Genomic DNA, 230,686 nt, shown 5'->3' with positions numbered 1-230,686 from the left:
CCACCATCACATTGTATCGTCAGGAACGTCAGACTGTCGCCGGGAATACCGAATCCCACCGGTGCTTGGCTGTCAGGCCGTCGCAAAGGCCACGGATGTCACGACGATGTCGGCAATTGTCGAAACATGAGTCGTGTGACGCATAGGTCCTGCGTCAGCCGACGGCGACCGGCGAACGTTCAGTGCTGAAGGTCACGCCCTCGTAGTCGTGGTCGGCGATCTCGTCGATGCGGCGCTTGTACTTCGGCGCGCCGCCGTTGTACACGAGGTGGCGGATGGTGCCCTTCTCGTGTCCGTCGACATTCGAGTTGTAGCCCGTGAACCAGCCTTGGGCCTTGCGCATCAGCATCATGGAGTACATCTCGACGACGTGGTTGGTCCAATCCCGCTCGGCGTCTTCGTTGGCCTCGAAGCGGGTGTAGCCGTTCTCCCAGATGTAGTCGAGAATGCCGGTCACCCAGTCGACGCCGATCTCGATGCCCCGCGGGTAGTTGGTGGACGCTGAGCCGCTCTGCGGACCGGCGATGGTCAGCAGGTTGGGGAATCCGTTGACCATCAAACCGATGTAGGTGACGGGCCCGTCTCCCCACTTGTCGCTCAGTTTCAGGCCGCCGCTGCCCTGGAAGTCGATCCGGTCGAAGGCGCCTGTGATGGCGTCGAATCCTGTGGCGTAGACGATCAGGTCGAACTCGTAGTGCTGGTCGGTGGTCTGGATGCCGGTCGGCGTGATCTTGGTGATCGGCGTTTCCTGCAAGTCCACCATGTTCACGTTCGGCCGGTTGTACGTCTCGTAGTAGTGCGTCTCGAGCGGGACCCGCTGCACGCCGAAGCCGTGGTCTTTGGGGACGAGCTTCTCGGCGATGACCGGATCGTCGACCCGCTCGCGGATCTTGTCGCCAATGAACGCCGACAGCTCGGCGTTGGCCTCCTCGTCGAAGAAGATCTCGCGGAAGTTGGCCATCCAGATGCCGAATCCCGGCTCGCCGTACAGCTTCTCCCACATCGCTCGGCGCTCTTCGGGCGGCACGTTCCAGAAGCCGCGACGGTCTGGCTCATGCTCGAAACCCCCGGGGGTGCGGGCGCACTTGTCGAAGATCTCGTCGTAACGGGCCCTGATGCCTGCCATCTCGGAATCGGAGATCTCGCTGTTGTGCAGCGGTGCACACCAGTTCGGGCGCCTCTGGAAGACCGTCAGGTGCTCGGCCTGCTCGCCGATGGCGGCGATCGCCTGCACGCCCGTGGCGCCGGTGCCGATGACGGCGACCCGCTTGCCCTTGATCTCAACCGGTTCGGCCGGCCAGTGGTAGGTGTGGAACGACGGGCCACGGAACACATCGGTGCCGTCGGCGTCGACGCCTTCGATGCGTGGATAGGTGGGCGCCGACAGCAGGCCCAGTGCGGTGAGCAGGAAGCGGGAGGACAGGTCGCGACCGTCGGCAAGGTGCAGCCGCCACATGTTGTGGGTGTCGTCGAAGTGCGCCGATTCCAACGTGCAATCGAACTGCATGTACTTGCGCAGGTCGAACTTGTCGGCGACGTAGTTGAGGTAGCGCAGGTTCTCGGGCTGGCCCGAGAAGCGCTCTTGCCAGTGCCACTCGTCGAGCAGTTCGTCGGAGAACGAGTAGCCGTAGGTGTAGCTCTCGGAGTCGAAGCGGCAGCCGGGGTAGCGGTTCCAGAACCACGTGCCGCCCAGGTCGCTGCCCATCTCGAGCACGGTCGCGTGGACGCCGCGCTCAGCGAGTCGGTACATCTGGTAGATGCCGGCGACGCCAGCCCCGATGATGATGACCTCGTAGTCCCCCATGCCGGTCCCCGACGCTGAGGCGACCTGCGAACCGTTGGTCGTGCCGTTCGTCGTTCCCTGCGCCATGAGCTGTTCCCCTTCGCGATCTTGATCGGGTCGTCGCGCCCGGCTGTGCCTCGCCGAGCGAGCAGCCAAGCGTTAGGCATTGCCCGTGACCCGCCTGTCCACGGTAGTCGAATCGCCTCCGAACGACCCTGGGACGGCGAGGCGCGTCACCTCTGGCTGGTCGACCGGCTCGGTCGTAGTCTCCGGGGATGCCTCAACCCCTGCGATTCGGTGTCGTCCACGATTTGCGCAGCCCGCCGGGCAGCGAGGTGTCGCTGCGGGAGATGTACGCACAGGCACTTGACCAGCTCGAGATGGCCGACGAGCTCGGCTTCGATCTGGCGTGGTTCACCGAGCATCATTTCCTCGATGACGGCCACCTCCCGAACTTCGTGCCGGTAGCGGGGGCTGTTGCCGCTCGCACGTCGAACATCCGCATATCGACTGACATCCTGCTGGCGCCGTTCGCCCATCCGATCCGGCTGGCCGAAGACCTGGCGATTCTCGACAACATCTCGAACGGGCGCATCGAGCTGGGCATCGGGATGGGCTATGCGGCCCACGAGTTCCGAGGCTTCGGGATCCCGCAGTCCCGCCGGGTGTCGCTGACTGAGGAGCTGGTGCAGATCCTGCGTTTGGCGTGGAAGGGCGAGCCGTTCAGTTTCCACGGCAAGCGCTACCAGTTCGACGACCTGCTGGTGACGCCGGTGCCGGTGCAGCCCGGCGGACCGCCGCTGTGGATTGCGGGCATGAGCTCCAACGCGGCTGTGCGGGCCGCCCGGTTCGACACGCACCTGTTGCCCCAGGGCGCCCCTGATGTGGTGGTGGAGCCATGGAAAGCGGAGCTGCGGTCGACCGGACGTGACCCTGACGACTATCGCGTGGGCATCATCCGCTCGGTCTTCGTGACCGACGACGTCGAGCGTGAGTGGAACCCGATCAAGCCAGCGGAGCGTTACCGGCTCGGGGTGTACGCCAAGTTCTTTGCCGAAACGCCCGACACGTTCACCGCCTTCGACCTGTCAAAGGGCGCGATTCCCCAGACGTGGATTGTCGGTGATGAGGACCATTGCGTCGCCGAGCTGGTCGACTTCATCACGCGCTTCGGCTTCACCGACGTGTGCACTTGGGGTGCCTCGCCCGGCATGGCCCCGTCGCTGTTCAACGCCTCGCTCGAACGGCTCGCTCGCAATGTCATCCCGCGGGTGCGCGCCGCCGTAGAGGGCGGCGGCCGTTGAGCAGCCAGCCGATGGGTGTGTGGCGAACGGCAATGGCGTAGCTCGCCAGCAGGACAACCGTTGCGCCCGCGACGATGGCGGTGAATTCGATGCCACGTGGCAGATCGGTGCTGCGTGCCCAGGCCTGCAGCACGATGATCAGCGGCAGGTGCGCGACGTAGAGCCAGTACGACGAGTCGGACAGGTAGCGCACCCAACGGCGCTCCCGACCGAGCATCACGCTGAACAACCCGATCAGGCCCAGCGACATGCCCCAGGCGTAGGCGGCCTGGAAAGCAGCGGCGACCGGCCATGGGCCGTCTTCGAACGTGAGTCCGAGCCCGATGGGCAGCACCACCACGAACGTGACGGGCAGCGCCCAGCGCCAGTGGCGTCCCAGCCGGTCTGACATCAGCTCGCCGGCGGGTGTGCGGCGGCCGTAGATCAGGGCCCCGAAAGCGAAGAACAGCGCGTAGTAGGCCAGGACATGCGGGACAGGAACGAGGCCCGCCGACGTGTCAGGACCGAACACCGGCAATTGGCCGCCATCGCCCATTGCCAATTGCGGCAGCAACGTCAGCGGGACCGCCAGCCAGATCAGTGCGGAGCCCAGCTTGCTGTGCGGGCGGTCCGATTGCTTCCGGCGCCGCGTGACGATGTCGAAGAACGGGGCCACGACCGCGAATGCCGCCATGTACCAGCACAGGAACCACAGGAACCACAGGTGATGGAAGCTGGTCACCCAGCTGGAGAGGCCGATGTCGTCCTCGCCGGACTCTCCGTTGCCGACACGCTGGTGAAAGGGCGAGTCGGCGGCACCGTCGCCCCAAAAGGAGATCTCGTCCCAGTCGCCCCCGGGCGGGCGGTAGTCGATGTGGCCGCCGGCGACGATTGCCTCGGCCGCTTCGGGATGCCCGAAGTAGACGGCTACATCGAGCGGCGTCGCAAAGTCGGCGTTGCGGGCGTTGAAGTTCGCGCCGCGTTCCAGCAGCAGTTCAGCCACCTCGGCCTCGTTGGTGACCGCTGCCAGGTGCAGTGCCGTGTTCTCGTTTGGATCTGCGGGGTTGACGGCGTTGACGTCGAAGCCGCCGTCGAGAATCAACTCGGCTGCGAGCACATCGCCGAAGTAAGCAGCGGCAAAGAGATCACTGTCGTCGTCGATGCCGGAGGTGTAGGCCCACTCCGTGGTGGCGTCCATCAGGGGGACGATCGTGAACACGCCAATCAGCAGCGGCAGGCCGATGCGGCGGGCCCGGTGGGAGATCAGCCTCGCCACGCCCCGCCGGCGCCACAGCATCGCGGTGAAGTAGCCGCTGAGCAGGAAGAAGACCGGCATCCGGAAGCCGTGGATGATCCAGAGGATCTCGTCGAACGGCCCGGCGAGGCTGGCGCGGCCGTCAGTCACCGGCCAGAACGAGGGAAAGAACGCCAGGGTGGCGTGCAGGATGATGCCCAGCAGCATGGCGAAGCCCCGCAGGGCGTCAAGGTCGTGGCGGCGGGGGTCGGGTGTGGGCGCGCTGGGTGCTCCGAGCGGCGGAGCTGTGCCGGCGTCGATTTGGGTCACAGGCTCGACCCTGCGCTCAACGGCTGGCGTGATCGACCAGCCAGCGGAATGACGGGTCGGCCAGCGCACCGGTCATCAGTTCGGGGTGCCATTGCACGGCAATGATCGGCAGCTCGGCGTGCTCCATGCCTTCGATGATCCCGTCGGGGGAGTGGGCGGTGGCGATGTAGCCGTCGCCAAGCTGGTCGGCAGCCTGGTGATGCAAGGAGTTGACGGCGACCTCGGGTCCGTACAGGCGTCGTAGTTCGCTGCCCTCGGTGGTGGTCACGACGTGCGGTGTTGCGTCGGGCGGCCCGTCCACAAATGCGTGGGTGGGCAGGTGGGGGTGCAGCGTGCCGCCGGCCGCGACCGTCATCAACTGGATGCCGCGGCAGATGCCCAGCACCGGCACGTCGGCGGTCACGGCGGCGTCGAGCAACTCGAGCTCGAAGGCGTCGCGCAGCGGTATCTGGCCGTCTGGCACGACAGCGTCGTCGGGTGTGTCGAAGGCGTTCGGGGCGCTGGCACCGGACCCGTCCCCAGCTTCGGTGACCAGCCGGTCGGCGTACAGGCTCGCAGCCACGTCCTCGCCGCCGGTGAGCAGCACTCCGTCGAGTCGGGGCGCAATGTCTGTGGGGTCAGCGTCGAGCGGCAGGTAAACCGCAATGCCGCCCGCCGCGTTCACGGCCTGGGCGTAGTGGGCGATGTACAGGTCCACTTCGACATCGGTGAACACCGGGGGGAAGCCACCGATTCGCGATCCCTTGCGTCGGCGTCCGACAAGCCCGATCAGCGGTTTCGGCACCCGTCCACCCTAGATGAGCCGTTTTGAACCCCCTCTGACGGTTCGCTCACCGGTGTGCGCCAGTACGGTCGGGCCCATGGTGGTGCTGTGCCCGAACCGCCGCGGTGGGCGGGATCGGGAGAGACGACAGGAGGCATCCAGAAGTGCCTGCTGAGCCCAAGGACCCGGTGGTGCTGGTACCGCTGGAGCCGACCGATGGCGGGTCGTCGACGGTCGAGATCCGGCAGGGCACTGATGGGCCTCGCAAGCACTGGTGGCTGGTCGCGACCGTTGCCGGCGTCCTGCTCATTGCCGCTGTTGCCGTCAATTCGCAGCTTGGTCCGGACCGTCTTAGCGACGATGCCGAGCCGGCAGAAGATGCAGACGTCGAGAGCGCGGACGGATCCTCTCCCGATGATCCAGCGGCGCCGGAGGCGACGACAGCCGAATCGGACACACCGGCGCCGCCGGAGCCGGACATCTCAGGCGACGAGCGAGCAGGTGCCGGCGACGAAACCGGTGCAGAGCCGTCGAGGGCTTTCGGTGAACCAGAGCACCCGGTCTCGGGTGTCGAGCCGCACATCCCCAGCCGAGTCCGGTCCGATGAGCCTGGTCCGCCCGCGCAATTCTGTGACGGCAGCTTCTCGGCGACCCGATTCCAGCTTCCACTGCGGTTTGCCAGCACGAAACCGGAGGGCGTTGACTACCTGTCGTGGGCGACGGACTGCCGGAGAATGGTGTTCCGGGTTGGGAGCACGCTGTGGGTGGCGGATGCCGATGGCACGAGCGATCTGCCGTTTCTCACCGCTCAGCATGGTCTGAGTGCGCCGGCGTGGTCACCCGATGGCCAATGGATCGCTTTCTCGCAGGGCGCGATTGTCGACGGGGATCGAGCGAGCCACATCTACATCGTCCAGCCCGATGCCCTCGGTCTCGCACAAGTCACGGACGGTGAGGTCTTGGACCAAGATCCAGCCTGGTCACCCGACGGGACGCGGATCGCCTTCTCACGCCGAGCACGGGCCAGCGAGGAGTCTGCCACGGGCCAATTCGACCAGTACATCGCGGTGGTGGATGTCAACACCGGGAGCGAGCAAGTGCTGACTGCCGGCAGTGAGCACGAGTCCGCGCCGTCTTGGTCCCCTGACGGCGAATCGGTCAGCTATCGCTCGGGCGGCTCGCTGATGCAGTTGGGACTGAATGACGCCGTTGAGTTCGAGCGGCTCGCAGGCGTAGTTGGGCGCGGTGCATCGTGGTCCCCAAATGGTTCGCGAGTCGCAGTATTCCGGGACTGGTTCGACGGCAGAACGAAGATCGTGGTCAGTGACCTGCCGGGGCTGTATCCCGGGGATCAGCATGTGATTGCGGTGGAGAGTCTCGAGCAGGCTTCGCCCAGCGTGGTGCCGACGCTGCAGTGGAACGCTGACGGCCAGCGCCTCTTATTCCACGGCTCCGATACACCTGCCAGCCACTGGGCGTACTCGATCGTGGTTCCCGCACCGACGCGTTCGCCGGAATACTGGGCGATGCTGGATGTTGTCGAGGCGGTCCTGCGGGAGGCCCGGTACGACGTGGTCGCCGTCCAGCATTCGGTTGAGGTCGAAGCTGAGTTCTCGGTCCGGGGCCGGGCCGGTGGAACGACGATCGAGGCCTGGATCGCACTCGAGCGCAGCGAGCCGCGTCGTTTCTTCGACGCCGTCGAGAACCCGCATTCGGAATTGCCGGGAATCCGCCGCAGTCCCGAACGGATCGGCGTGTGGTTCGAGTGCGAGGGGTTGTACGGCGAGGTGCTCGCTGCTTCGCAGGTCGTCGCCAATGCTGTCGCTACAAGCGTGATGTCAGCCATCTGCGAGGACAACTGACCCACCGCACACCTTGGCGCACCCACGCAAGCTCACTGGGCTGAGGCAGACGGCGTCTCGAAGAACGTGAGCTGTTCGCTCTCGTCCGCTTCATTGTGGCCGCCTTCGGCCTCGGCGACGAGGCGTCCGTCCCCTCGGATGTGAATGACCGTCGGTGGGGCACCCCGCTCGAGCAGTGCTTGGGTGATGAGCAGCCGACGGTGGCAGCGCGTCGGGTCTTCTTCACTGCACATCATGGCCACACGCTGCTTCACTGCACCGTCGAGCAGACGTTGCAAGCCATCGGCGAAGCGCTCTGTCTGAGCGAGTTGGTCGTAGAGCACATTGCCGGCGTCGTCGTACAGATCTGGCTCCGGAGGACGCCCGCCCAGCTCGCGGCCCAAGAACACATAGCCGAGACCGGCCTCGGCCAGCAGTTGCCGCAGTGCCGTCTGCCTGAAGTGAGGCGAAAAGCGACTGTACGGCTGCGAACGGACGTCGGCGACTGCCTCGATGCCGTGCTGTTGCAGCAGTTCAACGAAGCGCTCCGGCCCGTGATTGGAATGGCCGATCGACCACAATTCGACAGGATTGCTCACTTCGGCCACCCTCTCTGGTCGCTGCGTTAGCGTGGCACGCCGTTCGACTTGCGTTGTTGTCGGCGCTGAGGTTGCGCTGTGACTGCCGCATGCGACAATGAGCACGTGGGAACCCGATTGGTCCTTCGTCTCGCGGGGGAGCAAGCAAGCCTCGGTCAGGCGGACGCGGTCGACCTCATCGCGATCTTGCGAGCGGATCAGCTTGAGCTCAGTTTGTCCGTCGGCGACTTCTGGGACACGAAGTCGGTCGCTGAGCTAGCTGAGGCACAGGGCGTAGACCCGATCTACAGCGTCGAGGTATTGCGGGACGACGACATTACCGCAGCAGAGGCCGAGGTCTTCATGGCTGCACTTGGTTTGTGACGAGTGACATCAGAGGCGTTGCTCGACGACACATGGGAAGAGGACCGCATGGGCACAAGAGCCGATACGCACTACGCCTACGAACCCGATGTCGTCTACTCGCCTGGCGAGACCTTGAGAGAGTGGCTTGACGAACACGACATGACCCAAGCCGAGCTTGCGGCTCGCACTGAGTTGTCGACCAAGCACATCGACGAGCTCGCTGCGGGTATTGAGCCGATCACCGACGAGACGGCGCTCAGCCTTGAACGGGTGACTGGCGTGCCTGCCAGCCTCTGGAGCCGGCTTGAGGCTTCGTACCGCAGGTAGCGGCGTCGCGGGCACGCAATCAACTCGAACGAGCGAGATGTTCGCCACAGATGAAGCACGCGCCGAGGGGGCCCGAATCCGATGGCCGCCGAAATGAGCACATTGGCGTCCAGCACCGCTCGCATTGTCCGGCGATCGACTTAGCGATTGGCACGCTGGCGTCGGACCGCCTTCGACTCGGACACCGCGAGTGCCATCACCTCTTCGTCGCCGAGACTGCCTGCCGCACTTGCAGGCGAGACGGATGCAGCGGGAGATGACCGGACGAAACGATTGCGAGCTTGCGCTCCCGTCAGGCCGACGGCGTCGCCGATCAGGTTCCAGGACGCGCCGGACAATCGGGCAGCGCGCATCAGTTCCCGGCATGACTCCGGCAACGGAGCGTCACATCGATCCGCCTTGCGGAGCGCATCAAGCACGGCTGCCGGGTGCCCGAATTCGACGCCCGCGTCCATGTCGGCCAGCGTAAGCGCCACTTGGGTCGCGAGCCAACGGTTTTGTGTCGGGCCTTGGCACAGGGCAGCGTCGTTTCGACAGACGATGTCGTTCAGCATCGGTTCCGCGAAGCCTCAGCCGCAGGACTCCGAGTTCCGACCACTTCGCCCTGTGAGGTCCGCTGGCCGATGCAGCGGTACGCGGCCTCGCAGCTGGCCGTCGAACGTTCGGAACCACTGTTGGGAAGTTGTCACAGCCCGCCAGTACGGTCGCCGAGCATGGTGACAAGGGTTGTGAATTGGAACATTGCGAAGCGGCACGCTCCGTGGCGCGAGCTGGTCGACATGGGTGCGGATGTCGCGTTGCTCCAAGAAGCGGGTGATGTGCCCGAGAACGTCGCTGACAGAGACGACGTCGGTCCTGGTCGCAAGATCGACGCCGGGCCCGATGAGCATTGGGACGCGCACATCTGGAATTCGCGCTGGCACGATCGCCGGACGCAGCAGCGCTTCGACAACTTGTATGACCGATGGTCGAAGGTGATCAAGCTGTCCAACCGTGTTGACATCGACTGGTTCCGGCAGGTCAGCCCTATCGGCTGGGTACTCGACGACGAGATCGCTGTCAGCGGTATCGGCACCGTCGCAGCAGCTCGAGTGAGGCCGCGCAGTGGGCTGCCGTTCGTGGTGATCTCCATGTATGCCCGCTGGATTTCGCCTCACCCATCAACGCATAGCAAGTGGGGTGTGGGCTACTCAGACGGCTCTGCGCATCGGATCATCTCCGACCTGTCGGCATTCATCGGCAGTACCAATCCCTCGACGCACCGCATACTCGCGGCGGGCGACCTCAACACGTTCCTTGGTGCCACAGATGACAACCGACTGGTACTGCCCGCCCGTGATCGGACCGTGTTCGCGCGCATGGACGCGCTGGGTTTGGAATTCCTGGGTCCGCGTGCTCCTGATGGCGGTCTTCAGGCCGACCCGACACCACCGGGTCTTCCGTCTGACACACGCAATGTTCCGACGTTTCGTTCCAATTCGAAGAAGCCGGAGACGGCCCTGAACCAGCTCGATTACGTCTTCGCTTCGCGGGGTTTTCACGAGCAGATCACGGTCCGCGCCCTGAACTCGCCTGACGAGTGGGGACCCAGCGACCACTGCCGCATCCTCATCGAGATCGAAGACAGCTAGCGCCCCTCTGACTCCGAGTCTGATTGGGCCGCCCAGCCAGTGAGGCCGCAGCTTGGGCGGAAGAGAACTAGACTAAGGTGACTGAACTAAGTTTGAACACGGAGTTGGACGTGCGAGTTGTCAACATGCATGAGGCCAAGACGCATCTCTCGCGACTGGTTCAGGCAGCGAGTGAGGGCGAGCCGTTCGTGATCGCTCGCGCAGGCAAGCCGCTCGTCAAGGTGATGTCGGTCACTGCACCCGACCCGGCTGCCGCGCGCCGCACCGGCTTCCTATCGGGCATCGCCGTCCCAGAGGACTTCGACCGCATGGGCGATCAAGACATCTCCGACTTGTTCGAAGGTCCCGAGTGAGCCTTCTCTTGGACACCCACGTGCTGCTCTGGGCGGCCGGGGAACCCGAACGCCTCGCGCGGAGCACGCAGGAGATGCTTGAAGATCCCGCTGTCGCTGTGACGTTCAGCGCCGCGTCGATCTGGGAAATCGCAATCAAGAACGGTCTCGGCCGTGCAGATTTCAGCGTCGATCCCCGTGTACTTCGGCGAGGCTTGCTTGAGCACGGTTACGTCGAGCTCCCGGTGACCGGGGCGCACGCCGCCGCGGTCGACGTGTTGCCTGACATTCACCGCGACCCGTTCGATCGACTCCTGATCGCACAGGCCCACGCCGAAGGGCTGACACTGCTCTCTGCCGACAGCGTCATCGGTCGCTATCCGGGGCCAATCCAGGTCATCTGATCGTTTGCCTCAAGACCGGTCGCATGGTTCGACACGCAGCGTGACGCCTTCGGCGTCGGCGACTTGGTGCCAGGAGCGGCCGACGTTGGCCTCGGCGATATGAACGGACCCAACATCACCGCCAACCCATCGACAACGTCCCCGGTTGTCACGACTAGCGAGGGGCGCGTAAGCGTTTGCGCTGTCGTCGGTGAGCCGGGTGCTGGCGGTTCGCAGTCCTTACCAGTCCATGCAGGCTGCATCGGTTGGGAGCGAGGGTACGTGCGTGCGCACAGCACGATTGCCGGCGCGGCACGACCTGCTCGTGCGGTTTCGGCCATTGGGCGGGGGCACGCGGCCATGACGAGTGAGGTGTGTGCGGTGTGTGGTGTGTGAGGTGTGTCGGGGTCTTGCCGGCGTCGGCTTGGGTGCGGTGATGCAGTTGCAGAGAGGTTCGAGGGCTTTCGTGTTACACCCCCCATTTACAGTCATTGTCATGAAGCGCTCAGACGTTCGCAGTGTCTCGGCGGCGGCTATGCCGACTGGCTCGATGCCGGCGAGCGACGCGGCCGTGACCGCTCCGCCCGTGCTGTCGTCGCCGGTCGAGCCCGTATCGCTTCGAGCCGAGCCCGCTGAGCCGGTGTCGCCGGTCGAGCCCGCATCGCTTCGAGCCGAGTCCGCTGAGCCGGTGTTGCCGGTTGAGGGTGTGTTGTCGGTGTTGTGCGGGGCGCGTGACGTTGTCGCGCGGGCGTCGCGGGTGCCGTTGGACGATGCGGGCTGCGACTTGCTTGGCGATGTCGTCGACGTTGCGTCTCGGCTGCGTTCAGCCGCGGACGCGGTGGTGCTCTCAGCGACTGCTGCGCTCGAAGCCGCCCGTGTGGGGTCGGGCCGCAGCGCGCTGGTGGGCCGAGCGCGGCTGAGCAAGCGCAACGCCAAGCGCACCGTCGAGTCCAGCGAGCAGGTCGCGCAGATGCCGAACGTGGCTCGCGGCCTCGCGGCGGGCGAGCTGAACGCCGAGCACGCTGCGGTGCTCGCCGACGCTGCGCGGCGCACCAACCCCGACGCGGTCGACACCGCTGCAGAGCTGCTCGAAGCCGCGGCGGTCGTGTCGCCTGAGAAGCTGCGCGAACAGGCCAAAGCGTTTGTGGCCCGTCACGATCCCGAGGCTGCTGAGTGTGAGCTGGGCCGTCAGCGCCGTGAGCGTTGCGCGTCGTTGTTCGTCGATGAGTCGACTGGGATGGGTGTGCTGCACGCCGAGTTCGACCCGGTCAGCTTCGCACTGATGCGCCAGGCGCTCGAGAACTACAACGACGCCCTGTGGCGTCTCGACGGCGGACGCGACGGCACCCCGGGCCAGATCCGCGACAACCGCCAACGCCTCGCCGACAGCCTGTTCGAGATGGTCACCGACCGCAACGCCCTGGCCACCATCGACCACCCCGCCGCACACACCCCCAACACCGCCCGCCGCCCACAAACCAACGGCGAACACCCCAGACCCAGCGACACCGACCGGGGCCACCGCAGCGACACCGGCCGGGGCCACCGCAGCGACACCGGCCGGGGCCACCGCAACGATGCCGACCACGACGGACGCAGAGACACCGACCGGGGCCACGGCAACGACGCCGGCGGCGATGGCGTCTTCGACAGCCCGGCGGGCCGCTCGATCGATCGGTGGCGGCCCGCGCAAGCACCCAACCAGCTCATCGTCATCGCCGAGATCGGCGTCATCGACGGCACCAACCCCGACGGAACGTGCGAACTCCTCGGCGCCGGACCCGTCCCGCCCGCGATCCTGGACAACCTCTCACCCGACACCCGCATCCACGGCGCACTGTTCGACGCCAACGGAGAAGTCCTGTGGCTCGGACGCAGCCGTCGACACGCCAGCATCGCCCAACATCTCGCGGTCGCGATACGCGACCGCGGCTGCGTGCTGTGCCGCGCCCCCATGCACCGCTGCGACGACCACCACATCAACGAATGGAAAGCCGACAACGGCACCACCGACATCCCGAATCTCGCAGCCCTCTGCAACGACTGCCACAACAAGCTCCACAACAACAACCAACGCCTCGAGCGCCGACTCGCCCCCCGTCGCTGGACCACAACACCCCGCACGAACACCACCGGCCAGACCAACAACACAACACCCACAGCACCACCGTGACCCCACTCCTGTGTTGCGGCTGGCGACACACCCACCACGACCCCCACCGACGCCAACCACATCGTCACACCCGGCGGCGCATCTGCCAGCCTCACACCGGGCGGCAGCGCGAACGTTTGTGGTCACAGAACTAGCGCGGGGCGCGCCTTCCAGTTCCCGGCGATGCAACAATCGCGGCCTTACCGGTACCGGAACACGACCACGGAGGGACTGCCATGAACGAGACGACCCATTCTCCGTCCAATCGGTCTCCGTCCAATCGGCCGCCGTCGGGCCACTGCCTGTGCGGCGGCGTGAGCTACGAGGTGCACGGCCCCATCCGGCCCGTGTGGAACTGTCACTGCTGGCGCTGCCGACGCTGGACCGGTCACCACATGGCCGCGACGGGATGCAGGCGCTCTGATCTTCGGCTCTTGTCTGACACCACCCTGGTTTGGCACCACCCGGCCGACGACCCCAACGTGGCCTACGGGTTCTGCCGGGAGTGCGGCGGTTCGCTCTTCTGGAAGGTGATGGAAGGCTCGCCCGATCAGGTCGACGACATCGCCATCTGCGCGGGCACGCTCGACCTTCCCTCAGGCCTGCACACCGAGCGGGCCATCTTCGTCGACGATGCCGCCGACTATCACACCCTCGACCCAGTGGTCCCTGCCTGGAGTCGCGAGTCAGCCGAACGCGGCGAGTGAGCGGCGGTTTCGCTGGGCCCGTCCCGGCGTTGCATAGCGTGCCGCTCAGTTCGGATTCGGCTCCACCTCGACGATTGCGGTCACGGTCTTGCGACCCAGTCCAGAGACTTCGGCGAGTTGGCGGAACGAAGCGCCGACTCGATGGGCGACTCGAATCATGTCGTCTCGGATCGCAGCCTCCTTGAGTGCTCGCTCGGCGCTGAGACCGACCACGGCCAGCGCCGCACCGATCTCGCCTTCAAGACCGCTTCGGTACTTGTCCACGGCAGTTTCGGCTGCGAACACCTCTGCATCGCGGTAGCTCATGTTTGCTCCCGAAGGCCGACGGCCAACTTGTCACGGATTGCCAACAGGGTCGCAAGGCGCGGCGACAGATCACCCGCTGCCTCAGCGTTGTTCAGATGAGCCAAGACCATGCCCAGCAGTTCAAGGGCCTCCACCCGTTCAAGCTCAAGGTGAACCATTGGTCCAATAGTAACCGCTAATGGTTCGATATGAACCGAACCTCTTGCGCGCACCCCTCCCAGTCGCGCTGGCGAGACCGTTGCAGCCGCATGAGGATTGCGCGGCCTATCAGGTCATTTGATTCTGACTAACTTAGTCATATGAGTTCCGGTACCGTGTCTGTTTCCGAGCTGAAGGCGAATCTGTCCCGCTACCTGCGCGAGGTGCGGCGAGGCGGTGAGCTACAGGTGACCGATCGCGGCACGCCGGTTGCGAGGCTTGTTCCGCCCGCGGAGCCCGAGGACGAGCATCTCAGCCGATTGATCAAGTTGGGTGTGCTTCGAGCGGGGCAGGGAGATGCCGCGGCCGTGCTCGACGAGCCTCCCTTGCAGATCCCCACCAGCCTCACGGACGCGTTGGCCGAGGAGAGAGAGGATCGTGCGTGAGGTACTGGGATACCTCGGCGCTCGTACCGCTCGTCGTTGCCGAACCGACAACTGACGCAGCGCGGTCGTGGCTGCGTGAGGACGGCGTCATCGCTACCTGGGCATGGACGCGAGTAGAGATCACCGGCGCCGTCGAGCGGCGTACGCGCGATGGCGATCTGTCACGGGAGCAGCGCCGCAGCATCATGAGTCGCCTGGACGGATTCAGCGCGACATGGCACGAAGTGGTCGAGATGCTGGCCGTGCGGTCGCGTTCGATGTCGGTGCTGGCACGGCATCCGCTTCGGGCGGCCGAAGCCGCCCAGCTCGGCGCGGCATTGCATGTTCAAGAACAGCTCGGTGCCCCTTTGCAGTTCGTGAGTCTGGACCGACGTCTCGCCGAAGCAGCCGAGCGAGAAGGACTTGCCGTCGTCTCGGCGTAATCGGCCAAACCGGGGGGCTGTCGCCGCTGGACGGGTCATTCTGAGCGGGCCATATTCGTCGACGATGCCGCCGACTATCACACCCTCGACCCGGTGGTCCCCACCGGGGACCGCGAATGGACTGATCATTCCGGGGCTCTGATCAGGGGACCACGTGGACGAAGCCGGCCGCGGCGAAGTCACCGTCGAATGCAAGGGCTTCGCGCAGTCGCCGCTGGCGCATCACTTCGAAGCTCGTGGCGTCCACGAACGAATAGCTTCGTTCGTCGCGAATCCGCAGCCAGCGCATTGCGCGTTGTTCCAGGTCCTCGGTGACGTGCGTCACGACGAGTCCGTGCCCCGACCGGAGCGTTTCGATGCGATCCAAGTAGGCGGTGCCGTAGGCATGTCCGGCGCGGCGTCGCAGGAACGTCCATGTCTCGCCGACGACGTGATTCGTTGTGAGCATCTGCTCCGTCCGGCCGAGACGAGCGAGCATCGCCATTGCATCAGCGTGCCGAGTGTCCGATGGCAGCGCCCAGGCCACCCACCAACCCGTGTCGGCAAACTTCACGAGCCGTAGAGCAGGTCGTCGATCTCGCCCGGCTCGACGCTCAATCCCTTCGGCCCGAAGCCTGCCAATGCTGTCCAAGGATCGTCGGGGTGTGCGGGCTCGCTGTTTTGCAGCATATGAAACAGACCTCGGCGAATCAGCTCAGACTTGGAGATGCCACGCCGCTTTGCTTCAAGTCGCGCGGCATCGTCGAGATGCTCGTCGATGGTGATCGAAATCGTCTTCACACGTCAAATTATATATATCAAACGTGACATGCATCCCATATGTCCACGATGGCTTCGTGCAACGTCACCAAGGGCGACGGATATCGACGATGTCGCTGGTGACCTCGTCAGAGGCAGTGAACAGCGGTACTCGCAGGTGCTCGGCCAAGACGAGCGCTGACCACGAATCCAGGGTGTCGACTGCCTCAAGACCCGCGCGTGACACCGTCGAAGCGACCAGAGACCGCACCGGAAACCACTCGTCGACGACCGAGATCGCCAGGCCGATTTCCGCTTCGACTGCAGCCGCGCGCCCGAAGCTACGGGCAGCGAGATAGCGGCCGACAGTCACCGAGCTCCAATCGAGTGCCAGCACTTCAGCGTTCTCAGGCGCGTCGCCTTCGAGCATTCCTGCTGCGACGAGCATGCCGCCGGCGTCGCAAACGACGCTACGCAGCATCGATGTCGCGGAGCTTGCGGCGTATGGCCTCGAATTCCGAACGGCTCATGGTGTGGGCTCCGGGCGCCAACTCTTCGGGGGATGGCCGCGATGCGACACGCGTCAACTGGTTGCGAAGGTATTGCTGCATGGACAGTCCCGCCGCGGCCGCCTGCTGCCGAAGCCGCTCGCCGACTTCGTCATCGAGATCCTTGATGTTGAGGTCCATAGACATGATTCTACCAGAATGGTATAAGTCGGTTGAGCGCCATCCTGGATCCGTTGCTGTTCATGCCTCAGCTGACGTGGCGGGCGTCGGGGGTGCGGTTGGCGAGGTTCGCGATGGCAGTGGGGGTGGGGATTCCTTCGGTCAGGTCGGCTGAGGGGGTGGGCATCTCGAAGCGGGTCGTGAACGGCACCACGCCGGCCCACCAGTTGCCCGCCATGTCCTCGGCGTCGTCGACCGGGTCGCCCGTGCGGACCTTGGCCGATGCCTCGGCCAGCGGCAGCTCGAGCACAAGCGTCGCCCGCAGGTCCGCATCGCTTGGCGGTCGGGAAGTGTCCCAGATGGCGGCGATGTGATCGGTCACGAGCTTCAGGGCACGTTCCTTGGCTGCCGCGTCGTCGATGCGGCGGGCGAGGCCTCGCACCACGACGCAGCGGTAGTTCATCGAGTTGTGGAACGGCGTACGAGCCATCACCATGCCGTCAAGGTGCGTCACCGTCACGCAGATCTCGGCGCCTCCGCCGGAGTTCAGCAAATGGTTCGCAAGTGCCCCATGCAGGTACAGATTCTCCTCATCGCGCCCGTAGGCCATCGGCAGCACCAACGGCCCGTCAGGTGTGTTGACGCCGACGTGGGCAATCAGCCCGGCGTCGAGAATCTCCACCACTTCGTCATGGCCGTAGCGGCCGCGCTCGGCCATCCGCCGCAACTTGGTGCGTGTCGACGGAGCCTGCGCGCTGTTGCTTGAATCGCTCACGCCCGCACGGTACGCCGCGCGCCTGTACCCGGCGCGTTGATTTCCCCACGCTGTGGTTCGCCGCTGGCCGCAGGGCTTTCTCAGTCGAGCGGGTAGCGAGCTACATCGATCAGCCCCGCAATGTCCATGACGCCGATGTCGATCGCGCTCGTGTCATGCCTCCCAGTGCGGCACCCAGTCGCCGTCGAGTCGCAGGGACAGGTCCGCGTCGTCTTCGATGCGGCGGGCCACGTTCAGCTCTGCGGCATCGAGGCCGTAGCGCTCGGCAGCCCGTTCAAACGCTGCACGCGCGGCAGCCGTCATCGGCAGGTCGGCACCGACGGCCGACTCCAACTCGGCCACCAGCCCAAGGTCCTTCACGCACAGGCCCAGCGAGAATGACGGGTCGTAGTGGCCGGCGAAGATGCTGGGTGCGTCGTGCCGGGCCACGAAGCTGTCGGCGACGCTGTCCTTGATGGCTTCCCACAGGTCGCCGAGCTCGACCCCGTTGCGAACTCCCACGGCCAGCCCTTCGGCCAGCGCGGCAGCTCCCACGAACCAGAGCTGGTTCGTCACCAGCTTCACCACGCAACCGGTGCCCAGCGCGCCGCACTCGATCACGCGCCCCAGACGTTCGAGCAGCGGGCGTACCCGCTCCACGGTCTCGGCCTCGCCGCCGGCGAACAGCGTGAGCGTGCCGTCGCGTGCGCCATCCACGGCTCCGGTCACCGGCGAGTCCATCACCGCAACACCCGCCGGCGCCTCTGTGGCCAGGCGCTGGATCAACTGGGGGCGGCTGGTGGTCAAGTCCACCCAGATCGAACCTGCTGACAGCGCTGCGAGCGCCCCGGCGTCGCACATCACCGTCTCGACGTGTGAGGGAGCCGGTAAAGAGGTCAACAGCACGTCAACTCCAGCCGCTGCCTCTGCAGCCGAGCCGACAGCAGACGCTCCCGCTGCAACAGCGGCGTCCAGCGCGCCTGCTTCGAGGTCGAAGGCCAGGACCTGGTGGCCGGCACGAGCCAGGCGGGCGCACATCGGCCCGCCCATCGTGCCCAATCCGACGAATCCGACTGTCTCCATCGTTGCTGCGTCCTCGCCGCCGCTCTCCGCACCAAACACTAGTGTTTGCTCTGACCCGTGGTCCCGAATTCGTGCTCCGCGGGGCCGCCGCAAGCCTCCCATCATTCCCGGTTGCATCGGCCGCTGTCGCATCTGACCGACCTGCCCACTCCCACGAGGTGCGAAGGGTCTCGCGCTTAGGATGACCGGCGCCCCGCAACCCTGGGAGGCGTGCCATGAAGTTCGGGATCTTTTACGAGCTCCAACTGCCGAGGCCGTGGAACGACGACTCCGAGTACGTCCTGTTCCAGCAGGCGCTCGACCAGATCGAGCTGGCCGACAAGCTCGGCTACGACTACGCGTGGGAAGTCGAGCACCACTTCCTGGAGGAATACAGCCACAGCTCCGCGCCCGAGGTGTTCCTGGCCGCTGCCAGCCAGCGCACCAAGAACATCCGCCTGGGTCACGGCATCATCCAGCTCACCACCAATCACCCCGCCCGAGTGGCCGAGCGTGTCTCGACGCTCGATCTCGTCAGCGGAGGCCGGGTCGAGCTGGGACTCGGCGAAGGCTCGTCGGTCACCGAGCTGCACCCCTTCGACCGGCGCTTTCGTGACAAGCGCGAAGTGTGGGAAGACGCAGTGCGCTGCCTCATGCCCATGTTCAGCAGGGTCAACCACACCTACGACGGCGACCTCTTCAAGTTCCCCGCCCGCAACGTGGTGCCCAAGCCCTACCAGAAGCCCCACCCGCCGCTGTGGGTGGCGTGCAGCCAGCTCGACACCATCGTCATGGCGGCTCAACGGGGCATGGGTGCGCTGGGCTTCTCGTTCGTGTCGGCAGACGCCGCGAGGGCCTGGGTGAACGCCTACTACAACAACTACCTCAACCATCTCGACCTGCTCTGCGACTACCAGACCAATCCGGGTGTCGCCGTCGTCAGCCCGTTCATGTGCGCGCCGACCGACGAAGAAGCTCAAGCCAAGGCCGAAGGCTGGACCTTCTTCCAGTTCTCGCTGGTCTTCTACAATTCCCACGGCCCGGTGGAGCCGGGCTCGGTCAACCTGTGGGACGAGTATCAGGAGTGGAAGAAGTCGCCCAAGGGGCAAAAGGCCAGCAACAACGTCGGCCTGGTGGGCTCACCCGACACGATCCGCCAGAAGCTGAAGATGTACGAGGAGGCTCACGTCGACCAGCTCATCTTGCTGAACCAGGCGGGCAAGAACACGCACGAGGACATCTGCTCAAGCTTGGAGCTGTTTGCCGACGAAGTGATGGGCGAGTTCCACGAACGCGACGCCGAGCATCAGGACTGGAAGTCAGGCGTGCTGGCCGGTGATGTGCTCCTCGAAGACATCGACACCGACATCTACCAGGTGATCACCAACCAGACGCCGGTCGAAAAGCGCACCGAGATCGAGCGCAAGCAGCGCGAGGCCCGCTCCCGCCAGGCAGTCGGGCTCAGCTAGCCGGCTGGGTGAAATTGCGGTAAGTCTGCGAACAGAACCCGTCCACCGCGAATCTGTGCAAAAAAGCCCTCTCAGGGGGTAAAATTGCACACAGAATACGTGGTGGCCCGTTGGGCAGGTGCTGATCTCTCCGCACCGGCGCTCAGCAGCCGGCTCTGCGCATGAGTTAGCGGCTGTGCAGCCAGTCGGCGATGGCTTGGCCGATCTCGTCGGGGCTGTCTTCCTGGCAGAAGTGATTGCCCACCACGACCACCTCGGTCTGGTTCGGCCAAGTGCGGCAGTAGTCGAGCTGCGGGCCGTTCAGGATCGCGCCCGGATCTGCGTTGACCAGCAGCTTCGGCACATCAGAACCTGAGAGCCACTCGCCGTAGTCGGTCACAATCTGGGTCACGTCGGCTGGCTCGCCGTCGATCGGGATCTGCCGCGGCCACGTCAGCGTGGGACGCCGATGCTCGGGCTCGACGAACGGGCGGCGGTACTCGTTCATCTCCTCGTCGGTCAGCTTGCGCTGGATCGAGCCGGGCAGCACCGCCTCCACGAACAGGTTCTTCGTGATGACCATCTCCTCGCCGGCGGGGGAGCGGAAGCCCTTGAAGATGCCGGCGGCGGCCTCGGGCCACTCAGCCCAGGTCATGGGGCACACGATCGCCTCCATGTAGACGAGGCCGGCCACGCGGTCACGGTGGCGGTTCGCCCAGTCGAAGCCCAGCGCCGAACCCCAGTCGTGGATCACGAACGTGATGTTGTCGCCCAGGTCGAGCTGTTCGAGAAGGCCGTCGAGGTACTCACGGTGCTCGACGAACCGGTACGAGTCGGGCCCGGTGTCGTCCAGCTTGTCCGAATCGCCCTGGCCGATCAGGTCCGGAACGACGACGCGGGCATGCGGTCGCACGTGAGGCACGATGTTGCGCCACAGGTACGACGACGTCGGGTTGCCGTGCAGGAACACGACTGCATCGCCGGCTCCGGAATCGTGGTACGCCATCCGCTTGCCATTGACGGTCGCGTAGGACTTGGAAAGCGGTTCCGCAGAGAGGGTTGCCATCGGTGCTCCTTCGGTTGGCCGGATCGGCGCCACATCATGCCCGACCCACCCCAACGCTGCACCCGTCCCCAGGAAGCTCGTCTACTGCGTCTGATGGTTCAGACGCCTAGCGGCGCCTACTGTGTCTGATGGTTCAGACGCCTAACGGCGTCTACTGCGTCTGATGGTTCAGACGCCTAACGGCGTCTGAACAGGAGCTGGAACTCCATGATGCCGTGGTCTTCGGCGGAGAGGACGACCGGCACCTGCGGCACGGTCACGTTGAAATCGGCGAGCGTGACCTCGACAGAACCCACCACTGCGATGACGCTGCCGACCAGCTGCGCTTGGATGTCGATGGCGACGGGTCGGGTGATGCCGTTCACGGTCAGATCGCCGGGCGCTGACAGCATGATTGCTGTCCCTGTGACCGCGGCGCCTTCGATGTCCAGCTCCTCGGTGAGCGAGAACGTGGCGGTTGGATGCTGGGAAGTGCCCAGAGCTCGTTGGACCGCTCCGTCCCGACGCCTGTCGTCAGTCTGGAGCGTGGTGAGGTCGACCTCGATCTCCACTGACGTCACGTGTTCTGAGACGATCTCCATCGTGCCGCTGACGTGGCCGGTGCGCCCCACCGCAGTGAACGCGCCGATGCTCGCCAGCTCCTCGTCGACGCGGAAACCGGCGAACGAGCCGGTGGCCTCTTCCAATGGGACAGAACCCGTCTCGGCTTCGACAGCCCAGCCGCCGTTGATGTCATCGATCGTGGCAACGTCGTCCGAAGGAGAGGCTGCATCGGTGTCGCTGTCTTCGGGGACGACTACGACATATTCCTGGTCTCTGTCATGATCGCCGGCCCCGCCCTCGGGTGCTGCGTCACCGCTCTCATCATCTGCGGCAGCCACCGTGGTTGTCGCACCCGGTGTGGCGTCTTCTTGTACGAGCTCGGCGTCAGCGACCGCTTCGGCCAAACTGACTTCGGAAGGCGAGGAGCCCAGCACTCGCCAGACGCCGACCGCCGCCGCGGCGGCGACGATCACCAGCAGCACAACCACTGTCACGAGAATTCTGCGCCGGGGGCTCATGACGGGTCACGGTAGCTTGGGGCCGCTCATGAAACTGCGCAGCCTGAGAACCGGATTGACCTTCGACGACGTGCTGATCGTGCCGCAGCGCTCGTCGATCCGCAGCCGCAGCGACGTGTCGGTGCGTACCCGCTTGTCCCGCAACATCCAGATTGAACTGCCGGTGATCGCAGCCAACATGGACACGGTCTGCGAACACGAGATGGCAATCGCCATGGCCCGTCTCGGCGGCGCAGGAATCGTCCACCGGTTCATGCCCATCGACGCGCAGGCGAGCCAGATTGCTGCGGTGAAGCGAGTCGACGACGGGGCGCTGGTGGTCGGCGGCGCGGTGGGCACCGATCACGACATGGGCGACCGGGCCAAGGCCCTGGTTGCAGCAGGGGCCAATCTGCTCGTGCTCGACATCGCGCACGGTCACGCCGATCACGCCATCGAAGGCGTACGCCGTCTGAAAGATCACTTCGGCGAGGTCGACGTCATCGCCGGCAATGTCGCCACGATCGACGGTGCAATCGACATGGCAGAAGCTGGCGCCGATGCCATCAAGGTCGGCGTCGGACCCGGCGGGGTTTGCACGACACGACTCGTCGCGGGAGTCGGCGTGCCCCAGCTGACCGCGACCGACGACGTGGTCAACGGCTTGGTCGATGCCGGACTCGACGTCCCGGTCATCGCCGACGGCGGCATCAGGAACTCGGGTGACATCGCCAAAGCGCTGGCGGTCGGCGCTGAGACCGTGATGATCGGCAGCATGCTGGCCGGCACCAAAGAGAGCCCTGGCGAGGTCGAGCAGGGGCCGTATGGACTGCGCAAGCGCATCCGCGGCATGGCCAGCTTCGAGGCCATCGAAGCCAGGGCCGAACGCCACGGCGAGGAAATCGACGACGAGTACTTCGAGCAGCGGGCACCTGAAGGCGTCGAGGGCACGGTTCCGTACCGGGGTGAGGCCGGCAAGCTGATCGGCGAACTCATGGCCGGCCTCCGCAGCGCCATGAGCTACACCAACGCCCGCAGCTTGGCCGAATTCACCGAACGCGCCGAATTCGTTGCCGTGACGCCGCTCGGGTTGGTGGAGAACACGCCGCACGCCACCCTGTCCTTCTGACGGGCAGAAGCACCCGCCAGTCGAGGAGATGTGCCATGGCAAGCGAACCGTCCAAGGATCTCATCGCGCTCGACGATCCCTACCCGGACCGCGACTACGAGGTGCGCTGCACGACGCCCGAGCTCACGTGCGTCTGCCCTGTGACCGGGCAGCCCGACTACGCCACGGTCGAGATCGCCTACATCCCGGATCGCCGCATTGTGGAGTTGAAGTCGCTGAAGCTCTACCTGTGGAGTTACCGAGACGAGCCCGTCCACCACGAAGCCATCACCAACCGCATTCTGGACGACCTGGTTGCTGCCGTCGCACCGAAACAGGCAACCGTCGAGACGCGTTGGCTGGTCAGGGGCGGCATCACCACCACCGTCACTGCCCGCCATCCCGCGCAGGCGTCACTGGGCTGAATCGTCGGCACCTGACTAAAGGGTGCTCGGCAGCTTCAATACACTCGATCCGATGCCGTTGTTGGCGCCTGCCGACAGGCGCATACTGCGCGAGCTGCTCGTCCGTGGGGGTACGGCCGAGATCGGCGAGATCAGCGCGGCTGCAGCTCTGGACCTTCAGGTCGTACAGACGTCGTTGGGCACCTTGCAGCGGTCGGGCATCGTGGTGCCCGTGGGCTCGGTACCGGGGCTGCGAGGCGCTCGCTGGTCCCTGACCCAACACGGCATTGAAGTCGGGCCGTCGCTGGTCGGCAATGACCTCGGCGGCCGTGTGGGCAACCAGCCTGCTCCCCAGGCGGTCGACCCGGCGGAAGGCTGGGGATTCCCATGGAGGCCGCCGAAGTCCGAGGCACCGCTGTACGCGACGGGGTTGAGTCGTCGCGCCCGCCGGGTGGCGGATCGCGCTGTCATCAGCGCTGCGGGACGGCCTCACCGGCGCAGCCGTGGGGGCCGCTTGATCGCAGTGATCCTGCTGGCCGCGGCGACGATCGGGGTTGGCGTCGTGGCGGTCGGGGCGCTGCGCGTCACCGAGATCACCATCGGCGGCATCCATGAGGGTGCCATGTTGCAGCCCGGTCATCTCGAGGGAGCCGTCCTGGAATTCAGTGTGAACGGTGGTGACGTCGAATCGGCCCAAATGCTGCTCGACGGCTTGCCCGTGAGCGGCGTTCAGCGCTACGACAACCGGATCGTGTGGCCGGTGCCCGGGTTGACCGAGGGCTTGCACGTCGTCACCCTGGACGTGAGCCGGCGCTTCTTCGGGACGTCCCAAGCAGCGGTGACGTTCACGGTCGATGGGACACCCCCAGCAATCGATCTGCCGAGAGTTCACGACCCGGTGTCTCTGGGCGAGCCTGTGGTATTGGCCGGGTCTATCGAGGCCGGTGTGTCCCTGCGGATCGGCGATCAACAGCTCGACACGTCGTCTGGCTCATTCAGCCTCACCCTGTCGAGCCCGCCAGGCGGCCCACTCCCGGTGGTCGCGACCGATACCGCGGGCAACATCACGTCGTTCGACGTCATCGTGCCAATCGGCTATCCCCACACCACCGGTGTGCATGTCAGCGCCGCCGCATGGGATCACGACGGGCTCCGCTCGGGCATCGTGGAGCTCATCGAACAGGGCCGGATCAATACGGTCCAGCTCGACCTCAAGGACGAGAGCGGTTACATCGGTCACACGACGTCGGTACCGCTTGCGCGCCGGGTCGGCTCCTCGAAGGAGTTGTTCGACCTGCGGACCGCTATCGACGAGCTGCACGACATGGGCGTGCGTGTGATCGGCCGCATCGTCGCGTTCCGCGATCCGACGCTGACCCGATATGCGGTAGCCAACGGAAACTTGGATTGGGTCCTGCAAACGCCGGACGGCCGCCCGCTGTCCAACTACAACGGCTTCACCAACTTCAATCACCCGGTCGTGCGGCAGTACAACCTGGATATCGCCGCGGAAGCCGCCGCCGCCGGCATCGACGACATCTTGTGGGACTACATGCGCCGGCCCGAAGGCGACCTCGGCGGGATGAGGATCCCCGGCTGGGACGGCGGAGATCCTTCGCCAGTCATCGTGAGCTTCCTCGCCGAAGCAGGCGGGATGCTGCGCGAGGCTGAGGTGTTCCACGGTGTGTCTGTGTTTGGCATCTCGGCTCGGCGCGGCGAATTCATTGCCCAAGACATCGGCGCCATGTCGGATCACGTCGACTACGTGGCTCCCATGGTGTACCCGTCGCACTGGGGCCGGGGCGAGTACGGCGTCGCCCACCCTGAAGCGCAGCCCTACGACATCACCTATGCCTCGCTGGCCGATTTCCAGGTTGTGCTGGCAGGCACCAACACGGCGGTCGTGCCGTGGCTGCAAGACTTCTCGATGCGGGTCGACTACGGCCCCGACGAAGTCCGTGCCCAGATCGATGCCGCTCACGCCCTTGGGATCATCGACTGGCTGCTGTGGGACCCGACCGTGACCTACACGACCGAGGGCATCCCCGTTTCGTACCGCTAGCCGGCGCCGGCCTCAATCGAGGCTGGCTTAATCGAGGCTCGAGGCTGGCTCAGTCGAAACTGTCGCGCAGGCGGTATTTCTGGATCTTGCCGCTGGGCGTCATCGGGAACTCGTCCACGATGACGAGGTCTTCGGGCCAGAACTGGCGTGTCACGTTCTGAACGTCCAGGAACTCAGTGAGATCGGCGAGGCTCGGCGGATCGCCGACGGGCTGCACGAACGCGCAGCCGATCTCGCCAAGGCGCTCGTGGGGTTTCGCGACGATCGCCACCACGCCCACCGCCGGATGCCGCAGCAGGACGTCCTCGATCTCTTTCACTGGAACGTTCTCACCGCCGCGGATGACGAGATCTTTCGAGCGGCCGGCGATTGCGATGTAGCCGTCGGCGTTCATGATCGCCCGATCGCCAGTGTCGAACCAGCCGTCGGGCCAATGCTGCGAGGTGAAATCCCGACCGGCCATGTAGCCCGCGAACAGCGCCGAGCCGCGGCACTGCAAGTCGCCTTCAGCATCCAGCACCGGCTCGCCGATCTCGTCGACCACCCGCACCTCGTTGTCGTTCACGGCCCGGCCGTCGGTGAGACGGCGCTCGAGCGGATCGCTGGGCCGTCCGACGGTCAGCAGGCCGCATTCGGTCATGCCCCAGCCGGGCAGCACGGTGCATTCCGGCAACAGCTCAAGTGCCCGTTCGAGCATCGGGCGGGGGATTGCCGCGCCCGCGCACAGGAATCGCTGCCACGAGGACAGGTCGTGATCGGCCAGGCTCTCAACGTTGAGCACATCGGCCAAGAACGGAGTTGCGCCCATCGACAGCTGGATCCGGTGCTTCTCGACAAGGCCCACGAACTCGACGGGATCCCACACGTCCTGAAAAACGACGTGACCCCCGACGTGCAGCGGCAGCCGCATCCCGTACAGGTAGCCCGTCTGGTGGCCCAGGGTGGATGCCATATGACAGACATACGCCTGCGGCGCACCCGCGCCCCGATGGGGCTGAAGCCCCTCGCAGACCGTGTCCAAGAAGGCGTCGACGGCCACCGCCAGGATGTTGTGGGTGTGCATGACGCCCTTGGGCACCCCGGTGGTGCCTGAGGTGAACATCATCTCGCAGACGTCGTTCGGACCCGGCCGGCACAGGTCGACAGCGGCGCGGTCGTAGGACGAGAACCGGCCTTCCTCGATCAGGTCCTCCCAAGTCATCGCGTCAGCGGGCAGCCACGATTCGTCGTCCGCCGAAGTTGACGATGCGGTCGACGGTCCTGGCACCACCACAAGCTCAGATACCCACTCGCAGCGTTCGCGGAGCTCGGCGTGCATCTGCGCCAGCCCGAAACCCCGGTAGCTGTCGGCGGTGATGACGACCAGCGGACGACCGAGTTCGCTCATGACGGAGACTTCGTTGTGCCGGAAGATCGGGGCAACCGGATTGACCACCGCGCCGATGCGATCGCACGCCACTGCCGCTACGACAAAGTGGCGCCAATTCGGCAGCTGCAGCTGCACGACCACGCCAGGACGGACGCCGATCTCCAGCAGGCCCTTGCTGGCGGCGTCCACCTCGGCGCCGAACTCACCCCAGGTCATGGTGCCGAAGCGGTCGGTAATGACCGATTCGTCGGACCGCTCAGCGGCCCACCTTGTGACTTGGTCGTCGAGCAACTGGTTCGACCAGGCCCCCGATGCAATCAGCTCGTCGACGCGACCGGATTCGAGCGTGGTCTCAAAGAACCGTTTCGCTGTCATTTGATCTTCACCCCTGCGTTTGGGCGAGGCCGGTTACTGGCCGCGGATCCGCGGAAGCACTTCAGCGGCCATAAAGCGCTCGCTCTCCTCTATGTAGTGCATCGGGGAGGCTGCGCTGAGCACGACGGTGCGCGCCCCGGCGTCGATGTACTCGCGCAGGCGTGCAACGCAGCGGTCTGGGTCGCCGGCGATGGCGAACTTGTGCACGAGCTGGGAGAAATCCTGGGCGTACTGCTTGGACAGCCGTTCGGCGGCGTACTCGACGGCGGTGTCGTTGTCCTCATGGCAGCAGAAGAACACGAACATGCCCGATTCAACCGGTGTGGGGTTGCCCTCGTCCTGCCGGTACCCCGCAATTGCTTCGATCGATTGCGCCAGGCGTTCGGGCGTGTACATGTACGGCAGCCAGCCGTCGCCGTAGCGAGCCGCGCGCTTCCACGCAGCGTCTTGGCGGCCCGACACCCAGATCGGCGGCGGCGAGGCGGGCTTGGGCGCGAGCGTCACGCCCGACAGCGTGTTGAAGCGCCCCTCGAAGGTCACATTGTCCTCTGTCCACAGCCGCTGGATGATCTCGAGCGCCTCGTTGGTGCGGGCGCCGCGTTCACGCACCGGCACGCCGCAGGCTTCGAACTCGGAAGGCATCTCGCCGCCGACCCCCACGCCGAGGTGGAATCGCCCTCCCGACGCCACATCCAGCGCCGCGCTCAGCTTGGCGCACAGCGCAGCCGGGTAGAGCGGGATGAGCGTGATGGACGACATCAGCTTGAGCGTCGTGGTGGCACCTGCCGCGACTGCCAGCGAGATGAAGGCGTTGGACGTCGGCACGTGGAAGAACACGTGCTCGCCGGTGGTGGCGTAGTCGTACCCGAGCGCCTCGATCTCGCGGGCTTGGCCGGCGATGTCGTCGCTGCGGCGGATCGCCAGCCCGAACTCGATCTTGCCGTCGGCCGGTGTGCTGTCGCTCATTGCGTCCCCTTCGTCGGTTGTCGAATGCCTACAGCGGTGGTGTGACAGGCATCCGCGGCGTCCGCGAGCGCACCGTTGCGGTCGGGCCGTCCTCATCGTGCGAGCAACGCTTCGCTCGCGTCCGATGCCGTGCGCGACGGTAGCCGCGGGTGATAGGCCAAGGCCGTGAGCACTACAACTGACACTGCAACCACTGTCCAACAAGCCCGCGTCGACACGCTGCTGGATCGCTGCAAGCGAGAAGTCGAATCGGGACTCCTGCCGAGCTGCCAGGTGGCCGTCGGCTTCGGGGGCGAGATCGTGGCGCAGGCCACCTACGGCGACGCCACCGACGACACTCGCTACTGCATCTTCTCGGCAACCAAGCCGTATGTGGCTTCGACGATGTGGCAGCTGATCAGTGAGGGAACGGTGGAGCTCGATGCCACCGCGGCCAGCTATGTGCCGCCGTTCGGCGAGAACGGCAAGGACCAGATCACCGTCGAACAGGTGATGTTGCACATGTCGGGCTTCCCGCATGCGCCGCTCAAGCCGCCGCAGTGGGATACCTCTGAGTCGCGGCTCAAGGCCATGGCGAACTGGCGGCTGAATTGGGAGCCCGGCACCAGGTACGAGTACCACCCCACCTCCGCGCATTGGGTGCTGGCTGAGATCATCAACGCGGTCACTGGCAACGACTTTCGCGACGAGGTGCACAGCCGGGTCACCGGGCCGTTGGGTTTGCCTCGCCTGCTGGGTCTGGCACCCAAGGACCAGGACGGCATCGCCGAGCTGATCCTCGTGGGCGAGCCGGCCACACCCGACGAGCTCGAGGCGACGTTCGGCGTCCGCGAGCTGCCGATGACCGAGGTCACCAACGAAGCGATCCTGCGCTTCAACGAGCCGTCGGTGCGCGAGGTCGGTGTGCCCGGCGGCGGGGCGTTCGGCACCGCCGTCGACGTGGCGCTCTTCTACCAGGGCCTACTGGGCAACCCGGATGGACTGTGGGATCCCGAGATGCTGGCCATCGGCACCGGCGAGGTGCGCAACACCCTGCCCGACCCGATGGGCATGCCCGCCAATCGCTCGATCGGGCTCTTCCTGGCAGGCGACGACGGGATGTCGAACATGCGCGGGCTGGGCCGCACGGTGTCGCCGATGGCCTTCGGACACAACGGCGCGGGCGGGCAGCTGGCCTGGGCCGATCCGGCTACGGGCCTGTCGTTCGGCTACACCACCAACGGCTACGACGAGCACGAGGTGCGCCAGCCGCGCCGCGATACGGCGATTGGCAGCCTCGCCGGTCTGTGCACGACGCCCGCCTGACCGCAGGCTTGCCAAGGGTGTGACCGTCCAGCCTCACCGCCATCAACAGCTACGCCGGCCTGTGCACGGCGCCGTGACGGCCTGAGGCGCCGATTTCGCCCAAGAGCGAGCACGGGGCGTGGTAGCAACGGGGGCGATGCGGCTCCTCGTTCTCCAGCACATCGACTGCGAGCATCCGGGCCGGCTGCGCGATTTCCTGCGGGCCGACGACGTCGAGTGGACCGCGGTGGAACTCGACGAGGGCGAGCCCATCCCGCCATTGGAGGACTACGACGCCATGTGGGTGATGGGCGGCCCGATGGACGTGTGGGATGTGGAGGATTGCCCGTGGCTGGTGCCCGAGAAGCGGGCCATACGTCGCTGGGTGCGAGAGCTGCAGCGTCCCTTCCTAGGGCTGTGCTTGGGGCACCAATTGCTGGCCGACGCTCTCGGGGGGACCTGCGGACCGCAACGCCCGCCCGAGATCGGGGTCTTGGCTGTGGAACTCACGCCCGAAGGTCGGGACGACTCGATCTTCGACCAGATGGGAGACCGTCAGTACGCGCTGCAGTGGCACTCGGTGCAGGTGGCGCAGCCTCCCGATGACGCGGTGGTGCTCGCAAGTTCACCGCAGTGCCGGGTGCAGGCGATGCGAGTCGGGCCGCATGCCTGGTCGATGCAGTACCACGTGGAGGTTGAGGACGACACGGTGCGCAACTGGGGCGAGATCGACGTCTACCGCGAAGCCCTGGAATCGACGCTGGGTCCCGGCTCTCTGGATGTGCTCGCAGCTGACACTGATCGCCGCATAGACAGCTTCGCCGCCGACGCCGAGCAGCTCTACCGAAATTTCATGGCGGCCGCAGCTCGCTAGTGCTGTGTCCGCAAACGTTCGCCCTGTAGCCAGGTGTGGTCGTGTGGCTGGTGTCGCTGGCGTTGGTGGGTGTATCGCCAGGTGTGGTCGTGTGGCTGGTGTGGCTGGCGTTGGTGGTGGTGTCGCTGGCTGCGAGGGGTGGGTTCACGGGGGTCCTGTCGCAGTCGTGTGGCTGGTTTGGCCGGTGGTGTGGGTGCGGGGTGTGGTGGTCCATCGGCGGGGTGCGAGGCGCCGCGCTAGGCGCTCGTTGTTGTTGTGGAGCTTGTTGTGGCAGTCGCCGCACAGGGCTGCGAGATTCGGGACGTCGGTGGTGCCGTTGTCGGCTGCCCATTCGTCGACGTGATGATTGCGGCAGCGGTGCATGGGTGCGCGGCACAGCACGCAGCCGCGGTCGCGTATTGCGACGGCGAACTGCTGGGCGACGCTGGCGTGTCGGCGGCTGCGTCCCAGCCACAGGATCTCTCCGTTGGTGTCGAACAGTGCGCCGCTGATGCGCGTGTCAGGTGAGAGGTTGTCCAGGATTGATGGCGGGACTGGTCCGGCGCCGAGGAGTTCGCAGGTTCCGTCGGGTTTGGTGCCGTCGATGACGCCGATTTCGGCGATGATCACGAGCTGGTTGGGTGCCTGCGCAGGCCGCCACCGATCGACTGAGCGATCCGCCGGGCTTTCCGAGGCGACATCGCCGTCCCCGCCCAGCATCGCATCGCTATCCCCGCCGTCTCGGCGGAGTTCGGCTTCGCCGTTGTGGCCGTGTGCGGCGGGATGCTCGATGGCGGCCAGGGCGTTGCGGTCGGTGACGATCTCGAAGAGGCTGTCGGCGAGACGCTGGCGGTTGTCGCGGATCTGGTTGGGTGTGCCGTCGCGTCCCCCGTCGAGACGCCACAGGGCGTCGTTGTAGTTCTCGAGTGCCTGACGCACCAGCGCGAAGCTGACCGGGTCGAACTCGGCGTGCAGCACACCCATCCCGCTGGACTCATCGACAAACAACGAAGCACAGCGCTCACGGCGCTGACGACCCAGCTCGGACTCAGCAGCAGCGGGATCGTGGCGGGCCGCGAACTTGCGGGCCTGATCGCGCAGTGTCTCGGGCGACACCACCGCGGCGGCTTCGAGCAGCTCTGCCGCAGAATCGACCGCATCAGGGCTGGTGCGTCTGGCAGCGTCGGCCAGCACCGCCGCGTGCTCGACGTTCAGCTCGCCCACCGCGAGGCCGCGAGCCACGTTCGGCATCTGCGCGACCTGCTCGCCGACCTCCACGGTGCGCTTGGCTTCGCGTTTGCTCACACGCGCCCGGTCCCGCAACGCGGTGCGGCCAGAACCCGCACGGGCGGCCTCGAGTGCGGCGGTCGCAGCGAGCAGCACTGCGTCTGTGGCTGAGCGCAGCCGTGCCGCGGCGGCGATGACATCAGCGAGCGTGTCGCAGCCGGCATCGCCTAGCGGCACCCGCGACGCTCTAGTGACCACGTCACGCGCCCCGCACAGAACCGACAACACGCCCTCAACCGACAACACTGGCCCAACCGGCAACACTGGCTCAACCGGCAACACTGGCTCAACCGGCGACACTGGCTCAACCGGCGACACTGGCTCAACCGGCGACACTGGCTCAACCGGCGACACTGGCTCAACCGGCGACACTGGCTCAACCGGCGACACTGGCTCAACCGGCGACACTGGCTCAACCGGCGACACTGGCTCAACCGGCGACACTGGCTCAACCGGCGACTCCGGCTCAGCCGGCGACGACAGCGCGGTCGGCAGGGCCACAGCCGCGCCGCTCACCGGTACGGAACCGGTCGGCGTTCCCGCCGCCAAATCGCTGCGAACGTCTGAGCGCTTCATGACAATGACTGTAAACATGGGGTGTCATACGAAAGCCTCGAAATGACCTCCCCAACGGCATCACCGCACCCATGCCGACACCTGCTCCACCCGACACCTGCGCCACCCCGACACTGAACTCTGCGTCAGGTCTGCGCAGGCATCAGATCAGCGATAGTGCGAAACGTGATCGAAACGCGTCGCTGGCGCTTGATCTTCTGCCCGTTCCATACGTCCGAGTGTCGTTTGGCGATGCCGTGACGCCAAGTTGACCGTGCATCGCCACGCATGAGGACGAGGCTGCGTGGCTCCTATCGCAGAACGTATTCGTCGCCGGTTGAGCCACAGCAGAAATCCAAGCGGCGATAGTTGCATGCTCATGCCCGCAAGACCCAATATCCCGCCTGCACTTTCTACAGGTCGGTGTATTCCTTCCGCTGTATGCGGCCTTCGCGGCTGCTCGACTCCGAAAAGCGCCTCCGAACTTGGACCTTGACGTCGTCAACCCTTCGCCTGATCCCGACCTGGTCAAGTCTTTGGCCAAGACCAGGAAGTTTGGACTCGAGGCTGTAGATGTTGATCGTCGTGGTGTGTATGAGTTCAACAGCGCGATCAACGTCATCGACGGTATGACCCACAGAGCACCGCTTGTGTGACCTGACTCCGTGAGCAGTCGCGGGGCTAGCTTCGGGCCGTCATGAACCAGCCCTCCCCGCGACAGAGCCGGGACCCGTCGACGGTTCAGGGAGCGCTGTCGGGACTGCGCGTCGTCGACCTGACCGGCGATTCGGGCCGCTTCGCAACGAAGCTGCTGACCGAACTGGGCGCCGACGTGGTGCGGGTCGGAACCGGTTCGCCGGGCTTGCCGCTGGCTGATCGGGCTGCGGCCGCGCTCGGTGGTGTGGCCGATTGGTGGTACGACGGCGGCAAGCGCCGCTGCCGGTTGGACGTGAGCACTGCCGAGGGTCGCGACGCCTACCGGCGGCTGACTGCGGCAGCCGATTTAGTGATCGAAACCGAACGCCCCGGGCGGCTGGCCGAACTGGGCATCGACTACGCGGCAGCGGCCACTGACAACCCAGCGCTGGTGCAAGTGTCGATCACGCCGTTCGGGCGTACGGGCCCGCTGGCGCAGTGGCTGGGCTCCGATCTGGTGTCGGCCGCCATGGGCGGGATGATGGCGCTCACGGGTCTGCCTGACCGCCCCCTCAACGTGTGGGGCCGGCAGGCCTACAACTACGCGGGGTTCGTGGCGGCGACCTCGGGAGTTGCCGCGGCACTGTCGGCACGTTGGACAGGTCGGGGCGCGCACGTCGACCTGTCCATTCACGAGACGGTCACCGGCTCGATCGAGAACCTGTTCATGCAGTACTTCTTCGACGACGTGTTGCCCCTGCCCAAGGTGGCTCCCCGGCAGGGCGCCCTGCACTGGCTCGGTGCATACGACCTCGCCGAGTGTCGAGGCGGCGACGGCGGCTACGTCATGATCACGCCGACCCCGACACCCGATCTGCTGTTCGAATGGATGGTCGAGACCGGCTTTGACGAGGTTGCGCGGTGGGTCGGCGCGGACCCAGCGGACGTGCTGATGGACGTGACCGAGGTCATGGACGCCGTCCGGCGCTGGATAGCGCCGCGTGATGCTCGCGAAGTGTGGTGGGAGGCGCAGGAGCGCCATGTCGCCTTCGGTGGCGTGCTGGATATTGCCGAGGTGTCCGTAAACCCGCAGTTCGCTTACCGAGAGTTCTTCGCCGAGGTAGCAGCGCCGGGGAGGATTGCTGCAAACGGCTCGCATGTGCCCGCAGGGTCAGCGACGGGCGGGGCAGGGCCGGTGCGCGTGCCGGGCCGTCTGGTGCGCTGGAGCGACGCCGGCAGGTCTGGATCGATCCCGCCGAGCCCGCCGGCCGCCCTCGACACGCCCCTCGACGAGATCTTGGCGTCATGGGCGGCACCGGCCAGCGAAGCCCGAAATGGGGCCACCGGCCGCGACACGGCCGATGATGCGAGCGGTGCAACCGCCCGCGAAACTGCGGGCGTTTCCGCTGGCCCGGTCGGCGAAGCATCACGCGTACACGACGGCGACCATCGCCCGCTTGACGGGATTCGCGTGGCCGATTTCACCTGGGTGCTCGCCGGACCGTCTGCCACGAAGCTGCTCGGCGATCTGGGTGCCGACGTGATTCGCATTCAGAGCGAGGAGCGCTCCACGCTCGTCAACTCGCCCGACTTCCCCTACTACTTCGTGTGGAACCGCTCCAAGCGCAGCGCCACGCTCGACATGAAGCATCCCGACGCGCTGGCTGCGGCCCGGCGGCTGATCGAGTCCTGCGATGTGCTCATCGAGAACTTCAGCGCCGGAGTGCTGGACGCGTGGGGTCTCGACTGGGAAACCGTCCACGAGTGGAACCCGCGGCTCGTCTACGTGACGATGTCGGGCTGCGGCCACGACGGACCGTGGCGGCATGTCATCTCGTATGCGCCGACGGTGCATGCGGTATGCGGCATCACGCACCTGACGAATTTCGCCGACCGCGGCGACGTCGGTCCGGGCTTCTCGCTCAATGACCACCTGGCGGGCTTCGCCGCAGCAGTCTCGACGGTCGGTGCGCTGTATGCCCGCGAGCGCACCGGCGAGGGGCAGCGCATCGACATGGCGCAGCTCGAAGTGGGCACCTACGCCATCGGAGCGGCAATCATCCGCCAGTCGGCCGGCGTGTCGCCGCCTCGACCCGAAGGCAACCGCGACGGCATTGCCGACCACGTTCCCAACGAGGTGTACGCGTGCAGCGATGGCTTCGTGGCGGTGACCGTGACCGAGCCGGCGCAGTGGCTGGGCCTCTCGGGCATGTTGGCCGACCTCCGACTCGACGATCCGACGCTCGCCACCGGGCAAGGCCGTCGCGATCGCCGCACGGTCATCGACCAGGTGCTCGGCGAATGGGCAGCGGGGCGCACTGCTGTCGAGGCGGCGGAGGCCTTGCAGGCCGCAGGTGTTCCTGCGGGACCGGTGCAGAGCTCCCACCAGTTGTTCGCCGACGATCCCCAGCACGCGGCTCGTGGCTTCTGGCAACCCGTGGACCATGCAGTGTTCGGCGAGCGCACCGTCGATGCTTTCGCCGGGCTGTGGAACGGCCAGCGTTGGTTCCCGCGCCATCTCAGCCCCGCCTACCTGGGCGAGCACAACTTCGACGTATGGACCGAAGTCGGCTACGACTTCGACGAAGTAGCCGAAGGCATCGGCACGGGCCTGTTCATCTGAGCCTCAGCCGGGCCCGGGCGCTCAGCGGGGCCGGACGCTGAGCACTCAGCCCTTGGCGACCTCGGCGATGAGTTCGAGCAGAGCGTCGGAGGTCTGGCGGTCTTGGGCGATTCGGTCGTCGGTGTCGTAGGTGATCTTGCGGGCGATCCGGATGCCCGAGCCACTGACTGCGGCGATGTGTGCCCGGTCTTCGCCCCGTCGCGGCGGATCAGTCACCAGCGCGGCTGTGCACGAGATGCCGGCGAGCGGCCACGGCTCGGTTCCAGGCTTCGGTGTCGAGACGAGGTACTGGGCCCGGGCCAGGCAGCCGTCGGCCATCGCCAGCGCCGCGTCGTCGGAGACGTGCGGCTCAAGTTCTGAGCCCATCAGCTCATAGAGCGATTTCACCGAGTACGGGACGCCGGCCTCAAGGATCGTGCGCGAGCCGCCCGGAATCGTCAGCAGGTCGCTCAGCGCCAGCACCCCGCCGCCCGTCACCGAAAGCACGATCCGCAACGGCGAATCGTGAATCAACCGGATGGTCTGCAGTCGTTCTTCAGCGGTCATGGCGTCCCCAGTATGTCTTGCAACCTCCAACACATGTCCGCCCAGCCCAGTGGATCGGCAAGGCAGGGGTTCACCATGGCTGGGCAGAACTGGCCACGCTCGACATCGACTGAGTGCAATAAATCATGAGCTCCGGTCGCGCTACGATGCCTAATGTTCGAACATGGCAACTGCACCTGACGCTGTGATGGCCCACTTGGAGGCAATGGAGGGTCGCCTCAATCAGCGTCTTGACAAGTCGGACGGTCGCTTCGACAAGGTGGATCGCGAGCTGGGGCAGATCAAGACCACTTTGGGCGTCATAAAGATCGAGACAAGCGCGCTGATTGATGCGGTGGCTGACATCAACTCGCGCACAGCCGGCTCCTAGACATCGGGTGGACGGTGTCTGCTGAATAGCTCGGATTCAGCGCGCCGCCAACGTTCATCTCAGATCATGTTTTTATGGTATAGACGCATACATGCTCTAGAATGCATGGCAGCAATCCGGTGCAGGTAGCACCGGTTTCTGGAGATCCGCCATGACGTTGGTACCCCCCCCCCCCCCGCAGAATGGGTAGAGGCCCAACCGTCCAGCGTCAAGTGTGATGCGTCGACGCGTGTCGGTATCCCTCGCCAGGTCGCACAGACGCCCGCTCGCGGCCTGCGCGGTGCTGGCTTTCGCAGCGGCGGGTCTCGTTGGCATCGCTGCCGAACAGCGTCCCGCCGAGGCGCAGATGGTCTCAGCCATCACCCTGGTCAAGAACACCGGTCAGAGTGCACCCGGCAGTTACGTGCTGAATTCAGGGACTCCGAGGCGGGCTCAGGCCTTCACCACCGGCTCGTCCAGCGATGGCTACGTCCTGGACTCCATCGGCATCAGATTCGAGACTATCGACTCAGGTTCAGACGCCGGCGATGAGCTGACCGTCACCCTCCAGTCGGTCGATACCGCGAACAACAACCGCCCCGCAGGTGAGCTCTGCACGCTCACCAATCCGTCTGACCTCACCGCTGCGGGGACGCACTACTTCGCGGCGCCCACTGGCGATTCCGGCACATGCCCGAAATTGAGCGCCAGCACGACCTATGCCGTGGCAGTTGCACGGGCAAACAACAACATCAACACGATCGCCCTGGCAGAAACGTCCTCCGATGCGGAAGACGAGGGGGGTGCCGCGGGCTGGACCATTTCCCACAACCGTCATCGTTACGGCGGTTCCTCCTGGGTCACACAGTTCACCACGTCCCACGTGATCGACGTGAAGGGCCATGTCAACACCGACGCCATGGGCGCACCCTCGATCACCGGCACCCCCAAGGCCGGACAGGTCCTCACCGCCGACACCTCGGGGATCACCGACACCGACGGCCTCGACGACGTCGAGTACTCCTACCAGTGGATCCGCGTCGACGGCGGCACTGACGCCGACATCCCGTCCGCCACCAACGCCACCTACACCTTGGGCCCCGCCGACGAGGGCAAGTCGGTCAAGGTAAAGGTGAGCTTCACCGACGACCTCGGCTTCGACGAGTCGCTCACCAGCGCAGCCGTCGACGTGGCCCAGAACACCGCGCCCACAGGTGCGCCCGCCATCTCGGGCACAGCCCAGGTGGGCCAGACCCTGATCGCGCTCACGTCGGGAATCGACGACGCCGACGGCCTCACGACAGCCGAATTCGAGTTCCGGTGGATCCGCACCAGCGGGGGCACCGACACCGATATCGCGCATGCGTCGTCGCAGTCCTACACCCTCGGTGCGCAAGACGAGGGCAGCACCATCAAGGTGCGGGTGAGCTTCGCCGACGACCTCAGCTTCGACGAGTCGCTCACCAGCGCGGCCACGGCGGAGGTGTCGGCTGCTGCGGTGCCGGGGTCGCGGCGGACGACCGACTTCGCGCTGAGCGGTGCGGGCTGGCCGACGGGCGTGTGGGGCAACGCCGAAACGATCTGGGTGGCGAACAACTCGATGCATGCGCTGGACAAGATCTTCGCGTATCGCCGCAGCGACGGCAGCCCTGACACCGGCAAGGACTTCGACACTCTGAACGCGGCGAACAACAACGATCCCACGGGGCTGTGTTCTGACGGGACCACGATGTTCGTGGCCGACGCCGGCGACGACAAGGTGTACGCCTACAAGATGTCGGACCGCTCCCGCGACGCCGACAAGGACATCTCGCTGCACAGCAACAACAGCAGTCCTGAGGGTTTGTGGTGCGATGCCAACACGGTGTGGGTGTCCAACGACGCAGGCGGCACCAACAACAAGATCTATGCCTACAAGCGCTCCGACGGCTCGCGTGACACGGCCAAGGAATTCGATGAGCTGCACCAGAGCAGCGGGTCTGGATCGACGAACAATTCCCAGCCGCGGGGGCTGTGGTCGAACGGGGAGACGATGTTCGTGGTGGACCGCGAGGACCGCCGGGTGTATGCGTACAAGTTCTCTGATGGGTCTGAGGACACGGCCAAGAACATCGATCTAGGCGCCGCCAACACCACCGCGCGCGGCCTGTGGTTCGACGGGCGGGTGCTGTGGGTGTCAGACCCCGACGACGACAAGCTGTACGCCTACGACCTGCCCGGCGCCCGCACCGGTCGCCAGTTCTGGTCGGGCACAGCCACGGTCACCGAGAGCGCGACCTACCACCCGACGAACAATCCCGTGATCGGGTACGACGCCGACGCTTCGGGCTTTCCGTCAAGCTCTCTCGACGGCGGCGACTTCGACTACGGGCCGACCACCTACACCTTCAGTCGCGTGAGCGTCACCCCCCTCGGCGGAGGGTTCTACCAGATATTCGCCGAGCTGGTGCCGCGGGCGGTCACGGGCGTGTGGAACAAGTGGGAGCTGGTCTCGGATGCGTCGAAGCACGTCCATCCGATCGCATCGTCGCCCACCGCCTCGACTCACAACCCCCTTGCCACTGATCCACTAGATCCAGCACACGCCACTTGGCCCACGCCGGCGGGTTGGAGCGACTCCGAGTCGGTGGAGCTGTCGTTGCGGGCGGTGCCGGCGGCGGCGAAGAGGGGGCCCAAGGTGGGGGGCATCCTTCAGGTCGGCCAGGTGGTGACCGCGGATGTGTCGGCGATCGCCGATGACAACGGCGTGTCGGCGGATTCGTTCGGCGCCTTCCAGTGGATCCACGTCGACGACGACGCCAACGAGACCGATATCGAGGGCGCCACCGACGCCGCCTACTACCTGACCGACCTCGACGTCGGCAAGCGGCTCAAGGTGCGGGTGGTGTTCAACGACTACGCCGGTTTCGAGGAGTACCCGCTCACCAGCGCGGCCAGCGCGGTGGTGGCACCCCGGCGAACCACCGCGGTGACCACCCAGGTCCGCAACACCGGCCAGACGTCTGCGGGCACGACAGGGCTGAGCCATAGCCAGACTCACCTCGGGCAGGCGTTCACGACCGGATCGAACCTCCATGGCTACGCGCTGGACTCCGTCGGGTTCCACCTTGCCTTCCCCGGCGTCGGATCTCGGGGCAGCGCCGAAGTGAAGCTCTATGAGATGGACGGCAACGGTCGTCCAGGCGATGCGCTGTGCACGCTCGACGACCCAGCCTCGTTCGCCAACTCAGGCGTCCAGACGTTCGACGCGCCCACCGGTGACAGCCCGTGCCAGACGCTTGCCGCCAACACCACCTATGCCGCCGCAGTCAGACTGACCGGCTCCTCGATTCCTGCCACCAACGTCGGCTACACCTCCACCGGCGCCGAGGACACCCTCGATCCCCCCACCGGATGGACCATCGCAGACTCGCGTCTCAGCTATGACCTCGGCAGCGATTCATGGTCGGTCACCGACAACTCGGCGTATTTCATCGAGGTCGATGCCGGGGCGGTCATCGGCACGCAGGTGAGCAACACCGGCCGGAACGTGAGCGGCATCGCGGAGACTCTGGACACCGGCATCGCCCAGCGCGCCCAGGCCTTCACGACCGGTAACAACGACGGCGGCTACGTGCTGAGTTCGGTCGGCATCAGGTTCGGCAAGATCCAGGCCGGCTCGAGTCCGGGCACTGAGCTGACCGTGACGCTCAACGAGTTCGGCGCCGGCGGCAATCCCGGCGGCGTGCTGTGCACGTTCACCAATCCGTCGGAGTTCGGCGCCTCGGGAGTGCATTTCTTCGATGCTCCCGCCGAAATCGAGCGTGCCTGCCCGCGCCTCCCTCCGATCGGGACCTACTTCGTCGTCGTCGAGCGGGCCAACGCGACCACCCAGGACATCTGGTTGACGAGATCCGGCGTCAGCTCAGACGACATCCTCACCCCGGCCACCGGCTGGAGGATCGCCAACGATGGCCTACTGAAGTCGGGCGCTGGGTGGGTGTCGCAGTCCAATGTCCACATGATCGAGGTCCGGGGCACCTCGAAGGAGCGCACCAGCATCCCCGCGACGGGCGCGCCCGCGATCTCGGGCACGGCCCGGGTGGGCCAGACCCTGATCGCGCTCGCGTCGGGAATCAACGACGAAGACGGCCTGTCAGGGGTTGAGTACACGTTCCGGTGGGTGCGCACCAGCGAGGGCACCGATACCGACATCGCGCACGCGTCGTCGCAGTCCTACACCCTCGGTGCGCAAGACGAGGGCAGCACCATCAAGGTGAGGGTGAGCTTCGCCGACGAGGCAGGTTTCTCCGAGTCGCTCACCAGCGTGGCCACCGCGCAGGTGTCGGCTGCTGCTGCGCCGGGGTCGCAGCGGACGTCGGACATCTCGGTTGCCGGCCACCAGATCGTGCCGACGGGCGTGTGGGGCAACGCCGAGACGATCTGGGTGGCGAGCAATGTGTCGGGGTCGGAAAAGATCTTTGCGTATCGCCGCCGCGACGGCGGCCGTGACACCGGCAAGGACTTCAACACTCTGGACGCGGCGGGCAACAACGTGCCCACGGGCCTGTGTTCTGACGGGACGACGATGTTCGTGGCCGACTCCGGCGACGACAAGGTGTATGGGTACAAGATGTCGGACCGCTCCCGCGACGCCGACAAGGACATCTCGCTGCACAGCAACAACAGCAGTCCTGAGGGTTTGTGGTGCGATGCGAACACGGTGTGGGTGTCCAACGACGCAGGCGGCACCAACAACAAGATCTATGCCTACAAGCGTTCCGACGGCTCGCGTGACACGGCCAAGGACTTCGATGAGCTGCACCAGAACAGCGGGTCTGGATCGACGAACAATTCCCAGCCGCGGGGGCTGTGGTCGAACGGGGAGACGATGTTCGTGGTGGACCGCGAGGACCGCCGTGTGTATGCGTACAAGCTCTCTGACGGGTCTGAGGACACGGCCAAGAACATCAACCTGCGTGGGGCCAACGCCAAAGCGCACGGTCTGTGGTTCGACGGCCGTGTGCTGTGGGTGGCAGACCCCGACGACGACAAGCTGTACGCCTACGACCTGCCCGGCGGACGCACCGGTCGCCAGTTCTGGTCGGGCACCGCCACGGTCACCGAGGCCACCAACCGGTTCGGGTACGACACCGACGCCACGGACTTCCCGTCAAGCTCACTCGACGATGACGACTTCGACTACGGGCCGACCCGCTACCGGGTCAAAGAGCTGAATCTCCTTCCGATAGCCCAGGACACGTTGACCGCCATCGTGTCGCCGCTGGTGTCCGACAGCGTGGCGACGAACTGGGAACTTGTCCTGGACGCTTCGGGGTCGCAGTACGTCTATTCGCTCGGGTCCGGAACCGACTCCTTGAGCCAGTCCACAACCAGTTGGACCAAACCTTCGCAGGGCGCGAGGTGGAGCGACATGGAGGCGGTGGAGCTGTCGTTGCGGGCGGTGCCATCCGCGGTGACGGGCGATCCAGTGGTGTCGGGGAATGTGCAGGTGACCCAGCCGGTGACGGCGGACGTGTCGGCGATCTCCGACGGCAACGGCGTGTCGGCGGAGTCGTTCGGCTACTTCCAGTGGATCCGCGTCGACGGCGGCAACGAGACCGACATCGGCGGTGCGAACGCGCAGGTGTACTACCCCGTCGACGACGACATCGGCAAACAGCTCAAGGTCCGGGTGATCTTCAACGACCACGCCGGGTTCGAGGAGTACCCCCTCACCAGCGCCGTCTCTGTGGAGGTCACGCCCCCGCCCGAATCCACCGAAGTGCTGACCCAGGTCAAGAACACCACTGTTGCAGACATTGGCCTCCTGGCGATCAACACCGGTATTCCTCGCCGCGGACAGGCATTCACGACCGGGCCGAGCCTGCACGGCTATGTGCTGGACTCCATCGGGTTCTACTTCTCCTTCGCCAATCTCGCGATGGCGGAAGGGGTCGCGGTAAGGCTCTATGAGATGGCCGAGGACGGCAATCCCGGCACTTTGCTGTGCACACTCGACGACCCGGCCATTTTCACCCAATTAAGCGTGCAGAGGTTCCGCCCGCCCACAAGCGGCAGCTTGTGCCCGACGCTGGCCCCCAACACCACCTATGCCGCCGTAGCCAGGGTGGAAGGCAGTACCACCACCGCAACCCATGTGGGCATTGTCCACAGCACCGCCGAGGACGCCCTCGACCCTGTTACCGGATGGACGGTCGCAGACGAGAACATCTGGTACTCCAACTCCTGGCAGGTCACGCCCAATCAAGCGCAAGTGATCGAAGTCAAAGCCGCGGCGGTCATCGGCACGCTGGTTGCGAACACCGGCCAGACCGCTGATTCCAGCGTGAGCAATTTGGGCACCGGGCGTCCCAAACGCGCCCAGGCGTTCACAACCGGCGCCAACGCCGGCGGCTACGAGCTGACCTCGGTGGGCATCAGGTTCGACGAGATCCACGCCAGCTCGCAGCCGGGCAGCGAGCTGACCGCGACGCTCAACGAGTTCGACGCCAGCGGCAATCCCGGAGATGTGCTGTGCACGCTCACCCACCCGGACGCCTTCGTCGGCTCCGGTGTGCAGTACTTCGACGCGCCCACAACCGACGACGACGCCTGCCCGCGGCTCTTGGCGTCGACGTCGTACCACTTCGTGCTCGAACGGTCCAACGGCACCTCCCAGACGATCTCGTTGAACAAGACCGCGAGCGACTCGCAGGACACCATCGATCCGGCCACCGGATTCACGGTCGCCGCCACCCGCCGCGATTTCGTGCAGTCGAGCGGTGCCTGGAACTCGGAGTCCCTCGCCAGCATGATCGAGGTCCGAGGCACCACGCTGGTCGTGCAGCCCGACAAGGCTCCGACGGGCGTGCCCACGATCTTGGGCACCCCCACGGTCGGCGAGATCCTCACCGCCGACACGTCAGCCATCGCCGACGGCGACGGCCTGGACCGCGCCGAGTTCTCGTACCAGTGGGTGCGTACCAGCAGCGGCTCCGACACCGACATCCCCATGGCCACCCAACAGACCTACACCCTCGCCCCCGCCGACTCGGGCACCACCATCAAGGTCAAGGCGAGCTTTGACGACGACGAAGACCACAGCTACACGCTGATCAGCGCCGCCACCGTCGAGGTGGCCGCGACTGCTCCCGCGGTGGTCGTGTCGACGTCGGCGCTGACGGTGGGCGAGGGCAGCTCCGGCACCTACACGGTGGTGCTGGCGGCTGCACCTGCCTCCGATGTGGTGATCGAGGCGGCGAAGCTGGGCGGCAGCAGCGACGTGGCGCTGTCGTCGTCGCCGTTGACGTTGACGTTTACGGTGTCGAACTGGTCAGCCCCGCAGATCGTGACGGTCACCGCCGCCGAAGACGACGACACCGCCGACGACCTCGCGGTGGTGACCCACACCGTCGACGCCGCCAACAGCGCCAACGAGTACGACGAAGTGGCCGTCGCCATCGTGGTGGTGACCGTGGCCGACAACGACACCATCAAGCTGGTGGGCAACACGGTGAACAGCGTCTTCGGAAACGAAGGTGTCGCATTGACGGCCAATACCACGAAGAGGGGACAACGGTTCCGCACTGGTCCGCAAGAGTCCGGCTACCGGGCCGGATCGGCCAGTGTGTGGTTCAACGGATACTTCGGATTGGCGCAGGGGGAGACGCCGACGCTGGCGGTTGAGGTGACGATTTTTGAGGCCGTCCCAGCCCAAGTTCCCCAAAACTTGTTCCATCCCGGTGATCTCCTGGACACCTACCTTCCTAGCGAGGCGGTGTGCACGCTCGTGAGCCCGGATTCCTATGTCGAGAATGGCGAAAACGTGTTCGCCGCGCCCGATTCGTGTCCGCCGCTCGCCCCCGATGCCTGGTATCTCATCGTGGTGGAGCGCCTCAGCACTTCGAACCACAGCGTGGGCCTGAAGGACTATGGCCACGATGCCGCACCATATGTCGACGTCGATTCAGTCCCCGGCTGGAGGACTGTCCCAGAGTGCATCTACTTCAGCAGTCAGCATGACGCCTGGGGAGAGTGCAATGAATTCGTCTTGCTCGGCTTTGAGGTCCGGGGCGGTGTTGGGGCCGTGCCTGGCTTGGACGTATCGATGTCTGCGATGGAGGTCACCGAGTTCGGGGAGGGTTCCTTCACGGCAGCGCTGACCACAGAGCCGGCCGTGGATGTGATCGTCGACATCAGCGTCATGGAGAACAGTGATTTGACGGTGTCGTCACCGTCGCTGACGTTCACGCCGGCTGATTGGAACACCCCGCAGACGGTCACGATCAGCGCGTTGAATTTCGACCTGTCCACGGCGACCAGCCCGACCGAGATGGTCTCTCTTGCGGTGGCTGAGGGGAGCTCGCCGGAGTACGTGGGCATTGCGGGCAAGAGCGTGGAGGTGACGGTCGTTGAGGGCGTCCCGGGTGTGACGGTGTCGCCGACATCGCTGCTGGTGCCCGAGGGCGGCTCGGCTGTGTACACGGTGGTTCTCGATGCGAGGCCGTCGGCTTCGGTGACGGTGGATGCGACCGTCACTGGCGGTGTGACGGTGTCGCCGTCCTCGCTGACGTTCAGTGCGAGTGATTGGTTTCGTCCCCAGTCGGTCATGGTCAGCGCGGCTCCTGACGACAACCTGCTGTATGAGTTGGTGACGGTCTCTCATGCGGTGAATCACGGCACGGCGTCGGAGTATTCGGCGGTGACCGCCGGCGATGTCGCTGTCACTGTCATCGACGACGAGGCATCGACGCTTTTCGACAACACCGGCTTGAGGGGAGCCAGCCGCGTCTTTCTTAGCCGTGAAGCAAGAGAGCTGAATCAGGCTTTCACTACCGGGCCGGGCAGCGGGGGCTTTGAGCTCGCCAATGTGGGCATCGTGCCATTTACACACGGTGCTGGATCCGCCGGAAAGATAGCGGCGGTCATCATGGCAGCGGCCTCCCCCGGCAGTCACGTACCCGGCGATGTTGTGTGCACGCTGACCGCGCCGGCGAAGTATGTGCTTGGCGCCGTGAACCTGTTCACCGCGACGGAGTCGTGCCATCTGGCGGCCGATACCACATATTTCTTCGAGCTCCGGCGTACTGACGACAACGACGAGACGTTGCGCGTATGGCTGACGCCGCTTGTTAGCGCCGATGATGACAGCGCCCCGGGCTGGTCGCTGCCGATCAAAGTCCGGAGGCGTAATCGATCAGATGCCTCCCTTCGGTCCTTTGGCGAATTCATGCAGCTCGAGATAACCGGGGCGGCGTTGCCGGGGGTGTTTGCGCCGTCGGCGTTGACGGTGGGCGAGGGCACTGACGGCACCTACACGGTGGCGCTGGCGACTGAGCCCACTTCCGATGTGGTGATCGAGTTGGCGAAGCTGGGCGGCAGCAGCGATGTGACGGTGTTGCCGGCGTCGCTGACGTTCTCGCCGTCGACTTGGGCCACCCCGCAGACCGTGACGGTTACCGGCGCCGAAGACGCTGACACTGCCGACGACCTCGCAGTTGTGAATCTCACTGTCAAGGTCGCCGACAGCGCCGCCGAGTACGCCGACATGGCTGCCCACGCCGTGGTGGTGACCGTGGCCGAGAACGACACCACCAAGCTGGCGGGCAACGTGGACGCCTTTTCTGGAGGTGACGTCCTCGGACTGACTGCCAGTTTCCCTCATCGTGTCCAGGAGTTCACTACCGGCCCACAAGGGTCCGGCTACCGGGTCGCCTCAGTCAGCCTGTGGTTCCAGGGCTACTTCGGCTTGTCCCAGGGTGACACATCGACGTTGGCGGTTGAGGTGACGATCGCTGAGGCCGTCCCGGCTCAGATCTGGGGGAACAACGATGTGTACTACAGCGGCCACATACCTGGCGAGGTGGTGTGCACGCTTGTCAGCCCGGATTCCTATGTCGAGAATGGCGAGAACGTCTTCGTTGTGCCTGCTTCGTGTCCCGCGCTTGCTCCCAATACCCGCTACCTCGTTGACGCGGAACTCCTCGGCGAATCGAACCATGCCGTCCTCATGAGGTACGCGCAGCACGATTTTCCGCCCTATGTCGACGCCGATTCAGCCGACGGCTGGCGGATGCGACGCGATTGCACTCTGTTCGAGATCGCCGATGACCGCTGGGAGGATTGCGACCAGCATGAGGCTTTTGGCCTTGAGATCCGGGGGGGTGCGGCGGCTGTGCCGGGTATTGGTGTGTCGCCGATGTCGTTGGAGGTGACGGAGTTCGGCGTGGGCACGCTCGAGGTGGAGTTGGCCTATGAGCCGGCTGGGAATGTGACGGTCGAGTTGAGCGTGGGCGATGGTCTGACGCTGTCGTCGGGGTCGCTGATGTTCACCTTGTCTGATTGGGACATCCCGCAGCCGGTCACCGTGAGCGCATTGAATTTCGACCTCGCCACGGCGGTCAGCCCGACCGAGACGGTGTCGTTGGCGGTGGCTGAGGGCAGTTCGCCTGAGTACGTGCGCGTTGCGGACGCGGGCGTGGAGGTGACCGTAGTAGAGGGTGTCGCGGGGGTGACCGTGTCCAAGGCGGTGCTGTCGGTTCCCGAGGGCGGGTCGGGCGCTTATACGGTGGCGTTGGATGCGCGGCCGTCGGCGTCGGTGACGGTCAATGTGAGCGCCACAGGTGATGTGACGGTGTCGCCGTCGAGCTTGACGTTCAGCGCTACCGATTGGCAGACCCCCAAGACGGTCATGGTCAGCGCAGCCGACGACGACGATCTGCTGTACAGCCTGGCGACGGTCTCCCATGCAGTCGTCCATGGCACGGCGTCGGAGTATTCGGCGGTGACCGCCGGCGATGTCGCTGTCACCGTCGTCGATGACGAGGCTTCAACGCTTTTGGCCAACGTCGGTCAGAAGCCAGGGGACTTTTATGTATTCACCGGGGTGGCACGGAAAACGGCCCAGAGCTTCGTCACCGGGCCGAGCAGCGGGGGGTACGACCTCGCCAGCGTCGGCCTCAATCTGCGGAACTACTCTGCGGGCTCCACGGGAGAGATCACGGCCGTCATCACGACGGCTGTCCCCTTTTCCAACCCTTACATAGTTGCCGGCGAGGCAGTGTGCACGCTGGCCGTTCCAGCCCGCTACGTGAACGGTGCCGTCAACTTGTTCATCGCGACCGAGACGTGCCATCTGGCGCCCGACACCACGTATTTCCTCCAGCTTCAGCGTTCCGACCACAACTACCCGGGAGCGGAAATATGGAGCAACGGAACGAGCGACCTCGATGATGGCAGCGCCATGGGATGGTCGCTGCCCGTCAGGCTAGAACGCGTGACCGACGGCGACCCCAGGTCTTTCTCGTCCTACGCCCAGCTTGAGATAGCCGGGGCGGCGTTGCCGGGGGTGGTGGCGCCGTCGGCGTTGACGGTGGGCGAGGGCACCAACGGCACCTACACGGTGGCGCTGGCGACTGAGCCCACTGCCGATGTGGTGATCGAGGTGGCGAAGCTGGGCGGCAGCAGCGATGTGACGGTGGCGCCGGCGTCGCTCACGTTCTCGTCGTCCACTTGGGCCACCCCGCAGACCGTGACGGTTACCGCCGCCGAAGACGCTGAGACTGCCGACGACCTCGCAGTTGTGAATCTCACTGTCAAGGTTGCCGACAGCGCCGCCGAGTACGCCGACATGGCTGCCCACGCCGTGGTGGTGACCGTGGCCGACAACGACACCACCAAGCTGGTGGGCAACGTGGACGCCTTGTCTGGAGGTGAGGTCCTCGGATTGACTGCCAATGTCCCTCATCGTGTCCAGGAGTTCACTACCGGCCCACAATGGTCCGGCTACCGGGTCGCCTCAGTGAGCCTGTGGTTCTTGGGCTACTTCGGCCTATCCCAGGGTGACACATCGACGTTGGCGGTTGAGGTGACGATCGCTGAGGCCGTCCCGGCTCAGATCTGGCAACCCGGCTTAGTTGAGTTCCTCAGAGGCCCCATACCTGGCGAGGTGGTGTGCACGCTTGTCAGCCCGGATTCCTATGTCGAGAATGGCGAGAACGTCTTCGTTGTGCCTGCTTCGTGTCCCGCGCTTGCTCCCAATACCCGCTACCTCGTTGACGCGGAACTCCTCGGCGAATCGAACCATGCCGTCCTCATGAGGTACGCGCAGCACATTACGTCGCCCTATGTCGACGCCGATTCAGCCGACGGCTGGCGGATGCGACGCGATTGCGTTGTGTTCGATGGCGTAGATGACCGCTGGGAGCATTGCGACCAGCTTGAGGCCTTTGGCCTTGAGATCCGGGGGGGTGCGGCGGCTGTGCCGGGTATTGGTGTGTCGCCGATGTCGTTGGAGGTGACGGAGTTCGGAGTGGGCACGCTCGAGGTGGAGTTGGCCCATGAGCCGGCTGGGAATGTGACTGTCGAGTTGAGCGTGGGCGGTGGTCTGACGCTGTCGTCGGGGTCGCTGATGTTCACCTTGTCTGATTGGGACATCCCGCAGCCGGTCACGGTGAGCGCATTGAATTTCGACCTGGCCACGGCGTCCAGCCCGACCGAGACGGTCTCGGTTTCGGTGGCCGACGGCAGCTCACCTGAGTACTTGCGCGGTGCGGGCGCCAGCGTTGAGGTGACCGTCGTTGAGGGCGTCCCGGGGGTGACGGTGTCGGAGGCGCTGCTGTCGGTTCCCGAAGGCGGTTCGGGCACCTACACGGTGGCGCTCAATGCGAGGCCGTCGGCTTCGGTGACGGTCAATGTGAGCGTCACCGGTGATGTGACGGTGTCGCCGTCGAGCCTGACGTTCAGCGCTACCGATTGGCAGACCCCCAAGACGGTCATGGTCAGCGCAGCCGATGACGACGATCTGCGGCACAGCCTGGCGACGGTCTCCCATGCCGTCGTCCATGGCACGGCGTCGGAGTATTCGGCGGTGACCGCCGCTGATGTCGCCGTCATCGTCGTCGATGATGAGGCTTCGACGCTGGCCGCCAACACCGGTCAGGACCGAGACGAACTTCTCAACTTCAGATCGGCTTTCCGGAAGGCGGCCCAGGCCTTCGCCACCGGGTCGAACAGCGGGGGCTACGAACTCGCCAGCGTCGGCGTCGTGCCGCGGTCCTACACAGATGCCCCTTCCGGGGAGATCACGGCGGTCATCAACTCGGCGGTCTCCGACGCCACCCTTGGCTACGTATCCGGCGAGGCGGTGTGCACGCTGAGCGCGCCGGCGCACTATGTGCCTGGGGCCGTGAATCTGTTCGTCGCGACGGCCTCGTGCAATCTCGCGGCCGACACCTCGTACTTCTTCGAGCTTCAGCGTTCCGCCAACAGCGATCCGGCAATCGAGATATGGGGCACGGCTGCCAGCGGCCTCGATGATGGCAGCGCCATGGGCTGGTCGCTGCCCCACAGCGAACAGATAACCGTCGGCACTACCACCGCCAGTACGGTGCCGACGAGATACATGCAGCTTGAGATAGCCGGCGCGGCACTGCCGGCAGTGGTGGTGTCGGAGACGTCGCTGACGGTGGACGAGGGCGATACGGGCACATACACGGTGGCGCTGGGGCTGGCGCCGACGTCGGATGTGGTGATCGATGTCGGGTTTGGCGATGGCAGCGACAGCGATGTGACGGTTTTGCCGGCGTCGCTGACGTTCACGCCGCAGAACTGGGCGGCCGCCCAGGACGTGACGGTCAGCGCCGGCCAGGACGTTGACAGCACAGATGACACCGCGACGGTGACGCACGCGGTCAACGCCGCCAACAGTGCCGATGAGTACGACAGCGTGTCCGTCGACAGTGTGTCGGTGACGGTGACTGACGACGAAACGGGCAGCGACGCGGTGACGGTGTCGGTGTCGGAGCTGGCCCTGAACGAGGCCGGAACGGGCACATACACCGTGGTGCTGGGTGCTGAGCCGACGTCGGATGTGGTGATCGATGTGGCGTTTGGCGATGGCAGCGACAGCGATGTGGAGGTGAGCACTGACGGTGTGAATTTTGGGTCGACGGCGACCTTGACGTTCACGTCGTCGACTTGGAGCGCCGAGCAGACGGTGACGGTCAGTGCCGCGGCCGATGACGACAGCGTCAATGACACCGCGACGGTGACGCACACGGTGAATGACGACGACAGTGCGGATGAGTACGACGGCGTGTCCATTGCCAGCGTGACGGTGGAGGTGACTGACGACGACCCCGTGGGGCTGACGCTGTCGACGACGTCGTTGGATTTTCACACCGAGGGGCAGACCAACGGTTTGACGTACTCGGTGAAGCTGGATTCGGAGCCGTCTGGTGAGGTGACGGTGGATATCACGCTGGTGGATCTTGAGTCGTATGAGACAGTGACGGTGAGCACTGACGGCACGTTTGGCACGACGGCCAGCTTGACGTTCGATTCGTCGAATTGGTCGACTCCGCAGGTGGTGACGGTGTTGTCGCCTGTTGATGACAACGGCGCTGATGTCGCGGCGAAGATCCGTCATACGGTTGCTGCGGGCAGTGCTGCTGAGTACGTGGGTGTGACTGCGGATCTGCCGGTGACCGTCCCCGACTTCACCTTCTTGTTCGTGACTACGAAATTTGATGGCGGAGCCGCGGTGTTGGAGGGCGGCTCGGAGGACTTCGAGGTCGTCCTGACCGTTCTGCCGACCGCGAACGTGACGGTCGACATCGCTGCCAGCGGCGCTTTGACGGTGAGCACTGATGGGAATTTTGCATCGTCGGTCAGCTTGCTGTTCACGCCGTCAAACTGGGAGACCGCTCAGATAGTGACGGTGTCCGCAGCCCAGGACGACGGCAACCAGGTCCATGAGACCGAGAGTCTCACAACTACGGTGGCGGCTGGCAGCGCGGCGGAGTATGTGGCTAAGTTCTCGTCGTTCACCCGCAGCGTTGTTGTGGCTGATGACGACACCGGTGCGGGGGTGACGGTGTCGCCGGTGTCGTTGGAGGTCGAAGAGGGCGACAGTGTCGGCAGCACCTACACGGTGGTGCTGGATGCGTTGCCGTCGACGCCGGTGGCTGTGTCGGTTGTTGCTGAGGACGGTTCTGATGTGACCGTGGACCTCGAGCGGTTGGTGTTCGAAACGGGGAACTGGAATACGCCCCAGACGGTGACAGTGACTGCTGCGGGTGACGCTGACATGGTCGCGGACTCGGTGGCCATCAGTCACGCCGTCGAGGCCAGGTACTTCAGCCTCTTCGACCTTTACAGCGCGTTGGAGTATGTGGCGCTGGCCAGCGTGGACGGCGTGGATGTGACGGTGGTCGATGACGACGGCCCGTCGGTGTCGGTGTCGGAGCTGGCGGTGGGCGAGGGCGGCACGGGGACCTACACGGTGGTGCTGAATGTCGCGCCGACGTCGGATGTGGTGATCGACGTGGCGTTTGGCGATGGCAGCGACGGCGATGTGTCGGTGAGCACCGACGGTGTGAATTTTGGGTCGACCGCGACCTTGACGTTCACGTCGTCGACTTGGAGCACCGTGCAGACGGTGACGGTCAGCGCCGCGGCCGATGACGACAGCGTCGATGACACCGCGACGGTGACTCACACCGTCGACGATGCCCAGAGCGACAACAACTACGACGGCGTGCCGATCCCCAGTGTCGCGGTGACCGTGGCCGACGACGATTCGAAGGTGATCGTGTCGGTGTCGGAGCTGGCGGTGGTTGAGGCCGGTACGGGCTCCTACACGGTGGTGCTGGGGCTGGCGCCGGGCTCGGATGTGGTGGTCGATGTGGCGTTTGGCGATGGCAGCGACAGCGATGTGTCGGTGAGCACCGACGCCGTGAATTTTGCGGCGACGGCGACGCTGACGTTCACGTCGTCGAACTGGGCGACCGTGCAGACGGTGACGGTGAAGGCTGCGGGGGACGACGACAGTGTCGATGACACGGCGATGGTGACCCACACCGTCGACGACGCCAGCAGCGACGATGCGTTCGACGGGCTGTCGATCGCCAGCGTGGACGTGACGGTGGACGACGACGACCCCGTGGGGCTGACGTTGTCGAAGACGTCGCTGGCGTTTACCCATGAGGGGCAGAACGGTGTGTCCTACTCGGTGGAGCTGGATTCGGAGCCGTCTGGTGAGGTGACGGTGGATATCACGCTGGTGGATCTTGAGTCGCATGAGACAGTGACGGTGAGCACTGACGGCACGTTTGGCACGACGGCCAGCTTGACGTTCGATTCGTCGAATTGGTCGACTCCGCAGGTGGTGACGGTGAAGTCGCCTGTTGATGACAACGGCGCTGATGTCGCGGCGAAGATCCGCCATACAGTTGCTGCGGGCAGTGCTGCTGAGTACGTGGGTGTGACTGCGGATCTGCCGGTGACCGTCCTCGACTTCACCATCTTGTTCGTGACTACGATCTTTGATGGCGGAAACACGGTGCTCGAGGGCGGCTCGAAGGACTTCGAGGTCGCCCTGTCCGCTGTGCCGACCGCGAACGTGACGGTCGACATCGCTGCCAGCGGCGCTTTGACGGTGAGCACTGATGGGAATTTTGCATCGTCGGTCAGCTTGTTGTTCACGCCGTCAAACTGGGAGACCGACCAGATCGTGACGGTGTCCGCAGCCCAGGACGACGGCAACCAGGTCCATGAGACCGAGAGTCTCAGAACTACGGTGGCGGCTGGCAGCGCGGCGGAGTATGTGGCCAAGTTCACGGCGCAAACCCGCAGCGTTGTTGTGGCTGATGACGACACCGGTGCGGGGGTGACGGTGTCGCCGGCGACGTTGGAGGTGGCTGAGGGCAGCACCGGCAGCAACGACATTGCCGGCAGCACCTACATGGTTGTGCTTGACGCGTTGCCGTCGACGCCGGTGGCGGTGTCGGTTGTTGCTGAGGACGGTTCTGATGTGACCGTGGACCTCGACGAGTTGGTGTTCGACACGGGGAACTGGAATACGCCCCAGACGGTGACGGTGACCGCTGCGGGTGACGCAGACATGGTCGCGGACTCGGTGGCCATCAGTCACGCCGTTGCAGCCGTGTTCAGCGCCGGTTCCAAGTACAGCGCGTTGGAGTATGTGGCGCTGGCCAGTGTGGACGGCGTGGATGTGACGGTGGTCGATGACGACGGCCCGACGGTGTCGGTGTCGGAGCTGGCGGTGGGCGAGGGCGGCACGGGGACCTACACGGTGGTGCTGAACGTCGCGCCGACGTCGGATGTGGTGATTGATGTGGCGTTTGGCGATGGCAGCGACAGCGATGTGCAGGTGAGCACTGACGGTGTGAATTTTGGGTCGACGGCGACCTTGACGTTCACGTCGTCGGACTGGGCGACCGTGCAGACGGTGACGGTCAGCGCCGCGGCCGATGACGACAGCGTCGATGACACCGCGACGGTGACGCACGCGGTGAACGACGCCAGCAGCGACAACGCTTACGACGGCGTGCCGATCGCCAGTGTGGACGTGACGGTGGACGACAGCAGTTCGGTGGGGCTGACGTTGTCGACGTCGTCGTCGGATTTTGCCGCCGAGGGGCAGACCGGTGTGTCCTACACGGTGGCGCTGGACTCGCAGCCCACCGCCGATGTGACGGTGGACATCACGGTGCAGGACCTGGCGTCATATGAGACAGTGACGGTGAGCACTGACGGCACGTTCGGCACGACGGCCAGCTTGACGTTCGATGCGTCGAATTGGTCGACTCCGCAGGTGGTGACGGTGTTGTCGCCTGCTGATGACAACGGCGCTGATGTCGCGGCGAAGATCCGTCATGCGGTTGCTGCGGGCAGTGCTGCTGAGTACGTGGGTGTGACCGCGGATCTGCCGGTGACCGTCCCCGACATCACCATCGTGTTTGTGACTGCGAACTTTGACGGCGGAGCCGCGGTGCTCGAGGGCGGCACGAAGGACTTCAAGGTCGCCATGTCCGCTGCGCCGACCGCGAACGTGACGGTCAACGTCAACGCCAGCGGCGCTTTGACGGTGAGCACTGATGGGAATTTTGCTTCGTCGGTCAGCTTGCTGTTCACGCCGTCAAACTGGGAGACCCCTCAGATCGTGACGGTGGCTGCGGCTCAAGACGTCAATCAGGTCCATGAGACCGAGAGCCTCGTTCTTACGGTGGCGGCGGGCAGCGCGGCGGAGTATGTGGCCGAGGTCTCGTCGCTCACCCGCAGCGTTGTGGTGGCGGATGACGACACGTCGGCGGGGGTGACGGTGTCGCCGGCGACGTTGGAGATGGCTGAGGGCAGCACCGGCAGCAACGACATTGCCGACAGCACCTACACGGTCGTGCTTGACGCGTTGCCGTCGACGCCGGTGGCGGTGTCGGTTACTGCCGAGGACGACTCGGGTGTGACCGTTAGCCCTGAGCAGCTGGTCTTCTACACGTCGAACTGGTCGACGCCGCAGACGGTGACGGTGACCGCGGCCGCTGATGACGCTGACGTGGTCGCGGACTCGGCGGCCATCAGTCACGCCGTGGAGGCCGAGTTCAGCCACGGCTCCAATAACAGCGCGTTGGAGTATGTGGCGCTGGCCAGCGTGGACGGCGTGGCGGTGACGGTGGTCGATGACGATGGCCCGACGGTGTCGGTGTCGGAGCTGGCGGTGGGCGAGGGCGGCACGGGCACCTACACGGTGGTGCTGAACGTTGCGCCGGCTTCTGATGTGGTGATCGATGTGGCGGTGACGGGTGACAGCGATGTGCAGGTGAGCACTGACGGTGTGAATTTTGGGTCGACGGCGTCATTGACGTTCACGTCGTCGGACTGGAACATGGCCCAGACGGTGACGGTGAGTGCGGCCGCGGATGACGACAAGGCCGATGACACCGCGACGGTGACCCACACCGTGGACGATTCCCAGAGCGACGACGATTACGACGGCGTGCCGATCGACAGTGTGGCCGTGAGCGTGGACGACGACGATGTGGGGGTGTCGGTGTCGCCCACGGAGTTGGGTGTGGATGAGGGTTCCAGTGCCGGGTATGACGTGGTGCTCGAGGTGGCGCCGGGCTCCGATGTGGTGATCGATGTGGCAGTAACGGGTGACGGCGACGTGACGGTGTCGCCCTCCACCCTGACGTTCACGGCGTTGAACTGGTCCACCGTGCAGACGGTGACGGTGAGTGCGGCCGCGGATGCCGACAAGGTCGATGACACCGCGACGGTGACCCACACGGTGGACGATTCCCAGAGCGACGATGATTACGACGGGCTGAGCATCGACAGTGTGGCCGTGAGCGTGGACGATGACGATGTGGGGGTGTCGGTGTCGCCCACGGAGTTGGGTGTGGATGAGGGTTCCAGTGCCGGGTATGACGTGGTGCTCGAGGTGGCGCCGGGCTCCGATGTGGTGATCGATGTGGCGGTGACGGGTGACGGCGACGTGTCGGTGTCGCCGGCGACGTTGACGTTCACGGCGTTGAACTGGTCCACCGTGCAGACGGTGACGGTGAGTGCGGCCGCGGATGCCGACAGGGTCGATGACGCCGCGACGGTGACCCATACGGTGGACGATTCCCAGAGCGATGATGATTACGACGGCTTGTCGATCGACAGTGTGGCCGTGAGTGTGGACGATGACGATGTGGGGGTGTCGGTGTCGCCGACCGAGCTCGGTGTGGATGAGGGTTCCAGTGCCGGGTATGACGTGGTGCTCGAGGTGGCGCCGGGCTCCGATGTGGTGATCGATGTGGCAGTGAGCGGCGACGGCGACGTGTCGGTGTCGCCCTCCACCCTGACGTTCACGGCGTTGAACTGGTCGACCGCGCAGACGGTGACGGTGTCCGCGGCCGCGGATGCCGACAGGGTCGATGACGCCGCGACGGTGACCCATACGGTGGACGATTCCCAGAGCGACGATGATTACGACGGCTTGTCGATCGACAGTGTGGCCGTGAGTGTGGACGATGACGATGTGGGGGTGTCGGTGTCGCCGACCGAGCTCGGTGTCGGTGAGGGTTCCAGTGCCGGGTATGACGTGGTGCTGGAGGTGGCGCCGGGCTCTGATGTGGTGATCGATGTGGCGGTGACGGGTGACGGCGACGTGTCGGTGTCACCGGCGACGTTGACGTTCACGGCGTTGAACTGGTCGACGGCGCAGACGGTGACGGTGAGTGCGGCCGCCGATGCCGACAAGGTCGATGACACCGCGACGGTGACCCATACGGTGGACGATTCCCAGAGCGACGATGATTACGACGGGCTGAGCATCGACAGTGTGGCCGTGAGTGTGGACGATGACGATGTGGGGGTGTCGGTGTCGCCCACCGAGCTCGGTGTCGGTGAGGGTTCCAGTGCCGGGTATGACGTGGTGCTCGAGGTGGCGCCGGGCTCCGATGTGGTGATCGATGTGGCGGTGAGCGGTGACGGCGACGTGTCGGTGTCGCCCTCCACCCTGACGTTCACGGCGTTGAACTGGTCCACGGCGCAGACGGTGACGGTGAGTGCGGCCGCCGATGCCGACAAGGTCGATGACACCGCGACGGTGACCCATACGGTGGACGATTCCCAGAGCGACGATGATTACGACGGGCTGAGCATCGACAGTGTGGCCGTGAGTGTGGACGATGACGATGTGGGGGTGTCGGTGTCGCCGACCGAGCTCGGTGTCGGTGAGGGTTCCAGTGCCGGTTATGACGTTGTGCTCGAGGTGGCGCCGGGCTCTGATGTGGTGATCGATGTGGCGGTGACGGGTGACGGCGACGTGTCGGTGTCACCGGCGACGTTGACGTTCACGGCGTTGAACTGGTCGACGGCGCAGACGGTGACGGTGAGTGCGGCCGCCGATGCCGACAAGGTCGATGACACCGCGACGGTGACCCATACGGTGGACGATTCCCAGAGCGATGATGATTACGACGGCTTGTCGATCGACAGTGTGGCCGTGAGTGTGGACGATGACGATGTGGGGGTGTCGGTGTCGCCCACCGAGCTCGGTGTCGGTGAGGGTTCCAGTGCCGGGTATGACGTGGTGCTGGAGGTGGCGCCGGGCTCTGATGTGGTGATCGATGTGGCGGTGACGGGTGACGGCGACGTGTCGGTGTCACCGGCGACGTTGACGTTCACGGCGTTGAACTGGTCGACGGCGCAGACGGTGACGGTGAGTGCGGCCGCCGATGCCGACAAGGTCGATGACACCGCGACGGTGACCCATACGGTGGACGATTCCCAGAGCGATGATGATTACGACGGCTTGTCGATCGACAGTGTGGCCGTGAGTGTGGACGATGACGATGTGGGGGTGTCGGTGTCGCCCACCGAGCTCGGTGTCGATGAGGGTTCCAGTGCCGGGTATGACGTGGTGCTGGAGGTGGCGCCGGGCTCTGATGTGGTGATCGATGTGGCGGTGAGCGGTGACGGCGACGTGTCGGTGTCGCCCTCCACCCTGACGTTCACGGCGTTGAACTGGTCCACGGCGCAGACGGTGACGGTGAGTGCGGCCGCCGATGCCGACAAGGCCGATGACACCGCGACGGTGACCCACACGGTGGACGATGCCCAGAGCGACGACGATTACGACGGGCTGAGCATCGACAGTGTGGCCGTCAGCGTGGACGACACCACAAACAGTTCTGCGATGGGGGCTCCGACGATCTCGGGCACTGCTCAGGTGGACGAGACCGTGACCGCGTCGGTGTCGGGGATCACCGATGCCGACGGACTGTCGGGGGTGCAGTTCAACTATCAGTGGATCCGCACCAGCAGCGGCACCGATACCGACATCCCCAATGCCACTAACCAGACCTACCAGCTGGCCCCAGCCGACGAGGGAGCCACCATCAAGGTGCGTGTCAGCTTCACCGATCAGGCCGGCCATTCCGAGTCGCTCATCAGCGTCCCGACCGTGGTGGTGCTCGCCGCTGCTGTAGTCAACAGTTCTGCGATGGGGGCTCCGACGATCTCGGGCACTGCTCAGGTGGACGAGACCGTGACCGCGTCGGTGTCGGGGATCACCGATGCCGACGGACTGTCGGGGGTGCAGTTCAACTATCAGTGGATCCGCACCAGCAGCGGCACCGATACCGACATCCCCAATGCCACTAACCAGAGCTACCAGCTGGCCCCAGCCGACGAGGGAGCCACCATCAAGGTGCGTGTCAGCTTCACCGATCAGGCCGGCCATTCCGAGTCGCTCATCAGCGTCCCGACCGTCGCAGTGCGAACGGCCGACGATCCGGGTCTTGCGGTGACCAATGTGGAGGTCACCAAGGGCGGCGGCCCAACCGCGACCACAGTGGTCACTGAGACCAACGGCTACGTGCAGGCCCGTGTGCGGCTGGCATGGGACGCTCCGGTGGCCCAGGTCGACGAAGTGGTGGGCTACCGGGTGGAGCGGCGTACCCACTACTGCTACGCCGACCCTGCTGGGGTGGACCGGCTGACGTTCTGGTCCAAAGTCAACGAGTGGGACTTCGAACAGGCAACGGCGCGCCATGCCGGCGACGAGTTTTCGGTAGATCCATCCCAGCTCAGCTTCGTGGACCTGGGCCACTCCAGAACTTATGTAGGCGACGACGGCACCGAATACACCACGCAGCCCTCAGGAGTGTCGCTGAGCTCCGCAGAATCAGGCAACGGCGCATTCGTCACGATCAGGCGCGAGTACCGGATCGTCACGATCCGCGACGACGCCGAACCGGTGTATTCCTCCAGCTTGCTTGTTGGCTATGACCACACCGCCTCGGGCAACAACCGCATAACCGTCACGCCCCAGCCGACCGAGCTCTCCGAGCCCAACTGCGCCGGTACCGCGCCGGCGATCACGCTCGGCGACATCGCAGTGACCGCCATCGGGACCACCACCGCAACGGTCACCGTGCCGATCGACAACGCCGACAACACCTGGGTGTACTTCGGCTACGCCACCAACACGATCGGGTGGCAATACCGCTACGTGCGTGTCTCGTCGAGCACCGCCACGGTCACCCTCACCGGCCTCGAACCGGGCACCAGGTATTACGTACAGGCATCGCTGGATCAAGGATTCGATTTCGGCAGAAACCGCGTCACCAACTTCGACACCCTGCCCGGCAACTAGCAAGGTGCTAGCAGAGATGGGTCTGGCAAGATACGCAAGCCTCTGACCTGCGGTTTTGGGTTCGCAACATTCGAGACTCTTCAGCGTCCGGCCTTCACGCTGCCGCGGCGTAGCGGCATGAATATATGAACTAAGTTCATTGATGATGCACAGGTCTTTTCATGTCCCGTCTTTTCATGTCCCTTGGAAGCGAATCGCCGCGGCGCTGTTTGTGGCGGTGTTCATTGCGGCAGTGCCGATGCACGCGCAGGCACAATCAGGAGAGGGGCAGGCGCTACGAGAAGTCGACGAGAACGTCGCAGTCATGGAGGCGCCTTCCTGCTGTCTCTACTCGTGGGGAACTACTTGGATGTTGCTCATCTGGGTTTCTGGAGGGGATGTCAGCTCTGACCGTGCGGAGGTCCGTTATATCCGGGAGGATGCAACGGACATGTCCGACGAGCAGTGGACGGTCGAGACAGCCGATACGGACTATTACCACTGGGTCGAGGGTCTGGAGCGCAATGTCAGGTACGTGTTCCAAGTTCGGTCCGGCAACGAGCAGGGGTTCGGTCCATGGAGCGAGTCGCTGACCGACCGCACCCGCACTCGCCCCGAACCGATCCACAACCCGACCGTGACGCGCGGCGACGGCAGCCTGAAAGTGAGGTGGCCGCAGTTCGCCGATGCCGATGACATTGACTACATCGGCTACTACGTCTACTGGATCGACGCCACAGCTCACAGCCAGTTCCTCATATCGCGCTGGAACCGCAGCGACCTCATCGCGAGCGTTGACCCCTGCAGCGACGATGACAGTTATGACAACTTGGAACACGTGATCGCCGGCCTGTCGAACAACGTTCGTTACAAGGTGGTCGTGCGGGCGCAGACCTCGTGGGGCGACATCAGCACACCGTTCCATCTCAACCAGGCATCGTCGGCCACGCCGGGCTCCAGCGGGGGCACGCTGACGGCGACTGTCCCGACGCCATGCCCGCCGGAGACTTCGGAGGGAGTCGTTACCCGATCTGACGTACTGCTTGGTCCGAGTTCCACGCTCAAGTCGGATGCGCTGGTTGAGGCGGTCGGCCCTCCGCCGGCTGGCGACCCTCCGCCGGCTGACGACGGTGGCGAGGACGACGGCGACGGGAACGACGCCGAAGAGGACGCTGGCGACGGGAACGACGCCACGGTTCTGACTGCCGAATTCGTCGAGTCGACCGTTCCGCAATCCCATGACGGCACGCGAAAGTTCACGGTGCGCGTCCAGTTCAGCGAGTCGATCGCTGTGAGCTACCGCACGCTGCGTGACGACTTGCTGGAAGTGACCAACGGCAGAGCCCTCAAGTTCAAGCGCGTCGACGGGCGAAGTGATCTCTGGGAGATTCGCGTCAAGCCGAGCGGCACCGATGACGTGACGTTGTTGCTCCCGGCAGCAACCGCGTGCGCGACGTCGAGTGACGGTCAAGCCCGCTCCCAGACCCAGGTGTGCACGGCCGCGGGCGCGCCGCTGTCGCATGATCTTGAGGTGGAGGTGCCATACCAGGCACCCGCGGCGTCCGAGTAATTGTCGGGTGCCACTGCATCGCTGAACCCGGTCTCGCAGCCCTTCGGCTTGTGATCCTGGAATCGCAGTACCCGAGGTCCGGACCTCTTCAGCCGATGGCGCCGGCGACGGCGAGCTCGACGATGCGGTCGTCGTCGTAGCCCAGGACGTTCCGCAGTCGTTCGTCAGCTGTCATGCCGTGTTCCTCGCCGTGCTTCGCAACGTTCGATGCAGGTGCTCACCCATCGGCCCGTAGCGGAGGAACCGCGGTGGCCGAGCACTACCGCGTCGCGAGGCATCGACCGGCTTGGCGCGCTTGCGAACAATTGTTGTCACACCCCTCAGTGATGATCGGTGGACAACGCGGAGCTTGTCCTCCGCTGTCGCGGAGGTGGTGTGTGCGAACATGCGAGCAAATGGTCTTGACATTGACAGATGCCCCGCTTGTCAGACCCGCTGACACGGGAATTGACGATGAACTCGCGCTCTGCGCTGCTGCTTGGGCCCTGACTCGCGGGGGTGACCTCGCAGAGGTGAGCTGCGCTGAATCCGAGCTCATTGAGGCTGCGGATCAATCGCTACGACCGAGCGATCTTGAAGACTTGGCGACTGTGATCCGGGCAGGAGAGGACCCGTTAGGCGCGTCTTTCGCCAGGCTCCGCTCGACAGCGCAGCGCCGCAAGCTAGGCGCCACGTACACGCCTGCGGCGCTGGTCGGGCCCATGTCGGAATGGTTGGCTCACTTCAAGCGGGCAGCTCGGGTAGTGGATCCCGGCGCTGGCTCTGCGAGATTCCTCTGTGCGGTCGGCCGGTACTTGCCTGACGCGCAACTCATGGCGGTCGAGATCGATCCGCTCGCAGCACTGACAGCCCGCGCAAATCTGACCGTGTTGGGTTTCGACGGGCGGTCGGTGGTGGACACCAGTGACTATCGCGCGCTGCGATTGCCATCAATTCCCAGCCCAACGGCATTTGTCGGCAACCCGCCCTACCTACGCCACCACGACATTGCGCCAGGGTGGAAATCCTGGTTGCGAGAGCGCTCTGCTGATCTAGGTCTGAAGGCGTCAGCGCTCGCGGGCTTGCATGTGCACTTCTTGCTGGCTACGGCGCATCTCGCCGAAACGGGCGACTTCGGCGTGTTCGTCACTTCGTCCGAGTGGCTCGATGTTGGCTATGGACAACTTGCGCGGGAGTTGTTCGCCGGGCCGTTGGGCGGTCTCTCAATTCACATTCTCGACGCGCGTACCCAAGCCTTCGCAGACGCCGCCACGACGGCGACCGTCATGGCGTTTGATGTCGGTGAGAGGCAGCAGCGGGTTCGGGTGCGCAAGATCAGGGATACGGAAGACTTGCGGGGCTTGGCCGGAGGCGAGAGCTTCAGCCCCGGAGAATTGCGTGCGCAGCGCCGCTGGTCCGCACTGTTGGAACCCCGCGTGTCCATTCCCAGTGGCTTTGTCGCGCTGGGCGATTTCTGCCGGGTGCACCGAGGGGCTGTCACCGGCGCAAATGCGACGTGGGTAACCAAGCAGGGCGACCCGCGGCTGCCCTCGTCGGTGCTCGTCCCCGCCGTGACGAAGGCCTCGGAACTCTTCGGTCTGGAGTCGGGCGTCCTAGCCGGCTGCGGGGATCTGAGAGCGGTGATTGATCTGCCCGAGGACTTGGACATCCTTGACGCTGACGCCAGGGCGCTCGTGGAGCGGTTCTTGAGAGCGGCCCGCCGTGCGGGTGCTGCCAGTGGCTACATCGCTCGACACCGGAAACCATGGTGGTCCGTCAAGCTGCGCAGCCCGGCTCCGCTCCTTGCCACCTACATGGCGCGGCGGCCGCCTGCCTTCGTGCGCAACCTTGCGGCTGCAAGAAACCTCAACACCGTGCACGGCATCTACCCGATGGAATCGCTGTCAGAAGAGGCGCTGTGCAGCTTGACGAGGGTGCTTCGTGATCGAGCAACCCTGTCAGGCGGCCGCACCTACGCAGGAGGCCTGACAAAGTTCGAGCCATCCGAGATGGAGCGAATTATGGTGCCGCCTCCGATCTGGCTGGAGTCGGGAGAAGCGTGGCCCTCGTAGATCCGCCTCGCTGGACCCATGAGGAACTCGAGCACGAGCGGCGCATCGCGATCTCCCTCTTCCGAGAGGAACGTCTGACCGAGCCCGTCGAGCGGTACATAGAGGCCTTCGACGACTACGTGGTGGGCATTGAGCGCTTGATGCAGGAAAGCGACGATCTCCGCTCGCTGCGAGACGTGGCCCAAGCGGTTCTCACTGACGGGGACTTGCTTGAAGCAGTCCGATACATCGCCGGGCCACCAGTCTCTGCCGATGATCTGATGGAACTAGCGGAGACGCACTTGACGGCGAGTCGCCTGCGTGATGACGAGGCTGCTGCGCATCGGGTCGTCGACACGGTTCTGAAAATGCTCGACAGTCGCCGCTTCTCATGGGTCATCGAGCAACGACATCCGACAGATGACGAACGATCAGCAGCCGCGATGGCCTCCGCCGCGCTCATGGCGAGCCAGCGAGTGCGCACGAACCGCGCCAATACGGCCAAGACGGACCAGGAAGCGCTCGTCCGCGAACATCTCGCTGCCTCGGGTCTGACCGAAGTGCCCACACGTGAGATATGGACAACATCGGATGCTCCTGGGCGTGGCAACTTCTGCGCTGAGAGTTCAGTCGTTGGTCGGAAGGCTGATGTCGTCGTCGGGTTGCACGATGGCAGAGTCATGCCAATCGAATGCAAAGTCTCAAACTCCTCGACCAATTCTGTGAAGCGTCTCAACAACGACGCGGCCGTCAAGGCCGATGTATGGATCGACAAGCTCGGCAGCCATGGTGTCGTTCCCGTGGCGGTCTTGTCTGGAGTCTTCAAGACCCTCAACCTTGAGCAAGCTCAAGACAGAGGCCTGACCATCTTCTGGGCCCACGATCTGACGCCGCTCACGGATTTTGTTGCGACCACTGAATCACCCCGGGATGAGTAGAGACTCGGGTTGTTGAGTCACGGCCGGGGTGGCTGTGCTGGGTTGACGGTAGGAGGCCCGTTCAATGTTCTCGACTCGCGTTCCGTCCGATGCAAACAACATCGTCACGCGTCCAGGGATCCAGTCGACTCGACCCGCCACGGGATTCAGGAGAAACTCTCGCCAGATTTCGCTGTGCTTCCGGCATCGGAAGGCGCACGCAACTGGAGCTATGGAGTATGCCTAGGTGAAGCCGTGGGATGGCTTACCTGGATGCGCAGGAGGCTCAGCCGATGGCGCCGGCGATGGCCAGCTCGACGATGCGGTCGTCGTCGTAGCCCAGGACGTTCCGCAGGACCAGGTCATTGTGCTCGCCCAGGCTGGGGCCCGAACGGGCCACGACGTGGGGTGACGCACTGAGCTGTAGTTTGGGGGCCTCGACGATCATGCGGTCGTGCACCGGGTGGGCAACGTCCATCCAGTGGCCTCGGTGGATGAGTTGCGGATCGGCGAAGCAGCCCAGACCGTTCTGGTTGGCATGCGCCGGAACACCGACCGCCTGCAGTGCAGCTTCGGCGTCAGCAGGGGTGCGTTGCGCAGCCCAGGCGGCGATGACGGCGTCGATCTCGGCGCTGCGCCCAAGGCGACCGGCTGCGTTGAGGCCGCCGAGGTCGGGCGGCACGGGTTGGCCGTCGGCCTCGAGCAGGCGGCACAGTGATTCCCACTGATGCTCGGTCTCGCACACCACGGCAATCCACGGGTCCGGCGGTTCGAGCGGGTTGTCAGGGTCTGCGTCACCGGGGTCGCACGGGTACATCGCATGGGGGCACATGAACGCATCGGCGTTGCCGGTCCGAGTTGCGGCGGCGCCGTTGACCGTGTGCTGGAGCACTTCTGTGGCCAGGAAGTGGACTGCAGCTTCGGCTTGTGCGAAGTCGAGGTGCTGACCGCGGCCTTCAGGATCGGCATCACGAGCATCGAGCGCGGCCATCAGCAGCGGAACCATGTACTGCGGCGTGACGTAGTCGGTGTAGGCCAGGAACGGTCCTGCGGGGGCACGGTCGGGCCACCCGGTCATCTCGTAGAAGCCAGTAATGGCGCCAGCCAGGTTGCCGAAGCCGGCGAACGTGGCAAGCGGTCCGGTTTGGCCCATCAGGCTGGTGCTCAGCAGAATGAGACTCGGGTTGCGCTTCGACAGCGCCTCCCACCCGATGCCCCAATCGTCCAGCGTGCCGGGCGTATAGGACTCCACGTAGATGTCCGCCCATTCGGTGAGATCGCAAAAGGCGTCGCGGCCTTCGGGGACATTCAGGTCCAGGGTCACGCCGAGCTTTCCCGCGTTGAGCGTTCCGTACTGGATCGACGCGTCAGGCCCCATGTCGCCGCGCAGCCCGCCGCCGCTGCCCCGAGCGGCATCGAAACGAGCCGGCCCTTCCACCTTGATGACGGTCGCGCCGAAATCGGCGAGCACCCGCGTGGTGAACGGCCCGGCGTACACCCAGCTGGTGTCGAGCACCTTGATGCCGTCGAGCGGCCGCGGTGCTGCGGGGTCGCGGTTCGCATCGCGCAGCGCCTGCGCGGCGTCCAGCAGTGCCGAATGAGGCGTCGTCTTCACCGCTTCGGTGTGGGCGCCAAGCTCGGGCGGTCCGCCGAGCGAGCGCAGGGGCGTGCGGCTGGGCTTGCACCACGCACCGGGGGTCACGACGGTGCCCCAGGCCGGATCGTCGACCGTGTCCCAGTAGCCACGCTCGTTGAAATGCTCGACTCCGGTCAGCTCCGCCGGGCTGTACACGGGTGCGAGCAGCAGTTCACGCTTCTGTGCCTCCGCGAACAGCTCGGCTCGTGTCCGTGAGCTGGTCAGGCGGGTGATAGCGGCCTTGATCAGCTCGAGCTGCGCCGGCGCGCTGTCGGGATCGGTGAACAGGCGCATGCCGAAGTCGACCCAATCGAGAGCAGCCAACTCGTCGTCACAGCAACCAGCCTGGTGCACCCAGTCCATCAACCGAGCAGTGAAGCGGCCGATCGTGTCGCCGAAGAGCAGCGTGATCGAGACGTAGCCGTCGGCTGTCGGGTACACGAACTGCAGATGAAAGTTGAGTATCAGGATGCCGCCCGAGGTCCGCCGCGCCGACGGGTACCCATTCGGCGCGTGGACATGTCCAGGAAACGCGATCTGCATCAGCGCCTGCTGCGCCGAGATGTCGACGTGCTGGCCATAGCCGCTGCGGTCACGTTGGCGCAGCGCGAGCGCCGTTCCGACAGCGGCATGCGATCCGGCGTGCAGCCAGCTCTGCGGCGCCGTGATGCGCAGCGGTGCCCGGTCGGTGTCGCCGGTGATGGCAGCGCTGCACGCCGATGCGGCAATGGTGAGATCTGACGCTGCCCATGCGGCCTTCGGGCCGGTGCTGCCGAAGGCGGTGACGGTGGTGTGCACGAGGCCTGGGTTGACGGCGCGCAGCTGGTCGTAGTCGAGACCGAGGCCTGGGTCGGGCGATTCGATCAGCGCGTCGGCGCCCGCGACCAGCTCCAGCAGCTCGTTGCGGTCGTTGATGACGCAGCTCTGCGCTCCGCGTCGCAGGTTCCACCAGCCCAGCGACGTGCCGTCGGGGCCTTGCTGGCGGTGGTCTCGTCCCCGGCCGTCGGGGCCTTCGACGAGGACGACGTCCGCGCCCAGCGAGCCGAGGATCGAGGTGCACATCGCGCCCCGGTGATCGGTGAGGTCCAGCACTCGATATGGCTTCAGCATCGCCGTGAAGCTAACGCCCGCTCAGGTCTGCGGCCGACCGATCGGGAAACAGAATTGAGGTGGGCTGACGCTGTCCGCCAATTCACCTCCCATTCGCTTGGCCGTCTATATCGACACTGAGGACAGCGGCCTTGAGCTCTATGGTGCCGGTTGTGAGCGCATGGCGTTACGAACCCGAGGCAAGCCCGAGGAATCCCGGAATCTCGTACCATGGTTTTCCCGAACACCCGGAGTTGTTCCCGAGCAGCGGCAATGCGAGGCAGGTCAAGCAGCAACTGTTGGACCAAGCCGAGCATCAGGGATGCAGGCGGGAGGTGCGCCGATGGATGAACTGGTAGCACGCTCCAGTGGTGGCGAACTTGAATTCTCGCTGACGTGGCTGAATGGCGGTGCGAAATCGACCGGTGCCGAGGCGACATTCGGAAACCTGCGCGTCTGCCTGCGAGGCCGACCGGTCTGGCACGGCGAAGACGACACCACCGGATTTGAGTGGACGTGGATCGAACTTCTCGAGTTTCTCGGCGAGTATTGGCTGTACTTGTCCGTCGAAGATGGCTGCCCCTTCGGTGTCGCCCCGAACACCGCCCCAAGGATGTTCGCGGCAGCAGAAGCGGCGATCGAGATGAGGCCCTCCTCGGAGGCAGAGTATGAACGCGAGCAGTTGGAGGCCTATCGCCTGACGCACGATTTGGCGGAGGCCTTGCAGGGTGTGGTTTCCCCTCCGTTGTGGGTCGTCCGAGATGGCAACGTGGGGTGGATGGCGTCGACGGCGATGACCGCGACAGTGCCGTTCGAGGAGATGCTTGATGTTCTGACCGCTGTCGGCGACTTCATCTCGCTGCGGCTCAATGGATTGGGCGATGAGCGGTCGATACAAGCGGTACAGACGTGGCGCGAACGCGATCACCATGACCGGCTTCGGGTCATCGAGGCTGCAACCGGTTACCCGCCGGAATTGGTCGCCGAGGTCGAGACGGCATTCCCTTCGCAGGACGACAGCCAATGGAGCACGCCTGCGTCCGATGAGTTGCTGGCAGCCGCACGTCTCGTGGGCCCGCAGCCGCTAGCCAGCCTCAGGCCGATCCTGGACGCCGTACGGCAGGCTCACAAGGTTGAAACGTCCGAGCTAGATCATCTCTCGGAGCAGGCCTCGGAGGTGATCGCACGTGCTTCCGACGAGCCGCCGTATGTACAAGGGTACGAATTGGCTGATTGGCTGCGGTCTCAGCCGGGAATCGTCGGCGCGAACGGGCGCGTGAACCCAGACCACGTGCTGCGGCTCTGGAGGGTTCCCGTCATCGACGTTGGCCTCGGGCTGATTGACGTTGATGCGATCGGATGCTGGGGTCCAAGCCACGGACCAGCCGTACTTGTCAACAGCGACCGGCGACACGCCACGAACTCTGGACGGCGAAGAGCAACCCTCGCGCATGAGATCTGCCATCTCTTCGCCGACCGTTCGACATCTCTGCCTCTGGTCGAAGTGCTGGGAGGCCGGACCGCGAAACACGTCGAGCAACGTGCACGCGCTTTCGCAGCCGAATTTCTGCTGCCTCGTCGGCTCGCTGGCGAAGCGTTCATGGATGTTGACGGAGACGATGAGCGAGCGGCCAAGTCGCTCCGAGCTCGATTTGGGGTCAGCTCGGCGTTGCTTGGGTGGCAGGTTCGGAACTCGGCAGTATTTCTCAGACCTAAGTCACGCCAGTTCGTCGACCGTCTCATCGGGGACCAAGCGGGGCTCGGCTGGTTCTGAGTTCGCGGTTGAGGCGGGCTGGATGCCTCGCGCTGGCCTCGACAGGATCGGTTTTCTGTGCAGAAATGTTCGCTGAGCGAGCGATTTTGCACAGAAAAGCGCCACACTGGCAAACGTTTGCTGACACGGCACTAGCTCGGCTTCTCGGCGGGCGCTCGATGACAGGGGGCGGCTAGCGTCCCGCCGGTGACCATTCGAGGGAAGGCCTTCATCGCCGGGGTGTTCGAGCATCCCGGGCGCGAACTGCCCGACCGGACGCTGCCGCAGATCCACGCCGAGGTAGCCGCGGGAGCGCTCGCCGACGCGGGGCTCACCCTGGCAGATGTCGACGCGTACTACTCCGCCGGTGACGCCCCCGGTTTCGGTGCGTTGTCGATGGTGGAGTACCTGGGCCTCGACTGCACCTACGTCGACGACACCGAAACGGGCGGCTCCGCGTACCTGGTGCATGTCCAGCACGCTGCGGCGGCCATTGCCGCCGGGCACGTCAAGGTCGCGCTCATCACGCTGGCCGGCAAGCCCCGCACTGGCGGTGCAGGACCGGGCGGCAGCGCCCGCTTCAGCTCGGCGCCCGAGGCATCTTTTGAGAATCAGTTCGGCATGTCGGTGCCCGGCGGGTACGCGCTGGCCGCAGCTCGTCACATGCACGAGTTCGGCACGACGTCCGAACAGTTCGCCGAAGTGAAGGTCGCGGCGTCCACGCACGCCCAGCACAACCCGAACGCGTTCCTACGCGACGTGGTGACCGTTGACGAGGTGGTCTCGTCGCCGATGATCTCCGATCCGCTGCGCCGTCTGGACTGCTGCGTCATTACCGACGGCGGGGGAGCGTTGGTGCTGATCTCCGAAGCTGTAGCGGCTTCGCTCGATCGCCACTGCGTGCCGGTGCTGGGCACTGGCACGTCGATCAAGCACACCTCAGGCGGGCGTATCGACCTCACCCACACCGGAGCGTCGCGCTCGGGCCCGCTGGCGTTCGCCGAGGCCGGCATCACCCCGGCCGACATCGACTACGTGTCGATCTACGACAGCTTCACGATCACGGTGCTGATCACGCTCGAAGACCTGGGCTTCTGTGAAAAGGGGGACGGCGGGCGATTCGTGTCCGACGGCGCTCTGCAGTCACCGGGCGGTGTGCTGCCGTTCAACACCGATGGCGGCGGGCTGTGCAACAACCACCCCGCCAACCGCGGCGGCATGACCAAGGTGGTCGAAGCCGTGCGACAGCTGCGTGGCGAGGCACACCCTGCGGTGCAGGTGCCCGACTGCGAGCTGGCCTTGGCGCACGGCACCGGCGGCAGCCTCGCGACACGCATGGGAAGCGCCACCCTCGTGATGGGCCGTTCGACATGAGCCAGATCGAAATGAGGCGACCGCTGTGAGCGAATTGGGGCCGTCGGGCCTGCCGGTGCCGCCGCCGCATGCGAACCTCGAAACGCAGCGCTTCTGGGACGCGACGGCGCAGGGCCGCTTGGAGCTGCCCCGCTGCGACGACTGCGACCACGTCGTGTGGTACCCGCGCGACCACTGCGACCAGTGCGGCTCGACATCAGTGAGCTGGTTCACCGCTTCAGGGCGCGGCACCGTCTACAGCTGCACCGTCACCCGGCGCATCCCGGGCTCGTGGCGCAAGGCGGCCCCGTTCGTGTTGGCCTACGTCGAGCTCGAAGAAGGCCCCCGCGTGGTCACCAACATCGTCGGCTGCGACCCCGACACCGTGCACATCGGCCAAGCCGTGCTGGCAGTCTTCGACCCCACTCCCGACGGCCCCGCACTGCTCCGCTTCACACCCGCCTGAGGTCAGCGTCGGGTTCGGTCGCCGAGTGCGCCGACACAACATGGCGCAGCCACCGGCGCCCTCAATGTTGAACTGTTCGATTAGTTTGGCGCGAACTCAACAAATTCGCGGCCAGCGCGGATGGGATGCGAGGAATCACCGATGCCGAAGTCGCTCGGTGTGTTCTGCCGAATGCAGGTGCAGCAAGTGAACAAGTGCACGATGCGCGACGATGCCGCTCGCAGATGCGCTGACGTCGTCGGCATGGCATGACCGACAGCTCCTCCGTTGCCCGACGTTCGGGTCCTGGTCGTCCGACGCACCGGGAGGTGTACGAACGACTTCAGGTCCAGGTTGAAGAGCTGCGGGAGAATATGGGTGGGCTTCCGCTCCCTGAGGAGGCTGCCGACATCTGGCGCGGCCTTTGGTACGAGGAAGCGCACCACTCGACTGCGCTGGAAGGCAACACCCTCGTGCTCAAGCAGGTGGAGCAACTGCTCGCCGAGGGTCGAGCGGTTGGGAATAAGGACCTCAACGACTACTTGGAAGTCAAGGGCTACGGCGACGCTGCCGAGTGGGTCTATTCCCAAGCGCTTCGTCCACTGGGACTCGGTCAGCATCAGCAAATCGTGACACTCACGGAAGTTCGCGAGATCCATCGCGTTGCGCTGGCACCTGTGTGGGAAGTCTCACCCCACCCGAATGCGACACAAGCGGAGACTCCGGGCAGCTATCGCCAGCATGACATCCGCCCGTTTCCCGGAGGCATGACTCCAATGTCCTGGCCCCTAGTCGATGCGGAGATGACCGAATGGGCAAGACACGTCAACTCGCTCGACCCGGCTGTGCTGACATTTCCGGAGGCATTGGCTTCAGCCCATTGCCGCTTCGAGCAGATCCACCCATTTCTTGACGGCAACGGACGAACAGGGCGACTTGTACTCAACCTGGTGCTCGTCCGGCTCGGCTTTCCTCCGGCAATCATCTACAAGCGAGATCGCGACCGGTACCTCCGCGCTCTCCGCAGAGCCGACGACGGTGTACCGGCACCGCTTGGTGCGATGCTCGCTCGAGCCGTACTGGACAGCCTCTACAGATTCGTGCTGCCGGCGGTAGCGGGACCCGCGCGCCTTGTGCCGCTCGAAGCGCTGGCCTCGACCGAGGTAAGCGAAGTAGCGCTTCGTGGAGCGGCGAGTCGCGGACGGCTTCAAGCGACGCGCGGCAGCGACGGACGATGGAGAAGCAGTCGGCGATGGGTCGACGAGTACCTAGCGTCTCGCTACCGACGTACCTGACGTCGAGCAGCAGCCGGTGCCCAGAGACGCATGGCTTCCGGCAAGCGCCACGCTCGTCTTTGTTGAACTGTTCGATTAATTCGGCGTGAACTCAACAAATTCGCGGTCCGCGGCTCGTGCTGTCCAGCGCCTCAGCGCTTCGGCTCAGACTTCGAGCATCAGCGTCACTGGACCGTCGTTCGTCAACTCGACTGCCATGTGTGCCCCGAACGAACCGGTTGCAACCGTGGCGCCCAGGCGTCGCAATTCGGCGACCAACTCGTCGATGAGCTCAGCAGCAACGTCGGGTGCGGCGGCGGCTACGAACGACGGCCGGCGACCTTTGCGGGTGTCGCCGTAGAGCGTGAACTGGCTGACCACCAGCACTTCGCCGCCGGTGTCGGCCACTGACCGGTTCATCTGGCCGTTCTCGTCGGCGATGATGCGCAGGTTCCAGATCTTGGCTGCCAACTTGATCGCTGCATCGGGGCCATCGTCGTGCGTGACGCCCACCAGGCAGCACAGCCCAGCGTCGATCTCGCCGACGACCCCGCCGTCCACCCGTACCCGGGCCTGAGACACCCGCTGGATCAGCGCTCGCACGCGCTCAGCCCCACATTCATGTACAACTTCATAGGGCCATTCAGGTCGAAATTATCGGCGCAATCATGTACGGATTGTCGGTGGCCGTGTGGCATGAGGGTGCAGGCGGTGACCTGTCCGCGGCACCAGTCAAGGGATGATTGCGTCGACTTCGATCTCGATGACGAGGTCGGGATGGATCAGCGCCGACACCTCGACAAGCGTGGACGCTGGTCGGATGTCGCCGAAGACTTCGCCATGTGCACGGATGAAGTCGTCGAGCATTCCGATGTCGGTGATGAACGAGCGGGTCCGCACGACGTCAGTCATCTGCGCGCCGGCCTCAGCCAGCGCTCGCTCAATGACCCCCAGCGTGTAGATCGCCTGTCCGTAGCAGTCGCCCGGGTGCGCCACCCCGTCAGGGCCCAGCGACGTGCTGCCTGAAGCAGCCACCCAGTTCCCCATTCGGACTGCTCGCGAATAGCCGGCGACGGCTTCGAGCGGCCCGCCGCTTGAGATGTTCTGCCTGTCGGCGCCTGAAGCATTGCTGTTGTTGTTCATGACGACATTGTGGGGCGCAGCAGGCACGCCGTGCTGCGCTGTCAGGTGATGGCGCCCGCGATGACGAGTTCGGCGATCTTGTCGGGGTCGTAGCCGAGGATGCCTTCGAGCACCTCCATGTTGTGTTCGCCGAACATCGGACCGCCCCACAGCGGCCGTCCGGGCGTGCGCGACAGCTCGAAGTTGCTGTCCTCCACCCAGGTGTGGCCGTGCTTGGCGTGCGGTACCGACAGGAAGTGCTTGCGGGCGACGATCTGCGGGTCGGCCATGAGATCGGCAGCGTCGTTCACCCGGTGAGCTGGCACGCCGCACTGCTGCAGCGTCGCCTCGATTGCAGCTGCTTCTTGAGGTTCGGTCCACGCCGTGATCGCAGCATCGACGGCGTCGCTGCGGGCTCGGCGCCCGGCAACGGCAAAGGCCGCAAGGTCAGTGTCTGCGCCAATCGCCGACAGAGCGTGCCCCAGATCACTGTTCTCGCTGGCGGCCTCCACGAGCAGTTCCGCCAACGCGCCCCACTGCGCATTGGTTTCGCAGGCGATCGCCACCCAGCGGTCGTCGCCAGCCGCGGGATAGACGCTGTGGGGGCACATGTGGCGATCAGCGTTGCCGGCGCGCCCAGCAGTGCGCCCGTTGATCTCCTCGTCGGCGAACTCGGTCGCCAAGAAGTGCAGCGCCCCCTCCATCTGGGAGAAATCGATGTGCTGGCCCCGGCCCGTGCGATCCCGCTCGGCCAGCGCAGACAGGATCAGCATCACGCCCAGCTTCGGCGATATGTAATCGGTGTAGGCGGTGAACGGACCCGCCGGGATGCGGTCGGGCCAGCCGGTCACCGGATAGAAGCCGGCAATGGCGGCCGCCATCGTGCCGAAGCCGGCGTACATGCGCATCGGCCCGGTCTGGCCCATCAGGCAGCTAGAGAACATCACGAGGTCGGGATTCACTTCGCGCAGCACGTCGTAGGTGAGGCCCCAGTTCGCCATCGCCTTCGGCGAGAACGACTCGGTGATCACGTCGCACCACGCAGCGAGGTCCAGGATCACCTCGCGGGCCTCGGGCAGCGACAGGTCGAGTGTCAGGTCCAACTTCCCTGCGTTGATCGAGTGGAACTGCAGCGCGTTCTCCTGCCCGCCTTCCTCGCCGATGAACGGATGGACGCCGCGCAGCACATCGGGGTGCAACTCGCTCTCGACTTTGACGACCGTTGCGCCGTAGTCGGCCAGGGTTCGGGTTGCGCCGGGCCCCGCCAACGCCCACATGAAGTCGAGGATCTTGACGTCGTCAAGCGGGCGCTCCATCGATCGCCCGGTCGGGGCGAGCTCTGCTCGGGGACGTGACGGGATAGCCGGTCCGGTTGTGCCGCTCGCGTCGAGGTACAGAGCGGTGTGCTCGCCGAGCTTCGGCGCACTCGGGAGATCAGCCAGCGGTTCGCCGTTGGTCTTGGCCAGCGCGCCGCACAGTCGGACCGGTTCAGGACCGCAGGCTCGGGGCATCTCGACGTGCTGCCAGTAGTCGCGCACATCCAAGTGTTCGAGAGCGAGCACATCGGCCGTCGTCGTGATCGGCGCGATGAGCAGGTTGTCCGACAGCGCCCGTTCGAGCAGCTCAGTCTTCGTCTTGGTTGCCACGAACGCTGTGAGGCACTTGATGGCGTGATCGAAGGTGTCCATCGACTCGCGGCCTTCCACGATGGCCATGCCGAAGTCGACCCAGTCCTTGTCGCGCAATTCGGCGTCGCAGTAGCCCTCTTCGCAGACCCACGTCAGGATCCTGCTCGTGAAGGGTGCGATCATCGGACCGAACAGAAACGTGACGGTCACGTAGCCGTCAGCACATTCGTACACCCACGGGATCAGGAAACCGCCCAGGTTGACGGCGCCCGGGAGCCGCACCGGAATCTCGCCGCCGGTGAGCACGGCCATCATCTGGAATTGCGTGCAGTCCACAAAGGACTGCTGGGCCGAGGTGTCCACGTGTTGCCCCAGCCCCGATGTCTCGCGCTCGTGCAGCGCCATGAGGATCGCGCCGGCGGTGTCGACCGCAGCGTTGTGCCAGGTCTGAGGTGAGCCGATGCGCACCGGTGCCCGGTCGCGGTCGCCGGTCAGCGACATCGTGCCGCTTGAGGCGGCGATCGTGAGGTCGGTTGCCGCCCAGCCGGTCTTTGGTCCCGTTTCGCCGAACGGCGTGATCGAGGCGGTCACGAGCTCAGGGTTGGCGGCACGCAGCCCATCAAGGTCGACGTCGAAGACGCCACACGAGATCACCGCATCGCAGTGGGCTGCCAGCTCTGCGATCTGCGCCGAGTTCTCGATGACCACCGAGTGCTTGCCCCGGTTGTAGACCAGAAACTCGATCGACCGCTCCGGATCCGTGACGTCGTCCACGTAGGGGCCCTGGTGGCGGGCGCGGTGCCCGTCGGGCGGCTCGGCGAGCACAACCTCGGAGCCCAGTTGCGCCAGCAGCATCCCGGCCAAATGCCCCCGGTCGTCGGTCAGATCCAGAATCCGGTAACCGTCCAGCACCTTGGTGCGCTCCCGTGTCGCCATTTGGCCGGCATGCCCGGCCGAATCCCGCAAACTCTGCCAGACGCGTCCTGCAGGCGCTCACAGATCGAGCGGTGGCCCGAGTGCCTGAACCCGGTCACTTCGTGCGCAAATGCAACATGGACGATCTGGTCGGCTCTCATCCATCTACTGCCGCGGCTTATGGAGCTTGACCAAACAAACACGTACGCGGCGTCGTCATTGCTCGTCGAAGCACCCAGCATCGACAACGGCGGCCTCGCAACTGCCGACGACGGCACGTTCACGCTCACGTACCGGCTGAACCCGGAGGCGTCGTGGAGTGACGGCACGCCGATCACCAGCACCGACGTGTGGTTCAGTTGGCGCGCCGCGCTCGACACCACCGGCACGTTGAGCGGCCCCGGCTACGACTTCATCACCGAGATCGACCACTCTGATCCGCACACGGTGGTGATCGCGTTCAGCGAGCCCTATGCGCCCTGGCAGACGCTGTTCAACCTGGTTCTGCCAGCACACGAACTGGGGCCCGACACCGACATCGCCGACCAGTGGAACGACGAGATCACGATCTCTGGTGGGCCGTGGATCCAGCACTCTTGGTCATCCGAGCAGCAAATACTGGCGCCCGAGAGCGCATCACCGGAGATCTGACGTTCGCCGTAGGCGAGGGGACATTCATCGAAGGGCTCTGGATCAACCAAGACGCGCCGGATCGACGCTTCGATGTCACTCGCAATGTGCGTCAAGCGCTCGCGTACGCACTCGACCGCGAGCGCATCGCGGACGTCGCGCTCGGCTCGATCATCCCGGACCCCGAAGTGCTGCAATGCACCGGCTGGAACCCCGGTTTCGGAGACTGGTGCAACGACGACTTCGCCCACTACCGCCAGGACGCCGCCAAGGTTGCCGAGCTGCTGGAAGCCGAGGGCTGGACCCGCCCTGACCCCGACGGCCTGTGGGTGAATCCTGGAGGCGAGGATCTCGTACTTGCGTGGAACACCGTGGCAGGCAACAAGCGACGCGAGGACGTGCAGGCGCTCGTGGTCGAGATGACGGCACCCCTCGGCATCGGCTGGGAGATCATCAACTACGACGCGGGCGAGCTGTTCCAGAACCGGCTGCCGGTGCTGAATTTCGGTCCGGTGGCGCTGTTCGCAGACAGCACCGATCCGGACCCGTCCGTCACGGCGTACTACGACATCGAAGGCGTGCCGACGTCTGAAAACGGGTACTCCGGGCAGAACCTCACGGCGTATCGCAGCCAGGCTGCGAGCGATCTGGCATTCGCCATCAACGCGGAGGTGGATCCGGCCGCTCGGCTGGTCATGGTCCATGAACTCGGAACGCTGCTTGCGGATGACGTGCCGTGGATCCCGTTGTACGTGCTGCCGAACCTGTTGGCTTGGAACGAGACGTTGGTGTCTGGCCCGGGGGCGTACGTGTCGAGTCCCTACGGAGGTTTCTTCGACATGTACGACTGGACGGTCAGCGGGGAATGACTCTCTGATGGCTCGGATCCTTGGCTCGTGTGGGCCCCCGGTTTGGCGATTGTGATCACTGTCCTGTCGGTCAACTACGTCGGCGACGGCCTGTGAGACGCCTTCGACGTCAAGGTGGCAGTGCGTCATCAAACGCCCGCCGATTCCCAAGCGTGAGGTGCGTCGGAGCGCTCATGCCGGTAGACAGCGGGCCGCAATTCCACCACTTCGGCCTGTTTGTGTGCTGAGGTGATACCCCGAATCCCTTTAAGAGAGGAAATGGACCGTGGCCAACAAGGCAGAGACCATCAAGGCGGTAGCCGCTCAAGCCGGTGTAAGTGCGGGCGACGCAGAGCGGACGCTGTCAGCGTTCTTCGATCTCGTTGCGGCCGAAGTGAAGGCCGGCGGCAAGATTACCTGGCCAGGATTTGGCGCCTTTTCCATGTCCGAGCGTGGTGCCCGGATGGGACGCAACCCCCAGACCGGCGAGTCCATCGAGATTGGCCCGAGCCGCTCGTTGAAGCTGGCAACCGCGGCTGCCATGAAAAAGCAGTTGATGGAGGGCTGAGCCAGCGCTCAGCGAACCGGCGCCTGCTACGGCGCCGCACTTCGAGACCGGCGCATCGTCGCCATGCAGATGCACGACGTGAGGGCCATCACCGCGATGACTCCGTAAGTCGCGTCGAAATTGCCTGTCCTGTCGGCGAGCCAACCGCTCGCTGCTGGACCGATGACGGACGCCGGGCCATAGAACATCGTCATCGTGCCGAGCACAGCCGAAAACGTGCGGTCGGCGACGTGATCGCTCACAAACGTGGCTGTGAGCGACGGGTAGGAGAAAGACGCGCCGCCGAAGACGACTACGGCGGCGACGATGATTGCTGCATTGGGAACGCGCGCCGCCATCACGACCCCGGTGCTTGCGCTGATGGCCATGACGGTCGCCATCGTGGCGGGTCGGCCCACCCGATCGCTGAGTCGGCCGAATGCCAAAGCGCCAACCATCGAACCCGCTCCCATGCCGGAGAACACGAGCGTGGCGGCCAAGCGGTCGAAACCGTGGTCGCGCTCGAGTGCCAGACCCAGGAAGTTTGCGAACGACGACGTCGTATAGGCGAACGCCATGTACGCCACGACGGCCCGCTTCCAGCCCTGAATCTGCCGCAACGCTGCGAGTCCGCCGACGGCGGCGACCCGTTCAGTACGGCCGGCCCTGACGAACAGCGTCAGCGCAACGAGCAGCAGTATCGAGATTGCTGCCTCGCCCAGCCAGAGCGGCCGCCAGATCGCGTCGCTGCCAGCCACATTGCGCATCGCCGCAGTTGCCAGGGGAACGCCGATGAATGCTGCGCCCATGGTGGCGGTGAGCACGCCGAGCGCGGCGCCTCGCCGAGCCGCGGGCACTCCCTCACTGGCGATGACTGGAGCGGTGAGCCAGATGCCCCCGCCGCCGAGACCTGCCAGTGCGGTACCGATCACCACAGCCAACGCAGACGACGCCGTTCCCACCACGACGAGGCCGATCGTCGACGTGACGATGCCGGCCCGCAGCAGCGTGAACGGTTCGACGCGGCCCGCGCTGAACGTGACGATCACCACACCGGTGAAGTAGGCGCCCATATTCGTCGAGCCGAGTGCGCCGACCAGCGTGTCGCTCAGCCCGAGTTCGGGGGCCATGGCGGGGATCAGTATTCCGATGGTGGCCCGACCGAAGATGTGCGATACCACCCCGGAGAAGGCCACGAGCACGACGCGGCCCCAGCGCACGCGGTCGAAGTCGAACCCGTCGCCGACCGCATCGGCAGTTGCCGCCGGGCCCAGCGTCGGCACGGCATCGCCCAGTCCTGCCGCGGCGGGCGTGACCCTGAAGGCGTCGGGCAAGCGGCCCATCTGGCGAGTGGCTGGGGTCAGTGCCCCGGCGTGAACCTGATGGGAAGAACGGCCGGACCCCAGATCCCGTTCGAGAGCGGCTTCCACTCGACGTCGCCGTCGAGCTGAAGATTCGGCATGCGGCGTGCGATGGCCTTGAATGCCTCCTGCAGCTCGGCGCGCGCCAGGAAGGCCCCCAAGCAGTGATGGATGCCGCTGCCGAAGGTCATGTGCGGGGCGCCTGAACGGCGCGTGATGTCGAAGTCTGTGGGCTCGACAAACTTCTCGCCGTCGTAGTTGGCGCCCACAAGGCTCGGGAAGATGAAGGTGTTCGCCGGGAACTCGATGTCGCGGTAGGTGATCGGCTCGCTGGCGTAACGAGCCGTGCCGCGTATCGCACCGAGATACCGCATGACTTCTTCGACGGCGCCAGGCGCCTGCGACGTGTCGTCTGCGAGCAACCGCAACTGGTCGGGATGCTGCGCGAACAGCGCCACCGCGCATGCGAGCTGGTTGCGAGTCGTGTCAGTGCCCGCAAGCAGCAGTGAGTTGGCGAGCGACAGCAACTCCTCCGTCGACAGCCGATCGCCTGCTTCCTCGACCGCGATGAGGTCGGACAGCAGGTCGTCACGCGGCGCCGCCCGGCGCTCGGCGATGAGCGCCGTCATGTAGGCCTCCATCTCGTTCTGCGCAGCGACGATGGCCGGACCGTCCCGGTGGAGGTTGCCGTTGAAGATGCGGAAGATGTCCGTCGCCAAGCGTCCGAACAGCTTCCAGTCCTCGCGAGGAGCACCCAGCATCTCGCAGATGATCGGGATCGGATACGGCTCGCACACCTCGCCGACGAACTCGGCCTCTCCCCGTGCGCAGATCGGCTCGAGCAACTCGTCGATGACCTCAGCCATGAACGGTCGCAGTCGCTCGGCTGATTTCGGTGTGAAGGCGGGTCCGACGAGGCGCCGGATCCGGTGATGCTCAGCGCCTTCCATGGCCAGGATGTTGCGGCTTGAGCGCTGCCTGAAGTCCGGGTCGTCGTAGCCCTGCATGTCCGCGATCAGCCCAATGGCCGAGTACCAACGGTCGTCGCGCAGCATGGCGGTTGCGTCGTCGTAGCGAGTGATGACGTAGCCCAGCGGAGTCCGCGCAATCCAGTCGTCGTCTTCGAGCAGGCCGAGCAGCAGCTGTCGCTGCTCCTCCCATGTCACCGGATCGAGGTCAAGCTCGGGCATCTCCACGTCGACAACCGGCACGGCCATGGGCGAACCCTAACCAGCCCGGCAGCGGCCTCGGCTCGGGCACGCTGGGGGGCGTAGCCGTAGCATTCGCACGATGAAGGACGCAGGCACACCAGGCAATGGCACATCGGGTAATGGGGCATCAGGCAATGGCACGGTCTCGGCTGAGCGACACGGCAGCGTGCTGCTCGTCGAAGTGGACGACGGCAAGGCGAACGCGTTCTCGGTACCGATGCTCGCGGCGCTGGACGCACAGATCGATGCAGCCGAGGCCGATGACGGCATCGGTGCGGTGGTCATCGCCGGCAACCAACGGGCTTTCTTTGCGGGGTTCGACCTCAACGTGATCCGCGGCGGCGACCGTGCCGCGATGACCGAGCTGGTGTCAGCGGGTGGCGCAATGGTGCGGCGGGCTTACGGCTCATCGGTACCCGTAGTGGCAGCATGCACCGGCCATGCCGTTGCAGCAGGAGCGTTGCTGCTGTTGGGCTGCGACCATCGCGTCGGCCCCGATGCGCCCGTCAAGATCGGGCTGAACGAAGTGGCGATAGGGCTGACGCTGCCGGACTGGGCCATGGCGATTTCCACCGAGCGCCTGTCCAAGCGTCACCTGCAGCGCTGCGTGGCGAACGCCCGCCTGCTGGACGGCATGGGTGCGACGCAAGCCGGCTTCCTTGACGAGGCGGTGGCTCGAGATGCCGTCATCGAGCGGGCGCTCGAGGTAGCTGCGGAACTGGCCGACACGCTGGACCCCCGTGCCTACGCCGCCACGGTGCGGGCACTGCGAGCCGGCGTGCTTGCCGAGATGGACGCATCCGTCGAACGAGACCGCGCCTCGGCGGCGTGAGAGACCGATGAAGGTCGGCGAATAGGGGCACTGCGATGAAAGCAATCGTCTTCTCGGAGCACGGCGATATCGATGTGCTGTCGTATCGCGACATCGACCTGCCCGAGTTGCAACCCGGCGAAGCGCGGATCGCTGTGCGGGCGTGCTCGCTGAACTATCACGACGTGTTCACACGCCGAGGCATGCCAGGGATCAGGGTGCCGCTGCCGGGCATCCCGGGCTGTGATGCCGCAGGGCAGGTTGCAGAGCTCGGTCCCGGTGTCGAGGGATGGTCGGTGGGCGACCGGGTGCTCGCAGACCCGGTCCATTGGGACCGCGGGAGCGGCACGTTCTCCATGATCGGCGACACCCTGTGGGGCGCCTATGCCGAATACGTCACCGTCAGCGCAAGCCAGCTGATCCCGCTGCCCGACGACGTTTCCTTCGAGGATGCTTCGTGCCTGCCGGTCGCCTACGGCACCGCCCACCGGATGATGATCACCCGGGGCGAGGTCGGCCCCGACGACACCGTGTTGATCCTGGGCGCCAGTGGGGGAGTGGGCACCAGCGCGTTGCTGATCTCCAAGCTGCGGGGTGCGAGAGTGATCGCTGCAGCGGGCACCGACGAGAAGTGCCAGCGCCTCGCCGACCTGGGCGCCGACGAGACGATCAACTACTCCGAGGTCGACATTGCCCGCTATTGCCGTGAACAGACCGGCGGTCTGTTCGGCGGGGGCGGCTACGACGTGGTGGTCAATTTCACCGGCGGCGACACCTGGGCCCGTTCGCTGCGATGCGTGCGGCAGGGCGGGCGTGTCCTGACCTGCGGCGCTACCGCTGGCTACAACCCGCCGACTGACCTTCGCTTCATCTGGACCGCCGAGATGGACATCCGAGGTTCCAACGGGTGGAAGCGCGACGACCTAGATGAGCTGCTGCGGATGGTGCAGTCGCGCGAGCTGGTGCCCGTGATCGATTCCCTGGTGCCACTGCCCGACGGTGTTGAGGCGCACCGGGCCATGGAGGAGCGACGCTTCTTCGGCAAGATCGTCATCACCGCCGACGCGCCGGTCTGAACGTCGCCGCGGGCCGGAGCCTGCCGCCCCACATCGAGCGCAAGTACCTGCGCGACAACGCCGCACGAGTGCTCGGCCTATGAGCGCGCCGGAACCGTCGGGAGCGATCACTGCGCCCGCTCAAGGGCGGCGCGCACTTCAGCGGCCAGCAACGGGAGGTCGTCTTCGGCAGTTCGCCACGCCGTTGCTGCATCGATGGTCCAATAGGCGTGGACGATGCGATTGCGCAGCCCACGGGCCATCGCGACCGGCAGCGTCGGAAGCACCGTCGCCGCCTCGTCTGTCAGCCGCGAAGCGCATTCGCCGATCACGGTCAGGCACCTCAGCAGCGCGTCCTCGGCCATCGTGTCATCGGGAATCTCGACTCGCAGGCCGGAATATCGGATCGCGCGCTCGGCTGCATCGAGTAGGTGTCTGAGACGGGACACATCTTCGTCGTTCACAGCGCGATGGCGTAACGCGCAACCGATTCACGCTCGGCATCGGTCATCCCTCGGTCGCTGATCACATCAACAGGCGCTTCCAAGAGCGTTTCGAGCGCACTGCTAAGGCGCGCGAGGTCGAACAGCGTTGCGGTGTCCGTAACCGTGACCAGCAGGTCGATGTCACTGCCGGCGTCGGCGGAGCCCCGTGCGGTGGAACCGAACAGTCGCACGTCGGCGGCGTGGTGCTCGATCGCAAGCCGCTTGATGTCGTCCCGGTGCCGCAGGACGCGTTCCAGCGCCGATGGTGCCGGCCGCGAGTGGCGGCTGAGGAATTCTCCGAGCGCGTGCTGAATCAGCGCGGCGGTGGACGGCGGTACCGGTTGCTGCCTGCGGTACCGCTCGATCTCCGCATCCAGCTCGTCGGAAATGGTCACGCTCAGTCGGCGCATGTGGTGCATTTTACACCATTTGCACCATCATGCCGGTTTGACGACTGACACGAGAGACGGTGCGCTGTGTCAGCCAGATCGCCACTACGCCTTGGGTTGTATCCAGCGCGTGAGAGCACTGAGAGCGAGGGGATGGAGCGAAGCCCCTCCTACTATTCCGCTGTTCGACGAGTTCCTCAAGCGCACCATGCCCAAGCCGGCAACGCACTGAATCGAACGCTCGCCGATTCTGATCATGCAAACACCCGCTTCCACCTCCGGCGCTACGGAGTACCGGACACTGTTCGTGACGTCGCTCGTGGGCTTCATGGTGGCGCTCGAGATCACTGTCATCGCGCTGGCTCGCGACGAGATCGCCCAGGCATTCCCAGACGCGTCGGCGGCCGCACTGTCGTGGGTCATCACCGCCTACAACATCGGTGTCGCATCGGTGCTGCTACCCGCCGGCTGGATGGCGGATCGGTTCGGTCGTCGCAGGATGTTCTTGTGGGGGATCGCAATCTTCGCCGTCGGCTCGCTGCTGTCAGGATTCGCCGTATCGGCTGAGCTGCTGATAGCGGCGCGTGTCGTGCAGTCCCTGGGTGGGGCGTTGCAGTTCCCGTCTGGCCTGGCATTGCTGTTGACGGCGTTTCCGATCGAGCGACGGCAGATGGCCATCGGCGTCTGGGGCGCCATGGGCGGGCTGGCCGCAGCACTGGGTCCCTCCGTGGGGGCACTGCTGGTCGACGCGCTGGGCTGGCGTTCGGTGTTCCTGATCAACGTGCCGGTGGCGCTGATGGCGCTGCTGCTCGGACCGACCTGGCTGGCTGAGAGCAGGGGTGACGGGGTGGCACGGCAGGTTGATCTCGTGGGCGTGCCGTTGGCCTCGATCGGTGTCGGTGCCTTCGTGCTGACCATCGTGCAGGTGTCCGACTGGGGCTTGGCAGCCCCCAAGACGCTCGCCTCATTGGCCGTGGGCATCGTGCTGGTGGGCCTGTTCATCGTGCGCTCGCATCGCCACACGGCGCCATTGTTCGACTTGGGCCTGTTCCGGCTCCGCAGTTACGTCGTTGGCAATCTGGGCACCGTCGCCTTTGCTACGGCTTTCTTCGCATGGCTGATCGTGCTTCCCGAGTTCCTTCAGCGTGCCTGGGGCTGGTCGGTGCTGAAATCGGGATTCGCCATGGCGCCCGGCCCGATGGTGTCCTCGATGCTTGCCCCGATAGCCGGGCGGTTCGCTGATCGGTTCGGGTCGCGACCGCTGCTGGTCGCAGGCGGGTTGTTGGGCGTGACAGCGGCCGCGATGCACTTGGCGTGGACCGGCACAGAACCCAGCTACGTCACCGGCATGCTGATTCCCGGAGTGGTCGTGGGTCTGTGCGCCGCATGCGGCTTTGCGCCGCTGGTCGGCGCGGCGATGCGCGACGTGCCCCCGCCTCGATACGCGATGGCCGGCGCAGGGCGCACCACCATCTTCCAGCTGTCGGTAGCGCTCGGCGTCGCCGCTGCGATCGGCATCGTCGGCCGACCCGCATCTCCCGCTGCGTTTCTCGATGGGATGCGCTGGGTGTGGCTGTTGGCGCTTGTGCTGTTCGCCACCCAAGCGCTGCTGTTCGCGACGGCCTACCCCCGGCGCGATGGCGTCCCGGTCGCCCAAGCGCGTCGTTAGATGCGGTAACTACTTTGAGTTGCGAAGGCAAACGTCCTACCGTGGCAAGATGCTTGGCGTGGCGGAGCGGTGGACCCACCAACCGCGAGGATCGACAACCGCCTCGATGGGGGGCGCACCACTGCTGCCACCGCCGATGCGACCACGTAGAAGTGGTCGCCCCGTCGCACGTATCGAACACCTCGGAGCGGGTCGACATCCCCGATGCGCACGTGACCGATTTCCACTAGATCCATCGCAAACAATAGGATTGCTCTCATGAGCGAAACGACCGAAGAAGTACCGGTCGCCAATCAAGACCCACAGCGCCCAATTTCGGCAACGACGCGGACTCGGATGACAGAATTAATCGCGAGTCTTTGCAGCAGCGCTCAAAGGACAAATACGTCAGCTATCCAAGCCGAGAGCTACTCGGCAGCTTTGCGTACGATTCGGACGCAGCTCAGCGGTAGTGGCATGGTAAGTGATCTCTTGAGGTCGAGGAGAGAGGAAGCAGCCAGAGAAGATCTGCGATGAGTGTCGTCTTGGATGCATCGGCACTCTTGGCCTATCTTCAAGGCGAGGCGGGCGCAGATGTGGTTGAACAGGCGATGCTGCAAGAAACTGCGCTGTGTGGTGCAGCAAACTGGTCCGAAGTATCTCAGCAGATTCTTGCCAAAGGTCATGATCTTGAGCAGATTGCTGATTTCTTAATGGCGCGTCGATCGATTGCCATCGTGCCCGTTGGTCGTGACGATGCGGAGTGGGCGGCTCGGCGATACGTTCGCGGTGAAGGACTCTCGCTAGCGGATCGTCTTTGTATGGCGCTTGCTCGTCGCCTGCAATTGGTGCTGTTGACTGCTGACAGGGCTTGGGGATCGGATACGTTTATTCGACAAATCAGATGATGTGGATGGTGGATTACGATTGATCTAATCCTTATGGAACTGATGCACTCAAAGCTATTTCTCACTGGGGAACTATAATGGCTGGCCGAGACGATCCGGGAGAAGCTATCTGGTTCAATGCGCAGGCAATTGCTGATGATCGAGCAATGAGCACCGAACTAGCTTCAGAATTCTGGAACGATCATGCAGATGAATATGTCTCGTTTGGCCAGCGGCGGGCGAAGTGTGATCAGATTTCTGCGTACTGGCGCGAACTCTCGGATGCTTGGAAGGCGCTTGCTAACGCTGATCACGTAAGCCTACGACCTGATGTGTACCTGGCGGCAGACGAGGATGTAAGCCAGACAATCACACTGGGGAACGCGAATCAGGGATTGGGATTACGATCAGCGCTGCAAGTAATTGCGGCAGTCCATCGTCAGGATGCAGTAGAGCGATCGATGGACGAAACAATTGCTGCAATTGATTTGACCTTGGGGCCCAGCAGCGACTGAGCTGCTCCAGCGATGTCACTGCCATGTGACCAGCGATCTGGTCAAGACTGCTGAAGTGTCGTCACGAACTCTTGGGCGTCGGAGGTTGCTGGAGCTTGACCAATTCCTGATTTGATTCAACGCTGCAGGCCACCCTTCGATGGGTCATCGCGCGAGTGCCCTTTACACCGCTGGGTTGAGATGTGATCGCTCAGGCGTTCCCGGGGATGACGGTTCGAGGCTGTTTGGCTACACCGAGTAGGCGAAGTCGCGCAGGGCGGCGGCGGTAGATGCGTACACGTTGGGCATGGCGGTGCGGAAGATCACGTCGCCCGCGTGGCACGTGCCGTTGATGGTCCGAGCCGTTGCCGTGTTCCCCGCAGCAGTCAGCTTTCGGTAGTACGTCAGTCCCTCATCGCGCAGCGGATCGAGCTCGTTGACCGAGATGACATGGGGAGGCATGCCCTCCAGCTCCTCGACGCTGACGTGCATCGGCCACGCCAGCGGATTGGTCGCATTCTCACCGGCGGGGTCGTACGCCTTGACGAGCGCGCCCATGTTCTCGCAGCCCAGGAAGTACTGGTCGTTCTCGTGCAGCGACGGCAGGTCCCCGGGCGGATTCGCGTACATGCCCGAGATGTACGGGCACTGAGCGAACACGCCGTCGATGACGTCGAGATAGCCGTCGCGCTTGGCCTTGAGCGTGGTCGCCAGCGTCAGGTTCCCGCCGCCGGACTCGCCCGACACAGTGATCGTGGAAATACCCAAGTCGGCCTTGTTGGCCGCGACCCACTCCAGCGCAGTGCCACAGTCGTTGAGGCCGGCCGGGAAGGGGTGGTTGCCAAGCGATCCGCCGCCGTTGCGGTACTCCACGCCCACGGCGATGAGACCGAGAGCGGCCAGCTCGTCGCGCCAGCGGCAGAAGTTGGCGTCGGCTGCTGTGAGGATCACCATGCCGCCGCCGTGAATGTGGAAGATGGCCGGCAGCGGCCCTTCGACTCCGGCGGGACGGTGGATGTACAGGCTGATCTCGTTGCCGTCAGGCCCGGTAATGGTGACGTCGTTGCGCTCGATGCCCTCGATCGCCGTCAGGCCTTGGTAGAGCACGTCGAACATCATCTGGAAGCCCGGCTCGGCCTCGTCGCAGTAGGCGTAGAGGTCCTCGATGGGCGTGTCGACGTTGACCGGCGTCGGTTCGCCGTGGCCGTCGAGGCCGAGCTCCGTCATCACGGCAACCATTCGGCGATCTGCTCGCGGGTCGGTCCCCAGCGTCATATCCGGATCGCCGAGCCGTCCCGGTCGGTGTACTCGCGTTGCGTCCATCAGTGGCTCCCTGTCCGCCAGGCGGCACGGTGCCCCCCGGGTTGGCGCAGACAGTAGCCCTGGGGCCTGTCGCCACGCGTCGCGTCTAGGCGAGCAATTGCCTGGCTGCTTCCCGGGCTTCATCCAGGTTCGCCACGATGTGCTCGTCAGGGACTTTGCGCAGAACGTTGAGCGATTCGAGCGTGGCAGCAGGCATGCCGTCGAGTGCCATGACAATGCACTGTGCGTCGCCGCCGGCAGCGGTGTCGATGAGCTGCTCGATGACGAGGGCGGCGCTGTCGTCGATGTAGTCGGTCTCGGAGAAGTCCAAGATCACGACTTCGTGGCCGACGATGTCGTCGCCGATCGTGCGGATGAGCTTGCTCGACGAGGCGACGGTGAAGCTGCCACGCAGCTTTACGATGCCAACACGTGCGGAGTAGGGGCCGATGCCGTGGATGTCGGGCGTCTGGCCGTGGAGGAAGATCTGGTCGAGGAGGGGCACCGAGACGACGCTGTCGAGCTGCAGCCGTTCCAGTTGGCGGGCGCCGATCATGCCGGCCACGATCAGCCCGACCGCCACCGCTGTGACCAAGTCGACCAAGACAGTGATGCTCAGTGTCGTGAGCATGATCAGCAGGTGCTCTCGCTGGACGCGCCCGACGCGTGCCAGGAACCGCCAGTCGATGATCTGCCAGCCGAGCACGGCCAGCATGCCCGCCAGGGCCGCATGGGGAACGAACTCGAGGTAGCGCGCAAGCCCCAGCACGATTGCCAGCAGCGCCAGAGCGCGTACAACCACCGAGACACGCGTCGTTGCCCCGAGCCGGATATTCAGCACCGTCGTGACGAACGTCATGTGCCCGGGAAGCCCACCAATCAACGCCGCAGCGGCGTTCCCGGCTCCGAGGCTCAGCAAGCCACGGTTGGCGTCGGTTTGCGTGCGGGTCTGAGCGTCGACGGCGAGCGAGGACAGCAGGCCGCGCACGGTGCTGAGCATTGCAATCGTGAGTGCCGGCACCAACGAACTCGCCAGGAAGTCGAGCGACAAGACCGGCTGCTGGAGCTCGGGCAGACCTGTTGGGACATCAACGATGGTGGGCACGTCGCCCAGCCAGATGACGCTGAGCAGCGTGCCGCAGATCAGTCCGGCGACCGTCGGGGGAACAACGCGCCGCAGTCTGCGCGGCCACGCAATCGCGATGACGAGCGTGACGACAGCGATCGCCAGTGCGCTGGCGTTCAGGTTGCCGAGCGCGTCGGGCCAGCCCCGGATCGCGGTGAGGGGTTTGGTGATCTTGACCGGTGTGCCAGCGAACGTCTGCACCATGGACACGACGATCATCACGCCGATGCCGGAAGTGAATCCTGCGATCACCGAGTAGGGCGTGTAGGAGACGTAGCTGCCGATGCGCAGAGCACCCATGAGCACTTGGATCAAGCCGGCCAGCATCGCGACCGTGAACGCTTCCGCAGCGGTGTCAGCGTGGGTGGCAATGACCGCCGCCATCGCCACCGCCATCACGCTGCTGACGCTTGCGATCTGTGGACGGGCGCGTTCGAAGATGCCCACGAACAGTCCGACGGTGATCGCGCCGTAGATGCCGCTGGCAGGCCCAAGTCCTGACACGACGCCGAAGGTCGCTGCGGGCGTGATCGTGACGGCCGCCGCGGCCAGCCCGCCGCTGACATCGCCTCGAAGGGATTGCAGGTCGTAGCTCATATCGAAGCTGTCCGACCCCCCTCGAACGCCGACCAGATCGACGCTATTCGACGGGGTGTCTCGGCTATTCGTCTGCCGTGATGACCACGAGCAGTTCGCCGTTGTCGACTTGATCGCCGACAGCAGCGCGCACCTCGCTCACTCCGCCGTCGGCCGGTGCAGTGATCTGGTGCTCCATCTTCATGGCTTCCATCACCACCAGCACCTGGCCTGCGCTCACCCGGTCTCCTTCGGAGACGTTGACCATCAACACCTTGCCGGGCATCGGCGCGACCAGTCCGCCCTCAACAGCCTCGGCGTCCGGGTCGGGGAATCGAGACCGCTCCCGCAACGTCGCTGAACCGGTGAGCGGCCCGGTGACGTACCAGTCGTGACCGCGTCGGCTGATCTGCCAGGTGCCTCGCATCCCGCCGCCAAAGGAATTGAGCACAGTGACGTCGAGTTCGGCATCGAATTGCTCGGCGGGGGGTGCGTCGGTCACCCCGCCGGCCACGTCGTCCACGATGGTGTGGATCTGGATCGAATGGGGCCGCACGACGAACTCGCTGGAGTCCGGCAGGCCCCCGCCGTCGTAGCCGTCCTCGTCGCTGCCGCTGTCCCCGCCGTCGCTGTCGCTCGGTTGGGGTTCGCCATCTTCTGGCGGCGCAAACGGCGCGTCGGTCCGCAGCGGCGCCACGCGCAGCCGGTAGCTGCCGTCCCGCTGGCGCCGGTAGGCAACGCTCACATCGACATCGCCTGCCACGGGATCGAGTGCCGTGAGCGGCAGCACCTCGTCGGGCATGACGCTGTTGCGGTACCCCGATGTCATGAAGCCCAGCGCGGTCGCCAGCTCACGATTCCGGGCTTGCGACACCAGCGCCACGGCTGATGCCGCTGCATGCAAGAACAGGCCGCGGTAGGGCGGCGAGGCGGTGGCAAGTCCCGTTCGGTCGATGAAATCAGTAGTGGTGTCGCCGGCGAGAAACTCCTCGCTGCGCAGCACCGCGGAGAGGAAATCGCGATTGGTGACAACGCCGCCCATCCGGGTGCGATCGAGCGCTGATGCCAGTCCCAGCGCAGCCTCGGTACGCGTCGGCGCCGCCATGACCACCTTGGCGAGCATCGGATCGAACTCTGTGCCCACCACCGAGCCCATCTCGATGCCTGAATCGAAGCGCGCCTGGGGCTCGCTTGCCGGCGCCCACAGCTCGACAGTGCCGGTTGCGGGCAGGAATCCGTTTCTGGGATCCTCCGCGTACAGGCGGGCCTCGACGGCGTGGCCGTTGATCGCCAGGTCAGCTTGCGCGTAGCCCAGCGGCTCGCCGGCTGCGACGCGGATCTGCTCACGCACCAAGTCGAGACCGGTGATCTCCTCGGTGACCGGATGCTCGACCTGCAGACGGGTGTTGACCTCGAGGAACCAGAACTCGGCGTCGTCGCCGCTGCCTTCCAGCAGGAACTCCACGGTCCCAGCCGAGTGGTAGCCGATGGTGCTGACCGCAGCGACCGCAGCAGCACCCATGCGCTCACGCAGCGCCGGCGTCACCGCCGGCGACGGTGCCTCCTCGATGACCTTCTGATGGCGCCGCTGGATCGAGCATTCCCGCTCGAAGCAGTGCACGACGTTCCCGTGTGTGTCACCCAGCACCTGAATCTCGACGTGGCGCGGCGCTGGCAGGTAGCGCTCAAGGAACACCGTGTCGTTGCCGAAGGCGCCGGCCGCTTCGCGGCGCGCCGCCGCCACAGCATCTGCGAGCGAGCTCGCAGAGTCCACGATGCGCATGCCTTTGCCGCCGCCGCCAGCCGAAGCCTTGACCAGCAGGGGATAGCCGACGTGAGACGCCGCCGCAGCCAGGTCGTCGGGGGACATGGTGTCGGTCACCGGGACCGAAGGCAGCGTCGGGACGCCTGCGGCCACCATGGTCTCCTTGGCGGCCAGCTTGTCGCCCATCGCCGCAATAGCCGCAGGCGGAGGCCCCACCCAGATCAGCCCCGCTTCGATCACAGCCGCGGCGAAGTTGGCGTTCTCCGACAGGAAGCCGTAGCCCGGATGCACGGCATCGGCGCCGCTGCGCTGGGCGGCAGCGATCACCTTGTCGATGGACAGGTATGACTCTGCTGCGGTCCGCCCGCCGAGCGGCACCGACAGGTCCGCGTCGGTGACAAACGGCGCTTCGGCGTCGCCGTCGGAATACACGGCGACGGTCGAGATGCCCATGGCGCTCGCGGTGCGGAAGACGCGGCGGGCGATCTCGCCCCGGTTGGCAACGAGCAGCCGCCGAAGCGGGCGTTGCTGTGTTCGAGTGTTCTCGCTCATCGCGCGCCGCCGTTGCATCCGGAAGACCCGTGTTGATGCGGTGTCTTCGGTTGGTGTCGTTGCTTGCTCATCGCAGCCGCCCCTACATCCGGAAGACGCCGAAGCCGTCGGCGCCCTTCACTTCGTTGTTGTGGCACGCCGACAGCGACATCGCCACCACGTCACGGGTGTCGCGCGGGTCGATGACCCCGTCGTCGGTCACTCGCCCGCTGGCGTATGCGGAGAGGGATTTCAGCTCGTGGAAGTGCTCGACCTGCTCAGTGATCTTGCGGTCGGCGTCGGTGTCGAATTCGACGCCGCGCCGCATGGCCTGGCCGCGCCGCACGATCGACATGACGCCGGCGATCTGCTTCGGTCCCATGATGGCGATCTTGGCGGTCGGCCACAGGTACGTGAAGCGAGTGTTGAACGCCCGCCCCGACATGCCGTAGTTTCCGGCTCCGTAGCTGTTTCCCAGGATGACCGTGATGTGGGGCACCATCGAGTTGGACACGGCGTTGATCATCTTCGAGCCGTTCTTGACGATGCCGCCCTGCTCGAAGTCCTTTCCCACCATGTAGCCGGTGATGTTCTGCAGGAACAGCAGCGGGATGTCCTGCTGGTTGCAGAGCTGGATGAACTGGGTGGCCTTCTCGGAGCTGTCGCTGAACAGCGGGCCGTTGTTTCCGAGGATGCCCACCGGGAATCCATGGACTGAGGCCCAGCCGCAGATGAGCGTGGTGCCGTAGCGGGCCTTGAACTCCTCGAATCGGGAGCCGTCGGTGATGCGGGCGATGACCTCGCGGCAGTCGATGATCGCCTGCAGGTCACGAGGCATGAGGCCTAGCAACTCCTCGGGACTATGCACTGGAGGATCCGCCGGCATCGTCGGGCCGGGACCTTGCTTGCGCCAGTTGAGGTGCGCCACCACTTCCCGGCAGATACGCAAGCCGTCCGCTTCGTCCTCGGCGAGGTAGTCGGCGAGGCCCGAGATCTCGGCGTGCATCTGCGCCCCGCCCAGCGTCTCGTCGTCGGAGTCCTCGCCGGTCGCCATCTTCACCAGCGGCGGCCCGCCCAGGAAGACCTTGGACTGGTTGCGGATGAAGATGTTGTAGTCGCTCATCCCGGGCTGGTAGGCGCCGCCGGCCGTCGAGCTGCCGAACACCACCGAGATCGACGGAATCTTCAGCTTCGACAGCTCGGTTACGTCGTAGAACAGTCGGCCGGATTCTGCGAAGTGGTTCTCCTGTTCGCGCATCTGGCGTTCGGGGTCGTCGTTGCCTCGCAGGTCGCCGCCGGCCGATTCGACGAACTGGATGTACGGCATCCGGTTGTCCCGGGAGATCTCGATGGCTCGCATGATCTTGCGGCCGGCGAACACCGTGATGGCGCCGCCCAGCACCGTCGGATCGTTGCCTTCGATCATGCACTCGACGCCGTTCACGACGCCGATGCCCATCACCAGCCCGCCGCCGACGGCGTAGTTGGAGCAGTAGCCGGCTAGCGAGCTGATCTCGTAGAACGGCGAGTCGCGGTCGACCAGCATCGAGATGCGTTCGCGGACCGGCATCTTGTCCCGGCTGCGCATGCGGGCCATCGCCCGCGGCCCGCCACCCGCTGCTGCCTGCTGGTGCAGCTCGTCGAGTTCGGCGAGCTGTTCGCGCATGTCTTTGCAGTTCTTGGCGAACCACTCAGAAGACGTGTCGATGTGTGATCGCAGTACCGGCATGTGACTCCCGCTTGTAGGCAATCAGCGCGAACGCAGACGCGAACCCTCGCAGTCTGCTTGAAGCGAGTCGCTAGCGCCTACCAGCCGGTGTAGGGGCTAGGCCCGACGGCAATGTGCCACATCGGCGGGCATGTGGAGTGGGGCAGAGTAAGGAAGTCATCCCCGACAGTGTTGATGTGCCCATCGGCGCTGCCGCCGAACTCGATCTCGTCGCCGTCGCGCATCACGTGCTCGCCGTTTACAACGGCGGGAATCGAGGCATCGAAGCTGAGCCGCTCGGAATGGGCGAACACGAGCGTCCGCTGTGTCGGCCCATCGCCGTGTTCGACCCAAATGCACTCATCACCGATGCGCAGAGTGCCGCGATTCAAGTTGTCGGTCGACATCTGCACGAATGCGACAACGAAACGGTCCACCACCGGCGGCGAAATCTCGTCGGGATCGAGCAGCCACTCGATCTCGTAGGTGATGCCTGGCCGTCTGGGCAAGGCCGCTTCGACGGCCTCACGGTCAATGGGCACACCGTCGACGAACGCCTGGCCAATCCGGGCCTCAACCGTCCGGGTCAAGACGTAGCCCCCGTAGTCGACATTGCGTATGCCGAACCCTCGCAGGGTTTCCCAGATCTGCTCGGCAGCGCGCTGGATCTCTGCTGCAGTGACGGAAGTCGACTGCTCGAATCGGAACGGAAGACCACTGGCCTGTGCCTCGGCCAGCACTTCGGGTGGCACAGCACTGTTCCAGCGCACGGTCAGGTTCAACGCCACGTCGAATTCGTCGGGGTACTCCGTCCGCCAGCGCGAGGTAAAGGCACCGGCACGGGATTGCTGGTCCAACTGGATCAGTGCCTGCCATGGCGGAATGTCGAAATCCGCAGCCATGTAGCAGGCATCATGCACGAATGCTTCGGCACGGGTGACCACTCGTTCACCATTGCTAGGTGTGCTAGGCGGCGGCTCGGGATCGCATGCTTCGTGTGTCAACGGCGCATCGGGGTCGAACAACAGCCACGGCAAGTCGGGGTCGGAGCCGAGTACTCGCTGGACCAATTCTCGCAGCGGCATCGATGCGGCGCCCTCGATGAGAGTACCTTCGAGAGTGATTGTGTCCGACTCATCCGAGCGAACATCTGCAGATTCGACGTCGGCTTCAGGCGCCGAGCCGGAGGTGTCAGGGCCCGCACCGGCGACGACAATCTCTGTCTGACCGCTTGAGCAGGCAACCCCTAAAGCGACCATCACCGTGAAGCCAGCGACTGCATGGAAGCGCTTCATTGATTCACCGTAACCTCGTCGCGGTGTCTCGCCAGAGCGCTTTCATCGAGGAACGGGCTGCGTCATATGCGGCGGCGCACTCGCTGCAGCCGACTGCTGTCCAGCGGGAGCTGATCGCCGAAACGGCAGCGCTGGGGCGGGTTGCGGGCATGCAGATCAGCCCGCTGCGGGGCGCGTTCATGAGCGTGCTAACGACGGCGTTGCGCCCCCGGCTCGCTGTCGAGGTGGGCACATTTACGGGCTACTCGGCGCTCTGCGTCGCGAGTTCGCTTGAACCGGGTGCCGGGCTCATCTGCTGCGATGTCTCCGAGGAGTGGACCTCGGTTGCCCGCCGCTACTGGGAGCGAGCAGGCGTGGCCGATCGCATCGACCTGCGCATCGGACCGGCGCTAGACACGTTGCGTGCGTTGCCGACCGAACCCCAGATCGACTTGGCGTTCATCGACGCCGACAAATCCAGCTACGTCGACTACTACGAGGAGATCTTCGGCCGGCTGTCGCCGGGTGGCGTGATTCTCGTGGACAACGTGCTGTGGGGCGGAGCGGTTGCCGATCCGTCCCGAGACGACGAAGGCACCGCAGCCATTCGGGCATTCAACGACCGTGTCGCGGCCGACGAACGGGCACGCAGCGTGATGCTCCCCATCGGCGACGGCCTGACGATGACCACGCGCCGCCAATAACATTCCCGCCGTGGCTGAATCGGGCTCTTGGCCCATCGAGACTCACATCCTCCATCGAGCCGACGCCGGTCGGAGCTATCAGCTCTGGGTCGCGCTGCCGATGGGCTACCGGGCGGACGCCTCCGACCCGTACCCGCTCGTCGTGTGCTGCGATGCGCCTTGGACGTTCGGCACCGCCGTGGACACCACTCGCATCCTGTCGATGTCTCGGGAGACGCCCCGCTGCGTGGTCGCGGGCATCGCGCACGACACCGCCGACATGCGAGAGATGCTCGATCTTCGAGCAATCGACTACACGGTGACGCCTGCTGAGGCCCCGCCGATGACCGGCATTCGAGCGCTCGCCGCTGAGACGGGCGGGGCCGAGCCGTTTCGACAGTGGCTCGCCGGCGATGTGATGCCGCTGCTGCGCGACCGGTATCACGTCGGCGAGACCACCTACGTCGGGCACTCGTTCACGGCGCTGTTCGGCCTCCACGTGCTGTTCAACAGCCCGGACATGTTTGCCCGCTACCTGCTTGCGAGCCCGTCGGTGTGGTGGGACTACGAGGTCATGTTCCGCCTCGAAGCCGAGCACGCCGCCGCCGGCGGCGATCCGGACGTCAAGGTGTTCATGTCGATGGGGGGGAACGAGACCGACGAATACTCGCCCCAAGCCAAGTTCCACGACCAGTTCTCGGCCCGCGGCTACCGCAACATCGACCTCACCTGGCACGTCTTCCCCGGAGAGAATCACAACAGCGTCGTCGGCTCGGCCGTCAGCCGAGGCCTTCGGGCGCTGTACGCCGACTGATCTCAGCTTCAAAGTTCCAGCTCCCCGGGGGCATCCCGAACGGCGCTGACCCGTCTTCGTTCCGCACCGATTGCGGGGGTGGGGCAGAATGGGCCCACTGGGGCAACGGGGAGGCCGTGACATGGCCATGACGGAGACACGCAAGGGACTTGGTCCGCTGGCGACGAACGGCAAGGTGCCGGTGTACGACGCGGATGCGCACATCGCGGAGCCGCCGTCGGTGTGGCAGGAATACGCCGATCCGAAGTTCCGCGACCAGATCATGCAGTGCCGGATCATGGACGACGGCACCGATGCCGCATTTGCCGAGGGAAAGAAGCTGCGCAACGGCATTGCGCCGGCGTGCATCCCGCATGCGTACGGCACCAAAGTCACCTGGGATGACATCGTGCCGGGCAGCTACGACCCGGCAGCACGCCTGTCGGTCATGGACGACGAAGGTCTCGCCGCGGCGCTGATGTTCCCGTCGCTCATGCTGATCTCGGGCGACATCAACGACGCTGAGATCGCTGTCGAGAACGCTCGTGCGTACAACCGCTGGATGACCGACTTCGTGTCGGAGGATCCGAACCGTCTCTTTGGCGTGGGCGTCTGCCCGCTGCAGTCAGTGGACGGCGCCGTGGCGGTCATCGAAGAGGTCGCGAACGCCGGTCTGACGGGGGTCACGTTCCGTCCGGAGCGCTACGGCGGCCTGGAGCTGTTCTCCCCGGACATGGATCGAGTGTGGTCCGCAGCCGAGCATCACGACCTGACGGTCGCTATTCACGGCAGCTTCGGCTCGGGAATGCCGAGCTTCGCCAAGACCCGCTACGAGAACCAGTTCTACGTCCACATGGTGTGCCATCCGTTCGAGCAGATGGCCTCGGTGATGGAGATGGTGGCTTCGGGCGTGCTCGACGACCATCCGATGCTGCGGGTGGGCTTCTTCGAGTCGGGCCTGGGCTGGCTGCCGTACTGGCTGGACCGTCTCGATGAGCACAAGGAAGCCATGGGCCACCTGGTGCCGAGGCTCAAGCGAGACCCCACCGAGATCTTCTCCGAGCAATGCTTCGTGACGATGGAGGCAGGCGAGGGCGAGGCCTTCGAACAGGTCGCAGCCATGGGCCTCGCGCACACGGTCGTGTGGGGTTCGGACTACCCCCACTACGACTGCACGTTCCCCGGTGCTCTCGCCGAGCTCAACGAGACCTTCGAAGGCTTCGACGACGAGGTAAGCAGCCTGCGCAACGAAGTCGTCTACACCAACGCCCGCCGCTTCATGGGTTTGTCATAACCCCTTGACGGACGACCTCGCCGCGGAGCTGCCCCAGGTCAAACCGTGGGAGCAGCGCGCAAATGGCGTGCTGCCGCTTGCCGGTGGGTACGAGCGGTACTTCGACACCTTGGCTTGGATTCTGCAGCAGTGCCGCGATGACCGGCTGGATCAAGATGAACTACAGCAGCGCTACATGGCGGCTTACTCGCTGGATGCCTATGTGGCGTTAGTTCAGATCCAGGGGCTGCAGAAGTACGGCCTCTTAGAGAAGACTCCAGACCGCATCGCCCTCACCTCGCCCAGCGCTCGCTGGCTAGAAACGCGGCGCGCGGATTTCGTCGTCGGAACCATGCACGCGAACCTGAGGCTCGTCGGTGAGTTGATTCACGAGGTGCGACTACCGCGAACACGAAAGTCACTACTCAAGACTGCCAACGACAGATACGGCTTCGGATGGCAGAAGGACTCGCAGATCGCGTACCGACTCGGATGGTTGAGGTCCGCTGGCTTCGCACAGCAAAAGCCCGGCAATACGTACCAGGCGACCGACGCAGGACTTGCCTTTCTCGATCGAATCAAGCTGTACCGGCCCAACGAAGTGACGACGGTGAGTGTCGACGATCTTGGAGTGCAACCTCCCGTCCGGGATGGGGGCTCCGTTCACGAGGGCAATGGGACAGAAGGCGGAGAACTGCCGACGGATGAATCCCATCCAATCCACCCCGAGCCGAAATCGCCCCGAACGTTGGCAACTGATATCGCTCAACGTTTGATCCAATGCGCGAACGATGGAGCTAGGCACAAGGAGTTCGAGGAAGCGGTGCGAGACGCCTTTGCGTTCTTGGGCTTCGAGGCACAACTGCTGTCGGGAGCGGGTCAGACAGACGTGTTGGTCAGCGGGGTTCGCCAGCCTGCCGACGGTGACGTCCGCTTAGCGAATCGTTGGCGATACAAAGCGGTCGTCGATGCGAAAGCGGTCAGTAAGGGCAAGCTCACATCTGGTCAGGTCACGTGGCCTGCGATCGAGAAGCATCGGAAGTTGCACCAAGCTGAGTATGCGCTCTTGGTCGGTCCGGAACCGAGTGGTCAGCTACTCGACTTCGCTACGAGCGCACGGATCGGCGTGCTTGCCGCCGAATTGCTCGCCGAACTTGTTGCCAAGCACGCCCTGGTGCCGCTGCCGCTGCCCGAGTATCAAGCGTTGTTCGCCGACGAGAATGACCAGCCTCGCGGCGGCACAGTAGATCTTGTGCCAATTGAGGCCGCTCGCGCCGAACATGAGCATCGGCGTGGCTTGCTCGTCGGTGCATGCCGAGCGGTGTCGAACGTGGCAGAGAGCGGTTCGGCGACGGCCACAGCTCAAGTCGTGCAATTCGCCCTGAGCCAGAACGGGATTGCATCACGGCTTGGGGACGTCGACGCTGCTCTTGAACTGCTCGCGAACCCGTGGCTTGACGCGATCGGATTCCGTGGCGAGCATCCGAACAGGGACTACTTGCCGACGGCTGCCCCAAGGGTGGTGGCGGCACGGTTGCGATGGCTGGCTGACGCCTTCGACGAAGCGAGTGACGCTTCAGCCGAACCGTCCAGCTCCGGTTGACTTCACAAACTCGGCGTTATCGCAAGCCGTTCGACGGGCTGGCCGGTGACCTCTGCGATGAGTTCGAAGTCCTTGTCGACGTGCAGGACGGTCAGTCCCGCGAGTTCCGCCGATGCAGCGAGCAAGAGATCCGGTATCGACGGCGCACGATGATGACCAGCTCGCGCCAACGCCAGTTGCACTTCGACTGCCCGGTCCTCCGCTGCCGGTGTCAGATACTCGACAGGCATCATGCTGAGCGGAGGTTCATCAAACCGCCGACGAAGTTCTTCGGCTGAACGAGCCGCTACGCCGAGTTCCAGCCTCGTCGCAGTCGCGATCCGCACGAGTCCACGCTGGACTCGCTTTGTCCACTCACTTGCGTCGATCGCGATTTCCAGCCGAACCAGCGCCGAAGTGTCTATAAGCCACTCGGTTACCGCCATGCGGAGGCGATGAATTCGGGGTCCTTGGCGTTGGCGCAGGTCTCCGCGAGCCTGCGAAAGGACTCCACCGTCACTTCAGGTGTACGTGCGCATTCGCGTTCGAGCATTCGACGCAGGTACTCGACTCGGGAAAGTTCAGCCCTGCTTGCGTTGGCATCGACGGCCGCGACAACATCGTCGGGAACGTCACGAATCAAGATGTCAGCCACGTTCGAACCTCTCCATCTGGACGATATCGTACGATATCTAAATCTCTCCGACCCGACAACCGGCTCTTCGCATTTTGGCGCGGAGTCGGGGGTGTCGTACCGGACTCGACAGTGTGCTCGGGCTGTTTATTGGGGGTGGGCCTCGGCTGGCGAGGTGTGGTGCAGGATCGTGTCGGGTTTGGCGGTGTGCTGTCGGTCGCTGGTCCCGTCGCGGCCGGGGGCGGTTCGCCGGTGTCAGTGTACAGCACTGTCGTACTATGAAACGGTATGTAAAGTAATTGTAATGATCGGATTGGGTCGAGAACGTGTGTTTGTGACACCCTCCCCGTAGAGTGAACACATGTTCTCTCACGTGGAGCAGGCACTCGGGCACCTCACCTCCGCGCTTGACGCCGTCGACGCCGCCTCCAGCGATCAGCTGCGCCGCACCCTGGCGCTGTCCAAGCAGCTGCGCAGCCGCGTCGAGCTGCTCGAGACCAAAGCCGCCGCGCTGGTCGCCCGCCGCGAGGACCACGGCGACGGCGGCGCAGGGCTGCTGAGCGAGCACAGCGGCCTGTCGCGCTCCGACGCCGCGCGCAACGTGCGCACTGGCGCCGAGCTTGCCTCGATCCCCGACGCGGACGAGGGGGTCGCGGCGGGCCAGATCAGCCTGGCGAACGCGGCCAGGCTCGCGCGCGCAGCGCGCAAGACCAGCCCCGGCGCAGTGCAACACGACCCTGGGCTGATCGGGCTCGCCAAGACCCTGCCAGCCGACGAGTTCGCCCACGCCGCTCGCCGCTGGGAAGCCCAGCACCAAGACGCCGCCGATCTCGCGGCGCAGCATCGCCGCAACCGCCGCAACCGTCATGTGCGCTTTTGGAACGGCGAGGACGGGTCGGTGCAGATGCGCGGCAGCTTCGACTCCGAAACCGGCGCCCGCATCCAGCAGCGGCTGCGCCGCCAAGCCGAACAACACCGCCAAGCCGACCGCCGCCGAGCCCAGCACCCCAACCGGGCCGCTGGCGGCGACAACCACAACAACGACAACGACAACGACAACGGCAACGGCAACGACAGCAACGGCAGCGGCGGCGGCGGTGCTACTGGGCCCGCGACAGAGCAGCGCACCACAGACCAGCGCATGGCCGACGCGCTCGACACGCTCCTGGCCGCCGGCACAGCCGCACAATCCACTGGCACAACAGCACAATCCACTGGCACAACAGCACAATCCGCTGGCACAACAGCACAACAGGGCGTTCGCACACCGCCAGCACAGACCGCTCGGCTCGCTGCTGGTCAGGCGCCGCCGCCTGGAACACCACAAGGCGTTCGCACACCCCCAGCACAGACCGGACCAGCCGACCAGCGACCGGACACGAACCTCCCGCCGCAGCCGGACCTGCTGAGACCGCCCGACACTGACAGCCCACGACCGGGCCGACACGGCCACGCCGAAGGGACCGATCAGTCCGAGCCGACGCTCCTAGCAGTGCCGGCGCCGACTGTGGGGCGCAAGGCCGCCGCGGAGATCATCGTGCGCGCCGACTTGGCCGCTTTGGCTGATCAGCCCGGTGGGTTCGCGGAGATCTGCGGTGTCGGCCCGATCCCTCCCGGCGCCCTTGCGCGGCTGGCGTGCAACTCCGATGTGTGGGTGGAGATCTTCGGCGACACGCTCACCCCGCTGTATGAGACCGTCGCACGACGGGCGCCCACCGCCGCCCAGCGCCGCGCGCTGATCGCACGCGACGGGGCCTGCATCGGCTGCGGCGCGCTGCCGCTCGAATGCGAAGCGCACCATGTCATCCCGTGGAAAAGCGGCGGCAAGACACACGTCGACAATCTCGTGCTGGTGTGCTGGTCCTGCCACGACCGCATCCACGACCACAACTGGCACGTAGTTCTGCGCGACGGCCGCTACCGGCTCATGCCCCCCGATCCTGCACAGCCACCGAACCTCGCCCGCTCACGCAAACCCAAACATCGCACCCCACACCAGCCAGCACCCGCCGACACCTCACAACTGCTGCCCCTGTCCCCAGCCGCGCCGCCCGCTGTGACCACCGCCACACCGCACAGACCACCGGTACCGACCGCCGCCACACCGCACAGACCACCGGTACCGACCGCCGCCACACCACACAGACCACCGGTACCGACCGCCGCCACACCACACAAATCACGGACCGCCACTACGCCACACGAGACACAGCCAGCAGCCTGAACACCGTCTGCAGGGTCCGCCGCCTCGCCGCCGCAACTGCCCCACACCCACGCCAAGTTCACACGAGACTCATTTGGAGCATTAGCGGATAGGCGCTGACCTGCGGAAACGCATCTGACTGCGCAGGCTGGCTCAACCCTCTGACCAGCAGCTCTACAAGCCTGCCGGTTACGGCACCAGACGCATGCCGAAAGCCGCTCCACCTATCCGCACGCCCTCTTGGCGGCCTGAGCACAGCAGCCACGGCCCTCAGCAACACCACGGCGAACGCAATCGATTCTCCTGGCGATCCGAACACCGCCGACGAAACAGCGACCGCAGGCGAGCGACCCGCCCGACCGACACCCGCACCCCACGCCAAAGCGCGAAACGCCCGACAACTCCCGCGCCGGACACGCACTGCCCTGTATTGCATCAGCACCGCGCGCGGCCCCAACACGCGAACTACCCGGCCAATCGATCAACAGACGCCCAGGTCGCAATCTGCATGACTGCATGACTGCTACCATGCAGTCATGCAGCAGATCACTTGGCGAGCAGACGATGAACTCGTCGCTCGCATCAAGATGAGTGCCCAGGACCAGCGCATCTCGATGAACGAGTACCTCACCCGGATAGCGCAGGCGGCAACTGACCCCTCACTCTCATCGAATGCAATCGAGGAGATCAGATCGCGCCTCAGACTCGCTGGCCTTCTCTCTGACTTTGAAGCTCGCGACATGGTGCGACCCGACGAAGACGCGGTCGCCGCCGCCCGCCAACGAGCCGGTCAGGGAACACCGCTGTCTGAACTGGTTCGCGACAATCGGTGACGGTATTCCTCGATTCATCCGCTCTCGTCAAGCGCTACGCCAACGAGCCAGAAAGCGACGTGGTGCAAGCCGTCTCGGAGCCGGTGATCGCCAGCGACCTGGCTGCTGTGGAGGTCCCAGCCGCGTTATGGCGCAAGCATCGCGTCGGTGAAATCTCCGCAACCGACGCTCAGGTCTTGTGCCGGCGATTCCTGACTGACGTCTCCGCTTCTACCCGGGACAGCGACACCGTCCTCATCGAGGTAGGCGAAGACATCCTGCGCTCAGCAATCGACCTCGTAGCCCGTCACCCGCTTCGCGCCTACGACGCTGTGCAGCTTGCCTCGGCGCTGGCCGCATCTCGCCTCATCGGCAGATGTCCATTCGGCTGCTTTGATGAGCAGCTCACCGATGCCGCCGTGGCCGAAGGCCTCATGCTCCTGTGGTGAGTGCGCTCAAAATCGCAATCTCCCACAGGCGCAGCACTGATGGTGACGGGGCGGGTCCGCTAGACATTTGCGCCATGGGACAGACGATCGAATTGACAGCATCTGATGGCGTGACGTTCAGCGCTTACCGGGCCGAACCTGACGGCGCGCCGAAGGGCGGCGTCGTGGTCGTGCAGGAAATCTTTGGTGTGAACGACCACATTCGCAGCGTGGCCGACGGCTACGCAGCGGACGGCTACCTCGCGGTGGCGCCGGCGTTGTTCGACCGGGTGCGCTCGGGAGTCGAGCTGGGCTACAACGCCGAGGGCATCGATGTGGGTCGCAAGATTGCCTTCGACGACCTGACGATGGAACAGGTGATGGCTGACGTCTCGGCCGCAGCGGCCTGCGCCTCCGAAGGCGGCAAGGTGGGCGTCGTCGGATACTGCTGGGGCGGGACGGTCTGCTACGTGGCGGCGGCTCGTCTGTCCGACCAGATCGCAGCGGCCTCCGGCTACTACGGCGGCCAGATCATTCCGTATCTCGAAGAGCGGCCCGCTGCGCCGCTGCTGCTGCACTTCGGCTCGGAAGATCACGGCATCCCGCTGGAGAACGTGAACGTCATCGCTGAGCGTTGGTCCCACGTCGCCGTTCACGTCTACGACGGCGCCGATCACGGCTTCAACTGCGATGCCCGCGCCAGCTTCAACCCCGATGCCGCCGGCACCGCCAAACAGCGCACCCTTGTTCACTTCGCTGAGCACCTGAGCTAGCCCGGCACTGCCCCAGGAATCCGAAGCGTCCGCAGGCGCTCCTGCCTGCGGTTGAATCGGCGGGCGTGACCATGCGCCGCCGAATTCCGCTGCGATGATGTCACCGATGCGCACCCTGGCGTCCGCACTCGTCATTGCGCTGGCTGCGACGGCGTGCAGCGCTGGTGGAGTCGAATCCACGGCCGCGACCACCGACGCGCCCGTGGCGACAGTGGCGCCGATCGTTGCCAGCACAACGTCGCCACCGACCTCGTCGGCACCCACCACCACCGTCTCGCCGTCCGCGACTACCACGACGCCTACGGCGCCAACGACGCCGACGGAAACCGAAGCGCTGGCGGAAACCGAAACCGAAACCGAAACCGAAACCGACGCGGACCCCACGCCGGATGCCGAGGCCGCGGCGGAGCCAACGATTCCGACACCGCTGTCTGGCCTCGGCGACAGCTTCTATCCGTGGCTGGGAAACGGCGGGTACGACGTCACGCACTACGACCTCGAGCTCGATGTGAACCCAGTTGCCAACACCATCGACGCGGCGGCATCGCTGCGGGCGATCGCAACCGAGGAGCTGCAGGAGTTCAACCTGGACCTGTCGGGCCTCAAGGTGAGCGCAGTCACCGTGAACGGCGCCGCCGCGGAGTTCTCCCGCTACAAGACCGAGCTTGTCATTCGACCCGCCGAACCGATCCCCGCCAGCACGGAGTTCGTCGCCGAGGTTGCCTACTCGGGTTCGCCGGAGCCGGTTGTGGATCCCGGGGTGCCGTTTGAGGGCATCGGCTGGTTCTCGGTCGGCGAGGTGATCTTCACAGCGAATGAGCCATCGGGTTCCATGTCGTGGTACCCGTCGAACAACCACCCCACCGACAAGGCGACGTTCACCATCCGCATCACGGTGCCCGAACGTTTCACAGCGGCATCGAACGGCCTGCTCACACACGAGGCCGTGGTTGACGGTCGCAGAACCGTCACGTGGGAATCCGACGACCCGATGGCGACGTATCTCGCAGCGGTTTACGTCGGCGAGTTCGAACGGCACGAGTATCGACTGCGCGACGACCTGCTCATCCGCGACTACATCCCGAGCTCGCTCAGCGACGCCGCGGCGACGTCAACCGTTGAGGCGCTGTCGATCACACCCGGAGCCATCGAGTACTTCGAGGGGTTGCTCGGCCCCTACCCATTCGATGCCTACGGCACGATTGTGATGCCGTTCACCCTGGGCTTTGCCATGGAGAACCAGACGCTCTCGCTGCATGGCACCCAGACGCTCGGCTCGCAGATCATCGCCCACGAGTTGGCGCACCAGTGGTTCGGCAACTCGGTGACCGTGGCTGATTGGAGCGACATCTGGCTGCATGAGGGCTTCGCTCACTACCTGAGCTTCCTGTACCTAGCTGAGGTGCAAGGCGAGGATCTGGAGGCTCTCATGGCTCGAGAGCTGGAGACGGCGACGTTTGCGGGAGCAGCACCGCCCGGCGGCATCACGGTGGCGCAGCTGTTCGACTTCAACGCGGTGTATCGGAGGGCGATGCTGACGCTGCATGCCCTGCACCGCCGCGTCGGCGACGACGTGTTCTTCGACATCTTGCGACGCCACTACGAATCGTCAGCTGGGGGCACGACCAACACCGCCGAGTTCTTGGCCGTCGTGGAAGAACTGGCCGGTGCAGGAGCCGTGGAACTGGTCGAGATGTGGCTCTACGACACCGAAGTGCCGTCGATCCTGGAAGAACCTGGGCGACTCCCCGCCCGTCAGCGAGATAACAGAATGACGCCGCGGTCTACTGCTGAGCCGCCCGCGATTGCGCTTCTCTGGGGCATGATGGGCCCTTTATGACATAGTTAGCAAGTTCTTGTCAACAACTGACAACTATGTCATAACCACTAACCGGGCGGGCCCGGCAGCGTGTAGTAGGTACCTCGCCGCTGACCATGTCGCACCAGCTGGCCGGCAGATACAAGCCGACTCAGAAAGCGCAGAGCTTGTAGGCGGTCCACGGTCAACCGCTCACGCACCGCTGTGTTCGTAAGCGGGCCTTCTTGAGCAAGAGCGAGAACCATCGTGTCGATCTCGTCGTCGGACAGTCGCAATCCTGCCGGCGCGCCGAGTTCGTCGCTGGCGACATACGTCGCGCCGCCGCGCTGGCCGAGCTGAGTCAGCAACCTCGCGTCCCGCAAGCGCTGAAGTGCCTGACGCGCTTGCACGCTGTCGACGCCGAGGATGTCACGCACGACTGAATTGGTGAGCTCAACGCCCCGTGCTGCGTGAACCAGGACCAATCGGTCGGCCCCAGCGAGCGATCCCCGCTGTTCGAGTTCGGCTACCCATGCCCGCTCGAGCGGTGTCACCGCACCGACCGTGCGAAGGGTGACCGATACCGAGTCGCCGTTGTCGAGGAACTCCGGCGGTTCCAGGAGATGTTCGGCCATCTCGTCTTGCATGACGTCCACACCGCGGCCGGCGTCCTCGGCCAGTCCATAGCGTCGGAGCGTGTCAATGACGGCCAGATTCCGGGCGGCGTACTGTTCCCGGATATTCGCGACCGTGACTGGCTCCGGCAAACCGCCTGGAGAGGTCACGACCACCCGATCATCGTGAAGCTCGATGCGGACCGCGGTGCCATTCGCTTCATAGGAGCGATGCGCGACTGCGTTCGCGATTGCCTCTCGCAGGACGACTTCGGGCAGGCGTGGCAGATCGTGGCGCAGCGTGCCAATCACGACGTAGTCGATGCCGATTTCATCCAAGACGGCCGAGGTAGCTGCTTCGAGCTGGTCGGCGATCGGTCCCATGATTTCGATGCGTCGATCCGGCTCGGTCGCCTCGCCTCGATAGCGGAAGATCTCGATGTAGGCCTTTCCCAGCACGGCGTGGGGTTCAGGCAGCAGGTGTAACGCCCCGGCGACCGTGAGTCTGGGCTCGGGACCTTCGAGTGCGACCAGACCGTGCTCGACCATCCGCTCCGTTCTGCCGTCGGTGTGCCAACCCCACGCCGAAGCCAACTGATCAACGAGTTCGGGGGCGGCGCTGCTCAGCGGAGCTCCCGTCGGTGTGGTGTCGAAGCGCCCCAGAGAGCGCCGACTGACGAGCCGGATCAGATCTTCGCCGAGCAACGCACGGTTCGAAGCCCCGAAGCGACCGAGGACGCTGCCGTCGGAGAGCTGAGCGAAGCCTTCGGCACGGCTTGCGATCGAAACCACTACGACCGGCTTGTCATCGACTGCGATCTGGCGGACTTCGTAGCGACCCGGGTTGACCACCCCTCCGAACACGTCGTTGTTGAGCTGCGCGCTGCCTTTCGAGGTGAGCACGAAGCCTTTCACCGTGCCGTCGTCGCTAGCACCGAGCAGAATCACGCCGCCTTCGGTGTTCGAGAACGCCACGATCGCGCGGCGCAACTCCTTGACCGACAGCCCCTCTTTGAATTCGACGTGCTCGCTTTCTGCCGGAAATGCGGCACGAAGATCCTCGGCAGTCATGACCATCGGAACAGGCGCGTCATGACGAGGATGAAAAAGCGGATATGACATACTTATCTCTTACAGTCAGTTATGCAACAAGTATGTCATAAATGTACAATGGTTTGCATGGTTCGTACGGGTGAAGACCAGTCGTGGGCTCGTCCGCTGACGGCTCAGCCGCTCAGCAGAATCACGCCGCGGTCTACCGCTGGGCCGCCTTCGGCGTTCAGCACTTCGAAACGGGCTGCTTCGGCGGCATCCCCGAGGCCGGTCACTGGTGTCAGGTCGTGAATCCGGACCGTGATCGTCGACGGCATGAGCACCATGGCGCGGAAGCGGCAGACGATGCGGTGGACCCGGTTCGGGTCGCCGCCCGCAACTTCGTCAACAACCGCTGAGACGCCGAGAGCCAGGGTGGCGGTGCCGTGCAAGATGATGGCGGGTAGGCCCGCTTTCTCCGCGACTGCCGCATCGGTATGGATGGGGTTCCAGATGCGAGCGCACTCTGTGTAGGTATGTGCCGCTCCGTGAGCCACGGGCACCGGAACCTCAACCAGAGGCTCAGCTGGCAGATCACCGAAATCCGGCTCCGCAGGTGCGTCCGGGTCGGGGCGATCAGGGCCAGCGGTTGCGACGTTGAGATACATGCCACCTTGGTACGTCGTCGCCACGGGCTCACCGTCGGCGTCGACGGTGTCGATCCGCATCGTCTGGAACGTGCCCGGCCTGCGCTGCTCGACGCCGGAATAGGTGAGGCTGGTGGTCAACCGGTCGCCCGGTCGGATGAGGCGGTGAACAGTCAGATCGTGTGTGGCGTGCACTGAGCGCCGGATCTCGTCGGGTTTGATGCCCCAGCGTTCCGAGACGTCACGTCCCGACACGATGACCGGCCACTCGGAGCACACCACGAACATCGGGTGTGCCACCACGCCGTCATCGGCAAGCGTGTCGAAATAGCAGTCGTGCGTGTCGCCCAGCGACCCTGCGTAGGCCATCGTCCAGCGGGCGTCCACATCATGTGTGATCGGCCCGATGGTCTCGCCCACCATGTCAGTCGGAACCGGCATGAGTCCGAGCGTAGTCACCGTGTGTCAGCCGTTCCAGACGGCGCGGGGGAGTTGCTTTTCCTTGTCGACGAACGGCAGCGTGTCGACGATCGCCTCGTGCGATTGTCCGTCGTGGTCAATCAACAAGACCGTCTTGGCGTACCAGTCGTCGTCCGGCAACGGCTGATCGAAGCGCGCATAGCCGACGCCTGTGTCCAGCGTGGGCGACCACGTGCCGATCGTGATGTGTCCAACCGGGCCGTTCCCGTCGTGGATCTCCATTCCGGCGTCCGGTGCCGTGGTAGCGCACACCAGGCCGAACAAGAGCTGGCGGCGACTGGCCTCTTCCAGAGCGGTCTTGCCGATGAAGTCGGCCTTGTCGAGTCGGACAAACTGCCCAAGGCCTGCACCGAACGGCGTCAGGTCCGGCTCGATGTCGCTGCCGTTGTCGAGGATCCCGGATTCGATGCGTCGAATCCCCATCGAAGATGACGAGCTGAACTCCAGTCCGAAGGGTTCGCCGCAGGCGAGCAAGTCGTCCCAGAGGGCCTCATGATCGGTCGGCGCCGGACCGCTATTGCAGTAGATCTCGATTCCCACCTCGCCAGTCCACCCAGTGCGCGAAACCCACAGTTCTTGGCCGCAGACGTCAAAGAACCCGGCGCGGAAATACTTGAACTCGGCTGAGAGGCCACCTCCGATCGCCGCATCAAGGACCTGAAGAGACTTCGGTCCCTGAATCTGCAGGACTCGTGATTTGGGGTCCGAGACTTCGACGTCGAGGCCAATGGCGCTTGCGGTGAGCCAGCTCGTGAACTCGCCGTTCGCCATGACGTACCAATAGCGATCCGGCGCGAGGCGCATGAGCACGCCATCCATCACGACGGTGCCGTCGTCATTGCACGCGATGCCGTAACGCGCTCGGCCATCTGCCAGCGTCTCGACCCTGCAGGTGAGGACCTTCTCAAGCAGCCTTACAGCGTCAGGGCCGCTGACCTCGAGCGGCTTCTCTGGAACGTCATACAGCAGGACGCCCTCCCGCAACTTCCAATACTGCGGAATGGGGTTTTCATCACGGCTTGTCTTGAGGGGATACAGCCGATTGCAGTAGACGCCGAAGATCGTCTGATCCGTGGCGTACCGGCTTGCAAAGGGCGACTGCTCGACCCGGTAGGAACTCAACTGCACGGTGTCGAAAGACTCGATGTAGAAGTGTCGGTCCCGTGCCATCGATGCCCCCAGTGCTGTACGGGCGTCGGGTTCATCAACACGACGCAAATTCGAGCGCGGCACGCTCGGTGGCTGGGGCTCAGACCGTAATATCCCTGCGTTCGCCGGTCGTAATGCCGCGAGATCCCGCCGACTGGCAGTCGGCGGGATCGTCGGTCTCAGTAACCGCAGGGCGGGCGCCGGACGGCGGTCAGGACCTTCAGCACGCGCCTGTATTGCTCGCTGGGCTGCGACGGGCGTGTGCAGACGGGCTGGCCGTCGATCTGACGCCGACGTGCGATCCGTTGCCGACGGATCTCGGCATGATCGGGGATCGTCTGTGGGGTCATGGCTTCACGGTATGCCTGAATCGCGTCGGAGTGTTGGCGGGAGACACACAGCGTCCACAGTTGTCCGAATACTCAACCCAGTCGTCGCAATGTCATAGCGAAACGCCAGAATCACCTTGTGGCGAAACGGGCGAACCGATGGAAGTTAGGTGGCCCAGGAGGATTGCTGGCCGCCGACGGCATGGCCGGGTATCGGGCGTGGCGAGCGACGCGCGGGCTTATTCGCATCGTGCTGTACCGAATGTTCCGCGTGCGCGCCACCGGACAGGAGCGCCTGCGGGCGAACGGCCCATTGATTTACGCGCCCGTTCACCGCAGCCACCTCGACGGCCCACTCGTCGGGAGCCTCACCCATCATCAAGTTCGCTACCTCGGCAAAGAGGAGCTGTTCCATCCCAAGCCGCTCGGCTGGTTCATGCGCTCGATCGGGACCTTCCCAGTGCGGCGCGGCGAGGCTGACCTCGACGCAATGCGTGCAGCGCTGCAATTGTTGCGGGACGGCGCGGCGATGCTGGTCTTTCCTGAAGGGACGCGGCAGCCCTCCGACGACATTGGCCCGATCTTCGACGGCACTGCGTGGCTGGCGGCCAAGTCGGGCGCGCCGGTGTTGCCTGTTGGCGTCGCTGGCACACGCGAGGCCATGCCCAGCGGCGCGAAGTTTCCCAAGAGGACACAGGTGGCGATCGTGGTGGGGGAACCCTTGGCACCGCCGACGGGGCCAGACGGGGGACGTGCCCGGCGAGCCGACATGACTGCGTGGACAGCGACATTGCGGGACGCGCTGGAGGACTGCCAGCAGCGTGCGCGAGCGCTGGCGAACGAGCCCGGCCGTGGGCATACGCCGATGCGCGAACTCGTGCCGTGAGTGCACCCGATCAGCGTTCACCGGTGTGGCCCAAGACGGCGCCCGGGGCGCTGGCTGGCATCCGCATCTGCGACTTCACCGGGCAGCTGGCCGGCGCTGGCGCCACCAAGATCCTGGCGGCCCTCGGTGCGGAGGTGATCCGCATCGAAGACCCCGTGCGGCAGGGCCGTTGGGACATCCTGCGGGGCACCCAGCCGTTCGTGGGCGAACACCGCGGCATCGAAGCCGGGGGCTCGTTCAACAATCACAACGCCGGAAAGCTGGGCATCACGCTCAACCTGCGGGACGACCGGGCGAAGGAGTTGCTCGCCGAGCTCGTCGCAGTCAGCGACGCGGTCACCGAGAACTTCGCGGCAGGCGTGATGGACCGCCTTGGCTTTGGCTACGAGGCGCTGCGTGGCTTCAAGCCCGACATCGTCTACGTCTCGAATAACGGCTTCGGTGCGAGCGGTCCGTACACCAGCTTCCGGTCGTGGGGCCCGATCGCACAGGCGGTGTCGGGCCTGACGTTTCAGTCCGGCCTGCCCGATCTGCCGCCTGCAGGCTGGGGTTACTCGTTCATGGATCACACCGGCGCCTACTACATGGCGATCGCGATCGGCATGGCGCTGTTTCATCGTCGGCGCACCGGCGAGGGCCAGTGGGTGGACCTTGCCTGCATCGAGGCGGCAGGAACCCTGCACGGTGCAGCATCGCTGGACTTCACCGTGAACGGCCGGCCAGCGCGTCGGCCCGAGATGCCCAACAGCAACCGTTCCCAATCGCCGGCGATGGCGCCCCACGGCATCTTTGCGTGCAGCGGCGACGACGAGTGGGTGGCAATCGCCGTCCGGCACGACGAGGACTGGCAGCGCTTCATCGACGCCGTCGACGAGTCATGGACAGCGGACGAGCGGTGGCAGCGCCTTGCCGGTCGACTGGCGTACGAGGACGAGCTGGAGCGCCTGGTCGGAAAGTGGACGGCGACGCGAGCCAGGCACGATGTCTCCCAGCAGCTCATTGCTGCGGGCGTACCCGCGGCACCGGTGCTGCGCCCCAGCGAACGTATCGACGGCGATCCGCGTACCGAGGACTGGGGGCTATGGATCACCGTGCCGCACAGCGAGGTGGGCGACACCCGCGTCGAGGGCCTGCCGGTCCGACTGTCGGAGACTGACTGGGCGATCGGCCGCGCCGCACCCTGTCTGGGCGAGGACAACCAGTACGTGTTCGGCGAGGTGCTGGGACGCAACGAGGACGAGATCGCCGCGCTGGCAGCCGAGGGGGTCATCTGATGCCTGCACACGGCATCTCCGGACCGATGAAGCCCCGACCCCTTGACGGTCTCCGGGTCATAGAGCTGACGTCAGAGCGATGTGCGCTCGCGGGCAAGCTGCTTGCCGATATGGGCGCCGATGTGATCGTCGTGGAACCGCCCGGCGGATCGCCGATGCGCGCCTACGAGCCATTTGCCGGCGATCGCCCCGATCCCGAGGGCGCCCTGTGGTGGTGGCACTACAACACCTCGAAGCGCTCGGTCGTGCTCGACCTCGACAGCAACGAGGGCGCACACGACTTCGCCAGCTTGGTGGGTACCGCCGATGTCGTCGTCGAAGCAGAGCCACTCGGCCGTCTTGGCGCGCTCAGGCTGGACTGGGACCAGCTGGGCGGGACGGCCACGAATGCCACACAAGCCAGCGGGGCCGATGCGGCGGCCCAGCCAGACTCCGACGGACGCAACGAAGGCCTCGTGTGGGTGTCGATCACCCATAACGGACGCCAGCGTCCCGACCCCCCGGCCACTGATCTGACCGTGCTGGCAGAGGGCGGTCCCGTGTGGTCGTGCGGCTACGACGATCACACGATCCCTCCTGTTCGAGGCGGTGGGAATCAGGGCCTGCAGATGGGCTGCCACTACGCCGTCGCGACGCTGATGGCGGCGCTGTTGTGGCGGGAAGACTCGGGCCGAGGCCAGCTCATCGATGTGTCGATGCTCGCCACCGCCAACGCGACCTGCGAGTTTGCGACCTACTTCTGGCTGAACCAGCAGATCGAAGTGCAGCGTCAGACCGGTCGTCACGCTCTCCCGCGGATCTCCGAGCCCACGCAGGTTCGATGCGCGGACGGCCGCTGGCTGAACACCGGCGTGCCGCCCCGGCGAGGACCAGAGTTTGCTGCGCTGGCTGGCTGGGTGGGCGAACTCGGCCTCGCCGATGAGTGCCCCTACGGCGAGCTGCTGAAGTTGGGCGAGGACTACGAACTGATCGACATCCTGCACCTCGACGCAGATCCTCTTGGCGCCGAGGTGTTCGGCGCCGGACGCGACACCATCAACTTCCTGGCCGAGCGTCTCGGCGCGCACGAGCTCTTTATCGGCCTGCAGACAATTGGCTTGGCCTGCGGAGTCGTGTATTCGCCCGAGGAAATGCTCGCCGACGAGCATTTTGTGGCTCGAGGCTTCCCCGTCGAGATCGACCACGACGGCACCTCTGTCACCTACCCGGGCGCGCCCTACCAATTCTCGGCGACACCATGGCGGGCGACGCGAGCCCCGCGCCTCGGTGAACACCAGGACGCGCTCGCCGACTGAGCGCTGGAGCGCAGCGCTCAGCCACAGCTACTCGTCGGGGTTGTGGAAGCGGGCCGCCTTGGCCAGCTCGCGCACTTCGGCGCGCTCGTCGGGAGTCAGGCACTCGAAGTCGGGCGCGTGCATCTTGTCCGTGAGCGATTCGATCTCGTCGCGCGCCTCAGCGAGGTGGCTGACGTCGGGATAGGGCCGCTCCCATCCGAAGAACTCGGCGTTCCACTCGCCTGCGGGGCCTGACAGGATCGCCTCGAGCGGCCCCATGCCCAGCGCCTGCACCGCGACGGCGTGCCGACCGAAGCGCAGCTCCCGCATGACCTGGGCCATGAAGAACGCATGGGCCGGCCCGGGCTCACCGGGCCGTGGCAGGTCTCGCCAGCCGATGAACGTCGGAGCGCCCTGGGGAACGGCGGAGTCCACGACCCGCTCGAGCAGCTCGCCGAGACGCTCAGCGCCTTCCATGCCCGCCAGCCGCTGCTCGCCATATTCGGCGCAGATGTCGGCCCAGATCAGCGCTCCGTCGGACGGCTTCATGACCGCACGTCCTTCTTCCACCATCGAACGCATCTTCTCGGGCGCCCAGAAGAACGCTGCACCGATGACATTGTCGACGGGGCATTCGCCCAACACACCCAGCCGGCCGGTCGCATACGCCCCCATGCCCTCTGCCATGCCGCGTTGGGAAGCCTTTTCCAGCGTGGACGGGTCCATGAGCCAGTCCATCGCCAGCATTCCCACTGAGCCGCGCATGCTGCGCGCAACCGCTGCCGTCTCCATGACGAATCCTCCCTATGGCGCAGGCCCTCGCCGCCAGTCGTCGAGCGCGTATGCGCCGCACAGTTTGGCCGATGCCACCGAAGCGCGCCGGATAGGGCTACTAGCACCGGGGCAATCTGAGCGAGCCCAGGGCGCTGTGGCGTAGCCTCGAAGTCACCAGCATCGCTGGATCACCTGAGCGCGGGCGCTCCGACAGCGCACGGACAGTCTCGGGAAGATCCGAAAGGGGAGCACCTCATGCACGTCGGTTACTCGGCCGTCTTTCAGAACCCGGAGAACGCACTTTCGGACCGAGAGGTTTGGGACCAGGAGATCCGCATGGTCTCCGAAGCCGAGGATCTCGGCTTCGACTCGATCTGGACGGTGGAGCATCACTTCACCGACTACACGATGTGCCCAGATCCAGTGCAGTTCCTGACCTGGGTTGCGGGCAAGACAAACCTGCAGCTCGGTACCGCCGTCATCGTGCTGCCTTGGCACGACCCGTTGCGGGTCGCCGAACAGGTGACCGTGCTCGACAACCTCTCCGACGGCCGTCTCATCCTCGGCATCGGGCGCGGCCTGGCCCGCGTCGAGTACGAGGGCTTCCGGGTGGACATGAACACCAGCCGGGAGCGCTTCTTGGAGTACGCCAAGATGCTCATCGACGGCCTCGAACTGGGCTACGTGGAGCACGACGGCGAATTCGTGACCCAGCCCCGCCGCGACATTCGCCCCAAGCCTGAGCATTCCTTCAAGGGACGCACCTACGCCGCTGCTGTGTCTCCCGAAGGCATGCCGCTGATGGCCCAGCTCGGCATCGGCCTGCTGGTGATCCCCCAGAAGCCGTGGGAGATCGTCGAGTCCGACTTCGCCGCCTACCACGGCGAGTGGGTCAAGCACCACACGGCACCGCCGCCGCCCCCGCTGTCGGGCGGGTTCTGCTGGGTTGACACCAACGCGGAACGCGCCGAGGAGAAGGCGATGGAGCACATCGGCAACTACTACGGCACCGTCATGAAGCACTACGAGTTCGGCCCCAAGCGACCGCACGAGGGCATCAAGGGCTACGAGTTCTACGAGGGCATCTCGAAGTACATCGACCGCCACGGAGCCCGCGGCGCAGCCGAGGACTTCACCCGTTTGATGCCATACGGCACGCCCGACCAGGTGCTTGAGAAGCTCCAAGTCATCAGAGAAAAGATCGACATGGCGGCGTTCTTCCCGAACCTCTGCTTCGCCGGTATGAACTGGACCGAGGCGCGCCGCAACCGCGACCTGTTCGCCACCGAAGTGCTTCCCGTGCTCAAGGAATGGGACGCCCCGCCGGTTGGCTTGGCTGCCACCGAGCTGGCTACCGCTGCCGCTTGACCTTGTCCCGATGTCGGACGATTCGGGGCAGCGTGGGCTGGTTCAGAGGGCTGGGGCGGGATCCGGGCTCGGTGTCCACTGTTTGAGCGGGGCGGCTTCGCTGATCATGTGCAGGCCCACAGCGGCGAGCGCTCGTTCGATCTCGCTGGGCTTGGCGGGGCGGAATATGTCGGTGAGACGACGAGCACGTGAGGGGCGCATGCCGATGCGGCGCGCAAGTTCTGTTGCCGTGACGCCCTCAGCGCGCATGGCCTCGTGGAGTGCGAACTGTGCAGCGACTGGCGGTGACACCGCGACGAGTACCTGACCGGGCTCGGGCTCGCTCGGCTCTGGCAGGGATTCGTTGCTGTCGATGCACAAACTCAGCGCCGTCTCGAGGCAGTCCCGCAGATGGCCGTTCACTTCCTGCACCGACCAGCCGCCGGTGATAGCGGGTGGCACGTCAGGAAAAGTTGCGACGTAGGCCTCGCGACCCGTGGTCTCGGCCTCCTCGTCGTCTAGCACTACCTCGCATGGGTAGGAGTACCTCATTGATCAGAACTCCACCTTGTCGATGCCGAGCTGCCGGAGCATGGCCTGCAGCTTGCCGGGCTGCAGTTCACCCTTGGACAACGTTGTTGCCCTGTCGCCGAGCCAGACCCTGGCGTGGCTGCCCTTGCCGCGGTCTGGCTGGACCACGACCGATACGCCACGCTTGCGAGCGTAGCGGCGGAGTCGGCTCAGGAACTCCCGGTCGGTCATGCGCGGCAAGGCCACCGCGGCAACTGCCGCGCGTCAATTTCTTTTCTGAACGGGCACCCTGAGCGTTGATCGGCCATGATGTTCGCCGCCGCGCCGTCCGAGCGCGGCGGACGGGGGCTCCCAGATGAGATTCGGCCTGATCTCCGCGAATTTGATGGGCAATGTCGAGGGCGCTGCCGCGCTGGAGACCGCTCAGACTGCCGAGGAAGTCGGCTTCGATTCGTTGTGGGCGATCGAGCATGCGGTCGTGCCCAAGTCGTACACGTCGACGTATCCGTACGACGAGGGCGGCAAGCTGTTCAAGGGAGCGAGCCAGCTGGACCACGCTGATCCGCTCATCTGGTTGGCATACGCCGCCGCAGCAACAACCCGGATCCGCCTGGCGACCGGAATTCTCATCTTGCCTCAGCGCAACCCGCTGATCTTGGCCAAGGAAATCGCGTCGCTGGACCGGCTGTGCGGCGGGCGCTTCGACTTCGGCATCGGCGTGGGTTGGCTGCGTGAGGAATTCGAAGCGCTGGGAGTGCCGTTCGATCGCCGAGGGGCACGCACCGATGAGTACCTCGCAGCGCTGCGGGTGCTCTGGACCGAAGAAGAAGCCGAATTCCACGGCGAATTCGTGGACTTCGACCCTGTGTATTGCCAGCCCAAGCCGATCCAGCAGCCGGTGCCGATCCTGGTCGGCGGGCACAGCGACCGGGCCGCACGGCGAGCCGGCGAGCTCGGCGACGTGTTCTTTCCCGCCGAGCGTCCTGCCGAAGTGCTCGCTGAGTTGTTCGAATCGGCCCGCCGGTACGCGAAGGCCGCTGGCCGCGACCCCAACGACGTGCAGATGTGGACTACCGGCGGAACCGATCGCGCCCACCTCGACCAGCTGGTCGAACTCGGTGTCAGCCAGGTGATGGTGCCGGGACGCCGTCCCGCCCAGCTCGGCGAGACGTACGGCCAGATTCTCGCTGACTATGCGGACGCCTGAGACTCCGACGGCGCGCGCCACTGAACCGGATCCAAGGGAGATGAACGATGCCTGAGTACGGCGACGGTGACGCGATCAGTCACGCAGAGCGAGTAGCCGACCTGGACGCACGCGCCGGAGTGATCAGGCGTGACATGGGTGGGGCTTCCAAGGTTCGGGCGATGGCCGCGGAAGGCGATCGCACTATCCGCCAGCACATCGACGCGTTCTGTGACGAGGGCACGTTCCGTGAGATCGGTACGTTCAGCCGTTCGATCCGTCCAGAGATGCGCGATATCACTCCTGGTGACGGCAAGATCGGCGGGCACGGCAACGTCGACGGGCGCCCTGTAGCGGTGTTCGGCGACGACATCACCGTGTTGCGCGGTTCGAGCTCAATCATCGGCACCCGCAAGGAGGAGCGCCTCTACGAGCGGGCGCTGGTGATGGGCATCCCCATCGTCCATTTCGGCGAGACCGGCGGCGGTCGCATTCCCGATCTCATGGGCTCCGAGGGCATCTCCGAGCCGGGCGGGATGTTCGACATGGCTCGCCGGCGCCACCGAGTGCCGATGGCAACGATGATCTGTGGCCAGTCGTTCGGCGGTTCGTCGTTCGTGTCGGCGCTCAGCGACTACGTCGTCATGGTGCGCGGGTCGTGCCTTGCGGTGACTTCGCCGAAGGTGTTCGAAATCGCCACCGGCGAGGTGATCTCGTTCGAGGACGTCGGCGGCGTGGACGTCCATGCCCGAATCACCGGGCAGATCGACCTCGGCGTCGATACCGACGAGGAGGCCTACGTCGCTATCCGGCGGTGGCTGTCGTTCATGCCGTCGAACGCGTGGGAGCCGGCGCCGCGCGCCGAGCCGCGTGGCATCGACGGCGCCGACCCCGAGCTGGCCACGATGGTGCCCGCACGCCGCACGCGTGGCTACGACATGCGCCGGGTCGTTGCCCGCATCTGCGATCCCGAGTCAGTCCTTGAACTGCAGCCGGGTTACGCCCGCAACGTCGTGTGCGCGCTTGCGCGGCTCGACGGGTACGCGGTCGGCGTCATCGCGAACAATCCGATATTCCAGGCTGGAACGCTGGACCCGCAGGCCTGCCACAAGATCATCCGCATGGCCACCGTGTGCGACTCGTTCAACATCCCGATGGTCTTTCTCGTGGATGTCCCCGGATTCATGGTCGGCAAGCGCGTCGAGCACGACCTGATGCTCCATTGGGGCATGCGCATGATGCACGCCCTGCAGAACGCGTCCACGCCGACGCTGACGGTCTGTCTTCGCAAGGCGTTCGGCCTGGCTTGGCAAGCGATGAACGGCTCCCGGATGCCGAGCCACGGCATCTATTGCTGGCCTGGCGCGGAGATCGGCTTCATGGATCCCGAGGTCGGTGTCAACGTGGCCTTCGGCTCGAAGCTGAGCCGCATTGCCGATCCCGACGAACGCGAGACTGAGCGCCTGAAGCTGGTGGCAGAGGTAGCCGAGGCCACGAACCCGTTCGAGGCGGCAGGCACCATGCGCATCGACGAGATGATCGACCCGGCAGATACCCGTCGGGTGCTCATCTCGGACCTTCGGATGTTGGCCAATCGTCCGGTGCCGCCACCCGAACAGCGAGCGCTCAGCTACTGGCCGAGTTGCTGAGATTGGGCAGTGTGTCCACGCAATGTGAGCACAGCTTGATGTATTGAGATGCAAATGCCAAAGATCAGGCTGTGATAGACAACGGCTCAATTGACTTGGGATTACGTCCGTTGTTACCTGATGCCTCGCGACTCGGCTACGCGTTGGGCCGGTACCGCTGGCCCTGTCCGCGCCGGATCCTTTTGCTAACGGGGAGTTCTGTGCCGTGATCGATCTCGAAGGTGTTACCAAGCACTACGAAGTCGGCCCCGTATTGGTCACTGCGCTCGATGGCATCGACCTGCATGTCGAGGCCGGCGAGTTCGTAGTGGTGCTCGGTCCTTCGGGGAGCGGCAAGACCACCACGCTCAACATCATCGGCGCACTGGACACGGCGTCATCGGGATCGGTGAACGTCGGAGGCCGCGACATCACGGCGTCCAGCCGGAGCGATCTCTTTGCGTTGCGACGCGAGACGGTCAGCTTCATCTTCCAGAGCTTCAATCTCTTCCCCGGCTTGACCGCGACCGAGAACGTCGAATTCGGCATGGATGTCTCCGGCAATCGCGGATCGGCCGACCCCGCCGAGATTCTCGAATCCGTCGGGCTCGGGCACCGCCTCGGGCACTTCCCGCACGAACTATCCGGCGGCGAGCAGCAGCGTGTGGCGATCGCACGAGCGTTGGCCACTGGCAACCCGGTACTGCTCGCAGACGAGCCCACGGGCGAGTTGGACTTCAAGACCGGTGCCCAGATTCTCGAATTGCTCGCCGAGCAAGCCAACAACGACAGGGCAGTGCTTGTGGTGACGCACAATCGCGAGATCTCCCGGATGGCCGACCGCGTCGTCGAAATGAGCAGTGGGCAGATCATCAGCGATGGTCCACCGGAGGGCGGCAAGACCCCGCTGTCCGAACTGCACTGGTAGGTCTCGAACGTGTGGCTTCTCCGGCTGCGGTGGTCCCTGCGGGACGCGCGAAAGCGTTGGATCCAGATCGTTGGAATTGCCTTCACGATCGCCATTGGCATCGGCAGCTACGCCGGTCTCAGCAGCGTCACCGAGTGGCGGTACGCGTCCACCGACAAGAGCATCGAGCTCACCAACATGTTCGACCTGCGGGCGACGGTCGGCGGGGGCGGAGACGTACCCGTTGGCTCGCTCGCACAGATTGCCAGCGAAATCGACGGCATCGACGAGTACAACGAACGCCTCTTCCTTGACACCCAGGTCGAGACCACCGCCGATGGCGAAGAGCTACTGGTGCACGGGCGCATCGTCGGCGTCGACACTTCAGGCGGAGGGCCAAGCGTCAACGGCGTCGAGGTCATTGAAGGCGACGGTTTGCCTCCATCGGGCGCCGACACGCCCCGAGTTCTACTCGGACGTAACTTCGCATCGTTCTGGGATCTGCCGACACACGGCAGCCTCACTGTCGGAGGCGATGTACGCGTCGACTACGTCGGCCACGCCGCATCACCGGAGTACTTCGACATCCTCGAGGGCAACGGTTCGCTCGGCCAGTCCAACTTGGCTGTGCTGTTCGCCCAGCTCGCCGACGCGCAAGACATCTCCGGAAGGCCCGGCGCAGTCAACGACCTCGTAATGACGCTGGAGCCGGGTGCCGACTCTGACGCAGTGTCGCAGCAGATCATCGACGCGGCCGCTGTTCATCTAGACGGGATTCTGCTGGAAGTAATCACCCGCGACGAGTGGCCGTCGTACATCGCACTGCTCGGATCGCCGGAGGTCGATCAGAGCATCTACGACGTCATGGCGCTCCTGCTGTTCATCGGCGCTGCCTTCGCAACGCTGAACTTCTCGGCGCGGATGGTGCAAGCGCAGCGGCGTGAGATGGGCGCAGCTATGGCGCTGGGCGAATCTCCTCGATCAATCGCCATCCGGCCCCTGCTTATCGGCTTGCAGATTGGCGTTCTAGGCGTCATTCTCGGAGTCGGCGTCGCCTTCGCGCTGGCCTTCCAAACAGCGGGAATCATTCAACAGAGGGTGATATTGCCGCTGTTTGAGATGCCCTTCCAATGGGTTTTCTTTGCGAGAGCCGCGGCGATCGGCTTCGTGGTGCCAATGCTGGCCGTGCTCGTGCCCGTTCTACGCGCCGTACGGGTCCAACCGGTCGAGGCGATACGCCCGGGCCATCTGGCATCACGCGGAGGGGGTCTGTCACCCATCCTCAGCCGCCTGCCGTTACCCGGTCGCAGCCTGGAGCGGATGCCCATAAGGAACCTGATGAGGGCACCCCGCCGCACCTTCATCACCTTGCTGACGTTCACGACGAGCTTGGCGATCATGTTCAGCATGGTGGGTCTGAACACTTCGTTTTCCACCACCTTCGACGAAGGCAATCGAGAGTTGCAGGGAGATGAACCCGAGCGCTTCATGGTGCAACTCGACTCGTTCTACCCAGTCGATTCTGCGCGAGTGCAAGACGTGCTCAGCGATTCAACGGTGCAGCTCGGCGAGACCGGGCTGAGGCTTGGGGCGAGTGTCATCGCCGAGGCACCTGCCGAGAACATTGACGAGCAAACCCGGCTCGATCTTTCCGTCCGGTTCGTCGACTTCGGCAGCAACGTGTGGACACCGACCGTGTCGGAGGGAGAGCTGCAACCGGGGGTGCCGGGCATCGTGCTCGCCGACAAAGCTGCGCGGGACTTCGGCGTCGGAGTCGGCGACGACGTCATCGTCACCCATCCTGAGATCGTCGACGGGGCGTTCGCCTATGGCACCCATACGCTGCCCGTCCTCGCCACACACCCGCATCCGCTGCGAGTCAACTCCTACATGGACCTCTCGACCGCAGCCGATTGGGGCTTCGGAGGACTCGCGAACATCGTGACCGGCGTGCCAGCGGATGGCAGCAATCTGAACGACGCGAAGCGCTCGCTCTTCGGCACCGGTACAGGTGTGGCACTGGTGCAGGGGATGAGCGAGTCGTTCAAGTCGCTGCAGGACGCACTAGATCAATCGAGGAGCGTGCTCATCCTCACACGGATCTTCGTGATCCTCTTGGTCATGCTGATTGCCTTCAACACGGCGAATATCAACGTAGACGAACGGGCTCGGGACCATGCGACGATGTTCGCTTACGGCATTCCCGTGCGAAGGGTGATCGCGAACCTCTCGATAGAGGGCTTGCTGCTAGGTGTGGCGGCGGTCGTACTCGGCGCCCTGTTCGGCTACGCGCTGCTGCTGTGGATGGCGTTGTTCTTGATGCCGACCTCCATTCCTGAAGTGGGCATGCTGGTGTCAGTCCGCTGGTGGGAGATGGCGGCCTATTTCCTTGCGGCGCTGGTCGCGATAGCAGTGGCGCCGATGTTCTCGGGCCGCAAGCTCTCCAAGATGTTCATCCCGGGCCAGCTGCGGGTGATGGAGTAGGGCCGAGCTGCTGCGGATCGAGCTTCGTGCTAACCGTTCGGCAGGCTACTTACCCACTCTTGAGCACCATCCCATAGACGCCGCGCTGTGTCGCTGTCCTTGGTCTCTTCCGAAGCTCGCGAGACGGCACAGGTCTCGTAGTACTCGCCCCCTCGCAACGGAATCATCGTTGCGCACGCGATCGTCGTTTGAGCCCCCTGGAGCGGACTCAGGAAGAACGGGGCCTGTAGCGGACTGGTCAACCGATTCATCATCCTCAATACCGGTTGCTGGCCTAGGCCCGCATTCGTGAGATTGCTGCGAACGTCGCCAGGGTGAACTGCGGCGGACTGCAGCCCGTATTGGTCCGCAAAGCGACGCTGTAGCTCAAAAGCGAGATGCACGAGAGCGAGCTTTGACTGTGCATACGCATCCCACGAGTTATATGGCAGGGGCGGCTCGGAGAAGAAGCGCGCGTTGCTGCCCTTCTCGTGCACGACTGACGAAGTGATGATGATGCGGGCATCGCCCGTTCGCTCACCTGCACTCTGCAACCGGGGCAACAGCAGGCTGGTCAGGTGAAATGTGCCGAGGAAATTGACTCGCCAGTGAACTTCGGTGCCGTCGCCCGCAAGGATCGGCGTCTTGGCGCGCTTGGCGATGTCGCTGAATATGCCGGCGTTGTTGACGAGGATGTCTAATTCGTCCCCGTGATGCTCCCGGTGCCACTGCGCGAAGGCGGCGACGCTCAGGGGATCAGCCAGGTCAACGGGCTGTGCGATCAGCCGGCCCTGATCGACGCCGGCGCCGCGGAGCTCGTCGCGCAACTTGCTCTGCAAGGTGTCGGTTTCTCCCAGCGAAGTGACGACGACGTCGGCGCCCCATGCGGCGAGGGTCTTCGCTACGTAGTAGCCGATCGAGTTCGCGGCGCCGCCCGTGACGACGGCGCTTCGACCTGACAGATCAACCTGGTCCGCCATCGGCTTTGGTGCCGTCAGTCGACGGTACGCCTCCGCGAATCCGTTCGCATGCTTGCCGGACATGATGTGTCTCCCGCTGCGGTCGATCAGGCGGCCGTGACTGGAATCAGGTGTTGAGTCCCCGCAGTCCGTGCTTGATCTTAGGGACCTCTGCGTGCTGCTCAATTGGCCTCACGGCGAGCAGCATCCCGATCATTGTCGCGGTGTCCGCGACGGTCACGCTTGTCGCCCGCGGGTGGAGGCGTGCAGACCCACGGCTGGCTCGGCAGCGCCGCGGGATCGAAGACAGCGGCGATTGCAGCCAGGTCCTGAGTGGACGTGATGGGTTCCAGCCCAAGGCTTGCCACGAGAAGATTTGTGACATCGAGCGGGGTCTCGCCGAGCGCCCGCCGGTCCGACAGAGTCACGGCGCCATCCCGCTTCGCGAGGCGCTGACCCTGCGGACCCAGCACCAAGGGCACGTGCGCATACGACGGGGGTTCGACGCCGAGCAGTTCTGCGAGGTGCACCTGGCGCGGCGTGGACGGAAGCAGGTCGTCGCCACGGACGACCTGGTTGATGCCCTGGGCTGCGTCGTCCACGACGACCGCCAGGTTGTACGCCGGGGTGCCGTCGCCGCGCTGGAGCACGAAATCGTCGATGATGCTGGTGAAGGCACCAAGCTGGCGGTCGGTGACGGTCAGCTCGGCATGATTCCGGTCCGAGACCACGCCATCGTCGTGACCGGCGCCAGCGCCCTCGACGCGTAACCGCAGAGCCGGAGGTCGGCCGTCGCTGCGACGCTGTTCGCGTTCCCCGCGAGTGAGCTGCCGGCAGGTTCCGGGGTACGCACCCTCAGGCGAGGGGCCGTGGGGCGCTGCAGTCGCCTCGGCAATCTCACGCCGCGTGCAGAAGCACTCGTAAGTGAGGCCGCGACGGCGCAGTTCCGCAATGGCATCGCGGTACAGCTCCAAGCGGTCACTCTGGCGGACGGGTTCGCCGTCCCAGTCGAGCCCGAGCGCTGCCACGTCGCGCAGCTGCGAGTCGTAGAACTGCGGCCGCACGGCGCCGTCGAGATCTTCGAACCGCCACAGGAATTGGCCAGCGACCGAACGGGCGAACAGCCACGCCAGCAATGCCGTGCGCAGGTTTCCCAGGTGCAGATCGCCGGTCGGGCTCGGCGCCCAACGGCCCGTTGTCGGGTCTTCGCTCAAGCGCTGCCTTCGGCGAGTGCCTTGATGCCCTCGACGCACCGCTTCATGTTCGCCAAGTGCTCGCTCTGGCGCCGCGAGACGATGCGCGGCTCTTTGTCAGGCATCGCTTCGATGGCGGCACTGAGGCCCGATGGGCCGGGTCCGAGACGGACCGTGTGGCGCAGCCGCGAGCGCTGACCATGTAGATGGTCGATCTCATAGCGCCAGCGGGCGCCGGCGACATCCTCGGTTTCGCCAGTGGCCCAGCCGAAGAGGACGTTCGGCTCGTACTCGGTGATGGTGAGATCGATGTTCCACTCGCCGATGGCGGGGTGCTGGTTGTGCCCGATGAACTTGGCGCCAAGTGCTGGGCCGTCGTAGCCAGGAGCCCATTCGGCGCGCACGAACTCTTCGGAGAAATTTGCGCCCACATTGATGTCGCTGACGATTTTCCAGAGACGTTCGGGCGATGCGTCGATATCCAGTTCGAACGTGGCACCGGGTCCCTCGCCGATGGCGCGAGCCGTCGCTTCGTTCCCCCGCTGCTCCCAGGTGCGGCCCCAGCCGTCGACGTAGGCGATCTCGTTGGCGCGACGGCGCGGCACCGCGCCGAACTCGGTGCCCTTCGCGTACGCCAGCGGCAACAGCGCGACCGGGGTGACCCCATCGGGAATGCCCAGCACTTCGCGCAGCTCGTCTTCTTTGTTGAGGATCGCAGTGGTCCACGCCGTGGCCATGCCGCGTGCGCGAGCCGCGAGGCAGAAGCTCCACGCCGACTGCAGCACCGAGTCGAACAGCCCGGGCTTGCCGCTGTCGTCGTGCACACCCCACACGCAGGGAATGACAATGACCGGAACCTCGGCGAGATGCTCTGCGAGATGAGAGGCAGATTTCATCACCTGTTCCATCGGATGGCCGGTGCCGGCTGTGGCATCCCGACCGCGCGCCATGAAGCTGCCCACGATCGATCCGTACATCTCGCCGATCGCCTGCCGTTGGGCAGGGTCGCGGATCAGCAGCCAGCGCCGGCTGGCCTGGTTGCCGCCGCCGGGACCCTGCTCGGCGACGTCGATGCAGTCGAGCACGACGTCGTGCGGGACGTCGCGTTCGAGGTCCAGCCGCAGCCGCACCGAGCGGGTGCTCGACAGCACGCCGTCCACCGACGCGAGGTCGACCCTGGCGGTGTCGTAGCGGGCGGGCACATGGGGGTTCAGCTCTGGAGTCGGCATGGCCGCCAGTATTGCCGCCGCGGTCAATAGTTTCTCTGAGCGTGACGAAACCTTCGCCGGCCGGACGGCACTCCGCACGGCCGATCAGGGTCGGTGTGGTTCTGGCGTCCGCCGTCGGGATTGTCCTGGCTTGCGCGTGCTCAACCAGTCAGCGGGAGTCAGGAGAGACACACGAGCCTGCCGTGCCTGCCGAAGCGGAGACGGCCGTTCCCGTTGCGCCGGAACCCGCTGCGACCGTTCGCGACTGTTCGCCACGGGAACCGGCGGACAACCTTGCGGTCGACACCGCTGCACCTGTGCTCCTCAGCGTCGAGATATCGCGCGCCCTCTACGGGTGCGCCGACGAGATCGGCCTGGCGTTCGCCAACGATTCCGAGGCGATCCTCACGCTGGCCGCACGTGGGATACGCGGACCCCTCTTGCTCATGGAGTCATGGTCTGGCGCTGAAGCGATGGCAGAAATTCGGCGCCTGGCGCCGGAGCGGATCGTGGCGGCAGGCTTCAACGAGCAGGACCTCCGACAACGGCTCGCCGGTTTTGCCGTTGAATGGGTACCCGTCAATCCCGAGGCGGCGCTGCCGCATCAAGACGTTCAGTATGAGCGCGTGTGGATCGTCAACAGCGCCGAGCAAGCTGCGGTGCTCGGGGCCGTCGGACGGCAGATCGACGCGACGGCGATGACCGCGGTCGAAGATTTGCGGGCCTTGGCCCCACAAGGACGCAAGGTGCTTCGCGAGGCCGTTCGCGTGGAACTGCACGCGGATCTTGGCCCCGATGCAGCGTGGCAACTGGAGGTCATCCGTCGCGGTGATGAACTTCCCGGAGGCGGCCTGCTCCTGTTCGAGCCAGAACGCGACCGCCGTTTGGTTGCCATATACGGCCACCCATCGACATCGCAGCTCGGAGTGCTGGGCGAACAGGATCCGTCCGGGGGAGTGGCGCGCCTGCGGTCCATCGCGGAGGGCTACGACGCGGACGGCTCGGACGTGCTGCTTGCATTCGAGATCATCGCCACCGTTGCGTCAGCCAGAGCGGGTCGTGACGGCGATTACTCCAACGAGACCGCCCTCGATGCGATCAGGCCGTGGATCACCGCAGCAGCCGACAACGACATGTACGTGGTGCTGGATCTGCAGTCGGGCCGAAGCGATTTCCTCACCCAAGCCAAGCACTATGAGGAGTTCCTGCGGCTTCCCCATGTCGGGCTGGCGCTGGATCCCGAATGGCGACTCGGACCCGACCAGGTGCATCTGCGTCAGATCGGCACCGTCGATGCTGCCGAGATCAACGAGGTCGTGCAATGGCTGGCCGGTCTCGTCCGTGAGGAGGCCCTGCCTCAGAAGCTGTTGATTCTGCACCAATTCCGCTTCTCGATGATCACCAACCGCGAACTGGTCGAGACTCCCGCGGAGCTGGCGGTGCTGATCCATATGGACGGGCAGGGTCCGATCGACACCAAGTACAGCACTTGGGATGCGTTGACCGGGCAGCCCGACGCCTATCGCTTCTACTGGGGCTGGAAGAACTTCTACGACGAAGACTTCCCCACCCCCACCGCGGAGCAGGTGCTGGGTCTCACCCCTTCGCCGCTGTACGTGTCGTATCAGTAGACCGCCGGTCACGTTCCGGGTCTCCGTCTCCGTGTCGTTCGCGAAGGGCAGCGTGGTGGCGAGAACCCGCTGATCGCGCCGTAACCTCCGCAACGTGGCACGGCTGCCATACCTGAATTCGCGCCTGCAGGGCTACCAGTCGACGATCTTCGCCGAGATGTCTGCGCTCGCTGTGCGCACTGGGGCCATCAACCTGGGGCAGGGCTTTCCTGACACCGACGGGCCGACGGAGGTACTTGAAGCAGCCGTTGCGGCGATTCGCAGCGGCACCGCGAACCAATATCCGCCGGGCATCGGCATCCCGGAGCTTCGCCACGCCGTGGCCCGGCACCAATCCCGCTTCTGGGGCATGGATGTCGACCCCGATAGCGAGGTGCTCATCACCGCGGGGGCAAGCGAAGCGCTGGCTGCGAGCATCTTGGCGCTGACCGAGGTGGGCGAGGACGTGCTCACGTTCGAGCCCTGGTACGACCTCTATGGCGCGGTCATCTCGATGGCGGGAGCGGTGCGCAAGGTGGTCACCCTGCGCCCGCCCGACTACAGCTTCGATCCCGACGAGCTAGCGGCCGCGGTGACACCGCGCACGCGGCTACTGGTGCTCAACAGCCCGCACAACCCCACCGGCAAGGTGTTCAGCCGGGCCGAGTTAGAAGCCATCGCCGAGGTTGCCATCGAGCGTGATCTCATCGTGGTGACCGACGAGGTGTACGAGCACCTGACCTTCGACGGCGAGCACATCCCGATCGCCACGCTGCCGGGCATGGCCGACCGGACCGTGACCATTTCGAGCGGCGGCAAGACATTTGCCGTAACCGGCTGGAAGATCGGATGGGTCTGCGCACGCCCAGCGCTGGTCGCGGCGGTGCGAACGGCCAAGCAATGGCTGACCTATGTCAGCGGCGGACCGTTCCAGCACGCCATCGCCGCCGGACTCGACCTCGGCGACGACTACTTCAAGGCCCTGGCCGAGGACTTGTGTGCCAAGCGGGACCGACTGTCAGCAGGCCTGCGATCGACCGGTCTCGAAGTGTTCGAGCCATCCGGTACCTACTTCATCACCGCCGACATCCGCTCGATCGGCCACGACGACGGCATCGAGTTCTGCTGGGGGCTGCCGGAGCGGATCGGTGTGGCCGCAGTGCCCAACGTCGTGATGTACGACAACGTCGATGAGGGCCGCCACCTTGTTCGCTTCGCCTTCTGCAAGCAGCACGACGTCCTCGATGCAGCCATCGAGCGCCTCAGAACGCTCTGACCGACCTGCACGATGGGTGTCTCGGTGTGGCACTGCACGCTGGCCGCGACCGTGTCGAGTGGCGGCACCGCTCCGAGCTGCTTTGGCTGCGGGCGATCGTCGGCAACCGCGCCGGTACAGTCGAAAGTGTGAACCGTCGCTACGCCGTGCTCGAGACTCACCGGGTAGCGATCCGCATCGCCGCGGAACGCGCCAAGGCGCGGTCGATATCGCTAATTGGCTCGGTGGCCCGAGACGAGGACACGGACCGGAGCGACTACGACTTCCTCGTCGAATTCGACGACGACGCTGACCTATTCGACATTGCAGGCCTGCAAGTGGACTTGACGGAATTGCTCGGCCAGCATGTCGACGTTGTTGATTCTTCGGCAGTGCGTGAGAGCCACCGGGGAATGTTCGAGGACGCAATACTTCTGTGACTCGCAGCGACGCCGAGCGTGTCCACGACATTCTCGATGCGTGCAACAAGCTGGTCGAGATTGCGGCGCTGGGCCGCGCGGAATTCGACCGAAGCTGGATTCTCCAGAGCGCCGCTGAGAGACAGCTTGAGATCATCGGCGAAGCGATCGTATGGCACTCCAGTCGTCATGACCGTGTCTTGCGACCGCTGGGATCCGCCGATGACGAGCAGCAACCACGGGAGCCGGCGTCTCGCGCCGTTCGTATAGCGCATGTTGGACGCAGTCCTTGGCGACAACTTCGATTGCCTCCGCTCGCTCTGACCTGATGCGCGGCCCTACTATGCGCGGCGGCTTGGCAACTGCTGATTCGCTCGCGAATCTCACCCGCGCCGGTCAAGGAGGTCTTGGGCAATCGTGGTTGCAGAGAACGATTGGAATGATCCCCGCAACGAGTTTCCCGCCGTCTTGTTCCGGCTCAGCCATCGGACGAAGAAGAAATACCGGAGCGGATATCGCGAAGGCGACGAGCAAGGCGACTGGCCGCAGAAGGTCGTCAACTCAATGCTCGGCTTGGCACCGGGATCACCGGCATGCGACGAGACACCTTGGTGTCAGTTTGGCCCTATTCGCTCGTCGACGACGAACGCGACCTCATCGAGCGAGCTATGCGAATCCTCGGCGAGGCGCTTCAGACGCGCTTGGTCCGCGAGTTCAGCCCTCGCGACATAGCGTGGCTTCGCCAGTCGCTACGCGATGAAGCAGCGGGTGAAGTAGCGCGGCGCGCGCTGGGTCAGTACCCAGAACAGTCTCGGGATCCCGCACTCTGGTTGAAGTTTGTTGAGGACAACTGGGCCCAGGTGCAGAGTTGCTTTCCATCATTCCGGCAGTCCGGCTTCTTTCTCCAGTTGTTGCGCTTGAGGCACCAATGGGCCCATTTCGCATACCGAGAAGAAGTCACCGAGCACGAAGTCGACAATCTCAGGCGCTTGACCGGGCTATTGAACGGCATCGACTCGCAACGTGCCGCTAGCAACGTGGACTTCATTCGTCGAGTGCTGCGGACGCACGTAGGGCGTCGGGAGGCTGGTAGAACAGCTTGAGCCGCTTGGCCGCGAGCCTTGTCGTGTTGTGCTGCTGTGAGGGTGGTTGTTATCAGGAGGGCTTGCTGGGCGAGTCGTAGCGCTGCTGGGCTTCTGCCTCGGGCACGCCCAGAAGTTCGCCGATGCGCTGCCATGAGACGCCGTCGGCGCGGGCGGCAGCCACCTTGGTTCGAAGCAGATCGTCAGGACTCTTGGGGTCGCCGGCGGCACAGCGGAGCCACCAGTCTGAGATTGGGCGGTGAACGGCCCGCTCGACATCGAAGCCTTCGAAGCGTCGCGCGACTTCGTCCCAATCGCCATTGTCGATGAGCTCGTCGATGGTGGGCCTCATCACCGAGCACCATTCCAGGGATGCCGCAGGAATCTCGGCCGAGCTGGCATTGCGTGGACAATTTCTGGGATCGGCTCCAGACGCCGAACGCCGAGTTCAATGGGTCGACCCGAGCGATCCCCTCCGATGATCATGGTCATGTCCTCAATCTCATGTGCATCAAAGGCGTTTCGATAGGCGTGAAGGATGTCGGCGTCGCTGATGCCGTGCTTGCGGGCGGCGGGTCGAATATGGGGTTCCACCTCACGCTACCTGTCGGCGCGAATCTGACAGCGACATCGACGATGAGCTGGCGGAGTCGGAGACACCCGCAGTCTCTACAACAGCCAATAGCTCCTTTCAAGTTATTTTATGAATTTTCAATACTTGAGTTGGCGCGTGGGGGTGGGAACAGGGCAACCGCGATTGCTGATCCAATCATGCCGCCGCCGGTGGACAGCACGAGATCGGCGACGGTGTCGTCGTAGGTGAGATCCAGTCCGCCGCCGGCGCCGGTTTCAGCCACGATCCACTCGGCTGCTTCCCAGCCCACGATGGCGAGTGCTCCCAGGCTGGCGCCGAGCAGCCAGGCATCGGCGCGCGACAGGCTGGACCCGCCGCGGCGGTAGCGCCACGCATGGAACGCACCGACGAGCAGGATCCAGTTGAGCGTGTGCAGCACGTCATCGGTTGCTTCGAACGTGTCGTACACGTATGCCAGATTGCCGAGCGTGTCGATGAGAAAGGGCGCCACGATCAGCACATCCGCGGTTGCGGGGTAGGGCCTGAATCGTCCGCGCCATGCGAGCGGCACCACCACAGCCGAGAGCATGAACAGGGGGAATCGGAACAGCATCCCCTTGCCCTCGAGGTGGTCGAGGGGCACCGCGATCGCCACCACGAAGCACAGCGCCAGCGCAATCTTGAACGCCACCGCCACCGCCACGGCCCGGCGGCGGCTGTCCAACGCCGCCACTCCGGAGCTTGGGCTTGTCGCTTCGGTCACGATGCGGCGGCCCGGTTCAGGAACGGGCCCGAAGAGGGGCGATCACGCCCTCGGCGAACTCGTTCAGCATTGCCAGCTCCTGGTCTTGGGTGAAGTAGCCGACGTGGTGCCACAAGAAGAACTCGGTGACGCCGAACTCCTCGTGCAGCGAGGAGACATGATCGAGCTCCTGCTCGCGGCTGCCGCGCCACACGCGTCCCATCGGCACGACATAGGGGGGTGCGTTGTAGGCCCAGTTGAACAGCTCTTCAAAGCCGGCATACAGGTCGGCGGCCTCGGCCGGCGTGCGGCCCATCGTGAGATGACCGCCGATCGCCAGCGCATCGGCCGCTGTGGTATCACGCCCCGAGTTGTGAGCTTCTTCGAGATAGATGTTGAGCGCTGTGCCAATGAAGCTCTGCTGCTCGGGGGCGACGAAGCTCACCATCTTGCCGCCCTCTCGCGCCCAGAACTTCGACGTCTCCATGCTGTAGCTGAACGGTGCGTACACCGGCGGGTGCGGCTGCTGCAGCGGTCGGGGCACGATGCCGATCTCGCGCAGTGTCTTGTTCTCGTCGACCGCTGTGGGGTCGAAGTCGTCGGTGGGCGGGAAGTGCCATTCCATCTCCGGCGGGGCCTGCCAGAACTCGCCCCGGATCGACACCTTCTCCTGGGTCCACAGCGACTTGATGAGGTGCCAGTTCTCATAGAGCGCCCGGCGGTTGCGCTGGTCGGCCTCGGACTTGTCGGACTCGGTGGAGGTGATGCCGAGATGCTGGCCGAACGTTCCTGTCCAGCGGGGCGTGTTGCCGCGCGAGAACCCCACAAAGGTTCGCCCGCCGGTGAAGTGGTCGAGAATGGCGATGTTCTCGGCGAGCTGGATTGGATTGACGGCAGTGAGGTTCATGCCGAGCTGCCCGACCCGCATCCGCTCGGTGTGCTGGGCCACGAAGTAGTCCCAGAACAGCGGGTTGGTTGTGGTCTCGATGCCTTCCACCTGCAGGTGCTGCTCCGTCATGGCGAAGCCGTCGTAGCCCACCGACTCGGCGAACTGCATCTGGGTCCGCACGTGGTCCATGAGGGTCTGCCAGCGCTCCGGGATCGATCCGGCGAGGCCGATCTGTTCTCCGCGGCGGCGCATGTAGGGCACCACCAGGATCGTGAAGCGGAAGTCGGTCATCGGAATTCGGGGACCCTTTCAGTGCGACGCGGCTTGCAGAAGCGGCCGCACAGACTGCAACACTAGGAAGCCGACCCCTCAACTCGCCCACCCGGCATCGTCCGAGCGCGGAAGGAACCGCCACATGCCCAAGTTCGAACCCGTTGCAGGGCGGGGCCTGCACACCATCGAGAATGCCCCGATCCCCGAGATTCGCGCCCTGCAGCTGGAGCGGATGAAGTGGAGCCTGGCGCATGCCTACGCCCACGTACCGGTCTATCGGCAGCTGTTCGACCAAGCGGGCGTTCACCCTGCGGATCTGCGCAGCCTCGATGACTTGCAGCGGTTCCCGTTCACGTCCAAGGCCGAGCTGCGTGACAACTACCCCTTCGGCATGTTCGCGGTGCCCCAGGAACAGGTGGTGCGGGTCCATGCCTCGTCGGGCACGACCGGCAAGCCGACGGTGGTCGGCTACACCCAGTCCGACCTGGATATGTGGTCCCACGTGTTCCAGCGCTCGTTGGTGGCGGCTGGCGTGCGGCCGGGCGATGTCGTGCACGTTGCCTACGGCTACGGGCTGTTCACCGGCGGGCTGGGCGCGCACTACGGCGCTGAGCAGTTCGGCTGCACGGTGGTGCCGGCGTCGGTGGGCCAGACGGCTCGACAAGTGCAGCTGCTCGTGGACTTCGACGCCGATGTGCTGTGTGCGACGCCGTCGTATGCCCTCGTGGTGGCCGACGAGTTCCGCAAGCAGGGCATCGACCCCGCGTCGACCTCGCTGAGGGTCGGCATCTTCGGCGCGGAGCCGTGGTCGGAGGCGATGCGGGCCGAGCTCGAGGACGTGTTCGACATCGACGCCGTGGACATCTACGGCCTCTCGGAGGTCATCGGCGGCGGCGTGGCGAACGAGTGCGTCGAGACGAAGGACGGTCCGACGATCTGGGAGGACCACTTCTATCCCGAGATCATCGACCCCGATTCGGGCGAGGTACTGCCCGAGGGCGAGACCGGCGAGCTGGTGTTCACGTCGCTGACCAAGGTCGCGATGCCGGTGATCCGGTATCGAACAAGGGACATCTGCTCATTGCAGCCCGGCACCGCCCGCTCGATGCGTCGCATGGGACGGGTTGCTGCCCGCACCGACGACATGCTCATCATCCGCGGTGTCAACGTGTTTCCCAGCCAGTTCGAGGAGTTGGTGTCAGCCGAACCGCGGCTCACCGGGCACTTCTTCTTGGAGGTACACGAGCGGGGGCGCATGGAGGGCATCACGGCCGTGCTCGAGCCGAAGCCTGATGCCACCGATCACGAGACGATTGCCCAGGAATTCGCCAGCACGGTTCGCCAGCGCATCGGCGTGGCTGTCGAGGTCAGGACGGTCGAACCCGAAGGAATCCCGCGCTCAGAAGGCAAGGCTCAGCGAGTCCGCGACCTCCGAAGTTGAGCGCAGCGGCAGAGAAACCTGGCCGATCCCTCGTCGCTCACTCACTCCGTCGGGCGGTCCGATTCCGTCCTACAGCGGTTCGGTGCCCTCGCTCAGAATGTCCAGGTACTCGGTGTACGCAAAGAGCCGGTTACGCCGCTGACCGGTGAGTTCGTGAGCAATACCCATGGCACACAAACGTTCGAGAGCGTGCGTTGCGGTCGTTACGGCGAAGCCGGCAAGTTCAGCCGCGGTGGCGATGTCGAGCACAGGCCGCGCCGCGAGAGCATCGTGGATGTGAGACGTTGAACCGCTGAGCCGGCCGAGGTCGTGGAAGCGGGCGCGATTGGCATCAAAGGTCGTCCGCAGCCGCCTTGCTGCGTTTGTGGCGTCATCGGCGGCCACGGTGACCGCATCCATGAAGAACAGCAGCCACTGTTCCCAATCGCCGTGCTGCCGAACACCATCAAGAAGCTCGTAGTACTGATGGCGCTGCCGCTTGAAGTGCAGGCTGACGTAGAGCAGCGGCGTACGCAAAACCCCTGCGTTGTGCAGCGCCAACACGATGAGCATGCGGCCGACGCGTCCATTGCCATCGAGGAAGGGATGGATGGTCTCGAACTGCACGTGAGCGAGCCCCGAGCGAACCAGCGCTGGGAACCCGTCAGCGCTGTCGTGCAGGAAGGACTCGAGGCGTGACATCGAATCGCCGAGAAGGTGCGGCGGCGGCGGCACGAACCGCGCGGTGCCCGGACGTGAGCCGCCGATCCAATTCTGCGACGTACGAAACTCTCCTGGCAGCTTCTCGGCACCGCGTCCACTCCGCAGCACGATGGCATGGGCATCGCGCAGCAGGCGGTTGCACAGCGGCAAACCCGTAGGACTGGCCATCTGCTCGAACGCCATGTTCACGGCTGCGACGTAGTTGGATGTCTCGGCAATGTCGTCAAGGGACACGGCTGGCGTCGCGCCGAGTTCGTGACTCAACAGATCTGACAGCGTCGACTGGGTGCCCTCAATCTGGGAGGACAGCACCGCCTCCTTGCGGACGCACGAATACAAGAGCAGGTCGGTGTTGGGCAATACGTGCGCTGCCCCATCGAGCCGTCCGAGCGCTAGGGCTGCGCGCTCAGTCGCTGCGGTCAGTTCGGTGCCGGTGATGAGTTCGGCAGCCGGCGGCAGCGGGTCTGGTACGAAGGCCCGGTATTCCTCTTCGCCGGTGCGGATGATCTCATAGCGGCCGGTCGGTGCCTTCACAGGAACTCCTGGGTCTTGGACAGGCATGTGACACCATAATCCTACAAGAGAAGATAAAAATAATTGAAAATACCTGAAATAATATAGTTAAGTAGTACAGTCGGCAATTCGAGGGCAAGGGACCGAGATCCGCAGGGTGAGGATTCGACGCTTGATGGTTCTTATTCCAATTTATAGCTGAAACGCGAATAACGTTAGCGCTTATTCCAGTGAACTGGATTAGGATTTCCGGTTGTTCTAGATTTGACATGAAACGAAATCAACGGCGTTGTCGACGTTCGGAGAGCGGCCGTGCAGCGTTCTGCAATCTGCGCGAGCGTTGAGCGGCCGCTACGGTTCGAGCTGCCGCCCTTGGACGTGGCAGCAGCGGGGCAGGACGGGGAGACAGTCATGAGCTTTGTGGAGATGCGGCGGTACCGGCTCAAGGTTGGGGCGGCGGATCGCTGGGTGAAGATCTACAAGGAGAAGGGCTACGAGGCGCAGCGCAAGTACCTCGGCGAGCCCGTTGGGTACTACACGATCGGCGTCGGTGATCTCAACGACATCATCCACATGTGGCGCTACGACACGCTGGAAGAGCGCGCAGCCAAGCGCAAGGCGCTGTTCGAGGATCCTCAGTGGCTGGAGTTCGTGAAGGAGATAGCGCCGCTGGTGGAGACGCAGGAGAATTCGATCCTGCACAGCATCCTCGACGACTGACGCTTCGAACTTCGGGGTCTGAGCCCCGCAGACTTGGCCGACTGCCGGTAACCGGCTGACGGCCTTCTCATTCATGACCTGAAACGGGAGCACACACCAATGCCGAACACGATGATGGACACCTGGGCGGCCGGGGATGAGACGCTGGGTACCTGGCTCTCGATGGCTTCCAGCCATTCGGCCGAGATCGCAGGGCGTGCCGGCTTCGACTACGTCTGCGTGGACATGCAGCACGGCGTCGCCGACTACCAAGTTGCGGTGACGATGATGCAAGCCATCGAGATGGTCGGCGGAACGCCCATTGTGCGCGTGCCGTGGAACGAGCCCGGCATCATCGGGCGAGTCCTGGACGCAGGGGCTCGCGGGGTGGTCATCCCGATGGTGAACTCGGTCGCCGAGGCGCAAGCTGCCGTGACGGCATGCAAGTACCCGCCGCTGGGTGCCCGCAGCTTCGGCCCGGTGCTCGTGGCCGCACGGGCAGCCGCGGGGGAGAACTACTTCGAGGTGGCGAACGCCACCACCGCCTGCATTCCGATGATCGAGACCCGCCAGGCGGTCGAGGCGCTCGACGACATCTTGGCGATCGAGGGCGTTGATGCCATCTACGTCGGCCCCGCCGATCTGTCGATCAGCTATGGCTACGGACCCGGCTACACCGATGACCACGCCGACTACAAGGCGGCGCTGGAGCACATCGCCGAGCGGTGCGCCGCGCACGGGGTGATCGCCGGCATCCACTCGACGGCGTCGCTGTCGGCTGATCGCCGGGGCAAGGGCTTTCGCATGCAGACCGTCGCCGGCGATGCCATGGCGCTCGGCCGCGGCATGGCCCGCGATCTGCGCACAGCCCGCGAGTCCGGCGTCGCCGAGGCCGCAAGCGGAGTGGACTCAAAGATCTACTGACTGTTGCGGCACCCGAAGTGGCGACTGTCGTCAGGCCGTAGGCGGGTCCGACTCGTCGTCTTCGAGCTCCACTGATTCATCGCGATCAATGAGTTCCTTGACTCTCTTCGCCGCCGAGCCGATTGAAGCGCTTGTCGCGGCAGCGCCACGCGTTGCTAAGCGACCAGACGCCTTCGCGCCGCTGGTCGCCGCGCGACTGGCTTCTGCTGCTTGGTCGGCTGTCAGTCGGCCGACAGCCGATACTGAGCCCGCAACGAACCTGCCCGCGCTCGCCGTGCCGCCCGCGACGGCGCGGCCGCTGTCGGCAGCGAGATCCCCGATGGCATCGCCAATGGCAATGGCCTGCTGGGAGACTTGGCGCGCCACTGTGGCCGCATCTTCCTTGACGAATGTGCTGATCGCGTCCAGCGTGACGTCCTTGGTGGCGGTGTGCGCGAGCACTCCTGCGGTGACACCTACGAGCAACGCAACTCCGGCAGGCCCGCCTGCGACGCCGACAAGTGCCACGGCGCCCAAACTGGATCCGGTCGCGAACGCACCCTTGAGCCCACCCTCGGCAAGTTCGATGTACTCGTTCGAGGAATTCGCCTTGTGAAATGCGCGCGCCAAGGCAACGACCGACACCGGCATCAGTAGCGGGTTCACACTGACGGCGGCCGACATGCCAATGCCTGCCGCGAGCCTCGCGAATGTCTCGGTGTCGGCTCGATTCCAGCCGAAGATCACCGAGACTGCGCCTACGGTCCCTCCGAGCACGTCGGCGGCGTCGTAGGTCACGAGTTCGCTGAGCCAGCTCTTGGGGATGCCAAAGGTCGACTTCAGCGATTCGGCGACGGCGTCGTAAGTGGCTTTGTCCCATGTGGCGAGGGGCAAGCCCGCCGGCGTGGAGACGTCTCGCAGCAGCCCCTGGATGGCACCGAGCGTTTCCTGGATCAGGGTGTCGTCGGCTGAGGCTTCCGATGCAGCCTTGAATGCGCCACTGATCGTGTGACCCCCGTCAAAGAGTCGGTGGAAGCCGCCTCCCATATGTGTTTCGAGGTAGACGGCATCCATGGCCTTGTCGTAGATGGTCGGAGCGCCCTCGACAGCGGCAGCGACGACTTCATTGATGGCCGCCGACAGGTCACTGGCCACGAGCGCTTGTGCAGAAGAGAACACCTGAGCGGTGGCTGCACTGGTCGAATCGAACACCCATCGAGCGCTCTTCCCGACGGCTTGCCCACCGGCAACTCCCGCTTTGGCGGTTCCGCTGCCGATGGCGTGCGCCGCTGATGCACCGGTTGTCACTGCTGTCTTGGCGCTATTGCCAATGGCCTGAGCTGTCGACACTCCGGCCGAGCCGACAACCTCGGCCGCCTTTCGGCTTCCGGAGACTGTCGCGTCGGCCGCCTGCTTGCCGGTGGCAAGTGCGGTGTCAGCAAGACGCTTGAGACGTCCGGCTTTGTCATTCTCGAACTCTGATTCGGCCGGAGAAGCGGGGTCCGGCGCGATCGGGTCGGGACTCTCCAAAGGCGGTCCTTCCCTTTCCGGACGGTGAGCAGCAACCTGGTTCGTGTCTGGCAGTTCCTCGGCCACCGCGTGGACGTTAGTGCCGACGAGGTTCCTCCGGTTGATTCGCAGGTGGCGGGCACCTATCGCTGTAACACCCCCTCTCTACCTTGGAAATGAGAGAGGCGGCGGCCGAAGTACGGCGCCGCAACCAGCGAATCCGGCCGCTGTGGCGGGGGCGCTGGGCTCTGGATGAAGGGAAGAGACATGGGATCAACAACAGCCGACGGTTCAACGAACGGGCAGCTCGAGCGGAGCGGCACGGCACCTTGGGAGCGCGGCGACGACCGCGGGACTTCGGCGGATGACGCACGGCAAGCGAAGAGCACCAAGAGCGGCAAGAGGAGCGGCAACGGGTCGTCGTCGGACCGGTCGAAGGTGTGGATGCTGCTGGATCGATCGGGCTCAATGTCGGGTCGGGAGGCTGCCGTCGTCAAGGGTGTGGGTCGCTTTATCGCCGAGCAGGCGGCTGAGCCGGGCACATGCCGGCTCACGGTGGCCCAGTTCGATTCGGAAGCGCCGTTTGAGGTACTCGTTGACGACGTCTCGGTGCACAAGGCCGATCCGCACGCCCTCGAGCGGTACGAGCCGCGGGGACTGACGCCGCTGTTTGACGCTGTCGCGAGACTGATCGGTGGTGCCGACCAGCGGATCTCCCAGCGCGCCAAGGCGGGCAAGAAGCCCGAGGATCAGACCTTGGTCATCGTCACCGATGGTCTCGAGAATGCCAGCACCGATTACTCAGCAGCCGACATCCACAACCTCATCACCAAGCGGCGGGAGCAGGGCTGGGCGTTTGTGTACATGGGCGCCAACCAGGACTCGTACTCCGAATCGGCGCGCCTGGGGTTCGACGCCCGGAGCGTGCAGAACTACGAGGCGTCCGACGAAGGCATCGACGAGGCCTTCGCGTCGGTGAGCCGTGCACAGCGAGATCGGCGCACAATGTCGTCTGTCGGGCTTGCGGCAAGTCAGGACGACTACTTCGGTGGCGTCCGCGAGGCCGAGGAAGGGATGCGGCGTCGCGGTAGGGGGGACTAGCTCCGGTCGTTGCGCTTGGCCAGCCCGGTCGTGGTGTACGGCGGCAAAGTACGATCCGCGACGGGGCTGGACAGAAAGAGAGAATATGGACGTCGACTATCCGATTATCTCCGCCGACTCGCACATCGCAGAGGCGCGCAATTGCTACACGGACTACATCGATCCGAAGTGGCGCGATGTCGCGCCACACGTCGAGTGGACCGAAGAGCGGGGTGACGTCTACGTCATCGACGGCATGAAGCGCACAATCGACATGGGGCTCATTGCCGCTGCGGGCCAGAAGCCCGAGGAGCTGAAGCGCAGCGCGGCGTACGAGGAGTTGCCGCGCAGCAGCTACGACTCCACGACCCGCACTGCCGATCAAGATCGAGACGGTGTCTCCGCTGAGGTGATCTACCCGTCGGTGGGCATGGTGCTGTGCAACCACTCCGACCCGGACTACAAGAAGGCGGCGATGGACGCCTACAACCGGTGGATCGCCGACTATTGCTCGGTCGATACCGATCGGCTGCTGGCGGTCGGGCAGACGGCGTTGCGCTCAGTGGAGGAAGCCATCGACGACATCACCGCGATGGCTGAAGCGGGTATGCGCGGCGTGATGATGTCCGGCAACCCGCACACCGAGTTCGACTTCGACGATCCCCGCTGGGACCCGTTCTGGCAAGCCGCCGTCGACCTGGGCCTGCCGGTGTCGTGGCACATCCTCACCAGTCGCGGCCAAGGCCGGACACGCGGTCCGAAGGCCAACGCCTTCATGACCATCATCCGGGCCAACCAGGACATCATGGGCACGCTGGTATTCGGCGGCGTGTTCGAGCGCAACCCCGGACTGAAGGTCGTCTGCGTCGAAGCCGACGCTGGCTGGGTGCCGCATTACATGTATCGGATGGATCACGCCTACAAGCGGCACCGCTTCTGGTTGCCGCCGGGACAGGAGCTTTCGAAGCTGCCGAGTGAGTACTTCAGCGAGCACATCTACACCACATTTCAGGACGACTGGGTGGCGTTCAAGATGGTGAACGACGTCAACCACCGACGCCTGCTGTGGGCGAACGACTTTCCGCACTCCGACAGCACGTGGCCGTGGAGTCAGGAGCTGCTCGACGAGCACTCGGCGCACCTCACGATCGAGCAGACCGAGGACATCCTGTGCAACAACTCGGCCGAGCTCTACGACATCGACTTGTCGAGGCTTCCGGTCGGCGGCGACCGGCTTGCCGCTGCCTCAGTCTGACCGGTAGCAAACGGGCGCCTGATCCGTCGCGATGAGAGCTTGAGCGCGCCCAATTCACGTGCCCTGCGCGCCCCAGGCGTCAGCAGGCCGAGGGCTACCGTGGACAGCGTGCGCCGCGCGCGTACGCATCCTGCGAACGAGGAGCCTTCAACAGTCATGCAGAGCCACGAAGTCGACTACGAAATCTTCGGCGACGACATGCAATTCGTCGAGGTCGAACTCGATCCCGGCGAGACCGTTGTCGGCGAGGCCGGCACGATGATGTTCATCGAAGACGGCATCTCGTTCGAGTCGGTCATGGGCGACGGGTCCGAGCCGGACTCAGGAATGTGGGGCAAGCTCAAAGGCGCCGGCAAGCGCGTCATCTCCGGCGAGTCGCTGTACCTCACCCACTTCACCAATACCGGCGCCGCTGGCAAGGCCAAGGTCGGGTTCGCAGCGGGCTATCCGGGCAAGATCATCCCGGTGGATCTCGCACAGATGGGCGGCGAGATCATTGCCCAGCGTGACGCTTTCCTGTGCGCGGCCATGGGCACCAAGCTCGACATTGCCTGGCAGCGCGGCGTCGGCACCGGGCTGTTCGGCGGCGAGGGCTTCATCCTCCAGCGTCTGTCGGGTGACGGGATGACCTTCCTGCACGCTGGCGGCTCGATCAAGGCCGTTCAGTTGAACAACCAGACCGTCAGGCTCGACACCGGCTGCCTGGTCGCACTGCAACCGTCGCTCAACTACACGATCGAGCGGGCGGGCAACCTCAAGTCGATGTTCTTCGGCGGGGAGGGCCTGTTCCTGGCGACCGTGTCGGGCACAGGCTGGGTATGGCTGCAGTCGCTGCCGTTCGAGCGACTGGCGTCGCGGGTACTTGCCAACGCGGCAGGACCGGCGTCGGACGACTCACGCGGCATGCTCTCAGGGTTGTTGGAGCGCAGCTAACGCCGCACAGCGTTCTTGCCGGCTGTCCTGTTCGTGTAGTCGCCATAGGGTCGCGGACATGCAGCTGACATCGGGCCGCATCGACGTCGACGACCTGGCCGACGCGCAGGAGGCATTTCACTCGCGCGGCTGGACTGACGGTCTACCCGTGGTACCGCCCACCGCCGACGCGGTCGCGGCCTGCCTGGACTGGGCGATGCTGGAACCGGACCACCTCATCGGCATCGAGCCCGTGCGAGCCCGGGCCATCACTGCGGAAAAGGCCGCCGTCAACGCTGTGATGGCGGGCTGTCTGCCACCGCACTTCCCGGTTGTCGTCACTGCGCTCACCGCCATGTTGCAGCCGGAATTCGGCCTCCACGGGCCGACGGCGTCGACCGGCGGCTGCGCCGTGCTGCTGATCGTGAATGGCCCCATCCGGCACGAGCTGGCGATGGACGCCACCTTCAGCGTGCTCGGAGGAGCCGACCGGTCGCGGGCGGTCATCGGCAGGGCAGTGCGCCTGGTGCTGACGAATGTGCTTGACGTGCGACCTGGCGGCATCGACCGCTCGACTCTGGGCCACCCCGGCAAGCTCGGCTACTGCATCGCGGAAGACGAGGAAGCAACCGGGTGGGTGTCGTTGGGCGATCAGCGGCTCGGCACCACGACCGCAGAACGCGGCCAAGTGTCGTCGGTGACAGCGGTGGCATCGATGGCACCCCGCCAGATCATGAACGAGTGGACGACCGACCCGGCCGAGCTATGCGAGACCATCGCCGCAGAAATCCGGGCCAATCAGCTCAACTACTCCATCTGGCCGGGCAACTATGCGGTGGTGGTGCCGCCACAGCTGCGGGAGCACTTCGACGCGGCCGGCTGGGCGAAGGACGACATCGCACAATGTGTGTACGAGCGGGCACGGGTGCGACGGGGCGACTGGGCTGCCGTCGGCAAGGGAGCTGTCGTCAAGGACCGGGCCGAACGCGAGTACCCCGGACTCGAAGCGCCAGAAGACCTCTTGATCATCGCTGCGGGAGGACCTGCGGGCGGCTTCGCCGCTGTCATCCCGCCGTGGCTGGGCACTCGCAGTCACGCCGCCACCGTCGCAGTCGGTGCCTGCGTCGACTGCGAAGTGCGCTGAACCTGTAACCCGCGACCCCACCGACCGTGGGTCGCGCAAGACTCGCAGCATGAAGGACAATTCCGACCCGCAGCAGCCGAAGCACGCCTACGGCGGTTTGCTCAACGAACTGCCGGAGGAATACCTGGCGTCAGTCGAGGACTACCACCGGATGGCGTATGCGGTGGTCGGCGAGGCCCGACGTGTCGCGACAGGTCGGTTCGGCCTGCGGAGCCTGACTGCGGGTTTCGGCACCCCAATCTTCGACGTCCCCATGGCCCGAGCCGGTGAGATGGAGTGCCGTGTATGGATTGCAGGCGACGAGCTGTACGCCGAAGAGGGCGGCGTGCAGCGCAGCATGCACATCACCACGCTGGCGGCGGCAGCCGCTTTCGTGGGTGTCTCCCCAGGGACGGAAGCTCGAGAGCCGGACAGTCCTGAGCTTGGTGATGCCGAGCGCTGGCTGCGGGTCAGTCCCGAGGTGGGTGCGCACCTCGAGTCGTGGTTCCGACTTGGCAACGACGTCTTGGACCAGCTGGGGGCATTGCCAGGCGCCGTTGACGCCGACGAGGTTCAGCTGTGGCCGGGGCACTTTGACATCGCAACAGCAATCGGCGATGCCGAAGGTGGAACCCGAGCCACGTACGGCCTGTCACCGGGCGACACAGCCCATCCGTACCCCTACGCGTACGTCGGACCGTGGAGCGAGGTGGATCGCGCCGACCCCTACTGGAACGAGGCCGCGTTTGGCGGAGCTTCGCTTCCGTACAGCGAGATGTTCGGAACAGCGCATCCCGCCGACGCTGCGTTCGAGTTCTTGTTTGCCGGCTACGACAGCATCAACGGCTGACCTGCCAACCAGAGTGGCCCGTCCCGCGCTGAGCATGCCCATCGGAACTGTCCTCGTGGCAGCATGTACGCAGCCGGGAGCTAGCGGGGGCGCGATGCCGCCCAAGGAGGCTTGACGTGGAAGTGCTGAACCCGACCCACGAGCAAGACGCCGCTGGGTTCGCGGCGCCGGCGCGGCTCGCCACTCTGAAGGGCGCCACCATCGGCATCATCTCCAACGGTAAGGAGAACACCAGGCCGTTCTTCGACCACGTCGAACGCTTGCTTCGCGACCGCCACGGCGTTGCCAAGGTGATCCGGCGGATCAAACCCAACTACAGCGCGCCCGCGCAGCACGAGTTGCTGGCCGAGGCCATGGGCTGGGACGCCGTGCTGGCCGGCGTCGGCGACTGAGGCAGTTGCTCGTCGTGCAGTCTGCACGACGCAGTCGCAGTCGAGCGGGTCGGAATTCCCGCCGTCAGCGTCATGACCAGCGCCTTTGTTGATGCTGCAGAGTTGATGGCGCGCGTCCAAGGTGTGCCTGAGCACCCATTCACCGTCATCGAGCATCCGATAGCGAGTGCTGACAGTTCGGGACTTGAGGCTCGCGCCGAAGCAGCCGTCTCGCAAGCCGTCAAAGTACTCCTTGCCCACTAGCGTCAGCCCACTCCCGCCCTCCGGCGGACCGAGCATCGGCTCGCTCGAAATGAAGCAAACGAACCCCAAGGACAGCTGATCATGGTGCAACCCATTCCCGACGACTACCCCCGTGTCTCCCCGACACTCAGCGTCGACGGCGCTGCCGAGGCGATTGACTTCTACATCAACGTCTTGGGCATGACCGAACGGATGCGCCTCGATATGGGCGGCAAGATCGGCCATTCCGAGCTGGTGCTGGGCGAATCGCTCATCATGGTGGCCGACGAGTTCCCCGAAATGGGATTCGTTGGGCCCAAGAGTCTCGGCGGGACGCCGGTCCACATGAGCGTCTATGTAGAAGACGTGGACGCCATTTTCGCTGCGGCACTGGCAGCAGGCGCCATCGAACTGCGTCCCGTCGAGGACCAATTCTATGGCGACCGATCCGGGCAGTTCGAGGATCCGTGGGGCCACGCCTGGAACGTCATGACGCACATCGAGGACATCGATCCCGAAGAAATGGCGCGCCGGACCGAAGCCGCCATGGCCGAGATGGCCGAAGGCTCATAACTCTCGGCTAGAGCCGTTCGGGGTCGCTTCGGGACGACCTGGACTACTGCGCCGCGCCTTGCGCGCGCCTGCCGACCAGTGCCACCGGTGCGGCCGACACAGCGAAGAGCAATGCGGCGATTGCCAGCGCCACCGGCACCGTCACCACTTGCGCCACAGTGCCCAGCGCTAGACCGATCGCTACCTCTCCCACCGCTTGGGATTGGCCGACGAATGAGACGACGGTGGCGCGCACCGACGAGTCGGCATGGCGATTCGCCATCGCTTCTGTCAGCGAGTACGCCGTCTCGCCCGCGACGTCGAGGACTGCCCAGCCGACCAGAGCAACGGCGAACCACGGACTCAGCGCCAATACCACGGCGCCTACTGCGGCAATGGCCAAGAATCGTGCCAGCAGAATCGCATCATGCCGAGCCGATCGCTGGTCGGCCTGCGAGCGCTCAAGGTGACCGTGGAGCCAAGTCATCATTGGAATCGCCAGCGCAGACATCACGAACCAGGCGGCGCCGAAGAACAGCACCGCCCCACGACCATCGAGCTCAGTAAGGCCGAGATCGAACAGCCGCAAGGCGGACAGTCGATCGTTGGCCTCCCACGCCCCGGCGGCGATGGCCGCGGAGATGGTCACTGCAAGCAGCGATGGATTGCGGCGGACGAGGCGTGCGCCCCGTTTCCACAATGTGACGGCGTCCGCCCAGGCGCTGGTGTGCTGAATCTTGGGGGCGCCGCCCCCCTGAACTCGTCGGCGAGGTGACTCGAAGCCAGCTTCGGGCATCGTGATAGCCAGATAGGCAGCCGCAGCGACCGCAAGCATGCCCATCGCAGCCATCGACCCCCGAATCGACCAAGCTCCCATTGCCGTGGCAGCGGCCAATCCGACCATGACGCCTACCGAGCGCCAGATGGCATGGCGCACGATGAGCTGGTCAGTTGTCCGGTCGGGCCAGTCGCCGCCGTCTGTGTCGTCGCCGCCGGCTGTCTCGCGATCTTGCTGGGTTGCTCGAGCGGGAACGGGTGGCAGCGCGCCGATTCGGTAGGTGCGGGCTGCGAGCGCCAACTCATCGGTCATCCAGGCCGTGGCGGCACCACTCTGCAGTGTCCAGCCGATGCCCCACAGCACCTGCCAGACGATGAGGACGCCGAACAGCTCTGTCACCGGGCCCAGCGCCATCGCCGTGCCCATCACCACATAGGCGGCGACGACTGAGTATTTGCGGCTGTAGAGGTCGGCGATCACGCCGGTCGGCGTTTCGGCCACGAGGATTGACAGCACAAGCGCGGTACCCAGCACGGCGAGCCGGAAAGGGGACAGCCGCAGATCGACGACCCACCACACCATCGCCGGCAGGCCCCATGCGAAGGCCAAGCCTTGCACGCCACCCGTCAGCAGGAACAGCCGATCCGGCCGATGCCGCACGACGCCGCAGCCTACGAACAGACCCACGGGAGGAGTTGTAGATGACCCCCCGTCAGGCCGCGGCCGCCGGACGCGGCAGCGGCTGAGCTGCCGGTCTCGTTCATCGCCCAGACACGGCCCAGAAATCCCGGTTCCAGGTCTCGTGGCGACATAGAGTCACTGGCCGCACGTTGCATGCATCAGTCGCATGCACTTTCATAAAGGACTTCAACATGCAAATGCAGAGCGATGCTGCAACAGCAACGCCACCGCCGCTCTTCGGCCAATTTCTGGAACGATGGTCAGAGGAGTTCTATTTCCTCTTCCGGCTCTTCTTCGCGTTCTTCGCATTCCTGCACGGGATCCAGAAGGCGTTCCTGCTCTGGGGCTTTCCCGCCGACCATCCGCTGGGTGTGAAGGTCGACATCGCTGGCTGGGTCGAATTGATTGCCGCGATCTTGATCGCGACGGGGTTCTTGACCCGACTCGCAGCAGGCGCGCTCGTCGTGCAGATGATCTGGGCGTACTTCGACGTGCACGCCCCGAATGGCATCTGGCCGCACATCTTCCCGGCTGGCGCTGGCTTCGGCGGCCACGGAGGCGAGGTGCCGCTGCTGTGGTTCGCCATCGCCGGAATCATCGGTGTCCTGGGCGCCCGCAAGTACAGCCTCGAGCGCAAGCTCCTCGGACGCGAACTGCTGTAGACCCGGAGCGCTCGCGGTTGCACGACGGCCTCCCGGCAACGGGGGCCGTCTTTGTTGCGTCGACTACGTTGCTGCAAGGTAATCGGCTAGCGAGCGGTGGACGATGCGCGAGTACGTGGTGTTCGATCTGGAGGCGAACGCGGACCGCTCCAACCCGCCGGCGCATGAAATCATCGACATCGGCGCCGTATTGATCGCCGACGGCGCGGAGACTGGTCAGTTCGAGACGCTGGTGCGGCCGACCCGGCCGCTTCGTCTGCACACACGGAATCTCACCGGGCTGACAGACGACGAGCTGGCGCGAGCTCCGACGCTTGGCGAGGCGCTGCGTCAATTCGCTGCATTTGCCGGCGACCGGCCGCTCATGGCGCACAACGGCTTCGGCTACGACTACCCGTTGCTGGACGCGGCAGCAGAGCAGACCGGCCTGCCCACGATCGGCGGCCGGCGACTTGACACATTGGAATTGGCACATGTGGCGTTTCCACGAGCCGGCCAGGAAATTGTCCGCAACGTCGACGGCAGCTCCCCACCAAAGGGCCGCAACCTCGATGATCTCGCCCAGTGCTTGGCGGGCCGAGCGCCGCGCGATGTCCACCGGGCGCTCGGCGATGCGCGCTTGCTGGCGGCGGTTGTGCCGCATCTGCTGTCGGTCCTCGACGAGGACGATGCGGGGCGTCGTCTCCAACGCTGGGTCTTGGGAACGGCAGGTCATCCGTGGACTGAGTTCTTGACCTCGATTGGCCAGTTGGCCGACCTGTCAGATGTTGTGCCTGACGTTCGCTTGCCTGAACCCGAACATGGATCCCATCCCGTCGAGCCCGAGCGCGCTGCGGCGATGCTGGACGAGGGCGGGGTGCTCATGTCCCCCGGCCGGCGACCTCGGCCTCAGCAAGTGCGGATGGCTCGGCGGGTCTCCGATGCCCTGTGTTCCGGCACGCGTCAACTCATCGAGGCCCCCACCGGCACGGGCAAGACACTCGCCTACTTGGTGCCTGCCATCGAGCACGCTCGCGACACGGGTCGCGCCGTGGCGATCGCGCCCCACTCGAAGGTCCTCCAGGACCAGATCATGCTGACCTTGGACGGCCTGTCGGAGGAGCTGTCGCCATTCAACGCGGTGCTCGTCAAGGGGCGAGACAACTACCTGAGTCTGGAGGCCCTCGCGGGCGAACTCGACGCACTGGCCGAGCAGGACTCGTCGAACACTGACGCTGACCGTGCGCTGGCGCTGGCGATGGTCTGCGGCTGGGTGTCGCAGACGCCGACGGGTGACTGGGACGACTTACGGACCTGGACGCTCAAGGGCCCACATGCCGCCATGGCAGGCCTGCGGTTGGTGCTATCTGCCGAGGGTCGCGTGGGCCCCGCGCGAACTGCAATCGAGCGTCTCGAATTCCATCGCCGAGCTCGTAAAGGGCTGCGTCATTGCCACATCGCTGTGCTGAACCACGCACTGGTGGTCAGCGACGAGGAATGGCTCGACGACGTGAAGCTGCTGGTGCTCGACGAGGCGCACAACTTGGAGGACGCTGCCACCGATGCGCTATCCCAGGAAGTCAGCGCGTGGGACTTGGTTCGACTGTGCGACGCACTCGATGACCCCGTCCGACGACATGGGACCGTGCACCGGCTTGCTCGCGCAGCTGGCTGGCCGCTCACGCATGAGCATCTGGACGGGTTACGACGCGCTGTCAAGGCCGTGCGTGGTCAGGTCTCAGAATTCGGCAAGCAGGCAGTGCATTACCTGCGCGTACGGACAGCGGCGAGTCCCGGCGACACCTACCCGGTCGCCTATCGCCTGCGCGTCGGCACTGACACGGCGCATCCGGACTACTACCCGGTGCTGCAAGCAGGCCGCGAGCTAGCCAGCGCGTTGCGCGGCGTCTCTGGCGCGCTGAACGGCATCAATCTGCCCGAACAGATGCAGGGCCGGTACCGCCGTGAACGCCTTGAGCGAGAAATGCGCCATCTCGGAGGGCTCGCCCGATCCTCTGCCAAGACTGTCCGTCGGGTGGTGCACGCAGATGAATCAGATCAGGCGGCTCCGGACGGCAGGGGTGCAGCCGCCGACACCGCTCGCAGCTCTGCCATTGGCAGCCCCGAGTCTGAGACGTGGATTGCCATTGCAGAGATCGCCTTCACGGATGACGCTTGGACGTGGGCGCTGCGCCGCTCGCCGGTCTCGGTGGCGGGCGCACTTCGCACCCGCTGGGCTTCGCTCGACGCAGCCGTGCTCACTTCGGCCACGCTCGCTGTGCGGGGCAGCTTCGATCACATCATCGGTTCGCTCGGCCTCGGAGCGATACAGACGTTGGTGCTCCCCAGCCCCTTTGAACGACTGCCTCTCAATCACCTGCTGGTGCTAACCGACTACTTGCCAGCGCCGAGGGCCCGGTTGATCGACGAGTTCACTCATGCGGCCGTGCAGGAAATCGGTCGCCTGCTGCTGTTGAGCGACGGTCGAGGCCTTGTGCTGTCGACCGCACGCGCTCGCATGGAACGCACACGCGACCACCTGCGCCCGGTGCTCGAGTCATACGGCATCCCCTTGCTGGCCCAGGGCGACGCGCCGGCACCCGCACTCGTCGAGCGGATGCGGTCCGAGACCGCTACGAGTCTGCTGGCGCTGCGATCGTTCTGGGAAGGCGTGGACATTCCGGGCGAGGCGCTCAGCCTGCTCATCTTGGAAAAGGTGCCGTTCGACTCGCCAGCGGACCCGATTGTCGGAGCGCGTATGGCGGCTCTCGAGGATCGCGGCAAGGACCCGTTCGCCGACTATGCGGTACCGCGTGCGGCGCTGAGGTTCGCGCAGGGTGCCGGCCGCCTGATCCGGACTGCCGATGACCGGGGTGTCACCGTGGTGCTCGACAATCGTCTGTGCCGGGCGACTGCGTACCGGGACCAGTTGCTGGGCACGCTGCCCGGCCCGCCGACGACGAAACAGGCCCGCCAGCCCGAAGAGGCATACCGATTGATCGCTGACCACCTCGGTGATGTGGCATACGACGAGGACAAGCGCGCAAAGCTGATGGCAGTTCCCAGCATCGACCCTTGGGAACATCTCGATGCGCTGCGCCTGACGCCCGAAGAGGCACGCGATCGCGGGGTGGTCACCGCCCGTTTGGAACAAGTTCGGGAGGAGTTCGGCTTTGAGTCTTGGCGGCCGGGCCAGCTCGAGACCATGACACGCTTCATCGCTGGTGAGGATGTGCTTGCGGTGCTTCCGACTGGATCGGGCAAGAGCATCACGTTTCAGATACCGGCACTGCTGCTCGAAGGGATCACGCTGGTGATCTCACCGCTGGTGGCCCTCATGAACGACCAGGTGGGTAACTTGCGTGACCGCGACGTCACGCGTGCCGCAGCCATTCACAGCGGCATCGGCCAGAGCGAATGGCGCGACGTGCTGAGAGGCGCCCAGCGGGGCGACTACAAGCTGCTCTATGTCAGCCCGGAACGACTGTGGTTGCAGGAGTTCGTCGAAGCGCTCTCGGCCATCGGCGTGGCACGCATAGCGGTCGACGAGGCCCATTGCATCTCCCAATGGGGCCATTCATTTCGCCCGCCGTATGCGCGCATTCCCGCGGCTCTGAACCGGATCATCGAGGCGGCGCAAGGCCGGATTGGCGAACGGCGTCCGCCGGTCCTGGCGGTCACTGCCACGGCGAATAGGCGAGTGAGAGACGACATCATGAGCTTGCTTGAGTCGGCTGGCGACCAGCCGATCGTGCAGTCGCCGGACCGCCCCGAGCTGCGCTACTACACCGAGCGGTGCACAGATCGACGAGACCGCGACGTTCGAGCGGCGCAGATTGTCGATGCCCACCGGTCGCAGGCGGCAATCGTCTACGTGCCGACTCAGCGCGACGCCGTGCGCGTGGCAGGACTCCTGCAAGCCACCGGCCACCTCGCGCGGCACTACCACGGTGCCATGGAAACAGCCGCCCGCCAGCATGTCGAGGACGCGTTCCGGCACGGCGAAATCGATGTCGTCGTGGCCACCAAAGCGTTTGGCATGGGCATCGACAAGCCCGATATCGCACTCATCGTCCATCTGGAGATGCCAGCGACCATCGAGGAATACGTGCAGGAGACTGGCCGCGCCGCACGCGGTGCGGGCCAAGCGGGCATGCCCCAGACCGGCTCCGCCGTGCTGCTCACCATGCCCCATGATTGCTCGATCCACCGCCGGTTCGTCGACAGTGCCGCACCATCGATCGCTCAGATCCGTCGCGTCTGTGATCGACTCCGTTCGGGTCTTGCGGCCTACGACCCTAAGGAAGTGGTCTCAGATGACGAAGGCACCGACAGCGACGATTTCGAGGCTGCATTGGCAATGCACTACCTCGAGGAGGCTGGCGCATTGCGTCGCCACCCAGACACCGCTTGGCACGGACGCGTCACGCTGCTCGAGGACTCGCGGCAACGACTCGAGGAACTGGCGGTCGGGACGGACGGCGAAGCGTGGGCCGAATTGGTGGCCCGCAGCGAGCAACTGATGGAGCAAGCCGAAACCAGCGACGGCCACTACGAGGCCGAAGCCTGGGCACGGGCGCTGGGACGGAGCGCATCCGATATTGTGACCGACCTCTTGGAACTGCAACGCAAAGACATCGTCGGCTTCAGCGTGTGGCGTTACGCATGGGTGCTCGAACGCTTCGATGTGGAGCCCGACTGGGCCTCCATCGAGGAACGCGCTGATCGCCGCCGCAACGAGGTCAAAGCGAAGTCTGAACGGGCGCGGCGTTTCGCTCACCCGAACAACAATTGTCGGGTTGCCGCCATGCTCGACTATCTCGACGCTGCCAAGGCCAGCGGACGTTCCGTGCCGAGCGGCCAGGCTCAGACCGGTTGCAGTCGTTGCGACCATTGCGTCGATCTGCCACGGCCCTGGGCGGGCAGTCATCTCACCGAAGCTGGGCTTCAGCGGGCGCTGCCGGTACGCCGCATAGCGCTCAGCCTGCTCCACGATGTTGACGGGCATGGCTTCTCGCGCCGCAACATCGAACGGACGCTTGCCGGGGATGTGTTCGGCAGCGTTCCGCAGCTACGTCCGGGCCAAATTCGGCAAGATTCGCTCGCTCAAAGTTCCGGCAATGAACATGGACGAAGACCTGTCCCGAAGGACCTCGCTCAGCATCCATCCGCCGGCCGCTTGGTGTTCGTGAGTCGCGCCGGGGTCACCGAGATCATCGACCAACTTGTGGAAGAGGGCCTCGTCGAGCTCATCTCAAGCGAGCTCGAGGGCACCGCTTACGACCAGCTCACGATCACCGAAGCGGGGCGAGGGTTCCTGTAGCCCAACAATGATCGGGACAACTAGCGTGATCAGTTGTCATGGCTTTCATGCAGCCCGAGAACATTGCCAGCCGCAATGATGTTCCTCAACGACTGCAGACGGTCGCTGGCTTTCTGCGCGATCTCGTTCCAGACGATGTCACCGTTTGGCTCGAAAGAACGGGTGACGGCGAGTCGGCTGCGTTGCGGCGCGAATTCGAGAACGCTCCACGCTCGGACGACGATGGCGACTGCTACCTGGTGGTGCTCGACCCCTCCTGCGGTATCGCGGTTGTCGAGTCACCGACGCTTAGCCAGGTGCGGTCATGGGGCCGTCGCCGCACTGCGCTGAATCAAGACTTCGTGCGCATAGAGATTGCGCAGCGCGTCACGTCACTGCGCGACGAAGCCCGCCGGCTCTCGCTCGAGGCATTGCCCGTACGTCATGTCCTCGGTTTGCCCGATGTGGAGCGCGTCCAGGCATCGAAGCTCGAAACGCGCTCGCCGCTGTTGAGCGAGGAGGACTTCGCGCAAGGCAAGCTCAGTGATGCGCTGAGAGATGCCATCGGCGGCGCCGTGTTGCCGCTCGCGTCGCCGTCGTCGGCTACCCATCGCATCGAGGGATCCGATGCGCAGTTGCACACTGCAGCCGCATCTCACAGGCGCTCGCTCGACACAGCGGGAGTGACCGCTGCGCGGGCTGCGGTGAACCCTGATGTGGTGATCAAGACGCGCCCACACAAGCTCTTCAAGCCCGTCGACCCCTCAAGCGAGGACGTCATACGCACGCTCGACCGCGAACAGGAGCGCCTGGCCCGGGGTCTCGGAACGGGCTATCGCCAGATCCGAGGGGTGGCGGGCAGCGGCAAGACGCTTGTGCTCACCTACCGAGCGCGCCACATCGGTGAGCTCTTTCCCGAGTGGCGCATCCTGCTGTTGTGCTTCAACCGCCCGCTCGCGTCCGCATTGAGAGCTGAAATGCGTGACGTGGGCAACGTCACTGTCTCGACCGTCGACCGGCTTGCATACCGATTGCTCAAGGAAGCGGACCGGCTCGAAGAGAACGCTGCGGGTCCCGATTTCGACGCTCGCCGACAGGCAGCGACCGAGGTAGCTGCTGGCCTGCCGCCTTCGGCGCGTTACGACATGGTGTTGGTTGACGAAGCGCAGGATCTGGGAAGCGAGGGCTTGGATCTAGCGTGGGCCATGCTGAAGCCTGAGCGTGACCACTTCGTGGTCGCGCTTGACGGAGCTCAGCGCATCTACCGAGGCAAGCGTCGCTGGAATCCTCCGGGCACGACGGCCCAAGGCCGCACGAAGGTGCTCAAACGCAACTACCGCAACACACGCGAAATCCTCGACGCAGCACTCATGCAACTCGGGGATGCGGTTCGGCGGGTCCGCGACGATGAGGAGTCCGACGAATTCGACGTGCTGGTGCTTCCGGAGCGGGCGATCCGGCGCGGCAAGTTGCCCACTGTGCTTGTGTGCGACAGCCTGCACTCAGAGGTAACGACCGTCGTCGAAGCAGTTGCAGAACTGCGGGCTCAGGGCGTGCCGCCCGACGACATAGCTGTCCTGTCGGGCTGGAGAGATCTGCGCCAGGACGCGATTCGGCGTATCCCTGATTCCTTCGACGTGCAAGCACACCGAGACGAAGCGGCGTCGGCCGAGGGCGTCGTTCGGGTTGCGACGCTCCAGTTGCTGAAGGGTCTTGAATACCGGCACGTCATCATCGGCGGTGCCAATCACATCTGGGTGGACGATGACGACGCCGCGGAGCAGGACCGTCAGCGGCGACGGCTTCTCTACGTCGCCATGACGCGCGCCAGCGAGACGTTGACGGCCACATATTCGGGCAACGGCATCATGAGCGCCATGGACGCGTTCCCGCAACTCAACTGACTGCCGGCCGGGCCCGACCGCTGACCCCATCATCACGGCTGTCGCACCATTTCACCGCACGGCAATGCCGGCGGTTCCTCGCAACCGCCCCACCGCAATTCGTCCCGCTACGGCAAGATGGTCAAGTTGGTACGAACCACTATGAAGGGGACGTAGCCCATGTCATCACCGGCAGGCAGTCCGCAATCAGCTCATCGCATTGACGGAGCGACAACGGCTTTGACGCCGGGCGGCTGCGCGGACGAAGCAGCTCAGTTCGAGGAGATGGGCCTGTCGGCGGCCTGGTCATTCGAGGTCTCCCATGACCCGTTCCTGCCGCTGGCGCTGGCGTCGGAGCGAACCGAGACCATCGAGCTCGGCACGGCTATCGCTGTCGCGTTCGCTCGCAACCCGATGACCTGCGCGGTGACGGCGTGGGATCTGCACCGGATGAGCGGCGGGAGGTTCATCCTCGGCCTCGGCACCCAGATCAAGCCCCACATCACCAGGCGATACAGCGAGCAGTGGTCACGGCCCGCCGAACGGATGCGGGAGTACATCGAGGCGGTGCGGGCCATCTGGCACACCTTCGAAACCGGCGAGCGGCTCAACCACCGCGGCGAGTTCTACACCCACACGCTCATGACGCCCTTCTTCAGTCCAGGCCCGATCGGAATGGCGCCACCAGCGATCTACGTGGCCGGGGTCGGACCCCGCATGGTCGAGGCCATCGCCGCATGAGCGAATGCTTGACAGTGTCGTTCCGCGGAGCAAGTGCGGCAGTTGGTGCGTTGACATCGGCGAGTGCGTTCCGCCCAGCGGAAATACCAGGCCTGCTGCGCGATGCGACGCGATACTGACCGGGCGATGACAGCCCTGCATGGTGGCCCACCGGTTAAGCACCTGCACAACTACCACGAGCTCACGTTCAAGCTGATGGACGATCCGACTCGCTGGCGCGAGCGTGTCGTCGAGAAGATCGTCATCGAAGACGCTGACGACGTGCGCGTTACTTCGTCGTATCAGATTCGCCTTCCACTGGGCCTCGTCCAAGAGGTATGGCCTAGTTGCGGTAGTGGTGATCTGGTGCGGATTCTGCTCCCGTTGACGACCCGTCCCAAGGGTGTGCTTCTTGATGTCGATCTCAAGGGCACCGAGGGACACCACTGTGCTCTGTTGCTGAAGCACCAACTGGCTCGATTGCAGGCCAATTTCGTCCTTTGGGTAGCCAATGCTCCCCCCGGGGAAACTCTGGCATCGATGGACGCCGATGAGGTCCTCTATGCGATCAGTGCATACAGCCCTGCGATTTGGAATCAGCACGTCGCCGAGTTGCGCAATGAATCCCCACAAACGCTCGCCGAGTACTTGAAGTTCGGACTCCGTCTCGACGTAAGGTTGGATGACGTGCGGCACTGGTCAGAACTCGTTGCTCCGGCCTCCGAGCTACTGGCGGCATCGATGGGTACACCGATCGATCTTCAGTCCGCAGTGGTGCACGTACCGAGGTGCCTGCCATTCGTTGAGCACCGACCGGCGACTGTCGACGACGTCTCAGATTGGCTTGGCCGTTTCTGCCTGTACGTGGAATCTGTCGATGCTCGGACGCGGTCGATTGTTGCTGCGTATGGTCAACGTTGGGATGTCATGATCGACACGGTAGTTCCGGTCGATGTGCCGACCAAGATCCAGCTGGGCACGAAACGGCCGTGGCACGACGTGGCCGTCGAACGCCCGGCAAGACGGCGGGCACCGGGTGTCATCACCCAGCGGGTCATGTTGGGCGATGCACAGTCCGGCCATGTAGAGGTCCACCTCGTGGACCACGGCGCTCGCATCGTTGGCCCGCCCGAAGTCGTTGACACTGAGGGAAGCGTCATTGGTATTCCGCGAGTTGATGCGCTTCGCATGACCGACGACAAGCTCTCGATCTACGTCGCCGGGGAAGACGCTCCCGCCTACGTCGACCTGAGCGTCAGGCTTCGCTTGCGCACGCCGATGCATTGGCTCTTGTGGTTGTTGACGCTCGCTGCCGCCGCATCTCTTCCGCTCGTCGTCGCGGCAGATAGCACTGTCTTGCTCGACGAGAGCGCGGCGCTGCTGCTGTTGCCTTTGGCCGGTGCCGTTCTCTTGGCGCGACCGGCGACGGGTGCCGCCGAGCGGCTACAACGCAGGTTGAGAGGAGCGCTCGTTGGGACGGTGGCCTTGATCCTGCTTGTATTGACGGTGCGGCTAACGCTCGCGGTCTTGCTGTCTGGAGATGAGGTCTCAGCGAAGAGCGGAACTGCGTGCCCGCTTGCCACGTCCACGCACGACGTGGCGTGTGTCGTTGTCGACGGTGTTACACCTGCTAAGTACCGTAGTGAGTAGCAACACAACGGCCTGTACGAGTCATCACGGCCTGAGCCTTGCGATTTCACATGAGGCACCGGCGATTCGGTGTCAGCCCGAGTGAGGAGTCAATCGTGACCCGCAGCAAGCAACATCGATTGATCGACGACCAGGCGCGGCGCGGTCAAGTAACGCGAGCCAACCTGTGGGTGAAGCGTGACTTGTCGAGCGGTCGCTTTCTTGAGGCCAAGAAGAAGGGTGGTTCGTTCAAGGGAGTGCGCCGCGAACGCTGAGGACGCCCGCTTCGCGGTTGACGCGCCCGAAGGGCTGCGGAGGCGTGACGACGGGACGCTGGCGTGCTGGTGGGGCGAAGGCCACGACGACTACAGCGCTTATCACGACACCGAGTGGGGCGTGCCGGTCACCGACGATGTACGGCTCTACGAGAAGATGTGCCTCGAAGGCTTCCAGTCCGGGCTGTCTTGGCTGACGATCCTGCGCAAGCGGGAGAACTTTCGGGCGGCCTTCAGCGGATTCGACTTCGAGGCGGTGGCTCGCTTCGGTGACGCCGACATCGAACGGCTGCTGAGCGACGCAGGCATCGTGCGGCACCGCGGCAAGATCGAAGCCACGATCAACAACGCCCGCGCTGCACTCGACACCATCGGGACCCACGGCAGCCTGGCGGCGTTCTTCTGGTCGTTCGAACCTGGCCCGGAGGCGCGGCCAGCCGTTGTCGATCACAAGACGCTCGAATCGATGGCGACCACGCCTGAATCGACGGCACTGAGCAAGGCCCTGCGCAAGCTCGGCTGGCGTTTCGTCGGCCCCACCACCTGCTACGCCTTGATGCAGGCCTCGGGAATCGTCAACGATCACCTCGAGGGCTGCCACCGCCGTCCTGCCACTGAAGCGGTCCGCACCGCGCTGGTCCGACCGCGAACTGCGTCAACCAATGAGATGGCCGATAATTCCTGATTCTGGGATTCCGGAATTGGTGGTCGCGCAAGGGCGGGAGACACACCGAGGTCGGTCAGGTTCGCCGTCAGTCTGAACCGGGGGCGATGATGGTGTCCACCATCGACACGGTCATGCCCGTGACTCGTTGGGGCTGGCCGGCGAAGACGGCCGCCCGCTCAGGCGACGCTGCGAATTCCTCGTATGCGGCTTCGTAGTCGCCGGGGTGGCTGGCTGCCCAGACGAGCTGATTGTTCTCACGGTCGGCATACATGAACTCGACCTTGAATCCAAACTTCGCCCGCACGGCGATGATGTTGGGGAACCACTCGAGTAACGAATCCATCTCGCCCTCGACGACGTCGTAGCGGCGCAGTTGTGTCGCCATGTCGGCTCCTTTCGCACGCGGAATGCCGCGATCTTGGCCTGGGCGGTTCGGGCCCGTTCGGCTGCGGCGCCGCCCACCGTACTGTCGCCATGACCAGCACAACCGACTGCGAGTACGCCAACACCGACCCATTGGCCGTGCGCGATTCGGGGCAACCAGCTACTAACCGCCGTTGGGTTCGACGGCGACGACGCCGTCCTCGGTCGCAAGGTGGGTCATGGGAACGTCGTGGGGTTCAGCAGGCAGCCGGTCAAAGATCAGCTCACGAGGTGCGATCCCGATCCGGGGGCTCTCAGCAGGCAGTCTGGCTAGTAGCTCGTCGAAGTAGCCGGCACCGTGGCCGAGACGCGTCCCGGCTCGGTCGAAGGCCATCGCCGGTACGAGGGCCAGCGCGATGTGCCGGGGCTGCAGCTCGAATGCGCCGTCAGTCGGCTGTGGGAAGCCGAATCGGTGCGGTTCCATGGCGCCGACCGCCAGGTGCAGCGTGAGCGGACCGTCCGGGGGAGTCCGCGTCACGGCGAAGCGTTGCCAGCCCAGCGCATCGGCGAGGCCGTCAAGCGAGAGCTCCTGCGGCATCGCCCGGTAGAAGAGAATCAGCCCGTTTCCGAGAGACGGAGCGCCGCCGACCCGGTCGTTCCAGGTGACATCGACAGACTCGATGAAGCGGCACAGACTCGCCACGATCGAGGCAGTGGTGCCAGCATCGACGTGGGTCTGCCGATCGCGCAGCCAGCGCCGCCAAGTGTCCTTGGATGCTCCCGCAGCAGGGGGCTCGCGCACCTCGCACACGCTAGATGCAACAGTTCCGACCGATCGGACTGAGGCGGCGGGCGCCAGCGGGGCGTCAGCGGGGCGACAGTCAAGACCGCTGTCACGGTGCAGAATTATCACATCTTCGATCTCAGCGATCACTCGGCGATCTGGGACTGACAACGGGAGCACGGTGCCTGCTGGCTTGCAAATCATCACGCGGCAGGGGCATCCGGATTTTCTCGATCTGCCATGGGAGCAGCCGCTCGAGCGTTGGAGCGGCACGACGGACCGGCTGATCAGTGTCCGCCGAGGACTGAGCCGTCACGTCGTGCGTATGGTCTCCTACGACGGCAGGGTCTACGCGCTCAAGGAAACCGAACAACGGCTCGCAGAGCGCGAATATCGGGTGCTTCGACAGCTCGAGGACTCGCGCCTGTCCGCGGTCAAAGCAGTTGGTGTCGTCACCGGCCGCCGCAGCCGCTATGGCCAGGATCTCAAGTCGGTGCTGGTCACCCGGTTCTTGGACTTTGCCCTGCCGTACCAGCACCTGTTTCGCACCACCGCGACCTCGTTGCTGCGCGATCGCCTGCTCGATGCCGCAGTCGTCCGACGGCTCTCGGCTGCGGATCCGGCCTGTGGTGCTCGAAGAGGGCCACGCACACTTGCGATTACGGCGATTGACGGGTCTTGAAGTCCAAGAGAACCAGGCACGGACGCTGCTCAATGCGGTCGACGCGTACGGGCTGACGCTCGAACGCGAAGCAGGTCATGTGCTGCCCGAGGCCGTGAAGGCCTACCGGTGGCTGTCCGAGCGGTACGAGCCGGTGATTGCTGCGATTCCCGACCGGTATCGGGACCGTCTCGACGACGCCCAGCTGATCTACGAGTTCATCGAGCATCGGTTTGCGCGCTCGAAAGCGGCTGGCCGCCAGGTTGAGAACCCCGAGGCAATGGTCACCTTTGTCGACGAGGTGCTTGAGCGACTGCCTCGAGAGCGCACGCTCATCGATCACGACGGAGGCAACGACCCCAGCGATGTCTTGTTGGGGGCGCCTGATCTGGGGGCACCGGTGCCGGGGGTGCATGAGGCACTCACCCCAACCGAAGGCAAGGCGTAAACTGCGCGCAGTGGGAATCGGGGAAGTCACACTTCCGCCGCTGTACGAGCGTCCGCCTCGGCCGTTGGCCATGACGCGCTGGCTGGTCACCAGGTATTTCTGGTGGCAGAACGCGCTCTGGATTGTTGTCGGCGCGGCGACCTGGTTGTGGCTGACGCCATCGCTCGACCGCTTCGCTGAACCTTCGGTGTGGGCGGTCGCGCTGGTGTATGCGCGCAACGTCGGGCTCATGATCGTCATCGTCGGCGGTTTGCACTGGTGGCTATACATGCGGCGTTCCCAAGGGACGCAACACAAGTACGACCAACGATGGCTGTCGGTCGGACGGCGGCCGTTCCTGTTCCGGCATCAGACACGCGACAACGTGTTCTGGTCGCTGGTGAGCGCGTGTTCGATCGCAGCGCTGTACGAGTCGCTGATGCTGTGGCTGTATGCCAACGACCTGATCTGGACGATCCCGGCCCGCAGCAACGTCCTCTATGCAGCGGCGCTGACGTTTGCCTTGTTCCCGCTGGTGTCAGTGCACTTCTACGCCAACCATCGGCTGCTGCACACTCCGCGCTTGTACCGCATGGCGCATTCGCTGCATCACCACAACGTGAACATCGGTCCGTGGACCGGCGTTGCCATGCACCCCGTTGAGCACGTGCTGTATTTCTCAGCGCCGCTCATGTTCCTGTTGATTCCGGGCAACCCGTACCTCGTGACGCTGACTGCCATCTACCTGCTGCTGTCACCGGCGCCGTCACACTCGGGCTTCGACCGCTACGTCGTGGCCGGCAGGCGCACGATCGCAGGCGGCGACCGCTTCCACACGCTTCACCACCGTTACTTCGACTGCAACTACGGCACGTCGCTGGTGCCCCTGGACAAGTGGTTCGGCACGTGGCACGACGGCAGCGACGGAGCGACCGAGCAGGTCAAGCAGCGCCGAGCACAGAAGGCGAGCCGGCGCTAGGCGATCGTCTCGGGTTCGGTCGTGACCAGCAGCTCGGCCACCGACGCGGTGTTCGGCAGTCGCAGGATGGTAGCGACCGTGTGAGCAAGGTCGTCCGCCTGGATCATGATCGAGGGGTCGACGCCGAATTCTGCAGTCATGTCGGTCTGCACGTAGCCAGGACACACTGCGGTGCAGCGGATCCCGTCTCCGAACGTCGCATGGCGGACCGAATGGTGCAGCGACATCGCGGCGTGCTTGCTCATGGCGTAGCCAGGAGCGAAGGTGCCGCGCACCCGCTTGCCCGACATGGAGATCACGTTCACGATGCGCCCTTCGCCGCTGCGACGCAGGTGCGGCAGCGCAGCCCGGATCATGCGGAACGGGCCCTTGGCGTTCACCTCCCACAACAGATCGAGGGTTTCCTCGGTCAGCTCGTCGAGGGTGTCGGTCGAGGCGACGCCAGCGTTGTTGATGAGGCAGTCGATGCGGCCATGGGCGTCGAGCGTCTCGGCGGTCCAGCGTTGCGCGCCGGCTCGGTCCGTCACCTCGTAGTGATGCAGGCTCACCTCGGGAGCACCGCTCGAAGCGGTCCGATACGCCGCGGCCGACTCCTCGAGCGACGGGAGGTCGCGAGCCCCCAGCGACAGCGCCCAGCCGTCGGCGTGCAGTGTCGCGGCGAGTGCCGCGCCGATGCCTCGGTTGGCTCCGCTGATCATCGCCACGCATCCGGTGATGTCTCGCATCTCGCACCCCTTCCGGCGGGTCATCCGGGCATGCTCCGGTGCCCCGCAGTAGCGTTCCCAAACGGTCCCGGAGCGGATCCCGCACGCCGACGGGGAGGCTAGATCGATGGTGCAGAGTTTGTCGGCGGGCAGCGAGGGGAACGCATACCTCCCCGGCACGCCCGAGCGCGATGAACTGGCTCGCCGCACCATCAGGGTTCTGCAGCTCGGCGTCATCCCTGGTGGGCTCGCCATGACGGCATCGTTCTCCGCGGCGACCTTGATTGCGCAGCAGATGACCGGGGACGAGTCGAAAGCTTCCCTCGCGGCCGTGTGCCTCAGCCTCGGCGGCACGCTTGCCGGCATCCCGCTGGCCGCCGTCATGGCACGCCATGGGCGCCGCGCCGGACTGGCCGGCGGCTATCTGATCGGCGCTGCCGGTGCCGCCATCGCGATGCTGTCGAGCTTCGTCGGGCGCTACTCAGTGCTCGTTGTGGGGATGGTGATGATCGGCACAGGCCAAGCTGCCAACTTGGCCTCCCGCTACGCGGGCGCCGACCTGGCGACCGACGAGACCCGCGCCCGGTCAATCAGCCTCGTGCTGTGGGCGAGCACCATCGGATCAGTACTCGGGCCCACGGTGGGGTTGGGGGCGAAGAGCCTGCTTGCCGACAGCGACTCCCTGAGTGGATTCGCGTTGCCCTATGTGCTGGCGCTGGGGCTCTTCTTGATTGCGGCCCTGAACATTTCCCGGCGGCTGCGCCCCGATCCACTGCACGTAGTGGCGGTGGACGCGGGGTCGGCGGGGGTGAAGCTGCCGAGCCTGGCTGAAGCGGGGCGCATCTTTGCCCACCCGGTGGCCTCGATCGCCCTCATCGGGATGATGCTGTCGCAGGCCGTGATGGTGGGCGTGATGACGGTGTCGCCGATTCACATGTTCCAAGGCGACCAGAACTCCTTCATCATCGGCATCATGCTGTCGCTGCACATCGCCGGCATGTTCGCGTTCTCGCCATACGTCGGGTGGTTGGTCGACCGGGTCGGCGGCCAGATCATGATCGTCCTCGGTGCGCTCGTACTCGCCGTCGGCGCTGCGACCGCCGCCAATACCGAGGCTGAGCACGCCACTGGCTTGCTCTCTGGGCTGTTTCTTGTCGGAATCGGCTGGAGCTGCTGCGTGGTCGCCGCGAGTTCGCTGCTGACTGCCTCATTCCCGGTCGAGCGGCGTGTGGGCGTACAGGGCACCGCCGACGTGCTCATGACGGCATTCGGCACTGCCGCCGGGGTGAGTTCAGGCTTGGCGGTGAAGCACCGCGCGTACTCCGATCTCGCCAGCTGGGGTGCCTGGGTGGCCGTGGTGTTGGGCATCGCGGCCGCGTTCATGCTGGTTCGGAACTTTCGAGTGACCGGGCGCCTGACAGCCTGATAAGCAGCGCTGCTACTGCGGCAAGTGCACGTCTGCCGGCCGGTACGACCCCTCAGAAAAGCCCGTCGAGACAGGCAGCAAGCTTCGAGTCGGGCACCTGCGACTGGGCAGTGATGCGCGACAGGAACGACAACGAGACGTAGTCACCCATGACCGCGCCAGTGTCGACGTCGATAGGCATCTCGACCGCATCGCCCCAGTGCATCGCGACCCGGAACGCGTCAGCGTTGTCTGGGTGCGGTTCGAGGGTGACCGAGGTGATCGAGCGCGGTGGCAGTGTGCCCACCTCGGTGAGTCGCCAGCCCTTCATGTCGGCGACCTCACAATTCGGAACGTTGAGGTTCACTGCCCATGCCGAGTCGTGCTCGTCGGCGAGCAGGCCGCTGAGCACGACGCTGGCGACTTCGGCTGCTGCATGCCATTTCTGGTCGGCGATGGCATCTTCCCAGCCTTGGCCCTCGACACCGAATCCCTCGACGGTCTGGCTGACTGCCAAGCCTGGAATGTTGCCATTGCGGCCGGTCAGCACCGCTCCGACGGTGCCCGAGTGGTACACCGAACGACCTACATTCGCCCCTGGATTGATGCCCGATACGACCAGGTCGACGGGCCCAAAGGCACCGAGCCGGGCGAACATCACGCACAGCGCCGGCGCTCCCGACACTGCCCAGGCGTCTTCGATGCCTTCGAATCGCACCTTGTGAACCTCCGGATCCATCAGGTGCAAGGGACCGATCGCTGCTCCAGCTCCCGAGTATTCGGAGTCGGGTGCGACCACCACGACGTCGCCGTGAGCCGTCATCGCGCTGGCGAGAACGTGCAGGCCCTCGGATTCGATGCCGTCATCGTTGGTCACCAGGATCCGCACCGTGCCGAAGGTAGCGCCCAGGGGTGACATACCGATGTATGGCCTGCGAACGGGTGATGCCGCACGGTTGACACCCAGCTGACAGGCGGTTTTCCGCGATGTCGTGCCAGTAGCTGAGTCCTGAAATCTCCGGCTGAAGTCTTCGTCAGTGCGCCGTGGCAAGCTGTTTCGCTGTGAAGGGGCTGACAGAGACTGAGACTCCGAAGGCGTTGTCGCCCACCGGGCACACGTTGCGGGTCCTGCACACGTCCGATGTTCACATCGGCCATGTCCGGGGACCCCATGGGGCGCACCGCGATGTCTGTCAGTGCCCCATACATGCCTTGGCCGAAACCGCCGTGGCCCACGAAGCCGATGTGCTGCTGATCGCCGGCGACCTGTTCGACCACGCCCGGCTGAAACGGTCCGATGTGGCGCACACGATGGGACTGCTCGGCGGTGTCGAGGCGTCCGTTGTGATCATTCCCGGCAACCACGACGTCCACGACGAGCGGACGTTGTGGGGCACCCACGCTGATCACGAGCACCGCCTCGAAGTCACCGGCGCTGGCGTGATCTTCCTCGACGATCCCGAGGGTGCAACGCTGCATTTCGGCGAGCACGACCTGACCCTGTGGGGCCGCGCAATGGACTCACATGACTCCGACTACCGCCCCCTCGCCGGTGTGCCAACCCGTCCCGATGCTGGCTGGTTCATCGCAGCGGGTCATGGACACTTCCAGCGCACTGCTGACGATGCGCACCGGTCATCGCCGATTGCCGCCGAAGAGATCGAAGCCACCGACGCCGACTACGTGGCACTCGGCCACTGGCACGTGCCCACCGACGTTTCAGTCGGTCATGTCATCGCGTGGTACCCGGGCGCCCCGATGGGAATACCGTCGAACGGGACTGCCTGCCTGGTCACGTTTTCCCAGCACGCAGACGGCAGCGCCGGAACGGTCTCCGTTGACCATGTGGCCGTCACGCCGCCCCCCGACGGCTGCGCGGAGCTGTATTGAGACGGGCGCTGGAACCCAGACTGCGATCGAAGGCGGCTACAGGGAAGCCGCGATGCGGTCGATGCGTCGTTGCAATGATTCGCACTCGGTCATGTGGCGCATAGCGTCGGACTTGGCAGTGCCGTAGTCCTTGGCGACTCGGCGCGCGAGTTCTGGGTCGTCGTAAGTAGCCGGATCACCGAGGAGCGCTTGCAGTTCTGCGACGCGGTGTTCGGCGATCTCCCAGCCGCGCTCGGCGGCAGCCAGCGCCCAACGCAGATCCGCAGTCGCGTCGTGAGCAGCCCGGCGCTTGCTGGCTCCCTCGCGGCGGCGCTCGGCCGCGACTGCCCGTGACGTCGATGCTTCGGGGGCGCCATCGGATCGGCCCCCGGTGATCCGAGTGCCGGTGCTCCCTCCAGCGGTCCGTCTCGTACTCAGCCCCGGCGGCCGCAGCAGATCCTCGTCGACGCCGGGGTGCAGGGTGGCGGTGCCGTCGCGCACAACGATCAGCGAGTCGGCCACGCTGCGGATGAGATGGCGATCGTGGGTTACCAGCAACACCGTGCCCGGATAGACCGACAGCGCATCCTCCAGCATGTCGCAGCTCGGCAGGTCGAGGTGGTTGGTGGGCTCGTCGAGCACGAGCAGGTTGACCGGGTTGGCCATAGTGATCCCCAGTGCCAGCCGCGTCCGCTCGCCACCGGACAGGTCCGCAACCTTGCGGTCCGCGGCATCGCCCGCAAACCCGAACCCGCCGAGCATCGTGCGCACGTTCCGGCCCGGCTGGTCGCCAACTGACGCGGTGAATTCCTCCACCACCGAGCGTCGGGGATCCATGACCTCGGTGAGGTGCTGCGCGAACGTTGCCATATCCACATTGCGGCCCCGGTGCAGCTCGCCGCCGAGAACCCCCAATTCGCCCTGCAGCACTCGCAGCAATGTCGTTTTTCCCGCACCGTTCGGCCCGACGACGCCCACCGTGGTGCCGCGTTCGATGACCAGGTCCACTCCTTCGAGCACCGGTGCGTCGCCGTCGGCATAGCCCAGCGCAGCGCCGATCAGCTCCACGACAACCCGCGACGAGCGCCGCGGCGTGCCGAAGCCGAAACGTGCCGTCAGCTCCTTGCGGCTCGGGACCTCGACCGGCTCCAGCTTCGCCAGCGCCTTGATCCGGCTCTGCACCTGGCGGGCCTTGGTGGCCTTGTAGCGAAAGCGCTCGATGAACCGCTCGGTGTGCGCCCGGCGGCGCGCCTGCGTGGCAGCGATCGCTTCCGCGGCCGCAATGCGCTCCTCGCGAGCAACGACGAACTCGGCAAAGCCGCCGACGTGCTCGTACGCGCTGACGCCGTCCATCTCGATGACCCGATTCGCGACCGCGTCGATGAAGTCGCGGTCGTGGCTGACGAACAGCAGCCCACCGTCCCACGATGCGAGCTGTTCTTCCAGCCAGGCCACCGAGTCGACATCGAGGTGGTTGGTCGGCTCGTCAGCCAGCAGCACATCGGGCTTCGACAGCAACAGCTGCGCGAGTGCGACCCGCATCCTCCAGCCGCCTGACAGCTGTGCGACGGGGCGCTGCGCATCGTCGGGAGCGAAGCCCAGCCCAGCGAGCACCCGGTGGGCCTCCGCCTCGAAGCCGTAACCGCCGAGCTGGCGGAAGCGGGCCTCCAGCTCGCCGTACCGTGCGAGCACACCGTCGTGGTCGGCGGCGTTGACATCTGCAAGGCGCTGCTCCAGCGAGCGCAGCTCGGCCGTCATCGCGGTGATGTCGCCTGCACCCGCCAGCGTCGCCTCGAGCACGGTGCCTTCGGTGATGTCGTCGAGTTCCTGAGGCAGGTAGCCGAGGGTCAGTCCGCTCTGGCGGTGGACTTCGCCCTCATCTGGCTCGGAGATGCCCGCCAGGATCTCGAGCAGCGTTGTCTTGCCGATTCCGTTGCCGCCCACGAGCGCCACCCGCCGCCCAGCAGCGAGCTGCACGCTGACATCAGCGAACAGCCGCCTCGGCGGATATGACTTGGCAAGCGATGAGGCCCACAGCACGGCCTGAGTCTGCCGGTGGACCGCCAGCTTGGGCGGATACGAGCCGGCGAGGGCTAGGCGAAGTGAGGTGCGACATCGGCCATGAAGCCGCGCAGCGCGTCGAGGCGGCCTTCGATGCCACCGCGCGCGACCGGGTCCAGCACCAGATGCGTGACGCCGGTATCTGCGACGTGGCCCACGCTGTCGATCATCTGGGAGGTGCTGCCGGCAATCGACACCGCCGGCTTCATCGCCGACGCCGGGTCGAGGTAGTAACGCAACGACAGGGTGATCTCGCCGAGGTCGCGACCTGCAGCGTCGCATGCCTCGCCGACCTGCGCCCAGCCGGTCATTACGTCGTCCAGCGGTTCGAATGCCGCATGGAAGCCGTGCCCGTAGCGCGCGACGCGCCGATACGCCGCCGCCGAATTGCCGCCCACCCATACTGGCACCGGGTCCTGCACGGGCTTGGGCTCGAAGCCGACCGTCGGGAATGAATAGAACTCGCCGTCGAAGCTCGGGTCATCCTCGGAGAACAACGTGCGGAACACTTCGAGCTGCTCGTCAGAGCGCTTGCCGCGGCGGTCCCACGGCATGCCCAGCACCTCGGCTTCCTCGCGCATCCAGCCCACGCCCACGCCCAGGATCAGCCGGCCATTCGACAGCACGTCGATGGTCGCCAGGCGTTTCGCCGTCTCGACCGGTGGTCGGTAGGGAAGGATCAGCACGCTGAAACCCAACCGCAGGTTCTCAGTGACCGCTGCAACGAACTGCAGCGTGCCGATGGGGTCGAGCCATCCTGTCTTCGGCGGCGCCGGGAACGAACCGTCGTCCGTATAGGGATAGTGCGAGACCAGCTCGGCGGGCCAACAGACATGATCGGACGCCCAGCCCGAGGCGAAGCCGAGCTGGTCGACTTCCGAGGCGAACTTAATGAGCCCGTCGCGTGTACCGACGTGCCCCAAGTGCGGCAGAGTGACTCCCCATTCCATGGGCCGACACGTTATTCCGAGCAGCTCGAGCGTGCCGTGCAATCGAAAATCCATCGTCCAAGTCCGGGATTGTCACAGGATCGTCGCAAGTCAGCGAAAAACGCTCAGCGCAACGCGATTACTCTCGCGCGAACCGCCGCAGCGGTCTTTGGGGGACGGTTGAGGGCCACGGCCCTCGTCGTTCACCTCGCGATGCCGCGGTGGCTGCAGTTCCACCGAGGAGGAACCCATGCAACTATCCAAGAACCGACTTCTGCGCTTGCTAGCGCTGCTCTTCGCGTTCTCGCTCGTAGCAGCCGCCTGCGGCGGCGACGACGACGGCGACGACGCTGCCGAGACGCAGACCACCGAGGCCAAGGCCGAAGAAGAGGAGATGGCCGAAGAAGAGGAGATGGCCGAAGAAGAGGAGATGGCCGAAGGCGAGCCTGAGGAAGAGGCCGGCGGCCTCAGCCAGGACGTCATCGAGCAGGCGTCGCAAGACGACGAGATGGCCGAAGAAGAGGAGATGGCCGACGAGGAGGAGATGATGGAGGTCGACCGCTCCACCATCGAGGGCATCTTCGCAGAAGCCGAGTTCCGTCGCGCGAAGGTCGTTGAGCGGCTGACCGCTGGCATCGAGTCCGGCGACTTCGGCGTCGGCGACGACAACATCCTGCGCGGCCCCGAGGGCTTCTCGATCGACCTGAATGAGTGCCCTGACGACTGGTCGAACACCGAGGGCATCACCGATGATGAGATCCGTATCGGCCAGACGGGCCCGCAGTCAGGCACGCTGGCGCTGTACGGCAACGCTCGACTCGGCTGGCAGACGTATCTCGGCCACGTCAACTCCGAGGGCGGTATTGCCGGTCGCAATGTCGTGATGAAGTCCTATGACGATGCCTATGTCGCTGCACAGACCATTGAGTTCGTCGACGAGCTGATCGAGAACGACAACGTCTTCTCCATCCACACTCTGGGTTCGCCGAACACGCTGGCGGTGTACGGCACGCTGAACGCCGAGTGCATCCCGCAGCCGTTCGTGTGGACGGGCCACCCGGCGTGGGGCGACCCCGAGGTGCATCCATGGACCACTGGCAGCATCCTGTCCTATTCGACGGAATCTGTGCTGTGGGGCAACTGGATCAAGGAAAACCTTGCCGGCGAGCTGCCGGTCAGGGTTGCCGGTCTGGTGATGGACAACGACTTCGGCTTGGCCTACGAGTTGGGCTTCGAGGACTACGCGCACAACAATCCCGACGTTGTGTCGGAGTTCATCCCGGTGCGTCACGACCCGGCATCGCCGACGATCACGAACGAGATCACGACGATCGCAGCAGGCGATCCGGATGTCTACATCTCGATGACCGCGGGCAACGCGTGCCTGCTGGCCATTCAAGAGGTGGCGGCTTCGGGTCTGAAGGAAGAGCTGTCTGCGGCCTTCACCCCATCGGTATGCAAGGCGCCCGCCAGCTGGATTTCGCCCGCTGGCGATGACGGCCACGACTGGTTGATCGTCGGCGGCGGTGTCAAGGACACCACCGACCCGGTGCTGATCGAGGGCGACGCCTTCATCCAGTTCGTCCGTGCGAGCTTGGAGGCGAACGATCTCGATCCCGACATCGCGATGTTCGGCAACGGCTACATGATTGGCTACCCGTACGTCGAGGCACTGCGCATCGCTGCGGAGCTGCCGGGCGGCCTGAACCGGACGAACTTCATCCTGTCGGTGCGGGCGATTGACATCCATCACCCGATCTTCCTGGATGGCATCACGTTCGCCATGAACGGCAACGCAGATGCGTTCCCGATTGAGGGCACGGACTTCAGCCAGTACGACTCGTCCACGCACTCCTGGATCGTCTCGAACGTCATCGACGTGAACGGCGCTTCAGGCAACTGCGTCTGGGACAAGGACGACGGCGGCTGCCGCTAGGCAGGCGCCGCATCAGAGTCGGGGCTGCCGCTAGTCCTGACTGACTGAGCGAGACAGAGCGGTCGTCGCCGCCGGGAGCAATCTCGGCAGCGGCGGCCGCTCGTCGCGTCTATGGGTCGATGAGCACGCCGGGGTTGAGAATGCCGTTGGGGTCGAGGCGCTTCTTTGCGGCTCGGATGGCCTCGGCGAACAGCTCGGGGCGCTGGCGGTCGTACGCGTTCGGCCGGTGCATTCGGCCCACCGCATGGTGATGGGTGGCGGTTCCGCCTGCGGACACGAGCGCTTCGTTGGCGGCGTCCTTGACAGTTTGCCACTGCTCGAGCTCGCCGCCCTGGGTGCCCATGCCTGACCACGTGTAGTACGGAGCCGGGCCGTCGGTGTAGACGTGGGTGAACCGGCACGAGAGCGAGTGGTGATCGCCGAACACCTCAGCGAGCACCGCCCCTACCTTCTCGCGCACGACGGCGTCGAATTCGGGCCACTGGTCCCAGGTGATCGCCGTCTCGAAGGTGTCATTGATGAGGCCCAGCGAGGTCTCGACACCATTGCCGACGCCGATGAACGCACTGCGCCATGCCCCGACGGCACCGCCGCGGCCCGTCGGCGTCCCCGTGCCGTCGTCGATTTGGATCTCGTCGTCAGGAAGGTGCCCACCGCAACTGCGTGCGATCTCGGCGGCTTGTGTGATGTTGTGGCGCTGGGTCAGCTCTGCTGACTCGAACGACACGATGACCAGTGCGTGCTCGCCGTCCATCCCGGCGGCACGGCCAGCCTCCGCGGGGTCGAGGATTCGCAGATTGGCCGGCCACAGCTTCGCCTGGACAAGGTGTCGCACGGCGCCGTACCCGGCTTCCCACGATGGGAAAGTGATGCCGGCTGTGGCGCGGAACGTGGGCCGCTTCTGGATGCGCATCCACGCCTCGGTGATGATCCCGTAGATGCCTTCCGAACCGATCACCATGCGGTCGGGGCTGGGGCCCGCTCCCGAGCCCGGCAGGCGGCGCGACTCCCACCAGCCCGATGGTGTGATCATCCGCGTCGACTCCACGAACTCGTCGATGTGGGTGTGGTTGGTGGCGTAGTGGCCGCCGGAGCGGGTGGCGATCCAGCCGCCGAGCGTCGAGAACCGGAACGACTGCGGGAAGTGGCGCAGCGTGTGTCCGCTGGGGCGCAGCTGGTCTTCGAGATGCGGTCCGAAGACACCGGCTTGGATGCGAGCCGCCCGCGACACGTCGTCGATCTCGAGCACTTGGTCGAGTTGGTCCAGCGAGATGATGACGGTGGGACCGCGGTCTTCGGGGGGTGCGAGACCCCAGACCACCGACGATCCGCCTCCGTAGGGCACGGCGATGTAGCCGTTGGCATCGCACCAGTCGAGCGTGGCTTCCACCTCGGTCTCGTTGCGAGGGTGCGCCACGACGTCGGGCGGATTGGGGAAGTCCAGGTTGAAGGCCCGCACACGCTCGGTGAAGTGGGCGCCGTAGGCGTAGCGGGCACGGTCGTAGGTGCTTACCGAGCACCAGTCCGCGACCGAGTCCGGAATCGGGATGCGCGGCGCGCGCAGGTGGGCGTCGTCGACCGAGGGCACCGGCTTTGCCGTGATCTCAGTGCCGTACTGGGTCGACAGCTTCGCTGCCAGCGCCGCCCGCTCGGCATCGGTCGGCTCTTCGGACTCCAAGCACCACGCCCAGAAGGACTTCCGGTCTGCCACTGCACATTCCTCCGGCTTCGTCGAGCACCCTCCAGCGCTCGTGCGCCAAGCTAGGCGCGCAGCAGCAGGATCGGTCGGCCGCTCGCTCCTCGCAGCACGAGGCGGGACTCAGTCGTCGGCGAGCAGGACGCGGCTGATGACGAGCTTCTGGATCTCGCTCGTGCCCTCGCCGATGATCATCAGCGGGGCGTCGCGGTAGAAGCGCTCCACGGGGTATTCGGTGGAATATCCGTTGCCGCCGTGGATGCGCATGGCGTCCAGCGCCAGCTCGGCGGCCGTCTCCGAGGCGAACAGCTTGGCCATGCCCGCGGCGAGATCAACCCGTTCGCCGGCATCGGCTTTGCGTGCGGCGTCGTAGGTCATGAGGCGCGCCGCGTGCAGCTTGGTGGCCATCTCGGCGATCTTGAAGGCGATGGCCTGGTGCTTCGCTATGGGCTTGCCGAAGGCCTCACGTTGTTTCGCGTAGGCCACGGAAGCGTCGTAGGCGGCCTGGGCCACGCCCACTCCCCGGGCCGCCACGTTGATGCGGCCCAGCTCCAGCGCGGCGAGTGCCCAGCGCAGACCGTTGCCGATTCCCTTATCTCCGCCGAGTACCCGGTCGGCGGGCACGCGGTGGTCCACGTAGGACATCTCGACGGTCTCGAGGCCCCGGTACCCGATCTTGTCGATCTTGCGGCTGACGGTGATGCCGCCCGAGGTCTTCCCCGGCGTCTTGTCCACCAGGAAGCAGGTGATGCCCGAGCTGCCGGACGCGTCGCCTTCGGGCACGCGCGCCAACAGCGCCACGATGCCCGCGCGCTCGCCGTTGGTGACCCACATCTTCGTGCCGTTGATGACGAACTCGTCACCGTCGCGGACGGCTCGGCAGCGCAGGGCGGCGGCGTCGGAGCCGCTGTCGGGCTCCGACAGCGAGAAACAGCCGCGCAGCTTGCCGGTGGCCATCCGCGTTAGCGAGCGGTCCTGTTGCTCTGCGGTGCCGAACTGCGAGATGAGCTTGGCGCAGATCAGATGGCTGTTGACGATGCCTGCGAGCGACATCCAGCCCCGTGAGAGTTCCTCGATCACCCGCGCATAGGTGAGGTGGTCGAGGTCGAGGCCGCCGTGCGATTCGCCGATGGTCGCGCCGAACAGACCGAATGCCTCCATCTGGGTGGCCATCTCGGTGGGGTACTCGTCGGCAAGCTCCAGCGCCGACGATCCCGGCACGACAACGTCGTCCACCCAGCGACGCAACGTGTCGATGATCTCGTCGGCGGTGTCGTCGACTGAGGGGTCATTCGGGACTTTGCTGGTATCCGTGTGCGTGGCATCGCTCATGCGTTGGCCTGACGTCGGTGTGGTGTTGCTTCTAACATGCGCGCCGACCCCCCAGCGGATGGAGTACATCGATGAAGATATCCATGGCGATTGGAGCCGGTGCGAGCTTGGATCCCAAGCGGCTGAGTCGGCATGTGGCCGATCTCGAAGCGGCCGGCGTCGACATGCTGTGGGGCGGCGAGATCTACGGCTTCGACCTGGTCTCCACCCTTGCGTACGTCGCGGCCAAGACCGAGCGCGTCCAATTGATGACCGGCATCCTGCCGATCTACTCGCGCAGCCCAACCATCATCGCCCAGACGGCAATGACGATCGACACCCTCTCCGAAGGCCGCTTCATCCTCGGCCTCGGCACCTCGGGACCGCAGGTGATCGAAGGCTGGCACGGCGTGCCCTTCTCGAAGCCGCTCGGGCGCACCCGTGACGTGATCGAGATCTGCCGCAAGGTGTGGTCAGGCGAAAGGGTTGTCCACGACGGCCGGGCCATCAGCCTGCCCCTGCCCGAGGGCGAGGGCAGCGGGTTGGGCAAGCCGCTCAAGCGCATGGGCAAGCCGTATCGCCAGGACATCCCGATTGCGGTGGCTTCGATCGGGCCGCGCAACGTCGAGCTGACCGCAGAGCTGGCCAACGTCTGGCAGCCGATTCATTTCCTTCCCGAGAAGTTCAACGAGGTGTGGGGCGAGGCTTTGGAGACCGGCGGTTCCCGCCGGGCCGACGACCTCGGCGACCTGCAGATCGTGGCCGGCGGCACCGTGGCGCTCGGCGACGGCCCGATGGTCGATTCGGTGCGCACGGGTGTGCGGAACAACGTCGGCTTCTACGTGGGCGGAATGGGCGCACGCGACAAGAACTTCTACAACGACCTGTTCAAGCGCTACGGCTATGTGGAGGAGGCGGAGAAGATCCAGGACCTGTTCCTGACCGGCAAGCGCGACGAGGCATTCGCCGCGGTGCCTGCCGACTACGTGGACCGTGCGAGCCTCACCGGCGATCCCGAGCGGGTAAAGGAGCGTGTCGAGGTGTACCGCTCGGTAGGTGTGAGCTACCTCGACATCGACATCCCACCCGAGACCGAGAACCCCCTCGAGGTCATCTCTCAGATCAAGGCGTGGGCTGAGTAGCCGACCGGCTTGTTCACACGGGCAGGAGCCCTAGCTACCGCACGGACAAGCTGACGCTCGCCTTTGATCGCTTAAGGGGCCATGTAGCTTCGCCGACGTGTGCGCGCGAGCGGAAGTGCGGAAGCGATGATTGACCTCACCGGCAGCCCGTACAGCCTTGAGTCCACTGCCGGGTGGGTCTTTGAGCGCGCTGCGCGGCTCCACGAACGGGTGGAATTGCTGCGCTCGCAAGGGCATCTCACCCAGCAGACACTTCGCGCCTACTTCGGCGACAAGCGTTTTGAGCAAATCGCCGAATCGAATGCGATTGAGGGCAGCACGCTCGGTGTCGGAGAGACCCAGATGGCGGTGCTGCGCGGCATCACCATCACCGGTCACGACCCGGCCTACTCGGCTGACGCTGTGAATCTGTCCCGGGCGCTAGAACGCGTCGTCGAATTGGCCCAAGATCCGTCGCCTACGTCCATCGATCAAGTGAAGGAGTTGCATTCCTTGGTGCTCGGTGAAGGTGCTGGTGCTGGCCTTTTTCGCTCCACACCCGTCATCATCGCGGGCTCACCGCACGAGCCTCCGTCCACATGGGACGAAGTGATGTCTGGGATCGAAGATTGGGAACGCTGGTCCGTTGCAAACGCAGACGCGTCCGCGCTCCTGCGAGCGGTCGTCCTGCACGCATGGCTGACCCACATTCATCCCTTCACTGATGGCAACGGGCGCACATCTCGGGCAGTCATGAACCTAGAACTCGTGAGGGGAGGCTTCCCGAGCGTCATCATCCGCCGCAAAGACCGGCTCCGCTACTACGAGGCTCTTGCGGAGTCCGACCTCGGTGGCAACCTTGAGCTCATCGCCGAATTGATCTTGCTTCGTGCCGAGGACGCATTGCGCGACTTGGAGCGTGCGGCGACGGCCCAACAGGGCTACGACAAGGCGCATGCGGAGCTGCTGAAGGCCCAAGAGCGTCAGGCAGCGATTTGGAACGACGCAGTTCGGCTGCTGTTCTCTCTGGTTGAAGACGCACTCAATTCCTCGGTTGGGGACCGTGGAACCGTGTCCACCCGTTGGTACGACGCGGAACTCTCCGTTGATGACTACGCCGCTTTGTCGCAGAGCGATCCAGAGGCCAACTCCTGGCTCTTCCGCATTGATGCGAACGTTCCTGGTTTGCCCAGCAGACGTTTCCTCGCATGGACGGGATTCCGCAGCTATGAGGTCAGGAACTCTCGTGGAATCGCGGGCGGCCCGTCGATCTTCTGGTCAATGCCGGACCCTGCTGGCAACCGCATGTGGTTTCGAGACGACAGGAACTCGCCTGGCGTCGCCGAGCTGACGTTGGAGCTACCCAATGTTGATCGATGGATTGCGCGGCTGCCCAATGATCGGATCGAGGCGCTGTGGCCGAGCGCAGCGGCGCAGCGGATCGCTACCGCCGTCGTCGAGTCGATTGCTCGTGGCTGAGTGTTGCCGCCAGTGTCGTGTCGATGACGCTGCGTGCCGCGCTCACAATTGTCGGGCGACAGACAACACCCACCATCAATGCCGCACGATGAACGCAGCCCATGCCAGCCCATCGTGCTGCGCGGAAGCAGGAGGGGACGACGGGTGAATGCTCGCGAGCGGTTCCTGGCCGGAGCTCGCGAGGTGGGGATGGCGCCGGAGATCCTGCGCTTTCCCGACGGCACGCGCACGGCCGTGCAAGCGGCTGCTGCAGTGGGCTGCGAGCTGGGCCAGATCGTGAAGTCGCTCGTGTTCCTTTGCGACGGCGAGGCCGTGCTGGCGCTGACATCGGGTTCCAACCGTGTGGACACAGCGCGGCTCGGGGCGGTGCTCGGCGGCACGATCACGCGAGCCGACGCCGATGGGGTGCGGGAAGCCACTGGCTATGCGATCGGCGGAACGCCCCCGTTCGGCCATGCTCGGCCGCTGCGGGCAGTGGCGGACCGAGCGCTGCTGGTCTACGACACCGTGTGGGCGGCGGCCGGGACGCCCGACACGGTGTTCGAGCTCACGCCCAGCGAGCTGATGCGCGCCAGTGGGGCGGAGGTCGCCGATTTCGTTGCCGATTGACTGTCGCGGGCTCAGCGGCTGTGCCGTCCTCGCTCAGCGAGGTTGCTCGGAGGGCTCCGGAAGTTCGCCTTCGATGCGGAAATTCGGGATGATCCGGTCGAGCCAGCGAGGCAGCCACCAGTTGCGAGCACCGAGCAATTCCATGGTGGAAGGCACGATGAGCATCCGCACCAGCGTCGCGTCAATGGCGATCGCCGTGGCCAGACCCATGCCGAACAGCTTGACGACCCGGTTGTCTTCCAGCACGAAGCTGCCAAAGACCACCACCATGATCGCCGCCGCGGCAGTGATGACCCTGGCGGTGGCGGCGAGGCCGTCGGCGACGGAGTTGACCGGGTCGCCGGTGCGCTCGTACTCCTCTTTCATGCGCGACAGCAGGAAAACTTCGTAGTCCATCGACAGCCCGAACAGGACCGCGAAGAGCATCATCGGGATGAACGGCTCGATCGGCGCCGCCTCGATTCCGAGCACGCCGGCAAACCATCCCCACTGGAAAACGGCCACCAGCACGCCGTACGCCGCGCCGATCGACAGCATGTTCATGACGACGGCCTTGAGCGGCACGATGAGCGAGCGGAACACGGCCATCAGCAGCAGGAACGACGCTCCTAGCACTGCGGCGAAGAAGATCAGCATCCGCCCGGAGAGGTAGTCGCTGAAGTCGATCTGGAACGCCACTGCGCCGCCGACCAGGGCTTCGACGTCGGTGCCGTCAAGGGTGGCAGGAATCACGTCATCGCGTAGCTCGTTCACCAGCGTCTCGGTCGCGGCGTCCTGCGGTCCAGTGGCCGGCTGAACCCGGATCAACGCCGCACCGCCGTCGGGGCTCGGCACCGCCGGCGACGCGAAAACGACGCCGGCGGTTTGGTTCAGCGCCCCCGACAGCCCGTTGAGCGTCCCGAGATCGGCCGGGGCGGATGTCTCGGCGACGATGAACAGCAGGCCGTTCGCACCTGGGCCGAATCCCTCGGCCAGCAGGTCGTACGCCTTGCGTGTGGTGGTGTCGGGCGAGAAGTTGCCTTCGTCGGAGAAGCCGAGTCGCAGGCTCAGCACCGGGGCCGCCAGCAGGAGGAGCACTGCGGTGCCTCCCAACGCGAACAACCACGGGCGCGCCTGGACGACCCGGCTCAGGCGGTACCACGCGGTGTCCCGCAACGCCTTCGGCTTGCGGTGTCGCAGGATGCGGCGCAGCGGGTTGCGGGTGCCGCCGAACGCTCCGGCAATCAGCACCGCAACGGCCGCGGGGAGCCCGGCAACCAAAGGGCGGATGCCGGCGCCGAGGCCCAGCAGGGCGACTGCCACCAGCGCTGCGGCGGCGATGCCGCGAACCCTGGTGGTTGTCATGCGGTCACCGACCAGGCCCAGCACGGCGGGAAGCACGGTGATCGAGCCGATCATCACGATCGCGACTGTGACAGCCGCTGAGAGCCCGATACCGGCTACGAAGGGCAGGCCCATGAGCAGCAGACCCAGCAGCGCTACCACCACCGTTGCGCCGGCAAACACCACCGAACGGCCCGCGGAGTCCAGCGCTGCACCCACGGCCTCGGAAGGTTCGAGCCCCTTGCTGACCCACTCCCGGAAGCGGTTCAGGATGATCAGCGCGTAGTCGATGCCGACGCCGAGGCCGATCATGACCCCCAGCGTGGGTGCGAATTCGGGCATGGTCACGGCGTTGCTGAGCGCAGTGATGGCCAGCACGCCGATGCCGACCCCGACGAGGGCCGTCCCGACCGTCACGCCCATGGCAACCACCGAGCCGACGGCCGCGATCAATACGAAGACGGCGAACGCGAGCCCGATGGCCTCGGTTTCGGGCGGCTGCTGGCGGGCCAGCCAGGAACCACCCATCTCGACTTCGACACCGTCCATGGAACGCAGCACGCTGGCATCGATGAGGTCGATGATCTCAAGGCCCAGGATTCCGGCTTCGTCCACATTGAAGCTGCGACTGAGCTCGACGTCGGCGTAGGCGTACTTGCCGGTGCCGGGTCCTTGGGCGGAGATGCGGAGGCCGCCGTCACGGTCGTAGGGCGAGCTGACCGTCACCTCGTCGATGGCATCAACCGCGGCGAGCAGTTCGGTCATCGCCGAGCGCACCGCCGGGTCGTTCACGCCGGATTCGGCCTTGAGCACGATGGTGCCACTGATGTTGGAGCCGACGCTGCCGAAGTGGTCTTCGAGCACGTCGGCGCCCCGGCTGCTCTCAGAGTCGGGTGTCGAAAGCGACGCGCCGTAGGAGGCGCCCAGGGTGCCGGCGAGCACGGCGGCAGCCACTGCGAAGATCAGCCACGAAGCCAGGATGCGCCAGGGATTGCGGAAGCACCATTGGCCCAGAGCTGAGTACACAGTCGTCTTCCTTCCGCGAGAGCGAGCGCCGTTGCTGCCCAGGGTGACGACCGGGGGCCGAGGTGCGGAGCCCGGAGAGGGGGGGGCCAAGCGGCGAAGCTACTGGCCTGAGCGGGCGGTGCTGTGCTTGGATTGGGCGGCTTGTGCGCTGGCTCTAATGCTGGCTGGCGGGTTCGGCAGGCGCCGCTGCTTTGCTGGCGGCCAGACCATTCGTCGGGTGCACTGCCTTGCCCGTCTCTGCTACCTCGGGCTGGATCACCACCGTGCGTCCCGTGATGGCTTCGAGCAGTGCGCTGCGGGCTCGGGCGGTGAACAGCTCCACCGAGGTGTCCGCGCCTGGTGAGACCCGTGCGATCAGCCTGAGTTCAGCCTCGGGAGCGTCCGCAACTCGAACGCGCGTCACGACCTGACGGTTGGAACGGTCCAGGCCGATCGCCACCCGCAGCATCGCCGCCATCCAACGCACCTTGTTCTTGTCGGGCGAGCTCAGGGAGGCGAAATCGGAGTGCTTGGACTTGGGAGCGCTCTTGCGGTGGTAGCGGGCCACCTGGGCGATGATCTCGATCTCGCGCTCGGTGAAACCAGTCAGGTGCTCGCTGTTGCGGATGATGTAGTAGCTGTGGCGGTGGTGGGCGCTGTGGGAGATGAAGATACCCACGTTGTGCAGCAATGAGGCCGCCTCGAACAGCTCCCGATCCTCGTCGTCGAGCCCGTGCTCCGCGCCGAGTGCATCGAACAGCTCGAGGGCAAGGTCGGTGATGTGCTCGGCGTGCCCGAGGTCTTCGTGGTAGCTGTTCGCCACGTACATCACGCCTGAGCGCCGCAGATCTTCGAGGCGATGGAACGGGTCCAGCTCAGGCGCAGCGGCCCGCCGCATCTGCTCAAACAGGATGCCTTCGCGCAGGGCGAAGTCGGAGACCTCCATGCGCTCGATGCCGAGCAGATTGAACGTCTGCTCCAACAACAGGGCGCCGCCCACGATGATGTCCGCCCGGCGTTCTTCCAGCCCCTCGATAGCGAGGCGGTGCGCGGGTTCTGTCGCGTTTACGAGATCCGAAGTGAGCGAGCGAAGTTCGGTCGCCGTGAATGACAACCGCCCAGTACGGCTGTCGCGATCGCCACGCCGGATCGCGCAGATGCGCGCAAGTGCCGCGATGGTTCCCGACGAGCCGACCGCTGTCTCGAAGCCAAGCTCTGCGATCTCGGACGGCAGGTGCCCGAGGAACGACTTGATGTAGATACAGCACTCCAGCACAGAGCGCTCGCAGGTCCGACCTTCGGGAAAGAAGCGATCGGTCAACCGGATCGAGCCCAGCTTCAGGCTGCGCAACAGCAGCGGTTCGGCGCCGTCGCCGATGATGAACTCGGTAGAGCCGCCGCCGATGTCGATGAGCAGGTGGCGCTTGTCCAGCAACGGGACCGCCGCCAGCACGCCGAGGTGGATCAGCCGGGCCTCTTCCACGCCGGACACCACCTCGATGTCCACGCCGGCCTCACTGCGGGCTCGCTTGGTGAACTCGTTGCGGTTGTCGGCCTCGCGCACAGCGCTGGTGGCCACAGCGGTGACGCTCGTCGCTCCGGCGTGGATGGCGATCCGTCGCATCCGGCCGAGCGTGGAGATGCCGCGATCCATGGCGTCGGGTTCGAGGCGTTTCATGTCTTCGCCGCCCGAGCCAAGTCGGACCGGCTCGCGCTCGCGGGTCAGGACCTCGAGATGGCCCTCGGCGTCGACGGATGCGACGACGAGGTGGAACGAGTTCGTTCCCACGTCGATCGCTGCGATGACGCTCACGTACCGCAACGCTAGAGGGATAGTTGCACGACCCGAGCTCGGCGGCGGTCGTTGGCCCCTAGCGTTGCGCCGATGGCGACCCACGCGACCACGATCGTGCCGCGCTTCGGCGAATTGGACCCGTACAACCACGTCAACCACGCGGTCTACGTGTCGTATTTCGAAGCGGCTCGATGCCTGGCGCTGGAGTCGGCCGATCTCGCGTTGCCAGACCTGTCAGATCAGAACGTGCAGATTGTGGTGACCAACCTCGAGGTGCGCTTTCGGGCACCCGCGACTGCGCGAGACACACTTCGTGTCGAAACTGAGCTGGCCGAGCACCGGCGCGCCAGCACGCGCTGGCAGCAGCGGATCATCCGGGAGGCCGATGACACGGTGCTGGTGGAAGCCAACCTGGTCGCGGCGATCTGCGACAACGACGGCAAGCCTCGCCGCCCACCCCCCGACCTGATGGGCAAGCTCGAAGCGCTGGTGCCCGGCTAGACGACGGGGGACAGCCCCCGCAGTGTCGGTTGCGAGGGCGGGCTGCGGTCTCGTGGCACTTAGACGACGGGGGACAGCCCGCCGTCGATGTTGATGGCGGTGCCGGTCACGTAGCTGGCGGCATCGCTCGCGAGGAACAGGGCGAGGTTCGCGAACTCTTGGGCATCGCCCATGCGACCGGCGGGAATGCGGTCCCCGACCGCTGCGGTGAATTCGGTGAACGTGGTGCCGGTTCCCTCGCGCTCCCAGCGCGTACGCCACTGGTGAGTGACGAGCAAGCCGGTGATGAGCGCATTCACGAGGACGCCGTCGGCAGCGAACTCTGAGGCGAGCGCCTTGGTCATCGCCAAGCCTGCCGCCCGGGTCGCTGCAGTCGGGCACGTCTGCGCGCTTGCGGCCTTCGCTCCGATGTTCAGGGAGTTGATGATGCGGCCCCAGCCTTGGTCGCGCATGTGCGGCAAGCACAGCCGGCACAGGCGTACGGCGGAGAAGAGCTTCAGGTCGAAGTCGTCCTGCCAGTCGTCATCGTCGATGTCGAGGAAGGGTTTGGCGTTCGATGTCCCGCTGTTGTTGACGAGGATGTCGATCGGCCCGCATGCGGCCACGGCCTCGGCATGAGCCCGAGCGACCTCTGAGGCCTGACGGACGTCAGCGGAGATCGCCGCGTGGGCTGCATGGGGGTTCGCAGCCTGCAGTGCCGACAGCGTCTCGTCGAGCACGTCGCGGTCGCGTGCCACCACCGCTACTGATGCACCCGCCGCAGCGAATGTCTCGGCCATGGCGCGGCCAAGACCCCGGCTGCCGCCGGTGATGAGCGCTGTGCGGCCGTCGAGTCTCAATTCCATGCGCGCACCATATGTCCACGCGCTACCGCGCGCTATGTCCGGGCGCTGCCTCGCGCTTCGTCTCGGCCAGCGCGATCTCGCAGGCCGTGCGCGACGATGGGGGCATGCGTACGGGACTGGTGACTGGCAAGGGACACTTCGAATTGCGAGAGGTTGACGAACCGACGCCTGGGCCGGGCGACGCGCTTGTCGAGATCTCGCTCTGCGGGATCTGCGGAAGTGACGTGCACGCGTATGTCGAGGGATGGCCCTACGCGCCGGGCATCTGCGGCCACGAGTGGGTCGGCAACGTTGTCGCCGTGGGCTCCGACGTTCGTGTCGTCGGCATGGGCGATCGCGTCACGGGCGGGTTGGCGCCAGGCTGCGGTCGCTGCGCAGAGTGCCGAGCCGATCTCGGCGCGTACTGCTCGACGGCGCGCTCGTACTACATCGGTGCGAACGCGCCGGCCTCGGGTGGCTTCGCGCCGTTCATGGCAGCAAGTGCCGACCGACTGGTGCGGGTGCCCGATGAGCTCACCGACGACGACGCTGCAGTGATCGAGCCCGTCTCGGTGGCGCTGCATGCTGTGCGCCGCAGCCGCATGCGCGCCGGCGATGTGGTGTGCGTTGTCGGCTGCGGCCCGATCGGCCTGCTGGTCGCCCAGTGCGCGCGCCTGGCAGGCGCCGGCAAGGTGATCGCGGTGGAGCCCGACGCCGACCGACGCAGGTTGGCGCTCGACACCGGTGCCGATGTCGCGGTCGAGCCCGGCGCACAGATGCGGGAAGCGGTGAACGAGGCCACGGGTGGCTTGCGGGCCGACATCGCCTTTGACTGCGCCGGCATCCCACAGACCATCCAGCAGTCGGTTGGCATGGTGCGTTACGGCGGCTCGGTCTGCATCGTCGGCGTGACCGGCAGCGACGCCACGATCCGCCCGAACCGCTGGCTGTTCAAGGAGATCTCGGTGGACACCTCGCTGGCATTCAGCCTTGATGAGATGCGGGCTGCGGCAGGCTTCATCGCTGACGGCCGCATCAGCGTCGCCCCGCTCGTAAATGGCACGGTCACCCTCGACGAGCTGCCGCAGACAATCGACGATCTCGCCACGAAGCGCAACCCCGCCGTCAAACTGCTGGTTGACCCCACCGCCGGCTGAGCCGCCGCTTGAACGGGTCGGCTGTCCTGGCTGGTCCGCCTGAGTGCCAAGACGCATCCCGGCCCGGCGAGCCCCGCCTCGGAGTCATCGCCGGCGCTCTCGCCAGACTTATGCCTCGAGCGATCCCTCGCTGGTGGATGCAGCCGGCGCGCAGGCCACGAGCGTGTCGTGCATCGCTGAAAGTCGGCGTGCCTCGGCCTGAGGGATGTCAGCGCCTGATCCGTACTTCCTGAGCACTTCGGCATAATTCGGGGCACCGCCAGCCGCAAGCACGCGGTCAATCTCGGCGGCGGGAACTGCGACGTCGCGATCCGGATCGGGGCCGCCCACGATCTCGCCCCATTCGATCATGCAGTAGATGTCGAACAGATCAACACCAAGCCGCTCCGCGGCAAGTCGCGCACGCACTGGCTGGTCCTCCGGGACGAGGTGTCGCATGGTCGGCGGCCTAGACATCGTGCCCTCCGTTCATTTCGAGAATGTCCGCGAGCTCGTCCCAGAGCTTACGCGTGATGATCAGGATCGCAGCCTCTGCAACCCGCTGTTCATGCGCGCTTCGAGCTGCCGCTTTTGCGCTGTCGAGTGCGTCCAACACAGCGAGCGCCTCGTCGCGATTCAACTCGATGGCACCGGGCAACCGAACGAACGGCGCATCCGCAGACACCGCTGAGACAGTAAATGGAAATAACATGAAAATAACTGTTATCTTCGCAATGGCCTGTCCACTTGGACACGAGAGCAGCAGCCCGACAGCAGTCAAACTCCAGGCAAGACACCTGCCAGAAGCAGCGCGCCCGCAAAGCACCTCGGCACTGCGCGTACCCTCAGGACACTTGGATCCTGCGGTCGCGTGTGAACGGCTGCGGTCCCATGACCCGAGGGGCGAAGGCAAGAAGAGGGGGGTCGGATGGGCTGGGAGCCTGAGATTGCTGAGCTTCGGCGCCGGGAGGCGTTTGCCGAGGCGCTGGGCGGGCCCGACAAGGTCGAGCGACAGCACTTCTTCGGCAAGATGACCGTGCGTGAACGCATCGACGCCGTGGCCGACAAGGGTTCGTTCCACGAGATCGGCAAGACCGCCGGCGTCGCGGAATACGACGATCACGGCGACCTCGTCCACCTGACGCCGTCGAACTTCATATTCGGCCTTGCCCGCATCGACGACCGTCCGGTCATCCTGTCCGGCGACGACTTCACAGTGCGGGGCGGCTCGTCGGACGCCACCATTCCGGAGAAGCGCAACGCCGCCGAGTCCATGGCCTACGAGATGCGGCTGCCGCACATCCGACTGGTGGACGGCATGGGCGGCGGTGGATCGGTGAGGTCCATCGAGATGGCCGGTCGCACGTACATCCCCGAGCTGCGCGGCTGGGACACCATCGTGAACCACCTCTCAGTGGCGCCGTCGGTGTCGCTGGCACTGGGCTCGGTTGCGGGCATCGGCGCGGCCCGAGTGGCCACGGCGCACTACTCGGTGATCGTGCGCGACACCGCGCAGATGATGATCGCCGGTCCGGCGCTGGTCATGCAGGCATCGCTTGGCGATCACGGCAAAGAAGAGCTGGGCCACGCCGACATTCACACCGCGAACGGCGCCATCGACGATGTGGTCGGCAGCGAGGCTGAGGCGTTCGATCGTGCCCGGCAATTCCTGTCGTACCTGCCTTCGAACGTGGACGAACTTCCCGAGCGCGTGCTGGGCGGCGACAGTCCCCAGCGCCGCGATGGCGAGCTGATCTCGATCGTGCCGCGCGAGCCGCGACGCGTCTACAAGATGCGGTCGATCATCGAGTCGGTGTTCGATCAAGGCAGCTTCTTCGAGATCGGGCAGCGCTGGGGACGTTCGATCATTACCGGGCTGGCGCGCCTCGACGGCTGGCCGGTGGCGGTGTTCGCCGAGGATCCCTACGTGTACGGCGGCGGCTGGACCGCCGATGGATGCCGCAAGCTGATCCGCCTGCTCGACACTGCCTCCACGTTCCATCTGCCGGTCGTGCACCTCGAGGACTGCCCAGGCTTTCTCATCGGCAAGGAGTCCGAGGAGAGCGGCACCATCCGGTTCGGATCGGCCGCGCTGGCGGCCCTCGGGCAGTTGACCGCTCCGTTCGCGTGCGTGGTGATCCGCAAGGCCTTCGGTGTCGCGGGCGCCGCCAACAACAAACCCGGCGCGCGCAGCTTCCGCTTCGCCTGGCCTTCGGGCGACTGGGGCTCGCTGCCGATCGAGGGCGGCATCGAAGTCGCCTACAAGCAGGACCTCGCCGACAGCGACACGCCCGACGAGCTCCTGGAAGACATACGCGAGCGGTTGAACCTGGTGCGCTCGCCGCATCGTTCGGCGGAGTTCTTCGAGGTCGAGGAGATCATCGACCCTCGCGACACCCGCCCGCTGCTGTGCGAATGGGCAGACCTGGCCCGCCGCTCCCTGCGAACCGGGCCGAGTTCGTTTGGTTATAGGCCCTGAGCCAACGCGACGAGCCGCGTGGCAGACTCAGCGGCGAGCAATAGGGGAGCGCGACCATGGATCCCACATACACCGAAGAGGCTGAGGACTACCGGGAGAAGATCCAGGCGTTCCTGGCCGAGCACTTGCCTCCCAACTGGGGCGGCATGGGCGATCTCTCCGAGGAGGCCCGGGAGAAGTTCGTCGAGGAGTGGCGTGCGCTTTTGGCCGAGAACCAGTTGCTGGCTGTGTCGTGGCCGATCGAATACGGCGGTGCTGGGCTCAGCGAGGTGGAGCGTGTCGTGCTCGCCGAGGAGTTCTTGACCGCAGGCGTGCCGACGGGCGGTGACAACGACGGCTTCAGCATCACCATGGTGGGCAACGCCATCATCGAGTGCGGCACCGAAGAGCAGAAGCGCCACTTCCTGCCCAAGATCATCTCTGGCGAGCATCGTTGGTGTCAGGGTTACAGCGAGCCCGACAGCGGCTCCGATCTCGCCAACCTGGGCACCCGCGCCGTGCTCGACGGCGACGAGTGGGTCATCAACGGCCAAAAGATCTGGACCTCCAGCGGCCACACGGCCAACTGGATCTTCGTGCTGTGCCGGACGAACCCCACCGAGGCCAAGCACCGTGGCATCTCGTTCCTGCTGGTCCCGGTGGATCAGCCCGGCGTCGAGATGCGCCCGATCATCAACATCAACAACCGGCACGACTTCAACGAAGTCTTCTTCACCGACGCCAAAACGGCGAAGGAGAGCGTGGTCGGCGACGTGAATGACGGTTGGCGGGTCGCAAACGTGCTCCTCGGTTTCGAACGCGGTCACGGGGCCACCACCGATGCGCTGCGATTCCGCAACGAGCTGGACCGGGTGACTGCCGTTGCCGTCGAGCGGGGCGCCACCGACAATCCGCTGGTGCGTCAGAAGCTCGCGCAGGCGCACGCCAAGGTCGAGATCATGAAGTGGATGGGCCAGCGCAACATCACCAACGTGCTGGCGGGCAAGTCCCCCGGGCCGGAATCGTCGCTGCACAAGCTGCTGTGGAGCGAGTACCACCACTGGCTCACTGAGTTCTCGCTGGAGATTCTGGGCATGGAAGCCACTGCCCCGAGCGGCCATCCGGCGGTGAACGGCATCAACACCGACGCGGTCGGCGCAGAGTTCTCCTCGCTCTCATGGGTGCAGACCTTCATGGGCGCGAGGCCGGGGACGATCTACGCCGGCACGTCCGAGGTGCAGCGCAACATCGTGGGCGACCGAGTGCTCGGATTGCCGCGAGAGCCGCGGGCCGACGGCGGTCCGTGGAACGAGATCGGCAAGAAGTAGCCGGGTCAGAACTCGAAGCCCAAGAGCGAGGCGCGCACGCGCCAGGGTGCATGACTGAAAGGGACCAGACATGGAACTGCGACTGGATGGCAAGACTGCGCTGGTGACTGGCGGCTCGGCCGGCATCGGCAAGGGCATCGCGAGGGCATTCGCCGATGCCGGCGCGAACGTGATGATCACGAGCCGCAAGGCCGACAAGTGCGAGGCCGCTGTTGCGGACATTGGCGGCGAGTGCGACTACATCGCCTCGCACATCGGCCATCTCGACCAGGCCGAGCGTGTGATGGGTGAGACCATCGAGCGCTACGGCTCGCTCGACATCCTGGTCAACAACGCGGCGACAAACCCCTGGGCCGGGCCGATGGTCGACTGCGACGTGCCGCGCCTGGACAAGACCTACGAGGTGAACCTGCGCGCACCGCTGCAGTGGACGCAGACGGCATGGCAGATGTGGATGTCCGAACACGGCGGCTCGGTCATCAATATCGCCTCGGTTGGCGGGCACCACACGTCCCAAGCGTTGGGCGTCTATTGCATGTTCAAGGACGCCCTCATGCACATGACTCGGCAGCTGGCTGCCGAGATCGGCCCCAAAGTCCGGGTGAACTGCATCGCTCCGGGATTGATCCGGACGGATTTTGCGCGGGTGCTCTGGGATGGGCCCCGCGGGAAGATAATCGCGGACCAGCTTCCGATGAAGCGGCTCGGCGAGCCGTCCGACATCGGTGAGGCGGCACTGTTCCTGTCCGCGGGTGCGACCTGGATCACCGGTCACATCATGGACATCGACGGTGGCGAATGCGTCAAGATCGCCGGCGAGCTTCCACTCGAAGAGGGATAGTGACGGTCCCGACGCTCGCACGAGCGACGGCATCGTCAAGGTGATGCAGTCCACGAACAAGGTGCCATTGCGTCCGAACGGCGCGCGACTTCCGCTGCTGATTCTGGCGGCGTGGACCGTGGCGATCTGGTTGACCCGGATCGTCAACGTCGCCCAAGCGGGCGACCTCGGCTTCTGGGGAACACTGTGGCGCGTGCTCGTCGCTTTCGTGTTTGTCGATCTCGGGGTTGCAACGCTCGTGTGGGCTGTCTCGGGCAGGTTCGGCCCGAGGTGGTTCGTGATGCTGGCGATCCTGTCGGTGCTCTACTGGCCCCTACGCACCGCGCAGCTCTGGGCCGACAGCACACAGACCACCGGCTTCAAGCTTGTGCACACAGCGCTGATGCTCGTCACCATTGCGGCCGTGGCGCTCGCGGTCTGGGCGGTTCGCCGCGCTCGCCGGTTGGCCACGAGTACCGCGGTGACAGGTTCCTGAACGAGGTCCAGGGTGCGGCGACTCATGCGAATGGGTCGGCAATCTCAACTGGGTCACGCGCAGCGATGATTTTCTCGCGTATGGCGCGCAATCGTGGCGCTGCGCGATAGAAGCGGCCGCGCTTCTCTCCCTGAGGGACGAACAACTCGACATCGACGAGGCGACGCAGATCTCGACTGGCGGCCCCGCCGCTCAGTTCTTCAGAAGCTGCTCGATAGGTCGCGTTACGGACACGCAAACCGTTTGCTGCCATCGTGAGCGCATTGAGCGAGCGCTCTGGCAGGGACAATTCAGCCGATATTCGTTCCAATTCGTCCCACAAGCGTTCGGCTTCACGCACGCGTCGCAATTCGATCCGCCCCTGGCGCAGGTGAGCCGTGAGGACGAAACGGATCCAGGGCCGAGCGTCGCGGTCTGGTTGCCACGAGCCGCCTCCGACCGAACCAAGCACGTCGTAGTAGGACTGCGTGTTGGCGCCGAGGTATTCCTCAAGCGAGCCGAACACCGGATCGCCAAGGCCGTCTCGCGCGAGCACGAGGGTTTGCAGACAGCGCGCCATGCGGCCATTGCCATCACGGAACGGGTGGATCATCACGAGGTTGAGGTGAGCCATGGCGGCGCGGACGAGCGGCGGTTGTGCTTGGGTCGAATCGTTGAGCGCCTCGACCAGCTCACCGATGAGCGTCGGGACTTCGTCGACATCTGGGCCCTGGTAGATCACCACCTCCTGCGCATCGTCTCGGACGAAGATGTCGCCGATGCGCCATTGACCCGGCCGTGCAGCGAGGTCGTAGCTGATCATCATGAAGTGCAAACCGCGCAACAAGTGCTCGCTGTAGGTCGGATCGGGATCGTCAGCGATCTGCAGGACGTAGGTCATGGCGTCCCGGTAGCCGCGAAGCGCCTGCCGCGTTTCCTCGCCGGCATCCAGCGGCTCCGCATCGTCGCTGATCGCGAGGACGTCATCCAGCGGCGCGTAGTAGCCCTCGATGCTGTTCGACCCTTGCACGGCGCGAGCACGAGCCATGCGCCGAAGCAGGTCGTGCCAGCGACGTGGCTGTCGCAGGCGATAACTCAGGCGGCGCCGCAGATCTTCGATATCGGAGATCGCGCGGCATTCCTTCTCGTCTAATTCAGGTGTGGTGAACAGCATGCTGGATACTCGGATAGATTCCTCGGTTGACGCAGATAATATCCGTTCTAGAGCGGTTTGTAACCGGTTATCAAGCGGTTCCAAACTGCACGCCGCCGTGTCGGTCTCGGTTTGATGCGAACCCGGCGTGATCTGTCTGCGTTAGATGAGTGAGAGCGAGCCGAGCCAGCGCGCTACCGCAGCGGGATCCTCAATCATGGCGTTGTGGCCGAGGCCGCTGAACACGTGCGGTGTTGCGACCCCGGCGGCCAACGGGCTTGTTGCGGCAGTCGAGGCCAGGTCGTCGTGATGATCAGGGGCCACCAGCGGATCGTGTTCGCCCAGCGCCATCGACACCGGGCACTTCGCTGCGGGCAGCAAGCCGGTCATGTCGGGCGGCCCAACGCCAACCGTGGCGGGATCCTGGGCGGTTCTCCAGAGCGAGCCAGAATCAGGATCGGCGATCACGCCGGCGTCGATTGTTGCCGCAAGGCGCGGGTCATCAGGTGCGAACACGCCGAACAGCCCTGACAGCTTCATGAACCACTCGACGGCCCCGGCCCGGTTGTCGAACGTGCGCGGCGGCCGCGACGCCAGGCCGTCGATGCGAGACAACTCCTCGTCGGACCAGCGCAGCTTCACCCCGATCGTGGCCACGTGCGTCGGCGGCGGTCCGAACCAGCCCGAGGCGAGCGCCAGCCCGACCGCACCGCCCATCGAGTGCCCGACGACGGTGTACGGGCGCCCGCCGTAGTCACGTTGCAGCACTTCGGCAAGGTCAGCTGCCATCGCGCCGAACGAGTAGTTACCGCTCCACGGTGCGGCGCCATGCCCCCGAAAGTCGGGTACAACCACAGCGGTACCGTCGGCACCCAGCAGCTCGGCCACACCGTCCCACACATGGCGGTTTGCCCCCAGCCCGTGCAGCAGCACCAACGTCACGCTGTCGCCCGACCGCCCGCTCATAGCGGCCGCTCGCCGTAGTCGCCGTGAGGCGCATCCCGCTCGGCGATGACCTGTCGGAAACCCTTCGTCTCGAAGTCCTCCACCCAGCGGTAGGCCTCCTCGGTGTGGCGAGTGACGCCGTCAAAGAACGTGCCGAGCAGCTGGCTGGTGCGAAGGCCCATGTTCTCGAAGGCCTGGTTGACGAGCAGCTTGTTCAGCGCCAGCTGATTCGCCGGGATGTGTGCGAGCCGCCGGGCGAAGGCCTCGACCTGATTGCCGAGCTCGTCGGGCGGGTACACGTAGGCGACCAGCCCGATGCGATGGGCGGTCTCGGCATCAATGGCGTCGCCCGAGAGCAAGAACTGCTTGGCGTGCTCGAGGCCCAGCCGGTACACCCACATCATCGTGGTGGGCGTGCCGTAGATGCGTGAGGGCGCATAGCCGATATGTGCGTCCGAAGCCATGAACAGCAGGTCGCAGCACAGGATCATGTCGGTGGCCCCGCCGATTGCCCAGCCGTGGATCTGCCCGAGCACCGGTTTGGGGCATTCCCAGATCTTCATGAACCGCTTCACGTTGTGGCCCATGAACTGCCAGTCCCGGACAGGGTCCCAGGCACCCTCGCGAGGCTTCGGACCAGGAGCGCTGTAAGGACTGCCCCACGAGTCGTACAGCTCCCCTGAACTCGAATCGCTGCCACCGCCCGGGTTGAGGTCATAGCCCGCCGTCAGCGTTGGGCCGCTGCCTCGGAGCACGATCGAGCGGACGCTTCTCGATGCCGTCGCCCGATCGATCCCGTCCGCCACCCCCGCGATGACGCCCTCGGTCAGCGTGTTCATGCGTTCGGGCCGGTTCAGGGTGATGAAAGCGACAGTGTCGGCCTCGGTGTACAGCACCACCGGCTCCGCGCCGCCGTGCCCCTCGTCGCCCCCAGCAGTTCTTGACTCTGCGTCCATGCCATGACGCTAGGCCAGCGCGCCGATTTGGAGCATCTCCGCCGACAAGCGGCACCATAGGATCGAGCCATGTTCGGCCACCCGCGAGTTTGGGCTGACGCTGGATTGAGCGTATGGATCGGGTAAGTCCAACTTCATTCGGTTCTTCGAGATGTTGAGCCGGATGCTGCGTTCTCGGCGTCTCGAGCAGTTCGTCGCTCAAGACGGCGGTGCTGACGATCAATTGTTCATGGGGAACAAGGTGACGCCACGCATGGACGCTGACATTTGCCTCGCTTCGCGCGGACGGCGGCAACTTGGCGGCAGTGCTCCATCGACTCCAAGGCGAGTACCCAGGCCACTACGAGTGGATCGAAGGCAACATCCGGCGAATCCTGCCGAACTTCGACCAGCTCATCGTCGAGGAAGAGCACGGCAAAGTGATGTTGCGGTGGAGAGCAACAGACTCTGACAAGACGTTCGGTGCCCACCTCACATCGGACGGATCGCTCAGGTTCTTCGCCCTCGTCACCTTGCTCAACCTGCCGCCCGCCATGCTGCCCGAGGTCGTCATTGTTGATGAGCCGGAACTTGGCTTGCACCCTGCGGCTGTGTCGCTGATTGGGTCGATGATCGAGTCGCTGGCAACTCAGCGCCAAGTGATCGTGGCGACTCAGTCACCCCAGCTCGTCGATGCCTTCGATCTCGACGAGATCGTCGTGATGGAACTGGAGGACTCCAAGACCGCAGTGCGCCGCTTGGATCGCATCGACTACGAGCGGTGGCTTGAAGAGAACTACACGACGGGAGAACTCTGGCAGATGAATCTGCTCGGCGGCCGCCCATGAAGCGGGTGGCGATAGCCGCCGATCAAACCAGGCGGTCGTGGCGGCAATATCCACGTTGACCGGTTGGCACCACACATGGCGAAGCTCTCGTGGAGTTTCGACGCGGTCACGTCGCTGGTGGACTTCCACGGCTTCCGTCACCGCTTGCCAGTTGAGACCGCTCAGGAACTTGAGGAGCGAATCGATGCGGCAATCGGGAGGCACAATCCGCAAGTGCCTCGCTTGGTGCCTCAGTTCGCCTACGTTCAGCAGTTCGAATTCGAAGCACTGCTCTTCTCGGTCCCGAGTTCATTCGGCGTCCTGCCGGACCTACCGGCGGGGGCCCTCACGGCGCTTGGTGAGACCGCGGGACAATTCTCGACCCCGGAAGACATCAACGACGGCGCCACTACCGCTCCGAGCAAGAGAATCAAGCAGTGTTTCGCCGGTTACAAGAAGCGGCTTCATGGTCCAGCGATCGCGAAGCAGATCGGTCTCGCGAACATCCGCGCTGCCTGCCAGCGCTTCGACGACTGGGTTTCTCGACTCGAAGCTTTGCAAGCGAGCTGAACCGCCGGTTTGTGGGCTCTACGCGACCAAGCTGGGACGTCGGGTTCTGGTTGGTATGACGGGTTGAGATTGGCATGGACGCTGGCCAGCGACGGCCGGCTATTCCAGGGGGAACGGGACTTGGAGCCACCAGGGGCGGTCGACGGGGTCGATGCGGCTCACCCACTTGACCCACCAGAAGCCGCGTCTTCCAGGTGCCACCAGCCGCACCGGAGAGCCGTGGCCGCGGCGCAGCGGCTCACCGCCGTAGCCGACGGCCAGGTACAGGTTGGCCGCGTCGCGAGCGGGGAACAGGCGGCTATAGCCGGTCACCGATGTGACTTCCAGCGTGGGCGCATCCAACGATGGCATCAGCTCGGCCAGCGGCACCGCGTCCCACGACTGGCTGCTCCACCACCCACCCGTGCAGTCGAGAACGGCCGGCACCGGTGTGGCCCGGTTGTACAAGGTCTCGAGCGTCACCGGCTCGCCTGCGACAGTGAGGTCCCAGTCCGAGGCGGCCACTCGGGGCGACTGGTCGTTGAGCCACATGGTCGTTGGCATCTCTGCCGGGTTGAACGAGGCGATCTCGTGTGAGCCGGTGAATCGCCGGTTGTCGCCCAGCGCCAGCTGCTGAATCCAATACACCGCGCCAGCGGCTGCCAGTGCGATGCCCCCGCCGATCAGTGCCCTGCGGTCGAGGTCGGCCGCTTTCGGGCGACCCGGTCGGCTGACGATATGCCACACCAACAGAGGGGCCAGCAGCGCGGCCAGCAGAACATGGGTCCACAGCGCCGACCAGTAGCCCACCCCGTGCCACAGCCCGGTGGCGTGGAGGACGCCCGCGACGACGGTGGCTGTTACCAACGCTCCCAGCAGCATCGACAGCCACCGGGTAGCGCGGCGGCGCTTCAGCCCGGTGCGCACCGAGCCCCGGAGTTTGGCCGGGGCCAGCGCCAGCAGGCTCAGGCCGGCGAGGGCGTGCATGACCGTTACCCAGCGGGCCCAGCCGGTGCCCACCGCCCAGGACGCCAGCCCGGACCCGGCCGCCACTGTCGCCGCGACAGCCAGGAGCAGATCCACCCGCCGAGCAGTGAGCCAATTGCCAAGTCTCATGTCGTGTCGATCTATGTCGGCCACTGTATGGGCGATGGCCCTTCCGACTTGGAGTTCCGCAAGTGAGCGGATTCGGCCAGTTTGCGTGAGTCAGTTCTCGAGCCGCTCGCCGGTGTGGAACTGTCGTTGCCTCCACGGGAGCCGATGCGTGAACCGCTGCATTTTGAGTAGGCGACGATGTTCGTCTTGGACACGAACGTCGTGTCGGAATTGATGCGCCTTGAGCCCGAGCCATCGGATCCTCTCCTTTGACAGTTCCGCTGCGAGCGCCTATGCGACGCTCGTCGCGTCCCGGCGAGCCGCTGGCCGTCCGGTGGCGCAGGCCGATGCCCAGATCGCTGCCATCGCATATTCGCGTGGCATGTCGATAGCGACTCGCAATGTCGTCGACTTCGTGAACATGGGCGTCGACATCGTGAATCCCTGGTCTGTGGGCTAAGTCGCCCACAGCGAATCGATGGGCACGATGAACAGGTGATCGCCGACTCTCCAATTCCCTGGTTCAGACCCCTCCAAATCCCCAGCAGTCACCCCTCCAAATCCCCAGTTCGAGTAGGCTGGAGACATGACGCAGCGTGTCGATCGACGGATTGCGCAGATCGTGAGGGATCGGCTCGCCGAGGAACCGGTGGTGGCGCTGCAGGGGCCGCGCACGGTGGGCAAGTCGACTCTCCTGGCCGAAGCCGCGGGCCGCCACGGGGTGCGCGTGATCGATCTCGATCAGCCTGCGATGCGTGACGCAGTGTCCGCCGATCCGGCGACGTTCGTGGCAGGCCCGTCGCCGGTGTGCATCGACGAGTTCCACAAGGCGCCGGTCGTGCTCGATGCCATAAAGGCCGAACTGAATCGTCAGCTTTCGGCTGGACGCTTCGTCATCACTGGCTCCACACGATTCGACGCGCTGCCGCTGGCTGCCCAAGCGCTGACTGGCCGCATCCATATCGTCGATGTGCTGCCGTTCTCGCAGGGCGAGATGGCCGGATTCACCGAGGTCTTCTTGGAGACTGCGATGAGCGAGCCCGCGTCGCTCGTCTCGTCTCATCGTTCGCCGACGACTCGTTTCGACTACATAGCAAGAACCTGCATGGGCGGTCTTCCCCTCGCAGTGGCCCGCAGTGACGAGGCGCGCCGCCGCTGGTTCGACGACTACGTACGTGTGTCGCTGGTCCGCGATGTCACCGAGCTGGCCAAGGTCCGCCAAGGAGCGCTACTGCCCGCTCTGCTGCGACGCCTCGCAGGGCAGACGGCTCAAGTGCTGAATATGGCGAGTGCCGGCCGCGCAGTGGGGCTTACTGCTGCAACGGCGGAGATGTACACGAAACTGCTTGAGGACCTGTTCCTCGTTCGCCGCCTGGAAGCCTGGGGTCGCACTCTGCGGGCGCGCGCCGCTGCCTCGCCGAAGGTGCATGTGCTTGACAGCGGCTTGGCGGCCCGGCTCATGGGTGTCACGCCGGAACGACTGGGCCGCCCCGATCCAGCTGCAATCACGGAGTTCGGCCATCTGTTCGAGACATTCGTGGTAAACGAATTGCTCAAGCAGGCCTCGTGGGCCAGCGGGATCGCCTCGGTCGGTCATTGGCGGACCCACGACGGCCAAGAAGTCGACCTCGTCATCGAGCACAGCGACGGCGCGGTAACGGCGTTCGAGGTGAAGGCCGCAGCCCGTGTCGACCACCGCGATGCCCGAGGCTTGCGCGCACTACGCGACATCCTCGGCGAAGCGTTCAATTCGGGCTTCGTGCTGAACACCGGCGAGGTGACATACCGGCTCGACGACCGGATCATCGTCGCGCCCGCCGACCGCCTCTGGAGTGCTTGATCGCGTCGAGAACTGACCCAGCTTGCGGCTATCCGAATTTTGCCAACGGCAAGGAGCCTGTTTCACAAGTGGGGTCTGGATGGGTGGTGGTTGTTGATGCGGTCGCTGTTTGGGGCCGTACTAATGATTGCATTGCAATCACCCCGCTCGGCTCAGTCTGAGGTCAGACAGCCACTGCCGGGGAGATCTGGAGCGATGGCAAGCATCACCATCCGCAACCTTGACGATCGGATCAAGGCGCGACTGCGCCTGCGTGCCGCTAGTCGGGGTCATTCGATGGAGGAAGAGGCTCGCCAGATCCTCCGAACCGCCGTGGAGTCGGATTCAGCTCCTTCGGATCTCGCGGCATCCATTCGTGCCCGCTTCGGGTCGCTCGGCGGGGTGGAGTTGTCACTTCCTCCCGCGAGCCGGTGCGCGAGCCGCTTGTGTTCAGCTAGACGACGATGTTCGTTCTCGACACGAACGTCGTCTCGGAGTTGATTCGTCCCATTCCCGAGATGTCGGTGGCCACGCGCAGCGTGGCCGACTTCGCCGGCATGGGCCTCGACATCGTCGATCCTTGGACTGTCCGAAAGCACCACAGCAGCTGAAGCCGACGCCTCCCCATTGATGGCCTCGCCCCGACAACGACGAGCACAACTACAGTCGGACCGCGCGTAACTGTCCGCTCCGACACCCTGGCCGGCCGCTGGGAGTGCTCGAGCGACGCCAACTCCGGTTGTGGAGAGTCCACGGTGAACATTTCAACCATCCTTGATCTCATCGACAGCGGCGACATCGCTTTGCCGAAGTTCCAACGTGGCTATGTGTGGAACCGCGATCAGGTGCGGGGGCTGATGGATTCGCTGTACCGTCGTCACCCGGTCGGGAGCCTGCTCGTGTGGGCGACGGCAGCGGAGGGAGCGCCGCACCGCGGCGAGCAGGATCTCTCACCGGGTGTCGTGCGGCTGCTTTTGGATGGGCAGCAGCGAGTCACGTCGCTCTACGGCATCATCCGCGGGACTCCGCCAGCGTTCTTCGACGGCCACGCGAGCGCCTTCGCTGATCTCTATTTTCACCTTGAGAGGGAAGAATTTAGGTTCTATCAGCGCTTGAGGATGAAGGATGATCCACTCTGGATCGATGTCTCCGCGCTCATGAAGGAGGGGAACGCAGGACTTGGGCAGCACATCACTCGGCTGGGACAGCTTCCCGATCTCGGCGCGATGCAAGGTGAGTTCATCGGACGGCTCAACCTGATTGTCGGCATTCGCGACATCAGCTTGCACATCGAAGAGGTGACCGGCACTGACAAGACGATCGATGTTGTGGTCGACATATTCAACCGGGTCAACAGCGGCGGAACCAAGCTCTCGCAGGGCGACCTCGCCCTCGCAAAGATCTGTGGCTCGTGGCCCGAGGGCCGCGAGCGCATGCAATCAATCCTCGGGCGCTGGCGGGGGAATGGCTACGACTTCAACCTTGATTGGTTGCTGCGCAACGTGAATGCGATCGTGACGGGCGAGGCGCGCTTCTTGCATCTTCACGACGTGTCAACGGCCGATGTGAAGGACGGACTCGCTCGCGCCGAACGAAGTATCGACTACGCCCTCAATCTGATCGCTGGGCGCCTCGGTCTCGACCACGATCGAGTCCTCTTCGGCCGCTACGCCCTGCCCGTGCTATCGCGCTACATCGACAAGCGCGGCGGCCACTTGGCCGATACCGCAGAACAAGACCGGCTGCTTCACTGGTACTTCCAGAGCGCCATGTGGGGCCGCTTTTCCGGCTCGACGGAGACCACGCTCGATCGAGACTATGAAGCGATCGAGGACTTGGATGGCGGTCTTGACCGGCTGCTTGCTCAGCTGCGGCTCTGGCACGGCAGCCTGCGCATCGAGCCAGAGCACTTCCGCGGCTGGAGTCTCGGGGCACGGTTCTACCCCGTGCTCTACGCCCTGACACGCGTGGGCGAGTCGAAAGACTGGGGTACGGGACTCGTTCTCAAGAACGCACTGCTGGGTCGCATGAACGCGCTTGAGGTGCATCACATCTTCCCGAAGGCGCTGCTATATCGGCACGGGTACCACCGCTCGCAGGTCAATGCTGTGGCGAACTTCTGCTTCTTGACCAAGAACACGAACCTGAAGATCAGCGACCGAGCGCCCGCTGAGTATTTCGTGGAAATAGAGAAGCGGCATCCGGGCGCGCTCGGGTCGCAGTGGATTCCCATGGGCGAAGCGCTCTGGGAAACGCGCAACTATCCCCATTTCCTCGAGGAGCGCCAACGACTGCTCGCTGCGGCCGCGAATGCGCTGCTAGGGGAACTGCTCCACGGCGAAACGCAGGTTGAGCCGGAGGTCGAGGCACCGCCGGTCCGGGTTGTTGCGGCGAGACTTCCTACGTCGGCATCGATTCCCGGCGGTATCGAGGACGAGGAAGAGGAAGCTGTTCTGCGGGCTCTGAACGAGTGGGTACGCAAGCAGGGCCTCCCGGATGGGCAGATCGAGCATGAGCTCTCTCATCCGTCCACGGGGGACCCGGTTGCCATTCTCGACTTGGCGTGGCCGAATGGTCTGCAGGCGGGTTACAGCGAACCCGTGGCGCTGTTGCTCGGCGAAGAACAGGAGACGTTGCAGATTGCAAACGACCACGGGTTCCGCCACTTCACGACTGCCGAGGCGTTCAAGCGGTATGTGGAAACCGATGTATTGGCGCTGGCCCGTGACGGGGCTGAGGTCACGTCGAGTAAGTCTGCGGCACTGCTCTCGCGATGACTTCAGCCAATGCGGCTCACGAGAGGGGCTGGATCCTGTCGGGTGCCTGATGTCGTTCGGCGCAGTCCGGGCAGGTAGTCCTCCGGGGACGTGCCGGTGAGCCGCAAGTAGAGCGCATCGGCGCACAGGTCGATGTTGTCGCCCCAGCAAATCGCCCGTGCCGGACCGATCCGCACCGAAGCAAAGACGGCTGGGTCATCCCATGCGGCGAACACGCCGTGCCCGCCGAGATCAGACAGGTCGACGTCGCCTGCAACGTTGTCAGCGAACCGGATCCAGATGCGGTAGTGGCCCCTGGCCCGCACCTCAACGGGGCGCACCAACTCGGCGTTCGCGTCCATGGGGGACGAGCCTAACGATGACCTCGGTACCGCAAAGCCGGCCTGCAATTCGCCGCCTACATTCCGCCGACTTTGAGTCAGACACTCCGACGTGGGTGTCCAGACACGCCGTTAGGCCATCGAACACGGCACCGGATGGCGGGCTCAGGTCAGTGCACTGATGGTCAGCGGCACCCAGATGGTCAGTATGAATCCGGCCATGGTGACCATGAGCATCCGCGTCTGGCGCGCCAGTACGGTACTGACGGCGTTGTCGACGTCGTTGCGCATTCGTTCTTCGAGTGCTCGGAGGTCGTCCTTGGTGGCCAGGTAGTCGGTGCCCTTGGGATAGACGCACTTCATGAGGGTGGCGGCCGGTTTCTCGCCGAGCGTGTCGATGAGCTGTTGCACCATCTCGGACGATTCGATCTCGTCGATTGCCATCGGGCGTTGCTTCTCAGTGTAGGTGTGGCCCCGGGGTCGCCTCCAACGGTGGTCGAAGGATGGCAGCGATGTGCGGCGCGGTGGTGAACGTAGGGCAGGGAAGCAGTGCGGTCCAAGCGGTTTGCCGCTGCGCGCGGCATGTCGGTGGCCACGCGCAAAGTGGCCGATTTCGCCGGCATGGGCCTCGATATCGTGGATCCTTGGACTGTGCGCGGGGGCGGTGCCGCAGGGCGATGACGTCACGGGAACGACCGGCGATGCCGGCTCTCATCGTGGAGCGGTTCGATGGCGGGAGCCGCCGCGCGCAACGGATATTCGTAGCAGCACTGCTGAACATGGGTGTCGGGTTGGGCGTGCTGGCCGTATTCGTGCCCGTCGATGACCTCTCGGGTGCTGGCCTGCTGTGGGTTTTGATTCCGCTGGTGGCTGGGTTCGTTGCTGCGTCGTGGATGTTCGGCCGCATGCGTTTGGAACTGCAGATCGAAGATTGCGGCTTCACCGCCCGTGTGCGGCCGTTTCGCCGGGTGCGTGTTGATGCCCAGGCAGTTGTGCATGCAGAGCTCGTCGAAGTGCAGCCCGTCAGCGAATTCGGCGGCTGGTGGGACAAGGGACCGCGAAGCAACCGCCTGCTCGGCGGCACCGGCCAAACAGCCCTGCGAGTGACCTACTTGGAACAGACCGCAGCACGCGAGCCGAAGACCTGCCGCCTCACCCTGCTGAGCACCCACGCCGAGCGCCTGTTCGCTGTGGTCGGCCCCGGTGCGGGGCAGAGCTGACGCACTCATCCCGCACAGCCGCGGCCGACGCCGGGGTAGTCTGCATCACTGCTGGCAGCGCGGTCGATGTGCTTGTCACTGATCGTCCGGAGTGGGCGACACACACAACGAAGGTGCCTGCATAGCTCGAAGCGCACCTTGCCACCTACGCCGTGTGCATGGGCGACTCCGAACATCGCGCGAACATCGACTGGAGCAAAGAAATCGGGTTGCCCTCGACCCCCCGTTGCTGAACTGGACAGCCGATTCATCGACATGTCCGATGCCGTCACACGCCTCGGCGATCGACTCAGGCCGTCGCGCAGCGAGGCTGCGGCCGTGGCGCGCTCAGACCTCGGCGTCCTGGATGCGGAGGAGAACGTGCGCTTTGCCGGCGCCTGCAGCGATGTGCACATGGTCATCGAGGCCGCCGCCAGGATCACCCATGTGCTGACGATCAAGACACAGCCGCCGCGCGATCACGTCATCGCTCGCTTGATCGCAGCACAGCCCGCTTGGGTCCGGGAAGGGTTCTCGGAGGCGGCGTCGGGCATGGTCGACTTCGACGAACTGCAGCTGTGGCGCCAAGGCGGCACCTATGCCGCTGATCGACCCGAATCGAGATTCGAAGAGGACTACCTGCGGCGCCTCGTGTCAGCTGCGCTGAGCATCGCCCGGTTAGCAGCCGACCGGTGCCGCTGCGAGGTTCTGGACCCGGAGGTCGCCCGGATCTTCGCCGTTCCGCATTGAGGACTGCGAAACCGCCTTGAGCGAGCCCCTGCGCCTGCCCCGAGGGAGCTGAAGCCGCACGCACCAGCGAGAGCGCGCTGGCTGTGCCGCGAGCGGTACAGCGCCGTACGTGTTTGACAAGCGTCCTGTACCGCGTCAGCCGCCACGACGGATCCCATTGCTCCGGGGGCCTCGTCGGTGCCAGACGGCTTGTGTCAGGTCTCCATGCCCGGAAAGAGGGAGGGGAGCCCCGGGGCTCCTCTCGGGCGCACAGCGCGCCGCTTAACGTGTCGGCAGCGTCCCGTCTTCAATGAGGGCCACGGCATTCACGCCGTAGCAGGGAGCCCCAGGTATCAAGGTGTCACCTGAGAATGGTGGGTCGACATGGCTATAGCTAAATGTCTGCGGTACCTAGCTTACGTGAAGCTGCTGACATAGTAAGCGCGAGTTCTAATACTAGTTGCTATCATTAGGTCGCTCAGCTAGGGTTCACTTCGATTCACAAGGTGCACCTTCGTATGACTACGCCAACGGACCGAGTCGCAGTGTTCATTGACTACCAGAACGCCTATCACGGGGCGCGCGCTGCCTTCTTTGATCGCGACGATCCGGCCTTCCGAGGACAAATCAGGCCGCGGGCACTTGGGATGAGGCTCCGTCATCGATCTGGGACGGGCCGAACGCTGGTGGGTGTGTTCGTCTACCGGGGTTTGCCATCGTCACGCTTCGATCCGAAGGGCTTCGGCGCAGCTGAGCGCCACATCGCTCATTGGCAGCGCGAGAGCTTGGTCGAGGCTTGGTCACGACCTCTCAACTGTCGGGTTCCTTCCCAGCCACACGAGAAGGGTGTCGACGTGTCGGGTGCTCATGTCGCCGAACTGCACCCCAGCGTGCTCGCGAGATGTCTGGGCCATGCAGTTGCGTCACACCCCCTGAATCGTTATCTGATCACTTGATAGGCGGCTGTGTGCTGCTGGGAAGGACAAACAGATGGCTGAGTTGACTTACGAAATGTTGCGAGACGCCGTGGCGGGCGAAGCGGTTGCGCTGCGCTCTGTGCTGAGCCTGCAGCCGGCAGACGGTGATGGGGGGAAAGTCTTCCCGCCTACCTACGCCGTCGCGAGCAACGCGGAGCACAAGTATGCGATCGAGGAGCGACAGGTCGGCGACCGCGTGGTTACGACGGTGCTGCTCGACTCAGTCGCGTCGCAGGCCAATCGAGCCGAGCTTGCGCTGTTGGAAGGCTGGGAAGCGGGAGACTTGAGCTTTCCCGTCCCCTTCGTGGACTTCGCAGTCGAGGCCGATGTCGCTGACATCGGTCGGCTGACGGTGCTCGAAGCTCCGCATCGGCTTGCGGATGCGATCTTCCGTGACAGCCTGCTTGATGGCACCCTGTTCCGCCTGTCGGATGTTGGCCGCGCAATCACCGACGCCAATCCCCGCAATGCGACGGCGATGTTCCAGTACGCGCCGACTGCACTGCTGTTCGGCCAGTGGGATTCGACCGGCCCCAAGGGCGGCCTCGGGGCCAAGTTCCAACGAGCGTTCGTCTCCGAGATAGTCGGGCTCGATGCGAAGGTTGGCAACAAGGTGGGCAGCCGCATCGATCCGCTCCAAATCGAACGCAATGCGGCAGTGGCGTACGAGCACAGCGATTCTGAGCAGCGATGGACGCTTGACAAAGACGAAGCCCTCCACGAGAAGGGCAAGCCCAAGGCTGCGGGTTCTGACGGTCGCCCGGCAGAAATCAACCACGGAAACATCGCGCCGTCGATTGACGCGCTCGCTGGTGGGGTGACCATCTCATCGGCACGTCAGACCACCGTGATGTCGCTCGCCGCACTACGCCGGCTCAAGTTCGCTGATCAGAGCGATGAGGCTGTTGTTTCTGCCCGCGCTGCTGTTGCTGCGTTGGGCGTCGCAGCGATCGCCTATGGCTACGAGATGGACTTCGATCTGCGTTCGCGGTGCTTGCTGATTCCCGAGCATGCGCCGTCTGTCGAACTCGTCGGGCGCGACGGGTCCGCGCCAGAGATTGTCGCTATCGGTCGCGATTCGAGCGCCGCACTTGTAGAGCAGGCGGCGAATGTGGCAGCGGATGCGGGCCTCGGCTGGGCAACTGACGAGATCCGGCTTGTGCCGGCGCCCAAGCTGATTGAGTTGCTTCGGCGCAGTCGCGATGTGTCAGCGCGCGAGGGTGCCTCGGTGTGATTGCCGTCGAGGTCACGCTTTTGACCGGCCGCTATGTGGCGACGGCGCACCACGACCGCCGTGAGCACGAATGGCCGCCGCACCCAGCGCGCTTGTTCTCGGCGCTCGTGGCGACGTGGGCCGCCGCTGACGTTCCCGATGTCGACGAGCGGCGCGCGCTGGAGTGGCTCGAAGGCCAGGCCGCACCGGCGATTACGGCGTCTCGATCCGAGGACACGGCCGTTCGCCGGCCCGTGAGCCACTTCGTTCCCGTGAACGATGCATCGGTCGTCTCGGGTGCTCAGTATCGGCGTCGCGTCGAGCGGTTGTCTGACTTCCTTGATGGGTACTACCAAGAGCTCGAATCAACCGGCGGCGAGGTGGCCCAAGCCATCGAGCGCTTGCGCGACAAAATCGACAAGGAACGCGATGTGGCATCAATGGTCGGCCCGGTGGGCACGACCAATCCAAGCGCTGCGGCCGCGCTCCTTCCAGAGGGCCGTGGCAAACAGGAACGTCAGTTTCCATCCGTCACACCTGACTGCCCCCATGTGACGTTCAGCTGGGAGACAGCCCCTTCGTCCGGCGTCGCGGCTGCGCTTGACGTGTTGCTTGGCAGAGTGACTCGCCTTGGACATTCGTCGTCGCTGGTGTCGTGCCGGTTGCTCCGGAGTGCACCGGAGCCGACGATGCGGCCGGGCAACGGAACGACGATATTGCGCTGCGCTCAGCGCGGCCAGCTTGCTGCTCTCGAGCAGATGCATGCGGCCCACGAAGGCATCCGGCCGCGTGCGTTGCCGTTCGTCGGCGTTCGATACGCGTATGTGGACACCGACGAAGGCATCGCGTCTGCAGCCGTGCGACCCGATATCGCTGGCGAACTCGTTGTCTTCGAACTACCGGGCGACAAACGCCACTTGCCGTTGACGCGCACGGTGGAACTGACTGAGGCGCTGCGCGGAGCGGTTTTCCATCACGCTGACGACCCGTTGCCGGAAGGCCTCAGTGGCCATCTGCCGGACGGCAGGCCGAGCCGTGACCCTCACATCGCGTTCTTGGCGCTGCCGAACGTCGGTCACATCCACGCAGATGGCCGACTCATGGGCATGGCCGTGATACTGCCTGATGGGCTCGACGAAGCGGCGACGCGAGCTGCCTTGCGAGCTATCGGCCTGTGGGAGCGAGCCGAGCCAAATGGTCAGTGCCGACTGACACTTCCCGGTGGCGCCGTGGTTGATCTCCAACGCAAACAACCGCCGTTCGAGTTCAAAAGCCTTGAACCTCGAGCATGGTCTCGGCCTTCCCATGACTGGGTGAGCGCAACTCCGATTGCCCTGCCCAAGAACCCGGGTCGGCTGACGCAGGGTTCGCCTGCCGCCCGAGCGAAGGCCTGGGCCGCAGCGGAAGATCAGGTGCGGCAATCGTGCGTTCATGTCGATCTGCCCGAGCCCGCATCGGTAGCAATCTCGCTCGATCCGCTCATGACCGGGGCCCGGCCTGCTGCTGCCTTTCCGGCCTTCGTGCAGGGCTCTCGACGAGGTGACGAGGTCCGTCGGCGGCTTGTACATGCGGCCTTGCGATTCGACGCAGAAGTCGAGGGCCCGGTCGTGCTGGGTTCCGGCAGGTTTCTTGGACTTGGCCTCATGCGACCACTTCCGGCACGACCGACGACGTCTGAAACCAGAGACGGGCTGGGCCAAGTTGAGCATTGAACAGCTGTTTGCCGACGACTTTGCTTCCTTCTTCGAGGCTGTCCACGATCAGTCGCCGTATCCCTGGCAGGTGCGCCTCACCGAGCAAGTGCTCACAGAGGAGTGTTGGCCCGAGGTGATCGACCTACCGACAGGTGCTGGCAAGACGGCGGTGCTCGATACGGCAGTGTTCGCTCTAGCGGCCAAACCCGAGGTGTTCCCGCGACGCGTCGTATTCGTCATCGACCGCCGCATCGTCGTCGATCAGGTCTATAAGCGAGCCCACCGAATCAGCGATGCAATCCGCTATGCGGATGGCGGTGTGCTTGACCGAGTGCGATCAGCCCTCTATGAGGTCGCCGCTGAAGTGGACCAGCCCATTGGTGTCTCGGCACTGCGCGGCGGAATCCCGCTCGACAATGAGTGGGCGACGCGGCCCGATCAGCCGTGGGTGATGGTCTCCACGGTTGACCAGTTCGGCTCGAAGCTCTTGTTCCGTGGCTATGGGGTCAGTTCAGGCATGCGGCCGATCCATGCGGGCCTGGCGGGCAACGACTGCTTGGTCATTCTCGACGAGGTCCATTTGAGTCGGCCGTTCGTGGCCACATTGCGCGATATCAGATTGGAAGCTTCCATTAACTCCTTCGATGACACGCTGCTGCCCAAGAGGGGCTGCATCGTCGAGATGTCGGCGACGCCCCCCGGCGATGAGCGTCGTCGTTTCGTGCTTGATCCCTCCACGGACCTTGAAGGCCCGGATGCATCGAGAGAGCGGCTCCGTCTCATCACTCATGCGCCGAAGCGGGCGCGTCTAGTGCTAGTGCCGGGCAAAGCACCCCATGCGGCCTTGCCGAAGGAGATCCTGCGCATCATCCAGGACGAACTCCAAGAACACGAACGAAGCGTCGGCGTCGTCGTGAATCGAGTGCGCACAGCACGAGAGGTGCAGCGTGCCTTGAGCGAGGAAGGATTCATAGCGCATCTCATTACCGGTCGCATGCGCCCGCTGGACCGGGAGCGTCGACTCCGCGAGATCGCTGAGCTAGTTGATCCCGATAGCCGGAATCCTGATGCGGATCGGACGGTCGTGGTAGCAACGCAGTCGATCGAAGTCGGCGCCGACTTCAGCTTCGATGCGCTGATCACTGAGGCGTGCCCACTCGACAGCCTCCGCCAGCGGGTAGGTCGCCTCGACCGGCGCGGAACATTGGCGAAGCGCACGGGTCAACCGGCGCGCTGTTGGATTCTTGGCCTGAAGTCCGATGTCGAAGGCGAGCGCCCTGACCCGATTTACGGCCAAGCGGTCCGTGTCACCTGGCGTGAGTTGGGGGAGCGTGCCGCCGAAGCGAGAATTGATGTCGGTCCGGCGAGCGAGAGGCTGAAGGGTTTTCCCGTCGACGCGAGCGCGCCAGCAGCACAAGCACCGTTGTTGCTGCCCACGCACATCGAAGCGTGGACGCAGACGAATCCTGAACCTCTTGTGCAACCGGACATCAGCGACTTCCTGCATGGTTTCGACGAGAATCCTCCGGAGCCCGAGGTCTCAATCATCTGGCGCCAGGACCGAAGCAGTGAGGCACTGCGGTTAGTGCCACCGCGCCCAGCGGAGCACTTGTCGGTGCCGATGTCAGCGGCACGTGCATGGCTGCGTGGAGCCGACGAGACGCCGACCGCGGATGTCGGCACACCCGCCCCGCAAAGCAGGCCGATTCGCGCTGGTGATGAGACTGCAAGTACAGCGAGCAATCTCGTTTGCCGGTACTGCGGCGGTGACGAAATCTTCGAAGAAGTTGGAATTGACGATGTGCGACCGGGCGACGTCTTGCTGGTCGATCCAGCTCGAGGCGGCCTCACCGCTGGCACTTGGGATCCTCAGCGTACGAAGGTCGTCAGGACCGGACCTGGTGCTGACGATCACGACGGCACAGCGGACCCGGCTGCCGACGACCTGGGTGACGAGGCTCAATGGGCGTACGGACGGCGACGCACATTGCGCCTCGGCGATGGTCTGCGTTTGCAGATCCAACACCGACTTGGCGGCGACGTTGCGGATTTGCCGGAGCCCATCAGCGAGGCTGCGGCGGAAGAGGCCCAACCCGCGGCACTCTCGAGGAGGCAGCAGGTGCAGGCGTGGGCCCGTAGCGTCCTGCAGGTTGCTGATTCGCAGCCAGCCGAGAGCGGCTTGTTGCCCGCGTGGTTGATTGCCGGACATTCTCGGCCGCTCGACGACGCAGAATTCGCGAACGGTCGCCAGAGCGGTACTGCGCGAAGCGCGGTGCAAGAACAACTCGGAACACTGCGGTGGCTGGCAGAGGCGGATCAGCGTGAATTCAGCGTCGAGTTAGTGACTCCGGCATCGTCCGAAGTTGCCACTCCATCGGATCAAGCTCGTCTCGAGGACTACTTCGTAGTCGTCGAGCGTTCCGTGGATGACGCGACGCTCGGAATCGACGGCAACGATGCGTCCCTGACAGGTACCGGCGTCCTCTTGGAGGACCACCTCCCGGGTGTCGGCGAGCGTGCGGCAGCATTCGGGCACCGCCTCGGACTCTCAGATGCGTTGATTTCAGACTTGCGACGCGCCGGCGAGCTGCACGATCTCGGCAAGGTAGATAGCCGATTCCAGGCGCAGATGGTCGGCCATGATCGCGTCCGTCAAGCGATGCAGGACAAGCCACTCGCGAAGTCACTGCCTTCCGCTCGACCTCGTCCTCACCTGTGGCCACCCGTGCGCCACGAAGTTGCAAGTGTGGCAATGGCGCAGTCAGCCCAGGAGCTCATGGCGTGTTGCCACGATCCCGACCTGGTGCTGCATCTCGTGGCGACTCATCACGGCCAGGGTCGTCCCCTGCCCCGAATCGTCTCGGACGATTACCCGCAGGACTTGGCATATGAGTTGGACGGCACGATGCTGTTCGCGCGTACGAACTTCAGCGACACACCCATGGCAATCGAGATGACTGATCGTTTCTGGCGCTTGAGCGCAAAGTACGGCCACCACGGTCTTGCGTGGCTCGAAGCAATTCTCCGCCTCGCTGATCACCGGCAGAGCGCCCAAGAAGCTCGCGATGGGGTTCGAGCAAAGTGGGAGTCCGTTGATGCCTGAGCGGCAATTGCCTGGACTTGCTGGCAACAACCCACTTGGCTTCCTGGCGGCGCTCGGAGCCCAAGCCGCGGCTGAGCATGCGGGGGAGTCGACGTCGCTGCATTGGACCGATGATGCGGTTCCGCATGCGGTGTTGGGCGTTGACGGCGATGCCGAAGCGATTGCCGCGACGGCGCTCGCGTCGGCAGAGCGTTGGCTGGAAGGCCCGGCGCTGGCTGCAACGGTCGACGAGAAGCTCAAGCTCGACCCAGCAGCGATCACGCAATACCTCCACAACGCACGTTCCAGTCCGGCCGTGGGCGTTCTCGCGATGTGCCTGGTAGCGGAGAACAGTCTCGACAACAGCGGCAAGGCGAAACCGTCGGACTTCTATTTCACAGCGGGCCAGATGAAGTTCGTCTCGATGGCACGCGAGATTCTCGGTGACGTAACCAGCGAGGAACTTGTCGCGGACATGACTCTTCCTTGGTCGTACGCGAGCACTCGCCCCTCGCTGATGTGGGACGTGGTCGACGATCGTGTGTACGCGCTCAGTTCGGTGAATCCGTCGTCCGACAAGAAGCTCACCAATCCAGGAGCAGAGGCCCTCGCGTTATTGGGCCTGAGCCGGTACCCCTGCTTTCGTTCTGCCCGAGGCACTGCTACGCAGGGCTGTTCCGGGAGCTGGAAGCGCGGCAGCTTTGCGTGGCCTCTATGGGGTCGGCCCGCGACCATTGGCGCAGTGAGGTCGTTACTAGCTCACGCGTCGGCGCCCGAGCCGAGCAATGGCGAATCGGCACGGCAGTTTCGACACCGCGCTGACCAGTACCAAGGCTGGGGCATCACGAGGGTCATGCAGTCCCAGATTCGTCGCAGCGACCAGGGCGGCTACGGCACGTTCGGCCCACCCAGGGTGATCTGGCAACGTGACTGACGTACCCGAACTCGTTCCGGCCCGGATGGTCAATGAGTTCGTGTACTGCCCGCGACTGTTCTACTTGGAGTGGGTCCAGAGTCGCTTCGAAGACAACGCCGACACGGTGCACGGCCGCTACGTGCATCGCAGCGTGGATCAAGGCGGCGGAAGCATGGGCGTGTCCTCGGAGGACGATCCAGTGCGCAATGCGCGCTCGGTGCTCGTCAGCTCCGAGCGGCTTGGGCTCATCGCCAAGACCGACATCGTCGAGGGCCTCGACGGAAAGGTCGTTCCCGTCGAGGTCAAACGCGGCCGGCCCCCCAAGCACGGACCAGCTTGGGAGCCGGAGCTTCTGCAGCTGGCTGCTATCGGTCTGATCTTGCGTGACGAGGGCTATGACTGCGACCAGGGCCAGTTCTACTTCGCTTCGTCCCGCGAGCGCACGACCGTTGAATTCGACGACCGGCTCATGCAGCGGGTGCTCGATGTCGTTGAGCGACTGCGTCACGTAGCGGCTTCGGACGACCCGCCACCGCCCTTGGTGGACAGCCCCAAGTGCCCGCGCTGTTCGCTGGTTGGAATCTGCCTGCCGGACGAGACCAATTTTCATACCGGTCGCGTCGACAAGGCTCCGCGGCGACTCACACCACGCGATTCGGCGGCTCGTCCGTTGTATGTGACGGAGCAGGGTGCTCGGCTCGGCGTCAGCCAACGTCGGGTAGAGGTCAAGGTCAATCGTGAAGTGGTACGCAGCGATCGTCTCATCGACGTTTCGCAGATCAACCTCAGCGGGAACGTGCAAGTGTCCACGCAGTTGCTGCACGCGGCGTTCCGCGAGGACATACCGGTGTGCTGGTTCAGCTACGGAGGATGGTTCTCGGGGATAGCGCATGGCATGCCATCCAAGCATGTGGAACTGCGGCGGCGTCAGGTTGCGGTGGCAGCTCAGGCCGGCTTGCCGCTCGCCCGGCAGATGGTCGTCGGCAAGATCCGCAACTCCCGAACGCTGCTGATGCGCAATTCCCGCGAGCCGGTAGAGGCGGCTGTGCAGCAATTGAAGGATCTCGCCTCGAAGGCGGGCGAAACCGATTCGATCGAGTCGCTACTGGGCCTCGAGGGCGCAGCGGCCCGTTCATATTTCGGCAGCTTCGGATCCATGCTGAAGGATGACCGTCTCGGAACGTTCGACTTCGATGGGCGCAACCGACGGCCGCCGCGCGACCCGGTCAACTGCCTGCTGTCATTCCTGTACGCCTTGCTGGTCAAGGACCTCACCGCGGTCGCCTTGTCCATCGGCTTCGACCCGTACTTGGGCGTCTATCACCGTCCCAGGTTCGGGCGGCCCGCACTCGCACTTGATCTGGCTGAGGAGTTCCGCCCCATCATCGCCGAGTCGGTCGTCATCAACGCTGTCAACAACGGCGAGGTGACCAAGAGCGGTTTCGTCATACGAGCTGGGGGAGTCGCGCTCGAGCAATCAGCTCGTCGAGCCGTGATCGCGTCCTACGAGAGGAGGCTCGACCACGAGATCACCCATCCTACGTATGGCTACAAGATCACCTATCGACGTGTGCTCGAAGTTCAGGCCCGAGTGCTTGCTGCGTGCATGCTCGGTGAGATTCCCGAGTACGTTCCATTCACCACGAGGTAAGAACATGAGCAGTCGTCGCCGATTTCTGGTCTCCTACGACATCAGCGATCCAAAGCGACTCCGTAGGGTGCACAAGGCGATGAAGGCATACGGCTGGCCAATGCACTACAGCGTGTTCATCAGTGATCTCGATGACATCGAGTTGATCGATCTCAAGATGGAGCTTGGAGAAGTCATCCACCATGGCGAGGACACGATCGCCTTCATCGATCTCGGGAAGCCGACGGAGCGAGGTCGAGAGTGCTTCGACTTCCTCGGCAACGCGCCGCCACTACCCCAATCTGGACCGATCATCGTCTGATGCGAGTGGTCCGGTCAGGCCTCGATGCCTGGGGAGCGCTCGCACCCCGCAAGTACGGGCCAATTCTGCACCTTGACAATCGAATAAGGTTCTTCTCACGAGCGCTCCAGCCTGGAGCGCTCGCAACTGCTCGCGAAACTGCTGGTCAAACCCGGTAGATATCGAGAGCGGGTCTGGCGGATCAATTGATCCGCCCTTCATTGAAGTGTGTCGCTGCTGTTGATCGTGCAGGTGTCGGTTGTGGTCTGGCGGATCAATTGATCCGCCCTTCATTGAAGACGTGCCGCGCAGAGCGGCAGCCGCCGCGCAGCGGTGGTCTGGCGGATCAATTGATCCGCCCTTCATTGAAGCTCGACAGCCAGCCGGCCGTACGACGACATTTGCGGGGGTCTGGCGGATCAATTGATCCGCCCTTCATTGAAGCACGTACCTCGTGGAACAGGTGTCCGGCTTGACCCCGGTCTGGCGGATCAATTGATCCGCCCTTCATTGAAGCGTGATGTCCTTGAACCTCCACCGGCGTCATCTTACGGGTCTGGCGGATCAATTGATCCGCCCTTCATTGAAGGCTCAACGCCGTACGCACCACCGAGGAAGCCAACAACGGTCTGGCGGATCAATTGATCCGCCCTTCATTGAAGGGTCGAGGGGGTCAGACGCGGTCGGAGACGCGGTCGTGGTCTGGCGGATCAATTGATCCGCCCTTCATTGAAGCGATGCAGTCACGACAGCGGCCGTCGAATGCCTTGAGGTCTGGCGGATCAATTGATCCGCCCTTCATTGAAGCAGATACCACGACGAGGAGTGCGAGCCGGACCAGCCCAGGGTCTGGCGGATCAATTGATCCGCCCTTCATTGAAGCGAGCGCGTCGGCGAACGGGTCCCCGAGGGTGGCCGTGGTCTGGCGGATCAATTGATCCGCCCTTCATTGAAGCACGTGAACACGAGTAGCAGGGATTGTCAGGACGTTGGTCTGGCGGATCAATTGATCCGCCCTTCATTGAAGCAAGCGCAAGTCGGGGTGTTGCGGCCGTAGGTCCAGTGGTCTGGCGGATCAATTGATCCGCCCTTCATTGAAGGATGATCGCAGAGCGCGATGCCGTCAGCTGTCAGCTGGTCTGGCGGATCAATTGATCCGCCCTTCATTGAAGGAGAACGGTCTCGGCTCGTTCGAGGTGCTGCAGCGGGTCTGGCGGATCAATTGATCCGCCCTTCATTGAAGCGCGGAGAGCGATGTGTGTGGAGGCTTGGATGCTGTAGGTCTGGCGGATCAATTGATCCGCCCTTCATTGAAGCCTGTCAGAGGTCTGGACGAACCATCGACGGGCCATCGTCTGGCGGATCAATTGATCCGCCCTTCATTGAAGCTCAATCAACGCTCGTACCATGAGCCCAAGAGTGGCGTCTGGCGGATCAATTGATCCGCCCTTCATTGAAGCTGGTTCGTGGACCTCGGCTCGGTGGGCCAGGCGCTGGTCTGGCGGATCAATTGATCCGCCCTTCATTGAAGCAGCAGCACCAACCAACCCCCTCACGCGCAGGCCCGGAGGTCTGGCGGATCAATTGATCCGCCCTTCATTGAAGCCGCCATGTCAAGGCCGGGGAGCAGGCAGCGATCGCGTCTGGCGGATCAATTGATCCGCCCTTCATTGAAGCATGATATCCCGGCATCGGGTCGGGCTGCTGCTGGCAGTCTGGCGGATCAATTGATCCGCCCTTCATTGAAGCGTGCCCGTGGACGTTCAGCGCGTCGCCGGGAGAGTGTCTGGCGGATCAATTGATCCGCCCTTCATTGAAGCCGGCGCACCTGGGGTGCGCCGCGACCTGTTTGGGGGGTCTGGCGGATCAATTGATCCGCCCTTCATTGAAGCTCGAAAGGACGCTTGCCCTCGGCGATGCGGTCGAGTCTGGCGGATCAATTGATCCGCCCTTCATTGAAGCGCGACGACGTTCGCCCTGGCCGAGGACGATCGGCTGTCTGGCGGATCAATTGATCCGCCCTTCATTGAAGCGACCCGCAAGGCGTGTGCGTCCCCGATGTGGTGCCGTCTGGCGGATCAATTGATCCGCCCTTCATTGAAGCATGTACGCAGCGTGCTGCTCGATCGCCCGATGCTCGTCTGGCGGATCAATTGATCCGCCCTTCATTGAAGCCAGTGGAGCGTCATCACACCTAGGACAGAAACGAGCGTCTGGCGGATCAATTGATCCGCCCTTCATTGAAGCTGAGTTACCTTGGATAAAACGCCTCTCAACATCCAACGTCTGGCGGATCAATTGATCCGCCCTTCATTGAAGCACCAACGATGCAGGCGAGGTGATCAAGTACGTGGCCGTGTCTGGCGGATCAATTGATCCGCCCTTCATTGAAGCCACACGCTCGGCCGTCGGGTATGCTGGGGGCTATGAAGTCTGGCGGATCAATTGATCCGCCCTTCATTGAAGCGGCATCGCCGTGCAGTTCATGGTCAACCTCCTGGTGGTCTGGCGGATCAATTGATCCGCCCTTCATTGAAGCGGTCATCTGCCGCCGTCTCTGCAGTCCGACATTGAGGTCTGGCGGATCAATTGATCCGCCCTTCATTGAAGCCAGAACGCCGACAACCTCCCGCCGAGCTACATCGCGGAGTCTGGCGGATCAATTGATCCGCCCTTCATTGAAGCCAGCGTGGACCTTCACTGGGCAGTCGGACTTTACCGGCGTCTGGCGGATCAATTGATCCGCCCTTCATTGAAGCGGAGGCAGGGGGAGGCCTGCGGGACTGTCGGCCGGTGTCTGGCGGATCAATTGATCCGCCCTTCATTGAAGCGGACAGTAGCGCCGCGAGGCTGCCGGCAGGGTGTTCGTGTCTGGCGGATCAATTGATCCGCCCTTCATTGAAGCCTGGCGGGAAAACGAGGCGCGGAGATTCTCGGGGCTGGTCTGGCGGATCAATTGATCCGCCCTTCATTGAAGCGGTCGGAGCGGCGACAAGGTGCGGCGTTATTTCGTGCGTCTGGCGGATCAATTGATCCGCCCTTCATTGAAGCTCGGCAGCAGCCTGTCGGCTGGCTGTCTCGGTCGGGGTCTGGCGGATCAATTGATCCGCCCTTCATTGAAGCTAGGCCCCGTCGCTGGAATCGAACCAACGTGCAACCACGTCTGGCGGATCAATTGATCCGCCCTTCATTGAAGCGGCTTCGACGACAACGGCGTAGGCGGGCAGCTCCAGTCTGGCGGATCAATTGATCCGCCCTTCATTGAAGCCAATCGGCGTGCTCACCGGCGGCGTAGACGCTGCAGTCTGGCGGATCAATTGATCCGCCCTTCATTGAAGCGATACCGACGTCATCAACGACAGCGCGTGCTATGCGTCTGGCGGATCAATTGATCCGCCCTTCATTGAAGCCAGGTACTTTGAGTTGTGTAAATCCAACGACATCCGTCTGGCGGATCAATTGATCCGCCCTTCATTGAAGCTGAACTACCTTGGATAAAACGCCTCTCAACATCCAACGTCTGGCGGATCAATTGATCCGCCCTTCATTGAAGCCCCGAGCGATACAGCGAGAAGGTGCTGACCGACGGGTCTGGCGGATCAATTGATCCGCCCTTCATTGAAGCGGTCTTGGCCTGCTCTCGTCTGATCCGCAGCACCTCGTCTGGCGGATCAATTGATCCGCCCTTCATTGAAGCGTTCACAGCGTCGAGCTGGAACGGCCACAGCAGTTCGTCTGGCGGATCAATTGATCCGCCCTTCATTGAAGCAAGGCAGCGAAGCGGCTGGACGAAGTGGTCACCGGGTCTGGCGGATCAATTGATCCGCCCTTCATTGAAGCCCCAGCGTATGGCCCGATGCCGGCGCGCAGACCGCGGTCTGGCGGATCAATTGATCCGCCCTTCATTGAAGCGGTTGTAGTACCGCCATCAAACGGCGACCAACCTTCGTCTGGCGGATCAATTGATCCGCCCTTCATTGAAGCCAATGGACGTACACCACCCACGACTCCGACGCAAAAGTCTGGCGGATCAATTGATCCGCCCTTCATTGAAGCGGGTACTCGGCCTACTCGGCCTAGCTCCCTGGCTCGGTCTGGCGGATCAATTGATCCGCCCTTCATTGAAGCGGGTGAATGAGCGAGACAAACGGGCCAAGGGGACTGGTCTGGCGGATCAATTGATCCGCCCTTCATTGAAGCGTGGCGAAATGTTGGCCCCCGCTCGAGGAGACGAGGTCTGGCGGATCAATTGATCCGCCCTTCATTGAAGCTCGTTGACGGTATTAAGAAGGTTGGGAAATTTGTTGTCTGGCGGATCAATTGATCCGCCCTTCATTGAAGCGGTAATAACTGGTGCTATTAGGGCACCAACTTGACCGTCTGGCGGATCAATTGATCCGCCCTTCATTGAAGCAAGCGTTGCCCGGAAGCTGGCAGCCGGGGGTTATCGGTCTGGCGGATCAATTGATCCGCCCTTCATTGAAGCCATGGTACCCCAGATAATCCTGCATGTCCTTTCGGGACGTCTGGCGGATCAATTGATCCGCCCTTCATTGAAGCATCCCGACCGCTGGGTTGGACTCGGTCGGCGAGTCGGTCTGGCGGATCAATTGATCCGCCCTTCATTGAAGCGATTAGCGCTGCATCCGCGGGGCCGCACTGTGCCGTGTCTGGCGGATCAATTGATCCGCCCTTCATTGAAGCCAGGCTGAGCGCGGTCCGGGGCATCTCGTCGGGCTGTCTGGCGGATCAATTGATCCGCCCTTCATTGAAGCCGGGTGACGTGGGCGTGGGGGTGTCCGGACCAGCAGTCTGGCGGATCAATTGATCCGCCCTTCATTGAAGCGGTAATAACTGGTGCTATTAGGGCACCAACTTGACCTGTCTGGCGGATCAATTGATCCGCCCTTCATTGAAGCCACGATGCCGGGGTTGTCTGCGACCACTGCAACGCAGTCTGGCGGATCAATTGATCCGCCCTTCATTGAAGCCGGATCGAGGGAGGCACGATGCCGTGCTCGTTGCCGAGTCTGGCGGATCAATTGATCCGCCCTTCATTGAAGCTTGTCGTCGACCCAGACCTTGTGGACCGCTTGCGGGGACGTCTGGCGGATCAATTGATCCGCCCTTCATTGAAGCGTGTAGTCAGCGCCCGGAACCCACAGGTAAGACTCGGTCTGGCGGATCAATTGATCCGCCCTTCATTGAAGCACGAACCAGAGGGTGGTGCCGTCCGACACGCCGCCCTGTCTGGCGGATCAATTGATCCGCCCTTCATTGAAGCACGACCGCCAAGCCCGCCGTGACGCAGGCCAGCTCGGCGTCTGGCGGATCAATTGATCCGCCCTTCATTGAAGCTTTGGGTCTCGCGTCGTGCGTGCAACGACGTTATGAGTCTGGCGGATCAATTGATCCGCCCTTCATTGAAGCATGTTTCTTGACCGGGATAGCGAGCACAACGTTACGTCTGGCGGATCAATTGATCCGCCCTTCATTGAAGCTAGGTGGGGTCGGCCATGCGCAGCAGTGTGGTGCGGGTCTGGCGGATCAATTGATCCGCCCTTCATTGAAGCTGGCCTTCTGGCAAGTCAACACCGGTAACGGTACCGACGTCTGGCGGATCAATTGATCCGCCCTTCATTGAAGCAGCTGCATCCCGTTGGGCTTGCTTGGCCTTGGCAAACTGTCTGGCGGATCAATTGATCCGCCCTTCATTGAAGCAGGGCTGCGTACGCCGCCGACGCCGCGTTGCGGGCGTCTGGCGGATCAATTGATCCGCCCTTCATTGAAGCACCGGGGGCACTCTCTCTGCGTCCTGTCCGGTGGGGTCTGGCGGATCAATTGATCCGCCCTTCATTGAAGCCTCATCGATGTCATTGACTCGCATCCCGATCGGACCGCGTCTGGCGGATCAATTGATCCGCCCTTCATTGAAGCGCCGAACGGCCTGAACTTACGAGAGGTGGGTGTGATCGTCTGGCGGATCAATTGATCCGCCCTTCATTGAAGCGAGCCTGCGACGATGCAGCCCCGTCCCCCTGTCTTCGTCTGGCGGATCAATTGATCCGCCCTTCATTGAAGCCAGGAAGTCGGTTCGGCGGGGTCAGGTGGCGCTGGGTCTGGCGGATCAATTGATCCGCCCTTCATTGAAGCTGCAACGCCAACGCGTGAACGTGATCGGATCGTGCGGTCTGGCGGATCAATTGATCCGCCCTTCATTGAAGCTCGTCGGCCATGCTCGGCGCGATGCGCTCGGCCTTGTCTGGCGGATCAATTGATCCGCCCTTCATTGAAGCACCAAGGCCCTGATCCCGTGCTCGGGATCGACGAAGCAGTCTGGCGGATCAATTGATCCGCCCTTCATTGAAGCATGCTCGCAAGCTCGCCCCACCCCATGTGAGGAAGAGGTCTGGCGGATCAATTGATCCGCCCTTCATTGAAGCGATGTTGGGGTCGCCTCGCTTGAGTCGGACGGTGCGTCTGGCGGATCAATTGATCCGCCCTTCATTGAAGCGAATGTGTGGAATGCAAGGTGCATCGCCGGTGGACTGTCTGGCGGATCAATTGATCCGCCCTTCATTGAAGCCAGCGCTCGAGGTCACGGGCCACCCGGCGCACCAGAGTCTGGCGGATCAATTGATCCGCCCTTCATTGAAGCTGGTTCGTGGACCTCGGATCGGTGGGCCAGGCGCTCACGTCTGGCGGATCAATTGATCCGCCCTTCATTGAAGCGACATCACCGTCGGCGTGGGACTCCTCTCCGAGGAGCGTCTGGCGGATCAATTGATCCGCCCTTCATTGAAGCTTCGTGACTGCGGGTCTCCGAAAGGGATTCGCCAAGTCTGGCGGATCAATTGATCCGCCCTTCATTGAAGCGCGAAATCGAGAATGCGAGTGTCGGCGGCCTGCGCCAGGTCTGGCGGATCAATTGATCCGCCCTTCATTGAAGCGTGGAAGTGCTGCGGGCAGGCACCAACGTCACGTTGTCTGGCGGATCAATTGATCCGCCCTTCATTGAAGCCTGCTCACGCTCGCGTTCCCCTTCATTTCACACCGCGTCTGGCGGATCAATTGATCCGCCCTTCATTGAAGCGCGACATCGCCATTGTGCGAGTCATGCGGGACGGGGTCTGGCGGATCAATTGATCCGCCCTTCATTGAAGCAGCGAACGCGTCGACGAGAGCGACCATGTGGTCGTGTCTGGCGGATCAATTGATCCGCCCTTCATTGAAGCATCGCCAACCCCATCTCAGCCGGGAAACTCTCCATAGAGGTCTGGCGGATCAATTGATCCGCCCTTCATTGAAGCGAGATGGGCGTGCCGATCATGCCGCGAGTGATCCGGAGTCTGGCGGATCAATTGATCCGCCCTTCATTGAAGCAGCCTCGGCGGCGAAGCCGGCGGCGTCCTGACCAACGTCTGGCGGATCAATTGATCCGCCCTTCATTGAAGCCGCCGCGACCGAAGACGTGCTGATATGGGATCCCGGGACGTCTGGCGGATCAATTGATCCGCCCTTCATTGAAGCCTCGAGTTGGTGGAGTGATGCCCCCCTGCGGGCAGAGTCTGGCGGATCAATTGATCCGCCCTTCATTGAAGCAGGAGCTTGAACCCGCGGTGTAGCTAAGAATCCTTTGGTCTGGCGGATCAATTGATCCGCCCTTCATTGAAGCTCGTACGACATGCCGGTGGCGCGCAACGCCACCACGTCTGGCGGATCAATTGATCCGCCCTTCATTGAAGCGTCGAGTGCCGGGTGACTGTGGATCGGGTGGATGCGGGTCTGGCGGATCAATTGATCCGCCCTTCATTGAAGCGGCATGAGCGCCGGCCAGGCGGGCGAGTGTCATGGTGTCTGGCGGATCAATTGATCCGCCCTTCATTGAAGCGATTAACTTGAGCGCGTCTTGAAGTTTTCCACCTTGTCTGGCGGATCAATTGATCCGCCCTTCATTGAAGCGACGAGACGGCCACCACGCTGACGGTGAACGCGGCAGGGTCTGGCGGATCAATTGATCCGCCCTTCATTGAAGCGTTTGCGACCACTGCGACCGGCCCTGCAAGATCACTAGTCTGGCGGATCAATTGATCCGCCCTTCATTGAAGCAGATGACGGCCGACGTCGAGCACGACCTGCCGGTACAGTCTGGCGGATCAATTGATCCGCCCTTCATTGAAGCCTTCAGAGCGTCGTCAGCTTCGCGGGTGATGCTGCGTCTGGCGGATCAATTGATCCGCCCTTCATTGAAGCTTGGCCATCGGGTCGGTACGGACCTCCGCCTCCGTCGTGTCTGGCGGATCAATTGATCCGCCCTTCATTGAAGCGCCGGGTTCCCGCTCGCGACCGAGTCGCTGAACGCCGTCTGGCGGATCAATTGATCCGCCCTTCATTGAAGCGAGTCTGGCGGCGGGGGCGGCGGCCAAGGCGGCGGTGTCTGGCGGATCAATTGATCCGCCCTTCATTGAAGCCAGTGCGTGGCCGCAAACTGGGCATTCAATTACGGCGTCTGGCGGATCAATTGATCCGCCCTTCATTGAAGCACCCGTGCTACGGTTTTGGTGCGGCATCAGGAGTGCGTCTGGCGGATCAATTGATCCGCCCTTCATTGAAGCCAGGATGATGCCGTGCTTGCTGGTCTTGAATCCGTGAGTCTGGCGGATCAATTGATCCGCCCTTCATTGAAGCCGCCGCATCCCGTTGGGGACAACGCCCGAGATGTAGTCTGGCGGATCAATTGATCCGCCCTTCATTGAAGCCGCAGTGTGACCTAAGCGGACACTACTGGTTCCGTTGGTCTGGCGGATCAATTGATCCGCCCTTCATTGAAGCGGCCGGTTACCGCGCCCGCATATTTGGAGCCAGACAGGTCTGGCGGATCAATTGATCCGCCCTTCATTGAAGCTGCTGCACACTGATCGTGGTGACTTGCAAGCCGATGTCTGGCGGATCAATTGATCCGCCCTTCATTGAAGCTGCGGTCTGCGGCCCGCCCACGCCACGCTGCCCGCGTCTGGCGGATCAATTGATCCGCCCTTCATTGAAGCCCGCGGGCGTGCGGGGGGCGGCTCGGATGTGTGGAGTCTGGCGGATCAATTGATCCGCCCTTCATTGAAGCGTTGGGGCCTATCCCGAGTTCGCCGTCGTCGGGGGGTCTGGCGGATCAATTGATCCGCCCTTCATTGAAGCGGGCTCGACCTGCTCTGAGCCGACTCATGAACGGCGTCTGGCGGATCAATTGATCCGCCCTTCATTGAAGCGTAGTACCGCCATCAAACGGCGACCAACCTTCACACAGTCTGGCGGATCAATTGATCCGCCCTTCATTGAAGCGAGCGCAGCTTGGAATTGCCTGACTTGCAGACTAGCTGTCTGGCGGATCAATTGATCCGCCCTTCATTGAAGCGGCATTGACGTGTTCAAGGGCATGACGATGAAGAGTCTGGCGGATCAATTGATCCGCCCTTCATTGAAGCGTGTCCGATGAGCAGGCGTCAGGGCAGGCGTTGCTGTCTGGCGGATCAATTGATCCGCCCTTCATTGAAGCATCGAGTTCGACGACGGCGCAGAGTTGAAGGTGTGGGTCTGGCGGATCAATTGATCCGCCCTTCATTGAAGCACCGCGGCGGCAGCCACGGTCTCGACATCGCTGGCGGTCTGGCGGATCAATTGATCCGCCCTTCATTGAAGCACCGCGATCACCGACGGGACCGTCACCTGGCTCGGCTGTCTGGCGGATCAATTGATCCGCCCTTCATTGAAGCCTCAGCGGACAGCAGCGAGTGGTGGCCCATCGCCGGTCTGGCGGATCAATTGATCCGCCCTTCATTGAAGCGAGGAATTGGTCACCGGCGTCAACACCGACTTTCCCCGTCTGGCGGATCAATTGATCCGCCCTTCATTGAAGCGTCGAGGCCATTGACGCGCATGCCGACAGGGCCGCGGTCTGGCGGATCAATTGATCCGCCCTTCATTGAAGCAGCGGCGCCAGCTCCCGCATCGTCGGGATCGCCCTGACGTCTGGCGGATCAATTGATCCGCCCTTCATTGAAGCCTAGCTGGATTGGGTCGGCGATGACGCCAAGGTAGGTCTGGCGGATCAATTGATCCGCCCTTCATTGAAGCTAGGCCCCGTCGCTGGAATCGAGCCAACGTGCAACCGTCTGGCGGATCAATTGATCCGCCCTTCATTGAAGCAGTATGTGAACACCGCGCTGTATCCCGATTCGCGCAGCGTCTGGCGGATCAATTGATCCGCCCTTCATTGAAGCACGAACGACGACGGCGAGGTGATCAAGTACGTGGCCGTCTGGCGGATCAATTGATCCGCCCTTCATTGAAGCAGCAGCCCGAGACAGATGCCGCACAGACCGTGCTGGGTCTGGCGGATCAATTGATCCGCCCTTCATTGAAGCTCGGTGTGGGCGCGGGAAGCAGGCGCGCAGACTGCGTCTGGCGGATCAATTGATCCGCCCTTCATTGAAGCATCAGCACGACGCCGGCGCGACCCGGCGCGCCGATCGTCTGGCGGATCAATTGATCCGCCCTTCATTGAAGCGGACGCGCAACGACCAGCCAGCGCTGTGCTGACTGGTCTGGCGGATCAATTGATCCGCCCTTCATTGAAGCTGGGAAGCGACGTTCGGAGATGCGGTGATGCGGTTGTCTGGCGGATCAATTGATCCGCCCTTCATTGAAGCGATGGCCGCCACCAGGTCATCGACTTGGTCGATGTCCACGTCTGGCGGATCAATTGATCCGCCCTTCATTGAAGCCGCATATCCGTACGGCTCAGCCTCCCCCGCCAACGGAGTCTGGCGGATCAATTGATCCGCCCTTCATTGAAGCGGCAATGTGGCACTTGTTGGTTGCGCCGCAACTGCAGTCTGGCGGATCAATTGATCCGCCCTTCATTGAAGCTGTATGATGAAACGGGCGGTGATCCCGCATGCGAAGTCTGGCGGATCAATTGATCCGCCCTTCATTGAAGCTTCGACGCCCGAACCCGAAAGAACACCTCAGTGCCAGTCTGGCGGATCAATTGATCCGCCCTTCATTGAAGCCTGAAGCGGGCGTCGAGGCTCGACGGTGACGGCTACGTCTGGCGGATCAATTGATCCGCCCTTCATTGAAGCGACGGTGTGTTACTGGTGATTGTCGGGTATCAGGCTCGTCTGGCGGATCAATTGATCCGCCCTTCATTGAAGCATTTACCGTTGTGATGATGCTGAGTATCAGCGTGGGTCTGGCGGATCAATTGATCCGCCCTTCATTGAAGCTCGGCGCTGTAACGGTCACCGGTAGTGTGTCTGCCGTCTGGCGGATCAATTGATCCGCCCTTCATTGAAGCCGACGGCACCGCCCGCGCGGCGGCTGCCGTCGCCCGGGTCTGGCGGATCAATTGATCCGCCCTTCATTGAAGCGCTAGTCACTACAACGTGAACGACACGTACCGCAAGTCTGGCGGATCAATTGATCCGCCCTTCATTGAAGCTACTGGCAGAGGCTCAGCGACACCAGCGAGGCCGAGAGTCTGGCGGATCAATTGATCCGCCCTTCATTGAAGCGCCGAGATGGACGCCGGTGTGGCAGGTCTGAGCGAGACGTCTGGCGGATCAATTGATCCGCCCTTCATTGAAGCTCGACTGGACACACACCGGGACCGGGAAGAGCCCGGGTCTGGCGGATCAATTGATCCGCCCTTCATTGAAGCCTCGCCACCACTCAGGCTGCCGGCGAGGGTCTGGAGTCTGGCGGATCAATTGATCCGCCCTTCATTGAAGCCATTCCGAGTCGCCCGAACGGAGCACGCTCCCCGCGTCTGGCGGATCAATTGATCCGCCCTTCATTGAAGCCCGTAGACGAGCCGGACGCCCTGGACCCACTCCTCGTCTGGCGGATCAATTGATCCGCCCTTCATTGAAGCTCCGGCGAGAGCAAGCATTACGAGTCCGCAGGCGAGCGTCTGGCGGATCAATTGATCCGCCCTTCATTGAAGCCGCGTTGGGCGACTGTCATCACCGTGGAATGGTCGTCTGGCGGATCAATTGATCCGCCCTTCATTGAAGCGCGCGGAAATGCTGTGCCACCAGATCGGTGACCAGCGTCTGGCGGATCAATTGATCCGCCCTTCATTGAAGCGCCGAGGTGTGGCGGGTGCTGCGAGACGACGGCACTCTGGTCTGGCGGATCAATTGATCCGCCCTTCATTGAAGCGGCACAGCGGGCAGGGGCGCAGCGGGGCCGGCGACGTGTCTGGCGGATCAATTGATCCGCCCTTCATTGAAGCCGGGTGGCGGCGTGATGGCTGAGCGCTGCGACAGGAGTCTGGCGGATCAATTGATCCGCCCTTCATTGAAGCCCAAAGAGACCCGGTGTCTGCCTCGCCGTTGGCGAAGTCTGGCGGATCAATTGATCCGCCCTTCATTGAAGCATGGCGACGCCGTCGCCGTAGACCGTGTGGCCGTCGTCTGGCGGATCAATTGATCCGCCCTTCATTGAAGCGAGTTCGACAACCTGCGACGTCCGGTTGTCGGCATGGTCTGGCGGATCAATTGATCCGCCCTTCATTGAAGCGCCGGTATGGCCCGGTGGCAGGTCGCAGTGCATTCCGCGTCTGGCGGATCAATTGATCCGCCCTTCATTGAAGCCCGATGTGGCTGTCCAGCGCTGACGCTGCTTCGTTGAGTCTGGCGGATCAATTGATCCGCCCTTCATTGAAGCAAGTTCTTGGAGTTTGAGCGCACCTACCGTATCCAGGTCTGGCGGATCAATTGATCCGCCCTTCATTGAAGCCGGTGCACGATGAGACACAATGCGACGTCGGGTTTCGTCTGGCGGATCAATTGATCCGCCCTTCATTGAAGCGGGGTGAAGACTCGTGATGAGCTGGCCGATAAGTTCAGTCTGGCGGATCAATTGATCCGCCCTTCATTGAAGCTTCGGCTGCCCAGCCGGTCTGGCGGTAACCGTCGAGTCTGGCGGATCAATTGAGCCGCCCTTCATTGAAGCGCTCTCTCTCTCGCCAGCACGACCGGCACCTCGCCGTCTGGCGGATCAATTGATCCGCCCTTCATTGAAGCCGGGTCGGCGAAGTCGGTGGCGACGCACACCTCGTAGCGTCTGGCGGATCAATTGATCCGCCCTTCATTGAAGCGTTGAGTGGATGATGGGCTTCGGGGCGGGCTGGGTGTGTCTGGCGGATCAATTGATCCGCCCTTCATTGGAGCTGGAACGAGTCCCGGATGTCTGTGTCGATGTCATCGAGGTCTGGCGGATCAATTGATCCGCCCTTCATTGAAGCTCGGGTGCTGGGTCGCAGTCCAGCTCGGCCATGTTGGTCTGGCGGATCAATTGATCCGCCCTTCATTGAATCAGCCGGGAGCGCGCGCTGGCGGCGCATCTGAATGCAGAGACGCCGTGCTGAGCAGGCTTTGACAGCCCTCATGGCCGTCTGTAATCCGAAGCGCCGATTTCGCCTCGACTGGCTTGGTCAAGACGCGAGTGCGTAGGCGACGGCGTTGACAATGCGTTCAGCTACGTTCTCCGCAGCTCGTACGTGCGCTGCGTTGAGCTTTCTGGAAGCGAAGTCTCCGTACTCGGCCATGGCGCGATCTTGTCGCATTTTGTTCGCTTCGTCGAGGTCATTCTCGTCGACCACGTCTGCTAGCTGGTGTCGGGCGTAGTCGAGTGTGATGCGGTGAGCGCCTTCGCCACTGCGTAATCGTAGCCCTTTGGCGGCCTAGTGGGCGGTCACGGCTTTACGGATGGCGTCATGGCATGCAGCTATGGCGAGGGTTGTGTCGTCTTCGGCGAGTATTCGAGCCGAGCGAACGTGTCGCCTCGCGTCGTTGAGGCGCTCACCAGCCGCTCCCATGTTGGGCTTCACTCGTTGCAGGTCACGCGTCGCGATCGCCTCGGCCAGCCAGTCAAGTGCCACTTTCGACCTCGATCGAGATGGGCACTAGTGGCTGCTCCCTGATCTGGGCGATGAGGGGCTCCGGCGCATTGGAGTCCCAGCTGGCACGGTCGATCACGATCGGGTTGATCTCCACTCGCAGATCTTGCTCTAGGTCGCGGCATGCTTTTCGGACTGACCGCAATGCAGCTTCGCCGACTACGACGACGTCCACGTCACTTGGGCATGGACCCGGCTCGCCTCCGTAGCGAGCGGCCCACGAACCAAACACGAAAGCACTGTCTACGCCCTTCATGCTGCTGAGGGCTTCGCCGAGGCGTCCGAGTACGCCTACGGTCTGCATCAGAATGGATCGCAGTTCCGGGGCCCACGGCAGGCTCCAATTGGGGCGGACGAACTTGTTGCGGCCGATTGTCCGAGTGATTGTGAGGCCGTGCTCAGTGAGGCGCGCCACTTCTCGACTTGCCGTTGGCTGCGCGACGTTCGACCGCTCAGCGAGTTCCCCGATGGTGAGCTCATCTCCGGTATCGGTGAAGAGGACTCCCAAGAGGCGAAGCTGCTGATCTGACCTGAAGAGTGGGACGAGAGCCGGTGCTGATCTACTCACACTCTCGATCATATCATCGAGAGTGCGAGTATGGACACAGCATCCGATTTCGACGCCTTAGCCGAGTCACAGCAGGATGCGCCAGCCCGCAGCCGCGCCATTGGCGACCTCGGCGGGGCAGCGGTTTGAGATGGCCGAGCGGGGTGGCGACGGCTGAACCGCCGCCACCCCGTTTCGGTCTGGTGAGTGCGCTAGTGGTTACTCGCCGCCGGGAAGCAGTTCGACGGTGACTCGTTGCCAGCCGTCACCCACGACGTCGACGCCGGCCTCCCGCAGATTCGCCACCGCCTCGGTGGCGATGTCGGTGCGGTAGGCGCCGTCGGTGGGTGCCGAGGCCAGAATGCCCTCGCCGGTCGCCACATCGACAGTCTGCGCCCACAGGTCGGGATCCATGATGCCTGCGCCCAATGGAGATGGCCAGATCAAAGCGCTGATCTCGTTCATCTGCCATGTCTGGTGCGACTCGCCCAGCGTCGAGACATTGTCGAGCACGATTTGCACGCACTCGGCGGGGTTGTCCCGGCAGTGGATCCAGCCTCTCAGCGACGCCTCAACGAACCGGACAGCCGCATCGCGGTAGGCCGGATCGTCATCGAGGCGGTCGGCGTCCGCCCACAGGGCGTCCTGCAGCATCGCCGTGCCCACGTCATTCCAGTTGATGACGTTGAGATCCCCAGGCTGGAAGAGCTCGCCGGTGTCGGGGTTGACCGTCTCGAGCACTTGGGCGTACTCGTTGTAGATCATGGCCTGCGCCGCGTCGATCTGTCCATCGATCAGAGCCAGCATGTCGAAGTTCTGCTGCACCAGCTGAACGTCGGAGTCCGGGTCGAGCCCGTTCTTGCGAAGTCCCGCCAGCAGCTCGAACTCGTTGCCGAATCCCCAGTTGCCCACCGTGCGGCCCTCGAGGTCATTCACCCCCGAGATACCGGAGCCGACGAAGGACACCTGCAAGGTGGCGCTTCGCTGGAACACCTGGGCAATGTTGGTGATGTTGGCACCCTCTTCTCGCGGCACCAAACCTCTCGGCACCCACGAGACCGCGAATTCGGCGGCGCCTGAGTCCAGAACCGAGGCCGGCACGATGTCAACGCCGCCCTCGAGGATCTCCACGTCGAGCCCGACATCTTCGTAGAAGCCGAGCGCTTGAGCCGCGTAGTAGCCGGCGAACTGTGCCTGCGTGAACCACTGCAGCTGCAGCGACACTTCGGAAATGGGCTCGAATTCGGGCTCATCGGTTGCGTCATCGCTGCCGGTGCAGGCCGCGGTTAGTAGGCCGAGTGCCAGCAGCGGCGCCAGCGCCCGTATCAACATGTTCTTAGCCTTCATATTTCCCCCCTATTAGGTTCCCAAATGGGATCTCACGCACAACAATCGGTTCATGTCGTCTTCCGCGCTGCGAAGTACCACGGCATGACCAGCCGTTCGAGCACCGCAGCAAGCGCGTACAGGCCAATGCCCACCAGCGAGCCCGCCAGCACCGCGGCCCACGCGTCGTCGTAGCGGGTCAACCCCGCTGAGTTGGTGATGACGTTGCCAAGCGCGTCCTGGCGGCCGCCGAAGTACTCGGCCACGATGGCCGCGATCACCGCCAGCGACGTGGCGAGCTTGAGCGCAGTGAAGAAGTACGGCATCGCGTTCGGGATGCGCACTTCGCGCATGATCCTCCACTTGCCGGCGCCGTAGGACTCCATGAGCTCGACCTGGCTGGGCTCGGGCTGCCCGAGTCCCCGGGTCGTGTTGATGAACACCGGAAAGAAGACCAGTACGACCACGACGGCCTGGTTGGAGCGGGGCGACAGAATCCCGAACCAGGCGTTGAAGATGGGTGCCAGCGCGATGATCGGCACCGCGTTGACGGCGACAGCCAGCGGTGTGATCGTCTCGTTGGCCGAGCGAAAGGCTGTGACGAGCACGGCAGCCGTCGCTCCCGCCACGACCCCAGCGAGGAGTCCGGTGACGATGATGAAACCGGTGATGCTGGTCGCTGTCGCGATGGTGCCGAAGTTCTCGGCCACCGCACTGCCGATACGCGAGGGCGGCGGGAGCACGAAACCGTCAGGGTTCAGCACAGCCAGGAGTGCCTCCCAACCGGCGAACATGATCAGCGCGGCCACCACCGGCGGCAGCCACGAGCGAAGCAGCGCCCTTGCCGCGGTCACGAGGTGTGACCTCCTCGCAGTGCGTTTCGCACTGCCGTCACGTTGGCGAAGTAAGCCGGGTTGTCGCGAGTTGCCTCGCTGCGCTCCCCAAGGTCGGTGTCGATGACAGCGGAGATCTTCCCCGGACGGGGCGACATGACCACCACCCTCGTGGACAGGAAAACCGCCTCGCTGATGGAGTGGGTCACGAAGATCACAGTGGTCTGTGTCTCGGTCCAGATCCGCAGCAGCTCGTTCTGCATGTGCTCGCGGGTCATCTCGTCGAGCGCGCCGAACGGTTCGTCCATCAACAAGAGCTTCGGATCGAACGACATCGCCCGAGCGATGGCGACGCGCTGCTGCATGCCGCCGGACAGCTCCGCCGGATGGTGCTTGGCAAAGTCGCCCAGCTTCACCAATTCGAGCATTTCGGCTGAGCGCTGCCGCCGGTCGGCCGCTTTCCAGCTCATCAGCTCGAGCGGCAGCTCAATATTGCGCGACACGTTGCGCCAGTCGAACAGACCTGCCCTCTGGAACACCATCGAGTAGTCGCGGTCGAGACGGGCACGGTCGGCCGGCTTGCCGTTGACCTTGACCGACCCGTCGCTCACGTCGATCAGCGCAGCAATCAGCCTCAGCAGGGTGCTCTTGCCGCAGCCGGACGGGCCGATCAGCGTGACGAACTCGCCGGAGCCGATCCGGAGGTCGATGTCGGTGAGTGCGACGACCTCGTTGGGGCGCCCCGGGTTGAACACCTTGGAGACGCCCTCCACCTCGACGGCTGCCGCACCGTCGAGGTTGTCCATGTCGCCGGCGTCGCTCATGTGCCCGTCGCTCATGTGCCCGTCGCTCATGTGACAGCCTCCCGGCCCTTGCGTCCCACGAGCGCGTACTCGACCGACGAGATCACCGAGAAAACGACGATCCCGAGAACCGCCGCCCCCAGCACGGCTACATAGAGGCGTTCGGGCCCCGTCGTGTAGCGCTGGGCCTCCAGCAGCACCCGGCGGCCCAGCCCGCCCTTCACCCCGGCAGAGATCTCGCCCACGATGGCGCCTACGACGCTGGCCGTGGCCGCAATCTTGAACGCAGCGAACAAGTAGGGCAGCGATGCCGGCAAGCGCAGCCGCCACAGCGTCTGGCCCCATCGTGCCGCGTAGGAGTCCATCAGCTCGAGGTCCTCGGACCGGGGGGACAGCAGGCCTCGCAGGCCGTTGATCGTCACTGGGAAGAAGGTCAGGTAGGTGGCGATGACCGAAACCGACATCCAGTCCTGCCACTCGAAGGGCAGAAAGTCCAAGCTCTTGCGGCCCCAGATCACGATGATGGGCGCGATGGCGATCAGCGGAATGGTCTGGCTGGCGATGACGTGGGGCACCAGCGCACGCTCCAAGCGCCCCGACGTGGTGAGCACGATGGCGATGCCCAAGCCGACCAATACCCCGATGGTGAACCCCACCGCTGCCTCTCGCAGCGTGAAGGCAGCTTCGGTGGCGATGATCGTCCAGAAGGCCTGGCCGGTGCCCCTGGGCTCAGCGAAGATCCCCGAGACGATGTCGGTCACCGGCGGCATTTTCAAGTCGTTGGTCTCGGGCAGGAACGACCCGATCACAGGCCAGCTCGACTGACCGTCGTCGATGGCTGTTCCCACCTTCTTGTAGGCGGTATAGGCAAGGCCCAGCAGGCACACGAACAGGGCCAGTACGACCACCTGGCGCAAGGTTTGGCGGGCTCGGGCGCGCCGGCGCTCGCGGGCCGCCTGCTGTCGAAGAAACTGGTCTCGGACGATCGGGTCGATCGTCGCCGGGGTAGCGGTGTCTGCTTGCACGACGCGCCGGTCAGGTTCCCAGCGCCGGAATGATCTGCTGGCCGTAGGCGCTCAGTGTTTCGTCTTTGGCGTCGTGCATCAGGTAGATGGCGAACTGGTCAACGCCCAGTTCGCGCAGCTCGGCGAGCCGGGCGATGTGGCTGCTGGCGTCGCCGAGAATGCAGAACCGGTCGATCACGTCGTCAGGGACGAAGTCGGTGTGGATGTTGCCGGCCTTGCCGTGCTCGGCGTAGTCGTAGCCCTCGCGCCCGGAGATGTAGTCGGTGAGTGCTTGAGGCACCGCGCCGCCGGTGTCGCCGTAACGCTCCACGAGGTCCGCCACATGGTTGCCGACCATGCCCCCGAACCACCGGCACTGATCGCGCTGGTGGGCGAGGTCGTCGCCGACGTAGGCAGGCGCGGCGACGCATATGTAGAGGTCGTCGGGATTGCGACCAACCTCTGCCGCGGCCCTCCGGACGGCGGCGACGGTCCACTCGGTGATCTGAGGGTCAGCCAGCTGCAGGATGAAGCCATCGGCCTGCTCGCCGCAGAGCTGCAGCGCCCGCGGCCCGTAGGCGGCCATCCAGATGTCGAGCCGACTGCCCGCCGACCACGGGAATTGCTGCCGCGTGCCGTTGTATTCGACCTCGCGGCCCTCGGCCAAGCCCTTGATGACGGTCATCGACTCGGCCAGCGTGGCGAGGCTGGTGGGGGTGTGCCCGAGCACTCGCATGGCCGAGTCGCCCCGGCCGATGCCGCACACCGTGCGGTTGCCGAACATGTCGTTGAGCGTGGCGAACATCGAGGCGGTCACCGTCGGGTTCCGGGTGCCCGGGTTGGTGACCATCGGGCCGACGACCATCCGATTCGTGGCCGACAGCATCTGGCTGTAGATCACGTACGGCTCCTGCCACAGCACGTGGCTGTCGAACGTCCACCCGTAGGAGAAGCCCAGGGTCTCAGCCCGCCGAGCCAGGTCGATCACTCGCCACGCGGGAGGATCCGTTTGCAGAACAACGCCAAAATCCATGTTCTCAATCCTCCGATCTGATCAGCGGGAATTACGTGTAGTCGAGCTGGGTCTTGGCGGCGCCTCCTACTGCAGGTATTGGCAGAGGCCACGGGGCAGGTACTTCCCGTCGCCGGCGCGGCCCAGGTACTGGCCGTCGTCGATGATCCTGCGACCCCGGGAGAACACGGTGTCGACATGGCCGGTCACCTCGACACCCTCGTACGCCGAGTGGTCGATGTTCATGTGATGGTTGTCGACGCTGACGGTCCACCGCTTGTCGGGGTCGTAGATCACGACGTCGGCGTCGGCACCCGCTGAGATGATCCCCTTGCGGGGGTACAGGCCCATCATGCGAGCCGGGGTGGTGGCGCACAGCTCGACCCAACGAGGCAGGCCGATCTCGCCGGTGACCACGCCTTGGTAGATCATGTCCATGCGATGCTCGACGCCGCCGATGCCGTTGGGGATCGCCCGGAAGTCGCCGAGACCCAGCTCCTTTTGCTCCTTCATGCAGAACGGGCAGTGGTCGGTGGACACGACGGCTAGGTCGTTGGTTCGCAGGCCCTTCCACAGTGCGTCCTGGTGGCCTTCGGACCGCGAGCGAATCGGCGTCGAGCACACGTAGGCCGCCCCCTCGAATCCGGGTCGGTCGAGGTGCTCCTCCAGGCTGAAGTGCAGGTACTGCGGGCAGGTCTCGGCGAAGACGTTCATGCCGGCGTCGCGCGCCAGCGCCACCTGCTCCAACGCCTCGGCCGCAGACAGATGCACGATGTACAGCGGCGCTGCCCCCACCTTGGCCAGCTGGATTGCCCGGTGCGTCGCCTCAGACTCCAGTTCTTTTCGCCGCACGTAGCCGTGGGTGACCGGAGCGGTCTCGCCCCGCTCGACGGCTTGCGCGGCCAGCACGTCGATGGCCAAGCCGTTCTCGGCGTGCATCATGATCAGCCCGCCGTTGCCGGCTGCCTGCTGCATGGCCCGCAGGATCTGTCCGTCGTCAGCGAGGAACACTCCCGGGTAGGCCATGAACAGCTTGAAGCTGGTGATGCCCTCGTTGACCAGCAGGTCCATTTCCTTAAGCGAGTCGTTGTCGACGCCGCCGATGATCATGTGGAAGCCGAAGTCCACAGCGCAGTTGCCTTCGGCCTTGGCCATCCAGGCGTCAAGGCACTCACGCACGTTCTCGCCGGTCTTTTGCACCGCGAAGTCGACGATGGTGGTGGTGCCACCCCAGGCCGCGGCCCTCGATCCCGTCTCGAACGTGTCGGACGCATAGGTGCCGCCGAAAGGCAGCTCCATGTGGGTGTGCACGTCCACCCCGCCGGGCACTACCAGCCGTCCGGTGGCGTCGACGACTTCGGCGCCCCGCGCGGCCGCATCCGCGATGTCGCTGCCTGGTTGCAGAACGGCCACGATTTGCTCACCGTCTATGAGCACCTCGGCCGGATCCGCGCCGGTCGAGCTGACAACGGTGCCTCCCTTGATCAGCGTCGCCATCGTCGTGTCCCCCTGTGCGGCTAGCTCAGCGTTGTGGAAGTGTCGTCGGTGATCCGGGTCAGGATCACCCGGCTCAGGGCGCCGTCAGCGGCCCGTAGGAGTCGGGGCGGCGGTCCCGGTAGAAGGCCCACTGGTTGCGGACCTCGTCGATCACTTCGAGGTCGAGCTCGCGCACCATGAGCTCTTCGTCCCGGTCCGATGCGGCCGTCTCCACGATCTGGCCCCGCGGGTTGGCGAAGTACGACGTCCCGTAGAAATCGTTGTCGCCGAGCGGCTCGATGCCGACCCGGTTGATGGCCCCGACGTAGTACATGTTGGCCGCCGCAGCGGAGGTCTGTTCGAGCTGCCACAGGTAGGCGGACAGTCCCCGGCTGGTGGCGGAGGGGTTGAAGACGATCTCCGCTCCGGCGAGCCCGAGTGCCCGCCAGCCCTCGGGGAAATGTCGGTCGTAGCAGATGTACACGCCGATGGTGCCGACTGCGGTCTCAAATACCGGGTAGCCGAGGTTGCCAGGCCGGAAATAGAACTTCTCCCAGAACCCCTTGACCTGCGGGATGTGGTTCTTGCGGTACTTGCCGAGATAGGTCCCGTCGGCGTCGATCACGGCTGCGGTGTTGTAGAGGAACCCGGCCTTCTCTCGCTCGTACATGGGCACGACGAGCACCATCTCGTGCTGGGCGGCGAGCTCACAGAAACGCTGAGTGGTTGGGCCATCGGGGATGGCTTCCGCGTAGGAGTAGTACTCGGCGTCCTGCACTTGGCAGAAATAGGGTCCGTAGAACAGCTCTTGAAAGCACATCACCCTGGCACCGGCGGCGGCGGCGGCGGCGACGTGCTTCTCGTGGAGCTCGATCATGGATTCCTTGTCGCCGGTCCAGGCCACCTGGACGATCGCGGCGGTGACTGTTCGGGCCATGTGGTGCCTCCCTCGCTCGATGGGTGGACGAGTTTCCGTGGTGAATGGAAAGAAGGGAGCTTAGATCAGGGCGCAAGGGGGCAATTTCCCCCACAGCGTCCATACGGTGTCGCCAGATGCGTCCGACGCGGTACAGGCCCTATCGGGCAGGATGTACCGATGTCCAAACGGCGCACCGCCTTCCGCGGCTGGAGGGTGGTGACCGCCGGAGGAATCACGCAAGGCCTTCAGGCCGCCTTGGTGATGCACGCGATGGGCTCCTACCTCGTCGAGCTCGAGAAGGAATTCGGCTGGAGCAAGACGGCCCTGTCAGGCGCGTTCGCCATGAACCGTGCCGAGACGGCGCTGCTCGGACCCGCCCAAGGCTGGTTGCTTGACCGCTTCGGGCCTCGGGCCATTGCTCGAACCGGGGCCGTGTTCATGGCAATCGGCTTTGTGGCGTTCAGCCAGATCCATTCGCTGTGGCAGTTCTATGGCGCGTTCCTGATACTCGCCATCGGCACCGGATTCTGCGGGTTCTTGACCGTGACGGTTTCGATCGTGCGCTGGTTCGAGCGGTTGCGGGCACGAGCGCTGGCAATCGGCGGCATGGGCCTCGCCCTCGGCGGCATGGGCGTGCCGCTGGTGGTGCTGTCGTTCTCACGCTTCGGCTGGCGCACCACCGCGGCGGTGTCCGGCGTCGGGGGCGCCA

Annotated in this window: 182 protein-coding genes, 1 pseudogene and 1 CRISPR repeat array (1 of these 184 only partly in view); of the genes and pseudogenes, 105 read left to right on the top strand and 78 right to left on the bottom strand. The window is 64.6% G+C overall.

Features of this window, described 5'->3' with window-relative positions:
• Window positions 1-154: 154 nt before the first annotated feature.
• The gene (locus ACOOHB_RS12200) at window positions 155-1,870 is read right to left on the bottom strand and encodes a flavin-containing monooxygenase (RefSeq protein WP_420445114.1); all 1,716 of its coding nucleotides are present in this window, start codon (window positions 1,868-1,870) and stop codon (window positions 155-157) included.
• 188 nt (window positions 1,871-2,058) lie between these two features.
• On the opposite strand from ACOOHB_RS12200, the gene ACOOHB_RS12195 reads away from it, so the two are divergent.
• A complete protein-coding gene (locus tag ACOOHB_RS12195; protein WP_420445113.1) occupies window positions 2,059-3,087 on the top strand; it encodes an LLM class flavin-dependent oxidoreductase in 1,029 nt (342 codons plus the stop codon).
• On the opposite strand, the gene ACOOHB_RS12190 is transcribed toward ACOOHB_RS12195, so the two are convergent.
• The gene (locus ACOOHB_RS12190) at window positions 3,044-4,630 is read right to left on the bottom strand and encodes an acyltransferase family protein (protein ID WP_420445112.1); all 1,587 of its coding nucleotides are present in this window, start codon (window positions 4,628-4,630) and stop codon (window positions 3,044-3,046) included. The two genes, ACOOHB_RS12195 and ACOOHB_RS12190, sit on opposite strands and share 44 nt — an antisense overlap.
• A gap of 16 nt (window positions 4,631-4,646) precedes the next feature.
• Window positions 4,647-5,414: a gamma-glutamyl-gamma-aminobutyrate hydrolase family protein gene (locus tag ACOOHB_RS12185; protein WP_420445111.1), complete on the bottom strand. Its 768-nt coding sequence runs from the start codon at window positions 5,412-5,414 to the stop codon at window positions 4,647-4,649.
• 143 nt (window positions 5,415-5,557) lie between these two features.
• Between ACOOHB_RS12185 and ACOOHB_RS12180 the strand changes: the two genes are divergently transcribed.
• Window positions 5,558-7,255 carry a hypothetical protein gene (locus ACOOHB_RS12180; protein ID WP_420445110.1) on the top strand — a complete coding sequence of 566 codons (1,698 nt, stop codon included), beginning with the start codon at window positions 5,558-5,560 and terminating at the stop codon, window positions 7,253-7,255.
• Between the two features lie 32 nt (window positions 7,256-7,287).
• On the opposite strand, the gene ACOOHB_RS12175 is transcribed toward ACOOHB_RS12180, so the two are convergent.
• Window positions 7,288-7,833, bottom strand: a complete 546-nt coding sequence (locus ACOOHB_RS12175) for a DUF488 family protein (RefSeq protein WP_420445109.1) — start codon at window positions 7,831-7,833, stop codon at window positions 7,288-7,290.
• Window positions 7,834-7,938: 105 nt separating this feature from the next.
• Here ACOOHB_RS12175 and ACOOHB_RS12170 point away from each other — a divergent pair, with 105 nt between their 5' ends.
• Together ACOOHB_RS12170 and ACOOHB_RS12165 are read left to right on the top strand one after the other, a co-directional pair.
• Entirely contained in the window at window positions 7,939-8,196 is a 258-nt protein-coding gene (locus ACOOHB_RS12170) for a hypothetical protein (RefSeq protein WP_420445108.1), read from the top strand.
• A gap of 3 nt (window positions 8,197-8,199) precedes the next feature.
• Window positions 8,200-8,505, top strand: a complete 306-nt coding sequence (locus tag ACOOHB_RS12165) for a helix-turn-helix transcriptional regulator (protein ID WP_420445107.1) — start codon at window positions 8,200-8,202, stop codon at window positions 8,503-8,505.
• A gap of 140 nt (window positions 8,506-8,645) precedes the next feature.
• Here the strand turns inward: ACOOHB_RS12165 and ACOOHB_RS12160 are convergent, their stop codons facing one another.
• On the bottom strand, window positions 8,646-8,960 hold the full coding sequence (locus ACOOHB_RS12160) for a hypothetical protein (protein ID WP_420445106.1): 315 nt from the start codon (window positions 8,958-8,960) through the stop codon (window positions 8,646-8,648).
• 258 nt (window positions 8,961-9,218) lie between these two features.
• Between ACOOHB_RS12160 and ACOOHB_RS12155 the strand changes: the two genes are divergently transcribed.
• The 5 genes from ACOOHB_RS12155 to ACOOHB_RS12135 all read left to right on the top strand — a co-directional run bounded on the left by ACOOHB_RS12155 (window position 9,219) and on the right by ACOOHB_RS12135 (window position 13,710).
• Window positions 9,219-10,136: a hypothetical protein gene (locus tag ACOOHB_RS12155; RefSeq protein ID WP_420445105.1), complete on the top strand. Its 918-nt coding sequence runs from the start codon at window positions 9,219-9,221 to the stop codon at window positions 10,134-10,136.
• A 110-nt stretch (window positions 10,137-10,246) separates the two neighbouring features.
• The gene (locus tag ACOOHB_RS12150; protein ID WP_420445104.1) at window positions 10,247-10,489 is read left to right on the top strand and encodes a type II toxin-antitoxin system Phd/YefM family antitoxin; all 243 of its coding nucleotides are present in this window, start codon (window positions 10,247-10,249) and stop codon (window positions 10,487-10,489) included.
• Window positions 10,486-10,872 carry a type II toxin-antitoxin system VapC family toxin gene (locus ACOOHB_RS12145; RefSeq protein ID WP_420445103.1) on the top strand — a complete coding sequence of 129 codons (387 nt, stop codon included), beginning with the start codon at window positions 10,486-10,488 and terminating at the stop codon, window positions 10,870-10,872. Before ACOOHB_RS12150 ends, ACOOHB_RS12145 begins: the two co-directional genes overlap by 4 nt.
• 475 nt (window positions 10,873-11,347) lie before the next feature.
• Window positions 11,348-13,024, top strand: a complete 1,677-nt coding sequence (locus ACOOHB_RS12140; RefSeq protein WP_420445102.1) for an HNH endonuclease — start codon at window positions 11,348-11,350, stop codon at window positions 13,022-13,024.
• A 215-nt stretch (window positions 13,025-13,239) separates the two neighbouring features.
• The gene (locus ACOOHB_RS12135) at window positions 13,240-13,710 is read left to right on the top strand and encodes a GFA family protein (RefSeq protein WP_420445101.1); all 471 of its coding nucleotides are present in this window, start codon (window positions 13,240-13,242) and stop codon (window positions 13,708-13,710) included.
• Window positions 13,711-13,755: 45 nt separating this feature from the next.
• Here the strand turns inward: ACOOHB_RS12135 and ACOOHB_RS12130 are convergent, their stop codons facing one another.
• Together ACOOHB_RS12130 and ACOOHB_RS12125 are read right to left on the bottom strand one after the other, a co-directional pair.
• Window positions 13,756-14,016 carry a hypothetical protein gene (locus ACOOHB_RS12130; protein ID WP_420445100.1) on the bottom strand — a complete coding sequence of 87 codons (261 nt, stop codon included), beginning with the start codon at window positions 14,014-14,016 and terminating at the stop codon, window positions 13,756-13,758.
• Complete coding sequence (locus ACOOHB_RS12125) at window positions 14,013-14,174, bottom strand: hypothetical protein (protein WP_420445099.1); 162 nt, start codon at window positions 14,172-14,174, stop codon at window positions 14,013-14,015. Before ACOOHB_RS12125 ends, ACOOHB_RS12130 begins: the two co-directional genes overlap by 4 nt.
• Before the next feature lie 141 nt (window positions 14,175-14,315).
• Here ACOOHB_RS12125 and ACOOHB_RS12120 point away from each other — a divergent pair, with 141 nt between their 5' ends.
• On the top strand, window positions 14,316-14,600 hold the full coding sequence (locus tag ACOOHB_RS12120; protein WP_419921104.1) for a type II toxin-antitoxin system Phd/YefM family antitoxin: 285 nt from the start codon (window positions 14,316-14,318) through the stop codon (window positions 14,598-14,600).
• Window positions 14,597-15,022 (top strand): type II toxin-antitoxin system VapC family toxin, encoded by a 426-nt coding sequence (locus ACOOHB_RS12115; protein WP_420445098.1) that lies wholly within the window; start codon window positions 14,597-14,599, stop codon window positions 15,020-15,022. Before ACOOHB_RS12120 ends, ACOOHB_RS12115 begins: the two co-directional genes overlap by 4 nt.
• Window positions 15,023-15,164: 142 nt before the next feature.
• Here ACOOHB_RS12115 and ACOOHB_RS12110 read toward each other — a convergent pair whose 3' ends face one another.
• The 6 genes from ACOOHB_RS12110 to ACOOHB_RS12085 all read right to left on the bottom strand — a co-directional run bounded on the left by ACOOHB_RS12110 (window position 15,165) and on the right by ACOOHB_RS12085 (window position 18,265).
• A complete protein-coding gene (locus ACOOHB_RS12110; RefSeq protein WP_420445097.1) occupies window positions 15,165-15,575 on the bottom strand; it encodes a type II toxin-antitoxin system VapC family toxin in 411 nt (136 codons plus the stop codon).
• Window positions 15,572-15,802 (bottom strand): CopG family transcriptional regulator, encoded by a 231-nt coding sequence (locus ACOOHB_RS12105; RefSeq protein ID WP_420445096.1) that lies wholly within the window; start codon window positions 15,800-15,802, stop codon window positions 15,572-15,574. Before ACOOHB_RS12105 ends, ACOOHB_RS12110 begins: the two co-directional genes overlap by 4 nt.
• 64 nt (window positions 15,803-15,866) lie before the next feature.
• Window positions 15,867-16,241, bottom strand: coding sequence for a hypothetical protein (locus tag ACOOHB_RS12100; protein ID WP_420445095.1), 375 nt, complete (start codon window positions 16,239-16,241; stop codon window positions 15,867-15,869).
• Complete coding sequence (locus ACOOHB_RS12095; protein WP_420445094.1) at window positions 16,231-16,449, bottom strand: FitA-like ribbon-helix-helix domain-containing protein; 219 nt, start codon at window positions 16,447-16,449, stop codon at window positions 16,231-16,233. Before ACOOHB_RS12095 ends, ACOOHB_RS12100 begins: the two co-directional genes overlap by 11 nt.
• A gap of 67 nt (window positions 16,450-16,516) precedes the next feature.
• Complete coding sequence (locus ACOOHB_RS12090; protein ID WP_420445093.1) at window positions 16,517-17,203, bottom strand: pyridoxamine 5'-phosphate oxidase family protein; 687 nt, start codon at window positions 17,201-17,203, stop codon at window positions 16,517-16,519.
• 153 nt (window positions 17,204-17,356) lie between these two features.
• A complete protein-coding gene (locus tag ACOOHB_RS12085; protein WP_420445092.1) occupies window positions 17,357-18,265 on the bottom strand; it encodes an NAD(P)-dependent oxidoreductase in 909 nt (302 codons plus the stop codon).
• A 215-nt stretch (window positions 18,266-18,480) separates the two neighbouring features.
• Here ACOOHB_RS12085 and ACOOHB_RS12080 point away from each other — a divergent pair, with 215 nt between their 5' ends.
• Window positions 18,481-19,713 (top strand): LLM class flavin-dependent oxidoreductase, encoded by a 1,233-nt coding sequence (locus ACOOHB_RS12080; protein WP_420445091.1) that lies wholly within the window; start codon window positions 18,481-18,483, stop codon window positions 19,711-19,713.
• 166 nt (window positions 19,714-19,879) lie between these two features.
• On the opposite strand, the gene ACOOHB_RS12075 is transcribed toward ACOOHB_RS12080, so the two are convergent.
• Both ACOOHB_RS12075 and ACOOHB_RS12070 read right to left on the bottom strand, forming a co-directional pair.
• Window positions 19,880-20,758: a haloalkane dehalogenase gene (locus ACOOHB_RS12075; protein ID WP_420445090.1), complete on the bottom strand. Its 879-nt coding sequence runs from the start codon at window positions 20,756-20,758 to the stop codon at window positions 19,880-19,882.
• Between the two features lie 176 nt (window positions 20,759-20,934).
• Window positions 20,935-21,819 (bottom strand): YceI family protein, encoded by an 885-nt coding sequence (locus ACOOHB_RS12070; protein ID WP_420445089.1) that lies wholly within the window; start codon window positions 21,817-21,819, stop codon window positions 20,935-20,937.
• Between the two features lie 28 nt (window positions 21,820-21,847).
• Here ACOOHB_RS12070 and guaB point away from each other — a divergent pair, with 28 nt between their 5' ends.
• From guaB to ACOOHB_RS12055, 3 genes are read left to right on the top strand one after another with little or no spacing between them, the layout of a single operon-like run.
• Window positions 21,848-22,927 (top strand): IMP dehydrogenase, encoded by a 1,080-nt coding sequence (guaB, locus tag ACOOHB_RS12065; RefSeq protein ID WP_420445088.1) that lies wholly within the window; start codon window positions 21,848-21,850, stop codon window positions 22,925-22,927.
• Window positions 22,928-22,962: 35 nt separating this feature from the next.
• Entirely contained in the window at window positions 22,963-23,331 is a 369-nt protein-coding gene (gene queF, locus ACOOHB_RS12060) for a preQ(1) synthase (protein WP_419554409.1), read from the top strand.
• A 52-nt stretch (window positions 23,332-23,383) separates the two neighbouring features.
• Entirely contained in the window at window positions 23,384-25,372 is a 1,989-nt protein-coding gene (locus ACOOHB_RS12055; protein WP_420445087.1) for a putative glycoside hydrolase, read from the top strand.
• A gap of 49 nt (window positions 25,373-25,421) precedes the next feature.
• Here the strand turns inward: ACOOHB_RS12055 and ACOOHB_RS12050 are convergent, their stop codons facing one another.
• Both ACOOHB_RS12050 and ACOOHB_RS12045 read right to left on the bottom strand, forming a co-directional pair.
• Window positions 25,422-27,116 carry an AMP-binding protein gene (locus ACOOHB_RS12050; protein WP_420445086.1) on the bottom strand — a complete coding sequence of 565 codons (1,695 nt, stop codon included), beginning with the start codon at window positions 27,114-27,116 and terminating at the stop codon, window positions 25,422-25,424.
• Between the two features lie 33 nt (window positions 27,117-27,149).
• Window positions 27,150-28,082 (bottom strand): LLM class flavin-dependent oxidoreductase, encoded by a 933-nt coding sequence (locus tag ACOOHB_RS12045; RefSeq protein WP_420445085.1) that lies wholly within the window; start codon window positions 28,080-28,082, stop codon window positions 27,150-27,152.
• A gap of 165 nt (window positions 28,083-28,247) precedes the next feature.
• Here ACOOHB_RS12045 and ACOOHB_RS12040 point away from each other — a divergent pair, with 165 nt between their 5' ends.
• A complete protein-coding gene (locus tag ACOOHB_RS12040; RefSeq protein WP_420445084.1) occupies window positions 28,248-29,387 on the top strand; it encodes a serine hydrolase domain-containing protein in 1,140 nt (379 codons plus the stop codon).
• A 136-nt stretch (window positions 29,388-29,523) separates the two neighbouring features.
• A complete protein-coding gene (locus ACOOHB_RS12035; protein WP_420445083.1) occupies window positions 29,524-30,240 on the top strand; it encodes a type 1 glutamine amidotransferase in 717 nt (238 codons plus the stop codon).
• A gap of 144 nt (window positions 30,241-30,384) precedes the next feature.
• On the opposite strand, the gene ACOOHB_RS12030 is transcribed toward ACOOHB_RS12035, so the two are convergent.
• Window positions 30,385-32,082, bottom strand: coding sequence for an HNH endonuclease (locus ACOOHB_RS12030; protein ID WP_420445082.1), 1,698 nt, complete (start codon window positions 32,080-32,082; stop codon window positions 30,385-30,387).
• Between the two features lie 676 nt (window positions 32,083-32,758).
• Between ACOOHB_RS12030 and ACOOHB_RS12025 the strand changes: the two genes are divergently transcribed.
• A complete protein-coding gene (locus ACOOHB_RS12025) occupies window positions 32,759-35,320 on the top strand; it encodes a CoA transferase (protein WP_420445081.1) in 2,562 nt (853 codons plus the stop codon).
• 45 nt (window positions 35,321-35,365) lie between these two features.
• Here ACOOHB_RS12025 and ACOOHB_RS12020 read toward each other — a convergent pair whose 3' ends face one another.
• Entirely contained in the window at window positions 35,366-35,866 is a 501-nt protein-coding gene (locus ACOOHB_RS12020) for a hypothetical protein (RefSeq protein WP_420445080.1), read from the bottom strand.
• A gap of 163 nt (window positions 35,867-36,029) precedes the next feature.
• Between ACOOHB_RS12020 and ACOOHB_RS12015 the strand changes: the two genes are divergently transcribed.
• From ACOOHB_RS12015 to ACOOHB_RS11995, 5 genes are all read left to right on the top strand, one after another.
• Window positions 36,030-36,236 (top strand): hypothetical protein, encoded by a 207-nt coding sequence (locus tag ACOOHB_RS12015; protein ID WP_420445079.1) that lies wholly within the window; start codon window positions 36,030-36,032, stop codon window positions 36,234-36,236.
• A 280-nt stretch (window positions 36,237-36,516) separates the two neighbouring features.
• Window positions 36,517-59,148 carry a choice-of-anchor R domain-containing protein gene (locus tag ACOOHB_RS12010; RefSeq protein ID WP_420445078.1) on the top strand — a complete coding sequence of 7,544 codons (22,632 nt, stop codon included), beginning with the start codon at window positions 36,517-36,519 and terminating at the stop codon, window positions 59,146-59,148.
• A 145-nt stretch (window positions 59,149-59,293) separates the two neighbouring features.
• The gene (locus ACOOHB_RS12005) at window positions 59,294-60,697 is read left to right on the top strand and encodes a hypothetical protein (RefSeq protein ID WP_420445077.1); all 1,404 of its coding nucleotides are present in this window, start codon (window positions 59,294-59,296) and stop codon (window positions 60,695-60,697) included.
• 590 nt (window positions 60,698-61,287) lie between these two features.
• On the top strand, window positions 61,288-62,748 hold the full coding sequence (locus ACOOHB_RS12000) for a class I SAM-dependent methyltransferase (protein WP_420446904.1): 1,461 nt from the start codon (window positions 61,288-61,290) through the stop codon (window positions 62,746-62,748).
• Window positions 62,736-63,665 (top strand): XamI family restriction endonuclease, encoded by a 930-nt coding sequence (locus ACOOHB_RS11995; protein ID WP_420445076.1) that lies wholly within the window; start codon window positions 62,736-62,738, stop codon window positions 63,663-63,665. Before ACOOHB_RS12000 ends, ACOOHB_RS11995 begins: the two co-directional genes overlap by 13 nt.
• A gap of 265 nt (window positions 63,666-63,930) precedes the next feature.
• On the opposite strand, the gene ACOOHB_RS11990 is transcribed toward ACOOHB_RS11995, so the two are convergent.
• The gene (locus tag ACOOHB_RS11990) at window positions 63,931-66,390 is read right to left on the bottom strand and encodes a CoA transferase (protein WP_420445075.1); all 2,460 of its coding nucleotides are present in this window, start codon (window positions 66,388-66,390) and stop codon (window positions 63,931-63,933) included.
• A gap of 322 nt (window positions 66,391-66,712) precedes the next feature.
• Here ACOOHB_RS11990 and ACOOHB_RS11985 point away from each other — a divergent pair, with 322 nt between their 5' ends.
• The 4 genes from ACOOHB_RS11985 (at window position 66,713) to ACOOHB_RS11970 (ending at window position 71,215) form a co-directional block, all read left to right on the top strand.
• Window positions 66,713-68,143, top strand: coding sequence for an ImmA/IrrE family metallo-endopeptidase (locus ACOOHB_RS11985; RefSeq protein WP_420445074.1), 1,431 nt, complete (start codon window positions 66,713-66,715; stop codon window positions 68,141-68,143).
• Window positions 68,144-68,329: 186 nt separating this feature from the next.
• Window positions 68,330-69,496, top strand: a complete 1,167-nt coding sequence (locus ACOOHB_RS11980) for a thiolase domain-containing protein (RefSeq protein ID WP_420445073.1) — start codon at window positions 68,330-68,332, stop codon at window positions 69,494-69,496.
• A gap of 25 nt (window positions 69,497-69,521) precedes the next feature.
• Window positions 69,522-69,941: a Zn-ribbon domain-containing OB-fold protein gene (locus ACOOHB_RS11975; RefSeq protein WP_420445072.1), complete on the top strand. Its 420-nt coding sequence runs from the start codon at window positions 69,522-69,524 to the stop codon at window positions 69,939-69,941.
• 248 nt (window positions 69,942-70,189) lie between these two features.
• Window positions 70,190-71,215: a Fic family protein gene (locus ACOOHB_RS11970; RefSeq protein WP_420445071.1), complete on the top strand. Its 1,026-nt coding sequence runs from the start codon at window positions 70,190-70,192 to the stop codon at window positions 71,213-71,215.
• Between the two features lie 144 nt (window positions 71,216-71,359).
• Here ACOOHB_RS11970 and dtd read toward each other — a convergent pair whose 3' ends face one another.
• The 3 genes from dtd to ACOOHB_RS11955 form a co-directional block, all read right to left on the bottom strand.
• Complete coding sequence (dtd, locus tag ACOOHB_RS11965) at window positions 71,360-71,797, bottom strand: D-aminoacyl-tRNA deacylase (RefSeq protein ID WP_420445070.1); 438 nt, start codon at window positions 71,795-71,797, stop codon at window positions 71,360-71,362.
• A gap of 129 nt (window positions 71,798-71,926) precedes the next feature.
• Window positions 71,927-72,337, bottom strand: coding sequence for a RidA family protein (locus ACOOHB_RS11960; RefSeq protein WP_420445069.1), 411 nt, complete (start codon window positions 72,335-72,337; stop codon window positions 71,927-71,929).
• A gap of 41 nt (window positions 72,338-72,378) precedes the next feature.
• Entirely contained in the window at window positions 72,379-74,880 is a 2,502-nt protein-coding gene (locus ACOOHB_RS11955; RefSeq protein WP_420445068.1) for a CoA transferase, read from the bottom strand.
• A 159-nt stretch (window positions 74,881-75,039) separates the two neighbouring features.
• On the opposite strand from ACOOHB_RS11955, the gene ACOOHB_RS11950 reads away from it, so the two are divergent.
• The 3 genes from ACOOHB_RS11950 (at window position 75,040) to ACOOHB_RS11940 (ending at window position 76,905) form a co-directional block, all read left to right on the top strand.
• Window positions 75,040-75,510: an ABC transporter substrate-binding protein gene (locus ACOOHB_RS11950; protein WP_420445067.1), complete on the top strand. Its 471-nt coding sequence runs from the start codon at window positions 75,040-75,042 to the stop codon at window positions 75,508-75,510.
• Window positions 75,441-76,358: an ABC transporter substrate-binding protein gene (locus ACOOHB_RS11945; protein WP_420445066.1), complete on the top strand. Its 918-nt coding sequence runs from the start codon at window positions 75,441-75,443 to the stop codon at window positions 76,356-76,358. Before ACOOHB_RS11950 ends, ACOOHB_RS11945 begins: the two co-directional genes overlap by 70 nt.
• Before the next feature lie 265 nt (window positions 76,359-76,623).
• Window positions 76,624-76,905 carry an HU family DNA-binding protein gene (locus ACOOHB_RS11940; RefSeq protein ID WP_420445065.1) on the top strand — a complete coding sequence of 94 codons (282 nt, stop codon included), beginning with the start codon at window positions 76,624-76,626 and terminating at the stop codon, window positions 76,903-76,905.
• Window positions 76,906-76,931: 26 nt separating this feature from the next.
• Here ACOOHB_RS11940 and ACOOHB_RS11935 read toward each other — a convergent pair whose 3' ends face one another.
• Together ACOOHB_RS11935 and ACOOHB_RS11930 are read right to left on the bottom strand one after the other, a co-directional pair.
• Entirely contained in the window at window positions 76,932-78,227 is a 1,296-nt protein-coding gene (locus ACOOHB_RS11935; protein ID WP_420445064.1) for an MFS transporter, read from the bottom strand.
• A 17-nt stretch (window positions 78,228-78,244) separates the two neighbouring features.
• Window positions 78,245-79,462, bottom strand: a complete 1,218-nt coding sequence (locus tag ACOOHB_RS11930; RefSeq protein ID WP_420445063.1) for a cytochrome P450 — start codon at window positions 79,460-79,462, stop codon at window positions 78,245-78,247.
• Between the two features lie 73 nt (window positions 79,463-79,535).
• On the opposite strand from ACOOHB_RS11930, the gene ACOOHB_RS11925 reads away from it, so the two are divergent.
• Window positions 79,536-80,288 (top strand): crotonase/enoyl-CoA hydratase family protein, encoded by a 753-nt coding sequence (locus ACOOHB_RS11925; RefSeq protein WP_420445062.1) that lies wholly within the window; start codon window positions 79,536-79,538, stop codon window positions 80,286-80,288.
• A gap of 35 nt (window positions 80,289-80,323) precedes the next feature.
• Window positions 80,324-81,343, top strand: a complete 1,020-nt coding sequence (locus tag ACOOHB_RS11920; protein ID WP_420445061.1) for a zinc-binding dehydrogenase — start codon at window positions 80,324-80,326, stop codon at window positions 81,341-81,343.
• A gap of 107 nt (window positions 81,344-81,450) precedes the next feature.
• Here ACOOHB_RS11920 and ACOOHB_RS11915 read toward each other — a convergent pair whose 3' ends face one another.
• Window positions 81,451-81,786, bottom strand: coding sequence for a DUF86 domain-containing protein (locus ACOOHB_RS11915; protein ID WP_420445060.1), 336 nt, complete (start codon window positions 81,784-81,786; stop codon window positions 81,451-81,453).
• Window positions 81,783-82,217: a nucleotidyltransferase family protein gene (locus tag ACOOHB_RS11910; RefSeq protein ID WP_420445059.1), complete on the bottom strand. Its 435-nt coding sequence runs from the start codon at window positions 82,215-82,217 to the stop codon at window positions 81,783-81,785. The genes ACOOHB_RS11915 and ACOOHB_RS11910 overlap by 4 nt, the downstream gene beginning before the upstream one ends.
• 235 nt (window positions 82,218-82,452) lie before the next feature.
• Here ACOOHB_RS11910 and ACOOHB_RS11905 point away from each other — a divergent pair, with 235 nt between their 5' ends.
• The 3 genes from ACOOHB_RS11905 (at window position 82,453) to ACOOHB_RS11895 (ending at window position 85,246) form a co-directional block, all read left to right on the top strand.
• Window positions 82,453-83,865, top strand: coding sequence for a DHA2 family efflux MFS transporter permease subunit (locus tag ACOOHB_RS11905; protein ID WP_420445058.1), 1,413 nt, complete (start codon window positions 82,453-82,455; stop codon window positions 83,863-83,865).
• Window positions 83,866-84,377: 512 nt separating this feature from the next.
• Window positions 84,378-84,752: a PIN domain-containing protein gene (locus tag ACOOHB_RS11900; RefSeq protein ID WP_420445057.1), complete on the top strand. Its 375-nt coding sequence runs from the start codon at window positions 84,378-84,380 to the stop codon at window positions 84,750-84,752.
• A gap of 77 nt (window positions 84,753-84,829) precedes the next feature.
• Window positions 84,830-85,246 carry a hypothetical protein gene (locus ACOOHB_RS11895; protein ID WP_420445056.1) on the top strand — a complete coding sequence of 139 codons (417 nt, stop codon included), beginning with the start codon at window positions 84,830-84,832 and terminating at the stop codon, window positions 85,244-85,246.
• Window positions 85,247-85,474: 228 nt separating this feature from the next.
• Here ACOOHB_RS11895 and ACOOHB_RS11890 read toward each other — a convergent pair whose 3' ends face one another.
• The 5 genes from ACOOHB_RS11890 to ACOOHB_RS11870 form a co-directional block, all read right to left on the bottom strand.
• Entirely contained in the window at window positions 85,475-86,548 is a 1,074-nt protein-coding gene (locus ACOOHB_RS11890) for an alpha/beta hydrolase (RefSeq protein ID WP_420445055.1), read from the bottom strand.
• Window positions 86,549-86,633: 85 nt separating this feature from the next.
• Entirely contained in the window at window positions 86,634-88,250 is a 1,617-nt protein-coding gene (locus ACOOHB_RS11885) for a SulP family inorganic anion transporter (RefSeq protein ID WP_420445054.1), read from the bottom strand.
• Window positions 88,251-88,314: 64 nt separating this feature from the next.
• Entirely contained in the window at window positions 88,315-90,546 is a 2,232-nt protein-coding gene (locus ACOOHB_RS11880) for an acetyl/propionyl/methylcrotonyl-CoA carboxylase subunit alpha (RefSeq protein WP_420445053.1), read from the bottom strand.
• Window positions 90,547-90,628: 82 nt separating this feature from the next.
• Window positions 90,629-92,254, bottom strand: a complete 1,626-nt coding sequence (locus ACOOHB_RS11875; RefSeq protein WP_420445052.1) for an acyl-CoA carboxylase subunit beta — start codon at window positions 92,252-92,254, stop codon at window positions 90,629-90,631.
• 77 nt (window positions 92,255-92,331) lie between these two features.
• Window positions 92,332-93,528, bottom strand: coding sequence for a hypothetical protein (locus ACOOHB_RS11870; RefSeq protein WP_420445051.1), 1,197 nt, complete (start codon window positions 93,526-93,528; stop codon window positions 92,332-92,334).
• Between the two features lie 23 nt (window positions 93,529-93,551).
• Here ACOOHB_RS11870 and ACOOHB_RS11865 point away from each other — a divergent pair, with 23 nt between their 5' ends.
• The 4 genes from ACOOHB_RS11865 to ACOOHB_RS11850 all read left to right on the top strand — a co-directional run bounded on the left by ACOOHB_RS11865 (window position 93,552) and on the right by ACOOHB_RS11850 (window position 97,859).
• The gene (locus tag ACOOHB_RS11865) at window positions 93,552-94,211 is read left to right on the top strand and encodes an O-methyltransferase (RefSeq protein WP_420445050.1); all 660 of its coding nucleotides are present in this window, start codon (window positions 93,552-93,554) and stop codon (window positions 94,209-94,211) included.
• 10 nt (window positions 94,212-94,221) lie between these two features.
• Window positions 94,222-95,004 (top strand): alpha/beta hydrolase, encoded by a 783-nt coding sequence (locus ACOOHB_RS11860; RefSeq protein ID WP_420445049.1) that lies wholly within the window; start codon window positions 94,222-94,224, stop codon window positions 95,002-95,004.
• A 121-nt stretch (window positions 95,005-95,125) separates the two neighbouring features.
• Window positions 95,126-96,277 carry an amidohydrolase family protein gene (locus ACOOHB_RS11855; RefSeq protein ID WP_420445048.1) on the top strand — a complete coding sequence of 384 codons (1,152 nt, stop codon included), beginning with the start codon at window positions 95,126-95,128 and terminating at the stop codon, window positions 96,275-96,277.
• 4 nt (window positions 96,278-96,281) lie between these two features.
• Entirely contained in the window at window positions 96,282-97,859 is a 1,578-nt protein-coding gene (locus ACOOHB_RS11850; RefSeq protein WP_420445047.1) for a hypothetical protein, read from the top strand.
• Between the two features lie 2 nt (window positions 97,860-97,861).
• On the opposite strand, the gene ACOOHB_RS11845 is transcribed toward ACOOHB_RS11850, so the two are convergent.
• Window positions 97,862-98,284, bottom strand: a complete 423-nt coding sequence (locus ACOOHB_RS11845) for a PIN domain-containing protein (RefSeq protein WP_420445046.1) — start codon at window positions 98,282-98,284, stop codon at window positions 97,862-97,864.
• Window positions 98,275-98,493, bottom strand: coding sequence for an antitoxin (locus ACOOHB_RS11840; protein ID WP_420445045.1), 219 nt, complete (start codon window positions 98,491-98,493; stop codon window positions 98,275-98,277). The genes ACOOHB_RS11845 and ACOOHB_RS11840 overlap by 10 nt, the downstream gene beginning before the upstream one ends.
• A gap of 340 nt (window positions 98,494-98,833) precedes the next feature.
• Between ACOOHB_RS11840 and ACOOHB_RS11835 the strand changes: the two genes are divergently transcribed.
• From ACOOHB_RS11835 to ACOOHB_RS11815, 5 genes are all read left to right on the top strand, one after another.
• Window positions 98,834-100,696 carry an HNH endonuclease gene (locus ACOOHB_RS11835; protein WP_420445044.1) on the top strand — a complete coding sequence of 621 codons (1,863 nt, stop codon included), beginning with the start codon at window positions 98,834-98,836 and terminating at the stop codon, window positions 100,694-100,696.
• A gap of 515 nt (window positions 100,697-101,211) precedes the next feature.
• Window positions 101,212-101,508 carry a transcriptional regulator gene (locus tag ACOOHB_RS11830; protein WP_420445043.1) on the top strand — a complete coding sequence of 99 codons (297 nt, stop codon included), beginning with the start codon at window positions 101,212-101,214 and terminating at the stop codon, window positions 101,506-101,508.
• Entirely contained in the window at window positions 101,505-101,936 is a 432-nt protein-coding gene (locus tag ACOOHB_RS11825) for a type II toxin-antitoxin system VapC family toxin (protein WP_420445042.1), read from the top strand. Before ACOOHB_RS11830 ends, ACOOHB_RS11825 begins: the two co-directional genes overlap by 4 nt.
• A gap of 74 nt (window positions 101,937-102,010) precedes the next feature.
• A complete protein-coding gene (locus ACOOHB_RS11820; RefSeq protein ID WP_420445041.1) occupies window positions 102,011-102,688 on the top strand; it encodes a dienelactone hydrolase family protein in 678 nt (225 codons plus the stop codon).
• Window positions 102,689-102,794: 106 nt separating this feature from the next.
• Window positions 102,795-104,528, top strand: coding sequence for a M1 family metallopeptidase (locus ACOOHB_RS11815; protein ID WP_420445040.1), 1,734 nt, complete (start codon window positions 102,795-102,797; stop codon window positions 104,526-104,528).
• A 47-nt stretch (window positions 104,529-104,575) separates the two neighbouring features.
• Here ACOOHB_RS11815 and ACOOHB_RS11810 read toward each other — a convergent pair whose 3' ends face one another.
• From ACOOHB_RS11810 to ACOOHB_RS11795, 4 genes are all read right to left on the bottom strand, one after another.
• Window positions 104,576-106,177 carry an ATP-binding protein gene (locus ACOOHB_RS11810; protein ID WP_420445039.1) on the bottom strand — a complete coding sequence of 534 codons (1,602 nt, stop codon included), beginning with the start codon at window positions 106,175-106,177 and terminating at the stop codon, window positions 104,576-104,578.
• A gap of 149 nt (window positions 106,178-106,326) precedes the next feature.
• Window positions 106,327-107,220 carry a MaoC/PaaZ C-terminal domain-containing protein gene (locus ACOOHB_RS11805; RefSeq protein ID WP_420445038.1) on the bottom strand — a complete coding sequence of 298 codons (894 nt, stop codon included), beginning with the start codon at window positions 107,218-107,220 and terminating at the stop codon, window positions 106,327-106,329.
• Between the two features lie 24 nt (window positions 107,221-107,244).
• The gene (locus tag ACOOHB_RS11800) at window positions 107,245-108,429 is read right to left on the bottom strand and encodes an aminomethyltransferase family protein (protein WP_420445037.1); all 1,185 of its coding nucleotides are present in this window, start codon (window positions 108,427-108,429) and stop codon (window positions 107,245-107,247) included.
• Between the two features lie 158 nt (window positions 108,430-108,587).
• The gene (locus tag ACOOHB_RS11795) at window positions 108,588-108,758 is read right to left on the bottom strand and encodes a hypothetical protein (protein ID WP_420445036.1); all 171 of its coding nucleotides are present in this window, start codon (window positions 108,756-108,758) and stop codon (window positions 108,588-108,590) included.
• A 118-nt stretch (window positions 108,759-108,876) separates the two neighbouring features.
• Here ACOOHB_RS11795 and ACOOHB_RS11790 point away from each other — a divergent pair, with 118 nt between their 5' ends.
• From ACOOHB_RS11790 to ACOOHB_RS11780, 3 genes are read left to right on the top strand one after another with little or no spacing between them, the layout of a single operon-like run.
• Window positions 108,877-109,623 (top strand): lysophospholipid acyltransferase family protein, encoded by a 747-nt coding sequence (locus ACOOHB_RS11790; protein WP_420445035.1) that lies wholly within the window; start codon window positions 108,877-108,879, stop codon window positions 109,621-109,623.
• 23 nt (window positions 109,624-109,646) lie between these two features.
• Window positions 109,647-110,897, top strand: coding sequence for a CaiB/BaiF CoA transferase family protein (locus tag ACOOHB_RS11785; protein ID WP_420445034.1), 1,251 nt, complete (start codon window positions 109,647-109,649; stop codon window positions 110,895-110,897).
• Window positions 110,897-112,192, top strand: coding sequence for a CoA transferase (locus ACOOHB_RS11780; protein WP_420445033.1), 1,296 nt, complete (start codon window positions 110,897-110,899; stop codon window positions 112,190-112,192). The genes ACOOHB_RS11785 and ACOOHB_RS11780 overlap by 1 nt, the downstream gene beginning before the upstream one ends.
• 27 nt (window positions 112,193-112,219) lie before the next feature.
• Here ACOOHB_RS11780 and ACOOHB_RS11775 read toward each other — a convergent pair whose 3' ends face one another.
• Window positions 112,220-112,963 (bottom strand): helix-turn-helix domain-containing protein, encoded by a 744-nt coding sequence (locus ACOOHB_RS11775; protein ID WP_420445032.1) that lies wholly within the window; start codon window positions 112,961-112,963, stop codon window positions 112,220-112,222.
• Window positions 112,964-113,200: 237 nt separating this feature from the next.
• Here ACOOHB_RS11775 and ACOOHB_RS11770 point away from each other — a divergent pair, with 237 nt between their 5' ends.
• On the top strand, window positions 113,201-114,313 hold the full coding sequence (locus ACOOHB_RS11770) for an LLM class flavin-dependent oxidoreductase (protein ID WP_420445031.1): 1,113 nt from the start codon (window positions 113,201-113,203) through the stop codon (window positions 114,311-114,313).
• Window positions 114,314-114,355: 42 nt separating this feature from the next.
• Here ACOOHB_RS11770 and ACOOHB_RS11765 read toward each other — a convergent pair whose 3' ends face one another.
• Together ACOOHB_RS11765 and ACOOHB_RS11760 are read right to left on the bottom strand one after the other, a co-directional pair.
• Complete coding sequence (locus tag ACOOHB_RS11765; RefSeq protein WP_420445030.1) at window positions 114,356-114,844, bottom strand: type II toxin-antitoxin system HicB family antitoxin; 489 nt, start codon at window positions 114,842-114,844, stop codon at window positions 114,356-114,358.
• A gap of 3 nt (window positions 114,845-114,847) precedes the next feature.
• Window positions 114,848-115,054 (bottom strand): type II toxin-antitoxin system HicA family toxin, encoded by a 207-nt coding sequence (locus ACOOHB_RS11760; protein ID WP_420445029.1) that lies wholly within the window; start codon window positions 115,052-115,054, stop codon window positions 114,848-114,850.
• Between the two features lie 124 nt (window positions 115,055-115,178).
• Here ACOOHB_RS11760 and ACOOHB_RS11755 point away from each other — a divergent pair, with 124 nt between their 5' ends.
• The 4 genes from ACOOHB_RS11755 (at window position 115,179) to ACOOHB_RS11740 (ending at window position 121,028) form a co-directional block, all read left to right on the top strand.
• Complete coding sequence (locus tag ACOOHB_RS11755; protein WP_420445028.1) at window positions 115,179-116,030, top strand: LLM class F420-dependent oxidoreductase; 852 nt, start codon at window positions 115,179-115,181, stop codon at window positions 116,028-116,030.
• Between the two features lie 47 nt (window positions 116,031-116,077).
• Window positions 116,078-117,658 (top strand): acyl-CoA carboxylase subunit beta, encoded by a 1,581-nt coding sequence (locus ACOOHB_RS11750; protein ID WP_420445027.1) that lies wholly within the window; start codon window positions 116,078-116,080, stop codon window positions 117,656-117,658.
• Between the two features lie 205 nt (window positions 117,659-117,863).
• On the top strand, window positions 117,864-118,565 hold the full coding sequence (locus tag ACOOHB_RS11745) for an ABC transporter ATP-binding protein (protein ID WP_420445026.1): 702 nt from the start codon (window positions 117,864-117,866) through the stop codon (window positions 118,563-118,565).
• Between the two features lie 9 nt (window positions 118,566-118,574).
• The gene (locus tag ACOOHB_RS11740; protein WP_420445025.1) at window positions 118,575-121,028 is read left to right on the top strand and encodes an ABC transporter permease; all 2,454 of its coding nucleotides are present in this window, start codon (window positions 118,575-118,577) and stop codon (window positions 121,026-121,028) included.
• A gap of 29 nt (window positions 121,029-121,057) precedes the next feature.
• On the opposite strand, the gene ACOOHB_RS11735 is transcribed toward ACOOHB_RS11740, so the two are convergent.
• The 3 genes from ACOOHB_RS11735 to ACOOHB_RS11725 all read right to left on the bottom strand — a co-directional run bounded on the left by ACOOHB_RS11735 (window position 121,058) and on the right by ACOOHB_RS11725 (window position 124,388).
• Complete coding sequence (locus ACOOHB_RS11735) at window positions 121,058-122,050, bottom strand: SDR family NAD(P)-dependent oxidoreductase (protein ID WP_420445024.1); 993 nt, start codon at window positions 122,048-122,050, stop codon at window positions 121,058-121,060.
• A 98-nt stretch (window positions 122,051-122,148) separates the two neighbouring features.
• Complete coding sequence (gene gluQRS / locus ACOOHB_RS11730) at window positions 122,149-123,180, bottom strand: tRNA glutamyl-Q(34) synthetase GluQRS (RefSeq protein WP_420445023.1); 1,032 nt, start codon at window positions 123,178-123,180, stop codon at window positions 122,149-122,151.
• Window positions 123,177-124,388 (bottom strand): nitroreductase family protein, encoded by a 1,212-nt coding sequence (locus tag ACOOHB_RS11725; protein WP_420445022.1) that lies wholly within the window; start codon window positions 124,386-124,388, stop codon window positions 123,177-123,179. The genes gluQRS and ACOOHB_RS11725 overlap by 4 nt, the downstream gene beginning before the upstream one ends.
• 182 nt (window positions 124,389-124,570) lie before the next feature.
• On the opposite strand from ACOOHB_RS11725, the gene ACOOHB_RS11720 reads away from it, so the two are divergent.
• The 4 genes from ACOOHB_RS11720 to ACOOHB_RS11705 all read left to right on the top strand — a co-directional run bounded on the left by ACOOHB_RS11720 (window position 124,571) and on the right by ACOOHB_RS11705 (window position 127,980).
• Window positions 124,571-125,998, top strand: coding sequence for a hypothetical protein (locus ACOOHB_RS11720; protein WP_420445021.1), 1,428 nt, complete (start codon window positions 124,571-124,573; stop codon window positions 125,996-125,998).
• Between the two features lie 94 nt (window positions 125,999-126,092).
• Complete coding sequence (locus ACOOHB_RS11715; RefSeq protein ID WP_420445020.1) at window positions 126,093-127,253, top strand: pyridoxal phosphate-dependent aminotransferase; 1,161 nt, start codon at window positions 126,093-126,095, stop codon at window positions 127,251-127,253.
• A gap of 26 nt (window positions 127,254-127,279) precedes the next feature.
• Window positions 127,280-127,672 (top strand): nucleotidyltransferase family protein, encoded by a 393-nt coding sequence (locus ACOOHB_RS11710; RefSeq protein ID WP_420445019.1) that lies wholly within the window; start codon window positions 127,280-127,282, stop codon window positions 127,670-127,672.
• Complete coding sequence (locus ACOOHB_RS11705) at window positions 127,669-127,980, top strand: DUF86 domain-containing protein (protein WP_420445018.1); 312 nt, start codon at window positions 127,669-127,671, stop codon at window positions 127,978-127,980. Before ACOOHB_RS11710 ends, ACOOHB_RS11705 begins: the two co-directional genes overlap by 4 nt.
• Before the next feature lie 826 nt (window positions 127,981-128,806).
• Here the strand turns inward: ACOOHB_RS11705 and ACOOHB_RS11700 are convergent.
• The 3 genes from ACOOHB_RS11700 to ACOOHB_RS11690 form a co-directional block, all read right to left on the bottom strand.
• Window positions 128,807-129,085, bottom strand: coding sequence for a hypothetical protein (locus tag ACOOHB_RS11700; protein WP_420445017.1), 279 nt, complete (start codon window positions 129,083-129,085; stop codon window positions 128,807-128,809).
• 349 nt (window positions 129,086-129,434) lie between these two features.
• Window positions 129,435-130,070: a hypothetical protein gene (locus ACOOHB_RS11695; RefSeq protein ID WP_420445016.1), complete on the bottom strand. Its 636-nt coding sequence runs from the start codon at window positions 130,068-130,070 to the stop codon at window positions 129,435-129,437.
• A gap of 16 nt (window positions 130,071-130,086) precedes the next feature.
• The gene (locus ACOOHB_RS11690) at window positions 130,087-131,229 is read right to left on the bottom strand and encodes an LLM class flavin-dependent oxidoreductase (RefSeq protein WP_420445015.1); all 1,143 of its coding nucleotides are present in this window, start codon (window positions 131,227-131,229) and stop codon (window positions 130,087-130,089) included.
• 124 nt (window positions 131,230-131,353) lie between these two features.
• On the opposite strand from ACOOHB_RS11690, the gene paaK reads away from it, so the two are divergent.
• Window positions 131,354-132,652: a phenylacetate--CoA ligase PaaK gene (gene paaK, locus ACOOHB_RS11685; RefSeq protein WP_420445014.1), complete on the top strand. Its 1,299-nt coding sequence runs from the start codon at window positions 131,354-131,356 to the stop codon at window positions 132,650-132,652.
• 69 nt (window positions 132,653-132,721) lie between these two features.
• Here paaK and ACOOHB_RS11680 read toward each other — a convergent pair whose 3' ends face one another.
• Complete coding sequence (locus ACOOHB_RS11680) at window positions 132,722-133,888, bottom strand: Fic family protein (RefSeq protein ID WP_420445013.1); 1,167 nt, start codon at window positions 133,886-133,888, stop codon at window positions 132,722-132,724.
• A gap of 390 nt (window positions 133,889-134,278) precedes the next feature.
• On the opposite strand from ACOOHB_RS11680, the gene ACOOHB_RS11675 reads away from it, so the two are divergent.
• Together ACOOHB_RS11675 and ACOOHB_RS11670 are read left to right on the top strand one after the other, a co-directional pair.
• The gene (locus ACOOHB_RS11675) at window positions 134,279-134,587 is read left to right on the top strand and encodes an NIPSNAP family protein (protein WP_420445012.1); all 309 of its coding nucleotides are present in this window, start codon (window positions 134,279-134,281) and stop codon (window positions 134,585-134,587) included.
• Between the two features lie 99 nt (window positions 134,588-134,686).
• Window positions 134,687-135,490, top strand: coding sequence for an HpcH/HpaI aldolase family protein (locus ACOOHB_RS11670; protein ID WP_420445011.1), 804 nt, complete (start codon window positions 134,687-134,689; stop codon window positions 135,488-135,490).
• A gap of 30 nt (window positions 135,491-135,520) precedes the next feature.
• Here the strand turns inward: ACOOHB_RS11670 and ACOOHB_RS11665 are convergent, their stop codons facing one another.
• Window positions 135,521-137,065 carry a hypothetical protein gene (locus ACOOHB_RS11665; RefSeq protein ID WP_420445010.1) on the bottom strand — a complete coding sequence of 515 codons (1,545 nt, stop codon included), beginning with the start codon at window positions 137,063-137,065 and terminating at the stop codon, window positions 135,521-135,523.
• A gap of 180 nt (window positions 137,066-137,245) precedes the next feature.
• Here ACOOHB_RS11665 and ACOOHB_RS11660 point away from each other — a divergent pair, with 180 nt between their 5' ends.
• From ACOOHB_RS11660 to ACOOHB_RS11630, 7 genes are all read left to right on the top strand, one after another.
• Complete coding sequence (locus ACOOHB_RS11660; RefSeq protein ID WP_420445009.1) at window positions 137,246-138,079, top strand: vWA domain-containing protein; 834 nt, start codon at window positions 137,246-137,248, stop codon at window positions 138,077-138,079.
• Window positions 138,080-138,164: 85 nt separating this feature from the next.
• Window positions 138,165-139,313, top strand: coding sequence for an amidohydrolase family protein (locus ACOOHB_RS11655; RefSeq protein ID WP_420445008.1), 1,149 nt, complete (start codon window positions 138,165-138,167; stop codon window positions 139,311-139,313).
• A 156-nt stretch (window positions 139,314-139,469) separates the two neighbouring features.
• Window positions 139,470-140,246, top strand: coding sequence for a TIGR00266 family protein (locus ACOOHB_RS11650; RefSeq protein WP_420445007.1), 777 nt, complete (start codon window positions 139,470-139,472; stop codon window positions 140,244-140,246).
• Between the two features lie 58 nt (window positions 140,247-140,304).
• Window positions 140,305-141,369, top strand: coding sequence for a hypothetical protein (locus ACOOHB_RS11645; protein WP_420445006.1), 1,065 nt, complete (start codon window positions 140,305-140,307; stop codon window positions 141,367-141,369).
• A 49-nt stretch (window positions 141,370-141,418) separates the two neighbouring features.
• Window positions 141,419-142,198, top strand: a complete 780-nt coding sequence (locus tag ACOOHB_RS11640; protein WP_420445005.1) for a hypothetical protein — start codon at window positions 141,419-141,421, stop codon at window positions 142,196-142,198.
• A 116-nt stretch (window positions 142,199-142,314) separates the two neighbouring features.
• Complete coding sequence (locus tag ACOOHB_RS11635) at window positions 142,315-142,833, top strand: UGSC family (seleno)protein (protein ID WP_420445004.1); 519 nt, start codon at window positions 142,315-142,317, stop codon at window positions 142,831-142,833.
• Window positions 142,834-142,914: 81 nt separating this feature from the next.
• Window positions 142,915-143,385 carry a VOC family protein gene (locus ACOOHB_RS11630; RefSeq protein WP_420445003.1) on the top strand — a complete coding sequence of 157 codons (471 nt, stop codon included), beginning with the start codon at window positions 142,915-142,917 and terminating at the stop codon, window positions 143,383-143,385.
• A 43-nt stretch (window positions 143,386-143,428) separates the two neighbouring features.
• On the opposite strand, the gene ACOOHB_RS11625 is transcribed toward ACOOHB_RS11630, so the two are convergent.
• A complete protein-coding gene (locus ACOOHB_RS11625; protein ID WP_420445002.1) occupies window positions 143,429-144,829 on the bottom strand; it encodes a hypothetical protein in 1,401 nt (466 codons plus the stop codon).
• Between the two features lie 185 nt (window positions 144,830-145,014).
• Here ACOOHB_RS11625 and ACOOHB_RS11620 point away from each other — a divergent pair, with 185 nt between their 5' ends.
• From ACOOHB_RS11620 to ACOOHB_RS11590, 7 genes are all read left to right on the top strand, one after another.
• On the top strand, window positions 145,015-145,485 hold the full coding sequence (locus tag ACOOHB_RS11620) for a DoxX family protein (protein ID WP_420445001.1): 471 nt from the start codon (window positions 145,015-145,017) through the stop codon (window positions 145,483-145,485).
• A 103-nt stretch (window positions 145,486-145,588) separates the two neighbouring features.
• Entirely contained in the window at window positions 145,589-150,787 is a 5,199-nt protein-coding gene (locus tag ACOOHB_RS11615) for a RecQ family ATP-dependent DNA helicase (RefSeq protein ID WP_420445000.1), read from the top strand.
• A gap of 38 nt (window positions 150,788-150,825) precedes the next feature.
• The gene (locus ACOOHB_RS11610) at window positions 150,826-152,670 is read left to right on the top strand and encodes a DEAD/DEAH box helicase (RefSeq protein WP_420444999.1); all 1,845 of its coding nucleotides are present in this window, start codon (window positions 150,826-150,828) and stop codon (window positions 152,668-152,670) included.
• Window positions 152,671-152,829: 159 nt separating this feature from the next.
• On the top strand, window positions 152,830-153,390 hold the full coding sequence (locus ACOOHB_RS11605; protein WP_420444998.1) for an LLM class flavin-dependent oxidoreductase: 561 nt from the start codon (window positions 152,830-152,832) through the stop codon (window positions 153,388-153,390).
• A 126-nt stretch (window positions 153,391-153,516) separates the two neighbouring features.
• Complete coding sequence (locus tag ACOOHB_RS11600) at window positions 153,517-155,019, top strand: hypothetical protein (RefSeq protein ID WP_420444997.1); 1,503 nt, start codon at window positions 153,517-153,519, stop codon at window positions 155,017-155,019.
• Between the two features lie 95 nt (window positions 155,020-155,114).
• Window positions 155,115-155,273 carry a hypothetical protein gene (locus ACOOHB_RS11595; RefSeq protein WP_420444996.1) on the top strand — a complete coding sequence of 53 codons (159 nt, stop codon included), beginning with the start codon at window positions 155,115-155,117 and terminating at the stop codon, window positions 155,271-155,273.
• A 34-nt stretch (window positions 155,274-155,307) separates the two neighbouring features.
• Complete coding sequence (locus ACOOHB_RS11590) at window positions 155,308-155,958, top strand: DNA-3-methyladenine glycosylase I (protein ID WP_420446903.1); 651 nt, start codon at window positions 155,308-155,310, stop codon at window positions 155,956-155,958.
• 67 nt (window positions 155,959-156,025) lie between these two features.
• Here the strand turns inward: ACOOHB_RS11590 and ACOOHB_RS11585 are convergent, their stop codons facing one another.
• Window positions 156,026-156,325, bottom strand: a complete 300-nt coding sequence (locus ACOOHB_RS11585; RefSeq protein WP_420444995.1) for a hypothetical protein — start codon at window positions 156,323-156,325, stop codon at window positions 156,026-156,028.
• Between the two features lie 162 nt (window positions 156,326-156,487).
• On the bottom strand, window positions 156,488-157,105 hold the full coding sequence (locus ACOOHB_RS11580) for a 5-formyltetrahydrofolate cyclo-ligase (protein WP_420444994.1): 618 nt from the start codon (window positions 157,103-157,105) through the stop codon (window positions 156,488-156,490).
• Between the two features lie 163 nt (window positions 157,106-157,268).
• On the opposite strand from ACOOHB_RS11580, the gene ACOOHB_RS11575 reads away from it, so the two are divergent.
• Genes ACOOHB_RS11575 through ACOOHB_RS11565 form a run of 3 tightly spaced genes read left to right on the top strand, consistent with a single transcriptional unit; the run spans window position 157,269 to window position 159,154 of the window.
• Window positions 157,269-157,769: a hypothetical protein gene (locus ACOOHB_RS11575; protein WP_420444993.1), complete on the top strand. Its 501-nt coding sequence runs from the start codon at window positions 157,269-157,271 to the stop codon at window positions 157,767-157,769.
• On the top strand, window positions 157,672-158,196 hold the full coding sequence (locus ACOOHB_RS11570; RefSeq protein ID WP_420444992.1) for a DUF4032 domain-containing protein: 525 nt from the start codon (window positions 157,672-157,674) through the stop codon (window positions 158,194-158,196). The genes ACOOHB_RS11575 and ACOOHB_RS11570 overlap by 98 nt, the downstream gene beginning before the upstream one ends.
• A 10-nt stretch (window positions 158,197-158,206) precedes the next feature.
• A complete protein-coding gene (locus ACOOHB_RS11565; RefSeq protein WP_420444991.1) occupies window positions 158,207-159,154 on the top strand; it encodes a sterol desaturase family protein in 948 nt (315 codons plus the stop codon).
• Here ACOOHB_RS11565 and ACOOHB_RS11560 read toward each other — a convergent pair.
• Complete coding sequence (locus ACOOHB_RS11560) at window positions 159,151-159,903, bottom strand: SDR family oxidoreductase (RefSeq protein WP_420444990.1); 753 nt, start codon at window positions 159,901-159,903, stop codon at window positions 159,151-159,153. The two genes, ACOOHB_RS11565 and ACOOHB_RS11560, sit on opposite strands and share 4 nt — an antisense overlap.
• A gap of 82 nt (window positions 159,904-159,985) precedes the next feature.
• On the opposite strand from ACOOHB_RS11560, the gene ACOOHB_RS11555 reads away from it, so the two are divergent.
• The gene (locus ACOOHB_RS11555; RefSeq protein ID WP_420444989.1) at window positions 159,986-161,284 is read left to right on the top strand and encodes an MFS transporter; all 1,299 of its coding nucleotides are present in this window, start codon (window positions 159,986-159,988) and stop codon (window positions 161,282-161,284) included.
• A 52-nt stretch (window positions 161,285-161,336) separates the two neighbouring features.
• On the opposite strand, the gene surE is transcribed toward ACOOHB_RS11555, so the two are convergent.
• Window positions 161,337-162,152 carry a 5'/3'-nucleotidase SurE gene (gene surE / locus ACOOHB_RS11550; protein WP_420444988.1) on the bottom strand — a complete coding sequence of 272 codons (816 nt, stop codon included), beginning with the start codon at window positions 162,150-162,152 and terminating at the stop codon, window positions 161,337-161,339.
• A 173-nt stretch (window positions 162,153-162,325) separates the two neighbouring features.
• Between surE and ACOOHB_RS11545 the strand changes: the two genes are divergently transcribed.
• The gene (locus ACOOHB_RS11545; protein ID WP_420444987.1) at window positions 162,326-163,153 is read left to right on the top strand and encodes a metallophosphoesterase family protein; all 828 of its coding nucleotides are present in this window, start codon (window positions 162,326-162,328) and stop codon (window positions 163,151-163,153) included.
• 36 nt (window positions 163,154-163,189) lie between these two features.
• Here the strand turns inward: ACOOHB_RS11545 and ACOOHB_RS11540 are convergent, their stop codons facing one another.
• Both ACOOHB_RS11540 and ACOOHB_RS11535 read right to left on the bottom strand, forming a co-directional pair.
• Window positions 163,190-165,172 (bottom strand): ABC-F family ATP-binding cassette domain-containing protein, encoded by a 1,983-nt coding sequence (locus tag ACOOHB_RS11540; protein WP_420444986.1) that lies wholly within the window; start codon window positions 165,170-165,172, stop codon window positions 163,190-163,192.
• 53 nt (window positions 165,173-165,225) lie between these two features.
• The gene (locus ACOOHB_RS11535) at window positions 165,226-166,143 is read right to left on the bottom strand and encodes an LLM class F420-dependent oxidoreductase (protein ID WP_420444985.1); all 918 of its coding nucleotides are present in this window, start codon (window positions 166,141-166,143) and stop codon (window positions 165,226-165,228) included.
• A 229-nt stretch (window positions 166,144-166,372) separates the two neighbouring features.
• On the opposite strand from ACOOHB_RS11535, the gene ACOOHB_RS11530 reads away from it, so the two are divergent.
• Window positions 166,373-168,058 (top strand): ABC transporter substrate-binding protein, encoded by a 1,686-nt coding sequence (locus tag ACOOHB_RS11530; protein WP_420444984.1) that lies wholly within the window; start codon window positions 166,373-166,375, stop codon window positions 168,056-168,058.
• A gap of 109 nt (window positions 168,059-168,167) precedes the next feature.
• Here the strand turns inward: ACOOHB_RS11530 and ACOOHB_RS11525 are convergent, their stop codons facing one another.
• Complete coding sequence (locus ACOOHB_RS11525) at window positions 168,168-169,769, bottom strand: FAD-binding oxidoreductase (protein ID WP_420444983.1); 1,602 nt, start codon at window positions 169,767-169,769, stop codon at window positions 168,168-168,170.
• Between the two features lie 108 nt (window positions 169,770-169,877).
• Complete coding sequence (locus ACOOHB_RS11520) at window positions 169,878-171,086, bottom strand: acyl-CoA dehydrogenase family protein (RefSeq protein WP_420444982.1); 1,209 nt, start codon at window positions 171,084-171,086, stop codon at window positions 169,878-169,880.
• A 68-nt stretch (window positions 171,087-171,154) separates the two neighbouring features.
• Here ACOOHB_RS11520 and ACOOHB_RS11515 point away from each other — a divergent pair.
• From ACOOHB_RS11515 to ACOOHB_RS11505, 3 genes and pseudogenes are all read left to right on the top strand, one after another.
• Window positions 171,155-172,207 (top strand): annotated as a pseudogene (locus tag ACOOHB_RS11515) (LLM class F420-dependent oxidoreductase); the annotation flags it as partial.
• Between the two features lie 126 nt (window positions 172,208-172,333).
• Entirely contained in the window at window positions 172,334-173,665 is a 1,332-nt protein-coding gene (locus ACOOHB_RS11510; protein ID WP_420444981.1) for a Fic family protein, read from the top strand.
• A gap of 189 nt (window positions 173,666-173,854) precedes the next feature.
• The gene (locus tag ACOOHB_RS11505; protein ID WP_420446902.1) at window positions 173,855-174,274 is read left to right on the top strand and encodes a YbaK/EbsC family protein; all 420 of its coding nucleotides are present in this window, start codon (window positions 173,855-173,857) and stop codon (window positions 174,272-174,274) included.
• Window positions 174,275-174,307: 33 nt separating this feature from the next.
• On the opposite strand, the gene ACOOHB_RS11500 is transcribed toward ACOOHB_RS11505, so the two are convergent.
• Entirely contained in the window at window positions 174,308-176,623 is a 2,316-nt protein-coding gene (locus tag ACOOHB_RS11500; RefSeq protein WP_420444980.1) for an MMPL family transporter, read from the bottom strand.
• 154 nt (window positions 176,624-176,777) lie between these two features.
• Window positions 176,778-178,415 (bottom strand): HD domain-containing protein, encoded by a 1,638-nt coding sequence (locus ACOOHB_RS11495; RefSeq protein WP_420444979.1) that lies wholly within the window; start codon window positions 178,413-178,415, stop codon window positions 176,778-176,780.
• 72 nt (window positions 178,416-178,487) lie between these two features.
• Between ACOOHB_RS11495 and ACOOHB_RS11490 the strand changes: the two genes are divergently transcribed.
• Window positions 178,488-178,898 (top strand): acyl-CoA thioesterase, encoded by a 411-nt coding sequence (locus ACOOHB_RS11490; RefSeq protein WP_420444978.1) that lies wholly within the window; start codon window positions 178,488-178,490, stop codon window positions 178,896-178,898.
• A gap of 59 nt (window positions 178,899-178,957) precedes the next feature.
• Here the strand turns inward: ACOOHB_RS11490 and ACOOHB_RS11485 are convergent, their stop codons facing one another.
• Window positions 178,958-179,743: an SDR family oxidoreductase gene (locus ACOOHB_RS11485; protein ID WP_420444977.1), complete on the bottom strand. Its 786-nt coding sequence runs from the start codon at window positions 179,741-179,743 to the stop codon at window positions 178,958-178,960.
• Window positions 179,744-179,847: 104 nt separating this feature from the next.
• Here ACOOHB_RS11485 and ACOOHB_RS11480 point away from each other — a divergent pair, with 104 nt between their 5' ends.
• Window positions 179,848-180,879, top strand: a complete 1,032-nt coding sequence (locus ACOOHB_RS11480) for a zinc-dependent alcohol dehydrogenase (protein WP_420444976.1) — start codon at window positions 179,848-179,850, stop codon at window positions 180,877-180,879.
• A 108-nt stretch (window positions 180,880-180,987) separates the two neighbouring features.
• Here the strand turns inward: ACOOHB_RS11480 and ACOOHB_RS11475 are convergent, their stop codons facing one another.
• A complete protein-coding gene (locus ACOOHB_RS11475; protein WP_420444975.1) occupies window positions 180,988-181,317 on the bottom strand; it encodes a hypothetical protein in 330 nt (109 codons plus the stop codon).
• A 10-nt stretch (window positions 181,318-181,327) separates the two neighbouring features.
• Entirely contained in the window at window positions 181,328-181,570 is a 243-nt protein-coding gene (locus ACOOHB_RS11470) for a hypothetical protein (RefSeq protein WP_420444974.1), read from the bottom strand.
• A 216-nt stretch (window positions 181,571-181,786) separates the two neighbouring features.
• Here ACOOHB_RS11470 and ACOOHB_RS11465 point away from each other — a divergent pair, with 216 nt between their 5' ends.
• From ACOOHB_RS11465 to ACOOHB_RS11450, 4 genes are all read left to right on the top strand, one after another.
• Window positions 181,787-183,337 carry an acyl-CoA carboxylase subunit beta gene (locus tag ACOOHB_RS11465; RefSeq protein WP_420444973.1) on the top strand — a complete coding sequence of 517 codons (1,551 nt, stop codon included), beginning with the start codon at window positions 181,787-181,789 and terminating at the stop codon, window positions 183,335-183,337.
• Window positions 183,338-183,393: 56 nt separating this feature from the next.
• Entirely contained in the window at window positions 183,394-184,644 is a 1,251-nt protein-coding gene (locus tag ACOOHB_RS11460) for an acyl-CoA dehydrogenase family protein (protein ID WP_420444972.1), read from the top strand.
• A gap of 70 nt (window positions 184,645-184,714) precedes the next feature.
• Window positions 184,715-185,485 carry an SDR family oxidoreductase gene (locus ACOOHB_RS11455; protein WP_420444971.1) on the top strand — a complete coding sequence of 257 codons (771 nt, stop codon included), beginning with the start codon at window positions 184,715-184,717 and terminating at the stop codon, window positions 185,483-185,485.
• Between the two features lie 43 nt (window positions 185,486-185,528).
• Window positions 185,529-185,960, top strand: a complete 432-nt coding sequence (locus ACOOHB_RS11450) for a hypothetical protein (protein ID WP_420444970.1) — start codon at window positions 185,529-185,531, stop codon at window positions 185,958-185,960.
• 22 nt (window positions 185,961-185,982) lie between these two features.
• Here ACOOHB_RS11450 and ACOOHB_RS11445 read toward each other — a convergent pair whose 3' ends face one another.
• From ACOOHB_RS11445 to ACOOHB_RS11435, 3 genes are all read right to left on the bottom strand, one after another.
• Entirely contained in the window at window positions 185,983-187,113 is a 1,131-nt protein-coding gene (locus ACOOHB_RS11445) for a Fic family protein (protein WP_420444969.1), read from the bottom strand.
• Between the two features lie 141 nt (window positions 187,114-187,254).
• The gene (locus ACOOHB_RS11440) at window positions 187,255-188,058 is read right to left on the bottom strand and encodes an alpha/beta fold hydrolase (RefSeq protein WP_420444968.1); all 804 of its coding nucleotides are present in this window, start codon (window positions 188,056-188,058) and stop codon (window positions 187,255-187,257) included.
• Entirely contained in the window at window positions 188,055-188,993 is a 939-nt protein-coding gene (locus ACOOHB_RS11435; protein WP_420444967.1) for a crotonase/enoyl-CoA hydratase family protein, read from the bottom strand. Before ACOOHB_RS11435 ends, ACOOHB_RS11440 begins: the two co-directional genes overlap by 4 nt.
• Before the next feature lie 305 nt (window positions 188,994-189,298).
• Here ACOOHB_RS11435 and ACOOHB_RS11430 point away from each other — a divergent pair, with 305 nt between their 5' ends.
• Both ACOOHB_RS11430 and ACOOHB_RS11425 read left to right on the top strand, forming a co-directional pair.
• Complete coding sequence (locus tag ACOOHB_RS11430) at window positions 189,299-189,820, top strand: AAA family ATPase (RefSeq protein WP_420444966.1); 522 nt, start codon at window positions 189,299-189,301, stop codon at window positions 189,818-189,820.
• A 75-nt stretch (window positions 189,821-189,895) separates the two neighbouring features.
• A complete protein-coding gene (locus ACOOHB_RS11425; protein WP_420444965.1) occupies window positions 189,896-190,369 on the top strand; it encodes a DUF4276 family protein in 474 nt (157 codons plus the stop codon).
• A gap of 99 nt (window positions 190,370-190,468) precedes the next feature.
• On the opposite strand, the gene ACOOHB_RS11420 is transcribed toward ACOOHB_RS11425, so the two are convergent.
• Window positions 190,469-191,464, bottom strand: a complete 996-nt coding sequence (locus ACOOHB_RS11420; RefSeq protein ID WP_420444964.1) for a molybdopterin-dependent oxidoreductase — start codon at window positions 191,462-191,464, stop codon at window positions 190,469-190,471.
• 220 nt (window positions 191,465-191,684) lie between these two features.
• On the opposite strand from ACOOHB_RS11420, the gene ACOOHB_RS11415 reads away from it, so the two are divergent.
• The 5 genes from ACOOHB_RS11415 to ACOOHB_RS11395 all read left to right on the top strand — a co-directional run bounded on the left by ACOOHB_RS11415 (window position 191,685) and on the right by ACOOHB_RS11395 (window position 196,039).
• Complete coding sequence (locus ACOOHB_RS11415; RefSeq protein WP_420444963.1) at window positions 191,685-191,903, top strand: type II toxin-antitoxin system VapC family toxin; 219 nt, start codon at window positions 191,685-191,687, stop codon at window positions 191,901-191,903.
• A 126-nt stretch (window positions 191,904-192,029) separates the two neighbouring features.
• Complete coding sequence (locus ACOOHB_RS11410) at window positions 192,030-193,283, top strand: ATP-binding protein (protein WP_420444962.1); 1,254 nt, start codon at window positions 192,030-192,032, stop codon at window positions 193,281-193,283.
• Window positions 193,284-193,379: 96 nt separating this feature from the next.
• The gene (locus ACOOHB_RS11405; RefSeq protein WP_420444961.1) at window positions 193,380-193,763 is read left to right on the top strand and encodes a FitA-like ribbon-helix-helix domain-containing protein; all 384 of its coding nucleotides are present in this window, start codon (window positions 193,380-193,382) and stop codon (window positions 193,761-193,763) included.
• Window positions 193,727-193,873, top strand: a complete 147-nt coding sequence (locus ACOOHB_RS11400) for a hypothetical protein (protein ID WP_420446957.1) — start codon at window positions 193,727-193,729, stop codon at window positions 193,871-193,873. The genes ACOOHB_RS11405 and ACOOHB_RS11400 overlap by 37 nt, the downstream gene beginning before the upstream one ends.
• A 144-nt stretch (window positions 193,874-194,017) precedes the next feature.
• Window positions 194,018-196,039: a GmrSD restriction endonuclease domain-containing protein gene (locus tag ACOOHB_RS11395; RefSeq protein WP_420444960.1), complete on the top strand. Its 2,022-nt coding sequence runs from the start codon at window positions 194,018-194,020 to the stop codon at window positions 196,037-196,039.
• Between the two features lie 2 nt (window positions 196,040-196,041).
• Here ACOOHB_RS11395 and ACOOHB_RS11390 read toward each other — a convergent pair whose 3' ends face one another.
• Window positions 196,042-196,380, bottom strand: coding sequence for a DUF2442 domain-containing protein (locus ACOOHB_RS11390; RefSeq protein ID WP_420444959.1), 339 nt, complete (start codon window positions 196,378-196,380; stop codon window positions 196,042-196,044).
• Window positions 196,381-196,524: 144 nt separating this feature from the next.
• Window positions 196,525-196,803: a hypothetical protein gene (locus tag ACOOHB_RS11385; protein WP_420444958.1), complete on the bottom strand. Its 279-nt coding sequence runs from the start codon at window positions 196,801-196,803 to the stop codon at window positions 196,525-196,527.
• Window positions 196,804-197,060: 257 nt separating this feature from the next.
• Between ACOOHB_RS11385 and ACOOHB_RS11380 the strand changes: the two genes are divergently transcribed.
• The 9 genes from ACOOHB_RS11380 to cas2 all read left to right on the top strand — a co-directional run bounded on the left by ACOOHB_RS11380 (window position 197,061) and on the right by cas2 (window position 208,121).
• Window positions 197,061-197,579: a hypothetical protein gene (locus tag ACOOHB_RS11380; protein ID WP_420444957.1), complete on the top strand. Its 519-nt coding sequence runs from the start codon at window positions 197,061-197,063 to the stop codon at window positions 197,577-197,579.
• A gap of 255 nt (window positions 197,580-197,834) precedes the next feature.
• Entirely contained in the window at window positions 197,835-198,308 is a 474-nt protein-coding gene (locus ACOOHB_RS11375) for a hypothetical protein (protein WP_420444956.1), read from the top strand.
• A 497-nt stretch (window positions 198,309-198,805) separates the two neighbouring features.
• Complete coding sequence (locus tag ACOOHB_RS11370) at window positions 198,806-199,243, top strand: hypothetical protein (protein ID WP_420444955.1); 438 nt, start codon at window positions 198,806-198,808, stop codon at window positions 199,241-199,243.
• Between the two features lie 34 nt (window positions 199,244-199,277).
• The gene (gene cas7g, locus ACOOHB_RS11365; protein ID WP_420444954.1) at window positions 199,278-200,498 is read left to right on the top strand and encodes a type I-G CRISPR-associated RAMP protein Csb1/Cas7g; all 1,221 of its coding nucleotides are present in this window, start codon (window positions 199,278-199,280) and stop codon (window positions 200,496-200,498) included.
• Window positions 200,495-202,189, top strand: coding sequence for a type I-G CRISPR-associated protein Csb2 (gene csb2 / locus ACOOHB_RS11360; RefSeq protein WP_420444953.1), 1,695 nt, complete (start codon window positions 200,495-200,497; stop codon window positions 202,187-202,189). The genes cas7g and csb2 overlap by 4 nt, the downstream gene beginning before the upstream one ends.
• A complete protein-coding gene (gene cas3g, locus ACOOHB_RS11355; protein WP_420444952.1) occupies window positions 202,179-205,274 on the top strand; it encodes a type I-G CRISPR-associated helicase/endonuclease Cas3g in 3,096 nt (1,031 codons plus the stop codon). Before csb2 ends, cas3g begins: the two co-directional genes overlap by 11 nt.
• Window positions 205,267-206,187 carry a type I-G CRISPR-associated protein, Cas3-extension family gene (locus ACOOHB_RS11350; RefSeq protein WP_420444951.1) on the top strand — a complete coding sequence of 307 codons (921 nt, stop codon included), beginning with the start codon at window positions 205,267-205,269 and terminating at the stop codon, window positions 206,185-206,187. The genes cas3g and ACOOHB_RS11350 overlap by 8 nt, the downstream gene beginning before the upstream one ends.
• Entirely contained in the window at window positions 206,180-207,820 is a 1,641-nt protein-coding gene (cas4g/cas1g, locus tag ACOOHB_RS11345; protein WP_420444950.1) for a CRISPR-associated endonuclease Cas4g/Cas1g, read from the top strand. Before ACOOHB_RS11350 ends, cas4g/cas1g begins: the two co-directional genes overlap by 8 nt.
• 4 nt (window positions 207,821-207,824) lie before the next feature.
• Window positions 207,825-208,121: a CRISPR-associated endonuclease Cas2 gene (gene cas2 / locus ACOOHB_RS11340; RefSeq protein WP_420444949.1), complete on the top strand. Its 297-nt coding sequence runs from the start codon at window positions 207,825-207,827 to the stop codon at window positions 208,119-208,121.
• Between the two features lie 171 nt (window positions 208,122-208,292).
• A CRISPR array of direct repeats spans window positions 208,293-221,475; the repeat unit is 36 nt; unit sequence GTCTGGCGGATCAATTGATCCGCCCTTCATTGAAGC.
• Between the two features lie 366 nt (window positions 221,476-221,841).
• Here the strand turns inward: cas2 and ACOOHB_RS11335 are convergent.
• From ACOOHB_RS11335 to ACOOHB_RS11295, 9 genes are all read right to left on the bottom strand, one after another.
• Entirely contained in the window at window positions 221,842-222,039 is a 198-nt protein-coding gene (locus ACOOHB_RS11335; RefSeq protein ID WP_420444948.1) for a hypothetical protein, read from the bottom strand.
• Window positions 222,029-222,637, bottom strand: coding sequence for a MarR family transcriptional regulator (locus tag ACOOHB_RS11330; RefSeq protein ID WP_420444947.1), 609 nt, complete (start codon window positions 222,635-222,637; stop codon window positions 222,029-222,031). Before ACOOHB_RS11330 ends, ACOOHB_RS11335 begins: the two co-directional genes overlap by 11 nt.
• Window positions 222,638-222,823: 186 nt before the next feature.
• Window positions 222,824-223,951: an ABC transporter substrate-binding protein gene (locus ACOOHB_RS11325; protein WP_420444946.1), complete on the bottom strand. Its 1,128-nt coding sequence runs from the start codon at window positions 223,949-223,951 to the stop codon at window positions 222,824-222,826.
• A 50-nt stretch (window positions 223,952-224,001) separates the two neighbouring features.
• Window positions 224,002-224,784 (bottom strand): ABC transporter permease, encoded by a 783-nt coding sequence (locus ACOOHB_RS11320; protein WP_420444945.1) that lies wholly within the window; start codon window positions 224,782-224,784, stop codon window positions 224,002-224,004.
• On the bottom strand, window positions 224,781-225,569 hold the full coding sequence (locus ACOOHB_RS11315) for an ABC transporter ATP-binding protein (protein WP_420446901.1): 789 nt from the start codon (window positions 225,567-225,569) through the stop codon (window positions 224,781-224,783). Before ACOOHB_RS11315 ends, ACOOHB_RS11320 begins: the two co-directional genes overlap by 4 nt.
• Before the next feature lie 44 nt (window positions 225,570-225,613).
• Window positions 225,614-226,591 (bottom strand): ABC transporter permease, encoded by a 978-nt coding sequence (locus ACOOHB_RS11310; RefSeq protein WP_420444944.1) that lies wholly within the window; start codon window positions 226,589-226,591, stop codon window positions 225,614-225,616.
• 10 nt (window positions 226,592-226,601) lie between these two features.
• A complete protein-coding gene (locus ACOOHB_RS11305; protein ID WP_420444943.1) occupies window positions 226,602-227,603 on the bottom strand; it encodes a TIGR03842 family LLM class F420-dependent oxidoreductase in 1,002 nt (333 codons plus the stop codon).
• Between the two features lie 66 nt (window positions 227,604-227,669).
• Complete coding sequence (hydA, locus tag ACOOHB_RS11300; protein WP_420444942.1) at window positions 227,670-229,079, bottom strand: dihydropyrimidinase; 1,410 nt, start codon at window positions 229,077-229,079, stop codon at window positions 227,670-227,672.
• Between the two features lie 73 nt (window positions 229,080-229,152).
• Window positions 229,153-229,995 (bottom strand): nitrilase-related carbon-nitrogen hydrolase, encoded by an 843-nt coding sequence (locus ACOOHB_RS11295; RefSeq protein WP_420444941.1) that lies wholly within the window; start codon window positions 229,993-229,995, stop codon window positions 229,153-229,155.
• Between the two features lie 159 nt (window positions 229,996-230,154).
• Between ACOOHB_RS11295 and ACOOHB_RS11290 the strand changes: the two genes are divergently transcribed.
• Window positions 230,155-230,686, top strand: partial view of an MFS transporter gene (locus ACOOHB_RS11290; RefSeq protein WP_420444940.1) — the start only. 764 nt of this gene lie beyond the right edge of the window; the window shows 532 of its 1,296 coding nt (coding positions 1-532); it begins with the start codon at window positions 230,155-230,157; its stop codon lies off the right edge, out of view.

The sequence above is a fragment of the Candidatus Poriferisodalis sp. genome (assembly GCF_965215815.1).
Taxonomy (GTDB): Bacteria; Actinomycetota; Acidimicrobiia; order Acidimicrobiales; family Poriferisodalaceae; genus Poriferisodalis.
Note: the sequence above shows the minus strand (reverse complement) of the source record. Positions and strands in the feature narration are given on the sequence as shown.

Coding starts and splice junctions, on each gene's coding strand:
- ACOOHB_RS11605 (WP_420444998.1), top strand. CDS start 152,830: ATGTCATCACCGGCAGGCAGTCCGCAATCAGCTCATCGCATTGACGGA.
- ACOOHB_RS11875 (WP_420445052.1), bottom strand. CDS start 92,254: ATGCCGGTACTGCGATCACACATCGACACGTCTTCTGAGTGGTTCGCC.
- ACOOHB_RS11725 (WP_420445022.1), bottom strand. CDS start 124,388: ATGCCGACTCCAGAGCTGAACCCCCATGTGCCCGCCCGCTACGACACC.
- ACOOHB_RS12155 (WP_420445105.1), top strand. CDS start 9,219: ATGGTGACAAGGGTTGTGAATTGGAACATTGCGAAGCGGCACGCTCCG.
- ACOOHB_RS11950 (WP_420445067.1), top strand. CDS start 75,040: ATGGAGCTTGACCAAACAAACACGTACGCGGCGTCGTCATTGCTCGTC.
- ACOOHB_RS11585 (WP_420444995.1), bottom strand. CDS start 156,325: ATGGCGACACAACTGCGCCGCTACGACGTCGTCGAGGGCGAGATGGAT.
- ACOOHB_RS12070 (WP_420445089.1), bottom strand. CDS start 21,819: ATGAGCCCCCGGCGCAGAATTCTCGTGACAGTGGTTGTGCTGCTGGTG.
- ACOOHB_RS11470 (WP_420444974.1), bottom strand. CDS start 181,570: ATGTTATTTCCATTTACTGTCTCAGCGGTGTCTGCGGATGCGCCGTTC.
- ACOOHB_RS11820 (WP_420445041.1), top strand. CDS start 102,011: ATGGGACAGACGATCGAATTGACAGCATCTGATGGCGTGACGTTCAGC.
- ACOOHB_RS11690 (WP_420445015.1), bottom strand. CDS start 131,229: ATGACCGACTTCCGCTTCACGATCCTGGTGGTGCCCTACATGCGCCGC.
- ACOOHB_RS11990 (WP_420445075.1), bottom strand. CDS start 66,390: ATGCTGAAGCCATATCGAGTGCTGGACCTCACCGATCACCGGGGCGCG.
- ACOOHB_RS11700 (WP_420445017.1), bottom strand. CDS start 129,085: ATGAGGCCCACCATCGACGAGCTCATCGACAATGGCGATTGGGACGAA.
- ACOOHB_RS11780 (WP_420445033.1), top strand. CDS start 110,897: ATGCCTGCACACGGCATCTCCGGACCGATGAAGCCCCGACCCCTTGAC.
- ACOOHB_RS12135 (WP_420445101.1), top strand. CDS start 13,240: ATGAACGAGACGACCCATTCTCCGTCCAATCGGTCTCCGTCCAATCGG.
- ACOOHB_RS12015 (WP_420445079.1), top strand. CDS start 36,030: ATGGCAACTGCACCTGACGCTGTGATGGCCCACTTGGAGGCAATGGAG.
- ACOOHB_RS11955 (WP_420445068.1), bottom strand. CDS start 74,880: ATGGCGACACGGGAGCGCACCAAGGTGCTGGACGGTTACCGGATTCTG.
- ACOOHB_RS12030 (WP_420445082.1), bottom strand. CDS start 32,082: ATGAAGCGCTCAGACGTTCGCAGCGATTTGGCGGCGGGAACGCCGACC.
- ACOOHB_RS12100 (WP_420445095.1), bottom strand. CDS start 16,241: ATGCTGCGTAGCGTCGTTTGCGACGCCGGCGGCATGCTCGTCGCAGCA.
- ACOOHB_RS11385 (WP_420444958.1), bottom strand. CDS start 196,803: ATGGCAATCGACGAGATCGAATCGTCCGAGATGGTGCAACAGCTCATC.
- ACOOHB_RS11755 (WP_420445028.1), top strand. CDS start 115,179: ATGAGATTCGGCCTGATCTCCGCGAATTTGATGGGCAATGTCGAGGGC.
- ACOOHB_RS11920 (WP_420445061.1), top strand. CDS start 80,324: ATGAAAGCAATCGTCTTCTCGGAGCACGGCGATATCGATGTGCTGTCG.
- ACOOHB_RS11800 (WP_420445037.1), bottom strand. CDS start 108,429: ATGGCACGGGACCGACACTTCTACATCGAGTCTTTCGACACCGTGCAG.
- ACOOHB_RS11330 (WP_420444947.1), bottom strand. CDS start 222,637: ATGATCGAGAGTGTGAGTAGATCAGCACCGGCTCTCGTCCCACTCTTC.
- ACOOHB_RS12200 (WP_420445114.1), bottom strand. CDS start 1,870: ATGGCGCAGGGAACGACGAACGGCACGACCAACGGTTCGCAGGTCGCC.
- ACOOHB_RS11775 (WP_420445032.1), bottom strand. CDS start 112,963: ATGGAGACGGCAGCGGTTGCGCGCAGCATGCGCGGCTCAGTGGGAATG.
- ACOOHB_RS11530 (WP_420444984.1), top strand. CDS start 166,373: ATGCAACTATCCAAGAACCGACTTCTGCGCTTGCTAGCGCTGCTCTTC.
- ACOOHB_RS11510 (WP_420444981.1), top strand. CDS start 172,334: ATGATTGACCTCACCGGCAGCCCGTACAGCCTTGAGTCCACTGCCGGG.
- ACOOHB_RS11805 (WP_420445038.1), bottom strand. CDS start 107,220: ATGCCGGTTCCGACTGACATGGTGGGCGAGACCATCGGGCCGATCACA.
- ACOOHB_RS12140 (WP_420445102.1), top strand. CDS start 11,348: ATGAAGCGCTCAGACGTTCGCAGTGTCTCGGCGGCGGCTATGCCGACT.
- ACOOHB_RS11325 (WP_420444946.1), bottom strand. CDS start 223,951: ATGAAGGCTAAGAACATGTTGATACGGGCGCTGGCGCCGCTGCTGGCA.
- ACOOHB_RS11830 (WP_420445043.1), top strand. CDS start 101,212: ATGCAGCAGATCACTTGGCGAGCAGACGATGAACTCGTCGCTCGCATC.
- ACOOHB_RS11350 (WP_420444951.1), top strand. CDS start 205,267: ATGCCTGAGCGGCAATTGCCTGGACTTGCTGGCAACAACCCACTTGGC.
- ACOOHB_RS11960 (WP_420445069.1), bottom strand. CDS start 72,337: ATGAACAACAACAGCAATGCTTCAGGCGCCGACAGGCAGAACATCTCA.
- ACOOHB_RS12095 (WP_420445094.1), bottom strand. CDS start 16,449: ATGGACCTCAACATCAAGGATCTCGATGACGAAGTCGGCGAGCGGCTT.
- ACOOHB_RS11425 (WP_420444965.1), top strand. CDS start 189,896: ATGGCGAAGCTCTCGTGGAGTTTCGACGCGGTCACGTCGCTGGTGGAC.
- ACOOHB_RS11970 (WP_420445071.1), top strand. CDS start 70,190: ATGACCGACAGCTCCTCCGTTGCCCGACGTTCGGGTCCTGGTCGTCCG.
- ACOOHB_RS11615 (WP_420445000.1), top strand. CDS start 145,589: ATGCGCGAGTACGTGGTGTTCGATCTGGAGGCGAACGCGGACCGCTCC.
- ACOOHB_RS11750 (WP_420445027.1), top strand. CDS start 116,078: ATGCCTGAGTACGGCGACGGTGACGCGATCAGTCACGCAGAGCGAGTA.
- ACOOHB_RS11480 (WP_420444976.1), top strand. CDS start 179,848: ATGCGTACGGGACTGGTGACTGGCAAGGGACACTTCGAATTGCGAGAG.
- ACOOHB_RS12055 (WP_420445087.1), top strand. CDS start 23,384: ATGCCGTTGTTGGCGCCTGCCGACAGGCGCATACTGCGCGAGCTGCTC.
- ACOOHB_RS11455 (WP_420444971.1), top strand. CDS start 184,715: ATGGAACTGCGACTGGATGGCAAGACTGCGCTGGTGACTGGCGGCTCG.
- ACOOHB_RS11380 (WP_420444957.1), top strand. CDS start 197,061: ATGCCGGCTCTCATCGTGGAGCGGTTCGATGGCGGGAGCCGCCGCGCG.
- ACOOHB_RS11435 (WP_420444967.1), bottom strand. CDS start 188,993: ATGGACGCAGAGTCAAGAACTGCTGGGGGCGACGAGGGGCACGGCGGC.
- ACOOHB_RS11555 (WP_420444989.1), top strand. CDS start 159,986: ATGGTGCAGAGTTTGTCGGCGGGCAGCGAGGGGAACGCATACCTCCCC.
- ACOOHB_RS11505 (WP_420446902.1), top strand. CDS start 173,855: ATGGCGCCGGAGATCCTGCGCTTTCCCGACGGCACGCGCACGGCCGTG.
- ACOOHB_RS11450 (WP_420444970.1), top strand. CDS start 185,529: ATGCAGTCCACGAACAAGGTGCCATTGCGTCCGAACGGCGCGCGACTT.
- ACOOHB_RS11645 (WP_420445006.1), top strand. CDS start 140,305: ATGCAGCTGACATCGGGCCGCATCGACGTCGACGACCTGGCCGACGCG.
- ACOOHB_RS11810 (WP_420445039.1), bottom strand. CDS start 106,177: ATGGTCATGACTGCCGAGGATCTTCGTGCCGCATTTCCGGCAGAAAGC.
- cas2 (WP_420444949.1), top strand. CDS start 207,825: ATGAGCAGTCGTCGCCGATTTCTGGTCTCCTACGACATCAGCGATCCA.
- ACOOHB_RS11460 (WP_420444972.1), top strand. CDS start 183,394: ATGGATCCCACATACACCGAAGAGGCTGAGGACTACCGGGAGAAGATC.
- ACOOHB_RS12160 (WP_420445106.1), bottom strand. CDS start 8,960: ATGGACGCGGGCGTCGAATTCGGGCACCCGGCAGCCGTGCTTGATGCG.
- ACOOHB_RS11640 (WP_420445005.1), top strand. CDS start 141,419: ATGAAGGACAATTCCGACCCGCAGCAGCCGAAGCACGCCTACGGCGGT.
- ACOOHB_RS11445 (WP_420444969.1), bottom strand. CDS start 187,113: ATGCTGTTCACCACACCTGAATTAGACGAGAAGGAATGCCGCGCGATC.
- ACOOHB_RS12045 (WP_420445085.1), bottom strand. CDS start 28,082: ATGAGCGACAGCACACCGGCCGACGGCAAGATCGAGTTCGGGCTGGCG.
- guaB (WP_420445088.1), top strand. CDS start 21,848: ATGAAACTGCGCAGCCTGAGAACCGGATTGACCTTCGACGACGTGCTG.
- ACOOHB_RS12195 (WP_420445113.1), top strand. CDS start 2,059: ATGCCTCAACCCCTGCGATTCGGTGTCGTCCACGATTTGCGCAGCCCG.
- ACOOHB_RS11835 (WP_420445044.1), top strand. CDS start 98,834: ATGTTCTCTCACGTGGAGCAGGCACTCGGGCACCTCACCTCCGCGCTT.
- ACOOHB_RS12125 (WP_420445099.1), bottom strand. CDS start 14,174: ATGGTTCACCTTGAGCTTGAACGGGTGGAGGCCCTTGAACTGCTGGGC.
- ACOOHB_RS11905 (WP_420445058.1), top strand. CDS start 82,453: ATGCAAACACCCGCTTCCACCTCCGGCGCTACGGAGTACCGGACACTG.
- hydA (WP_420444942.1), bottom strand. CDS start 229,079: ATGGCGACGCTGATCAAGGGAGGCACCGTTGTCAGCTCGACCGGCGCG.
- ACOOHB_RS12130 (WP_420445100.1), bottom strand. CDS start 14,016: ATGAGCTACCGCGATGCAGAGGTGTTCGCAGCCGAAACTGCCGTGGAC.
- ACOOHB_RS11610 (WP_420444999.1), top strand. CDS start 150,826: ATGGCTTTCATGCAGCCCGAGAACATTGCCAGCCGCAATGATGTTCCT.
- ACOOHB_RS11570 (WP_420444992.1), top strand. CDS start 157,672: ATGCCGCAGTCGTCCGACGGCTCTCGGCTGCGGATCCGGCCTGTGGTG.
- queF (WP_419554409.1), top strand. CDS start 22,963: ATGGCAAGCGAACCGTCCAAGGATCTCATCGCGCTCGACGATCCCTAC.
- ACOOHB_RS11490 (WP_420444978.1), top strand. CDS start 178,488: ATGGCGACCCACGCGACCACGATCGTGCCGCGCTTCGGCGAATTGGAC.
- ACOOHB_RS11675 (WP_420445012.1), top strand. CDS start 134,279: ATGAGCTTTGTGGAGATGCGGCGGTACCGGCTCAAGGTTGGGGCGGCG.
- ACOOHB_RS11770 (WP_420445031.1), top strand. CDS start 113,201: ATGCACGTCGGTTACTCGGCCGTCTTTCAGAACCCGGAGAACGCACTT.
- ACOOHB_RS11600 (WP_420444997.1), top strand. CDS start 153,517: ATGACAGCCCTGCATGGTGGCCCACCGGTTAAGCACCTGCACAACTAC.
- ACOOHB_RS11930 (WP_420445063.1), bottom strand. CDS start 79,462: ATGGCCGTGCCGGTTGTCGACGTGGAGATGCCCGAGCTTGACCTCGAT.
- ACOOHB_RS11855 (WP_420445048.1), top strand. CDS start 95,126: ATGGCCATGACGGAGACACGCAAGGGACTTGGTCCGCTGGCGACGAAC.
- ACOOHB_RS12080 (WP_420445091.1), top strand. CDS start 18,481: ATGAAGTTCGGGATCTTTTACGAGCTCCAACTGCCGAGGCCGTGGAAC.
- ACOOHB_RS11370 (WP_420444955.1), top strand. CDS start 198,806: ATGACTACGCCAACGGACCGAGTCGCAGTGTTCATTGACTACCAGAAC.
- ACOOHB_RS12050 (WP_420445086.1), bottom strand. CDS start 27,116: ATGACAGCGAAACGGTTCTTTGAGACCACGCTCGAATCCGGTCGCGTC.
- ACOOHB_RS11520 (WP_420444982.1), bottom strand. CDS start 171,086: ATGAGCGATGCCACGCACACGGATACCAGCAAAGTCCCGAATGACCCC.
- ACOOHB_RS11985 (WP_420445074.1), top strand. CDS start 66,713: ATGGATGAACTGGTAGCACGCTCCAGTGGTGGCGAACTTGAATTCTCG.
- ACOOHB_RS11670 (WP_420445011.1), top strand. CDS start 134,687: ATGCCGAACACGATGATGGACACCTGGGCGGCCGGGGATGAGACGCTG.
- ACOOHB_RS11845 (WP_420445046.1), bottom strand. CDS start 98,284: ATGGCGGTAACCGAGTGGCTTATAGACACTTCGGCGCTGGTTCGGCTG.
- ACOOHB_RS11420 (WP_420444964.1), bottom strand. CDS start 191,464: ATGAGACTTGGCAATTGGCTCACTGCTCGGCGGGTGGATCTGCTCCTG.
- ACOOHB_RS11660 (WP_420445009.1), top strand. CDS start 137,246: ATGGGATCAACAACAGCCGACGGTTCAACGAACGGGCAGCTCGAGCGG.
- ACOOHB_RS11655 (WP_420445008.1), top strand. CDS start 138,165: ATGGACGTCGACTATCCGATTATCTCCGCCGACTCGCACATCGCAGAG.
- ACOOHB_RS12120 (WP_419921104.1), top strand. CDS start 14,316: ATGAGTTCCGGTACCGTGTCTGTTTCCGAGCTGAAGGCGAATCTGTCC.
- ACOOHB_RS12075 (WP_420445090.1), bottom strand. CDS start 20,758: ATGGCAACCCTCTCTGCGGAACCGCTTTCCAAGTCCTACGCGACCGTC.
- ACOOHB_RS11465 (WP_420444973.1), top strand. CDS start 181,787: ATGGGCTGGGAGCCTGAGATTGCTGAGCTTCGGCGCCGGGAGGCGTTT.
- ACOOHB_RS11880 (WP_420445053.1), bottom strand. CDS start 90,546: ATGAGCGAGAACACTCGAACACAGCAACGCCCGCTTCGGCGGCTGCTC.
- ACOOHB_RS11475 (WP_420444975.1), bottom strand. CDS start 181,317: ATGCGACACCTCGTCCCGGAGGACCAGCCAGTGCGTGCGCGACTTGCC.
- ACOOHB_RS11305 (WP_420444943.1), bottom strand. CDS start 227,603: ATGGATTTTGGCGTTGTTCTGCAAACGGATCCTCCCGCGTGGCGAGTG.
- ACOOHB_RS11760 (WP_420445029.1), bottom strand. CDS start 115,054: ATGACCGACCGGGAGTTCCTGAGCCGACTCCGCCGCTACGCTCGCAAG.
- cas7g (WP_420444954.1), top strand. CDS start 199,278: ATGGCTGAGTTGACTTACGAAATGTTGCGAGACGCCGTGGCGGGCGAA.
- ACOOHB_RS11925 (WP_420445062.1), top strand. CDS start 79,536: ATGAAGGACGCAGGCACACCAGGCAATGGCACATCGGGTAATGGGGCA.
- ACOOHB_RS12020 (WP_420445080.1), bottom strand. CDS start 35,866: ATGACCGCTGAAGAACGACTGCAGACCATCCGGTTGATTCACGATTCG.
- ACOOHB_RS11560 (WP_420444990.1), bottom strand. CDS start 159,903: ATGACCCGCCGGAAGGGGTGCGAGATGCGAGACATCACCGGATGCGTG.
- ACOOHB_RS11870 (WP_420445051.1), bottom strand. CDS start 93,528: ATGAAGCGCTTCCATGCAGTCGCTGGCTTCACGGTGATGGTCGCTTTA.
- ACOOHB_RS11890 (WP_420445055.1), bottom strand. CDS start 86,548: ATGGACGCAACGCGAGTACACCGACCGGGACGGCTCGGCGATCCGGAT.
- ACOOHB_RS11935 (WP_420445064.1), bottom strand. CDS start 78,227: ATGGGCCGCTTGCCCGACGCCTTCAGGGTCACGCCCGCCGCGGCAGGA.
- ACOOHB_RS11910 (WP_420445059.1), bottom strand. CDS start 82,217: ATGCGCCGACTGAGCGTGACCATTTCCGACGAGCTGGATGCGGAGATC.
- ACOOHB_RS11900 (WP_420445057.1), top strand. CDS start 84,378: ATGAGTGTCGTCTTGGATGCATCGGCACTCTTGGCCTATCTTCAAGGC.
- ACOOHB_RS11405 (WP_420444961.1), top strand. CDS start 193,380: ATGCGGTCGCTGTTTGGGGCCGTACTAATGATTGCATTGCAATCACCC.
- ACOOHB_RS12005 (WP_420445077.1), top strand. CDS start 59,294: ATGCACAGGTCTTTTCATGTCCCGTCTTTTCATGTCCCTTGGAAGCGA.
- ACOOHB_RS11895 (WP_420445056.1), top strand. CDS start 84,830: ATGGCTGGCCGAGACGATCCGGGAGAAGCTATCTGGTTCAATGCGCAG.
- ACOOHB_RS11650 (WP_420445007.1), top strand. CDS start 139,470: ATGCAGAGCCACGAAGTCGACTACGAAATCTTCGGCGACGACATGCAA.
- ACOOHB_RS11375 (WP_420444956.1), top strand. CDS start 197,835: ATGTCCGATGCCGTCACACGCCTCGGCGATCGACTCAGGCCGTCGCGC.
- ACOOHB_RS11390 (WP_420444959.1), bottom strand. CDS start 196,380: ATGGACGCGAACGCCGAGTTGGTGCGCCCCGTTGAGGTGCGGGCCAGG.
- ACOOHB_RS11620 (WP_420445001.1), top strand. CDS start 145,015: ATGCAAATGCAGAGCGATGCTGCAACAGCAACGCCACCGCCGCTCTTC.
- ACOOHB_RS11400 (WP_420446957.1), top strand. CDS start 193,727: ATGTTCGTTCTCGACACGAACGTCGTCTCGGAGTTGATTCGTCCCATT.
- ACOOHB_RS11630 (WP_420445003.1), top strand. CDS start 142,915: ATGGTGCAACCCATTCCCGACGACTACCCCCGTGTCTCCCCGACACTC.
- ACOOHB_RS12025 (WP_420445081.1), top strand. CDS start 32,759: ATGAACCAGCCCTCCCCGCGACAGAGCCGGGACCCGTCGACGGTTCAG.
- ACOOHB_RS11410 (WP_420444962.1), top strand. CDS start 192,030: ATGACGCAGCGTGTCGATCGACGGATTGCGCAGATCGTGAGGGATCGG.
- ACOOHB_RS12035 (WP_420445083.1), top strand. CDS start 29,524: ATGCGGCTCCTCGTTCTCCAGCACATCGACTGCGAGCATCCGGGCCGG.
- ACOOHB_RS11765 (WP_420445030.1), bottom strand. CDS start 114,844: ATGAGGTACTCCTACCCATGCGAGGTAGTGCTAGACGACGAGGAGGCC.
- ACOOHB_RS11735 (WP_420445024.1), bottom strand. CDS start 122,050: ATGTCCGGCAAGCATGCGAACGGATTCGCGGAGGCGTACCGTCGACTG.
- paaK (WP_420445014.1), top strand. CDS start 131,354: ATGCCCAAGTTCGAACCCGTTGCAGGGCGGGGCCTGCACACCATCGAG.
- ACOOHB_RS11295 (WP_420444941.1), bottom strand. CDS start 229,995: ATGGCCCGAACAGTCACCGCCGCGATCGTCCAGGTGGCCTGGACCGGC.
- ACOOHB_RS11535 (WP_420444985.1), bottom strand. CDS start 166,143: ATGGAATGGGGAGTCACTCTGCCGCACTTGGGGCACGTCGGTACACGC.
- ACOOHB_RS11795 (WP_420445036.1), bottom strand. CDS start 108,758: ATGACCCCACAGACGATCCCCGATCATGCCGAGATCCGTCGGCAACGG.
- ACOOHB_RS11440 (WP_420444968.1), bottom strand. CDS start 188,058: ATGAGCGGGCGGTCGGGCGACAGCGTGACGTTGGTGCTGCTGCACGGG.
- ACOOHB_RS12085 (WP_420445092.1), bottom strand. CDS start 18,265: ATGGAGACAGTCGGATTCGTCGGATTGGGCACGATGGGCGGGCCGATG.
- ACOOHB_RS11885 (WP_420445054.1), bottom strand. CDS start 88,250: ATGAGCTACGACCTGCAATCCCTTCGAGGCGATGTCAGCGGCGGGCTG.
- ACOOHB_RS11485 (WP_420444977.1), bottom strand. CDS start 179,743: ATGGAATTGAGACTCGACGGCCGCACAGCGCTCATCACCGGCGGCAGC.
- ACOOHB_RS11315 (WP_420446901.1), bottom strand. CDS start 225,569: ATGGACAACCTCGACGGTGCGGCAGCCGTCGAGGTGGAGGGCGTCTCC.
- ACOOHB_RS11815 (WP_420445040.1), top strand. CDS start 102,795: ATGCGCACCCTGGCGTCCGCACTCGTCATTGCGCTGGCTGCGACGGCG.